The following is a 230,686-nucleotide window of genomic DNA, read 5'->3' as shown; positions in this document are numbered from 1 at the left end:
CTCATGAGTGAACGTAAAAAGCAGACCTCATTTTTCACTGATGTTACCTATACTGAGCGGATTCGCCTGCTCAAGGCTGATCCTGAGGCGTATTTTCGTCAGTATCCACGCCCAGAATTTGGTTTTGTAGCGGCCCGTCGTGAGGCTGCGCAAGAAGAGAAGAAATAAAAACCCATTAAACTCGGTAGATCAGGTGGCTACTAAAAATATTGCAGTAGGCACGTAGAGTCTCACCAAATACACCTAATTCTGCCTATTCCACGTCGCGGGAATGGGCAGTTTCTGTTTTGCGCAACACAATCACAAGATTGCTGGTCAAAAACTCCCTGAGCAGCGGAATTTTCACAACCCACCACGCCCACCACGGATGATAACGGGGGAAAAGCCCCACAATCTCCGCCCCAGATTCATGCGCCCACTTCAGGCCCGCGGTGCAGGAGAGAGCAAATAAGGACTCGCCAAACACATTCTTCGGTGGTCGGCCATGTTTTTTCTCATAACGCTCACGCGCGAAATGCCCACCCACATAGTGCTGCCACAGGCCCGTCTCATGCCCCCCGAAAGGCCCCAGCCACACCGTGTAGCTGAGCACAACCATCCCACCCGGTGTGCACACCCGCAGCATTTCTTCGCCCATGCGCCACGGTTGGGGCACATGCTCAGCCACATTGGAGGAGTACACCACATCGAAGCTTTCGTCGGCGAAAGGCAATGCCATGCCATCGCCGCGCACCGCATTATTTAGTGCAATACCCGCGGCAGACATTTCACCCACGCTCGGTTCCAAACCCACATACCACGCGCCAGCGTGTTCAAATTCTTCGGCGAAATACCCAGGTCCCCCACCGACATCCAGCACACGTTGGCGGGAAAGTGGCTGGTTGGCGGCGTCGATAAGCACAGCTTCGATCAGCTCACGAGTATCGCGGGCAAGCAATGAATAGAAGTGATCGGGATTGCTTTGTTCTACCTTCACGGCGCGCAAAAGTGCGCACGCACGGCTGAAGGTGGCGCGGGCGCGGGTGTTGCGTAATTTCACGCCTTACTAGTTTAGGCTAGATAAGGTTATGAAGATTGTTCTGCTGTGCTGGCGCGACACCCACCATCCCCAAGGGGGTGGCAGTGAACGCTACCTTGAGCGCGTCGCCGAACACCTCGCCGCCAACGGGCACGAGGTTATTTACTGCACCGCCCGCTACACCGATGCCCCCGCCCGCAGCATGCGCAACGGGGTTGCTTATCGACGCGCGGGCGGCAAGCACAGCGTATACATCCGCACCGCACTAACCATGCTTGCAGGGCGATGCGGCTTTGGTGCGCTCAAAGGCGCCGACATTATTGTTGACACCCAAAACGGTATCCCCTTTTTTGCCCGCATATTCGCCGGAAAACCCACAATTTTACTCACCCACCACTGCCACAAAGAGCAATGGCCGGTCGCTGGGCGTCTGCTGGCAAAAATTGGGTGGTTTTTGGAATCAACGCTTTCCCCGCGCATTCACCGCAACACGCAGGTGATCACAGTCTCTTTACCGAGCAAAGCGGAACTGATTGAGCTGGGATATAGGGAAGAAAATATTAGTATCATCCGCAACGGTGTCGACCCCCTGCCGCACACCCTGCCCACGCTTGCAGCCGACGAACACATTCACCTCGTCACGCTGTCACGGCTGGTGCCACACAAGCAGATCGAACACGCTATCTGGGCAATCCGTGACCTTAATAATGTTGTTCTTGATGTGATCGGCTCTGGCTGGTGGGCCGATAAGCTGCAAGAATATGCGCACAACCAAGGTGTGTGCGATCGGGTGATTTTTCATGGGCAAGTGACCGAAGACTACAAACACGCTCTGCTTGATCGCGCCACCATTCACCTGATGCCTTCGCGCAAAGAAGGCTGGGGGCTGGCCGTCCTCGAAGCCGCCCAACACAAAGTGCCGACCATCGGTTATTTCAGCGCTGGTGGGTTGAAAGATTCCATCGCACACCAACACACCGGGGTGCTGGTGGAGGGAAAACAGCAATTGCACAAGGCAATTACATACCTTTTAGATAATGAGGACTACCGAAAAATACTGGGTGAAAACGCAGCGAAAAAAGCGGCAGGATATTCCTGGGAAGAAACCGGAACCCAATTTTGCCAGGTGCTGGACAAAGAACTGCACACACGCCCCTAACTAGTTGACCATGCAGCTGTATAGGCCGCAGGTGAAAGCCAGCACATCCACCATGAATAGATGTGCTGGTTGTACACCCTGCATGGTCATGCACCAACTGCGCCATACAAAGATGTTCTAGCGCAGTAGTGCTGCGGGGGAATCATAATGCGCAGATACCACCTGCTGTTGTTCCGGGCGGTGCTGCATCACGCGTGAAAGCACAATGTGAAGAATAAAGGTGAGAATGAGGGCGGCGAAACCAGCGGGGAAATTCCACGGTAAGGGGAGCCAGTACTGGAAAATCACGCCCGCGACTGCGCCGATCACAAAGGAGATGAGCGCAGGCCACCGCACTGGAGGCATTTCGTTCGGGTTCGCTGTGGCATACTCCTTGCGTCGAATGAAGAAATAATCAGCCAAGATTGGGCCCGCCAAGGGGACGAAAGCAGCACCCAAAATGGTGATGAAATCGGCGAAGAAGTAGGAGTAGAAACCCAAAGAACCTGCAATCGTTCCAATCGTTCCCACCACAATCACAATCTTTCCGCGACGTACCCGCCAACCCATGCTCTCAGCAGCAGGGCCGACGTACAGGGCATTGCAGTACAGCTCACTCATATTGGTGGTCCACAGTGCGAGCACCCACAAGATCACGCCAGTGACAGTCAACAGGGCACCTTTCACGGCCATCCAAGTAATGAAGTTGGAATCGCCCGTGGCAATAGCGCCGAGGTAACCGACGATATTGAGCAAGGGGTTGGTGAGCACGAAGCAGGCGGCGGCACCCACCCACACATGCTTGTTGTTTCCGGCATAGCGGAATATGTCAACCCCCATGATGACGCCAGCAATCCATGCGCCGAGCATAATGGTCACACCAGTGCCTTGGCTCATCCCGGAACGGGTAGAAGCCTCTGCGAGCACTGCGCCAATGCCACCGTATTCACTGACCATAAGAATGGCAGCAACCACAGCCACAACCAGCACAAAGGGGGCAGCCCAGCCAGAAATACGCTCGATAATCTCAATGCCGCGCCACGCAGACCATGTAAATACTGCGCCCCAGAATAAACACAGCAGTACATATTCCAAGCTCAGACCGCGAAACACAGTAATGCCCGTGAGATCGCCAACGGCCACATCGAAAATTGACCCGACCATGCCCACGATGGAGGCGAACCAGCCCAAGGTGAGCATGGCCATGATGAGCATCGGTAGAATCATGCCCTTCTTGCCATAGGAGATGCGCGAAATCAGAGATAAATTCAATCCTGTGCGCATTGCTGCAACGCCTAAAAGGACAGTAAGTAAAAGCAAAAGTCCTTCACCCACGGCGATGGAGAAAAGAGCAGAAGGGAAATTCATTCCCGGTTTATCCCCTTGGCCAGCCAGTTGTCCGCCGACGATCAGGCCCGTGGGTACGTAGCCGAAGCCAACCCAAATAACGAACATGGACCACCGCTGTCGCCGTGCGTGCACGGGGACGGGTTCGAGCATGTACTCCTCGGTGCTTGTGTGCTCAACCTGTGGTGGGGCTGGTGTTGCTTGAGTCATTATAAACCTCCTCACAAATGATGTATCAAATCAGCTATTATGTAGTTAATGCTACAGACCTCCTTCGTGGAATGGGGGTCGCAAAAAGATTTTTCACCATTGCTTGAGCAAATTTTCATCGTGTCTTAATTTCTGCGAATGAAGGAGGGTAAATACAGATGAATAATCACGAACAAGTGGCAAAAAACCACTGGTATCGCAACGCGGACATCCCTGGCGTGCCAGGCCCTGAACGCGATCTTGTAGGCTACGGCGAAACCTTGCCGAAAGTTGTCTGGAATGAGGATGGCGCAAAAGTCGCCGTCAATATCGTGGTCAACTACGAGGAGGGTTCGGAGCTCACCTTTGCCATGGGGGATGGGTGTAACGACGGTATGTACGAGCTGCCCTTTGATGTTGAAGGGCAACGCGATCTGGCAAAAGAGTCGATGTACGAGTACGGTTCACGCGCAGGTATTTGGCGCATGTTCCGTACCTTTGATCGTTTAGAGGTTCCCGCCACTATTTTCGGTGCCGCAGTCGCACTTGAGCGCAACCCTGAAGTGGTGGAGCGAATGAAAAGCCGCGGGGATGATTTAGTGGGTCATGGATATCGCTGGATTGATCATTATCACTATTCGCGGGAAGAGGAACGAGAACTCATCGCACTCGCCTTAGAATCGTTTAAGGAAATGGGTTTGAAAACCTCAGGGTGGTATTGCCGTGAAATGAGTACAAATACCCGCGAATTATTGGTAGAAAACGGCAATTTCCTTTTCGATTCCGACTACTATGGCGACGACCTACCCTTCTGGACTCGCATGAATGGCAAAGATCACTTAGTGGTCCCCTACTCGCTGGTCACCAATGATTGCCGCTATATCATGGGTACCGGTTTCGGCTCCCCGAGCGATTTTGTTGATTACTGTGCGCGTGCGCTTGACCAGCTGCTTCTCGACGTCGAACATGACGGCTGCGGCCGAATGCTCAGCATTGGCATCCACCCGCGTATCACCGGACACCCCGCGAGGATTCATGCGTTGGCGGAGTTTATCAGCTACGCCAAAGCCCAAGAAGGTGTGGTGTTTATGCGCCGAACAGATATTGCCACAACTTTCGCCCAGCAAGTTCCGCCGCCGAAGCATTCACGTTTCTAGCACGAGGATGCTTGAGCATGAGAGGTTTCATCCCTTGCGTCGGCGTGCATATGCGCGTATGCCGAAGGCGCAGGGGATGAGGCTTTGGGCAATCCATATGCTGATGAGCACTATGCCGAGGCGGAAGTATTCGGTGCGGTAGGGCTGAATAGGAGTGGTGGTGCATGCAATGGGGTGGATGGTGTTGTTTTCGTGCACTGCGCTAATTCCCATGCCACACAAAGTGGGGTGATCGTGGCTGCGCCAGGCTTTTTCGGCCTGCAGGAAGCGGGGGTTGGGTGGGTCGATGAGCGTGTTGTCGATGCGTAGTTCACCGGCGCTCAGTACTGAGGTTGCTTTGGTCAGTGGATCGACAATCGTGCGCCCGTGGTAGTTCACTAGCCCGCGGTTATCGAGTTGCACAACATCACCCTCATGGCGCACCCACTGCTGGGAGATCGGCAGTGGGCGAAGCGCTCTCAGTGCATGTGGTGCATCAGGCAGCGCTAGCAGGCTCAACCCAATGACAACAATCGCGCCACTGTGTGATAAAAAGCGAAATCGCTGCCTGCCACCAAAGGATATTCGACCAGCAGCGAGCACCAGTCCCGGAATGAGAAAAAGGGCGAGCTTGTGTGAGTCACGAAACAATGCCGCGCCGGGAATGGTGTGCACAATCCAGGCACCGGGTCCAAGCCACAGGAGAAGAAAAGCGGCGGTTGCCCCAGCTGAAAGGAGTTGAAGCCGCCTGGGCATGAAGAACACCAAAATTACAGTCAGTAGCAGACTGATCAGGGCGAAACCTAAGTTTCGCGACTCCGGAATGGCCGCGATATTCCATAAACCACCCAATCCGAGGAAGGTTCCTAAAGTTCCTGCTGCTTCTTCGGCCCGGCCGAAAAACACATCTGTGCCGCGAGAAACAGGGCTAAACAGTAGGCTAGGGATTAGCCACGGTAACCACGTGATTAGCGCAAAGAGTAGGTAGCGCAGGTGGGGGCGTCGACACGCAAGAACAATAAACGCAGCAACCGCACCCGTGGGGGTGAGGCTGCACAGCCATAACGCAACCAGCAGCGGCGCGCCCCGGCGCAGGTAGATCGCCGGCAGTAACCATGCAGCAATAACCAGTGACCAATGCCCCTGCAGCAGCCGCTCCACCACAAAAGGATTGAACAGACACACCGTGATCGCGGCCAGTTTCTGCCAGGTAGTACGCCCCGCCTGCGCTGCACTCGCAGCGGCGAAAAGACCCACGCCCACAAGAAGCAGGCGCACAAACCAGGATGCGGGCATCACATAACCCACCAGCGCCAGCAGCCCATCTTGGGGGGTTGCGCGGGCGGGATTATCCCCGAAACCCACAGCACTTAACGTCATAGCAGGATGGTTGAGCACCACCATGTCCCGCGTGAGCAACGCAGTATCGAGGCTCAGCGTAGAAAACAGTGGGCCGAGGAGCACACAGAGTAAAAAACACGACCACAGCACAGGCCAGTGCACACGCCCGCGCAGCTGGCCACGATGCGCGAACTGCCGCGCAGATAGGCGGCGATCACCGAGGCTGTGCGGGAGTGTGGGCATTGTTTTTCACATTCTTTAAGCTTTATCGGCGCGGGTGCGTATCATGCGCAGATCGCGGGTGTAGCGCCACAGTCCGAAAATGATCAGAAAAACGGCTGCCAGCTTCACAAGATAGGGGTAGAGCTGCAGGCGGAAAATGGTGTTGACCACCGGCTGGGCGAGTTCTTTTTGTGCGGTTTGGGTGCGCTGATCAAATTCGAAGCGTGCACGGAACAAGGTGCGGAAAGGATCGGCGGACAAGGTTGGGTCAGAAGCGTGCACATTCGTGGCGTTAAGGTCTGGTTCTTTCAGCATTCCCGCAGCACGCGCGGTGCGGTGCGCTTCAGCTGCATCGGCGGCGAAGAAGAAATACACATCATCAGCCTGATTTAAGATCACCCCAGAAGTAGACTCCACCCAGATGGTGCGGTTGGCGGTATAGAACGGGGTCAGGCGCACCGCCTCATTGCCGCCGTCGGCATAAAACTTCGAGGCTGGGCCTTGCAACTCCAGCTTGGCAATGCGGTTTTGCTGGGCGCGGGTTAAATCTTCCTCACCGGGGGTTTCGGCGGGGTCATCGCTGATATCTTGGGGTTGGGTATAGGAGCGCAGTGCCGCCTCAGACAGATCAACGACGGGCAGTTGCTGCTGGTAGACATAGACTGCGGAATCATCGAAATAGGCACTCTCGCCCTGATGCTCAGTGCGCACATAGTCGATGGGGTAGGGGGTTTGGGCATAGGAGTCGAAGAATTTATAGCTGCGCCGCTCCGAGTTGAAGGGGAAGAAATACTGCAGCCCGTCGCGAGCGAAGTCCCCTGTTTCAAAATTCACGCCCATGCCGGGGGCTTCCACTTTCATGTGGGAGACAGGATCGACCACAGGATAGGTGGAGTTACGCAGTAGCTGCAAAGAATCAGTGATGCTAAACAGGGGTGCGCCGGTGCTGGTGTCGGTGATTTCCTCCGACACATCGAGGGTGACCCGCGCTTTCGCTTTGGCTGGGGTCGCTGCTGTGCCCGGGCTGGTGCTGATGTGTCGGTTGAGCACGATTTCGTGGGTGCTGATGCGGCAGTCATTGCTGAGGTTTGCCGCGCACACCTGCTCGGGGTCGTAGACCAGCGCCTGTGCCGGTGCGGTTGAGATATGGCGCGCCAATCCGATGGGCAGGGGTTTGATGCTGCCAAGAATAAAGGTAGGGATCAGCTCGGCTAGGCTGAACAAAACAATGCCGACCGTGACACAGATGACAGATACTGTGTGCTTAATCTTCAGGCGTGGTCTATCTGGCACGGGAGTAGAAGCCTCTTTCCCATCGACTTTTCGGCTAACGTTAAAAATAATGTCTCCATCGTACCCACAGCCTGCCCCTGCGCACGACCGCGGCCTGAATCCTATGCCGCGTTTCAAACCTGCCCTTGAGGGTTTGCGGGGGATCAGTGCTCTCGGTGTGCTCAGCACCCATGTGGCCTTCCAAACAGGGGTCGAGCCAGCAACACATGTGGGTGCGATTTTAGCTCGCTTCGATTTTTTCGTTGCTGTGTTCTTCGCACTGTCTGCCTTTCTGCTGTGGCGAAGCCCGAGACTCGCAGGCTATTATCGACGCCGTTTCTGGCGCATCATGCCTGCTTACTGGGTGTGTGTGCTTGTGTGCTTTGCACTGTTGCCGGAGTCTTTTCACACGAGCGTATCGACGTCGTTAGCAACACTGTTTTTCGGGCAGCTGTTTATCCCCCACGGGCTTGTCGGGGGATTAACACACCTGTGGAGTCTCTGTGTGGAGGTTGCCTTCTACCTCGTCCTGCCCGTAGCGGTACTTTTGCTGCGAAACCGCAGTCGCAGAACCCGAATCCTTATTCTGATAACAGTGGGAATAATTAGCTTGGGCTGGGCTTTTCTCCCCTTTGTGCAAGCCAGCCCCACCGATACTCTTCCGAACCGCCAAATCTATCCGCCCGCATTCACACTCTGGTTCATCCTCGGCATGCTGCTCGCCGAGTTAGAACACCGCCCCAGTGCAATAAAACTTCGCCCCCTCTGGTGGATTAGTGCAGTCGGGGTAGCCTGGTTCGCCGGCCAGGAATTCTTCGGCCCCCTTGGGCTGACCCACCCCACCGCCTGGGAATTTGCGCTGCGCATTATCGCTGGAACCGCCTTCGCCGCACTCCTGTTAATCCCCACCGTGTTTTGTACACACGCCCCTCTATTAGGCTCAACCATTGGTACGTGGCTCGGGCGGATTAGCTACTCCGTATTCCTGTGGCACCTGCCGGTTTTAAGCATTATTCTGCGGGTCACCAACACCCCGCCCTTTAGCGGACACTTCCCCTCTATATGGATTCTTACCACCTGTTTTTCCATTCTTGTTGGTTGGATCAGCTACGAACTGGTGGAAAAGCCTTTGCGCGCCGGGCGGGCGGGGATAAGTAGCACCAGTGGTGGGGTGTAAAGGGGGGTAACACGACAACATATAAGGAAATGGCAATAATAATATAGCTGTATCGCTATTAATGCTGTTCATGGCCTTAAGTCCATGTGGATGGGGGTTTAGGTGGGGTGATGAGGTTGGTGGGGAAACTTTCCCACCTATTGTCGGACCCTAGTTGAGGGTGATATAACTCACCTACACATGCAAAGGTGTGTGACCGCCACACCTGAGCTTTGTCCTGACCGTCCTCCGACGAAACGTTCGCGTGGAAAGAACAACAAGAATATGAACGCATTAGTGCTCTTGATCATTGGCCTTGCCATGATGCTAGGTGGATACTTTCTCTACTCCCGCTACCTTGCCAGCAAGGTCTATCAGCTACGGGTGGCCTATCACACCCCAGCCCACTCCATGAAAGATGGTGTGGACTATGTGCCCACCAACAAATACGTGCTGTGGGGGCACCATTTCACCTCGGTTGCTGGCGCCGCCCCCATCGTGGGCCCAGCAATTGCGGTGATCTGGGGTTGGCTGCCCGCCTTTTTATGGGTGACCATCGGCACCGTTTTCATTGCAGGAATGCATGACTTGGGCACGTTGTGGGCATCAACTCGCCATAAGGGTCAATCGATCGGCACACTGTCCGGCCGCTACATTGGCGCGCGTGGGCGCAACCTGTTCTTGGTGGTCATCTTCTTGCTCCTGCTGATGGTGGTTGCTGCGTTCGCCGTTGTGATTTCCGGTCTTTTGGTCAATACTCCTACCGCAGTGATCCCAACCTGGGGTGCGATTGTAGTGGCATTGTTTATCGGCCAAGCGATTTACCGATTCCACTGGAACCTGCCTATTGTGTCTGTAGTTGGCGTGGTCGCACTTTATACCTTGATCATGATCGGTGACCGCTACCCTGTGGTTTTGCCGGAGGATTTCTTGGGCATTGGGCCGAACGGTTTCTGGATCCTCACCCTGTTTATTTATGGTGCGCTTGCCTCCTTGCTGCCTGTGTGGGTCTTGTTGCAGCCCCGCGACTATATCAACGGTTTGCAGCTGTTTGTTGGCCTGGCAATTTTGTATGCCTCCTTTATTATTACTGCCCCGAAGCTTGTGGCTCCGATGTGGAACCAGAATCTGCCGGAAGGCACCCCTTCGATGGTGCCACTGCTGTTCGTCACTATTGCCTGCGGTGCTATTTCCGGTTTCCACGGCATTGTGGCGTCGGGTACTTCTTCCAAGCAGATTGATAAGGAAACCGATGAACGCTTCGTGGGTTATTTTGGTGCTATTGGCGAAGGCTTGTTGGCTTTGGGTGCGATTCTGGCCACCACTGCTGGTTTCCGTACCGTGGCTGAGTGGGAGGAAATTTACACTGCTTTCGGCCAGGGTGGTGTGAAGGCTTTTGTTCAGGGTGGCGGTTCGCTGTTGAATGCGGGTCTGGGCATTCCGACGTCGTTGTCTGCAACTATCTTGGCTACCATGGCCGTGCTGTTTGCGGCTACCACCATGGATACCGGTATTCGCCTGCAGCGCATGGTGGTGCAGGAAATCGCTGAGATTATTGGCGTGAAGCTTGGGGCTTTGGGCGCGACGGTCATTGTGACGGTGGTGGCGTTGGTGTTGACCTTCTCCGCTGGCTCCGACGGCAAGGGCGGCATGCTCATTTGGCCTCTGTTTGGTACCACCAACCAGCTGATGGCTGCGCTGTCGTTGGTGATTATTTGTGTGATCCTTGCTCGTTTGCGTCGCAACTTTGTGATGATCGCAATTCCACTAGTGTTCGTGCTGGTTATGAGCGTGTGGAGTCTGTTCGTTCAGTTGGGCAAGTTCTACAAGGAATCCAACTGGTTGCTGCTGAGCCTCGATGTGGTGATTTTGATTGCCGCTTTGTGGGTATGCGTGGAATCTGTGGCGGCGATGAAACGCGCCACGGAGTTGCCGAAACTAGAGTTCGGTGACCGCGACGAGGAACCTTCCGCTAGGGAAGTATCCGCGACCGCAAGCTAAAACGTGCACAGCACTAGTTGCCCGATAGTAGGGGAAAGGGATTCGATATGGGCTTGGTTGAGAAATTCAAGGCAGTATCAGCTGCGCTGGAAGAATTCTATGTTTCTCCCTATCGGGCGACGATGGTGAAAGCACAGCGCCAGGAAGAAGACCTATTTATGATGCTGGTCTTTTCGGAGGCGTTGGGCATCCCGAATCCTGCGAGCTTTTACACGCTCGAATTACTGCCTGTTATTTATGAGGACTTCCATGACTGGCATTGTCGCATGGGCATGGAGCACTCGCCGCTGGAGAATATTTCATGTTGCTAGATGCCATCGCCGAATTCAAGATTGTCTTTTTCGGAGGAAAAGGCGGTGTTGGCAAAACGACAACAGCAGCTGCAACAGCTGTTGGTTTGGCGCAACAGGGACGTAAAGTGCTGCTGGTTTCGACTGATCCTGCCCATAATTTGGGCCACTTGTTCGGCCAGCGCATTGGCGATGATGGGGCGAAATTGGGTGGGGTAGTGGTGCGGGAGATTTCCCCGGAGGAAACCACCCGTGAGCATCTTGATCGCGTGGGGCATACGCTGCGCCGCATGATGCCGGAGCATTTACACAAAGAAGTGACCAAGCATGTGGAGTTGGCGGCTGGTTCGCCGGGAACGCATGAAGCAGCGGTTTTGGAACGCATCGCTCAGGTGATTGAGGAGTCGGATGATTTCGATCATGTGATTTTTGATACTGCGCCTTCCGGTCATACGGCTCGTTTGATGGAGTTGCCGGAGTTGATGCGGGCGTGGACGGATGGTTTGCTGGAACGTCGAGCTAAAAGCCAGCGTTTGAGTGAGGCTGTTCGGGGATTGGGTGGGGTGATTAACGATCCCGTGGATCAGCGGAACCGTGAGATACGTTCGATCTTGTTGCGTCGTCGCGAACGCTTTGAACACCTACGCCAGGCTATTCAGAGCCCAGAATGCGGCTTTTTTATTGTGTTGAACGCTGAGCGTTTGGCGGTGCTGGAGACTGCTGAGTTGTTTGCGCAGCTTAGGGGGATGAATGTGAATGTGGCGGGATTGGTGGTCAATCGCCGTTCGCCACGTGATCAGGGCGCATTTCTCGCGCAGCGCGCTGCGCTGGAGGAGCAGTTTGTGGCACAGTTGCGGGAATTAGTTCCGCATCGACCTATCGCCCAGATTCCTCTGCAAGCACAGGAGATTAGTGGGGTCGAGGGTTTGGTTGATTTTGCAGAAACTTTGGCATCAGTAGTTTTCAACTAAGTTGCTACCCTGAGTGGGGGCGGGGACTCCCCGCGAATGGGGGATTGTCAACTACTTATCCATTGGCTACACTTGCGCAGGTATAAAAACGGTAAAACCCGCATATATTCCGTCGCCGCCAATTCTGGATCTTTATTTCATTAAGCTAAAGCCTTATCAAGTTTTCTAAGATAAAACTGAGAAAAAACAGAAATTTGTTAAGTTTTTGATTGTGGGCTTTGGGGGACTAATGGGGGCAGGTCTCTTCGTGCGGTTGTAGCGCTCTTTGTGCAAAAAGTTAGCAAACCTGCATCTTATTGGTGGTTTTGTGAAAAATTGGACAATCGTGAACGCCGTCCAATTGGCTTTGGTGGAAATACGTTAATAGTCTTATTTAAAAATATTAACGATGCGTGATCTTGTTGATCAATTTCGGATTCTTTATGTATTAAGGCTTTGTTCAACTGGGTTTGTGATCATGCAGATTCTTGGAATATTCCGAGGTTATGTGCGTTTATGTGGGCTTGAGTAAACTTTCGGACTGCATCTTTGACATGCGTTGTAAATTCCAAGTGAACTCATAAGACTTTTTTGATCTTTAATAAATTATTTGTATATTCTCTTCTAAGCTTTTACTTATGTAGTTTTTCTCGTCGCAATCATGTTTTTGTCTGCGCTTGGCGGGGAGCAAGTTTTTATTTTTTCGAAAGTTGTTTGGGAAAGGACGTTCCCTGATGGGTTCTAGTGATCCTTGCATACGCAGTGGTGCCCGTGGTGTGCTCGCTGCCTTGTGTGGCCGTGGTGCTCTGGCACTTGTTGTTGCTTTGTCTTTGATGCTCAGCGGCATCATTGTTGTTTCCGTCGCACCAGTTGCTGCCGCAGCGGAGTGTAAGGGTGGTGATTGGTCGAACCTGAAGTGGGTGGATTCCAGCGCTATTGAAGGCGATGCTTTCGTGAAAAAGGGAGGCATTGCCAACCTTACGTTCGATTGGAAGACCAAGCCTGGTACTCAAACGGCCGATATTCTCGAGTTCGTTCTTCCCGATGAACTCGAAAGCGCTACTGGTGGTACGTTCCCACTGATAGATGCAAGCCGTAACCTTGTTGTTGCTCAGGCAACGTGGGAGGGCAAGAAGCTCGTCATCAAAATGGGTGACTTCGTGGACTCCAAGTTCAATGCAGGCGGTACCGCTAATGTTGCAGTTCGTTGGGATCGTAACCACGTGCAAGGTGGCTTTGACGGCGCAATGCAGTTCGGCGGCTGTGGCACTGGCTCGTTGAAGGGCCAGTACGGGATTGATGGCCCAGGTGGCACCTCGCACGACACCATCAAGCAGGGGCAGTACACAGGCTTCCGTATGAGTGCTGGCGGCTACGAAAGCACCTGGCAGATCGGTATTTCCGGTAACACTAATGGTGGTCGGGCGTTTACCGTAGTGGATGAGGTGCCTGCTGGATCGACATTCGTGTGCGATGCGGATCAGAACGACGGTCAAAGCCCAGTCATGATTTATACGCTGATTGACGGGCGCCAAAATGCGCATGTAATTTACGACCGCGATGGCCATCCAAGCGGTGGTGAGTATGGAGTGAAGAACCTTCCGGCTGGCACGGTAGCGCCCGGCCCTAACTTCCATGTGACCTGTACTGATAAGAAGGTTACTGCATCTTTCCCCCGTGGTGTGTACGCCAATTCTTCACCAACGCTTCAATTGCGTACTGTTTCGAAAACCCGTCCTGAGCCAGGTTCTATTATCAAGAACGTAGCTGTCGTTAATGGTAAAGAATACGAAGGTGATGCGGCAGTTCCTTATCAAGGCGGTGAAGGCTACGGCGAAAATGGTGGCTTTACTGTGCTCAAGACCGCCTTGGGTGTGGGGCCTGATCACGAATTCACGTTCCGTTATGAATGCACGCCAAAGCCAGGCGTTGATGCGAAACCCGCAAAGGGCACCTTCACGCTGAAGTCGACGAAAGACTTCCACCTTGGCATGCTAGACAAGGGTCTTGTGTGTGACGTTACCGAAGACGTGAAAGTTATCGATGGTGTTAGCCCAGTAACTACGTGGAAACTTAATGGCAAACCAGTCGATCGTGTTTCATTTGAAACTCGAGCTGGTACCGAAGCATCCGTGCAGGTAGCGGCAACTAACTTCTATCAGAAGCCACCAGCACCGCCGAAACTGGGCACATTCGCCATCAAGAAGGTCCTTAAAGGTAGTGAAAGCGAAAGCTTCAAGGACACTCAGTTCTCCTTCGATTACAACTGTGAAAGCCCCCGCGGCATCATCACCAAGGGCAATACCTCTGTTACCGGCGCGGGCACTGTCACTGTGGATAAAGTTCCCCTCGGCTCCACCTGTACTGTTGTGGAAAAAGATGTTGCGAAAAAAGAAGGCGTGACCTGGGCGCATACCGTGGCGCCTGAAGAAGGCGTCATGGTTATCGACGGTGTAGTTAATGCGATCACCGTGACCAACACTTTCGAGCGCACCCCAGAGCCAGAACCAGAATTGGGTAAGTTCAGCATTAAGAAGGTTCTTGCCGGTGGTGTTGCTGAGCGTTATGGCGAGACCGACTTCGTTTTTGACTACACCTGCGTCGATACGGCAGGGAAGTCTACCAAGAACACTACGACCATTACTGGTCAGGGCGAAAAGGTTATTGATAATATTCCAGTAGGTTCTACGTGCACTGTAGTGGAAAAGGATGTCCCAGCTGAAGAAGGCATTACGTGGACCCACACTGTGGAGCCAACAGCTGGTGTACGCATTGATAAGGATGCTCACCCAGTTGTGACCGTGACCAACACCTTCGAGCGCACCCCAGAGCCAGAACCGGAGTTGGGCACATTCACTGTGCGTAAGCACATCGACGGTAACCTTGGCCACGAGTACAAGGATCAGAAGTTCGACTTTAGCTATACCTGTGGTGAAAAGAACGGTGCTTTCAGCATTACTGGTGCGGGTACCTACACTGTCGAAAATATCCCACTTGGTGTCACCTGTACTGTCGAAGAAGATGCTGTAGAGACTGGGCACGAAGCGAACTGGTCCCACACCGTGGAACCAGCAGCAGGTGTACGCATCGAAAAAGATGCGAACCCAACCGTGGTTGTCACCAACACCTTTAGCGGTGACGCCGCCGTGATGCCTAAGGAGCCGGAATTTGACTGGCGCTGGGTCTATGTTCTTGTGCCAATTATTGCGATCGGCATCGGCTGGGTAGTCAAGAACTTCACCCCGAAGCCACGTGGCGAATGGGCTGCGACTTCCTCCAAGCCGCCAGCACCACGCCCAGAAGACAAGGCGAAGGTTGCAACCGTGGCAAAGAATGCTGAGGTGAAGGCTGCAGAGCCGAAGCTGGCTAATACCGGTGTCAGCGTGCGCGGTGTCATGCTCCTAGCACTGATGAGCATCATTGCAGCTCTTGCTGTGCTCATCGTTGCACGCAGGCGCGCTTTGTAAAAAATATGTAGCGCATTCTTACGCGCACCCACTCCTTCTGCGGAAAGTCCTTATATATAAGGACTGGGGGGATTGGGTGCGCTTTGTGCATGCGTGTCGACGTCGAGTTCGGCGTCGACACGCAAAAACACAGGAGGGGTGGACAGGTAAGTTCAATAGATTGAACTTCGGAGTTTAGTGTGCTTTACTGATGGGGAAAGGAAGCGATTTTCACGAACTGTCAGCGTGCAATCTACTTCATTTCTTCCCAAAAGTGGACCCTGCACGTGGAAAATGCGCACCCATCAACGGACAATACGCAGCTTTCCCTCCCTTTTTGCTGCGCACCTGTCACTGACAATGGGCGTGCACCACGTCAGGGCCCCACGCACGGTAGTCCTTTCACACACCCTAAGGTGCAGACCCAACTCCCCTGCACCTTATAAAGCTCACACATGCCAGCGGTTGAAAATTGCTTCCTTGCACACGCTTAACAAAGCCACTTTCAGGCCAAGGAATGAAAGAAAACACTATGAAACGCTTCAACCCACGTGCAGCCCTCGGAGCCGCCGTCGCAGCAACCGCACTTCTCATCAGCGGCTGCAGTAGCGCAAACACCAACACCGAAACAACAACCGAAGCTGCCGCATCCGGAAACACCGTGCATGCTGTTGCCACCACCACCCAAATCTGCGACTACCTCACCCATATCGCCGCAGCCGGGCTCACCTTGGAAAAGACAGACTCCCAGGGCCAGAAAACAACCAGTGGTGAAGGCGATGTCACCCTAGACCTCACCTGCCTGCTCGCGCCCAACGCATCCGCGCACGAGCACGAAATGACCCCGCAGCAAATGAAAGCACTCGGTAACGCCGACCTATTCTTTGTCAACGGCGTCGACCTTGAGCACTTCCTCGACGACGCCGTCAAAGCCTCCGGCTTTAAAGGCACCATGGCTGTCACCACCGGCGTGGGCCCCAGCGAAGGCGACGGCTTCACCGTTGACCTTGGCGAAACTACAGTAGATGTACGCCCGTGGCCTTTCGCTGAAGAAGGTGAAGAAGCAGAATTCACCCACGACCCACACGTCTGGACTGACCCGAAGCGTGCCTCCGTTCAGGTATCCAATATCGGTGCCGTCTTAGCAAAGGTCGCCCCAGAATCCGCAGACACCTTCAAGAAAGCAACTGATGCTTATATGAAGCAGCTGGATGACCTTGATAAGTGGGTACGCGAATCCATCAACTCCATCCCGGAGGAAAACCGCACCCTGTTTACCTCCCATGACGCATTCGGCTACTTCTCTGAATCGTATGGAATCAAGTTCATCGGTGCCGCCCTGTCTGACTTCAACCACCAGCAAGACGCCACCGCAGAGCACATTGCCAAGGCAGCTGAGCAGGTGAAGACATCCGGTGCGAAGGCACTGTTTGCGGAAAACTCCAACAACGACAAGTCCATCCAAGCAATCGCCCGCGCCGCCGGCGTGAAAGCAATCCTCGATGACGAAGCCCTCTACGGCGACTCCCTCGGACCAGTTGGATCTGCTGGTGAAACCTACATCGGCTCCATCATCCACAACGTCACCACCTTGGTGAAGGCATGGGACGGAACTGTAGCTCCACTCCCAGACTCCATCTCCGGTTCGTTGAACTAAAACCACACACGTCAAGAAACCCCACCTAAAGCAACTGTCACATTGTGGTTGCGTCAAAGGGGAATTCTTGACACTGCATCACGCCCCTGCGCGTGGCATCCACACACCATTATCACCACAATCACGACGACATTTATTCAACGCGATAGCGAAGAAACCGGTGATGGGCGTGCGGATGCCACGTTGGGGGCTTTGTGCCATTCTTAAGGAAAAGACAATGACATTCACTGCGGGTAGTTCTGCCCACACTTCCCCTGTTGTGATCGAAACACACAATTTCGCCTGCGGCTACGGTCAAGAAAATATCCTCAGTGGGGTGACGTTCAGCCTGAAAGCAGGCCAAGCCCTCGGCCTGATCGGCGCCAACGGCTCCGGTAAATCCACCCTGCTGAAAGGAATTATCGGCCTGTGCCGCACCAGCGGAACCATCACCCAGCACGGTCACATCGGCTATGTGCCCCAGCACCAAGACGTTGATCTTTCCTTCCCCGTTACCGGACGTCAGGTAGTGGAAATGGGTTTATACCCACATACCCCGTGGTGGAAGAAGGTGGACCGTAAAAAAGTGTCCGCAGCGATCGCACTCGTGGGTTTGGAGCATAAGGCAGATGCCCGTTTCGGCGACCTGTCGGGCGGGCAGCGCCAGCGCATCTTGATTGCGCGTGCGTTGGTGACCGAACCTACATTGATTCTGCTGGATGAGCCCTTCAATGGTCTGGATGTGGACAGCCGAAAAGTGCTGGTGAATACCATTAAAACGTTGAAGAAGCACGGCACCGCGATCATCGTTTCTACCCACGATTATGAGTTGGCGGATCAGGTGTGTGAGCGCTGCGCGGAAGTGAGCAATGGCCGAATTGTTGTGAAGGCAACTGAGCATGTGATTGGAACAAGCGCGTGAGTGTGCAACAGATTAATGAAATTGTGACCACGCCCTATCTTTTCCGCGCTCTCCTCGTGCTGTTGATCTTGGGGGTGATCGGTGGCGGCGTGGGTGTGTTAGTGAATTTGCGTGCCATGGAGTTTAGCGTGGAAGCGCTCGTGCACTCCGTGTTTCCTGGCATGGTGGTGGGTCTGGCTGTCGGTGGCATTGACGGGATTATTCCTGGTGCTGGCATTGTGGCGGCGTTGGCAGCGTTTGCGCTGACGTTTGCAACGAAAAAGCATGCTTCTGAGGCCGGCACGGCTGTGGTGCTGACGAGTTTTTATGGCATTGGTGTGGTGTTGAGTTTGTCGGTGGGTGACTATTCGGGGCAGTTAGATGCGCTGATGTTTGGTCGTTTGCTGGATGTGACGGATAAGCGCCTGTACCAGGCTGTGGTCTGTGCGGTGATTGCGTTGGCGATTGTTGTGTACTCGTGGCGCAAACAGATTTCGGTTGCCTTTGATCGCACATTTGCGCAGTCGCAAAAGAGCAATACTGTGCTTGTCGACGCCACACTCAACGCCGCTATTGCCGCTGTGGTTGTTGCGGCTTCTTCTGCTGTGGGTGTGCTGTTGGTGATTGGCTACTTGGTGATCCCCGGTTCGGCTGCTCGTTTGATTGCGCGAACTCCTGTGGGCATGGTTGCAGTCGCGATGGGCACAGGCATTGTGGCTGCGGTCATTGGTGTTGTTGTGATGACCTTGGATTTGCCGCGCCAGGTTTCCCCGCAGGCTGCTGTGTCTTTGTCGTTGATTGCTGTGTTTGCGCTGGCGATTGCTGTGGCTCATCTGCGTCCACGGAACCGAAAACTGTATATGAAGGCGAGCCTTGCTGATGCTTAATATTTTGTTGCTTCCCATCGTTGAAGTGGTGGTTGTGGGTGCGTTGATGGGCGCTGTGGGGGCGCTGGCTGTGCTGGGCAAGCGTGTGTTCTTTTCCGAATCACTGTCGCACGGCACCTTCCCCGGTGCGGTGTTGGGTGTGGTCATTGGCCAGTTCTTCGGCGGCGATTTGAGCTTGTGGCTGTTTGTGGGTGCGGCTTTGTGCTGTATTCCGTTGGCATTGCTCATGCGCTATCTCGCTGGTTTGGAGGGCATTTCGGCTACTGCGGCGGCGGGTATTGTGCTCACGCTTGGCTATGCTTTGGGCGTGTTTTTGTTGCGCTGGTTCCAGCCGCTTCCGTTGAAGGTGGAGGGTTTCTTGACCGGTTCGTTGCTGTCGGTGAACGCAACTGACGTGTTTGGTTCGATTGTGGTGGCGGTGCTCGCTGTGATGGCATTGGTTTTTTATGGCCGCAAACTGGCGTTTTATTATTTCGATCCGGTGGCGTTCAAGGTTGCCCATAGTGAGTGCGGGAAGCTGCGTTCCATGGCACCTTTTGTGGCTGAGACTTTAACGCTTTCGTTGTTGTGCGCGTCGATGGTGGTGGCGATTCCTGCGGTGGGGTCGATTTTGTCGATCGCGTTGTTGGTTGCTCCGGCGGCAAGTGTACATGCTCATGTTCATTCTTTCTTCCGCTTGGTTATTGTTTCGGCAATTGTGGGCGTGATCATGGGTGTTGTGGGGTTGTCGATTGCTGTTGAGTGGAGTCTTTCGGCTGGTGGCACTATTGCTGTTGTGGCTGGAGTGTTCTATTTGGCTTCTCGTTTTATAGGATGGGTGTCGTGCACGTCATGGATTTCCCTGAAAAGACCCAGGACTACCTCAAGAGCATCTGGGACATAGTTGAGCGCACCGGCAGTCCGGCGCAGCTCGGTGTTATTGCTGCCACGGTGGGGCAGAAGACCCCAACTGCCAGTGAGGCGATTAAGCGTTTGGCAGCCAAGGGGTTGGTTGAGCATGAGAAGTATGCTGGCGTGGTGTTAACCCCTGAGGGGAATAAGGTTGCTGTGGCGATGGTGCGCAGGCACCGCCTGATTGAAATGTTTTTGGTGGAGATCATGGGCTACGGCTGGGATGAGGTTCATGACGAGGCGGATTTGTTGGAACATTCTGTCTCCGACCAGTTCCTTCACCGGGTGGATCAGATGTTGGGGTTCCCGACTCGTGATCCCCATGGTGATCCGATTCCAAATGCGCAGGGTGTGACGGAAAAGTTGTCTACCCAGGAGCTTTCGGAGGTGGCGTTAGGGGAGCGTGTGGTGGTCGAGCAGATCCATGACGGTGACTCTGATTTCTTGCGGTATTTAGCTGATGTGGGAATCGTGCCCGGCGCAACTATCGTGGTGCAAAACCCGCCGGTGGCAGGCATGATTACGGTGCATGTAGGGGAGCGGGAGGTTCCTTTGTCGATTCAATCGGCTGCCGATATTCGGGTTGTCCGCCGTTAATGTTCAGCGCAATCGGCCCTGTGTTTTCCACGGAAGAAAACTCAGGGCCGTTGTTGTTGGATGTGGCGATTAGTCGAAAGCCTTGTCAGGGTTGTTGATGAGCTGCCACAGGTGGTGGGCGCCGTCAGGTTTCGGCAGGATCTGCGCGAGGGAAGCGGGGTTGACAAAATCTTTCAGTGGGGGATAGTACAGCAAGCATTGTATGTGCGGGTTGGTGGTGTGGGGATCGGCAAACATTTCGCACATCCACCATGCCTGAGGATCTGCATGGAAGAATCCTTCGGCGACAAACAGCTGTAGGTCACGGTCGGGAATATGCTCTGCGTGTTGCCCGAGGAGCTGGAAGTTGTCGAGGCTGAAAAGGGTGGTGGTGTCGAAACCTGCCACTGGTGGGCTGTGGTGCCAGCGTTGGATGAGGTTTTTGCCTTCGTGTTGCAGTTGCTCGACCAGTGGGCGGAGTTGTTCAGTCATGTACTTCCCTGAAGCTTCCCATATCATTAGGCCTGCTGGGGTGGGTAAAGGCAGTTGGTTGCGTAGGTCAAGAAACTGTGTGGCGGCTTTGGTGCGCTGCTTTGGATCATGACTGTGTAATTGTTCGGCGAGCTGGTCGAGGTCGATTGTGGTGTGCACAGGTGGGAAGAAGAGTGTTCGGTTTAGTACTACTCCGAGGTTGGCAGGGTCGAGCGTGGCCGTGTATTCCCAGCGGGTGTCGGGGTGTGAGAAAAGAATGAAAGCCATGTAGTGCACGAGTTCTTCGTGCGTAATCTTCTGGGCGAGTTCTTCAATTTTTTTTAAGGGTGTGCAGGAATTCGGGTGCATAGTCGGGATATGCATCAATGACTTTGCCTGCTTGTTCAGCCCCCGCCGCTGCGAGGGTGCGGCGGCGGTAAGCAGTGAATGCTTCGCTGGGGGTGGGTTGATTACTGAATAGAGGAATACCGTTAGCCATGAGTGAGTAACCAGGTCTTTCTGTTATTGTCAGGGTTTTTCTCACACCTTAGACCCGAGTAGTAATTACGACGTTCGTAATACGATTTTGCATGTTCGCATTGGTTTTTACTAGGGTACGAGTGGAGGACTTTTCCCCAGTCTACCGCATGTGAAACTGCAACGTTAGTAACAGAGGACAAGATACTAAGGGTTACCATAGCGGTGAATGCGAATCGTGCTGGTCGATGACTACGGTTGATCCGTTTTTGATTTAGCATAGGTCTACACCATCAATTGTTGCGACCGGATTGAATCCGATATTTGTCCGGGTTCCAGGCTCCACCCATTTGCAAGCTGTATCTCCTGCATATCGCAAGATCACTTTGACACGCCATCCGTCGGGGCAGTTGTTTTGGACTTGAATTGCACCTTTGGATTTGTATGCGAAAATGCAGTGAGGTGCTGTACCCGCTCGGCGGAATTGTGTTCCGGAGTTTTGGATAGATTCACTGATTGTCGTGATTTTGAATCCGTCTGTGGAAGTGTAATGGTCACTTGGTGATAAAGTGAGGACCTGACCCCCGTTTGGTAGACACCTGATTTCCCGCTTGTATGAGGTGGGAGGAAGGTACTGTAGTTTTATGCCAAGGTTTTATTCAGATGAGTTCAAGCGTGACGCTGTTGCGTTTTATGAGAACTCGGAACTGTCTCTAGCGAAGGCCGCTGCTGATTTGGGGATTAATCGGCAATCTCTGCATACGTGGGTCAAGGATTTGGGCACTGGTAAGCGTTCTCGTGTTGCGGTGCAAAAGCGGCAAGCTCAGGCAATTTCTGAAGCTGAACGTATCCGTGAGCTTGAGCGTGAGCTGCGTAAAATGACTGAAGAGCGTGATATTTTGCGTAAGGCTGTTAAATATTTCGCGGAAGAGACAAATTGGTGATCCGCTTCCAGTTTGTCGAAGACCATCGAACCGATTATTCGGTCAAGCGGATGTGTGAGGTGCTGAAACTTAATGCCTCATCGTTTTACAAGTGGCGCAAAGCTCGTGCTGTTCGTAACACTAAAACGTGCGAGGACTCGTTGTTGGCGGTGCGTATTCTTTCTGTGTTCAACCAGTTCAATGGCTGTTACGGGGCGAAACGTATCGCGGCTGAAATTTCCGATCAGTATGAGCCTGTTAATCATAAACGTGTTGCTAGGTTGATGGCATCGATGAATCTGCGTGGGTACAGCAAAAAACGCAAGGTCAAAACCACTATTTCCAGGAAAGATCGCAGTGTTTTCCCGGATCTGGTCACGCGTAATTTCACTGCTGATCGCCCGAATAAAGTGTATGTGGGTGATATCACCTACCTACCGATTAAAGGTGGTGGGAATATGTATCTGGCCACAGTTATTGATTGTTTCTCCCGTAAACTCACCGGGTTTGCGTTAGCTGATCACATGCGCACTGATCTTATTGGTGAAGCACTCGCCATGGCAAAAGACCAGCGTGGGTCACTAAAAGGTGCGATTTTCCATTCAGATCATGGAAGTGTGTACACCTCACAGGTTTTCCAACAGCAATGTAAATCTCTTGGAGTGACCCAGTCCATGGGTGGTGTTGGCACGAGTGCGGATAACGCGCTTGCAGAGTCGTTTAATGCCACATTAAAACGTGAAGTCCTTCAAGATCGGAAGGTCTTTGACACCATGCTCCAATGTCGAAAAGAAGTGTTTTCTTGGTGTGTCAGGTACAACACCACACGTCGGCACAGTTACTTGAAATACTGAGGTTTTCTCACCGGGGAAATGCGTTTGAAACGCTGACCTGTGGTTTTGGGGGTTTTGTGGGTGTGTCGTAACGAAAGCACGCGGGGTTCTTACTCAGAATGGTTTTTGATACAGGAAAATCAAACTGAAAGGAACTCCCGCGTGCTTCGCTATTCTGCCACACTTGACGTCCCAATTTCCACTGCACGTACCATCAGCGCTTGGCTTCAAGCTCATCGCCGTCGACATGACCTTCGCCCCCATCAACGTGCCACAACGTGTTGGGAGCAAGCAATTATGCTTCTACGCTGGCTTTATGAAGCAACAAGTATCGCTACTATTGCTCGTGATGCTCGTGTTTCACAAGCCACAGGCTACCGCTACATCCATGAAGCACTCAGGGTTGTTTCCGCCAAATCTCCCACCCTCATCGACGCACTACGCCATGCCAAGGACGCCAATAATCTTTTCGTCTGCCTTGACGGAACACTCATCCGAACAGACCGCGTAGCGAGAAAGAACCCGAAAAACCGTCACGATCTGTGGTATTCCGGAAAACATAAGGCATTTGGTGGCAATGTACAGGTGCTCACTGACGAGAGTGGGTACCCACTATGGGTATCCTCAGTATCTCCTGGATCAACCCACGACATCACAGCAGCGCGTGAGCATGTTCTTGATGCAATAAGCACTGTTGATATTTGCGTTCTTGCCGACAAAGGCTACATTGGTGCAGGTCACAACGTACACACACCGATCAGAGGAAGGAATCTGGCAGATGACGAATACGAGTACAACCGTCGTCTTAACGGTTTGCGAGCACCATCAGAACGAGCAAACGCCATGCTCAAACAACTCAAAGCACTACGGCGTGTAACACTATGCCCTAAAACCATTACAGCCATCGCAAAAACTGCTTTAGTCGTCCTACACCTAGCCCGCAAAATACTCTGGTGAGAAAACCTCACTGCGCCCCCAACACTTTTGAAGCGCAAGCATTTGCGCTAAAATCTATCTCAGCAATCACCGCTTAAATGTGTCTACTTTTCGGGGGTCGCGCCCTGATTACTTCAGTCGATTCGGTAGCATTTACTGGCACGCCAATCGTGCTGAAACTCGCAGCCATCAGTGCTGCAAGAATTGTTTTAGTGATGCGCATTTTCCCCTCCTTAGGGTGATACTGCGAGCGAATTCCCCGAAATCGAATCGCTTTTTGGGTTATAACGCTTCGCTTTTGTCTGGATAGTTGATACCAAGATACAGCTAAACGGAATGTGTATCAATCATAAATTTCTTATAATACCCCCGTCCAAGATTCAAAAAGATAAACTATTGCGTCAATAAATTATTAGCTATAGCTTATTTTTATCGGGAAAACGTTGTTTTTATGGGTTTAACGTGGTATTTTAAGTTATTTGCTGGCTTACTTGGGATTGCTCAGTGAGGTCACTAAAAATTCTTACGCTAAGTCAAGTTTCGAATTATAGGGGGTAATGCACGATGATTGCGACGTGACCTTTGTTGAATTTTGAACGACGTTACACTGATAAAAAAATGAGGTTTTCTTACCAGGGCTTGTTGTCGTCGAGGTGTGGGCAATAAGTGCAGTTGTGATGAGTGCTGTGGGGCGTAGGAGCAAAGGCTTACTCGTTACAGTGAGGTTTTCTCATCAGGAAAATGCGTATGAAACGCTGACTTGTGGTTATAAGCGTTTTGTTGGTGGAACGTCTTAACCGAGGGCCGAATAGTTGGCCCGGAATGGTTTTGAAGATTAAAATTATTTTGAGAGGAACTTCCCATGCTGGTGTTTTCTCAAACTTCTTTGACGCAATTTCTACTGCTCGCACCATTAGCGCGTGGTGACACGCGCAAAGTGCTTTCGTGACCGCCGTCCATACTAGCCTGCAGCAACCTGTTGGACACAAGCAATCATGCTGCTGAAACGAGCTTTATGGTCAGAATCAACAATCTGACTATCGACTGTAATGCACGCGTTTCTAAGGGCATAAGGCTACCGCTGCTCCCACGAAGCACTTGTAGCTGTTTCTGCCAAAGCCCCTTCTTCTTATAGATGTGCTACGTCATTCCTAAGCAAGAAAAAGGACTTGTTTTTCTCTTGATTTTGGCACTAACCCGGATTTTTCATGGGTGTGGGGTGAAAAGGTGAGCAAAAAGTAAAGAAAGTGCTTCTTGACCTGCTAGAATAGAGATGTTTTGAAGTCAATAATCTAGGCAGAAAGAAACACTTTCAAGGTGAAGACTACCACATACATTCCACGGGTTGCTAGCTGTTCTCATCTTGTATCCGGTGCGGGGGTGTTACCGTTTGCTCACGTAGCCGAATTGGTGGGAATAAGTGACTGCCTTGATTCCGCTTTGCCGCGTTCTGGGCTCACGCACACGTTAGGGGATGTGTGGGTGAATCTGGCTTTATCGTTGATTGCTGGTGGGGATGATGTCCACGACATCACCTTGCTTTCTTCTGTTTCAACCGCGTTAGCATCAAAATCGTTACCGTCAGTGACAACCGCATGGCGGCGGATCACAGAATATGCAGATACCAGCGAGCATGTGCGAGAAGGGTTTATCCACGCAGCGAAACAAGCTCGCACTAGGGTGTGGGATTTGTTAGGTGATCACGCTCCGCATCGGGTGGCAACAGTTGAACAACCACTGGTTATCGATATTGATGCCACGTTGATTACCGCACATTCCGATAAGGAAAACGCGACGCCTACCTATAAGAAAGGCTTTGGTTTCCACCCGTTATGTGCCTTTATTGATTACACCAGCATCGGTCTGCCTGGTGGGGAGTTTCTTAACTGCCTGCTTCGACCAGGAAATGCCGGGGCAAACACAATTCGTGATCACTGCCAGCTTGTTGACGAGATTCTTGCCACCCTGCCTGATCACAGTGATGGTCAACCCTGGGGCAAACGATTAGTCATCCGTGCTGACAGTGCTGGTGGGACAAAGAAATTCATCAGTTTCCTCAACGATCACAACCTTGGGTATGTTCTGGGTTATTCCGCCCCGCCGACAGCGCGCATCACCCTTGACCATCACCTTCAATCCCAACAAACAACCAACGCTGATACACAACACTTGGGAACCAGTGCTCACACAGGCAAAGACTGTGATCGGTGGGATACTCGGGTGCCGATTGTGCGTGCTTCAGGGGATCTGGTTTGTGATGAGAACCATTTCCTTGAAGACATCACCGGACTACTGCGCACCGCAAATATAGATGAGCACCAACCTTTGGTGAATCTTCTAGCTGACTACCCCGAGGATATGCGTGTTATCGCACGAATCGAACCACCCCACCCAGGGTGCCAACACAGTCTTTTCAACCAACATGGTGTTCGCGCCCAACTGTGCGTAACGAACCTTATTGGGAATATTCAACACATTGACTACTGCTACCGTAATCGGTCTTTATGTGAACAACACATCAAAGACACCAAAGACCAAGGCCTTAGTAAACTGCCGTTTAAACAATTCGGGGCGAACCAAATCTGGTGTTTGATCGTTGCACTATCCCACCAACTTCTTACCTGGACGAAACTCATCGACGCCTGCCACCACAAGGATCATTCACACCAAGAAACAAGCAAGCCTTGGTGGACATGGGTGCCGAAGACTATCCGTGTAAGGTTTGTTGCGGTTGCATCAAAAATCACCACAAGCAGCAGACGCATCATCCTCCAGCTTGACCAGCACAACCCCCACACCCACACACTGGTCACGCTTATTGGCTACACCCAGAGCCTTCTACAGCCACGCTGGAAGAAACGAAAACCCTAACACCCCTAGGCCCACACACGCGATCTGGCAGCCACACTGCAGGCACACCCCAACCCCCAAACCCCACACAACTTTATGGACGCACACCTTGCCCTAAAAACCACGAATCAAAGGGCGAAGGTGAACCAACCAACCCCACAAACACACCACCCCAACCCACCACCACCAAACCCACCCCATGAAAAATCTGGGCTAATAAGAACGAATAGGGGCGCTTGAGAAGAACCCAAAAACCACCATGACCTGTAGTCTCGAAGGCAAACATAAAGCTTTTGTCGCCAACATCCAAGTGTTTAACTGTCACACTGGGTACACATTATGGGTTTCCTTGAGTTTCGGCTTGGATCTTCACATGAGATCACATCCGCACGTCACAACTTCACTTTGGATTAAAGAAAACCTCCATTTCGCCATCATTCCGCTCATTGCCTTGGTTATTTTTGCAACAGCTGCACGACCACTATTCAGCGCCCAAGTGTGGAAGGCAAAGGTAGCACTGTGGGGTGTGGCTGCCACCGTCCTGCTGTGGGGTATTGCTTACCTTGGGCCTGAAAAACACGCTTTCGCCACTGTCATCAGCGTGATAGCGGGACTTATGATCTTTACCATGGCTGCCCTTGGCGAAAGAAAGCAACAGAACAACGCGGACCAGCACAAAGTGGCAGTTTAAAGGAGGGAATCTAGCTAAAGCGTGCGTGCTATTTCACGAGGATATTCGTGCCTCAACATTTTTGAAGAATTTCAGCACTAGCTGCACAAAGGGAATGCGTACATAAGGGGCAAGAAGGTTGTGCAACACATCAGTGAGCATATTTCCAGATGCCACTGGTGGTGCGTGAGGGGTGGGGGAAGCAGCTGGGTGTTGTGGTGCTGGTGGTGATGGCAGGGTGCGGCTTGGGGCTGGTGTGGTTGCATGTGGTCGCGGTGAAGGTAGTGCAGGTGGGGCAGGAGATAGAGTGGCTGCTGTGGGTAAGCTGATGCGAACAAATCGATATCTCGAACCTTTATCGCCCAGTAAGGAACGTGCATCCCATTCCTGTGCGCCTTCGGCACGAGGGTGCTGGTTGACTACAACCTGGTGGGAAGAATCAGGGGTGATGGAAGTACCGAAGGCACGATCGGTTCCCACTGCAGTGACTGTGCCTGCAGTGAGGAGAAATTGGCTTGGCCGCACCTGAACACCCATATAAGTCAGGCCGTCGCGGCTGTGTGGCTGTGTGAGGTTCCCGCCGATGGCGGTGAGATCCCCGCCGGTGATATGCAAAAATCCGGTACCGGCACTCACCCCAGTAGCGCCCCACAAACCGTGTCGGTTTTCAGCATGGACCTGGCCTTTTTCCACGGTGATTCCAGTGGTGGCCGACAGTGCGCTGCTGGCGACTGCTGTTTTGTTTTGAATTGCTCGAATAAAAGGGCCTGCGAGTTTCAGGTGCCCACTGGAGGTGATACAGCCGTAGGTTTGAGAGGGGTGAGAAAAGTCGGTGTTTTTGATGTGCACATCGAGGCTGCCAGTGCCGGTGAAAGTCAATGAGGAGTGGGTGCCACCATCGTGTTCGATGCCCACGCTGTGGGCGAAATGTGGGTGGATGGTTATGGAGTTGGCACCGTCGATGTGGATGGTGAGATCTTTGACAGTGGAGTAGATCCCAGAACGTTTGGCAGTATCGGTGGGGTGGGTGCTGGGTGTGGTGTCGTTGGTGGGTGTGGTGTCGTTGGTGGGTGTGGTGTAGTTGATGGTTGCGTTTGTCAGCCGCAGGGTGTTGGTTGCGGGGAGGAATTTGGCGGTGCCGTCTCCGAGAATGTCGCGGTGATTGCGGCTGGTTACTTCGGTGCCGGCAATCCACAGCCCATAGTTTTCGTGGGCATGGCTGGGTGTGGGTGATCCCAGCAGGATCAGGAGGAGGGTGCACATTATCGCGGTGAATATGCTGTGTCGCTGGGGTTGATGGGTATGGACTTTGCTTCGGTGATCGTGGGTGTGGGCTTGGGTTAAGGGGTGCATGGTGGAATGAGTGTCTGTGCTGCGATTGTAGTGGGCCTATTCGTGTGCATTTATCCATGCTAATGAGTGCTTTAAGCAAGAGGTTAAGCTGTGAAACATTCACAGTTTTCACGCACGGAAGTCCCCACAGACAGGGGTATTTCTCTTATGTGTTCATTATTTTTTGCACGTTACGACAAGGGCGGGGGTGTGCATTTTTATTGTGCGCGATGAAAATAGGCAGTCGGATTGTACAAGAGACAAGATGAGTATGTGCGATACAGCAGTAAAAACTTGTCCGCTGTGGGGGTTTGAAGTGTGCGAAGCAGTTAGCTGCTGCGGCGGGGCTGAGGCAGGCAGGCGGCAAGGATGGCAGCGGCGCTGACAAGTTCAAGAATGAGGTAGTCCCCACCGTAGCTCGGTTGTGGCCAGGGGGCGCGGGCAAGCCACATGGCGGCGGTTATGGTGAACGCAGCAATCAGTGCTGGTGCGGGGATTAGGGTGTAGCGCAGGATTGCCCACACGGTGGCGATGATGGGCACGATCCACCATCCCACCGCGCAGCTGAGCCCTAGGCTAATTGCGAGAAAGCTGATCCAGCGCAGGCAGGTGGAGGAGGTAGGCTCGCTGTGCGATTGTGATGTGCTTGCTGTGGTCTGTGGACGCCTGCGGTGGGCGATGATGCAGATGACGCTGAGCAGCATCACAATCCCAGCACTCAGTGCGCCGAAAATGAGCCCATACTGGTAGGAGCGGGCATGGCTGAAGTGGAGGTGGAACTCGCCACTTGCCCCAGCGGGGATGAGGTAGGCCTGCATTCCGGCGTTGAGGGTGGTTGCGTCAAGCGCGTGACCGTTGAGGGTGCCTTTTAGTCCTGGGTTGTGGCTGCGGCTGGTGAGCAGGTAGCGGTCGTGGTCGCTGGGGCTGATGTGCGCCTGCGTGATCACTCCAGTGTTGGGCTGAAGTACACCGCGCTGATCGGGGGTTGGGAGGGTGGCGACGTCGATAAGCGCAGGTGGGGTTGGTGCATCAGCTGCGGTGAGCGAAATGATGCGGGCGTAGCTATCGAGATCGTGCCAGCCGGGGCCAAGGTGGATGCTCGCGCCACAGCGGTAGCGTTGGGTGTCGATGAGCACGCTGGTTGTGCACGGGGTTGTGTGCACGGTGAACTCGCGTGCGACAGCAACGTGGAAGCGGCGCGAAATCTGCTCGGTGGGGGTGAAGATGCGCTGAAAAAGGTAGCTGGTGGCGTTCGGGGAGGTAGCGGGGACCTCGATGTGGTGGCTGATGGGGTGGCGGGCAAGGCTGATTTCTGCCACGCCGATGGGTGTGGCGGCGTGACCTATGCTCAGGCGCAGGTGGGTGATGTTTTTGCCGGGCAGTTGCAGTTGTGTGCGCTTGCCGGTGGTGAGCACTTGTGTCACTGTGCCTTGGCCGGTATCGAGGGTGATTTCCACCGCAACAGGCGTATCGACGCCGCGAGCAGCAAGCAGTACTGTTGCGGTCGGTTCGGCGACAGGGTGGTCGGGGATCAGCTCAATCCACGGTGTGCCGGTGGCGCCGAGTCTGGGGTACCAGGCGGTGGAGTCGCGCCCATCGAGAGCGGCACTGGCTGAGGCGTTGAGGTTGGGGCGGGGGAAGTTGGTGGCATCGCAAGCACAGGAGGACACTTTAATTTGCCCGCCTTCTTCTTTCAGACGGGTGAGTGGCCCTGCCGAGGGGTAGTCTTTGACAGGGTTGAGCACATCGGTTGCCGCATCGGGGTTGGTCAATGGGCCGGAGGTGGCGTGCAAGCTGCCGTAGTTGCGGGCAACAGCCATGGGGGTGTCGGTGACGATGTCGGCATCGGAGTCGACGAGTTGATAGGAGCCTTCGGGCAGTAGGTTGAGTACTTCGCCACCGCCGGCCACCCGCGGAACGTGGGTGGTGCTGAGCATCAGTGAGCGCGTGGGGTTTATCAACGCAATGCTCACAGGCCCAAAGTGGTGGATGTCTGCTTTCGGGAATGTTGCGGCAAGGTCGATGGTTGGTGATGGGCTGGGAGTGGAAAGATCGTTGCGCACAAGCACTGCGCCAATGCCATGCCGCTGGAGGTTTGCTGCACTGAGTTCATCGCTGAGCCCATCGACCCCGCGGATCGTTTCCGGTGAAACTAGTGGGATGGAATCGCGGACCGCCCACGGCACCTGAAGGAGGGGTTGGGCGGGTTCGTCCCTGGTCCAGCCCCAGCTGTGGCGGGCGAAGGAACTGGCGGGCAGGATGAGGGTGCGGGTGTTGGCCGCGTGGGTGTTGAGGAAATGGGTGGCCTCATACCAGTAGGAGGGGATATGGCTGAAAGAGCCTGCGGGTAGGAGTTGGCCGGACCATACAGGCGCGCTGGAGGTGAGCACACTTAAGGCAATGAGGCTGGTGGCGGCTGCTTTTTGGGTGATGTTCAGCCAGGAGATACGGCTAAGTACGCAGCCTAGCGCGGCGATCCCGATGCTTAAGGGCAGGCGGATCAGCGGGTCGAATTTGTGCACATTCCGCAGTGCCGACCCGAGTGGGGAATCAAGAAATGCGGTAACAAGGTGCGCTCCTGCAAGGATGGTCAGCCCGAGCCCTATGAGCAGAAGCCAATAGTGTGACTCCACAGTGTTGTGGACACGGCGATGCAAAGCAGAAAGACCCCACAGGCCAAGACCGGCAACAATGAGCCCTGCGATGATGAAAACTTCTTCGGTAGCCTGGGCATGGCCAGCGACACGTTCGGTGGAAATAAAGGGAGTCCAGCTGGTGGTGCCGCGTAAGATTTCGGCGAGGTTTAACCAACGGGTGGTCACATGGGCGTTTTCAATGAAGTCGGTAAAGGGTGGGGAAAAGCGCCCCAAAAGAATTAAGGGCCACAGCCACCAGGCGCAAACCAGTATGCATCCGAGTATCCACAGCAGAAAATGCCTGAGGGCATGGCGGTGGCGTTGGATGATATGCACTACAAGATACAGCCCAGTGGGAACACACGCAGCGGCACTGGCGGTCGCATTGATTGCCCCTAAACAGCCCACGGCCAGTACAGATCCAGCTACCGGGAGAATAACGGGCCACCGCGGATTTCCACCGTGGCGCATGCGCACAAAGGGAAGCAAGATCCAGGGGGTGAGCATCACCGGCCAGGTTTCTGACGAGATCGCACCAATGGTGGCAATGGTGCGCGGGGCGAAAGTATAAGCCAGGGCTGCAAGAAAACACAGCACAATCGGCAGGACCTGTTTGCCGTGGCGTGCGCGTTGTACACGATCATCAGAAGAACTACTGCGATCAGTATCTGGTGAAAGGTGTAATCCAAGGCTGGTGGCAAGGAGGAAAAAACCACTGAAACCCACGCTCAACACCAAGCCCCACCACAGGCGTTGGATAATCCAGGCGGGCACCCCGATCCAGTGGAAGAGGAGGAAAAATAATCCTTGGGGGAAAAGATAGCCGTAGGCCTGGTTCTGAAGTTGGCCGAAGGTGAAACGGTCGTTGTAGATCGACCACGCCGAAGAAAGGAACTGGCCGGGGTTTAAAACGAGGTCGAGTTTAGTATCGGCGGTAATCAGCCCAACAGGTTGGAGGAAGGCGGCGAGAAAACACAGAATAATCCCGCCGCAGAGTAAACCTCGCGCAAGCCCAAGCTGTGTCGCAGCATGCCGTAAGTGTGAACGCACGCAGGTGAGGGCGTCGATACGCGAAAGTGTACGCAGCGGCAAAACGTCGCCCATATGCTTGGCGTTAGTTGCGGGAACCGTATTCGGGATCGCCGAGGCGCGCATGTTCAGCACTCACGCTGGGGTGTTCGGCAACAGCGTTGGCGTTGCTGATCAGCGAAGCGCCCACGATTGCCACAATGCCCAGCGCAATACCGATCGCCCCACTAGCGATGGTGGGGCCAAGTGTGCGCCGCGGGAGTGAGTCGCTTTCGAAAGCCATAGCACCCAACATAGCAGCCATCGTTGAAAAAGGGAACGAATGCCCCACCAAACATGCAGCACGTGATAAGGGTGTATAGCAGCTGCGATGGGGGGATAAGACAGCGCTGATGTGGCCTGTATATCTCTTGTTTGCTCGGTGTGAGATTTCGTCTCACGGGCTGCAAAGAGAATGTAATGGTGGTTAACTGGATAAGTTATGAACACTTTTCGCGCGTTAGCATTCACGACAACACTCAGCAGCACTGTCTGCGTGGGCGGATGTTCACTGGGTGCCGATAGTGCGAACGAGTCCGTATCAACCAGCAGTGTTCACAGCACAGCAGCGACGTCAACGTCTACGGTGCCGGAATCTAGTGTGCAGACGACTCCCACGCAGGAAGGAGCACAGCGGGAGCAGCTGCGCCGCGATATCGGGCAGCTGATGATGGTGGGGGTGCGCAACTTCGATGACGCGCTCTATGCCCTTGAGCAGGGCGCAGGTGGTATTTTTATTGGTTCCGATACCGACCCCGCGCTGTTAGAGCAGCCGGGGCGTGATCTGCGCGCACTGCGGGAGAAGGTGGGGCGTGCGTTTGCGGTGAGCATTGATTTTGAGGGCGGTCGGGTGTTGCGCCACCCGCAGGTGCTGGGAAGTTTCACCTCCCCGCGGCAGATGGCTGCCACGATGAGCCCGCAGCAGGTACGCGAGGTGGCGCTTCAGATGGGGCAGTCGCTGGCCGAGCATGGGATTACGGTTAATTTTGCCCCCGTGGTTGATCTTGATGGTGCGGGTTTAGATGTTGTGGGCGATCGGGCGTTTTCTTCCGATCCGCAGATGGCCGCTGACTATGCTGCGGCGTTTGCGGCCGGGATGCTGGATGCGGGCGTGACTCCAGTATTTAAGCATTTTCCCGGCCATGGGCGCGCGAGCGGGGATTCTCATGTAGGTGGGGTGGTCACGCCCCCGCTGGAGGAGCTGTTTAACCACGATCTGCGTCCCTTTGCGCAGGTGAGTGGGGTAGAAGGGGCGGCGATGATGCTGGGGCATATGCAGGTGCCTGGCTTGCGGGATTATCAGGGGCAGGAGTCGCCTGCGTCGTTGAATGATGCTGCGTATCGCTTGTTGCGTGAGGGCGACTATCCTGGTGCGGTGCCGTTTGGGGGCGTGATTTTTACGGATGATTTGTCGGGCATGCGCGCAATTAGTGATATTGCTTCGATTCCTGATGCGGTGATGCTGGCGCTTGTTGCGGGCGCTGATCAGGCTTTGTGGATTTCCACGCAGCAGCTGCCTGAAGCGATCGATGCGATGGTTCATGCTGTGGATTCGGGGCTTATCGACGCCGAAACGGTGTCGGCCAAAGCGCGGCGGGTGCAGTTGATTCAACGCTGATGATGGGCGTGTGCTCAAGGTGCGCGCAATTGTTTTATGAGAGTTTCTGAGAATCCCTGTAAATTAGGTGTGGTGATGAAGAGCGCTAAGAAGCCTGTACAGGTGAAGAAGAAATCCAAGGCGGGTGTGGTTGTCGGTGGTTTCTTTTTCGGCCTGCTGTTCCTCGGTGGTGTCGCCTATGGTGCCGACATGGCTTTATCGCAGGGGACTTTGCCGCGTGGAACCACTGTGGGTGGGGTTGATATTGGTGGCTTGAGTCGTGAGGATGCCACAGCCCGTTTGGAGTCTTCGCTGGATTCGAAGCTGAGCCGTGAGGTGAAGGTTTTAGCAGGTGAGATGGAGGCGTCTTTTGATCCGCAGGTTGCTGGTTTGAGCGCGGACTGGGCGAAAACTCTTGACGGGGTGGATGCCCAGTCGTGGAATCCGTTTGTGCGCATCATGTCGTTTGTGAAGAAAACGGAAATCCCCATTGTCTCCCACATTGATCAGGCGAAGCTTGACCCGGAGCTTGATCGCCTGACCCAGGTGCTGGGCCGTGAGGCGGTTAATGGTGTGGTGTTTTTACATGAGGGTGCGGTGAAGGTGGAGCCTGAGCCTTTAAATGGGCAGGTTGTTGATCGCTCCCACCTCGCCACGAGCGTAACCTCGGAGTGGCTGCACCCGCAGGGTGTGACGGTGGATGCGAGCATCATCACCCCTGAATACGATGCGGCGAAAGTTAAGCAGCTTGTCGACGGCGTCGCAAAGCAAGCAGTGTCCGGCCCTGTGATCCTGCACGGGCGTGATCATGTTGATGGCGTAATCCCGCCGGAGCGCATGGGCGAAGTGGTGACCTTTATCCCAGAAAACGGCCAGTTCCGCACCGATATTAACCATGAGGCGGCGAAGAATATTCTGCTTGAGGCACTGCACAGCACCGAAGTGCCTCGTGCGAATGCCACCATTAATTTCTCCGGCGCATCCCGCCAGGTGATTCCTCACCGCGATGGTGTGCGCATCGACTGGGAGAAAACCTTCGAAGGCATTAATGAGCGCATCATCGGCACCGAAGCCCGCGAATTTGAGGCCCTCTATATCGACGATCCAGCCACCTTCACCACCGAAATGGCTGAAGTAGCCACCTTTGACCAGCTCGTGAGCGAATTCAGTACCGGCGGCTACTCCGCTGCCTCCGGCGTCAATATTGCCAGGGTTGCCCAAATGGTCAATGGTGCGATCGTCGCCCCCGGCGAAGTGTTTAGCCTCAACGGCTACACCGGCCCACGCGGCACCGCCCAAGGTTTCGTCGAGTCCGGAATTATTTTGAACGGCCGCGCCGACAAAGCCGTTGGCGGTGGCATTTCCCAATTCGCCACCACCCTATACAATGCCGCCTACTTCGCCGGTTTCGATGATGTCGCCCACCAAGCCCACAGCTACTACATTTCCCGCTACCCCGCCGGCCGCGAAGCTACTGTGTTTGAAGGCAGCATTGACTTAAAATTCCGCAACAACTCCCCCTACCCGGTACGCATTGTCACCTCCGCCGGTGGTGGCACAGTCACGGTGCAGTTCTATGGCGTGAAAACAGTGCAAGTGGAATCTGTTAACGGTGGGCGCTGGGCCCCAACCCAACCCAAGACCGTGACGGTTCCAGGCCCTGGTTGTTCCCCTTCTTCGGGCGCGCCGGGCTTTACCACCAGCGATACTCGGATTATTCGGGATCTCAATGGTGTTGAGCTTTCCCGCAGCACCCAAACCACGGTGTACGACCCGTCACCGATTGTGCGCTGTGGATAAACACCCATAGTTTTTGAATACAGAGCCCACCAAGAAGCAGTGAAATACGTGCTTCTTGGTGGGCTTTTAGCATGTGCACGATCAAACTCGTGAGCTTACTCGACCTTTAGTCCGAAGGGTGGCTGGTTTTGAAGGGTGTGGGGTGGAAAGGTCGAGTTAGCTTTCGGGTAGGTGGCATGTGCACGGTTCATGTAGTTGAGAGTTCGTGTGTTTACTCGACCTTTAGTCCGAGGGTGGGCTGATTTTCAAGGGTGTGGGGTGGAAAGGTCGAGTTAGCGTTTGGGCGGGTGTGGCTAGTGCTTTGAGGGGCAAAGAAGAATCCCCATCCTCCCACCAGGGCGGTGGATGGATAGGGATTGTGAAAAAGATGGGGGGCGTTTATGCTGCCATGAACTCAGGGCTCATATCAGTATGAGGCTTAGGCTCGATGCCGAGCTTGAGCAAAAGATTACGCACATGCGTCTCAACCTCATCGCACATATAGTGCACAAGCTGCTTATCCGAAGTATCCTTCGTGATCTCCCACGTCTGAGCATGCGAATCAATAGTGGTAGTCTCACCAAAAATAATGACCTCATCCACCCGATCCACAGTATGCGGATTGAAAGTCTTCGGCTTCAAATCCTCAGTAGGAACACCACGTTCCTTCAAAACCTCAATCACCAAAGGATCAACCTGAAACGCAGGGCTCGTGCCCACCGAACGGACGAACACCTTCTCGCCACCAAGGAAACGAGCATAAGCCGAAGCGATCTGGGTACGAGCAGCATTATCCTCAGAAACAAAAAGGATGCGTGAACACTCAGCGCTACGGGGATTATGTTCCCGCTGAGCAAGAGTATGGCGCATGAATTCATGCAAGGAATGGGGGGAATCATTCTCGCCTGCAAGAGTAGGGGAAGATGCCTTGGTTGCGGCTTGATCGTCAACAAGGAAGGCATTAAACAGCTGACCCCACCGAGACGAGAGCTTCGTGGACTTACGTCGGTGTAAAAACGGCATGTCTTCTGTCGCTCCTTTCTAAGTGGATTGGATAAAAAGCTGAGGGCTAAAGAAGAATAACCCCGACCACAATCGTGAAAAATTATTACCCCCATAGAGAAAGGGAGGGTAGTTTCTCACCACTATGGCACGATGTTTTGTATACCTTACACGCAAAAATGGTTGGTGCAAACCAATTATTGATATTTTCCCGAAGATTTTTTCGCAGCTACGCAGCACAACTGCCATGAGCAGGACTTTTGCTACGTTGCTTTCAGGCTGGGGATTGGGAAAAAAATTTTACCCAGCGTGTCTGAAAAGTGTTCAGGGGCACATGTTTTTCCCGACAGACAGTAACGATGCTGGGGTAGAATGTGCGCGTCGTGAAGCGAAAAAGCTAGGATAAAGCTGTGCTTTATTCCGATCACGATATCCGCGCCGCCATCGAAGCGGGCGAACTTGGCATTGACCCTTTCGACCCTGAGCTCATTCAGCCCTCCAGCGTTGACGTACGCATGGACAGGTTCTTCCGGGTTTTCAACAATTCCAAGTACACCCACATCGACCCAAAGCAGCAACAAGACGAACTCACCAGCCTCGTAGAAGTCGCCGAGGATGAGCCGTTTGTGCTGCACCCCGGCGAATTCGTGCTCGGATCAACGTTGGAGAAATTCACCCTCCCAGCACACATGGCAGGGCGACTAGAAGGAAAATCTTCCCTTGGTCGCCTTGGTCTGCTCACCCATTCCACCGCCGGGTTCATCGACCCCGGTTTCTCCGGCTACATCACCCTAGAGTTGTCCAACGTGGCGAACTTGCCGATCACACTGTGGCCTGGAATGAAAGTGGGGCAGCTTGCACTGTTCAAGATGACATCACCCGCCCAAACCCCCTACGGTTCCGGCACTTTGGGATCGAAGTATCAAGGTCAGCGCGGCCCAACCCCATCGCGAGCGTATTTAAATTTCCTCTAGTACATGAATTAGGAGACCTGGAAAATTGAAAATGACGGTGATCGGCACAGGATATCTTGGTGCCACTCATGCTGCCTGCATGGCCTATCTTGGGCATGAAGTGTTGGGCGTCGATTCCGAAATTGGCAAGGTGGAGGCGCTTAACGGCTCCCGCGCCCCGTTTTTCGAGCCGGGGCTGGACCCGCTACTGCACCGCCATTTAGGCGAAACACTCAATTTTTCAGATTCCTATAACGAGGCCGCTAACTTTGCCAACGTGCACTTCCTGTGCGTGGGCACGCCACAGCAGGACGGGAATTTCAGCGCCGACATCAGCCAGCTTCGCGACGCCGTAAGCAAACTCGTGCCCCTGTTGCGCGGACACCACACCATCATTGGTAAGTCGACCGTTCCAGTGGGTACTGCTGCTGAACTGCAGAAACTTGCCGATGCTCTGTGTGTTCCAGGTTCGGCCATTGATATTGCGTGGAACCCTGAGTTTGTGCGCGAAGGTTTCGCCGTGGCGGATACGGTGCGCCCGAGCCGCATCGTGGTTGGCCAGCGCCCTGGTTCGCAAGCCGCGAACATTGTTCGCGAAATTTACACCACCCCGTTGGACAGTGGAATGCCGTTTATTGTCACCGATTTGGCCACAGCCGAGCTGGCCAAGGGCGCATCGAATGCGTTTTTGGGCACCAAGATCAGTTTTGCAAACGCGATGGCTGAGGTGTGCGAAGCCGCAGGTGCTGATGTGGTGCAGCTGACGGAAATCATGGGTTACGATGACCGCATTGGATATAAGTACTTAGGTTCCGGCCTTGGTTTCGGTGGCGGTTGTTTGCCGAAAGATGTTCGTGGTTTTATTGCCCGCGCCGGTGAGTTGGGTGCTAACGATGCCTATGCGTTTTTGCGTGAGGTCGATTCGATTAATACCCGCCGTCGCGAGCGGATGGTCACCATGATCACCAAAATGATGGGTGGTACGGTTCTTGGCGGCAAGATTGCTATCTTAGGCTGTGCTTTTAAGCCGGATACGGATGATGTGCGCGATTCGCCCGCCTTGGATGTGGCTGGTCAGCTGTTGATGAAGGGCGCACGTGTGACCTTGTATGATCCGCAGGCGATGGCCAATGCTCGTCGAGCATATCCAGCTTTAAGCTTCGCGCATTCAGCTGAAGAGGCTGTTGCCGGTGCCGATCTGGTGGTGTACGCCACCGATTGGGGTGAATTCCACCATCTGAAACCCCACGCTTTGCGTGATCTTGTGTCCACCCCGATCATTATTGATGGCCGCAATGCGCTCGATCCGTGGGAATGGTTGAGTGCTGGCTGGACGTATAAGGCAATGGGGCGTAATTTTTAATGCTGTTAGTGTTCTCCCTTCACTGAATAAAAGGGGGTGAGTATTCTCATGGCATCGAAAAACAGGAAGCGTGGCGTAGAGCTTGATCGACGAATGTGGAAGATGAATCCTGATCGCCTTCAGGAGCATCTTGTGCTGAAAGGTCGAGCCCGCACCATTCCTGATAAGCGTAAGAAAGCAAATAAAGAGGCCTGCCGCCGTGGAAAGTGGCAGGCCTTTGGCCTTTCTAGTGGTGGTGTCCGCCGAGTTTCATCTCCTTGGCACCGGTGGCTGTGCTCACGGTGTCGGGGACGGTGAAGGCGGCAAAGATGGTGGTGATGGGCACAGCCAAGGTGAGTGCGAATGCGCCGACGGCGGAGCGCATCAGCTCAGTGGCCATCACATCGGAGGTCAGTATTTGGCCAATGGGGCGGTCGGTGACACTCAACAGCAGCATGGTGGGCAGGCTGGCGCCGGTGTAGGTGAGCACGAGGGTATACACCATGGAGGAGATGTGGTCGCGGCCGACCTGCATGGCGGAGACGAACAGCTGCCACGGGGTGGCGTCGGGATTGAGTTCGGCGAGTTCGTTGACGGTGGAGGCTTGGGCGATGGCGACGTCGTTAAGCACACCGAGCGCACCGATGGTAAAGCCGCACAGCATCAGCCCGATCACGTTCACGTCGGGCAGGTAGAGCAGGATGTACAGGTTTCCTTCTTCGCCGAGCCCGCGCAGATTGGTGTGTTCGATGGCGGCGGTGGCGAGCAGCGCGGAGATGCCCAGCGCCATCATGGTGCCGCCGAGTGCGGAGGCGGATTTCCAGTTGAAGCCGTGAACTAGCAGTACCACGAAAAGTAGGATGAGTGCGCCGGAGAATACGGCGATGGCGATGGGGTTTGCGCCGATGAGCAGGGCGGGCAGGGTGAAGTAAGCGACCACCCCCATGGTGAGGAACAACCCGATCAAAGCGCGCACGCCGCGCATGAGTGCGAGGGCGATGATGGAGATGGCCATTGCTATTGCCCAGATGATGAGCTGGTTGGCGCGTTGGAGGTCGCCGAAGGCGTAGCGGGTGTTGCCTTCGGCGTCGGTGGATTCGATCACGCGGATGCGAGTGCCGATCTCTAGGTCGGGTTCGCCTTTTTGCCCAGCGTTGACGAGGAGGGTGCGCATGCCGGCGTTATCGCCTTCGGTGATTTCGGCGATGAACCAGGTGCAGTCGGTGTCAGCACCGGGTGTGATGCGCGGTGAGGTGTCGAAGAGTGCGCCGGCTTCGTTGGTGGTGCATGCCCCGGGTTGTTGGGTGATGATGGTGGCGTCGAGTTGAGTATGCCCGAGTGGGAATGCGGTGTAGAAGTCGGGGGAGATGTTGGGTTCTTTGTCGCCTGGCCACATGAGGCTGACCCCACCGATGCCGACGATTGCCCAGATTGCGAGGAAAACAGCGAGGCTGATGCGCCACAGCGTCCATTTTTTCTTCGCGTGTTCCTGTGCGTTTCTGTGCCTTCCCATTGACTGCTCCTCTCTACATCGGTGGGGGGGTGCTTGTCGACGCCGCCACTGTGTTGACGGTGGTGGCGCGGCGTCGTGGTTGTTACTGCTTGTAGCTGGACAGGAAGTTTCCGAGTCGTTCGATTGCTTCTGCTAGTTCGGATGGCCAGGGGAGGGTGACTACGCGGAAGTGGTCGGGTTTGTCCCAGTTAAATCCGGTGCCTTGGACCATGAGGATTTTTTCTGCTCGAAGGAGGTCGAGCATGAATTGGGCATCGTCGTGGATGTCGTAGTAGTCGAGGTCGAGTTTCGGGAAGGCGTAGAGCGCACCCATGGGTTTGACGCAGCTGACGCCGGGGATTTCGTTGAGTTTTTCCCAGGCGATGTTGCGTTGCCTGAGCAGGCGTCCGCCGTTGCCGGTGAGTTCGTAGATGGATTGGCGTCCGCCGAGTGCAACCTGGATGGCGTGTTGGGCGGGTACGTTGGGGCAGAGGCGGGTGCCTGCAAGCAGGTCGAGGCCTTCGATGAAGCCGCGTGCGTGGTTTTTTGGCCCGGTGACGATCATCCATCCTGCCCGGTATCCGGCTACGCGGTAGGCTTTGGAGAGCCCGTTGAAGGTGATGCACAGCAGGTCGGGGCATAAGGTGGCGATGGAGGTGTGGACGGCATCGTCGTAGAGGATGCGGTCGTAGATTTCGTCGGCGAGGATGAGTAGGTCGTGTTCGCGGGCGACGTCGACGATTTGTTGGAGTACTTGTGGGGAGTACACTGCCCCGGTGGGGTTGTTGGGGTTGATGACGACGATGGCTTTGGTTTTGTCGGTGACTTTTGCTTTGATGTCGTCGATGGAGGGGTTCCAGTCGTCTTCTTCATCGCAGAGGTAGTGCACGGGTTTACCGCCGGCTAGTGAGGTGGCTGCGGTCCACAGTGGGTAGTCGGGGGCGGGGATGAGCACTTCGTCACCGTCGTTGAGCAGTGCTTGGGTGGTCATGGTGATTAGTTCGGAGACACCGTTGCCGAGGTAGACGTCGTCGACGTCGAAGTAGGGGAAATTGGGCACGACTTCGTAGCGGGTGACGATGGCGCGGCGTGCGGGGATGATGCCTTTTGAGGTGGAGTAGCCCTGTGAGGTGGGCAGGGAGGCGATCATGTCGCGCATGATCACGTCGGGTGCTTCGAATCCGAAGATGGCGGGGTTGCCGGTGTTGAGTTTGAGAATGCGGTGCCCGTCGAGTTCGAGGCGTTCAGCTTCGGCTGCGACTGGTCCTCGAATTTCGTAGAGCACGTTTTTCATTTTTTCGGATTGGTCGAAGACGCGCCGCGTGCGCCGTGGCGTTGGTTTTGGGGGTGGGGTGGCTGGGCTGGATTGTGCTTTTTTACTCATGCTGTTAAATTCTGCCACTTTTGCCCCATGCGTGGGTAGTGAACTCGTGCGCGGTTGCTTTTGTGCAAGGCGCTGTGACGTGAGCGCAGGTCATGTCCCTTGTTGCTGTTGTGCGTGTCGACGCCGAAACCCCGCGTGTTGTTATTGCGCGGGGGGTTGCTGTGGGTACCTATTTTTTGAAGCGTTTGATCATTTGGTCGGCCAGTTCCATGGCGTTGTGTGTGAGCTCAGCTTGTTTTTGTTGCCGTATTGCTTTTTGTGCGGCTCGTTGTTGGGCACTCATGAGGTGGATTTGTTGGAGTTGTTGGGCTTGAATACTGCGCTGGTAGCGGAGGCGTTCGCGTTCAAGTTTGCGGGGGTTTGGGGTGTGCCAAGATTTCGGCCCGATTTTCATGATGTACATGAGCACGAAGACGATAGCCCCGACGAGGAGGAATATCGGTTCATGTATTCCCAGTGCTATTTGGATACCAACGGTGCCGAGTGTGGCGAGCGCGACTGTTCCTGCGCGCACGTTGCGCCCAAGGTTGTAGGCGTGGGCGATTTCTGAGGCGGTGTACACCTTTTCAACAACTTGGTTGGGTGCGGCGACTGTTGGGGCGGTGCGCGCTGGTAGGTCGTCGAAAAGCGGGAGGATATCTGTGCGCATCACTGCGGCTGCGATGACGTCGAGGCGTTTTTCGTATTCCGCTAAATCTAACCGACCCGCCGCAAAGTGTGCTCCGAGGTCGTCCATTGCTTGCTGACGTTCGGCATCACTGATGCGGTAATCGGGAAGAAATTGTTGGCTCATAGCTTCTACAATAGCCAACTTTGACACGTATTTTCCTCAGGGAAGACCCTGAAAGATCCACGGTCGAACCTGACCTCACTCACGGCAGGTCGCGTGATGCATACACACGTCAAGCATGACTGTTTAAGATTCATCACAGGGGGTCAAACAAGCGCTTTTCAACCCCCTTTTCTACCGTGAAAGGTGCGAGTGCCTTTAGTCGTCGAGGTTTACGCCGGCTTTGCGTGCGCGGGTTATTGCTGATGTGAAGGTGTGTTTTGTTTCCACCACCTTTGATAGCTGTTGTGCTACGGATTTGAGTTTTTTCTCCGGCCCCATAATCAAACATGAGCCTGCTTCGGGTTCAAACACTAAGCCTCTGAGCGCTATTTTTTGCTCTTTGAGCAGGAAACGGGTGAGGGTTTCGAAGAAGTACCCATTGGGTTCGATGTTGAGTTCAGCGGCGCATTGGCGGATTGTTTCGCTTAGTTTGTGAGTATGTAGCACTACTGCTTTGGGTTCGTTGAGTAAACTCACGGCTCCTTCATCGGTGCTGTTTGTGGGTTCGGGGTCTACTACTACCGGTATGTAGTGTTTGTCTACCAGATTTGGGTACTGTGGCCGTGGTGTATCGATGAGTCCGTAGAGCCCTAATGAATCTTCCAATGCAAACAGTAAGTGACAGTCCATGGGGATCGAATCGGGGGAAAAGTATGTTCCCTCAGGCACGGTTTCTACAAAATCACCTTGAGGTGGGTTTGTATCAAAAACCTGCCGTGAGATAAGTCGCTGTGCCTTTGGGACAAATTCTGCAAGCCGGTCGCGGGGGATAGTAGTAGCTGTTGTGGCAAAACTGCGTTCTATTGGATTCCACGTCGATGCCCCGTGATAGGAGTAGTAGTACTCAAAGGGTACGGGCACAGGTGCGTTTTTGTCTTTGATTATTGTGCAGTATTGTCCGCGTGCGAAGTCTCGTTTTGCGATCATGACTGGTGGGATGAGCAATTCGTTGCGTTCAACCAGTGGGTAGAAGCTGGTATCTGAGGGGTCGTCTATTAAGGCTCGGTAGAGATGCACGTATACCGCTGCGCCGAAGAATGCTTCGGTTGAGACAATCCCACCGGGAATATAACCTGCTGTGGTGTGCAGCAGGCATAACTGCCCTTTCTTAGGCCGTGAACCTTTGACGTTATCTAAAATCAAACGCAGCATATTTTAACCTCCCACTTTTAGCTACTACTTAGGCTGGTTTGGGTTCTTGTGTTTCGCGGTGGATTCTTCCTTCATAGGTGAGGTAGATGCCTAGCCTTGGGCCGTTGTCTAAGAACCATTGTGCGATTTCGCCAGCTACAAAGGTTTGCTGGAGATATTGCGGTACGCGGAACATTCCTAAGGGTTGGGCTGGGTCTTCGGTGACAACAAGGCGCTCTACTTTTTTGATTTGCCGTTCATCGATCGGCAGGTGTGAAAATTCTTCCCTGTAGATCAAGTCTTCGGAGTGTTTCAGTGCTTCCCCTGTGACGGTGGTGGTTGTGCTGATCATGTATGCTTCCACATCGGAGTTGTGAAAGCGCACGGGAAATGCCCGCATAGTAGGGTCGATCTGGGAGTATTCATCAATAAAGGCTTGGTTGGCGTAGAAGAAACCGCTGAGTAGTTCGGTGGCGATATGCGGTGTAGAGGAGGCTAGAGCAGCCAACTGTTCGGGGCTGGCATCTAATTCAGGAATTCGATCTGATGCTCCCATCCGAACCAAATGTGTTTGCTCAAACCGGTAGCTCAAATAATTGTCCGGATACACAAAATCCTCACCGACCCCAAGGTAATCATTGTCGGACAAAATTGCATAATATTTATCTGGATTAATTTTCATGAGAGCATCTCTTGTGTGTACTGATCGCTAGGCTGGTTCTTGTGTTTCGCGGTGGATTCGGCCTTTAGGCTTGAGATAGATCCCTAGCCTAGAGCCGTTGTCTAAGAACCATTGTGCGATTTCGCCCGCAACAAAGGTTTGCTGGAGATGTTGCGGTATACGGAACATTCCTAAGGGTTGTGTTGGGCCTTCGGTAACAACCAGACGATCAGCATTTCTGATATCCCGCTGGTCTACTGGTAGGTCGGCATGTTCTTCTCTGTAGACCAAGCCTTTTGAGTGTTTCAACGCTTCCCCCGTGACGGTGGTGGTTGTGGTTATCATGAACGCTTCCACATCGGAATTGTGAAAGCGCACGGGAAATGCCCGCATAGTAGGGTCGATCTGGGAGTATTCATCTATAAAGGCCTGGTTGGCGTAGAAGAAACCGCTGAGTAGTTCGGTGGCGATATGCGGTGTAGAGGAGGCTAAGGAAGCCAACTGTTCGGGGCTGGCATCTAACTCAGGAATTCGATCTGTTTGGCCCACCCGTAGAAATTGATTTTGCCCAAACCGGTAGCTTAGATAATTGTCCGGATACACAAAATCCTCGCCAACCCCAAGGTAGTCATCCTCGGAAAAAATGACATAGTACGATTCTGGATTAATCTTCATGTTCCTTCCTCTACTTCTCCCGCGACCACCTCGTAGCGGGGTTTTCATGGGTGTGTTCCCTTTAAATGGGCTTGGATTAAAGCCTGCCTGGTGTGGGGTGGCATCAAAGGCATAGGCATGGATAACACCTCACGCCATCACTGAAATTAAACACTGTGCACAATCCTAAACAATCAGCGAAAACCACTACCAGTAGAAACGCACAAAAAAATGCTGATAATCCTCCGAGAAAAGGTTGTAAAAACACGATGGAAAAATTTAAAAATGTGAATCTTGGGAATCGTGCAAGGTTGGAAAAGAGCCTATAAACGCTGTGCCAAGCGTATTGTGGAGAATTAATGAAAATTTGAATGTGATAACAACATTCCGCTCAAGAATAATGATCCTATGTACACCTGCCATGATTGTGTACCTAGAAAATAGCGACGGATGATTCCGAAAAGTATCCCGGCCCAGACTTAAGTTGGCGTTCCTACTCGAACCAAATTGCTCGCCACATTACAAGTACTGTCGTAATGGCATGCCTCAAATATGCGAAAGTAGATTGCCTGTAGGCACGCTGGCCATTGGAACTAGTACCTGCACTGAACCGTATGCTGCGCGGTTGGCTTGGGTTGAACCGAGTGTCGAAGTGGCTAACAAAATCACACTTTTGTCAGCCATGAAAGTACCAACGAAAAACGATCAGTCCTTTGTGTCTGATTCTTTTCCATTGTCGCTACTTGGTTTAGATAGTCCGTCTGCAGATGGTGTGTCAGCGGGCGGTACTGCTGGTGGCGTTACTGCAGGAGGTGTTGCAACCGGAGGTATAGCGGTTGGTGGAACTGCGGCAGGCGGCACTGCTGTTGGTGGCATTCCAGCAGGTGGTGTAGCAGCTGGCGGAACTGCTGTAGGAGGTACCGCTGCAGGTGGTGTTGCAACCGGAGGAACCGAAGCAGGAGGCATTGCTACGGGAGGAACCGCTGCTGGTGGCACTGCTGCCGGTGGTGCAGCCATTGGAGTCGTTGCTGCAGGGGGAGCCACGGCGGGTGGTGTAGCAGCTGGCGGAACTGCAGCAGGTGGCACTGCTGCCGGTGGCGTTACAACCGGAGGTACCGCTGCAGGTGGTGTTGCCGCAGGAGGTGTTGCAACCGGAGGTACAGCGGTTGGTGGAACTGCGGCAGGCGGCACTGCCGCTGGTGGGGTCGCGACAGGTGGTATTCCAGCAGGTGGTGTAGCAGCTGGCGGAACTGCAGTAGGAGGTACTGCTGCTGGTGGAGTGGCTACCGGAGGTACCGCTGCAGGTGGGGTTGCTGCGGGTGGAGTTGCCACTGGTGGGACTGCAGCGGGAGGTGTTGCAACAGGAGGTACAGCGGTTGGTGGAACTGCAGCAGGCGGCACTGCTGTTGGTGGCGTTGCCGCAGGCGGTGCCGCTGGTGGGGTCGCGACAGGTGGCGTGACCACTTGTGGAGTATGCGACTGTGGGGTCTGCGTTGCGGGTGCGCTGGCAGGTTTATCCGCAGGTTTCGTGGATGGTTTAGGGCTCAGTGGGATGCGGGAAGGAGTATCCAAAAAAGCCTTCGCACGAGGAGTCGGAAGATCACCACTAGTGGTGCGCACGGCGTCGTTAAGCATCTGCGCCACATCACGCACAGCCGGGGCGCTATCAGCAACCGCCTTCACACCACCAGACATCATTGTGTTACAAAACGGGCAACCAACAGCAATCGCCCCAGCACCCGTGCCCACAGCCTCAGCCGCACGATTCTCATTAATACGAGAACCCAGCTTCTCCTCCATAAACATCCGGGCACCACCAGCACCGCAACAAAAACCCTCATCACGATTCCTAGGCATCTCCACCAAATTCGCGCCCGTCGCCGCAACCAACTCACGCGGCGGATCAAACACCTTATTATGGCGACCCAAGAAACACGGATCATGATACGTCACAGGAGCCCGATTCTCAGGGCTGCGCGGAATCGGAACCAAAAGCTTCTCACGCACCAAACGATTCAACAACTGCGTATGGTGAAAAACATCAAAATGCCCATCAAAATCCGGGTACTCATTACGCAACGTATTAAAACAATGCGGACACGTCGTAATAATCTTCCGCTGACCTACAGGCACACCAGCAAAAACAGAATTTAACGTCGCAGTATTCTCAGCCGCAAGCTGCTGGAACAAAAACTCATTACCCGCACGCCGCGCCGGATCACCCGTACACGTCTCACCCTTCGACAACACCGCAAACTTCACACCCGCCGTATGCAAAAGCTCAACCACGGCACGAGTCGTACGCTTACCCGCATCATCAAACGCGCCAGCACAACCCACCCAGAATAAATACTCAACATCGGTGAAATCATGCACATCCTCACCAAAAACAGGAACCTCAATGCCATCGCGACGCGCCTGCTCAACCCAGCCCGCACGCTCCTGGCGATTCCGACCCCACGGATTCCCCTTCGTCTCAAGATTCTTAAACAAACCCGCAAGCTCCGAAGGAAACTCCGACTCAGCCAACACCTGAAAACGGCGAAGATTCGCAATATGATCAATATGCTCAATATCCACCGGGCACTGCTCAACACACGCACCACAATTGGTACAACTCCACAACACATCCGGTGCAACAGTAAGCCCCTCACCCACCAACTTGAGCACATCCACCCCAGCATGAGACTCATCCGCAACAAACGTGGCAGGATCACGCAAATAATCCGCATTCGCCACCGCAGCATCACGAATATCCATCATCAACAACTTCGGCGACAACGGCTTTTCCGTATGCCACGCCGGACACTGCTCCTGACAACGGCCACACTCCGTACAGGTCGCCGAATCCAACAACATCTTCCACGGCGCATCCGCTAAAGACCCCACCCCAAGACGCGGCTGCTCATCGAAATCCTCCAAAGACTCCAACGTCAACACCGTCGAACCACTCGTCAACGGCGGCAACGCACCCAACGCCTTCGAACCATCCGAATACCGGCGGAAGAAAATACTAAAAAACGCCAAAAAGCGGTGCCAGGCCACACCCCAGGTGAGATTACAAGCAACAACAATCAACCACACCATGCCGGTGAGAAGCTTGATCAACGCAAGCACACTGACCAACACTGGCGAAGCAGGCAACAACTGCGCAATATAAATAGTGCCGAAATCCGCCACATAACTGCCCTGGCCAAAGGCAGCAATCTTCGCAGCCTTAACCCCCAACATGCCTAAGGCTTCAACCAGAACAACTGCCTCAACAAAAAATGCGGCAACCGACTGCGAACCATAAAAGCGTGACAAGCGACGCCGAGACGACGTCGACAAGCGCAGAGTGAAAAGAAAACCGATACCGGCAACCGTGCCCCAAGCCAGCACCTCTTCAACAAAATGATACAAGCGTAAGTCGGACAGTACCGGCCAGCCCGAATCCGGGGCAAAAGTCTGAATATACGCCTCAAACCACACCAGCGAGCCAAACAAAAAGCCCACCATCACCAGCCAGTGCGCCACCGCAACCGCCGGTTTGCGAATCAGCTCAGTGTGGAAAAACACCTCGCGAAACACCACACCTGCACGCCGCAGGAGGTGGTCAGTGCGCCCCACCGTCGGTTGCCCGGAAGCAATGAGGCGATACACCCGGAAAATAGCGCGGATAAAAAACGCCCACGCGGGCAGCGACATAACAATGCCAACGACACCGATAAGCACAGTCGGGCTAATGGCAAAGGACATAATAAAAGGGCTTCCTTAAAAAATGAGGGTAAAGGGCTGAATCACCCACTACTTTAGCCCGTGCCAAAAGCTCACCCAAGCAGGCACAGAAACGAAAGACCTACACCCACAAGCCGCAACTACGCGCCAACGCAAGCTTTTCCTGCCAACCAGCGAAATCCAAATCGGTCGGTAAATCAAGCGCGTTATCCCACACCGTCACCGCAATATCATGGGCCACGAAAGCCAAAACACTATCGGAAAACACCCGGGCAGGTTTGGCCGAAGCCTGCCACAGTGCGGCCGCAACAGCAGCGTTCACCTGCTGCTCAGAGTGTGAAGGGGCAGAAATAACCGCATCATAAAAAGGCCGGAGTGAATCAATGGATAAATCACCAGGCTGCTCGGCGGTACCGATCGTCACATTGCCCACTACACGTACCCGGCTACGGTGAGAATCGGGTTGGTGGCGTGAGGCAGGGCCAAGACCAATAGGGGCGGGGGCGGGATCGACAAGATCAACGTGGATAGTGTGCTCAACGCAACGCATCAACAGATCGGCGGCGTACAAGCCGGCAGCATCAGCGCCGATAATTGCAATACGAAGTGTGCTCATGCGGGGGTTGCCTTTCTGTCAATGAGTGGGGATAGGTAACTACACACAAATATAGACCAATTAGTCTGTGTGGGTAAACAGGTCTGTCTACTCGGGTGGAGTGTGTGGCTTGGTTGGGTGCGTGTTTTTGCGCGTGAAAAGCTGGCTTGAAATGGGAAAAGGTGGAGCTTGTTGGGGGAAGTGGCTGGGTGGGGTGGTGGGTGAATAAAACTCTAGGTGATGAGATAGACCGTCTTGTCTATGATTTTGTGTTTTGTGTGCTTTGTGTGGGCGTTGTTGGAGCGTTGGGTGTGGTGGAAATAGTTTCATTCACGCCATATTGTGAAGGTAAAACCGCAGTTCAATGTCGTTTTACGCTTTTGTGAACAGATTAGTTTCATTGAAATAGACCAACTTGTATGCAACGGTGTAAAGCAGTGAACAAATGAAAGGACACCAAGCACCATGACAAGCCCAACAACCACCCGCGAACGTCGCCCAGCACGGGCGAAAAAACCCGAAGGTCAATGGAAGATTGATGGCACCGAAGCCTTGAATGCCGATGAGCGTATCAAGCAAGAAGAGCCAGCATTTGCTGTGCGTCAGCGTGTTATCGATATCTATTCCAAACAGGGATTTTCTTCCATTCCGCCGGAAGATATTGCACCGCGTTTCAAGTGGCTGGGCATTTATACGCAACGTCGCCAGAATTTGGGTGGGGAGTTTACGGGTCAGCTCGACAACCACGAATTGCAAGACGAGTTTTTCATGATGCGCATCCGCTTCGATGGCGGGCAGCTGACCCCACAACAGTTAAAAACAGTGGGGGAGATTAGCCGCGACTATGCGCGTTCCACCGCGGATTTTACTGATCGCCAGAATATTCAGCTGCACTGGATACGCATTGAAGATGTGCCCGCGATTTGGGACAAACTCGATGCAGTGGGCCTGAGCACTCTCTTAGGCTGCGGCGATGTTCCACGAATTATCGTAGGCTCGCCCGTCGCTGGCATTGCCGCCGATGAAATTATCGACGCGACCCCTGCGATTGAAGAAATTCAGCGTGAGTATTTGCCGCGCGAAGAATTTCATAACCTTCCCCGCAAATTTAAATCCGCCATCAGTGGCAATGCCCGCCAAGATGTGACACACGAAATCCAGGACGTTGCGTTTATTGGTGCATTCCACCCCGAGTATGGTGCGGGTTTCAGCGTGTTCGTTGGTGGCGGGCTGTCAACAAACCCCATGCTTGCCCAAGATTTAGGGGTGTGGGTTCCCCGCGAACGGGTTGCGGAAGTGTGGGCTGGGGTTGCCGGAATTTTCCGCGACTACGGTTTTCGGCGGCTGCGCAACCGTGCCCGTCTCAAATTCCTCGTCGCCCAATGGGGAGTAGAGAAATTCCGCGACATTTTGGAAACGGAATATCTTACTTCCCCGCTTATCGACGGCGTGAGCAGCCCGATTGCACCCCGCTACCGGGATCATTTAGGTGTGCATCCGCAAAAAGATGGCCGCTATTACGTGGGGGTCAAACCCACAGTGGGGCACGCTACCGGCGAGCAACTCATAGCTATTGCTGAGGTTGCTGAAAAATTCGATATTACTCGACTGCGCACCACGGTGGATAAAGAATTGCTGTTCCTCGATGTGGAGAAGACGGATGTTGAGTCGCTGCAGCGTGCCCTTGAGGCGACGGGTTTGTATAGCAATCCTTCCGAGTTTCGGCGTGGCATTATTTCGTGCACAGGGCTAGAGTTTTGCAAACTCGCCCACGTGACCACCAAAGCACGCGCCATCGAGCTTGTCGACGACCTCGAAGAGCGGCTAGGTGAACTGGATGTTCCCTTGAAAATTTCCCTCAATGGCTGCCCAAACTCCTGCGCCAGGTCGCAAGTGGCTGACATTGGGCTGAAAGGTCAAATCGTCACCGATGACGATGGCAACCGGGTCGAAGGATTCCAAGTGCACCTTGGTGGTGCGCTAGGGCTTAATCCCGATTTTGGGCGCAAACTACGCGGGCATAAAGTCACTTCCGCCGAACTCGGCGATTATGTGGTGCGCCTGGTTGAAAAATATCGAGAACAACGCACCGAAGGTGAACAATTCCGTGACTGGGTTCTCCGCGCACACGAGGAGGATCTGCAATGAAACTGCGCCGCAGCCCCAACCCCAACAGAAACCACCCACTGCACTGCCCCTACTGCGCCTCCACTGTCTTGCTTCCTGAAATAGACACAGAATTTGCGTGGGAATGCCTCGAATGCACTCGCGTTTTTGAGGTGAAATACCACGGACAAAACGAAGCTGATGCGCTCATCACACCCGCAGTATCGACCACCAGTGCGCTGCAAAACTCGCTGCGAAAACGAGGCCACACACTATGAATTTTCTGCCCCGCATAGCCTATGCCGACCCGTTAGTCTCCCCAGCACAACCGCCCCTTGTTTCGTTGGACGAGCAGACACAGACCCGTAATAAGTACCTAGTGGAGCGCGACAGCAATCAGCTGTATCACGCCGATGCCAGCACCATCTTCAACTGGGCGCGGGAGAATATTGCTGCACCGATCGTGGTGACCTTATCCATGGAAAACACCGTGCTGGCCGAACTTGCCAGCACTCACCTACCCGAAGCAGACTTTCTTTTCCTGGAAACCGGCTACCATTTCCCCGAAACCCTCGAGGTAGCCGCCAAAGTGGAAAAACGCTACCCCAATACTCTCCTCAGGTCGGTGCCTGTGCTCAGCGTCAGTGAGCAAAACCGCACCTACGGCCCTAGCCTGTACCGGACAAACCCGACCGCCTGCTGCCGCATGCGCAAAGTCGAGCCCCTCGCGGCGTCGTTAAGCAACTACAGCGCATGGGTGACCGGGTTGCGCCGTGCCGACGGCCCCACACGCGCAACCACCCCGGCGATCGAGCTGGATGCGCAGGGACGTATCAAAATCAACCCGCTGGTGACCTGGACACTTGAAGAAACCGAAACATACACCCGCACCCACAACCTCATTCGCCACCCCCTGACCGACCAAGGCTACCTGTCCATCGGATGCGCCACCTGCACCCTGCCCGTGGCCGAAGGGCAAGACCCCCGCGCGGGGCGCTGGGCAGGCAGCACCAAAACCGAATGCGGACTGCATCTTTAACACCCACAGAAAGAACAACCATGACCACATTGTCACCCCACCTGCGCGCACTCGAAGATGAATCCATCCATATTCTGCGGGAAGTAGCAGGACAATTCGACAACGTTGCCCTCCTGTTTTCCGGCGGCAAAGACTCCATTGTGGTGTACGAACTCGCCCGGCGCGCCTTCGCCCCAGCCACAGTGCCTTTCGAGCTTCTCCACATTGATACCGGGCATAACTTTCCCGAAGTGATCACTTTTCGCAACCAGCTCGTCGCCGATACTGGTGCCCGGCTGCACGTGTCCTATGTGCAAGAGTGGATCGATAAGGGTGCGCTCCACGAACGCCCCGATGGTAGCCGCAACCTATTACAAACTGTCCCGCTTGTTGAGACTATTGCTCAGCGTGGCTACGACGCGGTGCTCGGCGGGGCGCGCCGCGATGAGGAACGCGCACGGGCAAAAGAACGCATCTTTTCTGTGCGCGATAGCTTCGGCGGGTGGGACCCGCGCCGCCAACGCCCTGAATTGTGGAACCTGTACAACGGTGCGCACATGCCTGGCGAAAACATTCGTGTCTTCCCTATTTCTAATTGGACGGAAGCAGATATTTGGGACTACATCCACGCCCGCAGCATTCAACTGCCCAGCATTTACTTCGCCCACCAGCGGGAAGTGTTCAACCGCAACGGCATGTGGCTGAGCCCCGGCGACTGGGGTGGACCTCACGAGGGCGAAACACTTGAAACACGGCTTGTGCGCTACCGCACCGTTGGTGATATGAGCTGCACGGGGGCTGTGGAATCGCAGGCAACAACCGTGGCTGATGTGATCACCGAAATCGCGCAATCACCCGTCACCGAACGCGGGGCGACACGTGCGGATGATCGTGTCAGCGAATCAGCAATGGAAGACCGTAAGAAAGAAGGATATTTCTGATGAGTGCACTCGATGTAGCCCCACGCACCCACACCCACAGCGAGGATGACACCTCTGCTTGCTCAACAGTGGTGCGGAAAACTCTCCGACTGTGCACTGCGGGCAGTGTCGATGATGGAAAATCAACATTTGTTGGCCGTTTGCTTCACGACACTAACTCCGTGCGCGTCGATCAGCTCGAACACGTTACCCGAAGCTCCCACCAGCGTGGGTTTGCTGGTATTGACTTCTCCCTGCTTGTCGACGGCCTGCGCGCCGAACGCGAACAAGGCATCACCATTGATGTGGCGTATCGCTACTTTTCCACCAAGGCGCGCACCTTTATCCTCGCCGACACCCCAGGGCATGTGCAATATACTCGTAACACGGTGACAGGCATGTCCACCTCAGATGTTGTTGTGCTGCTTGTCGACGCCCGCACCGGCGTTAGTGAACAAACACGCAAACACTTAAGCGTCGCCGGATTACTCGGCGTATCCGCAGTGATCCTCGCTGTGAATAAAATCGACCTCGTTGACTATTCCGAAGACATCTTCAACCAGATCAACGCCGACTTCACCCACATCGCCACCAGCTATGGGATTAACCGCACCTTTGCAGTACCCATCAGTGCCCTTCACGGCGACAACGTGGCCGAAGCTTCCACCGCCATGGACTGGTACACCGGGTCAACCGTGCTTGATTTGCTTGAAACCATTGATGTGGACACCGACACCACCCCAGTGAATGCACGCTTTCCCATCCAATACGTCATCCGCGAACACAGCAATGACTACCGCGGCTATGCGGGGACACTAGCAACAGGTGAACTGCAGCTGGGGCAAAAACTGTATACCAGTTGCGGCCGGGAGGCCACCGTGATCGGAATTGATACAACAGACGGCGAAACAACCACAGCGCGCGCCGGGCAAAGCATCTGCGTGCGGTTAGCTGAAGACATCGATCTAAGCCGTGGCGATCTTTTGTCCGCTAAACCAGTTGCCGCACAGCGAACATTTACCGCCACCATCGTCGGCGTGCACGAAACCCCCTTAAATCCGGGCCAACTCCTAAAGCTGCGCACAGGTACGAGCAGCGTTCGCGCTAGAATCGCCACCCAAAACGCCCCTCAAAGCGTGGGGTTAAACGATATCGCAGAAATCACCATCGAACTTGCGACCCCGCTGCCAGTAGAGACCTATCATTCCCGTGGCGCTGTGGGCAGTTTCCTGCTAATCGACGCCAACAGTGGTGACACCCGCGCCGCCGGAATAATCACAGCAGTGCCATGACACCGATCATCATCCTCGCCCACGGTTCCCGGCACCAGCAGGCCCCCGCTGACCTTGACTCATTACGGCGCAGCGTTGCCGAAAGCAGTGGTCGGCGGGTTGAACTAGCATTCCTAGACCTATGCCTGCCCAGCATTGATCAGGTGTGTGCGCACCTGCATGCTGAAGGTGAAGATCAAGCGGTAGTCGTGCCACTACTTTTTACCAGCGCTTACCACCACACCGTCGATGTGGTTCACGCACTACACAACCAACCCATAGCACTGCACTGCACCGACCTGATCGGCACAGGTGAGGATGTTGCACGACTTTTGAGCGCCCCTACAGGCTGCACCCATCTGCTCTATGCGGTGGGTTCGTCCAACCATGAGTCGAATCAAGCAGTACGTGAGCTGGCGGCCAGCGTTGGTGCGCAGGCGGTGTTTGCCACCGGCGTCGACAAGCATGATCTCACACAGGTGGTCACGGGATACGAATCTGTCCACATTAGCCCACTGTTTTTCGCCAACGGCCTGCTGCTCGATAAAGCACGTGCCGCACTGGCCCAGCACACACATGTCAGTTTTGCACCACCCTTAGCCCATCGCGCGGCTAGCGTCGTGCTCGCCCGACTCTAAGGAAACGATTACCATGCGTACACTAGTGCTCATCGCCATAGCAGGAGCAGTCGCACAGCTTGTCGACGGCGGGTTGGGCATGGGCTTTGGCGTCACCTCCACCTCCATCATGATCATGCTCGCCGGGCTAGGGCCCGCGCACGCCTCAGCCGTTGTGCACGCAGCAGAAGTTGGTACCACCTTTGTTTCTGGGCTCAGCCACTGGCGCTTTGGCAACGTGGACTGGAAAGTCGCACTAACTTTAGGAATACCCGGCGCGATCGGGGCGTTTATTGGGGCGCAACTACTCAGCACCATGCCCCTGGATCAGGCGAAACCGCTGACAGCCACCATTCTTACTCTGATTGGGCTTAACCTCGTGTGGCGTTTTAGTCGGGGGCGCACAAACCGAAAAGCTGAGCTAAAAAAACCGTATTCGCGTCCTTTTTTATGGCTGCTCGGGACCATTGGCGGCACCATTGATGCAACAGGTGGTGGCGGTTGGGGGCCGGTGACCTCCTCCACGCTGTTAAGCATGGGCAGACAGCATCCAGCCAGAATTATTGGGACAGTGAACACAGCTGAGTTCCTTGTTGCCTGTGCTGCCACCGGTGGTTTTATCGCGGGGCTATGGTCCGATATTTATCACCATTTCCCAGCGATCATGGCTTTGTTGATTGGTGGTGCCCTTACTTCACCTGTAGCTGCGTGGCTGGTATCGCGCATCAATCCCACGTTGCTCGGTGGATTTGTGGGAACACTGCTTGTAGTGTTGAACATCCCCATTGGTGGGTTCTGGCTCAAGCTGGGATTGTGTGTCTGCGGAGTGCTGTTCAGTGTGCGGGGGATGCAGGCTCGTCGTCGAGCCACCATCATCGTGGAAACAGAACCACAAGGGCAGCGCTATCTCAGCGGAATTTCTCCCTGAAAAAAGGGCGATACCGTGGGAATACTTCTGCCACACCCCCAACGGTGCACCCCCGAATTAGGGTATAGGGGCTGTTTATTAACCTTTCGTTCACCTAGCGGGAGAAAGCTAGTGCGCGTTAGGTTTTGAAATTCAAGAAAGTTGAACTTGTTCCTATGACCAACAGCACCATGACGGTTCCCGCACCACATGAAACCGGCTCTGATAAATGGTGGCACCTCTCTTTCGGTGGCCTCCTCGCTATCACCCTCGTTGTCTTCGGGCTCTGGTCTTTCGACTACGTCGGACCTGAAGCAAACAAAGCAATCCTGATCACCACCATCGTCTTCGGCGTCTTCATGGCCTTCAACATTGGCGGTAACGATGTTGCCAACTCCTTCGGAACCTCCGTCGGCGCTGGAACACTCTCCATGAAACAAGCCCTCGTGGTGGCCGCAATTTTCGAAGTCTCTGGTGCTGTTCTCGCCGGCGGTGAAGTCACCGATACCGTCAAATCCGGGATCGTCGACCTCGACGCCATCGATCTCGACCCCCTCCACTTCGCCTTCATCATGATGGCTTCCCTCCTCGGTGCCGCGATCTGGCTGTTGGTAGCAACCCGCATGGGCTGGCCGGTATCCACCACCCACTCCATCATCGGTGGCATCGTCGGTGCCTCACTGACCCTCGGCCTCACCCAGGGCCTTGGCACCTGGAACATGGTGCAGTGGGACAAGATCGGCTCCATCGCACTGTCCTGGGTTTTATCCCCAGTACTCGGTGGTGTGACCGCCTTCTTGCTCTTTGGTGCAATCAAACGTCACATCCTCGGCTTTAACGACAAAGCCGACAGTGAACTGCGTGCTATTAAGGAAGAGCGCATCAAGCTCCACAAAGATTTCAAATCCTCCTTTGAGCGTCTCAACGAAGTGCAGCAGCTGGCATATACCAACGCCATGACCCGCGACGCAGCCCTCATCGCCGAACGCGACTTCGACCCAGACGATCTCGAATCCGACTACTACCGCGACCTTCATCGTCTCAACACCCGCCGCGACAGCCTCAACACCCACCGCGCACTGGAGAACTGGGTTCCACTGCTCGCCGCAATCGGTGCCGCACTCATCGGCGCAATGATGCTGTTCAAGGGACTCAAGAACCTCGAATTTGGTCTAACCTCCATCGGCAACTTCCTGATCCTCGGCATGATCGCCGCAGTGGTCTGGATGGCAGTATTCATTTTCTCCCGCACCCTCAAGCGCCAAGAACTCGACCGCGCCACCTTCATCCTCTTCTCTTGGATGCAGGTATTCACCGCCTCCGCCTTTGCTTTCTCCCACGGCTCCAACGACATCGCTAACGCAATCGGCCCCTTCTCCGCAGTACTCGACGTACTCAAAACCGACGCCATTAATAGCAAAGCCGCAGTGCCCACCGCCGCCATGGTCACCTGTGGTGTCGCACTGATCGCAGGCCTGTGGTTCATTGGCCGCTACGTGATCCAAACCGTGGGCTCCGGCCTGACGAAGATGCACCCCGCATCCGGTTTCGCCGCCGAACTTGCCGCCGCCGCCGTGGTCATGGGCGCGTCCCTGCTGGGTCTGCCAGTATCATCCACCCACATTCTTATCGGTGCAGTGCTCGGTGTTGGTGTGGTTAACCGCGCGGCGAACTGGGGCTTGATGAAGCCCATCGCCATGGCGTGGGTGATCACCCTGCCCGCTGCCGCCCTTGTTTCCGGTGGGGCAGTACTCGCCCTGAATGCCATCTGGGGCTAAACATACAACCCCTGGGCGCGTACGTACCGGGCACGAGCTTTGAGGAGAGAAAGCCGAAGCGCCCTGGAACAAAGGTGTGTGTTCCAGGGCGCTTCGGTGATTTTTAGTCAGAGTCTTCAGCAGGTGCAGCTTTACGTCTGCTCATCCGTAACAGTCTGGTCTTAAAAGCCGCAAGGTTAATCGTGCCAGGCTCCTCGTTGGTGGCAATTTCCATCTCCTCCAACGTGATCTCACCCGAACGCAACGACACCAGCTCAGCATGGTAACGAATAATCACCGCCAAGGTTGCGGTAATCGGAACCGCAAGGAACGCACCAATCACACCAAACATCGTCGAGCCTAAGGCCACAGCTAACAACACCACAGCAGCATGCAAATTCATGGCACGCGACTGCAACATCGGCTGGAGCACATTGCCCTCAATCTGCTGCACGATAATGACCGCAGCCAGCACCAAAATCGCATTCGTGAGGCCATTGCTGATCAGCGCAATCATCACAGCAAGAGCACCAGCGGTAAACGCACCCACAATCGGAATGAAACCGCCAAAGAAGGTCAACACTGCCAAGACCAAAGCAAGAGGCACATCCAAGATGATCAGTGCGATGCCGATCAGCACGGCGTCGACAAGCGAGACGATAGCTTGGGTGCGAATAAACCCAGCAAGCGTATTCCAGATGCGGGTGAGCACCTCAGTCAAATGCCAGCCCGCATTCGTGCCCGTCAAACGACGCACCATGGGCAGGAAACCGGTGCCATCTTTGAGGAAGAAGAAGGTCAAAATTAACATCAGCACCAAGGTGACAATCACCGAGGTTGCGGTCGACAAACCGGTAAACACGCCAGAGGCGATATCCGAGGAACGCTTTTGCAAGAAGCCTGTGACCTCATCAATCACATCCCTAAATTGGCTGAGATCAAGGTTGAGCGGTGGTCCTTGCACCCACACCTGAAGACGCTGCACACCTTCAGTTGCCTTCTGCACCAAATCTTTCGACTGGGAGGCAACAGATGGAGCCATCGCGGAAAAAATGCCGCCCATAATGGCGAAAAAGCCAATAATGACCGTGGCGGTGGCCAATGCAGGATGTAAACCCTTGTTGCGCAGCCAGCGCACTGGCGGCCACAACACCGTGCTCACCAACAGAGCCAACAGCACGGGCAGAAGGGCGGTCCAGATTGCGCCCAAACCCTTCCACAGCAAGAAGCCGGCAGCGACCATAATGATGAAACGTAACGCCCAGGCCGCAGCCCAGCGGCCATCTTGGCCCAAGATTACGGCGCGGTCGATATGTGCGACACCGACTTCGCTTTCCGAGGGCAGCACAACATCGTTGTTGGCGCGTTCGGCCATCATTTCTTTATCAGTCTCAATGACATCGTCGATGAAAGACTCTATGTCTTTTTCTTCAGCTGCCTGAGTGTTTCCGGTTTCGCGGCCGGTACCGCTGTGTTCAGTGTTCATTGGTATCTACTTTGCCACAGAAAGTTCGGGTGCTGCCAGCACGAATGCTTTTAGCACGGGATTAATCGTGAAAAACAGTGGGAAAAATAGCTCGTTTACAACCTAGGGCTTGAGCTATATTCACGCAAGTTTTATAAACTTGAGTCAATCTTGCTCAACTTTACTAGCGTTTTAAAAAAGTATCTGGTATCTTTGCCTACAGAAGTTGAGCCATTAAGGATCAACTTGCTGGAAAATACAAAGTCATAACACATTTTTATACCAAGGAGGAACCCTTATTATGGGACGCGCAGTAGGTATCGACCTCGGCACCACCAACTCTGTAGTAGCAGTTCTCGAAGGCGGCGAAGCAAACGTTATCGCTAACTCCGAGGGCTCTCGCACCACCCCTTCCGTTGTTGCTTTTGCCAAGAACGGTGAAGTCATCGTCGGCCAGTCCGCAAAGAACCAGGCCGTAACCAACGTTGATCGCACCATTCGGTCCGTGAAGCGCCACGTCGGCACCGACTGGAGCATCGGCATCGACGACAAGAAGTACACCCCACAGGAAATTTCCGCCCGCACCCTGATGAAGCTTAAGCGAGACGCTGAGGCTTACTTGGGTGAGGAAGTAACCGATGCAGTTATTACCGTTCCTGCTTACTTCTCCGACTCCCAGCGCCAGGCCACCAAGGAAGCTGGTCAGATCGCGGGCCTGAACGTTCTGCGTATCGTGAACGAGCCAACCGCTGCAGCTTTGGCCTACGGCCTGGAGAAGGGTGAGAAGGAACAGACCATTCTCGTCTTCGACCTCGGTGGCGGCACCTTCGACGTCTCCTTGCTGGAGATTGGCGACGGCGTGGTTGAGGTTCGCGCAACCGCTGGCGATAACGCACTTGGTGGCGATGACTGGGATCAGCGCATCGTTGACTGGCTGGTTGAGAAGTTCAAGGCGTCCAGCGGTGTTGATCTTTCCAAGGACAAGATGGCTATGCAGCGTCTGCGTGAGGCTGCTGAGAAAGCAAAGATTGAGCTTTCCTCCTCCCAGTCCGCAAACATCAACCTGCCGTACATCACCGTTGATGCAGACAAGAACCCACTGTTCTTGGACGAGACTTTGTCCCGCACTGAGTTCCAGCGCATCACCCAGGATTTGCTGGATCGCACCAAGCAGCCTTTCAACCAGGTAATTTCCGATGCGGGTATCTCCATCTCCGATATTGACCACGTTGTTTTGGTTGGTGGCTCCACCCGTATGCCAGCTGTTTCTGATCTGGTCAAGGAGTTGACCGGCGGCCGCGAGCCAAACAAGGGTGTGAACCCTGACGAGGTTGTTGCAGTGGGCGCTGCGTTGCAGGCTGGCGTTCTGCGCGGTGAGGTCAAGGATGTTTTGCTTCTCGACGTCACCCCACTGTCGCTGGGTATCGAAACCAAGGGCGGTGTGATGACCAAGCTCATCGAGCGCAACACCACCATCCCAACCAAGCGTTCTGAGACCTTCACCACCGCTGATGATAACCAGCCTTCCGTGCAGATCCAGGTCTTCCAGGGTGAGCGCGAGATCGCAGCGCACAACAAGCTGCTCGGCTCCTTCGAGCTTGGCGGTATTGCTCCTGCACCACGTGGTGTTCCTCAGATCGAGGTGACCTTCGATATCGACGCCAACGGCATCGTGCATGTCACCGCGAAGGATAAGGGCACCGGCAAGGAAAACACCATCAAGATCCAGGATGGTTCCGGTCTGTCTCAGGAAGAGATTGATCGCATGATCAAGGATGCGGAAGCGCACGCTGAAGAGGACAAGAAGCGCCGCGAGGAGCAGGAAACCCGCAACGCTGCGGAGTCCACTTCTTACCAGACCCGCAAGTTCGTGGAAGAGAATTCCGACAAGGTCGATGAAGCACTCAAGACCAAGGTTCTTGAGGCTTGCGACGCTGTTGATGAGGCTCTGAAGGGCGAGGACATTGAGGCTGTGAAGGCTGCAGTGGAGAAGCTCAACACTGAGGCTCAGGAGATGGGCAAGGCTATCTACGAGGCTGAGGCAGCGAAGGCTGGCAACGCTGAGGGTGGCGCAGCATCTGGCGACGACAATGTTGTTGACGCTGAGGTTGTTGACGAAGAGGGTGAGAAGTAATGAATCAGGACTTCCACAACGGCGAGAATCAGCCGGAGGATGTCCTCGACCCCACCGTTGCTGAGGATCTCACCGAAGCACTTGCTGACCTTGAAGATGTCCCTTCGGAGGAAGCTGCGCCGGAGGAGCCAGCGGAACCAACTGTGGAAGAGCAGTTGGCTGAGCGCACCGAGGATCTGCAGCGCATCACCGCCGAGTATGCTAACTACCGACGTCGTACAGCCTCGGAGCGGGATGGGATCATTGCGCACGCAAAGGCGCAGGTTCTCACCCAGCTGCTGCCGGTACTCGACGATCTCGACCTGGCTGCCAAGCATGGTGATTTGGAGGAAGGCCCACTGAAGGCTTTCCGCGACAAGTTCATCTCTGTCACCGATAGCCTCAAAGTTGCAGCTTTCGGCGCTGAGGGTGATGAGTTTGACCCCGAGCGCCACGAGGCGGTGCAGGATCTGTCCACCGGTGACCAGAAGGTTATTGGTACGGTTTTGCGCAAGGGTTACCAGTTCAATGAGCGCCTGTTGCGTACCGCAATGGTGATCATTGCTGATCCTGCTGGTCAGCCAGAATCACCAGAATCGGCCGAGTCGGCAGATTCTTAAATAATTGCGACTCTAAGAGTCGAAACAAGCCTCTACCATCGTTTTCCTATGATGGTAGAGGCTTTTTACTGCGCAGCGAGGTTGTATGCGGTACTTTGCAAGAATGAGCAGTGACACGTGTGACCTTTATCGCCACCTGTATGCAACCTCTATGCGTGGTGAAGCGGAAGTGCGCCGCATGGCGGGAATGAATGTGCACCAGTGCGGTCCAGTGTGGGTTGCGTACAGCAAAGAACGCGGGTGGGGGTTTGTCAGCTACAGTCCTGAGCAGGCACTTAAGATTAATGAGTCAGATATTCAGGCGGTGATTGAGTTCTTAGCCGGAGTAGGCGACATTGATTCTTTCGAGTGGAAAACCTGGGCAAGCGATCCGGCGTTACCGTTGGCGGAATTGGGTTTTGTCCGCGGTGAGGAAGAAGTCGTGATGATGGGCGATATCGATGTACTTGCCGATTATCCGATACCCGCTGGAGTAGAAGTGCGCCAAGTACTCACCGAAGAGGAGCTGGTTGCCGCTAGTCACACGCGTAGCGCTGTTTTTGGTTTAAATGCTAAGCGCACTCGTCAGTTTATTGATCGCAATGTGGGCGATATTGAGGGTGCAGGCTTGTTTGCAGCTTGGGCAGACGGTGCGGTGGTAGGTACTGGCCGTATGGAGAAGTCTGCCGCTGATGGCGTGGTGGGTTTGTTTTCTGGCGCGGTGGTTGAGAAGTATCGTGGACGCGGCATCTATCGGGCGTTGTTGGCGGCACGTGCACACAAGGCGTGTTCGTGGGGAATGCAGTTTGCGTATTCGGAATGTTCGCCGTACTCGGCGCCGATTTTGCAGCGTGCAGGATTTGTTCCGATCGAGCACACAACCCCTGCGGAGTTGAGGCTTTAGGGTGTTTTTCTTGCGGCGGGTTTAGACTAACCAAGGTGAATACTTATTCGTTGCCTCCGTTTGATTTTCAGTCGCATCGTGGTGGGCGTGGGCAGTGGACTGAAGAGTCTGTTGTAGCCTTCCAGCATTCGTTGGATATGGGTGTGTCTACCCTTGAACTGGACATTGTGTTAACTCAGGATAATGTTCCGGCGGTGTGGCATGATCCTGTGCTGTTGGCTGAGAAGTGTGATTCAAGGGTGGGGGAGTTGGTGCATGATCTGACTTTTGCCCAGTTGCAGCAGGTGGAGTGTGCGAAGCGGTTGCCGGATTTCCCTGATGCGCAGGTGGTTGCAAACAATAGGATTATCGCTTTGTCTGAGGTGTTTGAGCTGGCGCAAGGCTATGATGTGCACTTTAATATTGAGACAAAGATTGAGGCTGATCGCCCTGAGATCTGTGCGACGCCGCAAGAGTTTGTCGATGCGATTTTAGAGACGGTTTTCGCCTATGGAGTGCAGGAGAAAGTGATGATCCAGTCCTTTGACTGGCGCACTTTTCCCCTGATCAGTGCCCGCGACCCGAAGATTCCGCTGGTGGCGTTGTGGGATGAAACAACGTGGTATCCCGGTACGGCGTGGGGACCGTACACTCCGAATATTATTGATGCAGCACTGGCCAACAATATTTCGGTGCTCAGCCCCGACTTTAAGCTTGTCGACGCCGCCCTCATCGCCGAAGCGCACGCGCATGGTCTGCGGGTGGTGCCGTGGACGGTGAATGAGGAAAAAGACTTCGAACGGCTGATTGATCTCGGGGTGGATGGGATTATTACCGACTATCCCAGCCGCTTGAAGGCACTGTTAGATCGCCGTGAGATTTCCTATTAATCCTGCTGTTCGAGGAGTTTTTCAATCTGTTCGGGGAACCTGATGGCTAGTGAGATGGCCTCGCCTTCGTGGACGGGGCCTGCGACAATTTCTAGCCCTTCGATTTCTCCGCCGGTGACATAAACGAAGGGGGACACTGGGTGGCTGCCACCGTGGAATTGTTGGTAGGCCACCTCCGCGAGATGGCCAACCTGGTTCACCATGCGATTGCCACTGGTGACAGGGGCGAGGAAGACAAACTCGCGGGTTGGTACGGCGATAAACCAACCAGCATTCGCATTTAAGTCGGGAATCCACTGAAGTAGGCGATTGGGGATGATGACCGAAGTGCCCAAATAATAACCCCCATTGCCCAGTGCGTAAATCCCATCGGGATTATTCTCGCTGGTGATGGAGATAATTTCGGGCTGGGTTTGTTCCAGCTCTTCGTTGGTATTGGCTGCTGCCATGCGGAAGATATCGTCGATATCGCCAAGATCGTTGAGATCTTCGTCTTGCAGAATCTTGATTTGGTCAGGTAAATCTTCGCACAACACCACACCAAGGCCTGGGGCGAGAGGGCGGCAGGAATGATCGAAATGAAAAGGTGTATCTGGGGATAGGCCGCTGGTGAGCATCGCTGGGTCGATGATGCGCATGCGCAGCCGTGTAAGCCTCGCCATAATGGACTGATCCACATTATCATCGGCAACCAACCAGCGCAGATACGTGGCAATCACTTCTTTTTCGCGCTCTGTATCGCCGTGGGCGTTATGGTAGTCGATCAGGGCATTTTCCATGTGGAAGGTGTTGGAGTTGCCCTCGGTGTCGATGAGCAAGGCATCAGGGTCGGGGTCTAAGAAAGTGACTGAGCAGTTGTGCTCGGTGGCGAAATCGATCACCCCGTTGCGGAAGCGTTCGATGGTGGAAGAGGGGATGTGGGAGGGATATGTAGCCATACCAGTGAATGCTAGAAACTTCTGTATACCCTGCGCTAGGTCTACGCCAGTATTCATAGCAACTTTTCAGATCTGATAATCGCCACAGAGTAAGCTCTTACGTTGCCAATAGGCAGTTCATGGGGTTGGTTGGTGGGGGTAAAAGAAAGGGTTGAAGTGGGAAGAAAAGAATGACCACAGTTGTAGGTGCAGCACAGGCGATAGATATGGGCTGTGGGGGTAGTGGGCAAAGGAAAGCGGGGATATTGCTCAACAATATAGGTGACACGGGTTAATGAGTGGATGACAAAAACCTATCGGATTGTCACCACCACACCCCCGCACTGCTTATTGGCAGCATTTTCCAACTCTTATCCGTAGCGCTACCATTTTCCTAGCAAAGCATTAGTCCATCATTATCGAAGTTTTGGAAAGGGATCGTCATGTTTCGGTCGCGGAAGCCGCTGATCCGCAAGCACCAGCGCACCTGGTTTGCAACCTCAACCGCACTTGGCCTTGTTGTAGCACTGGGGCAGGTTGTCGGCGTCGATACGCAGGTTGCTCACGCAACCCCCGCTGTTGCGCAGCAAGCATCACCAGCCACCAGCGCCCCCACAGTTGGGACGATAGCTGAGCGCGCCGAAATTACCTACCCCGACATCACTGTACCCAAAGATGGACAGGTGCTCGTTCGACCAACGGTGGTAGGAAATGTTGACGACTTCAGTATCGTCACCCTGGAAGGAACTCATGCCATCATTGCTGAATCTAGTGGGGCGCTTGGCGAACTCAGCATTGAAGGAAAAGCGGTAGGAACGCAGCGCAGCACCATCACCATCTACTTCACTGACAACAGCACAAAGCAAGTCACTCTCAACATCACCGTAATCGAGCCGAGGCAAAGTAATGCTGATACCTACCAGCCACGCTATATGCCGCGAGTGCTTGGTGCGGGCATAGTAGTTGACGGATATGCCCCACACGGTGCACCGCAAGGCACGAAGTTTAGCTCCGATAACCTCCCAGAGTGGGTAAGCCTCGATACAGACAGTGGTGCGCTGCGGTTAGCGCCACCACAGGACGTACAGCGCGGTGACCATACTCTGAATATCAAAGTCACCTATCCTGACACAACCAGCGAAACCATTCAGGCAACCATCACCATTGTTACTCCGCAAGCTGAAGGGGCAAACCCCACATGGCTGAGCAGCCGCACGCTCGCGCCGGGTGAGTCGCGCAGCATTGAATCCACAGTGGCGCTGCCCGAAGGGGCGCGGATTAGCACGGTCACACCAAAAGGTTTCAGTGCAACGCTGAGCAGCGCAAAGGTGCTCAACCTCACCGCGCCGAAGAATGCTGAGCCGGGAAGCGCACACACGGTAGTTTTGGGTATCGACTATGCAGATGGTTCGACTGAAACCTACTCACTACCAGTGCTCATCACCCCAACCTTCACCCGCAGTGCAGCCAACCCGAAGCAGTGGAGCACCCCAGCCCGGGCGGGCGTGCGCTGGGAAAAGCCTGCCGGAACACCCAACTGGTGGACACTGACCACCGAAGGTGTCCTTGAACTTTCAGAAGACGCACCGAACGGCACCCATCAACTGCCTCTGGTGGGACACTACCTGTCCACTCGTGCGGAAACGACAGTGCGCATCACTGTGGCAAAGCCCGGATCTTCTACGCCACAAGACCCTGGTAACGGGGCGGATGAACGCACACCAGAAGATTCATCATCGGCAGGTGCAAGCGGGTGGAAAGTGTGGCTTCCCATCGTGCTGAGTGTCAGCGCAGCACTGATCGGTGCAATCCTTGCGGTGCTGGCGGATAAGAACAGCCCTGTGCGCGCCTTCTTCACGCGCTAAGCGCACAAATTTTATACACCTCCAACCCCCTGTATAGGCAGTCTTGTGCTGGTCTATGCAGGGGGTATTGTGCTGCGCCTACAGTGTTGGCGGCAGGTTGCGTGAGGGGTATTGGCCGGGGTGGTATTGAGGGTTTTTGTGTCGCTGCCAGCACAGGGCAAAGCTTGGTAGCAGCTCATCGGGATTGGGGGAAACTCGACCTTTTGTGTGTGCATTAGTGGTTGAGCAGGGGGTAGGGGTGTAAAGGTCGAGTTATTGGCGGGTAGGCGTGGCGCAGGCTCAAGTGGGGTAGGTGAAGGTGGGGTACACAGCTGCGAACTGTGCAGATGCACCATGGTGCTTTAACAGCACAAATACGCTAAACTTTAGTGCAGTAGACTCAACTTAGATTTAAAGGAGAATAAATATGGCTGCGAAAAATGAATGGGCAGACAAAGACTATTACGCTGACCTTGGGGTTTCAAAAACCGCCACCGAGGCAGACATTAAAAAGGCATATCGCAAACTCGCACGCGAAAATCACCCTGACTCACATCCAGGGGATACGGTGCGCGAAGAGCGCTTTAAGAAAATCGCCGAAGCATACGATGTGATTGGCGATGAAGCTAAGCGCAAAGAATACGATGATTTCAAAGCCATGGTCGGTTCCGGCGGGCTTGGCGGCTTCGGCGGATTCGGAGGTGGTTTCCCCGGTGGCGGGGGCTTTCGGGGCCAAGACTTCGACCTCTCCGACATCTTTGGATCAGGTGGAGCGGGTGCTTCGCCAGGTGGTTTTGGGGATATCTTCGGTGGCCGTTTCGGTGGCGGCAGTGGTGCTCGCCGCACAGCTCGGCCGACGCGAGGATCCGACGTCGAAACGGAAATCACCATTGACTTCCGCGAGGCGGCGAAAGGAACCACGTTCCCGATTCAACTAACAGGTGATGCGCCCTGCGTCGCATGTCATGGCTCCGGTTCCCGCACCGGCGCCACCACCACCTGCGGCGGCTGCCATGGCACGGGGTTTAGGTCGGAGAACCGTGGTGCGTTCGGTTTCTCTTCCCCCTGTTCAGAGTGCGACGGTAGTGGTAAGACTATTACTGACCCCTGCGCCGACTGCCGGGCAAGTGGCACCGTGCGACGCTCCCGTTCCATCACTGTGCGCATCCCCGTCGGGGTCGAGGATGGTCAGCGCGTGCGCCTTGCCGGTCAAGGTGAGGCTGGCCCCAACGGCTTGCCATCGGGCGACCTGTATGTGACTGTGCACGTGCGACCAGACGAGGTATTTACCCGCAAGGGGCAAGATTTGCAGGTCACCGTGCCTGTGACTTTTGCGGAGTTAGCATTGGGTGACACAATCCAGGTACCCACCCTCGATGCGCCGGTGCGGGTGAAAATCCCCGCCGGAACCCCAAGTGGGCGCGTATTGCGCGTGCGCGGGCGGGGTGTTCCGAAGCGTGGAGGGGGTGCAGGTGATTTGCACGTGACGGTGGAAGTGGCGGTGCCAACCACGCTTGACGACGCCGCTACCGCCGCGTTGCGCGACTACGCCCACGCTGAGCGGGAATCAGGTTTTAGTCCCCGTGCGCAGTGGGCTGGCGTCGGAAGTGAAAAGTAGGAAGTGATCGTCACATGACCAACGAAGAAACAACCGAGGTGTTTGTCATCTCCGTTGCCGCCGAACTGGCAGGAATGCACGCCCAAACACTGCGCACCTACGACCGGATGGGTCTGGTTACTCCCCAGCGCACCAGTGGTGGCGGCAGGCGCTATTCCCGCGCTGATGTGGAACTCCTGCGCACCGTGCAACGCCTGAGCCAAGAAGACGGCGTAAACCTTGCTGGTATTAAAGCCATCATTGAGTTGAAGAAGGAAAACGAGCGCCTACGCGCACAGCTGCGAGCTGCGGAGGCGGAATGTGAACAGCTCAGGCGCGAAGCCACCCGCCCCAGGGGTGAAATCGTGCATGTTCCCCGCTCCACCGCTGTGGTGATGTGGGAACCGCGTCGTGGGAAGCGGCGTTAAAAAATCCCAGGCCTTGTGGGTGCAAGGTCTGGGATTTTTTAATAGCTGGGTTTTAGTAGGACAAGGCGCTGATGCCCACAATTTCCCAAATGATACCGGCAAGGGCACCAAGGCCTGCCAAAACTGAAAGAACAATGCCCACGATAGTGCTGGTAGCCACTGAGGGTCACACTCCTTATATGCGAATTTTTATGAAATCTGTGTGTAACTTAACCACAGGTTGCCTACCTAGCCCAAGGTGCGTTTTGCTCTTGTGGCTATGCTGGGCAGAAAAAAGGGGGGAGGGGTGTGAAAATGCACGACCTCGGGGGTATTGCTGTGCTGTAAATTACAACTTTGCAAGCTTTGCATATGTTTGTTTGAAAATGGTGCTGACATGCCCTAAGTAAGGCTGATGTGTCACTTAACATACGTTGTCATGTGTGGGCTGTCACTTAAAGCGCTTTACGGTGGGCCATTTCATAGTTATAGTGGCGATCAACGCTTGGTTGTGCAACCTTGTGCGACCTTGTTGAGAATAGAAGCCATTACCCCCGATGTATGAATTTAGACCTGTGATCATTTGGGGGTGCGTGGAGGTATCCAAAAGGCTGCAACCCAAGTGTCGAGAAAAATTCACTCAACGTAAGGAGTTTTGAATATGGCCGTATATGCCAATCCGGGCACTGAAGGTGCAATCTTCACCTACAAAGAGCAGTATGAAAACTTCATTGGTGGACAGTGGGTTCCGCCAGTTGACGGTGAGTATATGGATGACATGACACCGGTTACCGGCGAAGTTTTTACTCGTGTCCCACGTTCCAAGGCAGCTGATATCGAGCTTGCATTGGATGCGGCACATGCAGCTAAGCGCGAGTGGGGCAAGACCTCTGCTGCGCAGCGTGCGGCTATCTTGAACAAGATTGCTGACCGTATGGAGCAAAACCTCGAAAAGCTTGCGGTCGCAGAAACCTGGGAAAACGGCAAGGCGGTTCGTGAAACCTTGGCAGCAGATATTCCGCTGGCCGTGGATCACTTCCGTTACTTCGCGGGTGTCGCACGCACCCAAGAAGGCCGAATTTCGCAGATTGACGACAACACCGTGGCTTACCACTTCAAGGAGCCAATTGGTGTGGTCGGCCAGATCATTCCATGGAACTTCCCCATTTTGATGGCTGCCTGGAAGATCGCACCAGCGCTTGCCTCCGGTAACTGCATTGTTCTGAAGCCTGCTGAGCAAACCCCAGCATCCCTTCTGGTGGTTGTGGAACTGATCGCTGATCTGCTCCCCGCAGGTGTACTCAACGTGGTCAATGGCCTCGGTGAGGAAGCAGGCGCTGCGCTAACGGCAACTGACCGCATTGGCAAGATTGCCTTCACGGGTTCCACCGCAGTGGGTCAGATTATCCACAAGGCAGTCTCTGACAAGGTTATTCCTATCACCTTGGAGCTGGGTGGCAAGTCCCCATCCATCTTCTTCCCAGATGTGATGGATAAGGATGATGATTTCCGCGCCAAGTGCATTGAAGGTTTGGCAATGTTCGCCCTGAACCAGGGTGAGGTGTGCACCTGCCCATCGCGTGCGCTGGTGCATGAGGATATTGCCGAAGAGTTCTTGAAGTTGGCTGTGGAGAAGGTGCGTTCCATCAAGACCGGTAACCCACTGGATACCGACACCATGATGGGTGCCCAGGCATCCTTGGAGCAGATGGACAAGATCACTGGTTACCTTGAATCCGGCCCTGCTGAAGGCGCTGAGGTTCTTACCGGTGGCAAGGTTGCTTCCTTTGATGGTTTGGAAGGTGGCTACTACATCGAGCCAACCATCCTCAAGGGTGATAACTCCATGGCGTGCTTCCGTGAAGAAATCTTCGGTCCTGTGCTTGCGGTGACCACCTTCAAGACCTTCGAGGAAGCAATGGAGATTGCAAATGACACCATTTATGGCCTCGGTGCTGGTGTGTGGAGTCGAAATCAGAACAATGCCTACCGTGCGGCTCGGGAAATCCAGGCTGGTCGCGTGTGGGTGAATAACTACCACAACTATCCTGCACACGCAGCCTTTGGTGGCTATAAGCAGTCGGGTATTGGCCGTGAGAATCATGCGATGATGATGGACCACTATCAGGAAACCAAGTGCATGCTTGTCTCCTACGACGAGAAGCCTACGGGTCTGTTCTAAACACACAGGCGTAAGCGACTAACGAAGACCGGTTTTTCCGGTCTTTTGTCGTTTTTGCAACTTATTGCAATACATTTTCATTTATTCATCCTTGTTGGAAAGGAAGATCCTCTCATGTCTGAGAAGTTCAATGCAGCAATTGTTGAAAAGTTCGGCCCAGAGCTGGCCGTCGGCCAGCTCGACCTGCCAGAACCAGGACCTAATCAGGCGCTGGTGAAGAACCTCGCCTCGGGCGTGTGCCACACCGACCTGCACGCTGCTGAAGGCGACTGGCCAGTCAAGCCAAAGCCACCATTTGTTCCCGGCCACGAGGGAGTGGGCGAAGTGGTCAAGCTTGGCCCCGGTGAGCATGGCGTGAAGGTTGGCGATATGGTGGGCAACGTGTGGCTGTGGTCTGCCTGTGGTGAGTGCGAGTTCTGCCGCACAGGTTGGGAAACCTTCTGCTGTGAAGCTGAGTACGGCGGCTATACCGTAGATGGCTCTTTTGGTGAGTACATGCTTGTTGATACTCGCTACTGCGCCCGCATCCCTGAGGGCTCTGACCCTGTTGAGGTTGCGCCCATCCTGTGCGCTGGTGTGACTGTATACAAGGGTCTGAAGGTGACTGATACCCGCCCAGGTAACTTCGTTGTTATCTCCGGCGTCGGTGGCCTTGGCCATATCGCGGTGCAGTATGCGGTGGCCATGGGGCTGCGCGTGATTGCGGTTGATATTGCTCCAGAGAAGTTGGAGCTGGCGAAGAAGCATGGTGCAGAGTTCACGGTGAACGCTGCTGAGGTTGACCCTGCAGCTGCGATTGTGGAGTACACCAAGGGTGGCGCTCATGGCATTCTTGTGACTGCTGTGCACCCGAAGGCGTTTGGCCAAGCTATTGATATGGCGCGTAAGGGCGGAACGATTGTGTTCAATGGTTTGCCGCCGGGAGATTTCCCTGCGCCGATCTTTGACATTGTGTTCAAGGGTCTGACTATTCGTGGCTCGCTGGTGGGTACTCGCCAGGATCTGGAGGAGGCGCTCGACTTCTACGCGCGCGGCAAGATTAAGCCGACCGTGACTGAGTGCAAGCTTGACGACGTCAACTCGGTGTTCGAGGATATGCGCAAGGGTCAGATCGACGGACGTATGGCTATTCGCTACTCATAGCATGGTGTAAGTGAAGAGGGCGGGTTGCGTTTTTGCAGCCCGCTTTCTTGTTGGTTCGCCCGACATGGGCATGTTCTTAAGGGTGTGAGTCCCTGATAGTGAAGGTGGTTTAACTATGTAGCTGATGGCAACTGCAGCATCGTGAGGTGTTGTGGGGAGGAAGCTTCAAGCGAAATCCTGCACCGAGGTATACGAATCACATATAAGGCGCGCTGATCTGGGTAAGGCTGCCGAAGAAGTCGAAGCCCGTTCCATCGAAGTGGTTAGTGTGTAGATGTGGCGGTTGTAGGAGGAAAGAGCATGTTCTTAATCGGGGAGGCCTGTCACAGACTGTGCCAAGTAGGTGTGGTAAGCCCTGTTGTGGGTTGGTGTGGTAGGAGTCAGCCGAGGTCATAGTACTCGTGGGAGACACCGCGGTCCGCGGTAGCCCTTATGGTGGGTGAGCGAGGAAGGACTGAACTTTACATTGTTGAGTATGGAACCTGGATTGTAGTTATGCATAACGGTGAAAGCTGCCAACCACGTGTGTGTGGGCATTATGGGGAGGATAGGGTGAATCCCGACGATAGCCATGGTGTGCTTAGTTGTGTGTCTGCCGATGTAGGGGAAGTGTCAACTGGTGCGGGTGCTGATCTGTGGGATCAAGTCTTTTCAGGTGGCAATCTCCGCACTGCATTAGAGCGGGTTAAGACGAATAAGGGTGCTGCTGGTGTGGACGGGGTAGGTGTTGAGGATATTGACGTTTATCTGCGTGAACACTGGAGTGGCATTCGTGAGCGTCTTGACGCGGGAACGTATAAGCCGTTGCCGGTTCGTGAGGTGATGATCCTAAAGCCTTCGGGTGGTTGGCGTATGCTTGGTGTTCCGACTGTTGTTGATCGTGTGATTTGTCAGGCGATCGCGCAGGTACTTACGCCTATCTTTGATGTGGGGTTTGTGCCTGTGTCTTTTGGTTTCAGGCCTCAACGTAGCGCACATATGGCGTTAAAGACCGCACGTGGGTTTCTTAACGAGGGGTATGTGTGGGTTGTTGAGGTTGATTTGTCGAAGTATTTCGACACGGTTAATCACGACATGTTGATGTCGAGGGTGGCTCGTAAGGTTGACGATAAGCGCGTGTTGAAGCTTATTCGGGCGTATTTAAACGCTGGGATTATGGCTGATGGTGTTGTTCGGTGTAGTGATGCAGGGACTCCGCAGGGGTCACCGTTATCGCCGTTGTTGAGCAATATCATGTTGGATGATTTTGATCATTATCTTGCATCTAAGGGCACGAAGTTTGTTCGTTATGCTGATGATATTCGGGTCTTTGTTCGTTCCAAGCGTGCTGCGCAGCGTGCGCTTGCCCAGTCTGGGAAGTTTCTGGAGGGGAAGTTAAAGCTGCGGGTTAATCAGGAGAAGTCCACTATTTGTCATGCGATTAAGGCGGAGCTTTTAGGCTATGGGTTCTATCTGGTTCGTGGTGATCAGTATCGGTTTCGACTTACTAAGGCCACGAAGGTGAGGGTTTTAGCCCGAGTGAAAGAGCTTACGGCAAGATCGTGGTCGGTGTCGATGGAGTATCGCATTGACCGGTTAAACAAATATTTGCGTGGATGGCTTGGTTATTTCGCGTTGGCGGATGCGAAGGTGTTTCTTAACCGGCTGGATGAGCATCTTCGTCGTCGACTGCGGATGTGCGTATGGAAGCAGTGGAAACGTATCCGAACGCGGATACGGAACCTCTGCCGCTTGGGTGTGGATAAACAAAAGGCCTATGAGTGGGCTAATACCAGTAAGTCCTACTGGCGTATCGCTGGCTCGTGGGTGCTTACAACCACGCTTACTAATGCGTATTGGAATGACCAGAACCTCGTATCAGCCGTGGCGTATTGGAACTATAAGCACAGTCAATACTCTGTATTGGTGTAAGGAACCGCCGTATGCGATGAACCGCACGTACGGTGGTGTGAGAGGGCTGCCGGGAAACCCGGCACCCTACTCGATTTTTTGGTGAAGGTGAGGTGTTCTTAAAGACCGAAAGTGGAGCTTAGGGCAGAATTATTTGAGCAGACAGTTAAACCTCATGAACTTTTTGACCGTGATAGCTTACCTGTGTGCTGCATGAGAGCTACATGATGGATAATTTAATGAACGGGGGTATTTTTGAACGTATTTATCATGTTTGCGTAAGAAATTTGGGAGGGAAGGTTGTATTTAAACGAATTGCCTGAATGGTTGACAGGAAGACTGGGGAGGTGGGGCTATTCTGGGATAATCATGCAGGTCACGAGATTGTGTGCAATGGGACTCCCGTGAGGGTGGCCCTATTTCACTTAATAATTTTTATATTCAAGTGGGGTACCTGGGGGACCTTGAGCATACTATGTGGTAAGACGATTCTATTAAACTCGCATGTCAAAGCATGTTTATAAAATATTGTATGGGGGTAGCGATTCTTTGGCCATTGGTTTTATCTTCTTGAGAAGAGTGTCAGAATAGCTATTGAGTATCAATAGCAATTGATGCAACCACTTATTTTTCACACATTTACATAGTCAAGCGAAAGTTCTGACTTGATCATCGAAGGAGATTTGGTGAAGAGAAGATTCAGGAGAACCGGCGTTCATACAGCGCTGACGGTTCTTGCTGTGTCGAGCTTGTTTGCAAGTGTTACCCCAGTAGTTCAGGCTCAAACGGGTACTGAAGAGGTTTCTCCAAGTGTGCCAGCTTCGACGGCTGGCACAGAGGATGAGTCATCCGTAATGCGGTTGGAGACCTATTCTGACACATCATTAGCACCTGGCTTGACAGTATCTATGGCCATTAGAACGACTGGTACACAGTCTTTTGATGCGGATGATGAAGCTGGACACGACAGCTCAGCAACAAACAATATTGTGCGAGTTAATGACACGTTGACGTACGATTTGAACGTCAATGTAAATGTCGACTCCCCAACAGAGACAACGACACGGATCAAGTTTCCAAAGGGTATCGAGATCAAAGAGGTTCCAGGCTTTTGTAAGGCTGGATCACAGATCGTTCCCCCAAGTCTGACTGTTCCTGCACTTCCGACTACTGGTGATTCAATTCAACAGTTAGAAGAGCAGGAGCTGATTTGTAATCTTGGTTCCCTCCAGAGCCAGGCTTACACATTTCCTGTTACGGCAGTCGTGACAAACTATTTTGGTAATGCTGTCAGCTTTAAACCTGTTTCAGTATCTGTTGAAGCTGCAGGTCAAGAATCTAAAACTGTTCCTTCTGATCAGTTGCCAGTAGCTGTAACTTCAGCACGCCCTGCGTGGGATGTATCTCTGAATGGTGTGCAGCCTGCAACTAAGCCGAGTACTGGCTATATGTATGGCCCCGCTACTGAGCCATGTCCGTGGGATAAGAATAAGGCTTGTAAAGTTCAGATTCACCACATTTTGATGTCTTCTGCTCAGGGGGGCAAGGGCGTTATGCCGGCTGTGGGCGATGTTTCAATGAAGCTTAAGATCGATCCTCGTAGTCTTTACTACAATGGAATGGTCGAGGATGGAATTGAAGCGCTGAAGGCCAAGGATCCGCAGCCTGATAGCACGGGTGCGAAGTACCGTGCCCAGGCTGAACAGGAAGCTGAAGCGAAGATTCAGAAGATACTCGATAACCCAGAAAAGTATGCCCCCCGTGCATATTTTGAGGATTATTATCACAACGTGCCCGGACCTCGTATCGGTTTTCAGTCGCCATCAAACGCGGGCAATTCCGTCGTGAACAGCGGCAACTTTAAGTTTAACGGTGTTGCGTTTGATCGTAATTTTGCTGGGGCCAATCCGATTACACAGCCGATCGATGTAGTTATTTCTGGCGCGGATATGTCTTTACGCAGCATCCCATCAAAGAACTACAATTCCGGTTCAGCTATTCCTGATAACCGTGCTTATGCTGTTTCCCAGGCATTTAAGTTCTACGTTCCTAGTGTAACGATCCAAGAATTTGGTATCACTAAGGGCGTAACTACTACTTTGAAATCGCATACTTCGGTAAGTGATCTCAACCTCAATGGTTTTACATCTAGTGATACAAACCATCCAGATGCGAATCCCTCAGGAAACGATTACCGAAACTCTACACCTAACGTTTCTTTCGGTACTTTGATTAACAAACGCTTTACTGGTGTTCCTGGAACCCAAGGGAACATGTCGGCAGCTGAGTTTAATCCTGGACACTCGATCCGTGGTGAAGGTCCCACCGGTGGTGCCGTCCTCGGTAGTGGTGGTATTACTGTTGCCGCAAATCAGGAAGTGCTTTCCCAGCTTGAAATTGTAGGAACGAAGCCGGACAATCCAGGTAAGATCACCCTTTTAGCGTGTGACTCTTGGGATAAGAACAAACTTCACCTTAAAAAGCGTGAAGTACCAGCATCGACTGATGTTAGTGCTCATCTTCAACGCATTCCATCAGGTGGCGAAGCCGTCTGGATTTCCGGTTACAACAATGTGTTGAATGGAAACAAAGTCCAGTACGCGACTACTAAGTCACAGGTTCCGGAACTAAAAGTTCAATATGCGGCGGAACCAGGAGCAACGGGAGCAGGATCACTGTGTTACGACGATAGTATTCAGTGGTATGACTCACCAGAGCAGGTTCCTGGAAACGATGCAACCAAGCAAGCACAGGGTATTTTCACCGGTGTTGGACGTGTTCGCATTCACCTAGTAATGCCGGAGCCAGTTGCAATTGACCGACAGGTAGGTGAAGGTGTCCGCGCAGCAGTTTCCATTCTTCAACAGGTTGCAGATTCAGGCATGGAGTCAGGAGACCTTATTCCTAACTACATGTCAGTTAAAGATGCGCCTGGCAAGGAACTCGATTTGGCAGCTGCTTTGGCTGCGCCTAATCAGTCGACTGCATCCAAGTACACCGAAAATGCTCACCAAGGCGATAGCGGTGACCGCCTGATCTTCACCGATGTTCAGACTTCCCTCCGAAAGACTGTGGTCAAGGGGAATTCTGACCAATTCGGTAAAGTTCCGCCGGCTGTAACCAACGGTGATGAAGTACGTTACAAACTAGAACCAACTTTGACCTCGCCAGTAACGGTGCAAGGCAACACTAAGGACTTGTGGGTGGAAGACTGTCTACCTGCGTCGCAAGATTTCGTTGATGCACAGCCTGCACCAGCTGTGGTGCAAAAGGGTTCAACGCCTGATGATGCGAAGTTGAACTTGTCTTTATTCCCAGGTGAAAAAGACAACGTACTACGTGCTTGTAAGCCAAATGAGACCTATCTGCGCTGGATCTTCAAAAACCACCAGATTAACGAGGCCGTTGAGCCAATCATTTTTAAGGCTATGGTTCGTGATGATGCAGATTCCGGTGTCTTCCAAAACACGGCACAAGTCTGGGCTCAAGGAGACGCAACCAAGCTTTCGAAGCGAACCGATGTTGCGGAAATTCAGATCACAAATCCAGCGGGCATTAAGTTGTCTAAGCAAGCGTTGACCCCAGTGGTTCAAGTTAACCGTCCTGATCAGCAGAACTTTGAGCACAACGTTTGGCGCGTGCGTGCGTTGAACAATGTTGCAACAGATGTTCAAGTCAATAATTTCGATATTATCGACGTTCTTCCTCGAAACAACGTTGGATCAGGGGACCAGCAGACTAAGTACTCGGGAACTTTCGAGTTCGCATCTGTCACTCCGCGTCTGGGACACGAAAAAGCTGGACAACCATTGCGTTTCTTTGTTACTAAGTCGCAGACAGTGCCACATAACCCAGTTGCGCAGGGCGATACTCCATGGTGTTCATTTGAGAATGGACAGATTGGTGCTCTGGATAGTGGTCAAGGTGAGTGCCCCGCCAACCTGGCTGAAGTTACGGGCGTACGTGCAAAACGTGATGGCGTATGGGAGCCTAAGGAACCAATCGAATTCGATGTAGACATGATTGCCAAAGGCAACAAGAATGGCGATCTGTACGTCAACCAAGTTTCGATTAAGGCTGGTTCTCTAGATCCGCTCGGCCCAATTCGTCGCGCTGAAGTTGCCGTTGGTTCCAAGATTGGTGACTACACGTGGATTGATGAGAACAAGGATGGCCTGCAAACTCAAGGCGAACCAGCTATTGGTAATGTTCGTGTGACTTTGACAGGTACGGACGATCTTGGCAATCCTGTCAATGTAGAGACCACCACAAATGATCAAGGTCGCTACGTATTTGAGAATCTTCGTTCATCTGATGCTGCAGGTTATACAGTTACGTTCGGCAAACCAGCTGGATATGAATTCACCAATACCGGTGCAGATCTAGCCAATGCGGAAGACTCTAACGCCGATAAGGCAACAGGTGCTTCGCAACCAGTCGTACTTCCGAAGGATGAGATTGTTCGTTCAGCGCGTGGAATTGAGAACTTGACTGTAGATGGCGGTTTTGTGTTACCACGGCAGCCGTTTAAGGTCTCGAAGACTCTGAATGCCAATGGTTCTCAGGGCCAAGACACCTTCACAGTTACTTACCGCTGCTCGGCCGATGGCGTCAACGCTGAAGGACAAGTTGTACCAGCTGAAGGCAATGTTGAGGTTCCAGCTGGTGGCGAAACAACAGTTGGCCTGTTCGAAATTGGTACTACGTGTGCTGTTATTGGCGAACAAGGCGCTGAACGTAATGGCTATGCATTGCAACAGCCAATTGCGCCAACCGATCCAGCAACTGTTGGTGACAACGGCCTAACCATCGCTGTTACAAATACCTATAATCCTGAGACTGGCAGGTTTAAGGTGCGCAAGAATGTTGTGGGGCTACCTCAGGAGAAAACTCCTGCGGTATTCCTCATCGATTACGTCTGCGTTGACGATCTCAAACGCCCAGGCTTTGATGATGTACTCAGCGGTACGATCGAGCTGGCTGCTGGGGAAGAAAAAACCTCCCCAGAACTGCCACGTGGCATTGAATGTGCATTCGCTGAACGTGTGAATGTACCTGCGGGTGAAAAGGGACACATTGATGTCCCAGGTTATCTGCGCGCAGAGCCAGCTTTTGACCACGCAACAGTGGCCACTGCCGCCGACCCAGAAACCGCACCGGAAGATATGCCAGCAAAGGCTGTGGTGACCAACACCTACAGCGTAGAAACAGGCACCTTCAAAGTGACCAAGCGCGTGAATGGTTTGCCGGATGAGAAAATCCCAGCTGCCTTCACCATCAGCTACACCTGTACTGATCCACACGACCGCCCAGGTTTTGATCTCACCGGTGAGCTGAACGTGGCCAACGGTGGGGAAGTAACCAGCCCTGCGCTGCCTCTGGGTGCAACCTGTGAGCTGCGCGAAAAGGTGGATAATAACATTCAGGTGGCAGGCTTTAGCCTCGCTGAACCTGTGTACAGCAACCAGGCGAAAACTGTGGTCACCGCCCACGATCCGGCAACAGTAGAAACGGCACGCATGGAAGTGACCAACAACTACAGCCGCGACATGGGCAAGATTGCTGTGAAGAAGGTCGTCACCGTTGACGGCACGAAAGAGAGCACAGCCGACGCACGCTTTGGTGTTCTCGTCGAATGTGTTGACCCAGTTACTGCACACAAACTCAGCGACCAACCACACCGACTTGATCTCAGCGGTGACGGTACCGCCGTGGAATATGCAGATATCCCAACTGGCTATGTGTGCTCGTTGAGTGAAGAACCAGCGCCACGCGCAGGCTTTACTCATGTACCAAGCTTCGATCAGCAGACCGTGACCATCAACGATAAAGATCAGGTTGTCAACGTGACTGTCACCAACGCCTATACCCGCGATAAGGGTGGGTTTAAGGTTGCGAAGATGGTGACCGGCAATGCCGCAGCGTTGGTGAAAGATAAGACCTTCACCTTCCGCTACGAATGTGCTGATAATTTCACTGGCACGGTGACTCTGAAGAATGGTGAGTCGAAGTCTGTGACTGAGGTACCCACCGGTACCTGTGTGGTCACCGAAGAAAACACCAAGGTGGATAACGCGGCAGTAACGACCACAATGCAGGTCAACGAAGGCGAATTCACCGAGACGAACCAAGTGCGTTTTGAGGTGACAAAGGATCAGCGCGATCCGGCGAACACCATCAAGATTGCCGCCATCAACAACTATGTGGCTGACGTTGCACCGTTCAAGGTGCTCAAAACCGCCACCGCTGATGAGAATCAGCAGCTGCTTGCACAAGGTTTAGGTGATCGAAACATTGTCTTCGACTACACCTGCACCCCAGCATATGAAGGTGCCTATGCCGAAGGTGGCGAGATCAGCGTGAAGCCGAACGGCGACGCGGCGATTTCTGCCAAGCAGTACCCGATCGGCACGAGCTGCACCTTGGTGGAAAAGACCGCCGGTGCCCAGGTTGCAGGCTTCGCACTGGAAGCCGTGCGCCCACTAACCGTTGAGGTGACAGCAGGCGCAGCCCCAGCAGAGGTTCGCGCTGTCAACCGTTATACCCGCGACAAGGGTGGGTTCACGGTGACTAAGCGTGTCGACGGCAACGCGGCCGTGCTGGCTCAAGACAAGGCTTTCGAGTTCACCTACACCTGTGCTGATGGTGTGACCGAAACCTTCACGCTGAAACATGGTGAGAAGAAGCAGGTAGCGAATATCCCTACCGGTGACTGCACCATCACTGAGAAAGCTGCGGAGGTAGCACACACCATCCCAACAACCACTATCCGCATCAACGATGCGGTGGTGCAGGGTGCTACCGCCACCTTCCGGGTGGATAAGTCAGCACCAGATGCGGTGATCACCGTGGACGTCACCAACACATACGCGCCAGTTCAAGCACCGTTTATGGTAAAGAAGATCGCATCTGCTGCTCTCGACAACACTGTGCTTGCCGAGCGAATCGCTGAGCGCGACTTCATCTTCGACTACACCTGCACGCCTGCGTACGAAGGTGCGTTTGCAGAAGGTGGGGAGATCCGGGTGAAAGCTGGTGGCGAAGCGGTAGCATCGCCCAAGACCTACCCAATTGGTACTGCGTGTACTTTGGTCGAGCGTAAAGATTCCGCCGCGGTAGCAGGATTTACCCACAGCGGTCTTGCGCCGTTGAAGGTTGTGGTGGCTGCAGGTGAGAATCCAGCTGAGGTTGTAGCGGAGAACCGTTACACCCGCGAAGAAGGAACCTTCGGTGTGGTGAAGAATGTCAAGGGTTGGCCTTGGTTCAGCAATGAAACCTTCACCTTCGACTACACCTGTAAGCATCCTGACGCTGCCGAGGCTATCACCGGCCAGTTAAAGGCGAAGGGCGATGGCATCACGGTTGAATCCGGCATGAAGCTGCCTTTCGGTACGCAGTGTCGTGTTCGCGAGAACGTTGAAGACGCCGAGCGTTTCGGATTCGTACTTCAAGCACCTGAAGAAATCGTGTTCACGATTACTGAAGATGTGCCAGTGGCCACCGCCACCGCGGTGAACACGTACATTCCATGGATTCCAATCCTGATTCCGCTCATCCCACTGATTGTGGTGCCTTTCATTCCGAAGCACGAACCACCAGCACCATCGGTGGATCCTCAGGTGGAAACACCGCAGAAGGGAATGCCGAAGAAGGGTCTTGCGAAGGGCGAACAGCCACAGAACAAACCTGGTGAAGCGAAACAGTTGGCACAGACCGGTGTCGATGAATCACTGTTGTGGATCATTGCCATTGGCCTTGCACTTGTTGCTGCTGGTGCAGTAACTCTACGACGAGGTCAAAGCTAAGTATCCTGCATAAGGATCTGACACTAGTGATCTGAAAGTGGTGGTTGTGTAGATGCAACCACCACTTTGCTATTTGGCCAAAGCCTCTGTGATCTCGTCGATCAGAATCTTCCTATTGTCCTCTGAGCCGATAAAGTCGGAATGACCTCCCGAAACCCTGTAAGATTCATCGGCATAGATTTTAGGATCGGGACCAAAAATACCGCTCTCATTATCGTGGAGTAACCCAATGGGATCGCGGTCCGCATCGATCACTACGAGCTCTTGGTCTGGGTTTTGCAACACAGTGGAAGCATCCTTCGGCTGACCCCCAGGATTGGTAGGGAATAGTCCGCCGGGAGATCCGAGCATGATGATCTTGTTGGCAATCAACCCATCTGGGCGTCGCGCAGGAATAACAGCCGGTAGCGTTCCGTAGGAATGCGCGAGCACAGTCTTGTAGGCTGCTGGATTAGTTTCGTGCACGAATTTTTGGAACTCAGCCAGCTTCGTGGCACCCAATTGGGCAGGCATGGTGTCGGTGGCTTCTGCGATTGTCGCCGGTGGTTTGTAATCCAGCCACGCAATCACCGCCGCATTCTTAGGCAAATCTTTATGGATTTTAGCCGCATCAGATACATGCCCGGGCCAGTTTTCTTGCTCCCCAGAACCTACACCAAAAGTCATGGTGGTGATTAAATCTGCGTTTTCAAGATCACCGAAAGACACAATGATTCCCTCATCGCTGGCTTTGAGAATCTTGGCATCAGGATGCTGGCGCCGAATCTCCGCCAACACGCCTTGCTGCTCGGCCCGCCGGATATGATCTAAGTTTTTCAGGCTGAGATTGTCATCGCCGCCAGGGAGTAAATCTTCGTGTTTCTCCTGTGGAGTGCAGTACGTTAAACGAATGATTTCGTCATGACAAGCCTTATCCAGCAGTTCTGCTTGCACACGGAAACTATCCAATTTGGCTTGGATGAGTTGTACAAGCGGATTAAAACTCTGGGACTTATCGTGCACTACGCCGTCGATAATTTCGAGGCCCTCCGCAATGGCAGCATTTTTCACATGCTCGTAATGTGCCTCCAAGTCGAGCTGTGCTTTGACAGTCTCATACAAAGTATCGGAAGCCTGTTTCATCAGCCGCGCATAAGCGACCGAGTCCACGCTGTACCCAATACCTCTCGTCAGAGCCTTGTCAAAAGCATCACCGGTTGCTTCCAGCGCAAAATTATTCCAGCTTTGCTGTAGCGCCCCATGGACATGCAGGATGAATTCTGCGTCTTCGGCCAACTTTTTCGCCCAACGCTCAACAGCGATGGTATTGATCGGAAACACTAGTCGCTCACCTCCCCAGCATCGAGGGCACGCGCCACAGTAGCGTCGATTGCGATTTGGGACTGAATGAATTTCAACACCTGATCAACATGGGTGTTGTGGCGACGTCGTAAAGCATTAACGCGCTCATTGACTGTCTGGGTAAACGTTGAGACCGCCGACGACGTGAGGCAGGAACTATCGCGGCATTCAAACAACTTATAATCCGGCAAGTGGCTAAGCTCACCGCCAGCATCAAGATTGAACTTTGTAAACATGACTACAATTTCAGTCACCTTAGATACCATGTTTCCACTAAAGTCAATAGAAAAATTAAATCTGTGGATAACTACCGCCACAACAGCCAAAAAAGGGGCAAAACTGTGGATAAACTACGCATCGCACTCGGGCAGATTTCCACAACTGTGGATAAACTAGCCAATCTTGCCCTCATCGAAGACGCAACCCGCACCGCCGCACAACAAGGCGCTGAGCTGATCCTCTTCCCCGAAGCCAGTATGCAAGCGTTTGGTACCGGACGCCTCGATGGTAACGCCGAAGCCCTCGACGGGACTTTTGTCAGCCGCCTGAAACAGCTCGCACGCACCTATAACATCGCCATCGTCTGCGGCATCTTCAGCCCCGCCGACACCATTGAACGCAATGGGAAAACCATCAATCGCATCAGCAATGTCGCTGTCGCCTGCCTGCCTTCTCCACACGACGGGGAGGTCGAGGTGGTTGACTATGCAAAAATCCATACTTACGATGCCTTCGGCTATCGTGAATCCGATACCGTCAAACCCGGCACCGAACTGGTCACCTTCGACTACCGCAACCAGCGTTTCGGGCTGGCTATCTGCTACGATCTGCGCTTTCCCGAACAATTCCGGCAACTCGCCCAACGCGGCGCTACCATCATGCTTGTTCCCATTTCCTGGGCGGATGGACCCGGAAAACTCGAACAGCGGCAACTGCTGCAACGCGCTCGCGCCCTCGATTCCACCAGCTACCTTCTTGCCTGTGACCAAGCGCGACCCGATGCGCAGGAACAACGTACACGCGGCGCTGCCCCCACCGGTGTGGGGTATTCGGCCGTTATCGGCCCCGAGGGGGTCGAGCTCGCCAGCCTAGAATCACACCCCGATGTGCTCATCTACGATCTGGATCTTGGAGCGCCCGCAGCATTGCGGAAAACACTTCCTGTGCTTGAGGTTGAAGAAAAATACTAAGCGCGTGGTGTCATTGCTGCGTTTCGACGCCGAAAGATCGCTGCTATGTTCGCCTACGACGGCGGTGCTTTGGTTTGCGGGTATGCCTGCCGGGTTTGAGTTGTGTCTGTTCTTGCTCAAAAAAGAAGGACGGTTCGAAGCAGCGTGCCTGAATGATATCGGCGGGAGTGCCACCGTGAACCAAATGTTCCACGGTTTCTTCCACCACATCTTTATCACCCATGACCAGAATCTGGTGGCCCAGCCAGGAGCCGAACTGGGACACGATTTCACCTACCTCACCTTCTTGCAACAAGTGCAAACCCCGGGGTGCTTCGGAATGTTCGGTCGCCCCCACCCACCACGCATCGGTGGAATGACGCACGACAGGGGTGATAAACAACCATGGGCAGGTGGAGGCGAGGTGCCACAAGCTGCGCAGCTCGTAGAGCTCGCCAGGATAATCCGCGCTGAAAAATAGGTGCACTCGTGGTTGGTTCGGGGACAGTAAAAGATCGATGATGAGTGCACGTGCTGCTGCTAAGGCTGTGCCGTGAGCAATGAGGAGGAAATCATCGGAGTATTTCACTCGGAATCCGCCGTGGGCTTGGCCAAAGCGCCATCGATCCCCAGGGCGTGCCGAGGCTAATAATGAGGAGGTATCGCCTAGGGCATGAACGTGGAATTCTATTTGGCCGGCATCATTCGTGGGGATCGAGGGGTAGAGGTCGCGCCAACATCCTGGGGCGAAATCTGAACTGACTGGGATCGCTTGGGTTGGGCGGTACTCAAGTGGGGGGTCGGTTATTAATCGCACCACGCTAATGCTGCGGCTGCGCCGTTCCACCTCAACTACCTCGCCAACAATAGGGCCAGTGGGGGTTTCTGGGCTGCGTGCAACCGCGTTGAGTATGCCGCTGGCCTGAATTATTGCGTTTTCGGCAGCGAACACAGTGCTAAATGGCAGCTCGTAGCAGTGATCACGCATGACGGTGAGCACGGCGTCGGCAAGCACGGCGAACTCGGTGAAACCGCGCGCGGCGGCACGGGTTGCGCCGAGGCGTAGTCGCGCCATGCAGTCTTTGGAGAGCTCGCCTTGGGAGGAGGAGTGTTCCAGGATGAAGCTCACGGCCTGGCTGAGTGGGTACTCGCTATTGATGATGTTGCGGGTGTGCGGTGCTTTGCGGAAAAAGTGCTCCCACACCTGGGCGTCGAATGCGGAAGTGTCGCCCATGATCGTGTCGATAACGGATTGCAGGGGCGCAACGAATCCGTGAAGTAGGTGGCGTGGGGTACTCACAAAGCATAAGTCTAATAGGTACTTGTGAACTCGCAGGCGTTAATGAAAATGAAAATCTTAATGAAAATGTTAAGGCTTGGGAAAGTAGCAATATTTTTGCCGGTTAATGGATGTATGTGTTATTATTCAAATAGTTCACACGTCTGCTTATTGGAAAGGGTTATTGAAAATGAACTGCAATATTCATGAGAATCACGACCATGTCCATGGTGAGGGTTGCGGCCACGAGGCTGTCCAGCACGGCGACCACGTTGACTACATTCACGATGGTCACCGCCACTTCCTCCACGAGGGACACTGGGACGAGTGCGAAGGCGCTGCCTAAAACTTCAGTAGCGCACACTCCCCGCAACACGCCAGAAAAAGCCCGCTTTGTATCAATGCAAAGCCGAGTGCGTCAGGCCTTAAGTTGCGGGGAGTGTTTTCTTTTTGCCCACACATCTGCACTCCTGTTGCATCCCTGCTGTACACCTGCTGCGCTCCTGCGCGGTGGATATGAATGGAGAAAAAATCCCCCTTGCCGTGCACGGGGGTGAAAAAATCAGCCATCATGTAGGGAAAGGGGGAATAAGGGGTGGGGTCAAAGAAGTGGCAAAGCCGGTGGGGTTAAGGGAAGTGGCAAAGGTGGTGGGGTTAAGGATTAGGGTGCTGTTAGCGGTTTGCTGGCTCCCAACCAAGCTCAGGGGCAACATGGGTGGCGAAGTTATCCAAAATCCGCGCGTTCACCTCAACCCCAGCCTGATTAGGGATAGTGAGCATCAACGTATCAGCGCTCATGACAGCTGGATCATTGCGCAACGCCTCCACAATCTTGTCTGGGGTATCCACCAAGGTGCGGCCGAAAATACCCTGCTGATCATCGAGCATGCTGCGCGATTCCGAACCACCCGAGCCTGGCTTGCCAAACATCGCGGTATCCGCATCGGAGACAATGGGGAAAACGCTTCGCGAAACTGACACGCGTGGCTCATGCCCCCAACCGGCGCGATCCCACTCGGCGCGGTAGCGCTCAATTTGGCGGGCCTGCACTTCACCTAGGCTGGGGCCGTCGGTTTCAAACACAAGAGTGGAGCTCATCAAATTCACGCCATCGCGGGCAGCTTGCTCCGCTGAGGCATGGGTGGCCGCACCCCACCAGATTGTGCGATCAAGATCCGGTGCTTGGGGGAGCACGGGAATTGGGCGCCCTGGTGCGTAAATGCGGGGATACTGCTGGTCGGCAGGTGCCGCCTGCGCCATGGGGGTGCCCCGAATGGCGCTTAAGAAGGTGAGGAATTTCTCCCGCGCCAATCCGGCACCTTTACTATCCTCACTATCTGCTGCGTGGTAGCCGAATGCTTCCCAACCTTTGAGGGCTGGTTCAGGTGAGCCGCGGGAAATGCCGATAGCAAGACGTCCGTCGGCGATATAGGACAAGGCGGCTAATTCCTCGGCGAGATACAGCGGGTTTTCATAACGCATGTCGATCACCCCTGTGCCCACTTCGATATGGGAGGTGCGTGCTGCTATGGCGCTTAAGAGGGGGATGGGTGCGGCACCTTGGGGAGCGAAGTGGTGCACGCGGAAATAAGCGCCGTTTATGCCGAGGGAATCGGCGATATGGGCGAGTTCGATGGCGTCGTGAAGACTGCGCTGAACGGGGTATGCGTGGTTGTAATGGCCGAAGCTTAAGAATCCAAATTTCTTCATGTCCACCATGGTATGTGACATGTCACCTACTGGTCAAGGGTTCACACAATCGGGCATTGTTTTATAGGTAGATCTTCTGCCACATTTTTAAGTTTCACCAAAGAAGGTATTAGAATATACCAAGTAATTTCTGAGGTTTTTGGAGCACTGGTTCTACTAGCTGCGGTTTTGGTTTTCATTAGGCTTCCCAATGGCGCATATATCCCCCAAGCAGGGGGTAGTGGGCGCAAGCGGGAGCTTGGGTAGAAAACCAACCAAATCCCACATAAACAAAAACGCTTTCCAACTGTGGTGGTGGCTGGGAAACCACCAAGCAATCACAACTTTTGGCCAAGCACACATCCTCCTCGCGAGGGATTACTTCACGCTTCACAGTCTTTGTCAGTTACCCACACCCCCGTGCTTGACGCCCTCGAATGAGCAGGGCGGGCACCCAAAGTTTTCTTTCATGGCGACCGTGGCAGTGGTGCAATAAGCAGCATGCGGATGCCACGCATGAGCCTGGTGCTCCCGTAGCGCACGGCTTGGATTTTTTGGTGCTTACGCGGTTGTGGGAAAAGGCGTTGGTGGTGGCGCGTGAACGTAATGTCTTGCGCGTTGCTGGGCGCGGGTTGGGCATTGTGTGGCGCTGTCTTTGGGTCAAAGGCAGCGCAGACAAGTTTTCCCGGGTACTGGCTGGTTCTTTTCGCCTTCAGCGTGTGGCGTAGGGGCTTGCGAGGTCATCGTCCTACACGCTGTGGACACAGTTTCTCGTGAATACGAAGGATTCTTATTTTAGGAGGCGAATTTAACAGGTGAGTTACACTCCGTACACCTTGGTGCTCGACGTCGGCTACATTTCTATTCTCATGCTGGTTGGTGTCGCATTGCGCCGTCTCATCCCGGTGTTCCGTTCCCTTTTGATTCCCGCCCCTATTACCGCTGGCCTGTTGGGCCTGTTGTTGGGCGATCATGCGCTGGGGGTGTTGCATTTTTCGGAGTTGTTGGGCACCTATTCGTCGATTCTGATTGCGATTGTGTTCGCCGCCATGCCGTATGCGATGGCGTTTAATGCCCGCAATATTAAGGGTGCTCGTACGATGTGGGCGTATTCAACGTCGATGTTTATGGGCCAGTGGGGGCTGTTTATTTTGCTGGGCTTGTTCTTCTTTGCTCCTGTGTGGGGCACGCAGGAGTGGTTTGGTATGATGCTGCCTGTTGGTTTTGTGGGTGGTTTTGGTACTGCCGCTGCTGTTGGCGGGGCGTTGCATGGGGTGGGTGCTGAGGCTGCGTTGAGTTTGGGTTTTACTTCTGCGACGGTGGGGACGTTGGCGGCGATTGTGGGCGGTATTATTTTCGCCCAGTGGGGTATTCGTCATAATAAGACGGCGTCGTTGCCGAAGGAGCTTCCGTGGGAGTTGCGTTCGGGGCAGATTGATGATGAAGATGCGCGTCCGTCGATTGGTAAGGCGACGACGAATCCTTCGTCGATCGAGGCGCTGTCTTTGCACTGTGGTGTCATTATGGTCACTGTTGCGGTGGCGTATTTGTTGCAGCAGTTGATTTCGAAGCAGTTTTCGATGATTTCGATTCCGCTGTTCGCGTTGTCTTTTTTGGTGGGTATTTGCGGCAAGCTGTTTTTGTCGGCGATTGGTAAGCCGCGCTATTTGGATAAGGAGACTGTTGCCTCGATTTCGGGTGGGAGTACCGATTATCTGATTGCTTTCGGCATTGCGTCGATCGTGCCGAGTGCTGTTGCGAGCTATTTTGTGCCGCTTGTGGTGATGTTTGTGCTTGGCGTGGTGTATTGCTTTGTGTGGTTTTTGCTGGCTGAGCGTTTCTTTGCTACTGGCTGGTTGGAGCGTGCGCTGTTTGGTTGGGGTTGGGCTACTGCGGCGGTGGCAACGGGTATTGCGTTGTTAAAGATTGTGGATCCGAAGCTGAAGTCGGGCACGTTGAATGAGTATGGTGTGGCGTATGTGGGTTTCGCGCCGTTTGAGATTGGTATGACGATTCTGGCACCGATTGCGGTGTTGGGTGGTTTTACTCTTGGTTTGGGGTGGGCTGCTACGGCAATTGCTGCGGTGATTTTGGCGGTGAGTTTGTATCACGCCGCCAAGGCGCGTGCTGAACAGTAGCGTGTGTAGAGCGTGGCCCTTCCGTCTGGTGCGGGAGGGCTTTTGCGTATCGACGTCGGGGATTGCGGTGTTGCGCGCTCGTGTTAGGGGGAGGGGGTGTTGAAGAAAAAATAGAAAGTTGAGTCTTGGGGGCTTAACTTTTTGTGGGGGCTGGTGTACTATGGTCACAAGTTGAGTGTAATAAGCTCAACTATCTGGATTTTTCTGTACGAAGACACAAGAAAAGACTAAAGAAGGAACACAATGAACGCTTTTAACCCCACGACCAAAACTCAAGAAGCACTCCAGGTTGCTTTACAAAAGGCTTCCGCCAACGGAAACCCTGATATTCGCCCAGCGCACCTGCTGGCCGCGATCTTAGGTCAGGAAGATGGCATCGCCATCCCCGTCTTACGTGCAACGGGCGTTGACCCCGACGTCGTCAAGCGAGAAGCTGAAGCATTAGTTGCCGGATACCCCAAGGCAGAGGGCCAGGGTATGGCAAACCCCACCTTTAACCGCGACGCACTGAACGCCTTGACCGCCGCCCAAGAATTAGCCGGCGAATTAGGCGATGAATACGTCTCCACCGAAGTGCTACTCGCAGCCTTGGCACGCGGAAAGAACGATGCCGCCGACCTGCTGACCAAGCGGGGAGCCACCTACGAGGTCATCAAAGGCGCATTCGTGAATGTGCGCGGCGACAAAAAGGTAACCAACCAAGAACCCGAGGGGCAGTTCCAAGCTTTGGAAAAGTACTCCACCGACCTCACCCAGCGAGCACGGGAAGGCAAGATCGACCCCGTGATCGGCCGCGACGCGGAAATTCGCCGCGTGGTGCAGGTGCTGTCACGCCGCACGAAGAACAACCCTGTTCTCATCGGCGAACCAGGCGTGGGTAAAACCGCCATCGTCGAAGGCTTAGCGCGACGCATCGTCGCAGGTGACGTCCCAGAATCACTCAAGGGCAAAACCTTAATCAGCCTCGACCTCGGATCGATGGTCGCGGGTGCGAAATATCGTGGCGAATTCGAGGAGCGCCTCAAGGCAGTACTCGATGAAATTAAAAGCTCGAACGGGCAGATTATCACCTTCATCGACGAGCTGCACACCATCGTCGGCGCAGGCGCCACCGGTGAATCCGCTATGGATGCCGGCAACATGATCAAGCCCATGCTCGCCCGCGGCGAACTGCGACTCGTGGGTGCAACCACGCTGGATGAGTACCGCAAGTACATCGAAAAAGACGCCGCCCTGGAGCGCCGCTTCCAGCAAGTCTTCGCCGCCGAACCCTCCGTGGAAGATGCCATCGGCATCCTGCGCGGGCTGAAGGAACGATACGAAGTCCACCACGGTGTGCGCATCCAAGACTCCGCCCTCGTTGCTGCCGCCACCTTGTCGGATCGCTACATCACCTCCCGTTTCCTTCCGGATAAGGCCATTGACCTCGTTGATGAAGCAGCCTCCCGACTGCGCATGGAAATCGACTCCTCCCCACAGGAAATCGACGAACTGGAACGCATCGTCCGCCGCCTCGAAATCGAAGAAGTAGCCTTGGAAAAGGAAACCGACGCCGCCTCGAAGGAACGGCTAGAAAAGCTGCGCCAAGAACTCGCCGACGAGCGCGAACGACTCGGCGAACTCACCGCACGGTGGATGAACGAAAAAACCGCGATTGATAAGGTGCGCGAAGCCAAGGAAGAGCTTGAGAAGCTGCGCCAAGAATCCGAAATCGCCGAACGTGATGGCGACTACGGCAAGGTTGCAGAATTGCGCTACGGCCGCATCCCTGAGCTGGAAAAGCAACTCAGCCAAGCCGAGGCAACCAGCGCTGAACCCACCATGCTGTCGGAGGAAGTCACCCCCGATACCATCGCAGAAGTTGTGTCCGCATGGACCGGCATCCCCGCAGGCAAAATGCTCCAAGGGGAAACCGAAAAACTCCTGCACATGGAATCCGAACTGGGCAAGCGCGTGGTCGGGCAGATGGAAGCTGTCAGCGCCGTCTCCGATGCTGTGCGCTGCGCACGAGCCGGGGTCGCCGACCCGAACCGCCCCACCGGCTCCTTCCTCTTCCTCGGCCCCACCGGCGTGGGTAAGACGGAGCTGGCCAAGGCGCTGGCGGAGTTCATGTTCGACGACGATCGCGCCATGGTCCGCATCGATATGTCGGAGTTCGGTGAGAAGCACTCTGTGGCCCGTCTTGTCGGTGCCCCTCCCGGATATGTGGGCTACGACCAGGGCGGTCAACTGACTGAGGCGGTGCGCCGTCGCCCCTACACGGTGGTGCTTTTCGACGAGGTGGAAAAGGCGCACCCGGATGTCTTCGACATTCTCCTGCAGGTACTCGATGAAGGCCGGTTGACCGACGGCCAGGGCCGCACGGTGGATTTCCGCAACACGGTGCTGATCTTGACCTCCAACCTCGGTGCCGGTGGCACCCGTGAGGAAATGATGGATGCCGTCAAGCGTGCCTTCAAGCCTGAGTTCGTTAACCGACTCGATGATGTGGTGATCTTCGATCCGCTCAGCCCTGAGCAGCTGACCAGTATCGTGGAGATCCAGATTAAGCAGCTGGCCGCCCGGCTTGCGACCCGCCGCCTCCATTTGGATGTGGATGAACCCGCCAAGGCTTGGCTTGCCGAGCGTGGCTACGATCCCGCCTATGGTGCCCGTCCGCTGCGCCGTTTGATTCAGAAGGAGATCGGCGACTCGCTGGCTAAGAAGCTTCTTGCCGGTGAGGTGCGCGACGGTGACACAGTGGTGGTGCGCACCAATGAGATGGGTGGTTTGAGCATCGAGGCTGAAACCGCAAGCATGTAACACGCACCCTGTAAGAAGTTGTACTGCTCCCCGTGAGTGTGGGCCTGAGAAATCAGGCACGCACTCACGGGGAGTTTTGCTGTAAATGGACGCATAGTTCCTGCTGTGCTGGGGTTGTGTGGGCTGTTGCTGCCTGCGGATCAAGATCTGTGACGAGCCTGAGCATGGTTCTTGGCAAAATATCATTTAGAGATAGAGCAAGTGCTACCGATAAAACCGCAGGTCAAATTTTCCCTACTGTGCTGAAACTCTAACTATTAATTTTCAATCAATCCTCGAGTATTAATAGGGTGAGAGCTTTGGGTACTTTCTTGCTCGGCCTCATGCGTACCAGGGACAGAAAGGTCGAGTTTTGGGTGTAGTAGATGATCCCCCCCTAGTGCACAAGGGTGTAGGGCTGTGACTACACTGAGGTGGCATGTTCTTTCAGGCTCTTTCGCTCATGGCAACCGCAGCTACAGCGCTGACCAAACTGCGCCCAACGGCGCATGTGGAGAAAATCTGCAAGCCACTGATCGTGCCCGCGCTGATGTGTAGCCAACCACAGAACCTCAAAGAGCCGCTCTTTGTTCTCGGCGGCGTAGCACACCTTCTGGGCGATATTGAGCTAATGCGCGAACATGGGCAGCTTTACCGGGGTGCGGCCTGGTTTGGATTAGGGCACCTCGCCTTTATCATTCGACACCTCAAGGCTGGGCACCGCCCCGCAAACATTACAGCCCACCTTGTTGCCTTGCTGTGTGGGGCACTGATTGTTAAAGACCCCAAACTGATCGGCTATGGCTGCATCCTGGCCACCTATTCCACCCTGGCCTCACCGCTCGGAGGTGCATTATTTATTGCAAGCGACTCAATGATCGCGCTTAATCGCACGAGGCGAAACAAGTGGCTCGACTTTGGGATCATCAGCACCTATGGTCTGGCGCAATGGGCGATGTTTCGAGCGGAAGCTAGTGAGTATATTCCCACGACTGGGCAGAAGTGCTAACCAAGGGTTGGGCAGCAAGATGCTTTGATACATGCCACAACCACAGCAAAGTGCCACCAGGGGCAAACACATAGCACAGCGCCCACTGATGGGGATCGTCAAGATGAATGCCGGCGGAAATTCGTGCAACCAGCACCACTTTGAGAATGGTCACTGCCATGGCTAAGCACAAAAGGATGAGTAAGCCCACCGACCACGCGATGTCGTATTCCAGCGGGATGAGGCTACTGTTAGCGGAGAAAAGGGGAAAAAGAGGCACGAAAACTCCTTGAAGCTAATATAAGGCACTCGCCATATTTAGGCGCTGTGAACTGCGCAAACGCTCTATTTTTCATAGCCTAACCACTGGTGAATAAAGGTGTCAATAGTTATCGGGGCGAAGGAGTACAGGCGCAAAACCACACACGTGAAAAAGTGAGGAACGTGGAGGGAGGTACGGCAGAAAGGCGAAAAAGATCGCCAGCTTCTACAATCGGGGATTATGACCATCACCATGACACCCCATGAACTTCACGAACGTATTGACAAAGGCCGCCCACCACTCGTTTTGGCAAGCCTCTGGTCCGCCGAAGAAGGCGGCGGATACGGACAATACAACAGCGAACACATCCCCACCGCACTGTTCTGCGATACCGCCCTCGCCCTTGCCTCCACCCCATCCTCTACCACAGGGCGCAACCCACTTCCCACCAAAGCAAACGTGGATAAATGGTTGCTGAAATGGGGACTGACACCTGAGCGGGAAGTGGTGGTCTACGACAAATTCCGAGGCCTGTTCGCCGCCCGCGCCTGGTGGGTGCTGACATGGGCAGGGATGAAGAACGTGAAAATCCTCGACGGCGGTCAACCCGCCTGGGAAGCCGCAGGCTATGAAGTTATGGGCGGGCCCGGAAACCCCCGTATCTACGATGGCGGCCAAGCAACCCTAGGGCAACTGCCCACCGCCACCATCGATGAAGTCAAGCAACACACCGGCATTTTGGTCGATTGTCGCGAACCTAATAGGTATGCCGGGAAAAAAGAATTCTTGGACTTAAAAGCAGGCCACATCCCCGGTGCGATCAATCTTCCCACCCGCGCGGTACTCAACGAGGACTACACCTTTAAAAAACCAGAAGAATTGCAGCGTATCTTCGCAGAACACGGCATTACCGCAGACACGATTGACGATGTGATCGTCTATTCCGGTTCCGGCAACCACTCCGCCCAAGTCATTGCAGCAATGGTGATTTCTGGCTTGTCTGTGCCCCGACATTTCGTCGGCGGATGGAGCCAATGGTGCGCTAATCCACGCAATCCAGTAGAACGCAGCGACTAGACACCTATACACTTAAGGGCATGATTTTCGTTCTGGCCGCTCTCATCGGTGCCGCTGCTGCTGCATTGTTCTACCTCGACTACCAGCGCAAGCGGCCAGAACACCCTACCCTACCTGCGCAAACACCAGTGAAAAAGCAGGTTGCTGAAACCCGCACACCCGTTGCCACGGCCGAAGAAGAACCCCACAACCCGCACCTAGGGGTGGTTGAACACGCCACAGACACCGTGGATACGGTCGAGCTCGAAGAAGTCGATCCTGGGGAGATCGCCACGGAATCGGAACTCAACGAACTCGACGAAACCATTGAAGCCCAGGCGATAGACGATAGCGCCGACGAGACTGTGGTCGCTGAATCCGCCGATGACTTCGACACCCTCGAACGCGCCCACGCATCCGAAGAAGACCGCAGCCCCCAAGAAGCACTGGATGCCTTAAAATCAGGCCTCCTGCCTAACCTGCCCGGCCATGCGCGCCGAGTGCGTCGTGCATGGGCGGAATATCGGGAATTTAGCTACACCAAAACTGACGCCTACCTTGCTGATGAATGGTCGAGGGTGGCGGCGTCGACAGGCGTGGCGGCGAAAGACGTCGTCTCCGGCAAAGCCGCAGGCTACGAAATGCACTTGTGCGACCTCGGGCCGGCCACGGTGGTGGCGATGCGGCGAAACTTCAGCTCCGACATCGTGGCAGAAGCCTACCGCGACCACCCCCAGGACACCCCGCCCGCCGAGGATCTGGCCGAAGTGAGCACAGTCGGCGACTTCACCTTCTACGGCACCGACCCCCAAGCAGTAGCCCGCATGATCGACTCCCGCGTGCACGCCGTGACACGCACGCTGCCGAAAGAAGTGCAGGCAATCTGGGTGGAAGGGGAGTGGGTTCTTGCGCAACTGCCGAAAACACCCAGCTACGAACTGTGGGAAGACACCCTCGAACCGCTCGCATTGCTTGCCGACGCCGCCTGCACACTCCCCCCACGACCCCACGCTGTGCTCCCCATCGACTTTTATGACTCCGACCCCACCCGCCCCATGGCGCACCGCGTCGCCCAACCACCCCGCGGGGAAGTGCTTGACGAGGATGAACAGCCCCCAGTGCTGCCGAAAATCAGCCCGCACCTTGTGCGTGAGGATGACCCCGTGATCCTGCCCAGCCGCGCAAAGGCGCAATCGCGGGGAGTGGTGACCCCGCACGATATTGGTGCGGATGATGTGGAGGCGATCGCCGACCCGAACCACCGCGCACCACAGCATTCCGACTTCCACGGAACCCGCGTGCTGCGCGATACCTCACAAGGCTCCAGCATTTTCATCGACGGGCATGCAGAAACAGGCGCACAAATCTGCGGGGAGAATACTACTTGCACCACCGACAGTGATAAGCAAGCCCACAACCCCAACGCTCAGGGGGAAACAAACACCACACCCAAGGGCAATCTGGGATCATAGCCTTTCCTTGCCTTTGGGCAAGTGCTGGTTGGTATGGTGGCAAGGGCAGCAAGAACAGCAGTGAGCAGCCGAAGGTGAGTTACAATATTTGCGAAAATTTCTCACCAGAATTTCACCCACACATCGTTGTGCCGAGCCGAATGAGCGCTGGGCAATTATTCAAGGAGACTTTGACCTTTCATCATGATTGATTCTGCAAAAAAGGCCGAGCTGGCCGAACTGGTAAAAGAACTCGCTGTTGTCCACGGCAAAGTCACCCTATCCTCCGGCAAGGAAGCCGACTACTACGTTGACCTGCGCCGCGCCACCTTGCACCACCGTGCCTCCCGCCTGATTGGTGAGCTGCTGCGCGAACTGACCCAGGACTGGGATTTCGTGGCAGTGGGTGGCCTGACATTGGGTGCTGACCCTGTAGCAACCGCCATCATGCACGCCGATGGTCGCGATATCGATGCGTTCGTGGTGCGTAAGGAAGCCAAGAAGCACGGTATGCAGCGCCGCATCGAGGGCCCCGATGTTGTGGGTAAGAAGGTTCTGGTTGTCGAAGACACCACCACCACCGGCAACTCCCCACTCACTGCTGTTGCAGCGCTGCGCGATATCGGCGCTGAGGTTGTTGGCGTAGCCACCGTGGTGGATCGCGCTACCGGTGCCGGCGATGTGATTGCCGCTGAAGGTGTGGAATACCGCTACCTTCTGGGCTTGGAGGATCTCGGTCTCTAATGCCACATCCCATTCCGCGCGTGGACAATTCCCCCTACCCGCCCGGCCCTACCGAGTGGGGTCAAGGGCGGCACGGGGTGGGCCCGTGGGCTGAAGAACACCCCGGCCAGCCCCTTCCGCAGGCTAAACAGTACGACCCAGTGCTGTTGGCGGAAGGCGACCGCCGCAATGTGGTGGATGCCTACCGCTACTGGACACGCGAAGCGATTGTGGCAGACATTGATCGGCGTCGTCACGCATTGCATATTGCGATCGAAAACTTTGAAAACGACGCCAACATCGGCACCGTCGTTCGCACCGCCAACGCCTTTGCCGTGGACACGGTGCATATTGTGGGGCGCAAGCGCTGGAATCGGCGCGGGGCGATGGTCACCGACCGCTACCAGCACTTGATGCACCACGAAAGCACCGAGCAGCTTGTCGCATGGGCAGCTGAGCACGGGTTGACCGTGGTCGCTATCGACAACACCCCAGGCTGCGTGCCCATTGAGACCGCCCAGCTGCCCGAAAAGTGTTTGCTGCTGTTTGGGCAAGAGGGCCCAGGTGTGACGGATACGGCGCAGCAAAGTGCGATGATGACCTGCTCGATTGCCCAGTTCGGGTCGACGCGCAGTATTAATGCGGGTGTTGCTGCGGGCATTGCGATGCACACGTGGGTGCGCCAACATGCTGACTTAAGCAATTCTTGGTAGAAACTAAGACTGCAAAGTGCTCCCTAAATCCCTGCTCACGTGTATTGTGGAGCGAAAGCTGTGGAGTAAAAATTGATATAATTAACTCTGTTCATCTTTGTTGCTTCGCTGACACTGCTGTTTCCGGTGTCGGCATCTGGCACAAATGGGGATTACAGCAGCGACCTGTTGCATTTAAATTTCTAGTCTTTTGTTAAGTGGTTAGGATTTTCACTGTGAACGAGATGTGGCTTCACCGCGCGGACCTCGCCGAATCCGCGATCAACGAACGCCACGCCCAGGCCGTGTGGTCCATCCCCCGCACGAATCTCGCGGTCGCCGCCTGGCCACCACACACGAAGGAAAAGCTGTTTTACCGCTGGCATTACTGGTGGCAGGCACACTATCTTGATTGCCTTATCGACGCCGCCACCCGCCGCCCCACCCGCAGTCGCAAGCAGCGGATCAAGGAAACCATTCGCGGCATTAAGGTGCGCAATTTCGGCAGCTTCACCCGCAACAACTATTACGACGACAAACTGTGGCTGGCCCTTGCTTTAGGCAGGGCGCATAACTTGTTTGGTTTGCGCCGACCCAAGTATTTAAAGGTGCTGGAAAATAATATCCTCGCTGGTGTCGACCCCGTGACCTCCGTATTCCCGTGGCGGGTTGGGGAGACGTTTTTTAATGTGCCCACCAATGGTCCGGCAGCGATCATGCTGGCGCGGCGCGGAAATTTGGGCCAGGCGCGGTTTATTATCGACTGGATTTTTGACAACCTCATTGACGACAACGGCCTGGTGATGGATGGGATCAGGATGTCGATGAACGGCCCTGAAATTGTCAAACCCACCCACCCGTACTGCCAGGGTGTGGTCATTGGTGCCTGCCTAGAGCTTGCCCTGCGGCTCAAGAACCGCCCCGATGCTCGTGAGGATGCGGTCATCTACCTCGCCCACCTACGCGCTGTTGTGCATGCGGTGGAAAAGGAGATGGCCACCCCACAGGGTGTTATTGATTGGAAAACTGGCGACGGCGATGGTGGTTTGTTCAAGGGAATCCTCGTGCGCTACCTTGCCGAAGTGGCCGTGCGCTTGCCGGACGATAATGAGGCCAATAGCGCAACGAAGAAGATTGCTAAGCGCCTTGTCATGGCTTCCGCGGAGTCGCTGTGGAATCACCGCCTGGAAGTCGATGGGTTACCTGTATTTGCCACCGACTGGCTGGCGGATGCGAAATTGCCACACAACTATGGTTTAACCACCAATAGCTTGTCCGATTTTGTGCGCATCGTCCGCATCGATGAGCGCGATTTGTCTGTGCAGCTCTCCGGCTGGATGCTGCTGGAAGCCGCCGCAAGGATCGCCGCGAACGAGAAGTAACAGAGTAAAAGCGTTGGGCGCTTGAAGCGTTTTGTTGTCTCCTCAGGGGTTTCCCGTAGTGCTAAAAGCTCAATTTCTCCAATAAACCAATGTGTGTGAGCTGATGAGTAAATATGCCGCGCAGTTGTCATCATGGCACTGCTTCTGCTTGAAGCAGCGCGCGGTGGCGGAATAGATACATTTGCCACAGTGGTGTCGTGTCAAAAAGAGTTGTGCTGTGTGTTTTGCCAGGAGGCAAAAACATGGGCGAAACCATTGTTTGAACCAGCTCGTTGAATGTCTCTTGCGCATATAAATGCAGGCATTCACCTGCGCCAACGCGTGCACATATACGCATATTCTAATTCTTAGGTGAACTGCAATTACCTGCGTGAAACCCAGAGATCATCGGACGAACAACCTAACAAACAGCGCTGGGCCTTGAGGTGACGAGCCCACGCCGTGCATGCCGGTTGTGAAATCATGCCCCGCAATTGAACACTTCGCCAATATAGGCAGGGCGATAGCGGCAGCAGGGGAGTGTTCCGGGGGTAGAAACCTAGGAAGAAAAAACGGGGTGTGGAGCAATCCGGTGAGACTGTGCCGTGTGGCGGGGGTAGGGGGTAGCAGGTTGAGCACTTGTGCCCAAGTGGTAGCGCAGCTGTACAAAGCCGTGCCAGTCGGCCAAAAATACTGGCAATGGGGCAGAACGTGGTTGCGGTGTATTGCCCGCATAATGGGAGAAAACACCTATCGAAAATAAAGGATAGTGAGTATATTGAAGTTTAACTCAGTTCAGTAAAAGCGATGTCTATGCCGTGGGAAGCAGAACGACAAAGCGCGCAGTCACTGCCTGCCACTCGCGTGTGACCGTGCGGTTGCGCCCCTGTGAGCAATTCACAGCATGACAGAAAGCGTGGAAGGTGACATGGATCAGCCGGTTAACCCTTTTCGTAAGCGCCCCAACGGGCAGGACGACAACACACTACCCACAGTTGATCTCGTCGGCGACGTCACCCTCCCGCCCCGAGCACCCAACGGCGCCACCCCACACCCTTTGCAGCAAGCACCACAGGCGTGGACACCAGTTGCGCCCCCAACCAACCCGCTTCCCAAAGGGCCAAAAAGCAAAGTGCTTGCCCTTGTGCTCCTGGTTTTCCTCGGTATTTTCGGGGCGCACAATTTCTACTTGAAACACTACAAGGTGGCGGTTTTCCAACTTTTATGCGGCCTGTTTTTATTTCACTCCGAAGTAGCAGGCGTATTGGATACAGTGCGGGTAATTTTCGTGCTGTGGCTTGTGGCCAATTTCTTAAATATTCTGCGTGCCGCTGGCCGGTATAGCGAGAATTTCTAAAGTATCTGTGGAAAACACACATAGACCATTGAACGAAAGCAAGAATGCTCATGTCGTCCCCATTTGGTAATTCCGGCACTAACAGCTTTGGCCAATCCCAACCCAACTCTGGCACACAATCACCCCCAAGCTTCGGCGGTGGGTTTGGCCAGCAGCCTAGCCAGCAAGGTTTTGAGACTGCACCGAGCGCATTCGGCCAGCAACCTGCACCGGCTGGTGGTTCGAGCTCGCCTTTTGGCGCATCAACTCCCGATACCTCCTTTGAGCGTGATACCCCACCAGCGCTTGCTGCCCCAGCGACCGGCCCGTGGGGTTTTGTCAGCGCTGCGACCGTGGCCGCGTTTGTTGGGTTGATCTGTGGTGTGCTTGCGCCCGTTATCGGTGGCAGTGCCACCGATAGTGGTTTCCGCATGTTTGCCATCGCGGGGTGGGTCTTGTCCGGAATTATTGCTTTTGTGCTGGTGGGGGTGCATAAAGTGGTGGACAATAAGCGCAAGTCGGCAGCTTGTTACTTGGAAAATTCGACTCACGTTGCCCTGACTCGTCTGGCCCTCGCGGTGGGGGCGATAGGGGTTGTGATTACTGCGATTGAAATCTCCTTGTGGGTTTCTAAGGTGTTTTAACACGAAGGGGTACCGCCATGTATCGATCGACAAGAAGGACTACTGTGACAAAACTGTTTCACCGTGGCGTTGCGGCGGCAGCGGCATTCGCTTCTGTGGCGGCTGTTAACTCCGCAGCCTTAGTGTTGGCCCAAGAAACCGACCTTTCGCCCATTGCGGAACAAAACCTGAGCCGACTTAGCTCGTGTATTTCCAACAAGAAACAGGCTGACCTGCTGTTTGTGATTGACGAGTCGGCGTCGTTGCGCGGGCATAATGGTCCGGCAACCGACCCTGAAAATGTGCGCGTTGCCGCCGCCCAAGACTTAATCCAGCAGTTAGGGAAGGTCGCGAATAACTCCAATGCTGATATCAACGTTAAGCTCGCTGGTTTCGGTGAAAAATACAGCTCCGACCCCGCAGTGTATGGGGAGTGGACGAACGTGCGCACCGACGTCGATAAGCTGACGAGGTCGGTGGCAGGTTTCGCGGAGCGCAACAACGAAATGTACACCAACTACTCAGTCGCGCTTAACGGCGCACTGCGCGATATTTCTGCCCACTCGCAGGCTCATTCTTGTCGCTCCATCCTGTTTTTCACCGACGGTCAGCTCACCGTCCCCGGCGACAAAGCCGCAGATCAAGCCGCGCAGGAGCGTATTTGCGCCGCCCACGGTGTGGTCGAAAGCCTGCGCCATTCCCAGATTCAGCTGTTCATCGTGGGTTTGATCCCGCAGGGTGAAGGCAGCCCGGAAAAGTTGCTGCGGGATATGGCGGAGACGAACGAGTGCGGACCGAACCTGCCTGCGAACGGCGCATTCTTTAATGCGAAGGATAACCCGGCAGCACTGTTTGGTGCGTTCCGCCAGATTTTGCCGGATTCTGGTTCGGCGTCGTTTAAGGGAAGCACGGAAGATTTCTTCAACTTCACCCTCGACAACTCCATCACGGATGTGCGACTCGAAGCGCAGCCGGAGGAAGCGAAGGGGGAGAAAGACCTGATCCCGGTGCTGAAAACTCCCACGGGGCAGGTGCTGGAGCTTAACCAGCCGAGCCTAGATGTTCAGGGTGTGAAGTTCCAGGTTCAGCGCGGTGAGACGCTGCCGGGCATGGTGGATGTGAGCATCACGAAGCCGGAAGAGGTGGACTGGTCGGGGCAGTGGTCGTTCGGTTACCGCGCCACCGAGGGTAATCACACTACTTACCGTGCGAAGATGCAGATTTTCCCCGGTTTGCACATTTCTGTCGATGAGCTTCGCGAGAAAGAAAACGCGGGCTTGTCTAATCAAGACATGCTGACTGTCACCCTTCTTGATAAGAACGGCACTGCACGCAGGCTCGACGGCGACGCCATGCTGACCGCAACCTTCGTGCCCACCGGTGCGGAGCATGGGGAGGCGTTGACCAGCCCGCAGCCAATCAAGGACGGGAACACTGTGACCATCCCGCTGCAGGAAATCGACAATGTTGCCACCGGTGACATTGTGCTCACCGCCCACATCACCACGAAGGGGAAGGGAGAGGTGCCGGGCACACAGCTTTCGCCGTTGACCGCGCAGTTCCCAGTGACGATCACCCCGGTGAATATGCCGAAGATCTCCGCGGGTGTCGATATTGCGGTTGAAAGCAAAGAAATAACCTTTAACCTGCCAGTTGAAGGCCCGGGAAGTGTCTGGTTGGGCGATACTGGTGGGGTGAAAGCAACCCTGCCTGAAGGTGTTGCTGGGCTTGCGGTGAGCTCCCCGAATAACTCGAAGGAGACGGCGCTGACCTTAGCTAAGGGTGAGAAGGCACAACTGCCTGTCACTTTGTCGGTTGAGAAGCTTGCCGACGGCCCCATCGCGTTGTCCCTTCCCGTTCAGCTTGTCAGTGAAGATCAGGCAACGAATGCCGCCGTTGAGCTTCCGGTCACCGGCACCATGCGCGTGCCTGTGAACACAGCGGTATTTTCCGTGGCTATGATTCTCGCGCTCTTATTGGGTTTGCTCATCCCGCTGGCGATTTTGTACACCTTCAAGTACATCACTGGGGTTATCCCACGGAAGAAGATTTACGGCTACAGCTTCCCCATTGCTGTGGATAATGATGAGGTGATCCGCACCGATGGGGATCGCGCGATCGCGTTGAATACCCAGGATATGGTGTTTAACAACACTGGTGTGATGCCGCAGCCGCGCAGCATTGTTGTGGCGGGCAAGAAGCTGTCGGTCACAATGGGCTGGAATCCTTTCGCTTCCGCCTATGTGCTGGCGGATTCTGCACCATCTATTTTCGGCAAGGGAAATCATGAAAAGCAGCGGGCGAAACTCCCACTGAGCATTGCCGGCCACTGGATTGTGTACGCGCTTCATGCTGAGTCTGGCACGGGACAAGTGCTTGTGCTTGTGGATGAACATGTGCAGCAAGATTCTCTCGACGCACTTTCCTCCGAAATTAAGCGCGGCGCGAAAGACCTGCTGGACACGCTCGCGCACAACGCCCCGCAGAATCCTCCAAGTGCTGAGGATGCCTCCTCATTCCCACAACCGCAGGATGTACCTGAAGATTTCCCGACTGCGCAGCCGCAAGAACAAAGCTGGCCGAGTTCTGGTGCAACACCACACCCAACTTTTGGGGCGGGAACTGCACCGCAACCAGAACCTAATTCGGGATTCGGTGGCCCCGATACACGCTCTCAGCAACCGCAGCCACCTTCTCATCCATTTGGGCAACTTCACCCTCAAAACCCGCCGAATAATCCCTTCGGCCCAAAGCACTAGAGCGATATCCCCCCACCGCAAGGTGGGGGTGGCTTCAACAGAACAACACACTGACACACCTGCCCTACCCACACACCACTGATGCGGGGATTGGCCTTTTCAAAAGGAGACACAGATGCGTAAGTTTCTCATCGTAGGATGCGGCGGTTCCGGCGCAAAAACACAGGCGTACATGATGGATCAGCTCAAAGCGCTTATACGCACTCTCGATCCGAGCCGCACTGAACTGCCCAAAGCATGGCAATTTGTCTCCATCGACGTGCCAATCCAACCCGAACCTGGGCCATCAGGTTTGCCTAATGTGCAACAAGCAGGCGGCCACTACATCGGTATTGGTAGCACCCAGCCGTATTCCACCTTCGATTCTGCTGTCACCAGTGAGCTTGCAAGCAATGGTGGGTTGAAAGAGGTTGCGACGTGGGCGCCAAGCTCACCTGCGAGTATCCACACCCCAGTCTCCGACGGCGCGGGCCAATACCGCTGCCTTGGGCGTATGCTCACAATCCCGAGCCTGAAGCGGATTCAGGAGGGTCTGAGTCGTGCGTTGGATCAGATGAATACTGCCGAAGCAGTCAACGAGCTTAATGAACTCAACTATAAAATCACTGGTAAAAGCTCCAACGCACACAATACCGCACCTGCCATTCTGGTGATTTCCTCCATGGCTGGTGGCGCGGGCGCATCTATGTTCCTTGACGTGTGCCGTGTTTTGTCCACACTGCCGAACGCCAAACCGGAACACACTGGCGTGTTCATGATGACCCCGGAAGTCTTCGAACAACTCCCACGTGAGCAAATGGTGGGCGCATGGCCGAACTCGCTGGCGATGTTTGGTGAGGTGTTCGCCACCCAAACCGGTGCTGCCACCGCCAACGACGCCGCCTTGTATGAGGCCTTGGGTGTTCATGGCGGAAACCGTCATTCCACTTTCGCCCGCCTTTTCCCCATCGGCAACCGCATGGGCAGCTACAAAGCACGATTCGGCGATGGATCCAGCACCGCTGTGTACCGGGGCCTGGGCCGTGCACTGTCAGCATTGATGTACTCCGACAAGGCATCCGACAGTTTCGTCACCTACTCGCTGGCCAATACTGGTTCGCCCGATGCGCTGCGCCAATACCTTGGGTGGGCACACACATCCACGCTGAAGTGGGATGGTTTGCCATGGGGTTCGTTGGGTTACGCCCAGCTGAGCATGGGTCGGGATAAATACGCTGAATATTCGGCGCAACGTCTTGCCCGCGCGGCTTTTGATCGGCTGCTGAAAGGCCACGTCGACCCCACGAACTTGGCGACGGCGGAGGAGCAGCTCAAAGCACGTATCGACGAGCGCTTCCCACGGGTCTTGGAAAAACTACTGATCAACCCTGAGTTCCGCTACCAGGAAGTCACCAATGCCTCCATTGCTGGTTGGCTCCACAATACCTTCAGCCAGCAGCTGTACTCCGGTGTGGCTGAGGCCGAAACTTGGATTGGTTCTGCACTCCCACGCCCAGTTGATGGTCAAAAGACGAACGAGTGGGCCAGCGAAATTGAAAACCGCATGGCTAACCCTGAGTTTGATCGTCGCCTGCGCGACATACTCGATCGCAAAGCGTATGCAGCCGTCTACGAGTTCGCCGACTGGTTCACCGATGCCGTGATCGCACAGGCAGAAAGTGAGCTTTCACAGGTGGGCGTGCCGTATCTTGAGGCGATTGTGGCGCAGCTCAGCGTGATCATTCAGCAAAAACTCTCCAACGGCATGAACCTGTTGCTCGGCTCTTATTCCATGATGAGCCCGTCGGCTAAGCCATCCTCAGCCGATATGATTTTGCAGCCACTGACCGGCAATAAGCGTATCCATAACGGTGAGGCCATTGTGGACCAGCTGAAGGTGGCTTATCGCGAACAGCTCAACAACTACATGACCATTGCTCTTGCTAAGGTGCTGCTGCCGGTATTAGATGATTTCCGTGTTGGTGTGTTGGCGCGACTTCAAAGAGAAGTAGAAAAAGCCCACATGGACTTGGCAGAAGCGAGCCGCAAGAAGGATGCGCAGCTGAACTTGGCCGATGTATCAACCACCGATCCGGTGGCGTGGCCAACTGATCGGGATGAGAAGATCTCTGACCGATTCCGTGGCTCCTCCAACGAAATCCTCATCACTGAGGTGGATAATTTCCCAGCCGACTATGAGCAGCAGCTCATAGAGGCGGTGCGCGTCCAAGACGAGCACATTCAAGATCTTGCCCAGGCATCGCGTGTTGCAGCCCGCGCTGTGATCGCGGGCAGGTGGGAAACGACCGATGCGATCAAGGCTCCGGAAAATACACTGGCGGCGAAGAAGCGGGAAAACACGCGCGTGAATCGTGCAGGTTGGGTGAGCAAGCATCTGCAGGTGTCCCCGCATGATTTTTCGGAGATGCGGGAATCGTCCACCGCTGTGTTCGCGGCTCTTATTCGCCCCGATGATTTGCTGGAGCGCGCACGGATGTGGATTAACCGCCCGGGTTACCACTTTGAGCGTTTCATTGCCGCTGACCTGCGCAGCTACATGACCCGCGATGAGAATATTGCGGATTCGGAGTACAACGCCCGCATTCAGCGTCTGCGCTCTGCTTTCCACAAGGCATTGTTCCTTGCTCGACCCTTGGCGGCGGTGAATTCGGCCATGGTTCAGCTTGTGCACAACACGTCGGTGACTAATCGCTACACCTTCTCCGAAATCCCATTCCAGTATTTGGATGCCTCGGAGGAATTGCTCAATGAGATCAAGGGCATGGCCGATATTGATCCGAATACTTTGAGTGTGTTTGAGAATTCGTTGACGGATGCGAAGAAGATTCAGCGGATTGATATTTTCGGTTCCTATCCGAACTACTCGCCGATTGTGTTTAGCTCCTTGTTGCCGCACATTGCTAACGACTGGGCTTCGCGCATTAATAAGGCTAATTTCTGGCAGATGCGCCGCACACGGAGCTTGGCTGCGGCATTGCCGTTGAGTGTTGATGAGCGTAAGGCTATGGTGGCGGGCTGGATTTTGGGTGTGGCTACTGGCCGGATCTATATCCACAACCAGGAGCAGGAGAATGCTCAAGCCTATATTTACGATGGTTCCCAGTGGTTGGCGTTCCCCGCGCCGATGCTGACTGGTCCCAGCCAGATGCGTAATCGTATTGACTGGATGCCTGTTGTGCTGGAGTCGATTTTGTTGGCTTATGCCGAAAGCCACAATAAGGATAACGGTGGGCAGTTGGCGCAGTCGCTGCGCCCATACTGGGCACTTCGTGGCATTTTTGATAATTCTGTGGAGTCGCCAATTAATGCCGGTGGCGGTGTGCGTCACCCTGCGGTGGATACTATTGCGCACTTCTTGCGCACCGGTGAAAAGCCTGCGGAGCAGGGCGTTGTGGGTACTGGTGTGGAGGATCGCGCTGCGATGCTGGAGAATCATTTGAAGGAGACGTTGAAGTTGGCTGATAATTTCGTGCCTTCGACTTCTCATGGTTTCCCCGGTGCTGCTTCGGCCACGAAGGAGTGGGCTATGCCGCCAACTCGTATGCATGCGGCGAAGATGCCGTTCTATCGGGATTTTGCCCAGGATGTGGTGGAGATGACGAACCTGATTTATTCGTTGTTGCCGCAGGCGAAGCAGGTGGCAACGCAGGTGGTGCAAAGCCCAGCTTTTGATATTGGTTTTGACAGCACTGCGCAGGGCCCAAGCTTTAATGCTGGGGATTCGAACGTGGAGTTCAAGGGCTTTGGGGGTGGACTGGTATGAGTTTTGTAGGGCACGCCCACGTGTTTTTCTTAGGGCACGGGGAACTCTTTGAGGAACTGCGTTCCCATGTGTCGGATCTTGCTGCGCTGCGCCAGATCCGCACCTGCTACTGGATTGATTGCACTTCGGATTTTTCTGATCCCTGCGTGCGCGTGATTGGTTCAGGTTCTGACTCTTCGAAGCAGCAAGCTCGTCCACATGAGTACCTTGAGCTGATTTCGACGGTGCTGCGCCAGGTTGATACCACGGTTGTGGTGGTGGATGTGGAAGATCTCACCGATGGTGTTGCTTTCGCTACTGCTGATGTGGATCGCTGGTTGGGGCATTTGGAGACGTATATCAGGGGACATGTGGCGCGGGTGCGCATGGTGCTGCCCCGTTTGCCGCTGCAGCAGCAAGCCCCGCCACCACGCGATGGTTGGTCCACGCTGGTGTTGGCGCCGGAAGATGCGGATTCGCCGCTGTCGACCCCGCGTGCATTGGGGCGAGAGAATGATCCTTATGGTGCGGCGGTGGTGTTTGCCCCGATGATGATGAGTCTGACGGGGCTGTGGTCAACCTCGACTATGGTTCCGGTGCTAGATGAGACGGGTCGTGCGATTTCGACCAGTACCGGTGAGTATGTGCGTTTGGCGCGGGCGTTTCACCGCAACCTTGATGCGAGTGTGATTGAGAATCAGCTGCTTGCTGAGGTGCTGGATGTGAAAGAGCGGGTGCCGCAGACTGATTTCGTTGATGGCCGTCAAACGGTGCATATGTCGCATTCGGCGCAGGTGAATGCGCAGTATGCGGAGAAGTTGTTGGCTTATCACGAGGCTGGGTTGATGTCGACGCCGCAGCCGTTGGCAACACCGGAGTCGATTCGGCAAGAGGGTTTTGCGGCGATCAAGGCGTTTGTGAAGGAGTTTTTCAAGCTGGTGATCGGTTCGCCCACGTCGTGGTCGGCGTCGATACGCAGCAAGATTTCTGAAGATATCGCAGGTGTTGTGCAGCGCACGCTCTATGGCGAGAAAACCATGGTGGAGGTTGTTGTGGGCGCGGGCGCATCCCGTGCGACGATGGCTGAGCTGAAGGATTCCTCGGAAAAGATTATTCATTCGATGAGCCGGGATGGGTTCCAGGTGGGGCCTGCGCCGAGCTTGGCTACGCTGTGGAACCACTACACCGATGCTGCATTAACGCTTGTCGACGGCGCATCCAGGTTGCCCGGTGAGCTTGCGGGTCCGGTCGATAGCAACAAGAATCCGATGGTGGTGCGCCGTGCGCAGGATGCGGTGCCGGATGTGGAGGATTCTTTCAACGCCGATAACCACATCTTGCGCGACATCGTCAATCTTGACGAGAAACGCACCAAGGTGATGCCTTTCGACGTGCACCGCAGTGGTTTGTTTGAGCAGGAATTGCAGTATGCCGCATCCCAGACCGCCGATAGTACGGTGATGGCGATGCGTGAAGAATTCCACGAGTGGAAGCAGAAAGCATCAACCAGTTTCGCGTGGAATGTGGGTCAAGGTCTTGTTGCTCGTTCGCATCTGGCGCAAAACCGGGCGAAAGATGCCTATGTGAATATCGAAGCGATGCGCAAGGGGCTAGAGTCGCTCAACCAGCGAGATTTTGAGGCGGAAAACCGCCGTTTGAGTCGCCGCTTGCACAGTATTACTGCCCTGTGGCTGCTGCTGATGGTCCTCATTGGCTATTCCACGATCCGCTACTACAAGCAGGACTGGCAGGTTATAGTGCAGTGGCCTGGCATTGATTGGCGGTGGTGCCTGCTTGGCACCTTCCTTGTGACCGTGGTGTGTTTAGCCATCCAGATGAGCATGTTTGCCAAAGGCCGGCGCGGCATTATTGATGAGGTCCAACGCAAGAAACTCTTAGAACAAAACCTCGAAATCACGCTGAATAACTACAACCAATCTGTGGCTGATATTCACCGCGTGGCAAATGCCTACACCCAGTTCTTGTCCTGGAGCATGCTGCTGGGACGCGTGTTGGCCTACCCCTTTGGGCAGGCGCGCCGGGAACGGACGGAGATGATGATCCCGACTTCTGGTTTGCCCCGTTCGACCCAGCTGGGGCGCACGGTGTTAAGCCCTGAGGCGCTGCATACTCTTTCCCATGAAGTGCGGGGCGGAATGTTTGAAGAAAGCTGGGCCGGAAACGCGTGGAGTGAATTTGTAGCTGATGCTTCTCAGGCATTGCACGATCGCACGGGGGCGAATACGCCGAAGCTGATGGATATGTTTGGTTTACCTGGGTATGATTCCGGTTCCACATTGGATGAGCTGGCACATATGAGTGTCAGTGAGGCACTGGCCGACTGGGATCGAATCCACAACCGCTGGGCGATGGTGATTTCTGATCCGGCGCTGGCCAAGCGGGTGGAGCTGAGCTTAGGCACCGTGGAGTTTGTTGAAAACGGCGTGGTGCATACAACCTCACGCGAGCAGTTCTTGTCGGCGCTTAAGACCACGCAGCAAACCACGCATACGTTTGCAAATAGTGCGGTGAATCCGGCCGGTGTGAATCACGGGGCCACCCAGGTGGCGGAAGATTTAACCTGCCTTGATTTGCGGGAACAAGCCGAAGCACAGCTGACTCATTGCATTACCTTAGCCCAGTTTGGGCGTGTGGTTCCGCTCGACGATATCGTAGCTGCCCAGCAAAATTCGGGCACTGAGGTCCGTGAGTTTAGCTTTGATCAGCACCACGCGCAGCAGCCGATGTTTCAGACGGATAACCAGACCCCAGATTTTGGCACGCACGGGTTGATCTAGGAACACGGTGATTGATTGTGGGAGAAAATAACAACACAATGACGATGAACTCCTGGCTCGCGGATCTGCCCATGCCCATCCTTGCCCAAATCTCGGCACTGATTCGTCCGGAAGTCGAGGATATTCGTGCGCTCGCACCGGAGCTGTCGCCCCAGCAAGCACAGTATCTTGCGCAGCTTCTTCACGGTGATCCGCAGGCGTTCACGCCGCTGGCGCAGAAACATGACAGTGCACAGCCCAATGATTCCGACGTCGATACGCAAGAAGGTGAACCTAACACCGCGGCGCAGCACGCAGCCACACCAGCACCGGATACGGCCGACGCGGATGACCGCTGGGACTTCGGCACCGACGCCTGGGACGGCGAAAGCAGCGAACCCTGCGTGGACGAAAACGACTTCCTGCAACCACCACTGCATGCCTTCGCCCCCTTTAACTGGTCAAGCGACACCAGAGCGAAAGACACAGTCACCGCCAAAGCAGAAACACCAGCCACCCCAGCCACAAGCGACGAGGACACCCCCGACACCAGCACCAACCCCACCTCCGTCCTGGTGTACTGGGAGCATATCGACGCGGGCGACAACATCGTGTTCTACCGCCTCGTGGGCTCCAACAAGGAAGAACAATGCTCCCCCGAATCCGGCGACATCCTTGTCCACACCAAGGGTCGGGCGTTTCGCGATACCATCCCACCGCACGTAGGGATGCGCCACTACATGGTGTGGGCTTATGTGGGACCGAACGCAAAAGAAGCGATAAAAACCCAGCCCATCTTTGTTGGCGAAACCGCACTCGCACTACCGCCACGCGACTTCAGCCTAGTGGAAACCAACGGCACCGTATCCGGCACCTGGACCCCACTCATCGGGCACGAAGATGCGCAAGTTTTTGTCCGCGAACACGGACACAACACACCGCTGGATATTCCCCAGTGCGAAATCCGGGAAGGGGTCACCGGCCGCAACTTCACCTACACCGTACCTACCCGGGGTAAAACCTACGACTTCCAAGTTTTTCCCGGCTACACGTTCCGCGGCGTACGCCGACGCGGCCACGGCAGCGCGATCATCACCCGCACGATCAGTGCAAACATTCAACAAGTAGAAATCACAACCGCGTTTCGCATCCCCGGGGTGGAACACGACCAAATTCACTTAAGCTGGATCGCCCCACCCACCGGCGAAGTCAAAATCTACCTCACCTGTACCGAACCGAAGCCGGATATGATCGGGCTTTCCATCGACTCCAGCTATATCGCCGACGATGAAGCACTCGGCACCACAGAATGGGTCAGCACCTATGAGCGCGAACCCGGCACCCAAGTGGATGAGACAGTGATCTGGCCAAGCGACTGGTCGCAAGTGTACTGCGTGCCCGTCAACGTTGTCGGCGACAAATCCATGGTTGGAACCTTCAAAGTAGTCAACCGTGTCTCCCCCATCAAGGAATACAGCCTGCACGAGCGCGTCTCCAGCCAGCTGATCACCTTCGACTGGCCACAAGGCGCAGCACTCGTCCAAGTGCATTCCTCGCAAAGCAACATTTCCGAAGAGCTAGTAGAAGAAGACTATCGACGCCAAGGCGGCATCCGCTTAAAGCTGCACCATCTCGGCGACACCGTCACACTCGCCCCGAAGTCACTGTACGCAGGTATCTACACCGAAGCTGAAGTCACCGAAATTGCTTACGACGGACTGAAAACCTACTCCTACGGTGTGATCCACTCGCACCCACACGGGCAGGACATATCAAAACTGTGGATTTGGCGTAACGACGCCCAAGACCGCAAACCCCCCACCTTCGTCATGGTGTACAACGAAGAACGCCTCCCACTGCACATCAACGATGGCACCCCAGTGACCACAGCCCCATACCAATCCGATGGCACCTATGACGCCCGCCAAGCAGGACGATTCATCGTCCCAGTCGAACTAGCCAACGGGCCCGACGAAGCCTACGACCATGGGCGAGGCATGCACTGGGCACTCGATTTGAAAGACACCGCCCACGGCTTCATTCGCCTCTTTATCCAACACGACCTCGCCCGCGCCCACTCCTTAGGCACCCCAGTAGTCCTTGATGATTACGCGGTGGCAAGCCTTAACCTCGCTTCCCGAATGCAGGTGGAACAACGATGAACACACACCACACAGTAGGAGTATTCAGCTTCGCATCCTTCTCCCCAAGCCCGCAGCGCGCCGGCGGGTGGAGCGTGGGCGATGTGAAAGGTGTTATTTCGGCGGATGATGCTAATTCTTTACGCCGACTTATCCCCACATCGCTCAATGATGGCGAAACGCCCGGCAACTATCCTTCCCGAGAGGAGATTGCGCAGTTGAACCGTCGTTTCGCATGGCTGCCAATCCTGGACCACAGCGGGCAGGTGTCGCAGTGGTGGGCGTTTTATGCCTCTGCTCATGCGGGCCAAGATTCGACGGGGCGTCCGGGCAATGTGTTTAGTTTTGTTCAGGTTTGCCCGAACGGGACGAAGGATATTGATCCGGTAGGGATGCTGTATTCACCTGAAATCCCAGTTCCTTTTGGTAAGAGTCAGGTGGATAAGGTTCAGTTGCCGGATCGTACTTCAACCCCTGGCCCTGTGACGAATGCCGTGGTGGATGCGTTTATCCACGGCTGGGAGGGTGATTCACCTCTACCGGAAAACTTTGCCCAGGTAACCCCTGTGAACCCAGGCCCGCAGCGCAGCCAAATTTTGTCGACGCTGGTGGGGTTGGTGCAGTCGGGTTCTTTGGTTGTGTTGGCATGCCCATTGAAAGAATCCGCGTTGTGGGTCACTGCGGTGGGTCGAGCGGTGGGGAAGAATTTTAGTTTTTCTACTTTTGAGACCCCAGACCGGCTCATGGAAATGTTTGATCATTTCTGCCAGTTCGCAGTGGTGAAAACAACTGATGCTGAAGCCGCGAAGCAACGCGTTGGCACGAGGGCAGTGGTGGTCAGTGTGGACGAGCCTTTGCCATTCTCACCCGAGGCTGAGCCGATGAGTTTCGTGCTTCCCGAACCACCGGAGCCCGTTCATCTTCCCCAGCAAACCCCACCACTAGCAGTGGAATTGGGCACCGTCGCCGAAACTGCCCATCCGCCACACCCACACGCACAGTCACCGTCATACACCAACCCCGTGGCACCAGTGCACACCAACCCCGTGGCACCGACTGACGTTTTCCACACTCCACCACAAGCCGCACAAACACAGCAACCACCACAAGCACAGCAATCACAACCACTCCAGGTGCCGGTGGAACAGCAGGCAGCACCTCCTGTGCACTCTGCGCCTGAAACTGTTTACACACCACACTGTGAGCCTGAGGTTGCTTACACACCGCACTTTGTGCCGCAGGCCCCGATGGAGAGTCTGGGAATCCCGGTGGACATGGCAGGGGAGAACCCCTTCACCCTTCCACCTGTAGGCGCAACACCAGAGTTGCAGCAACCTAGTAACGGGCAGACTGATCCGTTGCTGGGTGATGAGGCGGCGTCGATACGCGATGCGGCCTATAGCGGGGAGATGCAGCCGGGAATGCGATATGAATCGGTGCTGGAATTGAGCGCGGAAGATCTGCAGCTGATCGGCCAAAATGTGGAAACACTCAAGCATATTTTCAGCCAAGACACCCACAAAAGCCTCGATAGTTGGCGGATGCTCGCACGCCTGAATCAACTCGCTGCCTGCCCGCCGCACACCCCGGAGCTCGTCGAATTTCGTGCCCGTATGCTCCTCACCGTAGCCGACATGAACGACACAGCCTTTGTCACCGCACTGCCTGAGCTGGGCATTCTCACCGCCATCCAACGCGGCGCAGTGCTCGACGCATTCGTTGAGCAAGCCCAAACATTCCTCGACCCAGTAGCCAGCGAATGGGAAGGGTTCTACGACTACGCCGAAAGCAACCTGCGCGCACTCCATACCCAATCCCCGCAGCTCGTGCCACTCGTGCGGGATGGGATCGAACGCCTGCGCGCCACGCAACACAGCTTCTTCGCACGCCGTGCCCAGACCACCACATCGGAGCCTGGTGAGGCGTGGCGGATTAAAGAACGCTGGGCCGATACAGCAAGCCAACCGCAAATCATTGAGGGAAAGAGGTAACACAGTGAACACAACAACACTGCACGATGGTCAGTCGTACCCCATCGCACGCGGCGACTTCTTGCGCATCGACGGTTGGCTCACCCAAGGCAACGCCGCAGACATTGTCCTTGATGTCACCGGCGATGTTTCATTCACCCGGGCACACGATGCACAAATCTACCTCACCACCTTCACCGACAAAGCAAATATTGTGGTTCGGCGCAAAGGTGGCGGCGAATTCCCGCCTGATCATTCCATCAACATTGCAGTCTCCCAACTCGGCACGGGTCGCCCTGAGCGGGTGGAGTTTCCCCAAGCCCGCCTCGACGGTGCCGCTGAGCGCGTCCTCGGGGAGCTGGTGCATCACAGCGACAACCAGGTGCTCATCACCGCTTTTGGCACCAACGTTGCCAACGACCTCTCGCGCGCCGCCATGACAGCGGTATCCGCGCAACGGCTGGTTGGCGCAAGCCAGGCCCGCGCGAAGCAGATGCTGATCTGGGCAGACGCCTCCGCATCCATGTATCACACCATCACCGATGAGCTGCTCGGTTGCGTGGAAGAAATGCTGGTCGGTGTCGCCGACTACTTCGACATAAACATTCACCCGCGCAGCCACAGCTTGAGCACCTTCACACACACGCATGCCGCCGCCAGCACCACTATTGGGGCGCAAATTGTGCCCGCCGATCCTGATACTGCGATGGCTGTTGTCACCGTGAAACCGCGCCCAGTGTTGGCACAACTGGGCGATAGCACCGTGGTGCTGGTTGTCGGTGCGAATGCGTATGCTGAAATCGCCCAGTATCAGCGCAGCTACCAGGCGCAATTCCCGCTGCATCTCGTGGCTTTTGGGGACAAGGAAGCACGCGCACTTCTCGCCGGCGATCACCAAAGTCTTCGCCAGGCGGCACAGACGTGCGCGCTCGCCTTCGCCATCCCCGCGCAACAAGCAGCAACCGCACCAGGCGTGACGACGCCGAACACAGCTGATCCCGCACCGGCACCGCACAGCCAGAGCATGCCCGAAGACGGCAGCGCTGCGCCTACGCCTACGCCTGCGCCGGAGGGTGGGAGCATGGGGTTCATACCGGAAAGCCCGAACACCCCAGTAAACCCTGTGCTGCCTGGGGTAAATCCCTTCCAGCGCCCTGAGGTTGAGCAACCACCTGCATTCCCCGACACCGGCGACAGCTTCACACTGCCCCCGTCACCGTTTGCACCCAACCCGCTTGTCGACGACCCCAACGGAGGTCAGCACTAATGTTTGCGCGTTGCCCAGACACCTACCAGACACTCAACCCTGGCGATACGCTCTCCCGCACGGGACGCGAACTACTCCCAGGCTGGACCGAGTCCGTCACCCACTGTGTTGCCATGGCAGGCGCCCGCGCCTCAGGGAAAAGCCTGTACATGGCCGTGCTCATCAAACAACTGGAACTGCTTGCCCGCCAACGCTTCCAACACGTGGTGGTCACCCCAGCTGATTCGTCGACCAAACAGCGGTACTCCGAAAAATACGAACGACCCCTCTACCAAGAAATGAAACACATGCCACCGACGCCCACCAGCGCGAACGTGGACGCCTACCAGCGTGAGCCTTTCATTTTTAACCTTGGGGAATGGCCAGCACCCGATGGGGTCATGCGGAAAAACTACCTTGTGATCCGCGACGTAGCAGGCGAAGATCTCGAAAACCCCACTGTTGACCCAGCCTCCATGGAGTTTTTTCAGCACGCCGATCTGGTCATCATGCTCTTTGATCCCCTCAAAGTACCTGCCATCGCTACCTATTTGGCGGGATTAATTCCTATCCAAAGTGGGCTTGGCGGTAACCCGGAGGATGTTTTCCGGAACCTGATGAGGCTTTTAGGATCGCAGCGCCCACAACTGGCGTTGGCGGTATCAAAATTTGATACCCTCCAAACCCTCGACCGGCTCAGCGACAGCAATTGGAAGCACATCATGGGCAACCTTGGTGCCGCATTCCGGCGCGACAACGGGTTTGACTACGATCCACTCAGCCAGCAAGTACTCCACCTCGAAGTGGGTTCCCTCTTGCGGTTGATGGATGCCCGCAGCCTGATTAATATGGTCGAATCTGAATACCGCGACGCCCCCTACCAGTACTTTGCGGTATCCGCACTGGGCGAAGCACCCCGTGGTGAAAACCTCAGCCGCAAAGGCATCGCCCCCTACCGCTGCTTGGACCCCCTGTTGTGGTACTTAAGCAACCACGGTGTTTTTGTCCGAAGTGAATAAAGGAGACAGTCATGAATCCTCATCACAACACCCCATCCAGTGGCGGTGCCCACAACCCTTTTAGGGCACAACCACAGCAACCGCAGGGCACCAACTCGCCATTCGGGCCTGGAAATGCGGGCAACGATTCCCCATTCGGGCCCACACCCACCCCGAGTGCTTCCCCATTCGGTACCTCCCCACCAAGCGCCGGCTCACCGTTTGGCAGCAACCAGCCACCGCACAACTCACCTTTCGGTGGGCAACAACCCCCACCCCCAGCATCACATGCTTTCGGTGAGGCTATACCACCGGCAGCCACGCCGCAGGCTTTGAGCTATTCCACCGGAATCGTTGACGACTTATCCGACAAACGAAACCCCAGCCTTCGGCACACCTCCATTGTGAATGCGCCCTATGCGTTGTGGATTGCCGCAGCACTCTATGGGCTTGGGCTCATCCACGTGGGATGGATGCTGGCTAATGAATGTACTCGAAGCAACCCCCGCGACATTCTGGTGCTTATTCTTGGCATCTGCATTGTGGCGCTCATCGTTGGTGTGGTTGGCGTGCTCAAAGCACAATCCTGGGCGCGGTGGATTCTTGCAAGCATGACTGTGCTGGGAATACTTGTAGTTATTCTGCCGGGGCAGTGGTACCTCGCACCCCTTGGTATCGCAGGTGCTATTCTTGTGTGGTTGCCATCAAACCGCCCATGGTTCGGATACCGCACACAGAACTAAACCCCCGCGCGGTGGCGCTTGCAGAATAACTATGGGCGTGGATGTCACAGGTTGCGGGGGTTATATGGCAGGGGGTGCTGTGGTGAGTGCGGGGGGTAGAACGTTAAAGCTTGAGATTGTAGCGCTGAACGAGATTCTCCGACTCCTTGTGCATACCGCAGCTCCGATAATACAGCGCAGCTTCGCGCAACAGCTCATTTTGCATCCCGTATTGCTGGGCGATATTAGCCAGGCCAGCGAGCTCGATGCGGGAGAAAATAAAGCCCACCTTCCCCTCCTGGGAAAGCGCATCAAAGTGGAAGCGGGTAGGGATGCTCCACAGCAAGTCCCACGCGAGGGCATTGTTGCCTGCCCGCTTTTTCAGGTCGGCGTAAGTTCGAATTGCCCAGATCGTTTCGGTCTGCACTTCCAGGTGCCCTTGAGTGTGCAAATCAAGCAGGAAGTCGCATGTGCGTTGCGCTTCCTCCTCCATCACTGCGGGGCTGACAACTTTCGCCCAATTCACCGCAATCACTGCGGCGCGTGAGGCTGTCTGAATGTCTTTCAGTGAACGTGCACGCTCCTCCAAAAGGCGCAGCTTTGCGCGTGCCGACGCCCAATGCACCGCACCCGGAAACGGCAAGGTAGCAAACTTCCGCAGCGCATAATAGCTATTATGCAGGCTTAACAGGCTGATCTGATCCGCATCGAGGGTTGCGAGCACCCCGTGCCAACTATCTAAAGCATTGGTGTAGCTGCGGGCATGGGAGGGGGAAGATTCAAAAAACAGCGTGTCGGCCAAAACCTTATCCAACGCGATCATCTCTGTGCTGAGCACCCTCCCATTGCGCTCTAATTCGCAGGAAAGATGGGCACTAAGCTGTTGCACCCAGCGCTGTACCTGCTCAGCAGGGGCATTGACTAAGGGTGCGAAGAAGGCGGAGAAATCGCCCGCAAAATTGTCGATCCGCTTTCCTTGCGCAAACGCCTCAGCACCAAAGTGCGTGGCTAAAGCATTCGCACAGGTTTCTGACACCACAGCAGCAGGGGCAATCGGCTCAACCACGGGTGCTAATGGTTCCAATTCTGCTGTAGCTGTTTGCGCTCCTTCTGCTTTGTCGCTCACTGCAGGTGCTTCGGCGGATGCAGACGCTTGAGCGGCATCAGCACTATCGAGGGTGCCGAGCAAATCATCGTCCGCATCAAAAGCATGTGGGTCAAGGCTTGTGAGGAATTCCTTGCGCTTTGTGCTGGATTCTGTATCGCCTGCATACCACTCGGTGATGACCTGCATTTTTTGGGAGCGAAGAAACTGCGGATAATCACAGGTGATCAAGCTGAGGGCGGTACTCAAGCGGGAGAGTTCACGCGCGATTTCTTGGGCAGTGCTGCGCTTATCATCCTGTTTCGCCGTTTTCATGGTGAGCAGATAGTGGTCATAGGCGTCGACAACATGCGGCTGAAGGCTTAAGAGCTGTTCGAGAGAAAGTTGAGTGCTGTGCTCTTTCAACAGTGTGTACACAGCCAACGAACGAACTTCAGGCTCGGTGTGGGAAAGATTATGTACAAGCGTGCTCAACGTCATAAAAAATATCTTAAAGATCAGGGCTGACATTGTGGGGACTAGACGCAACTTTTACCCCCGAGAACACAGAAAACAACGCCAAATGTGTCACTATGTCCGAATGTGTGGTTTTTCACTGAACGGTGGCTCTGCGTCTTCAGGTCATAACTGGCATAATGAGAGAAGTGGGTTGAGTTACCCTTTTTCGTGAACTTTCAGGCCCATCAGGTGTCTGGAATGGTCGCTGAAAAAGACCACTGAAAAAAGACCACTGAAAGTCACGAACTTTCTTTCACTTCGATTTTCTTGGAGGATGACACATGCCAATCGCAACTCCTGAGGTATACAACGAGATGCTCAATCGCGCGAAGGAAGGTGGCTTTGCTTTCCCCGCGATTAACTGCACCTCTTCCGAGACCATCAATGCGGCGCTGCGTGGTTTCGCTGAGGCGGAGTCTGACGGTATCATTCAGTTCTCTACCGGTGGTGCGGAGTTCGGTTCCGGCCTGTCTGTCAAGAATAAAGTTGCGGGCGCATGCGCACTGGCTGCTTTCGCACACGAGGCTGCTAAGCACTACGGAATCAACGTTGCGCTGCACACCGATCACTGCCAGAAGGAAGTTCTGGACGAGTACGTACGCCCACTGATCGCCATTTCGCAGGAGCGCGTCGACCGCGGCGAACTGCCACTGTTCCAGTCCCACATGTGGGATGGTTCCGCTATCCACATCGACGAAAACCTGGTTATCGCTCAGGAGTTGCTGGAGAAGGCACGCAAGGCCAACATCATTCTTGAGGTTGAGATTGGTGTTGTTGGCGGTGAAGAGGATGGCGTTGAGGCGAAGGCCGGCGCAAACCTGTACACCTCCCCTGAGGATTTTGCTAAGACCATTGATGCTCTCGGCGTCGGCGAGAATGGCCGCTACCTGCTGGCTGCTACCTTCGGTAACGTGCATGGTGTGTACAAGCCAGGCAACGTGAAGCTGCGCCCAGAGGTGCTGCTTGAGGGCCAGAAGGTTGCTCGTGAGAAGCTTGGTTTGGGCGACGATGCTCTCCCATTCGATTTCGTGTTCCACGGTGGTTCCGGCTCCGAGAAGGAGAAGATTGAGGAAGCACTGCGTTACGGCGTTATTAAGATGAACGTGGACACTGACACCCAGTACGCATTCACCCGTCCGATCGTGGGCCACATGTTCACCAACTATGATGGTGTGCTCAAGATTGATGGTGAGGTTGGTAATAAGAAGACCTACGATCCTCGTTCCTACCTGAAGAAGGCGGAGCAGGGCATGGCTGATCGTGTTGTTGAGGCGTGCCAGGATCTTCGTTCTGTTGGCACTACTGTGAGCAAGTAAGTGCGTCGTTTGTAACATTCCTTGCTTGAGAAAAGGTTGAAACTCCCCGTAGCACGCGTGCGTGGCTGCGGGGGTTTTGCTATAGCAGGAAGTGCGTAACGGTTTCCATATAGCTCTTTAGCCTGAGATTGAAGTAAAACTGTAAGCCTATGAATCCTTCACCTTCCGCAGCTACTACCCGCGCCCTTAATAGGGTTCGTGAGGGTATGCAGCGCCTTCAAGTCCACTGGTTTTATATTGTGCAGGCCGGTATTGCTGCCGGTTTGTCTTATTGGGTTGGTTTGCACCTGTTTGGTCACCAGCATCCATTCTTCGCGCCGATGGCCACGGTTATTGTGCTCTCAACGACAGGTGGTGAGCGTTTCCGCCGCGCCGTGGAATTGGTTGTTGGCGTGAGCGTGGGCGTTGGCTTGGGTGATCTGATGATCGCCGGCTTTGGCACGGGCGTGTGGCAGATCGCTATCGGTGTGACCTTGGCAATTACCGTGGGCACTTTCTTGGATAAGGGTGTGCTGGTGGCTAACCAGGCGGCTTTTGCCGCCATATTGGTGGCAACGATTCTGCCGCCGTCGACCTCGGGTGGAACTGATCGCATGGTGGATGCGTTCATTGGCGGTATGGTTGGTTTGATCGTGATTGCACTGTTGCCGGAGTCGCCGTTGAAGCAGGGGCGTAAAGAGGTGTCGCGTCTGCTGGGTATTACTTCGACTGTGCTGCATGAGGTGGCGCAGGCGCTGAAGGATAATGATGAGCGTGCGATTCGTCGCGCCTTGCAGAATGCCCGCGGTACTCAGGGCGTGATTAACAATATGATTGCTGCGGCGCGTGCGGGTGAGGAGAATTTGACGTTTTCGCCGTTGATGTGGCGTCAGCGTCATAAGATTCGCTCGTTGAAGCGGATTTTGAATCCGGTGGATAATGCGATTCGCAATACGCGCGTGTTGGCGCGTCGTGCTCTGGTTTTAGCTGAGGATAAGGATGAGGTATCAGCTGAGCAGATCCTGATTATCGAGGAGTTGTCGCAGGTGGCTCATGAGTTGCATGTGTTGTTCCAGGGCACTGATTCTTCGCACACGCAGATTCCTGAGCTGGTGCGCCGCTTGCGGGTTTTGGGTGGCCAGGCGGGGCTGGACGTGGCTGAGGGCCGGGTGTTGAGTGCGCAAATGATTTTGGGGCAGTCGCGCTCGATTATTGTGGATTTACTGCAGATTTGTGGGTTGAGTCGCCGCAGCGGGATTGCGATTTTGCGTCCAACTTCGCAAACGCCAGGCCAGCCGCCGGAGTTGTGGCTCGATGAGGATGACACCGACGATACTGTGTAATCACAGTAAAAAGCGTGCGGGAGGATGTGTGATCTTCCCGCACGCTTTTTAGATGCGGCGTACAGCTTGGAGGTCACGCAGGTGCCGGTAGAAGGTCACGCGGGTGACAGGCCGTGGGCGCGACACACCGTCGATGGTGATGGTGAGGTTTTCCCCACCGGCTTGCAGCGCGCGCCCGGTGGCGAGGCTGTGCGGGTCGGCGGTGCCGTGGCTTAAGTTGCGGCGGAAAAAGCCGCGGGCAACGGGTTCGCGCGGGGTGTTGAGGATGACTGCGGCGATGCCGGGCTGGTCGAGCATGGCGACGAGTCGTGCGCCGAAGATGCCGATCACGGGGTTGCGTTTGCCGGATTGGTGGCGCAGCAGGACGTGGTCGTCGACGATGATTTCGGCGGTGATTTCTTTGTTGTCTTTGTCGGTGACTGATGCTTGGCCGACAACGGCGATGGCGGCGTCGTCACGTATGAGCGGGGTGGGTTGTGCGGGGGCGGTGAAGGCGAAGGTTGCGGCGTCGTCGTCGAGCCCCCAGCTGCGGGCGACGGGGCTTGTTGTGTCGGTGGGGATGTAGGCAACTTCCGCCCAGAGTGTATCCGCACGCATCAGTCGCGTGACGACGGCGGATAAGGCGGCGTCACTACCGATGACGATGACCCGAAGCGGTGTGGGCAAAAACTGTGCTTGGGGTGCAGGTTGGGGTGCGCCCAGATGCGCCACATCCGGCTGCTTGGCAATATCGTCCAAGCTGGGTGTGGGGTCTTCGGGCAGGATGGCGCGGGTGATGGTGTCGAGTTGTTTCAGCTCAGCGCGACTGGGGATGGCGCCAAGCTGAAACACATCGATATTTTCGCCGCGAACCGGCAGGCTGTCAGGCGTGTCGACGCCGCAGCAAAGGACAACATAACGCATACGGTCGGCAGTTTAGTTTTTGTCCGTTTCGTCGCGTGGGATATCGAAGTGCAGTTCAACCTCGGACTCGGAATCGGTGGGCACAACGAACTGGTTGGTCAGTTCGTTGAAGAACTGCAAGGTGGTGGCGATACCGCAGTGGAAGAACTGCTGGATTTGGGCGTCGGTTGCGCCGTGCTCAAGATCGGTGTTGAGCTCCGCCTGAACACCTACTACACCGTCATCGTTGACAGTGACGTAAGTCTTTGGCCACAGCTTGGTGCGGTTCCATTCGTTGCAGAATTCGATCAGTGGTGCGCGACCTTCGATCGGGCTGGTAATTTTCCATGCACCACGAATAGCGAAGATTTCGCGCTTTGCGCCGGTGGCGAGAAGCATGAAGCTGTTTTCTTCAAATCCGGTGTAGATGTCGCCATCATCATCGGTGGTGAAGTTATAGCCTTGGCTTTTTAAGTACTCGGCGACGCGTTCGATATTAAAAGGGGAAAGTTCAGACACTGCTTGTTCTTTCTGTCAACGGCGGCCACTCAACAAAAATTTTGCTCGTGGCAATACACACAGGTGGCCGCACAGTTTTTACTAACCTCACCTATTGTACAAGCTTGATACCATCGTTAGCCCCTATGGTGGGCTCATTGTGCGAAGGTGTGCATGTGAGTTTTACTTATGCGCGCGAGTGTGCTGTGGGGATCAAAAGTGGGTGGGGGTGTGTACTAGGCGCGGGGCGGGGTGTGGGTTGGTGTGATGGGGGAGTGTGGACACACCCTTAGTTGACACGAGCGTGTAGCTGCTATGCTATTTCACAAGCGTTGTGACCGCGCTCACCTAGTGGTTGTTTGGGGCTGCTGGATTGGTGGGGATTAAAGGGAAAGGTGAAAACTATGCGACGCATCTGGGCACTCATAGTGGCTTCTGGGCTGGCACTTGGGGTGGTGTCTGTTCCTAGTGGGGCGAGCGAAAATGCCACGGGGCGCAAATTGGAGCGCTTAAGCATTGAAATTCAGATTGAAGGAAACCCGCCACTGCCTGCCGGACATCTTTTTGAAATCCCAGTAACCTGCACTACTGCATCCGTGTACAACCAGCCAGGGCTTGAGCCCTGGATTGCTGAAGCTGTGTACAAAGTCAGGATTCCGGCAGGACTAACTCGCACTAACTATGCCTTTATCGGTGGCACGGAATGTTCCACCACAGGTGTGGTGGAACCGCTGCCTGCAGTGCTGGCGGGTGAATGGACTGTAAACCAAACGATAACGCCTGCTCTTTTCTCCGCGGCGCTGGATCAGGTGGTTGAACCCCTGCGGGTCAGGGTGGCGTATACCAAGAAAGTCCCTATTATTCCGCCTCCTGAGCCATCACTGATTCCCACGATTGCCCCAACCCCAAGCCCAACGCTGATCCCAGCACCCACCACGAGTTCCGCGGAATTCTTCCCAGACTCTTCGGATGGTTCTCATTCTTTTGCATACTGGCGCACAGTGATCATGGCAATCCTTCGGATCATTGGGCTAGAACATCTGGTGAGGTTCATTGGTCGTTGGATGAGTGAAATTGTCGCTAGGTGAGTGAGATTCAGCGGAGCTATTCGCAGTTGCCATTGTTTCTTCTCACCGGCTAGGTTGCTGGCGACGTCGAAAAGCTTAAGCCCGGGGCGGGAAAGCGCGACCATGATTGCATTCAAGATTAGGAGAAAACCCGTACCCTGCATGTACAATGGTGAAACGTCTGTGTTCACCTCGGTAGATGAGGTGGGCGCGTAAAGCAAAAGTATAAGTCTTTAAGGACGTGCAAAATGGCAGCAATCGTGATTGTCGGCGCCCAGTGGGGCGATGAAGGCAAAGGCAAAGCCACCGATATTCTTGGCGGTTTGGTTGACTACGTAGTCAAGCCAAACGGCGGCAACAACGCAGGCCACACAGTGGTCGTGGGTGGCGAAAAATACGAACTGAAGCTGCTCCCCGCGGGTGTGCTTTCGGAAAATGCAACCCCAATTCTGGGCAACGGTGTGGTGATCAACCTCGAAGCCCTGTTTGAAGAAATCGACGGCCTCGAAGCCCGCGGCGCTGACGCCTCCCGCCTACGCATTTCTGCCAACGCGCACCTCGTAGCCCCCTACCACCAGGTTCTCGACCGGGTACAGGAGCGCTTCTTGGGCAAGCGAGCAATCGGCACCACCGGCCGCGGCATTGGCCCCACCTATGCCGACAAAGTGTCGCGCGTGGGCATCCGAGTGCAAGACATCTTCGACGAGTCCATTCTGCGCCAAAAGATCGAATCCGCACTCGATGTGAAAAACCAAATCTTGGTAAAGATGTACAACCGCCAGGCAATTGTTGCCGAGGAAATTGTGCAGTACTTCCTGAGCTACGCTGAGCGCCTGCGCCCCATGATGATCGACGCTGAGCTCGTCCTCAACCGTGCACTCGATGAGGGCAAGCATGTGCTCATGGAGGGTGGCCAGGCCACCATGCTCGATGTTGATCATGGCACCTACCCATTCGTGACCTCCTCCAACCCGACTGCGGGCGGCGCGTGCGTGGGCTCAGGTGTTGGCCCAACCCGTATCACCAGCTCTTTGGGCATTATTAAGGCATACACCACGCGTGTCGGTGCTGGCCCGTTCCCCACCGAGTTGTTTGATAAGTGGGGCGAGTTCCTGCAAACCACAGGTGGTGAGGTTGGTGTGAACACTGGCCGTAAGCGTCGTTGTGGCTGGTACGATTCGGTGATTGCTCGCTACGCCTCGCGCGTGAATGGTTTCACGGATCTGTTCCTGACCAAGCTGGACGTGCTCACTGGTATCGGTGAGATCCCGATCTGTGTGGCTTATGATGTTGACGGTGTGCGTCACGATGAGATGCCGCTCACCCAGTCGGAGTTCCACCACGCAACGCCTATTTATGAGACGATGCCTGCGTGGGATGAGGATATTACTGACTGCAAGACTTTCGACGAGCTTCCTGAGAAGGCGCAGGCGTATGTGCGCCGCCTTGAGGAGCTGTCCGGCTGCCGCATCTCTTATATCGGCGTTGGTCCTGGTCGCGACCAGACGATCGTGCTGCACGATGTGATGGACAGCTAAAAATAGTTCATCAAAGCCCTGTGTGTTCGCGTGAATATGCAGGGTTTTGTGCATTGCTGAGCGTATCGACGCCGCCACACACCCCCACCCGTATTCCTGCGGTATGCTGTGGGGTTGCTGTGGGAAAGATGCATAAGTCTGTGCGCATTGAAGATCGGAGCTGTGTGTCAGGGGAGGGGAAAACTGTGTTTTGCTGAAGGAAGAATCCCTGCTGCGGTGCGCTGGTGCTGGTGCGCTGCGAGGTGGGGAAGAATCGAGAGGATGCGGGAGGGAAAAGTGCTTGCGGCGATGGTAGTCACGGGTTGGGAAGTATATCCTTACGTTGCATTTTATTCCTATAGTCGTAGCAATAGCGGTAGCTGGACTGTGGAGTTGTAAGGGTTGGGTCGGGGGTGGAATTCAGTGTGGGCGGGGGTGAAATCGAGGCGCAGCCGGGACAAGTTTCTTAAATTGTTGCCAAAGTTAAGATTTTAAGTACACCGTTATTTATCTAAGTAACAGAACGCTATATCAAATCACGTTTTCATAACTTCTTAAGTTGAACTGTGTGGTGGAGTCAAAAGAGACAGCTGATATCAGACAAATGTGGGTGGGCTTTGGTCAAACTTGAGTAGGTATCAACATATGGTGTGGGGGTGGAGAGTGGTGCTGCCGTGCTGGGGTTATGCTCAATAAGCTGGGGTTTTAGGTTCTGAGGGATGCTCTGCAGGTGTTTGTGGGGTGAATAAAAGAACACGGGCTACTGCTGGTGAACAATCTTAACTATTGCTTATGTTCGGGGTGTTGTGGGGTGCGTGAGTGTAAAAAAATACTGGAATGTCTGGGGTAGTTGGGCGGATAAATCTTCTTGAAAATTACCTATTGCTGAACTTAATCTTTGGGTGTAGTGGCAGCTCATGGGCGGAATATTAGTTTGCGCATAGAGTGTGTTTTTTATTTGTTCACAAAATCAGTAGAAATCTTAAAATGAAGGAGGTGGCTGCCAATGGGGCAGCTGTCAACCCTACGTATGCGTGAGATGCTCCGATTGTGCGCAGTTGTGGTCACGCTCACGTTAGTTGGGTCCTTGCTTGTGGTGCTCAACCCAGCACACGCAGGCGCACAGGCATCGTCAGCGCCAACGGGCGTTAACCGCACCGCAGACTTTGCAACGAAGATTGATGTTCGGCACAAGGGGAAAAAGCCGGGCGAAACCGGGACGCTTGAGGCCGGTTCGATTTTTAACCTCGACTTTTATTGGGCAGTAGGGGAAAAAGAACTGCCGGAACCTGGCGATTATATGCAGGTGACCTTCCCGGAGTGGATGTCGCCTTATGGCAGGGGCATCATTAGTGCAGGCCCGTACACAGATTGCTCCTATGATCCGCGCAAGAATGTTAACGGTAAAATTACCCCAGCGGTTTTGACCTGTGTCTTTACTGATGCTGTGCGTGGTGAGAATAACCGCAATGTGCACGGTGATGTGCACATGGAAATTTCTGCTGTGGCTACAGACACGCCGGAGACCATTCAGTGGGGCTTGTCCACCCACAATGTGGTGGAGTTGCTAACCGGTAATCCAGATTCCGAAATTGGTACCCGTGATTGGCAACCAGGTGGGCCAAATCAGCCGAATATGAAACGTGGCTGGTTCTCCAGCGAGTTCACATCCGATGGTGTGCGCTACCAGCAGGTTTTGTGGTCCTTGGTGTTTAAAGGCACCGGCGGTGATGTCAAAGTGCACGATAAGCTTGGCGATGTCACTATCAACGATCCTGTAGCAGGTACGATCACCGTGCCACAGTTCTTCGCACCTAGCGGTAAGGGCGGTGGGTTCACCATTGCGCGCCGTAAAGAGAATGTGAAGGGTCACTGGGGTCTGATTCCGACGGATAAAGATAATACGGAATGCCGTGTCGATGGCAGCATGGTGAATTTCCCAGACGCACGTTGTGCTGAACTGATTGCTAACGTTCGTGTAACCAAAGAAAAAGCAGTCAATCAGCCGCAGGGTGTCGAGGAAGTTGTGGTGATCGACGAAGGGCTGGGTCAGCCCACCGATGAGCAGAACAACGAATTCACCATTACTGTTCGCAACACCAAGAACGATCACTACTATCGTTTTGCCATGTACACCTGGATCCCAGCTGAGAAGCTGCCCAAGGATGAGCTTGTTTCCACCACCTTCGCTACCAACACCGCTGAAGTCGATGGCGTAGCAGTCAATACCGATCAAGGTGCGAAGCTGTATCAACGCGCTTGGGGTCGCTCGGTTGGTGAGCCAAATTCCACTCAGGTCATCATTTCTAAGAAGGTTCTCCAAGGTGGCGCTGAGATTTCAAGCGATGAGCTCAAGGAAAAGGTTGCCCGCGAGAAGTTCCCAGTCGATGTGTTTGTTGATGGAGTCAAGCAAGACGATGCCTGCACCACGCTCAGTGTTGCTCATGACTGCAAGATCAAGATCAAGGCCGGACAATCCCTGAAACTAGTGGAGCCAAAGCCTGCTGATTCCGATTGGGCGGTGTGGAAAGACGGCGTATTTAGCGTGCCACCGGCTGCTGTTCAGGAATCCGGCAAGGACCCAGCATCGAAAATCACCCTCGAAGGCAATACTCTGACCATTGCTAAGGGTGAGGGTGGCGATCTGATCAACGTTCTTATCACCAACGATTTTGGCCTTACCGGCCAGGTGAAGGTAGCTAAGAAGCTTGAAGGTATTGTGGCTACTCCTGTGCCTAGCTTCGATTTCGACTACAGGTGTGTGCACCCAACAGATCAGACGAAGGTGATCAGCGGCACCAAGAAGGTGCTTGCTGATGGCAAGCAGGTTGAGCTGGTGGGCAGTGTTCCCATGGGCTATAAGTGTGTGGTGAAGGAAACTGAAGATAATGCTCAGTTGAACTTCAACCCAGGTTATGTGCTGAAAAACCGTGCACAGAACTGGGAGTTCACGGTCACCGAAGTAAATAACGCGCGTGATTTTGTCAACGTGTACGAAAAGCGCGCTGGCAAGATTTCGATTGCCAAGAACGTCGGCCCGGAGATGAAGACCACCGATCACACCTTCAACTTCCGCTACACCTGTGTGGATCCACAGAATGTGGGCGAGACGAAGACTGGCACGAAGGCAGTCGCGGGCAATGGTGCAATGGTGGAGCTGGCTACGGGTATCCCATTTGGCTATAGCTGTACCGTTGAGGAAACTGACGATAAGGCTGCGTTGAACTTCAACCCGAACTTCATCATCGATGCGCCTGCTGCGAATTGGACGTTCACTGTTGATAAGGCTGCGCATGAGCACACCTTTGTCAATCACTACCGTTTGAATAAGGGCAAGGTTGTGGTAGCCAAGAAGCTTGGCGGCGATGCAACAAGCACCGACAAGACCTTCGATGTGAACCTGCGTTGTACTGATCCTGCCGGCCTAGGCCCTGCGATTGTGGTGAAGAAGCCTGTTCCAGGCAATGGTACTGAGGTTGAGCTGGCCAATGAGATTCCGTTTGGTTATGCCTGTGTGGTTGCTGAAACGGATGATAAGAAGCAGCTTGATTTCGATCCAGACAACTTCGTTTTGGATACCCCTGCGGCGAAGTGGGAGTTTGTGGTCAATTCCCCAGTGCATTCTCAGGTGTTGACCAATACCTACCGCAAGCAGGAAGGTAGCTTCACGATCGCGAAGACCACCGCTGGTTTGCTGCCAGGTTTGGGCGCGAATAAGGAATTTGTTTTCGATGTTCGCTGCGATGACGGCCAGAATGCGTCGGTGAAGGTCAAGGGTGATGGCGTGGCTGTTGCTTCGGGTATCACCGCAAAACTTGGCACTACCTGTACCGTGACGGAAAAGCCTGAGGGTGCTGATGTGGTCGGCTTCAACCTCACCTTGCCGGAGCCAAAGACGGTGGAGATTCTTGCCAAGGATCAGGCTGTGACTGTCACCTTCGTGAACAACTACTCCATCATGGGGTGGATCCCACTGGTTGCTGTGGTTGTTCCGTTCTTGGCTGGCGTGTTGAGCGCACTGCCGAACCTGTTCCCTGCGGGCACGGAGCGTGTCTTGTCCAAGACCCCTGAAAGCGCGGCTGTGAAGCCTGGTGATAAGGGCGAGGCGAAGAAGGGCATTGCTTCTCAGGCTGCACCGAAGCAGGAGGCTGCTAAGGGCGCTGGACTGGCTAATACTGGTGCGAGTGTGCTGGGGCTGCTTGCGGTAGCTGTGGCGCTGATCGTGCTCGGTGTTGTGCTGGTTCGTCGGAAGAAGTCCTAAACTCTCAAAACTTCACAAGGTGCTAAGGGAATGTCCACCCTTAGCGCTTGTGGGGTGTTGCGCTAGGTATTTTCGGTGATAAGTGCTAATATCTTCATCGTGCCTAGGGCACATGCTGGCGTAGTTCAATGGCAGAACTTCTGCTTCCCAAGCAGACGGCGCGGGTTCGATTCCCGTCGCCAGCTCCACTCTGAAAATATATGATGAGCTGGGATTATAGTATAAACTATAGTCTCGGCTCATTTTTTATTGTCGCCATAACAGCGCTGTTTTTCAGGCTTGAGGGACAAAATTTCACCCTGTTGTGTCGGCTTTGCTTTTCGACGCCGTTGCTTGCCCTTGCCTTTAGTGCTGTTATTGGGTCACGGGCTGTCGGTGGTGGGTACCAAACTTTGCCGGTGTGTTGGTGCGTAAGTGTCCTGCGCTGTGGGGGTTGGCTCGACTAATATTTACGTCTATGTATACTCCCGATACCATTGGCACTCCGCTTGCGGCGGACTCCACCCGCGTCATGATTTTTGGCAGCGGGGAGCTGGGTAAAGAAGTCGTTATTGCATTTCAGCGCCTTGGCGTGGAGGTGCATGCGGTTGACCGCTACGAGCATGCCCCCGCGCAGCAGGTGGCTCACTTTAGTTACACCATTGATATGACTGATGCCGAGGCGGTAAGGGAATTGGTAGCGTATGTGCGCCCTGACTACATTGTGCCTGAGATTGAGGCACTGGCCACCGATATTTTGGGGGAGATTGAACAGGCAGGGGTCACGGTGATTCCCACGGCGCGGGCAACTCAACTGACCATGGATCGGGAGGGGATTCGTCGTCTCGCGAACGAACAGTTGGGGCTTCCAACTAGCGCGTATCGTTTTGCATCAAATTTTGATCAGTATGTGGAGGCGATTGCTGCGTTGGGTTTCCCTTGTGTGGTCAAGCCGTTGATGAGTTCTTCCGGTAAGGGGCAGTCGGTGTTGCGCGGCCCAGATGATGTGGCTGCGGCGTGGGATTATGCGCAAACAGGTGGGCATACAGTGCAGGCACCGGGTGCGGGTTCGAAGAAGGTGATTGTGGAACGCTATGTCACCTTTGATTATGAGATTACGCTGCTGACCGTGCGTTCCATTGATCCGGTGACTGGTGAGGATGCGACTTGGTTCTGTGAGCCGATTGGGCATAAGCAGCACGAGGGCGATTATGTGGAAAGCTGGCAGCCAGCCCGCATGAGTCAGGTGGCGTTGGAAAATGCCCGCAGCGTGGCTGCTCGGATCACCAATGCTTTGGGTGGTCGGGGTGTGTTTGGTGTGGAGCTGTTTGTGGCCGGCGATGATGTTTACTTCTCTGAGGTGTCGCCGCGCCCGCACGATACGGGAATGGTGACCATGGCGTCGCAACGCTTCAGCGAGTTCGAGCTGCATGCGCGCGCTATTTTGGGCTTGCCTATCGACGTCACCCTCACCTCCCCGGGTGCCTCAGCGGTGATCTATGGTGGGTGTGAGTCAGCGGCGGTGCGCTTTGGTGGGTTGAGTCAGGCGCTGGCGGTGCCGGAAACGGATGTGCGCTTGTTTGGTAAACCGAACGCGCATATGCGCAGGCGCATGGGGGTGGCGTTATCGACTGCCCCGGATGTGGCGCAGGCGCGTGAGCGGGCGCGAAGTGCAGCGGCCGCGATTACAGTGCACGCGTGTAAGGAACACTAGGAAAAGAACACGTCCTTATCCCTGGGGGTGAGAACGGGATAAGGACGTGGAAGGGTTTGTGTTCTTTAGTTTTCACTGCGTGGGGTGACTGGGGGTTGTGCCGACCAGGGGAAGACAATCCACTCGTCGGTGTGCTTCCACACAAAGTCCGGCTGCACGATGGTGCGCGACTTTGCGTAAATGCAGGCAGTTTTCACTTCAGCACCTTGTTCTTTGAGCAGCTCGATCACGAGCGCGAGGGTGCGACCGGAGTCGGCAACATCGTCAACAACCAGTAGACGCTTGCCCCTGATGGAGTTGGTGTCGAGCAGTGGCTCCAGCAGGATGGGATCGGGGAGGGTTTGGTGCACGTCGGTGTAGAATTCCACGTTCATGGCGTCGGAGAGTTTCACACCCAGCGAGTAGGATAATGCGCCGGCGGGGACGAGGCCACCGCGGGCAACGGCGATGATGATTTCAGGGTCGAATCCGGAGTCGGCGATAGTTTGTGCCAATTCGCGGTTGGCATCGCCGAAGCCCTCCCAAGTGAGGACCTCTTTGTGGATGAGTTCAGCGGAGTCTGCGTGGTAAGCCATAGAATCACTCTACTGTGTTTCTAAATGACTTCACTAAATCAGCGCTTTTCAGCAGCATAGGAATATGCTCTACCCCATCCCAGTCGAAGTTGTGCCCGCAGCGGACAAAACCGAAGTCGCCATAAAACTTTTCTTGGGCTACCTGCGCTTCCAAGTAGACATCCCAATCGGGGTGCTGTTCGAAGGCATAACGCAAGGTTTGGTGCATCAGTTCTTTGCCCAAGCCTTGGCCGCGGTGGTTTTTGCGCACCACGACACGCCCGAGGTGGTAGCGCCCGTTTTCGGGATAGATACGCGCGCAGGCGATAAGTTCTTTATCGGCAATGGTGTAGGTTTGCACGTGCATGGTGCTATCGAGCGCGTCGGTGTCGTCGATTTCGGCGTAGGGGCATTGTTGTTCGTGGACAAAGACATCGACTCTGAGCTTGTACAGTTGGTGTACTTCGCGGGGGTTGAGTCGGTGCAAAGGGTCGAAGGCATAGTACAAAGACGGTGACATAAGAGTCCAGACTACCTGCAAGTGGTGGGGTAGGGTCTGTGATTTTTTCAAATAAGCCGAGGTTAAGGTCTCATTTAACTAACTAGAGTGTTTGTTTAAGCACAACATTATCTAGTGCCGTCTGCCTACCAAAGATGTGGGGTGCACATAGCACTATCGCCCCCTTGAACACCACGAACACCGCAGATGCCGGTGTTGTGGAGCATAGGGGGCGATAAAGTGTGCGGGCGAAAAGTGTTTATGCGTCGTGGCGTGCGTGGGAAACCATGTCGTCCCACTCGACGATCTTTTTGCGCTCGCGGCCTTCTGGTGCGCCGAGTTCCCGCTCAGCAGTATCGAGTCGGTGCCAACCATCCCAGGTGGTGTAGGCAATGTTCTTGGCCTTGAGGAAGTCGATGACTGCCTCTAGCTGCGGGGTGTCGGTGGGTTCAAGTTCACCTGCTGCCCAGTCGGCGAGCAGCATTTCGGTGGTTTCTTTCGCATCCGATTTGGTGTTGCCGATCAAACCAACTGGGCCGCGTTTGATCCAGCCGGTGGCGTAAAGCCCTGGGACTTTGTCCCCGGTGTCGGGGTTGATGACGTGTCCGCCGTCGTTGGGGATCACGGCCTTGTTGGCGTCGAAAGGCACGTCTTTAATGGCGTCGGAGCGATAACCCACGGCACGGTAGACGGCTTGCACATCCCAGATGTTGAATTCGCCGGTGCCTACCACACCGCCGTCGCCGTCGAGTTGCATGCGTTCGGTTTTCAGCCCCACAACTTTGCCGTTTTCGCCGAGGATTTCCACGGGGGATTCGAAGAAGTGGATAAATAGTTTGTGCGGTGCGCCTTTGGGGTCGCGCATGGCGTATTGTTCGAGGGTTTGGCACACGAGGTCTTGGGATTTGGAGTCGCGGCGTGCTTGCTCGGATGCGGCATCGTAGTCGATGTCTTCGGGGTTGACCACTACTTCGATGGTGGGGGAGTGGTCGAGTTCTTTGAGCTCAAGCGGGGTGAATTTTGCTTGGGCTGGGCCGCGGCGACCGAATACGTGTACTTCTTTAGCCTTGTTTTCTTTCAAGGAGGCGTAGACGTTGTCGGGGATTTCGGTGACCAGCAACTCGTCGCCGGTCTTGGCCAGGATGCGGGCGACGTCGAGGCCGACGTTACCGACGCCGATGACTGCGACTTTTTCGGCGGAGAGATCCCAGTTGCGTTCGAATTCTGGGTTGCCGTCGTAGAATCCGACGAATTCTGCGGCGCCGTGGGAGCCTTCAAGGTCTTGGCCGGGAATGGTTAGGTCGCGGTCGGCGACTGCCCCGGTTGAGAAAATAATGGCATCGTAGAATTTTTTGAGTTCGCCAACGCTAATTTCCCCGCCGATGTCGACGTTGCCGAGGAAGCGCAGGTTGGGTTTGCTCATGACGTTGTGCAGGGAGTTGACGATGCCTTTGATGCGTGGGTGGTCGGGTGCGACACCGTAGCGGATCAGGCCGAAGGGGGCTGGCATACGCTCAAAAAGGTCAATGTGGACTTCCTGCCCCGATTTCATCAAAAGGTCGGAAGCGTAAATTCCTGCGGGGCCGGCTCCGACAATTGCAACGCGCAACGGGCGTGATTCAGACATCGTGTGTGTTACATCCTTTGGTTTCGTGTGTGGAAAGCGTGGGGCTTAGTGTAGCCATGCTGGTGTGATACTTTACTCTTTTCTTTTCGGTGAGGGAATGTCGCTTATCGACGCCGTGGCTGCGGTGTATGTACCCAGGTGCTGTCGCAACTTTGAGTGTCACCAGCAGTTTTTAGGCAATGGGGGTTTAAAAGGGGGTAGGGAATGTGGTGCGAAAGCCGCCAACAAGATAAAAAAATCATAAGAATAAAAAGCGTCCACACTCACTATTTCTTAGAAAACGTTAAGATTTGCTGAGAGATTAGGTACTCCATGCCCTCTCATTGAGTGCTTAAGGGATTGGTTAACAAATAGAACCTTCGTTATTGAAGCAGGTTGTCGGTATGGGCCGTGGTGCAGCTTTGGAAAATTTGACACTAAAACGCCATCCTAGAAAAAAGTTGTCGCGAGAACAATGTTCTCAAGCCCAAGCTGAGAATCGACCTTAGAAAAATTGATAACTAGCCTTGCATAAAATTAGCCCAATGTTAATCTAATTTTCATAAGCATTTAGGCGTGCTTTTAGCTGCGCCTTGGTGCGAACGCATATTAGTACACGCTAATAGGAAGACTTTGTAGTGATGAATAAAAAGCGATCCGCAGGAGCAGACCGCGCCTTTTTAACGAAAGGTAGGCTGGTTCTTCTTCTCTGCGCAGTGTTGGCACTGATCGCCCAAGTGGTGGTTGTGCCCACGTTTTTCTCAGCGCCGCAAGCGCAAGCTGAGCAGCTTAATGAAAAAGTGAAGGTTGATATTGATCTGGCGACATCAGATGCCAGTGGCACGGAACAGGATTCCGGATTAATTCAGCAAACCAACTTGGCAAAGATGAAGTTTAAGTTTGACGCTTCGAATGCCTTGGTTGTTGAAGGTGACTATTTTGAAGTTCAACTACCCGAACATTTCAAATTGAATGGTGGGCAGAGCTTCCAGCCTTTCCCAATTACGATGTCGAATCCGAGGGCAGGTGGACCTTCGCCCCTGACGATTGGTACATGTAAGGGAGTGGAGCAAGGGGCAAAGCTTCAGTGTGTATTTAATGATGAGCCGGAGAAACTTCGGGCTGAGCGTTTTATGCCACTGACCGGTCGTGGTTTTGCTTTGTTAAGTGTGGATCAGTCGAGTACTGAAACTAGCCTTCCTTTTGTCATCAATGGAGAAACTAAGCAAATTCCGTTGCCTAAGGGCCAGGGGATTAAGGGCAAGCTCCCTGCTACCTACAATGACAGATTGGCGCTTTCTAAGTCTGTTAGTCCTTTTGGTGCAGTCGGAGGCAATGGCCAGCCTGTCGCGGGCACTGCTTGGTCGGTGCAGTTTAATACTCGTAGACTTCAAGAAGACTTGAGCAAGCGCGGTGACACCACAACTTTTGATGGGAAAACTGAGAATACAGTTACTCTTGTCGACTATCTCGGGCCGAAGATGAACTATTCGCTCAATGAGTCGCATCTTTTGTATTTCCAAAATAGTAAGTTTGATATTCCAGCGAAGCGAGTAGAGCTTGTTGGGGTGACAGGAACAGATAACACTGCGCAAGCGACTCAAGAAGGTCATGGCACTTTCAAAGTGCGCCTTGAAAAGGACGGCGCGGCATTAAAGATCGTTTTAACAGGACCTTTCCGTCCAGATGCTAACTACTCGGTGAGTATCCCCGTGAAGTTTGAGGGTGGTAAACCAACACCGGGTTTTGTCTACCGCAATAACGTCACGATCGAAGGTACTTCCTTAAATGCCACTGCATCGCGTAGTCAAACAATTGCCGCAGGTGCAGAAGCGGAAACTAAGCCAGGATATGCGAAATTAGCCATCGACAAGGAAATCGAAGGTAGCGGAATTAAGCATGTCTCAGACGGGCAGAAGTTTGAAGTTCATATTGACTACAAGTTCCCTGGTACCAATAACAATGGCACGTATCCCAATGTTGATGGGATGCAGCCATTTGAACAGCTCTATCCCGAGCAGGACGCCACGTACCCCAAGGTTAAATACAATGCGGACCGAACTGGCGGAACAATTAAGGTTGAGGTTCAAGCTGGCGTAAAACAGAATCCACTGTATCTTCCATACGGGACCAAAGTAACGATCTCTGAACCGAATCTTCCTGCCGTTGGCAACGTCGTCTGGGGTACTCCGACGTTTAGCAAGGATCAGGGTAACTTTGCTGCAGGTCCACTGGTAGCCGATATGCCAGACACGGATAAGTTTGTGAACGTGAAGGTGAAGAATCAAGCGCGTACAGAACTTGCCAAGCTCAAAGCAAAGAAAGTTGTTTATCGAGATGGCAACTTGGAGGCAGCAAATGCCGAGACCTTTAAGGTTTCTTATGCCTGTTCGGATGGTACTCAAGGGGCAGCGGATATTACTGGCAACGGTTCGGAAGTCGAACTTAATGATGTTGAGGTTGGCGCAACCTGTGTAGTGGCCGAAACTCAAGCCCCGAATGCTCCTGCAGGATACTTTGTCAATCTTGCTACACCACAGAATATTGTGGTTGAAGCTGGCGGTTCAGTAGTTGAGATTCGTAATGATTACAAGAAGTTCAGCAAGATTGTGGTGAAGAAGCGTTCCGTTGAGCACTTCGATGGCAATAATGCTGAAGTTGAAAAATTCTCGAACGAGGAATTTGACGTCACAGTAGTCTGCGGTGACCAACGATTCCCGATCAAGGTTCCGGCTAATAACGCTGCTGGTATCGAGGTTCCGAATCTTAAAGAAGGTCAAAAATGTACGATCACTGAAGATCGTGACACTTCCGAGCGTGGCTTGTACATCTTGACCCAAGAAGGCAACGATGAGCAGGTTACCGTCGGCGCAGCTGATCAAGATCCTGTTTCTCATACGGTCACCAATAAATACAAGCTGCCTACCGGTGGTTTCACACTGAACAAGAAGGTTCTTCCACGACCAGCTGATGCAGGTGCAGGCTTCCCCACAGAGTTTGAAGTGACTTACAACTGTGGGAACGCAGATGTCACTCGAAATGTCTCTGAAAACAACCCATTAGAGGTATCAGGAATTCCTTTGGGTTCGTCTTGTACATTGCAAGAAACCCAACCAGTAGGCGATGCTTGGAATACTCCAACTTCGAACTACGTTGGGCATGAATTCTCTGTTCCTGAAAACCGTGTGGTTGTCACTGGCGCTCCAGCTGAAAATGTGGTTACGCTGACCAACAAGTGGTCGGGCAAGACTGGTGTTATTCAGATCAATAAGATCGTTGATCCTGACATTGAAAGCGCCGAGCTGAAGGCTCGTAGCTACCCAGTTCGATACACCTGTGGTCAAACAACTGATGTTGTAAATGTGGTTCCGGGAACTCCATCGCAGGAAATTGAAGTTCCAGTCGGTGCCTGTACTTTTGAAGAAATTAATCAAGATGCATTGGTCAACGACGCTAAGGCAGCAGGTTACAACTTCAACAGTGTTGCAATTACCAATGCGGCTGATGGTTCTACCAACTTTGAAGTGCGCGAAAACGCCAAGCTTGAAGTAAATGTGACAAACGCATTTAGCAAGCGTGAAGCAACGTTGGTGTTGCACAAGGTAGTTGCTGGTCCGGCTATCGAGATCATTGATAGGGAAAACCCCAAGCCGAACCAGGCTGATGTTGATTTCACCTTTGATATCAGGTGTACTCCTGAAGTGGGCGCGGAATTCCGTGAGCGAGTTACCCTCAAACGAGGCGTGGATTCACAACCGGTTAAGGTTCCAGTTGGTACTTGTACAGTTGATGAAGAAGTCGTTGAAATCAAGGACATCCTTCCTGATACCTCGTGGGTTAGCAGTGACGGTGACAATGGTACGAGCGTAGCTACGACTCCTATTACATTCGAGACTGGTGACGCAAAGAAAGTCACTTTCACGAACACCTATGACGCACGATTCACAACGATTTTTGTACAGAAGAACGTAGAATTTGACAATGTGAATGGTGGCCTAGCTGAGCACTTAGCACTTGCTGCTCAACAGCATGACTTCAATTTCCAGTGGACTTGTGAGGATCCGCTTGCAGGGAATAAGACTGGTATGGTCACAGCGAAGGGTGATGGCAATCCAGTCCCAATCGTGTACCCCGGTGGTCGTTTCAGTGTTGGGACTACCTGTAAGGTTGATGAACAGCAAAATACGCGAGATATTAGTGGCTACGAATTTGTGACTGTGAATAAGGGTCAAAATGACCAAACCCACACGTTCACTAATACATACAAGCAAGCGCCTACCGAACTAAAGGTAGCGAAGATTGTTAACGCGATTCCTGATACTGAAAAGCCTCAATTGCCGACACTGTTTGACGCTACTCTGAAGTGTGAACTTGCAGGTCAGCCGTTGGCTGATCAGGAAATTGAGCTTCGGGCTGATCAGGAAATTACAGTGCCGCGTATTCCAGTCGGTGCGACCTGTCGTGTAGAGGAAAAGGCTGCAGGCTTTGTTGGCTACACCCACACCCATGACAATGGTGAAACCATCACTATTGGCGCCGGTGCCGAAAATAAGATCACTGTGACCAACACCTACGAGGCGCAGAAGTCTACCGTGAACCTGTCCAAGGTCGTCAACGGCACAGTGATTGATCGTATTAGCGGTGAAGGTCACCTTGATCAGGAATACAAGTTCCGTGTCCAATGCGAAACACTGTCGCGGGCACCATTTGCACCTGCTGAATACACAGTGACCCCGCGTACACCAGCGAAATTCGATGTTCCAGCTGGTAAGTGCACCGTCACTGAGGTTGATCCTGCGCAGATTGCAGGGGTGGATGCTGTAGTGTCCTCCGTGTTTACGCGTGGTGATGTTGCTTCGCCAAAGGTTGACGGTGCATCGAGCCAGGAATTCACCGTGGGTGATAAGGAAACACTGGGTGTGACTTTCACTAACACCTATAACAAGGATGTTGCTGAGATTGCGGTGAAGAAGAACATTGTTCTTGATGCTGTCAACGGTGGCACCCAGGCTGACCTTGAGAAGGCTGCGGAAGGCAAGAAGTTTAACTTCAACTACCGCTGTGAGGATGCAGTTGCAGGTGTTAAGGAAGGCACTGTGGCTGTAGCTGCAGGCCAGACTGTTTCCCTTGGCACGGTCAGTGTCGGCACCAGCTGCGAGATCAGCGAAGATGCGGACCCTTCGAAGACAGAAGTTCCAGGTTTCGAATTCCTTACTGTCAGCCCAGCACAAACCGTTGTGGTGGATGGGGCAAAGACTGTTGAATTCACTAATACCTACAAGTGGGCAGTAGCCGACGTCGTGGTGAAGAAGGCAGTCAACGTCAAGCCTGAAACTGCTCAGCCTAGCGTCCCAACCGCCTTCAAGGCGCAACTGGTGTGTACCCACAATGGTGCAGAATTTAGCCGTGACCTCATGGTCCCAGCAGGCGATGCTGGCCAGACTGTTGCAGGTATCCCATTGGGTGCCCGCTGCCACGTGGTTGAAGATATGGAGGCCGCGAAAGTCAACGGCATGAGCCTTGCACATAAGGCTGGTGCTGAAATTGTGGTTGGTACCGGTGCTAACGAGATTAGTCTGGAAAATAACTACACCGTGCTGGAAGATTCGGTTGTGGTCTCCAAGTCGGTGATTGGTAATGCTGCCGCGCTTGCGCCTGAAGCATTCACCGTGAATTACCAGTGCACCCCTGTTGTTAACAGCCCGCTGGGTGATGGTTTTGCACCAACTACGGGTACGTTGACCTTGAGCAAGGACAATAACTACCAGCAGTCGATTGAGCGTCTGCCCGAGGGTGAGTGTACTTTCACTGAAGATGTTGCCGCGGCACAGGCTCAATTTGCGGTGCTGGAAGCAACATCCACCCCGGCTGATGGTGTGGTGCGTATCAGCGCGGCACCGTCTGCTACTGCTGAGGTTGCGTTGGTGAACAAGTACAGCACGGAGTTTGCGACATTCCAGGTTGCTAAGAAGCTTGCCGGTGATCTTCCTGCTGATGCTGCGCAGCAGAAGTTTGAGTTTAAGCTGCGCTGCACCGATCCGATTGCAGGTGAGGTCACGGAAACCCTGCTGGTACCAGGTGACGGCACCCCAGTTGCCACCGCGAAGTCCTTTGCCAAGGGCGCGCGTTGCGAGGTGACAGAGAATCTCGATTCCGCGCAATTTGCAGGTTACACACTCGGCGAGGTTGCCCCTGCTGTGCTTGACGACGCCGCCCGCAGCATCACCATCACCAACAGCTACACCCGTGATGTGGCCCCACTTGCGGTGGTCAAGACGGTAACAGGTGAGCAGAAGTGGGCGTCGCAAAGCTTCGACTTCACCTACACCTGCCGCGACGGACACAACAACGTGGTCGCTGAAGGACGCGTCCTAGTGCCAGGTGACGGCACCGAAACCATCCTCAATGCCGCAGTGCCCACCGGTGTGAAGTGCACCGTTGCCGAAGACGAAGCCAAAGCCAAGCGCGACGGCTACTCGCTCAAGGCAGAAGCACCCAAGACCGTGGAGGTAGCAGTTAAGGACAGCAAGGTCGTGGTGCATTTTGAAAACAAGTACACCAACCTCATCCCACTGCTGGGTGTTCTCGCCCTGATCCCCATCGGTGCAGGCATCATCGCCCTGCTGCCAAAGCTGCCAGAAAACGCACAACCACAGCCACCAGCTGAAGGTGTGCAGGTAGCGCCAGCAACTCAGTCTGCCCCAGAAGCGGGCAAGGCTAAAGTGAAAGGTCAGGCAAAGGATCAGCCACAACCTGAATCCGCCAAGCCACAACTCGCCGAAACCGGCGCGAACGTGATCTGGCTACTGTTTGTCGCGTTGCTGCTCGTTGGTGCCGGAGCATTCCTCATGCGCCGTCGCAACCGCTAATAGCGCGCGTAACCTGTGACACAAATAAACACCCTTATGCTTTCACATACCGAGAAAGCATAAGGGTTTTTTTATGCGTTAAGCAGCAGTTTTCTTCAGGCGCGTTTGGGTGCTGAAAATACGGATCGATAAAAGTTGCGAGAGTGTATGTGTTGTAGATGACGAACCTGTAAACTTATGGGTTGATTCACACCCGCGAAACTCTTTGCTGGGTGACAATACTGTTGAAAACACAGCCCATAACACTTCGGAAGGGATCTTCACGTGACCCAGGCTCAAAACACCCGCCGCTCTGTTCTTGTCACCACCGTTGGCCGACCATTCGTTGAGTCAGAAGTAGAACAACTCGCCCAGCACCTCAACGTCACCATCCGCCCACTCGTGGACGGCGAACCCACCATCGCCAACGCGCTCGCCCACGCCACCGACGAAGCAGTGCTCTACACCGGCACCGGCAACTACAACTTTGACCTGCGCGCCGCCGCCGCACTGGGCGTCGGTGTCATCGTTCTCGCCGACACCGACGAACTCGGCGTGAAACTAGCCCGCACCGAAGCTGAAGAACTCGGCGCCGTGCTTATCGACGTCGCCACCGAAACCCCTGATTACGCCGCGCTCGCCGCAGCAGTCGCCACCACCGACGTCGAGGTCGTCATGAACGCCGACGTCTTCGAGCACTGGCTTTTAGCCAAAGCCAAAGAGAAGCGCGCCCACATCGTCCTGCCCGAAGGCGACGACGACCGCATCCTCACCGCCGCTGGCCAACTACTGGCCGAAGACGTCTGCGAACTGACCATTCTTGGCAACCCCGACTCTATTAGGGAACGCAGTCAGGAACTCGGGGTGGATCTCAGCAAAGCACAACTGCTCGATCCCGATCACAGCCCACTGCGCGAAGAGTTCGCCGCCGACTTCTTCGAACTGCGCAAACACAAAGGTGTGACTGAAGAATCCGCCCACGAAACCATGGGCGACATCTCCTACTTCGCCACCATGATGATCCACAAAGGCCTTGCCGACGGCATGGTCTCTGGTGCTGCCCACACCACCGCCCACACCATTAAGCCTTCCTTCCAAATCATCAAAACCCAACCCGGCGCCTCCGTTGTCTCCTCCATCTTCCTCATGGTGATGCGCGGACGCCTCTGGGCCTTCGGAGACTGCGCGGTCAACCCCAACCCGACTGCCGAACAACTCGGCGAAATCGCCGTGGTCTCCGCACGCACCGCCGCCCAATTCGGCATCGAACCCCGCGTCGCCATGCTCAGCTACTCCACCGGCACCTCCGGCACCGGCCCCGACGTCGACCGCTGTGTTGCCGCAGTCAACCACGCCCGCAGCCTCGATCCAGCCGTGCTTGTCGACGGCCCGCTGCAGTTCGACGCAGCCGTCGACCCCGGCGTCGCAAAGAAAAAAATGCCCGAATCTGCCGTTGCCGGCCAAGCAAACGTCTTCATCTTCCCAGACCTCGAAGCAGGCAACATCGGCTACAAAACCGCCCAGCGCACCGGCCATGCACTCGCAGTTGGCCCCATCCTGCAAGGTTTGAACAAGCCCGTCAACGACCTCTCGCGCGGCGCAACCGTACCCGATATCGTCAACACCGTCGCCATCACCGCCATCCAAGCAGCAGGTATGAAGGAGTCCTAAACCATGGCACTCGTCCTCGTCCTCAACTCCGGATCATCCTCCATCAAATTCCAACTCGTCGACCCCGACCAACACGCCACCGACGACCCCTTCGCCTCCGGACTCGTCGAACAAATCGGAGAACCCCACGGACGCATCACCCTAAAACACAACGGTGACAAACACGTCCTCGAAGCCCCCATCAAAGACCACTCCGCAGGCCTCGACCTCGCCTTTAACCTCATGAGCGACGTCGGCTGCGGACCCACCGACGTCGACCTCGTCGCCGTCGGCCACCGCGTCGTCCACGGCGGCATCCTGTTCAGCAAACCCGAAATCATCACCGACGAAATCGTCGACATGATCCGCGACCTCATCCCCCTGGCACCCCTGCACAACCCCGCCAACATCGACGGCATCGACGTCGCCCGCAGCCTACTGCCCAACATCCCCCACGTCGCAGTCTTCGACACCGGCTTCTTCAACGGCATGCCACCCGCCGCAGCCCTCTACGCCATCGACGCACAAACCGCCATCAACCACGGCGTCAGACGCTACGGCTTCCACGGCACCAGCCACGAATACGTCTCCCAGAAAGTCGCCACCCTATTAGGGAAACCAGCCGAAGACATCAACCAAATCACACTGCACCTCGGCAACGGCTCCTCCTGCGCCGCCATCCAAGGCGGACAACCCATCGACACCTCCATGGGCATGACCCCACTCGCAGGACTCGTCATGGGCACCCGCTCCGGCGACATCGACCCAGGCATCGTCTTCCACCTCCACCGCACCGCCGGCATGAGCATCGACGAAATCGACACCCTGCTCAATAAAAAATCCGGCGTCAAAGGCATCGCAGGAGTCAACGACTTCCGCGAACTGCGCAGCATGACCGACGAAGGCAACCAAGACGCCTGGCTCGCCTACAACATCTACATCCACCAACTCCGCCGCTACATCGGCAGCTACATGATCGCACTCGGCCGCGTCGACGCCATCACCTTCACCGCAGGCGTCGGCGAAAACGCAGACTTCGTGCGTGCCGACGCCCTCGACAACCTCCAGATGTACGGCATCATAATCGACCCCGAGCGCAACAAAATCCGCTCCGACCAACCCCGACTCATCTCCACCGACGACTCCACCGTCCAAGTCTGGGTCGTCCCCACAAACGAAGAACTCGCCATCGCCAGATACGCAAAACAGCTGGCCAGCTAACAAAAACCCCAACCACACCCGGTTGGGGTTTTCCCATGAGACTGAAAAAACACCCAAAACGTTCCCAAAAATAGCAGTGTTTCTTCTCACGCCATTTCGAGTTGAGAACCCCTAATAGGGGGATTTAAATCAAAACTATGAACCTCGTCGAACGCCACGCCCAACTCGCCCCATTAGGGGCGCAGCTCGTGCTTGAAATCCAAGACAACAAGTGGACCAAGCACGAACTCGCGCTGGAGCTCGACATCGCATTAAGCCGCGCCTCCCAACTTTTCAACATTGCAGACACCCTCGGGCGCGCAGAACTCGAAACAGCCGCAACCCACGGCTACAGTATCGATAGGTTGCGTGAGATTGCCGGCGTCGGCAAGCGACTGACCAACCCCAACATCGACCCGGCGCAACTGCGCGCCGAACTCATCGACACCTGCAAAAACTTCAGCCACAACGACACAGCAACCTACATTCGAGCCCACATCAAACAACTCAACGAAGGCTACGAAAAACACCGCGCCTGGTTCGTGCGCTACTCCGGCAACCCCGACGCCGACGGCATGAAATACATCATCGCCAAACTCCCCGCAGCCCACGTCGACCGCATCCAAGCCATACTGACTCCACACGCGCGCACCCACGCCGCCAACGGCGACGCAGTCAGCGAACAAGAAGGCCACGCCCTCGCCCTCTACACCACCATCACCAACCCCACCCCAACCCACGAACACACAGAACACTGGGAAAACCCCAACAACCCACGCGACCTACGCTACCGCCCCTGCATCCTCGTCCCCCTCGACGACGCCCACGCACTCGAAGCGGGCAAAGTAGTCAGCACAGACGGCACCGTCCTCTCCATTAGGGAATTGGTCGACGAACGGGTGCGCGAACTCGGCTTCGCTGTCGCCTGCTACCGCGGCGAAGACGGCGTCGCCCGCGCCCAACAAACCTTCGAAATCAAACGACTCGCCGACGCCGACGACCGCTTCCTCAGCATCATCAACCACCTCGTCTGCCAACAAGCAGACTGCAACACCAACGCCATACGCTGCGACATCCACCACATCACAGCCTTCGCCCGCGGCGGGGCAACCACCCTCGACAACCTCTGCCCGCTGTGCCACACCCACAACCTGCACAACGACGACAACCCCACCCAACTCACACACGGCTACGTCTTCCGCGACCACACAACCGGGCTAGTCTGGTACCGCGACTACCGCGGCAACATCAGACGCAACCGCCACGAAGCACAACAATACAACGCCGAAGCCTACGCACACCGCGTCATCGGCCCACCCACCTAGCAAGCTTCACGACGCCCACACACGCCCCCGCCCCACACGGCGCCGGGGCTAGACGTCGTGCATTAGAACCACGTGCGCGGCCGAACCTTATTAGCCATATCCACCAGCTGATACCGGTGACTCGCCGACGGCGCACTACGCGCCTGCAAACGCAAACACCGCTCCAACCCCACCCGCAAACCCTCCTGAGTAAACGGAAAATCAAACACATCATTCTTACTCGCCGCCGCCTGCAAACCCTCACGACGCAGCCACCCCAATGCCCCATTAAGGATCGCAATCTGCAACTGCAGAAAACGCGGCTCGTTTGTGGGGATCTGCTCTAATCGGCGGGCGGCGCGGCGGATGCGTTGCTCATTAGGGGTTCCGGCGATCAGATACAGGATGGATGTTAGTTGCGCCATGCGATGGTGCATGGAGGCGGTGGGGACTTGGTCGAGAGCGGTGACTGCCATGTCTACCTGGTTTTCGGCAGCAAGCTGTCGGGCGAGTCCGAATGCGGAGCTGACGGTGGTGGGGTTGGTTGCCCACACGAGGGCGTAGAGGTAGATGGCTTTGTAGCGCAGGGCAACGGGGTCGTGGGTGAGGTTGTTCCACAGCCCGGCCATGTTGTGGACGACGTCGCCTTTAAGCGTGGCGGCTTCAATGGCGACTTCGGGTGTCAGCAGGCTGGTGTTGGCCAGTCCTTGCTTATTAAGGATTATTTCGCTGACTGCGGCGCGCGCAAGTTTGGGGGCTGCTTCGCCGGGCAGGATGTTGAAGACTTGGTTGAAGGCGGTTTGGGCGTGGGTGTAGTCGTCGAGAAGCAGGCTGGTGATGCCTTCGTACCATTGGAAGCGCCATTCGTCGCCGAGGTCGGGGCGCAGGGTTTCCAGCCAATGTGCTGATTCTTTGGTGAAGCCGAGGTCAAGCAGGCTGCGCACGATGCCGAGGGGGATTTCTTTGCTGCCAACAAATTCCTCTAATAAGAGGGCTTCGCGCATCGTCTCCAGCGCCTCGGAGGGCTCGGTATAGTTCGATCCGGCGATCATGGCTGCGCCGGGGTCGTTGCGGTCGAGCAGTGGGATGTGGAGGGCGGCGACGACTTCGGGGGGTGTGATGGAGGCGTTGCGTGTGATGCCGTCGATGAGTTGGTCGGTTTTGAACACCATGTGTTTGGTGCCGAATGTGGAGCGTTGGGGGGAGAACAGTGAATGTTGGGCGGGGTATTGTTGCCCGTTGTGGATGGCGAGGTATTCGCGCAGTACGCCGTAGAGTTGGGTTTCGATTTCCCTAATAGAGGAGAAGCGTTTCGACGGCGTGGGGTCGCAGGCGCGCTTTAATAGGCGGTGGTAGCTGAGGTAGTTGGCGAAGAGGGGTTCGTCGTCGGGTTCGGGGAGGCTGTCGTTGTAGTGTCCGTCGGTGATGGGGAGGTTGATGGTGAGTGTGGCGAGGGTGCGTCCGATGGTGTAGATGTCGCTGGCGACGCTGGGTCCGTGGGTTGCGACTTCGGGTGCTTGGTAGCCTTTGGTGCCGAAGATATAGCCGAATGCGCCGATGCCGGAGACGGCGCCGAGGTCGATGAGTTTGACTTGGTCTTCGGTGGCGATGATGTTGTCGGGTTTGAGGTCGTTGTAGACGACTCCGCGGGAGTGCAGGTAGTCGAGGGCGGGGAGGATTTCGAGGATGTAGCCGATGGCGATGTCGATGGTGAACAGCTGGTTTTCTTGTTCTTTTTTCAACTCGCGTAGCGACGGGCCGGGCGCGTACTCCATGACGATGAGCCCGCCGTCGACACGCTCGTCGTCGATGAAGTTGTAGGCTTTGACGATCACGGGGTGCGTGATGTCGGCTAAAAATTCGCGCTCGGCGGCGGCCGCACTGTGATCGCGCGGGTTGGTGTTCATCATGCTTTTGAGCACGACGATGCGCCCGGAGACGTTGCGGTCTTCGGCGAGGTAGATCCAGCCCATGCCGCCGTGGGCGATGATGCCGAGGATTTCGTATTGGTCGGCCACAACATCCCCCTTATTAAGGGCGGGGGCGACGACCCCGGTGATGTCGTCGGGGTTGAGGAATTCGGTTTCCTTAATAGGGACGAAGGGCAGGTGCACCATCCCATTAGCGACGGCGCGGTCGCCGCGTTGGGTGGCGCGGCGTTGACGGAAGGTGGTCAGTGCTTCGTTGCGGGAGCGTTCGGAGGGGTCGATGGGGGTGGGGTGGGGGATGTAGGTGTCGTCGGTGTCGTCGTCGAAGGGGTTGAATGTGGTTGCGGTGGTGTGTGCGCTGGTGTCTTCGTCGTCGAAGGGGTTGTAGGGGACGGCTTGGGTGTGCTCATTGGGTGTGCTCATTGGGCTGTCTCCTTGCGGTAGTTGAGGGCAGGTGGGGATTGGTAGGGCAGGTAGTCGCCGAACCAGGTGTCGAAGCTGTGCTGCCAGGTGCCGTCTGTGAAGATGCGTTCGAGGGTGGCGTTGATTTGGCGGATGAGTCCGTCGGTGGGGTGGCGGCGGCCGGATTTTGCGATGGCGATTCCGTAGTGTTCTTTGTTGAGCGATTCGCCGACGATGGTGGTGGAGGGGTCTTGGGCGGCCATGCCGGAGAGGATGGTGTCATCGGTGATCACGGCTTTTGCCTGGTTTTGTTGGAGGGTGATCAGGCAGTCGGCGGAGGATTTGACTACAACAAGGTCGGAGTGTGGGGCGCGGGCGCGGGCGTGGGCGGCCCCGGTGGAGGTGTCGGTGACGCAGATGGGGTGCCCGTCGACGTCGTCAAGCGTTATGATGTGGGAGGATTTGTCCACAAGCATGCGGGTGTTGCCGGTGAAGTAGGGGGTGGAGAAAAATACTTGGTCTTGCCTGTTGCGGGTGATAGAAATGGTGCGCATCGCCACATCGATGTGGTTTTTTTCTAATGCCAGCACCCAGTTGCTGGAGTCGATGTAGCGAAATTCGATCTTATTAGGGTCACCGAAAACATCGCGGGCGATTTCGCGCGCAATGTCGACTTCGAATCCGTGTAGTTGTCCGCTGGTGGGGTCGCGGAAACTTAACAGGTTTTGCGACTGGTCCACCCCAACAATCAGCCGCCCGCGCTCAACAATGTGTGGCACGCGTTCGGCGGGGCTGCGCGAATCGGGCCGCAAACTCCCTAATAGGGGGGCGGTGCTTGGCTCGGTTGCGGGTTTGTCCCCGGGTTTTTCGATGGTGGCGCCTTGGGGGAGGGGTTGGTAGACGGTGGGTGTGGGTGGGGTGTCGGGTTGTGGGGTGGGGGTGGCGCAGCTGGTGAGCAGGAGTGCGGTGGCGATGATGCTCAGGGGGTGTCGCATTAGAGGTACTCCTGTAGTCGGGGGCGGATTCCGATCCAGAGGGAAAGTACGGAGATGATCGAGAGCATGAGCACGATGGTGGACACGAGGGTGGATGCGGCGATTCCTTGGTTGATGTAGGAGCGCATGGTGGTGCGGGTGTCGTCGATGAGTTGTGCGAGGTTGGTGTCGAGTTGGGTGTAGGACTGGGCGTTGGTTGTTTCGAGTGCGAGTGCTTGTGCTTGTTCGTAGTCGCCAGCGTTGAGCTTGTCGACGAGCGCAGCGTGGGCGCTGGCCCAGGTGTCTAGTGCTTGTTCGGCATCCTGTGCGGTTTGATTGGAAAAACCTTGCAGTGATTCCCTAATAGAGTCGGCGGTGGTTTCGAAGTTTTTGTTTGAGTTTTCCAATGATTGCCGCCAGACGAGTGCGAGCATTTCGTTGGTGCGGGTTTGTTGGGCGTCGATGCGTGCTTTGATGAGGGCTTCGATGGGGGCGGATGCTTGGTTGTAGGCTTTAGATCCGGCGTGCCAGGTGATGACCCCTGTGGTGACGACCCAGCTGGTGGCGAGCAGCATGAGGAGGAAGGCGGTGAGCATGCCTTTGTTGAGGCGTCGGTTGGTGAGGGTGGCGAGCCAAAATTGTGCCACTATTAGGGCGGTGAGGGCGGCGATGAGTCCGGAGATGGGTTGCCAGAGGGGTTGGGTGAGTGCTTGTTGTTGTTCTTCGACGTCGTGGCTGGTGAGTTGGTAGAGGCGGGAGGCGGCGGGCAGCATGTGTTCGCGCATGAGGGTGGATGCTTCGGACATGTAGGCGACTCCGACGGGGTTTTGTTGGCGGTTGTTGGCCCAGGCGGTTTCGACGAGTCCGGTGTAGATGGGTAGTTGTTGGGAGAGTTGTTGGATGAGCCGCATTTCTTCGCTGTCGGGGTTGTTGATTCCGTTAGCGGTGGTGGCGATGGCGCGGGCGGCGCGTTGGTAGGCGTCGGTGTAGTTGTTGCGGGAGGAGTGTGATTCGATGCCTGCGAGGACGAAGCCGGAGCTGGCTGCGGTGTTGGCGTAGCTGAGGGAGGAGTAGATGTCGTGTGCCATGTAGGACACGGGTTCGGTGTTGTTGATGAGGGTGTCGAAGTCTTTGCGGCGGTCGGCTGCGATTTGGCTCATGGATATGCCTGCAGACAGGGTGAGGATTGACAGCAGCATGATCACGGCGGTGATGGTGCCGGGGGTGGTTTTGGCGAAGCGGATGAATTGGCGGGCCCATTCGCGGGGGAAGTTGATGTAGCTGTGCCAGAGTTTGCGGGCTGCGCTGCGGGTGTGTGTGCGGTGGTCGAGCCAGCGGTCCTGGATGTCATCTGGCAGGATTGTTGGTGTTTCCATGTGCGTTCACGTTTTCTGGCGTTGTGGTTTGTTGGTAAGTATATAGTGTGCGGGAGGTTGGACAGGTGTTGGGGGATGGTGATGGTTGGGTTGGCCAGCATTGGGGTCGTTTTGGGGCGGCGGGTTTGCTGCTTATCGACGTCGCCACGATGTCCGTTTTATTACAGCATCGTGCGTCGTGGGTGGTGCAGGGTGATACGTGGGCGCTGCCTGGGGGTGCTAGGGATTCTCATGAGACGTGTACGCAGGCGGCGTTGCGTGAGGCGCAGGAGGAGTGCGGCATTGATGTGGCGAAGGTGCGCGCGCACAAGGAGGTGACGACGTTTCGCGCGCCGGGCTGGAGCTATACGACGGTGGTGGCGACGTGCGTCGATAGGCTTGATGTGGTCCCTAATGGGGAGTCGCATGAGTTGCGGTGGGTGCCGGTGGATCTGGTACCTGAGTATGATTTGTTGCCCGCGTTTAGGGCTAGTTGGGCGGCATTGAAAGTTCATGTGGCAGAATTAACAGCATGATTGAAGTGCGAGGTTTGACCAAGCAGTATGGAAATGTTCGGGCGGTTGATGATTTAACTTTCACCGTTCAGCCTGGGATCATTACGGGTTTTTTGGGCCCTAATGGGGCGGGTAAGTCGACGACTATGCGCATGATTTTGGGTTTGGATACGCCCACGGCGGGGTCGGCGTTGATTGATGGTGCGCCGTATTCGAGTCTGAAGAACCCATTAGGGAAAGTGGGGGCTTTGTTGGATGCGAAGGCGTTGCATCCGAATCGGAGTGCGGCGAATCATTTGAAGTGGATTGCGCAGGCTAATGGGATTCCGACGTCTCGGGTGCGTGAGGTGCTTGATTTGGTTGGTTTGTCGAAGGTTGCGTCGAAGAAGGCTGGGGGGTTTTCTTTGGGTATGGGTCAGCGTTTGGGTTTGGCTTGTGCTCTATTAGGGGATCCGGAGATTTTGATTTTGGATGAGCCGGTGAATGGTTTGGACCCGGAGGGTATTCGGTGGGTGCGTGAGTTTTTGCGTGCGCTGGCTGCTCAGGGGCGGACTATTTTGGTGTCGTCGCATTTGTTGAGTGAGATGGCGCAGACGGCGGATCATTTGGTTGTGATTGGTCAGGGTCGTTTGGTTGCTGATTCTTCGACTTATGATTTTATTAAGCAGAATTCTTCCTCCCATGTGATTGTTCGTGCCAGTGATATTGATGTGTTGGCGAATTCTTTGGCTGATCAGGGGCTGGTTTCTTCTCGTGAGTTGGATGAGGAGGGGCGTGAGCGCTTGATTGTTGAGGGGGTGTCGACTGATCAGGTGGGTCAGGTTGCGTTTAGTTATGGGGTGTCGTTGTTTGAGTTGTCGGAGCGTCGTGCGTCTTTGGAAGAGGCGTTTATGGAGATGACTGGGCATACTGTCCAGTATCAGGCGAGCTTGAAGCAGGAGGGCGCATAATGCTGAATACGATTCGTTCTGAGTGGACTAAGCTTTCGAGCACGAAGGCGTTGTATTGGACCACGGGTGTGTTTGTGGCTTTGTGTTGGCTGTATGCCGGCATTGTGGGCTATAACGTGGAGCCTGATCCGACGGCGTTGGGTATTCCGATTTTGTATCCGGCGCAGGTGTTGGCGGCGGTGAGTTCGTTGGGTTTGATCGTGGTTGCTATTCAGGCAATCATGGTGTTCACTGCGGAGTATCGCCATAATTATGCGTCGGTGACTTTCCTGGCGACGCCGAATCGGGTGCAGGTGACGGTGGCGAAGTGGGTGCTGTATTCGGTATTTACTGCGGTGTTGACGTTTGTGACCACGATTGGTGCGCTGTATGTGGCGAAGATGTTGGCAAGTGATGTTGCTAGTTCTACGCTGCGTGTTTTTGAGGACGATAATGTGCGGCGTTACTTGTGGATGTTGCCGTTGGCGAATGTGTTGGCGGTGACGTTCTCCCAGGGTGTGGCGATGTTGCTGCGTCAGACAGCGGGTGCTGTGGCGTTGATGAGTGTGTGGATTGTGGCGTTGGAGAACTTGCTGGGCTTGATCCCGAAGGTGGGCGAGTATGTGGTGAAGTACGGCCCGTTTTCTAACTTGTTTGCGTTTAGCGCCCGAAAGTCAATTGTTGATATTCCGTGGGGGCATGTTGGTTCGGGTGTGTATTTCATGATCTGGGCTGCTGTGTTGCTGATCGCGGGCATGTGGATGATCAAGGTTCGCGACGCTTAAACTGCTTATCGACGTCGAAACCCTCGCTGACCGTAATGGTTGCGAGGGTTTTGTGTTGGCGTCGATACGCTCTAAAGCGGGTCATAGAGGAAGCGTGCTGCCAGCCTGCAGAAGGGGCGGGTTTGCATGAGGATGAGCATCAGCCCGACTATCCAGGAACAGACGATGGCGGACCAGTGCAGGTCGAAGCCGGAATATTCGGCGACGACGGGCAGCACCATGAGGTTGATGCTGAGGAATACTGCGGACATGCGTAATGCGGTGATCCACAAGACAGTGTGGCGTTGTTTTGCAAAGCCCATGAGCAGTGCCCACGCGTAGGCGGAGGAGTAGACCGACATAGTGAGGATGATGCTGAGCGCGGTGGAGAAGAGCAGGTCGATCAGTGCGCCTTTGCTGCCGATGTCGGAGGTGGTGGCGATGATGGTGAGGGGGAGTGCGTTGATGAAAAAGCACAGTGCGCGCGCCCATTTGTGCATCCTAGGAGGGGCTCCTTCGAGGATGTCGTGGGTGTCATGGACGAGTGTTGATGCCACAACTGCTCCTTCCATGGTGTGATGCAACATCGTGTACACGTGGGGTATCTAGACCCACCATAGACTATTGGCAATCAATCTTGTCAAAGGTTTAGATTTTTAAGGGTGCCCTTTAAGTAAAGCATTGAGATTTTCTTAAAAAGCACCCACGATTGAGGGGGAAACCGCTGCTAGTGGCTGACGGGCTTCGCCAAACCCACACCGGTGAGCGAACGCACTTCCATCTCCGAAGCCTGCAGCTGCAGATTATCCGGCTTGCCTACAATCGAGCCGATCGCGCCGAGAATAAAGCCAGCTGGAACCGAAATGATCGCAGGGTTGGTCAGCGGGAACCACGCAAAATCAACGCCCGAGAACATGGAAGTTTCGGCACCAGAAACAGCAGGGGAGAAAATAATCAACACCACTGCGGTGATCAAACCGCCATACATCGAAAACAGTGCACCCGTGGTATTGAACTTACGCCAGTACAGCGAGTACAAAATGGTGGGCAAGTTAGCCGAGGCGGCAATCGCAAGCGCAAGGGTAACAAGGAAGGCAATATTTTGGCCCATCGCCCCAATACCCAACACGATCGACAGCACGCCAATGACCACCACCGTAATCCGAGAGACGCGCACCTGCTCCTCTTCAGTCGCCTGCCCTTTGCGCAGCACCGAATTGTACAAATCGTGCGCCACAGATGCGGATGCGGAAATGGTCAAGCCTGCAACCACCGCCAAAATAGTGGCAAAACCAATCGCGGAGACAATGGCCATGAAGAAGGATCCACCCACCTTTGCAGCCAGCAACAGCACAGCGGAGTTACCGCCACCGGGTGCGGCCTTAATGGTCTCAGGGCCAACCAGCGCGGCAGCACCAAAGCCCATGATCACAGTGAGGAGGAAGAACAGCGCAACAATGCCGATCGTCCACGTCATGGAGTTGCGGGCAACCTTGGCCGAAGGCACCGTGTAAAAACGCATCAGTACGTGCGGAAGCCCAGCCGTGCCCATCACGCAGGCGATACCGAGGGAAATGAAGTCGATCTTGGTCAGCGTCGACTTGCCATAGCGCAGACCAGGGCCGAGCACATCAGCACCCTGCGGGTGAGTAGCAGCAGCGCCTTCCAGCACGGTATTAAAGCCACCCTTGAGGGCCCAGAACGTCATCAAACTAATCGCCAGCGAACCACTGACCAGAAGCACAGCCTTAATCATCTGCACATAGGTGGTGCCCTTCATGCCACCAACCAGTACGTAGATAATCATCAGCACACCAACGACAGCAACCACGCCAGCCTGCGCAGCCTTGCCACCAATACCTAAAAGCAGGGACACCAAACCACCGGCGCCAGCCATCTGCGCAATGAGATAGAACAACGACACCGACAAGGTGGTCACCGCAGCCGCAGTGCGCACAGGGCGCTGCTTCAAACGGAAAGAAAGCACATCGGCCATGGTGAAACGGCCCGTATTGCGCAGCGGCTCGGCCACCAACACGAGGGCAACGAGCAGTGCAATCAAAAAGCCAATGGAATAAACGAAACCATCGTAACCGTAGAGCGCAATTGCGCCGGTTACTCCCAAGAAAGCGGCGGCGGATAGATAGTCGCCGGAAATGGCGAGGCCGTTTTGCCAGCCAGAGAATGCGCCACCACCGGTATAAAAATCAGTGCCTTTTTGGGAGGTGGAGCGGGAGGTGCGCACCACAATGGTCATGGTGACGGCAATGAAGATGGCGAAAATGGAGATGTTGAGCACCGGGTTACCGGTATCGACTGTGCCTTGGGCAAAAAATGTGGAAGTCATGATTTACGGTCCTTATAACAAGCGTGTGACGAGGATGTGGTTATCCGCCGGGGTTTTCCATGCTGGCGCGGATAGCTTCGGTCGCTGGGTCGATGGTTTTATCGGCAAAGCGCACATAAGCCCAGGTGATCAAGCCTGCTGTCACAAACTGTGCGAGGCCCAAAATGATCCCAATGTTGATCACGCCCACCACGGGGGTTTTGACAAAGTCCGTGGCAAAGGTGGCGGTGATGATGTAGAAGAGGTACCAGGCCAAAAAGCCAATGGTGACGGGGAAGGCGAAGCCTCGGAAGCGGGAGCGAAGTTTGAGGAATTCAGGGCTGGTGGATACGGCGTGAAATTCCTCCGGGGTGGGAACGTGCCGTGTATCGGGGGTGGACACTGTGGTTTCTCCTTCGAGAGGGTGACAAAAAGAACTCCAGGAGACGCAACCCACAAGGACAATTCTGTGTTGCGCATCACTATTTGGTAGCTGACTTTAATTAGACATGAAAATATTTCTCTTGCCCACACTTTGGTAAAAAAATGATTTTTCCAGCACATATGACTAGCCTAAGGCTAAGGAAAGAAAATACGATTAGTGCTGCATACGTACTGCAGTGGCGGAGATCACTCTCACCGTGACCGCCCACAAAGGGGGTGATTGAATCTACCCCCATATCCACGACTAGATCGCATCACAGTTGTGTTTGGTTGCCCCGTACCCGATAGCTGGCAGTGGAATGTGTGGAAAGAGCAGTCACCCCCGAGCTGTCTTCAGCCCAGCAGGTGAAAACCGACGTGCGGTTATAAACGCTGCATCCGCTTGAGCGCGCACCGATATTTTCCGTGCGCGAAATCCTCCCCTCCGCCGCGCACGGGGAGGAATGACTACTGCAAGGCGGAAGTTAGGCGCATCACGTTATCGAGGTAGCGGCGCCCCCACGACCGCTTGTTCCATTCCTCCAAAGTCAGCTCAATAGACTTCGCTTTATACTCTTGGGTCAGCTGTGCAAGCTGCGCAATGATGTCGCCTTCGGACATCATGAGGGAAATTTCGTAATTGAGGCCGAAGCTGCGCATATCCATATTGGAGGAACCCAAAACTCCCACCGAATTGTGGTCATACGGATCGGCGATCACATACTTCGAGTGCAGCACAAAAGGCGCATGGTACTGGTAGATCCGTACCCCAGCTTCCAACAGTGCTTGGTAGTAGGAGGATTGGGCATGCCCGACCATGAATTGGTCGGCTTTTTCACTGACCAACAGGTCTACTTTCACCCCACGGTAACAGGCGGAAGTCACGGCTTCGAGCATGGACTCATCAGGGATGAAATAGGGTGAGCACATGATCAGCCGGTGTTTGGCGTGGTGGATGATGGAGTTGAACATGCGCAGGTTCGGTTCGGTGGTATAGCCAGGACCCGAGGGGACGATCTGCATGGTGTTCACGTCTGCATCTTGGGGTGAGTGGTGTTCCTGGTCGACTACTTCAAGCAGTTCGTCGGATTCGAGGTACCAGTCCACGGCGAAGATCATGTTCAGCTGGGCGACGATCGCCCCGGAGAGTTCGATCATGATGTCTACCCAATGCCGGCCTGCTTTAATATTGGCGCGCAGCAGGTAGGAGCTGTCGATCATGTTGGCTGAGCCCATGAATGCGCGCTGCCCGTCGATGATGAGCATTTTGCGGTGGTTGCGCAGGTCGGGTCGGCGGAAGCGCCAGCGCCAGGGCTGAAGCGGTAGCATGAGGTGCCATTCCACACCGATGGCGGTGAGTCGGCGTCCGAGGGTGCGGTAGCCGGGGTATTTCCAGGAGCCGACGTGGTCGAAGAGTAGGCGTACTTTCACCCCGCGTTGCACGGCGCGCTCTAGGGCGCGGAAGAAGATGTCGGTGCTGTGGTCCCAGGCCATGATGTAGATTTCGACGTGCACGTAATGTTGGGCGGAATCCACGGCTTCGGCCATGCGGCGGATAATGTCGTGGTAATCGGAATGCACCCCGTGGTTGACTCCGGTTACCGCGGGGAGTGAGGTTAAGCGCCGGTTGAGTTTAAAAATAGAGATGATTTCGGGGCTGAGTTTCCCATCGGGGTGGTCGGGGATGGTGGCTTGGACGTTTTTGAGCAGGGCGTTTGCTTCTTGCTGGACGCGGTGGCGGCGTCTGTTAATGTAGGGCGAGCCCATGAGAAGGAACAGCGGCAACCCGAGGTAGGGCAGCGCCAGAATGGCCAGTAGCCAGGCGGTGGAGGAGGAGGGGCGGCGTCCTTCGGGCACGAATCCGATGGCGATGATCTTGATGGAGTAGTCAATGATCAGGCCGATGGTTTGCCAGCTGGTCCAGTCGATGCTCACTTAGTACTCCACGATCACTGGTGCGTGGTCGGAGGCGCCGTCACCTGCCCGTTCCTCCACGTCGATGAAACTGGTTGTGGGGTTAAGGTCGCGACAGAGTTGGAAGTCGATGAGCATGCCTTCCCCGCGTTGGAAGCGCGCACCTTTGTAGTCCCAGTAGGAGTAGCCGTCGATAGGCGAGGCGATGCTGAGACCGGCGTCTAACAGTGCGTCGAATGCTTGCCGTTCTGGTTCGGTGACGTGGGTTTTCCCGGCGAAGGCGGCCATGGACCACACGTGGCGGTCTTCGGGTGCGATGTTGAAGTCGCCGCCAAGCACGAGTGGTCCGGTGGTGTTTGCTACGTGGTTGCGTAGTGCGTAGAGCCAGCGCAGTTTGTAGTCATAGTGGGGGTCGGCGATTTCGCGCCCGTTGGGTACGTACAGGCTCCAGACGCGTACTCCGCCGCAGGTGGCGGCGATGGCGCGGGCTTCGATGTTTTGGGGTTGGGTGGGGTCTTTGTGAAATCCGGGTTGTCCGGGGAATTGCTTGTCGACGTCGTCAAGCCCCACCCTTGACAGAATCGCGACTCCGTTCCACTGGTTGAGCCCGAAGTGTGCGATCTCGTAGTCACTGAATGCATCGTAAGGGAATTGTTCGTCTTTGCATTTTGTTTCTTGCACGAGGCAGACGTCGATGTCGTGGCGTTGGAGAAAAGCGGCCATGCGGTCGACGCGGGTGCGGGCAGAGTTGACGTTCCAGTTGGCGATGCGCATGCGGACAAGTCTACCCAATTGCAACACTTTGGTAACGAATCAGTAACCTAGCAGGCGCAGAATGAATCCGGCATGTATGTGTCGAGGGCCGGTGTGTGGCGTTTCGGTTCCGGTGGCGTTGTGGGAGCGCGGTGCTGCGGTGGAAGTGTGGGGGTGTGGTGCTGTGGCTGGGATGTGGGGAAATATAAGAAAAAAATCACTTATGCAATCGGTTGGGCTGTTAGCATGGAAAAGGCGGTATGGGGGGTAGTCGTGGATGAGGGCTGTGCTCACTCAGGGAAGGAATTTTTGTGGAGTATTACGATTACACACTTTTTGATGTCACTAAAGAAGCAGGAAGCCGCCTTGAGGCGCTGTATTCGCACCTTTCCTTAACAAGCGCCACCGATGCGGAAAGCCGCTGGTGGCGGTTGAAAATTGCGGCATTGAAAGGCTTCCCAACATTTGTCCACTTCACGCATAGTGATCAAATGCGCAGTGCGATTGCGTTAATCAACACCGAAGTTGAATTCCTCACCAGTGCCTACGAGCAACAACTGCAGCTGATATGGAACAAAGAAAACGAACAGCAACTGCGTGCACGAGAACATGCGCGCCGCGCACCGCAAGAGTTCTATGGCCTCAGTGTTGATCCCGCATTAGTGGCAGAGCTAGAACAACATGCACAGCAGCTGCGGACTGTGTACACCCAACTTGCCATCAGCGCGCCGTCGTCTATGGATGAGCGCTGGTGGATGATGAAACTGTCTGAAATGGCGCATTTCCCCTTAGGTATCGGGATTAGTTCCAACGACATGTGCCAGGCACTGATCGCGCTGATAAAAGTGGAAAAAGATTTCCTCGCCCATGCTTATTATGCACAGCTTGCAGTGTTAAGCGACAGCATTGTGAGCACCCTTGCGCAGCAACGCGCCACACAAAAATTCCCAGCGCAGCGCTCATAGGCCGAGTACACACAGCGATAGTTTTGCAGAAAGGTTGAAGGTTTCCCACCCCCATGCTTACAGCACAAGATTTTCTGGTCAGTAAAGAAAACAAAGAGCGCATTATCAGCGACTATATAGATACCGTGTTGTCGGTGCGCCTCGATGCACTAAACCCCCACGTGTTTTTTATCGGCGGGCAGCCAGCCTCCGGTAAAAGCCACCTGATCAACGTGGTGCAATCGCAGCTACCCCACAGCTTCGCAGTCGATTCCGATGAGCTGCGCCTGCGCCACCCCCAGATCAACGAGATTGTGCGTCAAGATCCGCTCCGGATGGACGTGCTCTCCAACGAACCCGTTGGTGAATGGTTCCGCGCCAGCATTGATAAAGCCACGCAGTACCGCGAAAATATCATCATCGAAAACAGCTTCACCCAATCACAGGTGTTGATCAACGAGGCGCAACGCTTGTCCAACGAAGGCTACAGTGTGCATTTCATGGTGATTGCAGCACCCGAAGAAGTATCAAGGCTCGGCGTGGTCAAAAGGTATAAAGATGGGGTGGAAAACAACGGTTTAGCCCGCTGGGCGGCGCAAAGCTCGCACGATAATGCTGTGCGAAAAATCCCGACAGTGGTCGCTGAAATTTTACGCTCCGAAGTGGTGCCGCAGGTGCTGGTGACCACACGAGATCAACGCATAAGCACGGTGCTCAACCGCCCTGAAGAAACTGAGAAGGTATTTGCCCACCTGCGCCAACAGGTACTAACACCCAACGTTGTAGCGGCATGGAAGAAAACCTATGCGCAATGCGCAGGCTTTTTCCTAGCCCGTGGGCTAGTCACCTCCTACACGCAGCCTACGTTAAGCCAGCTGCACTCTGATGCCGAAAAGCTTTTATTCCCCCACGAGCTGCCCGCCGAACACCGAGAGCTTGGGCAAAAATTAGCAGCCCTTTAATTCTCCGGTGCTGTGTGCTGATCGAGCGTGCCATAGCGGTGCCTATGATGTTCGGTGAAGCCGAGCTTTTCATACAGCCCGATACCTGCGGTATTGGTAGAAATGACCTGCAGGTAGGCGGTGTGTGCGCCTTGGTGGGCGCCCCAGCGCAGCATGTGCGCACCGAGTAGGGTGCCGAGGCCACGGCGTCGATAAGCAGGAGCAACCTCAACTGCGGAATAGCCCAAATAATCATCGGTGATCGTGCCCCGTGTGATCGCCACGGTAGTCCCGTCGATTGTCAGGCGACCAAAGCCCATGGTGCCGTCGATCTCAGTGCGCAACAGCTGCAAGGCGCGGGCAGGCAAGGTTGCGCCACGGAAGTGATAGAGGGAAAGCCACTGCTCATCGGGGGTATCATCGACCCGGAACTCGACCGCCATATCCTGCGGCGTGAACTCGTCGACGGTGGGAAGCGTGGCTAAATCCCTCGTCATCACAATGATTTCCGGGCCCAGATCACGCACGTGGCGTAGGGCGGCCTTGCCAATGCGCTCCGGCAGCAAGATCAGCGGGGGCAAGTGGTGGCTGGCATAAAACTGCTGGATTTCGGCGACAGGTACCTCCACGAAAGGCGCGGAAGGCCCGAGCGGGGCGGCGGAATTGGAGCGCTCAGTAATGCCGTCGCCAGCCCGCAACAGCCACTGCCCACAGTCCGACCAGCGGTGTTCAATGCCGGGAAACGCTTTGGCATAGGCCAGCTCAATGGCGCGGATATCGGAATTGCGGATCGTGCGCGGGCTGAGCTTTTTCATAATGTGAATCTCCGGCCACGGCACTTCAATCGCTTCCGCCGCAGAAGGATAGCCCCCAGCGGACTGGGGGCGGATGAGCACGGATATGCCCTGGTTGATGCCGATGATATGGCCGATAATGTCGGTGTGTGCGGCCTGGGCTTCACGCTCAGAAGCGCCAGGCAGGGTGCGGCGTAGAACCACACGATCGCCAATATTGACGGCATCGCTACGGAAAATATGGGACATGGTAAACCGTGTTTCGCTCCTTCAAAAAATCTCCGTACACTCGCCTGCCCGCACCCTCAGATCAGCACGTTGGCTTCAGCTAACAGCCAGCACAGCGGCGCACCTGCCACTTACTGTGAACACGCTCAATAAGCGTAGGCGAAATAGGCGGCAGGTGGCGGGTGGCTGGTGTTTAGTCTTCCTGCTCAACCTGGTCGTGGCCGAATGGGTCCGGATCTACCCCAGGCATCCAGGTTAAACCTTCTTCGGTCCATCCTTCGCGCTTGATAGCTTTCTTTGCGGCACGCTTCCAGCGACCCTGCAACACGTCGGCGTAGACGAAGCCATCGAGGTGACCTACTTCATGTTGGAAACAGCGGGCCAAGAAACCAGTTGCTTCAACGGTGACTTCCTCACCTTGCTCGTTCAGGCCGGTGACTTTCGCCCAATCGGCGCGACCGGTGGGGAAGCCAAGGCCAGGCAGGGAGAGGCAGCCTTCTTCGTCGGAGCCGTCGGTTGCGGGCATGCCGAGGGGGATGTCGGAGGTTTCCAGTACGGGGTTGATGAAGCAGCCGCGGTGGAAAACACCTTCATCGTCGGGGCAGTCGTAGACAAAGATGCGCTTGTTCACGCCGATTTGGTTGGCGGCAAGGCCCACACCGTGGGCGACCTCCATGGTTTCGTACATGTCGGCGATCAGTTCGGCAAGTTCCGATACTGGTTCTGTGACTAGCTCGGTGGGGTTGTGCAGCACAGGGGTGCCGTAGATAACGATGGGGCGTACAGTCATAGAATACAGTGTAAGCATGGATGAGAATCAGCGAGGCTTTTCGCAGCTAGACCCTAGCTTCAGCGCCCCCAGCTTGAGTGCGTCCCTGCCTGGTGGTGTGCGCGGTGCGGATGTGGGTTTTGCGCAGGTGGTGGAGTTTGAAAATTCTGCGCCGAAAACTCTGGGTGCGAAGGAAGAGGCGATTCGCAAGCAGTTGGGCTTAAGCCCGATCCGCTACTATCAGTTGTTAAATATTGCTATTGATATGCCGGAAATTATTGAGAAATTTCCTGTTCTTACCGCTCGTCTTCGCCGCATCCGGGATTCCCGGGAGCAGCAGCGGGTATCCCGGCGTTCGTCCAGCAGCAGCTTCTCACAGTAAGGAACTAGTGTCGTGACCGAAAAAACTCAGCTCCCGCTTCGGGGCGTTGCCATGATTTTATTGGCTGTTGCTTTTTTGCTTGTGGGTTGGGGTGTGTTCTCGCTGACGAATAAGGCGGAGTCACCCGCTGATAGTGCGAGCGTATCGACGCCCTCAACAACTCCCCTGCCCGCTTCGGGTTCGCAGCAGGCTCAAGGTGCGCACAAGACGCCGGCTTCTCTTGATGCGCCGGCACCTGCCCCACAGCCCGCTGAAAGTGAGCAGCCACCGGCTGCACCGGCTGTACCGGCTGCACCGGCCGCACCAGCTGCGCCGAATCCTTCGACGGTGACGGTGAATGTGCTGAATAATTCCACGATTACGGGTTTGGGTTCGCGGGTTCAGGATCGCCTTGCTGGTGAGGGGTATGTGATTGGGCATGTGGGCAATATTGATGGTGCCCAGTTGACCGTGCCACACAATACTGTGTTCTTTAGCGATAATGAAGCGGCTGCCCGTGCATTGGCTGATCGTATTGGGGCGGTGGCGGTGCCGCGTCCTGAGGGTCTGCCGGAAAATTATGTGCAGTCTGGTGCGCTTGCTGTGGTGTTGGCGGGTGAAATCAGCTAGGTCAAAGAACCATTTGAAGAAAGCGGCCATCAGCCCCCACAATGTGGCGTATGTAGTGCAGTTAATGAAATTTTCTTGCGCTCGATGCGTGGTTTTGGGGGTTTGGCATGTTTGTAGCATCGGTGTTGGGGTGTTGATCTGCTACTTTTAGTGGGGTTGTGTTTCGCTTGGGCTTGAAAGTCTTGGAGTGCACAGTAATTCCCCTGTATGTTGCGCCTATGCCTATTTGTGAAGTCTGTTGAGGGATAATGCAAGAATTCTTCGCCTCCGAAAAACCTACGTTGGGTGTGGAATGGGAGCTTGCTCTCATCGACCCAGATACTCGTGATCTTGTGCCTCGTGCAGCTGAGGTTGTCGACATGGTGCGCGCCAAGCACCCTGACATTCATTTGGAGTTGGAGTTTCTCGCCAACACTATTGAGCTGGTTACTCCAGTGTGCGACACGGTGCCTGAGGCTGTGGAGCATTTGCAGTATGCGCTGGATCAGGTGCGTGAGGCAGCGTCGGAGTTAGGTTTGAAGCTGTGGGGTTCGGGTTCGCACCCGTTTTCTGATTTCCGCACCCAACCTACTTCCAGCAAGGGGCGCTATAAGGAGATCATTGCGCGCACCCAGTATTGGGGTAATCAGATGCTTATTTGGGGTATTCATACCCATGTGGGTGTGAAGGATAAGGAGCGGGTGTGGCCGATTATCAACGCGCTTTTGATTCACTACCCGCATTTGTTGGCTTTGACTGCATCTAGCCCCGGCTGGGATGGGATTGATACTGGCTATGCCTCAAATCGCACGATGCTCTACCAGCAGCTGCCCACAGCTGGGCTTCCGTACCAGTTTGAAAGCTGGCAGCAGTGGGAATCCTATATGGATGACCAAGCGATTTCTGGGGTGATTAACCACACCGGCTCCATGCACTTTGATATCCGCCCTGCGGGTAAGTGGGGAACGATCGAGGTGAGGATCTGTGATGCCACCTCCACGCTTGAGGAGCTTGCTGCGGTGGTCGCACTGACGCACTGCCTGGTGGTTTACTATGACCGCATGTTGGATCGGGGGGAGCAGCTTCCTTGTTTGCAGGACTGGCATGTGGCGGAGAATAAGTGGCGTGCGGCTCGTTATGGCATGGATGCGATCATCATTGTCGACCGTGATACCAACGAGCGTTTAGTTACCGATGATGTGCGTGAATGGGTGGAGCGTTTAAGCCCACTAGCCAAGGAGCTGGGGTGTTTCGATGAGCTTCAGTTGGTGTTAAAGATTATCGACCGTGGCGCGGGCTATCAGCGTCAACGGGCACTTTTTGAACAGCATGGTGAGTGGTTTCCTGCGGTGGATGCCACGATTGCGGAGTTGGAAGAGGGGTTTTAGTCCATGACTATTGTGTTGATCCCGAGTACTGGGGAATTGCCGGATGTGTTTACGTCGGTGGTGCAGCAGCTGGATCAACCCAAGATTTTTGCAGCTCAGGGCAGTTTGGCTACCCAGATTAAAGAGTGTGAGAAGTTTTTAGATAAGCATGAGCTTCGCCATTCTGTGGTCTTTGCTTGCCGTGGTACGGGTGCTTTCGTTGCCCAGGCGATCAAGCAGGCCTCGCCGAATCGGGTGGCGGGTATTGTTGCGCTTGGCTACCCGCATGCTGCGTTGAAATTACCCTCGTTTGTGTTTCGGGAGAAGAAGTTGGTGCCGCAGCATATTCCGGTTGTGCACGTAGCTGACGAGGCGCAGATGCTGGAGGTCTTGGCGCGGGAGGATTTTCGCCAGTCTTAGTGTGTGAAGGTGGGAGTGGGAAAATTTTTTCCACTCCCGCTTTTTCTGTGCTGACCTTGAGTTTTTGTTAACAGTGGGGTGTGAAATGGGTGGGGGAGAAATTGATTAGTCATCTTTATTCTGCGTAGCCTAGTAGGTGACAACTTTGTTTTTGTTGCTGTATTTGTATTTCCGGCTGTGTGCTCTTAGCTCACGGTTTTCAATGAAATGCTCGTGCCCTAGCAATGATGCTGCGCCTTTGCGGCGCGGTGATGCGAATGTGGCGCTGATGCGTACATTGTTCATGCCCCATAAAGGTTGTAAGTCAAAGTTTTTTGGCGTGCCTTTTTTGATGAGAAGATTTTTATGAATTTCGAAATGAAGCGGCCTTCTGGCCCTATTTTGCCTAAGCCGAAGACTGAAGAAGAACTGCGTGCAAAAAAGTACGATCCTGATGCTGAGCGCCCGTTTTTAGGGTTGAAGACAGATCCGGTGATCTTCTTCCTCGCCATAGGCGCGATTACTGCCTTCGTGGTGGCCACTATCATGTTCGGCACGCGGCTGCAGGTGGTGTTTGAGCAGTGGGCGGATTCACTGCTGAGGAATCTGGGCTGGATGTATGTCGGCGGCGTGAGCTTGTCCTTGCTGTTTCTCATTTCGATTTTCGCCTCCCGCTATGGGCGCTTGCGTTTGGGGGATGATGAGGATGAGCCGGAGCATTCCTTGCCGGTGTGGTTCGCCATGCTCTTTGCTGGCGGCGTGGGCGCGGTGTTGATGTTTTGGGGTGTGGCTGAGCCGATTAATCACATCTATCACGTCCCGATGGCGAATGAGGAGCCGTTGAGTCGCGCTGCGACTGAGCAGGCGTTGGCTTTCACCTTCTATCACTTCGGCGTGCACATGTGGGTGATTTTGGCGCTGCCTGGTTTGGCTCTGGGATATTTCATTTATAAGCGCAAGTTGCCGCCGCGCTTGTCCTCAGTGTTTGCACCGTTGTTGGGTGCGCGGATTTACTCCCTGCCGGGCAAGCTTATCGACGCCTTATCCATCGTCGGCACAGTGTTCGGCATTGCTGTGTCCGTGGGGTTGGGAACACTGCAGATCAATGCGGGTTTGAACAAGCTGTGGGGTGTTCCCATTGTGGGATGGGTGGAACTTTCCATCATCGTGGTCATTACCGCGGTGGCGTGTTTATCGGTGGCATCGGGGCTGGATAAGGGCATTAAGATCTTATCCAATGTCAATATCGGCATGGCGATCGTATTCATGCTGTTTGTTTTACTCACCGGCCCAACGCTTTCGTTGCTGCGTGCCACGGTGGAAGCTTTTGGTATTTATGCCCAGTGGTTACCCAAGTTGATGTTCTGGACCGACTCCTATCACGATAACCCCGGCTGGCAGGGCAAGTGGACTGTGTTCTATTGGGCATGGACTATCTGCTGGTCGCCGTTTGTGGGCATGTTTGTCGCCCGCATTTCCCGCGGCCGGAGCGTGCGCGAGTATATCGCTGGTGTGTTGGCGTTGCCCACCATTTTCGGCGTGGTGTGGTTTGCGATTTTCGGTCGCGCCGGGTTGGAAGTGGAGTTTAATAATCCTGGATTTTTGACTAAGCCGGTGGTGGAGCACGGCGATGTTTCGGCAGCGCTGTTTACCTTCTTGGAAGCGTATCCGCTGACGGGGCTTGTCTCTGGTTTTGCGTTGGTGATTGTGGTGATTTTCTTCATCACCTCGATTGATTCTTCCGCCATGGTTAATGACATGTTTTGTACGGGTGAAGAGAATAAGAGCCCGACGCTTTATCGGGTGGCGTGGGCAATTATGATCGGTGCTGTGGCGGCTGCGTTGTTGATTATGTCGCCAAATAGTGGCATTGCTACGTTGCAGCAAGTGGTGATTATTGTGGCCTTGCCGTTCTTCTTTGTGCATTTCGTCATGATGTACTCGTTGCTCAAGGGTATGAATGATGATTCGGCGGCTGCGCGTCGTGTGGTGACTCGTCGCTGGGAAAAGACGGATACGGCAGAGAAGCTTGAGGCGCATGAGGCGATGCCTGCTCCTGGTTTTGATGAGGAGGGTAATCCGTTGCCGGTGTTGGAAATGGAGCATGATGCTGAGGGCAATATTGTGATTTCCGGCAATGTGGTTATTGATGGTGATTTGGGCGTAACGGGTGATGTAAATGACGATGCCGAGGTGAAATAGCACCTGAGGCGGTGGCGCGTAAGGTGACAAATTCTTAGTTTTACACCTGTAAAACTAAGCAAACATGCAGCAGACTTGCAAACAAACCTTAAGGCAAGTTATGTTTAATTAGATTTTGTTGATATTCGGGTTCATTGCCAATTGCTGTTCTTGGTTATGTTTTTCAAGAGGGTATTGGGGATGAAGCTTACCAAGCTGAAAGGGATCTTTGATGAAGAACTCCGTACGCAAGTATGCCGCATCTTTGTTTGCTGCTTCCGTTGTGGCTGTCGCTGCTCCTACCGCTTTCGCTGCGACTCCTGATCTGGTGACTGTCAAGGTTAAGGCTGATGGTGCTCAGTGCAAGATTGATGCTGCTGTGACCACCGATGCTGCTTCTCTGACCCCTTTTAAAAAGGATGCAGAAGCTGCATTGGCTGATCTGAAGGAAAAGCACGGCTTCAGTGATGATGACTTTGCCAAGCTTGAGGGCGCGCAAGGCACCGAAGCCTTTGTGAAGTTCACCGAAGGTTTGGATCAGGAAAAGCAAGAGCAGATTGCATTCCTCATTGTTTCTAACATCAAGCTTTCCAAGGGTGAGTTCTTTGGTGATCCAAAGTCTCTGGCACCATTGAAGGACGAGGTAATCACCAAGGAAGATGCCAAGAAGGAATCTGAGGAAATCAAGGCTGAACTTGGCAAGAAACCTGAGCTTTCTGATTCTGAGAAGAAGTACGAGCCATTGCTCACCTCCTTTAATAAGGTGGTTGACGCTGCTTACGCCCCATTTGTAAAGGCGCTAGACGCTTGCGTTGCTGGTAAGGACTACGATTCCACCGCTAAGCCAATGGCACCACAGGGCTCCTCTGTCGAGTGGAGCACCAAGACCATTGTTGGTGTTGTTCTTGCAGTAATCGCAGCTCTTGGTGGTTTGTTCGCTGCTGTGGGCAAGTTCCTGCCAAACTTCAAGAACTTCCTGAAGTTCTAATCACTTTTTTGCTGTGCACCAGTAATGGGTGTGAGGCTCATGATTGCTCATGGGCGTCACACCCTTTTACTGTTTGTAGTGCAGCGAGGATTATTTACCAGCAGGTGTCGTAGCGCAGAATTATGACGGGAGAATAGAGATCGGCACATGCCCAAAAATTACCTATTAATCTTTGGGTGATTGATTCAAAAATACTGATTCGACTTTCAGCGAACAGAGGGAAAATTGACCTGCGGTTTTACATGTAGCACTTGCTCTATGTCGAATCAATTTTTTGCTAATATATCGAAACCTCCAACGTTTAGCAGAAAAGCCCCACCCATGAACGAGCACACGACTAGTGGATACCCTCTACGCTACGCGCTGGTGGGTTGATGGTCGGGTTTTAGTAGCGTCAATGAATGTAAGGGCATTGTTTGTTGAAGATTCATTGGAACCATGGGAAGCACTGCAGAGGATTGCGCAAGGTGCGATCGATTATTTAAAGAACAATCATGGATTCACCGATACGGATCTCTACGCCATTTCGCATGGTCGATCGAATCCTCGTTTCCACGAGTTTGCCGCGGAGCTGTCCTCTGTGGATCGGCTACGCCTTGCGTTGGTTATAGCCAATAACTACCGGCTTGCCCAGGGGCAATTTCCTTTTGCTGATGGTGCGTTCGATGATCTGAAGAAGGAAGCCTTTACTAAGGCAGAAGCGAAGGCACAAAAGCAAAAGTTCAAAGCCTTCGAGGGGCTCAAACCAGAGTTTGCGCAGAAGAAGAAATATGCACCACTTTTCAAGGTGGCAAACGCCTTGAGTGAGGGTTTTATCACCCCCTGCACGGAAGCGCTCGATGCGTGCGTTGAAGGTAGGAATTACGATTCCACGCAGAAACCACCAGCCGACCAAGGGGCAGCACAGTGGAATACTCCCACGATCATTGGTGTGGTCACAGCTATTATTGCAGCGCTAGGTGGCCTGATCGCTGCAGTGGCAAGCATGACGCCACATATCAAATATATGCTCAGGCTGTAATTTTCGGCTAAAACCAGTACCACCCTCAGGAGAAAAGATTAATCCCGCCTCAAAGCTTGTCATTGAGGCGGGCTTGATGGTGAGCGCCTGTAGTAAAGCAGCTAGTTTCCTTCGGCTACTGCGATATGCACAAGAAAAACTGAAGCCAGGTTAACGGTGAAGCAGGTAGGCTGCGGTGCTTAAAGCACTGGCGGCCGACTGATTCTTGGTGCTGCCAAAACCGAGCGCCCAGTGGCGTTTCCTATTGTGCGCAACAAGAATGAACGTGGCGGTGGATTCAAAAATCTCGTACTGGTGGAAGCGTAAGATCTCCACGCGGCGACCGGCGTCGGCAAGCAGATGCGTCGCGGCCGAAACGGGACCGGAAGCAATAATAGAAAGCTCGGTAGTCTCACGCCCCGAAGCCGTTGGGGTGCTCAACGTTGCGTGATACTCATCATGGGTACCGCGCAGCTTCGTCACTTCACCCAAGTGCAGGCGCATATCAGGGTCGGGGGCGTAGGTTGCCATGAATGTCCGCCACTGCATGTTGCGTGCCTCATCACGCAGCCCGGCTGGAAGGCGGTGGCCGAAGCGGGCGAAGAATGGGTCATCTGCAAAGGTGCGGGTTGTTGTTTTCGGGCGTGCGGGCGCGCGGTGGTAAGAGGTATAGGTTGAGCGCTTAAATGTGGGGGAAGCGGTGATCATTATGGGGGCTCCTTGAATACATGTGAAGGCCGTGAAAATTGTTCCAGCGCTAGGAAATCGCTTTGATAGGGGAAAATTTTTGCGGATCGTGGGTGGAGCCGACTCGTTTTCACTACGAAGTGTCAAGAATGGACAAAAAATGTGGTGCCATTTCCGCCATTCTTCACAACCAGCACTCCAAGAGTGAGACATGGAGTACCAATGCATGGGATAGTAACTTGAGCCACACTGTGGAGGCAAGGAAGCTTCGCCAAATTCACACTTCTGGGGGTAGCACAAAGGATAGGTGTGTGTCTGAACTGGTGTTATGTCTTTGTATTGGGTGTGGGGAATATGGGATTGTCCAATAATGCTGGGTGTGAAGTCTGTGAAAAACACACGGGCATACACCCGATGGCGAAAGGGGGAAGGGAGCAAAAAGCGCCTACCCTCAGCGAAGAAGGGGTAGGCGCTTTAAAAATTAGCTATTACTTGCCGTAATTAAGCAGGAACGTAGCCTCAGCAATGGCAATGTCGCGGATCTCATCAGGATCCACCGACTCGTTTGGGGAGTGGATAGTGCACTTTGGCTCCTCCACACCAAACAAGGTCAGTTCAGCATGGGGGTTGATCTCCATGAGCTCAGTGCACAGCGGAATGGAACCACCTGCACCGACCACCATGAGCTCCTTATCGTCATAAGCAGCACGTAGGCAGCGGCTAAACACCTCAACGGCGGGGCCGTCGATCGAGCCGGAGAAGGGCTGGTTAATATCGAACGCTTCAGCTTGCACCTTCACACCCCATGGTGCATGTGCATGGGCGTGTGCGACTACAGCCTCGGCTACTTCGGCGGCATCCATTCCTGGGGGCACGCGCAGGTTCAGGCGTGCGCTCGCGGTTGCGGGAACAGCATTCACAGCCTGCTCAACAGGGGTGGAGCTGAAACCGGTCACGGAGATGGCAGGGCGAGCCCACACCATATCGGCGGGGTCGTCGTGATCGTCACCCATGATGGCGACCCCATCGAGGATACCGGCGTCGGCGCGGAAGGTGTCGGGGTCATAACCTGCGCCGTCCCACTTGCGGGTGCAATCAACACCATCGATAACGGTGCGGCCGGTCTGGTCGCGGAAAGAATCGATCAGGCGAATCAATGCGGCGGTCGCATCCGGTGCGGCACCGCCGAAAGAACCGGAGTGCACTGGGGTTTCGAGAGTGTCAACGCGCAGGTCGATCTGTGCACCACCACGCAAGGTGGTGGTCAGGGTTGGCTCACCCACGGCAGTGTTGCCGGAATCGGCAATAAGAATAACGTCAGCGCTAAACAGCTCAGGCTGTTCCGCAATCAGTGCGGACAGTTCCGCGCCGCCTTGCTCTTCCGAACCTTCTACCAGCACTTTTAAGCCGAGGTCGGTGCCGCCCAGTTCGTTCACGGCGCGCAGCGCGGCTAGGTGCATGACGGCGTTGCCTTTACAGTCGGCGGCACCCCGGGCGTACCAGCGGCCATCGCGCTCGGTCAGGGTGAAAGGATCGGAGATCCAGTCTTCGCGGTTTCCTGCGGGCACCACATCATAGTGGCAGTACAGCAGCACGGTGGGGGCGTTACCAACCGCGGCTTCGGTTCCGATGAAGGTGGGGGAGCCGGTTTCTTCTTTATATGCGGTCACGTCCAGACCCACGCTGGATAGTGCGGTGCGGATCCATTCTGCGGCGCCTGTGTGGGCGTCGGCAAGCTCGGGCACGCTGTGCACGGAGTTGAAGGAGGTCAGCGCGGATAGGTCTGCGAAGATGCGCTCGCGTTGCCCTTCAATCAGGGGGCGAAGGGCGGCGGATGTTTCATGAATGCTCATGGCTGATAAGTGTAGTCGTGTTGCGTGTCGACGCCGGTGCCAGCACCCTGGATCGTGTGTGGGGTCGCTGGGAGCGAATATTCTTGCACTCGATAGGTTAGACTGCTAGAACGGACTTAGCACTGAGCACGGTTGAGTGCTAGACGAAAGCAACATTCTTCAAACCGTATGTATAAGGAGCTTGAGAAAACATGGCAAAGATCATTGCCTTTGACGAGGAAGCACGTCGCGGCCTTGAGCGTGGCCTCAACACTTTGGCCGACGCTGTGAAGGTCACCTTGGGGCCTAAGGGTCGCAACGTTGTTCTGGAGAAGAGCTGGGGTGCCCCAACCATCACCAACGACGGTGTTTCCATCGCCCGCGAGATTGAGCTGGAAGATCCTTACGAGAAGATCGGCGCTGAGCTGGTCAAGGAAGTAGCCAAGAAGACTGACGACGTCGCCGGCGACGGCACCACCACCGCCACCGTGTTGGCTCAGGCTTTGGTGCGCGAAGGTTTGCGTAACGTTGCTGCAGGCTCCAACCCCATGGGTATTAAGCGCGGCATCGAAAAGGCTGTTGCAGCCGTCACGGAGAAGCTCCTTGCTGGTGCGAAGGAAGTAGAAACCGAAGAGGAAATCGCCGCAACCGCAGGTATTTCCGCAGCCGACCCAGCGATCGGTGCACAGATTGCTAAGGCAATGTACGCCGTTGGTGGTGGCCAGCTGAACAAGGAATCCGTGATCACCGTTGAAGAGTCCAACACTTTCGGTGTTGAGCTTGAGGTCACCGAGGGTATGCGCTTTGATAAGGGCTACATCTCCGGCTACTTCGCTACCGACATGGAGCGTCTTGAGGCTGTGCTGGAGGATCCTTATATCCTTCTGGTCTCCGGCAAGATTTCTAACATTAAGGAATTGCTGCCACTGCTGGAGAAGGTTATGCAGACCGGCAAGCCACTGCTGATCATCGCTGAAGATGTTGAGGGCGAAGCACTGTCCACCCTCGTGGTGAACAAGATCCGCGGCACCTTCAAGTCTGTGGCTGTGAAGGCTCCAGGTTTCGGCGATCGCCGTAAGGCTAACCTGCAGGATATGGCTATCCTCACCGGTGGCCAGGTTATTGCTGAAGAGGTTGGTCTTTCTGTAGAAACCGCTGATATCCCACTTCTAGGTCGCGCACGCAAGGTTGTTGTGACCAAGGATGACACCACCATTGTTGAGGGTGCAGGCTCCGCAGAGCAGATCCAGGGTCGCGTGAACCAGATCCGCGCTGAGATTGAGAACTCCGATTCTGAGTACGACCGTGAGAAGCTGCAGGAGCGCTTGGCTAAGCTGGCCGGTGGCGTTGCAGTGATCAAGGTTGGTGCCGCTACTGAGGTTGAGCTTAAGGAGCGCAAGCACCGCATTGAGGATGCTGTGCGCAACGCTAAGGCTGCTGTTGAAGAGGGCATTGTTGCCGGTGGTGGCGTCGCACTGCTGCAGGCAGCACACGTTCTTGATGGCGACCTCGACCTGAGTGGCGATGAGGCTACCGGTGTGAAGATTGTGCGTGAGGCACTGTCGGCACCACTGAAGCAGATCGCTTTCAACGCTGGCCTGGAGCCAGGTGTTGTTGCCGATAAGGTGTCTAACCTGCCAGCAGGTGAGGGCCTGAACGCTGCGACTGGTGAGTATGTGGACCTGATGGCTGCGGGCATTAACGATCCTGTGAAGGTGACCCGTTCTGCACTGCAGAACGCTGCGTCTATCGCTGCGCTGTTCTTGACCACTGAGGCTGTTGTGGCTGATAAGCCAGAGCCAGCGGCACCAGCTATGCCTGGCGCTGATGAGATGGGTGGCATGGGCTTCTAGTCTGTTCCCTTAAAATCGCCCCAAGGAAGCCTCCTTGGGGCGATTTTTTATCGGATGGTATTGACAGCCCATAGGTGCGCCAAAACTCATGTGCGGGGTTAGGTGAATCTTAAGAAGTCTGATGTGTGCATTGTGGTGGGTAAAAAATGCAAATTTCATCCAAATTTTGGAATATTTTCAGCTTTGTTTCTGGGTGATCTGCGCTAAATTTTTGTGCGTGTTGTATCCTGTGTCACCACCGCAGAGGTGCGGTATTACCCCCTGAAAGGGGTAAAAATTAGGGTGTTGGAATACAAATTTTTAGCAATTTTTCGCAGTTTTGCAGTTATCGTGAGCGCTTTAAATGCCGTTACACAATTGCGATTTTTTTCCGCTAACGCCCCTGCTACTAACCTATGTATATGCAGGTCAGACGCTTTTCGGGGAAGAAAATTTTTTTCTCTAGTCGGGAAACGGTTGGGTGGAGTTGCTGTGGTGCTACCGCTTGACGTTTGTGAAACCTATGGCAGAATGTGTTCTCAGAGATGCCCAACACTCATGGGTGTCGGCACATTGGAAAACGAGCCAGTGCCAAGCTGGCGACCAAGCAAGGAGATATTCATGGATCTTTCTGTGATCATCGATCAGATCGAGAAGTTCGTTAAGTTCGTCCGCAACTTCGCTAACCTGTTCCAGAACACCCCTAAGTTCATCGTTGATGCTGGTGGCTTCGTTTCCTCCTTCAAGGAGAACTACGGCGTAACCAAGGGTCTGCTGAGCGCTGCTAAGCCTGAGGCCACCCAGTCTTAATGAGCTTCGTGGCTCTTGTAGCTTCAAGAGCCTCCATGGCGAGTAGTGGATGATGCTCGTCTCAACAAATACACACTCGATTATCTATTTCAGGAGATTAATAATATGGACGCTGCAGCAAAATTCGCTGAGGTTATGAGCAAGTGGATTTCCCTTTCCGGTGAGGGCCTCGTTGGTGGCTTCTTCGGTGTTCTGCGTTCCCTCGCAAACGTTCTGGAGCCACTGGCTAACCTGCTCAGCTTCGTTAAGTAAGCTCGGCGCTTTTCAAGCTCATAAGGCTTCATAAGTCCCCGTTGCACATCTTGGGTGTGAAACGGGGACTTCCTTATTGGCGGTGTCGAAAAAACTTTGAATATAACCAGAAAATCTCCGCACAACTCCCGCCCGAACTGACTGCATGCGGGGTAAACTCAAACTATGGCTGACTCCGAAAAAGACCTGCCCGTCATCGACCTCGCTGCGACCGAGGGCTACATCGTCGACGACACCGACGAAGACGACCCGGTACTTCTTTCACCGGACGGAACCCCCATTGAAACGTGGCGGGAAAACTACCCTTATGAAGAGCGGATTACCCGCAACGAATACGAGCACACTAAGCGCGCACTCCAAATTGAACTGCTGAAATGGCAAAACTGGACCAAAGACACCGGCCAGCGCCACATCATCCTTTTTGAGGGTCGTGACGCCGCCGGTAAGGGTGGCACGATCAAGCGCTTCAACGAGCACCTTAACCCACGTGGTGCGCGTACTGTCGCTTTGGAAAAGCCCTCGCCACGCGAATCCACCTCGTGGTACTTCCAGCGCTACATTCAGCACTTCCCCTGCGCCGGTGAAATCGTCTTCTTCGACCGCTCCTGGTACAACCGCTCTGGTGTGGAGCGCGTGATGGGTTTCTGTACGGAATCACAGCACGCTGAATTCCTCCGGGAAGTCCCCATGCTGGAAAACATGATCTTAGGCTCCGGTATCTCCCTGACGAAGTTCTGGTTCTCCGTATCGCAAAAAGAACAGCGCACCCGCTTCGCAATCCGCCAAGTCGATCCTGTGCGCCAGTGGAAGCTTTCGCCCATGGATCTAGCGTCTTTGGACAAGTGGGATGACTACACCCGCGCGAAGGAAGAGCAATTCCGTTATACCGATACGGATGAATCCCCTTGGATTACCATCCGCTCAAACGACAAGAAGCGTGCACGCTTGAATGCGATGCGCTACATCTTGAGCAAGTTTGAATACACCAACAAAGACCACGATGTGGTCGGCGAACCCGATCCTCTGATCGTCATGCGCGGACGGGATCAAATCGGGGACTAAACCCTTAAAAACATCGCAAGATTTTTCGGGGCATAAAAATGGCTGGCAGAAAACACATTCTGCCAGCCACATACATATCAACACCCTACAGCTTAAACCGCACCTTTGCCCCAGGTGGCAGCTGCGCACTGCGATCGCAGGAACGCTCCGTGAGCACGGCAATCACAGGGTAGCCACCAGTCACCGGATGATCTGGGCCGAAAACCACAGGCATCCCATTCGGGGGAACCTGAATCGCCCCACGCACCATGCCTTCACTTGGTAACTCTTGGACGATTCGCCTCTCCAAAGGGGCAGAAGCCTCCAACCTAAGACCAATACGATTCGAGGTTGCACTCACCGTATATTCCTGGCTGAGCAACAACTCCCACGCGCGATCATCAAACCAATCCCGCCGAGGGCCAGGCATGACCCGCAACGTTTCCGTCGGCATCCGACGCCACAGCGGAGGAATAGAATTAAGCAACGGCCACCATGGATCCTCCTGAATAAACTCTCTCGTTGTGGCGATAACATCACCTGCCTGAATTGGATCCGGGCCGATATGCGCCAACACATCCGTTGACGCTGAACCCAAAGTATGTGGCGGTGCGAAACCGCCACGGATTGCCACATACGCACGCAGCCCATACTCCGCAGCGCCAATATGCACCTGATTGCCAGATGTTAGGTGAATAATCGTGTTCGTGTAAAGCTTCTTAACCCCAGTGCTGCTGTGCACGGTGATTGGGGCGTCGATACCAGTGACAATGATGTCGGCGCGCTCGAAGGTGCGAAACGAAAAACCACCAAACACCACCTCAATCACAGGTGCATGAGGGCTATTGCCCACCGCATGATTTGCCCGCGCAGCAGACAAGCGATCAAAACTACCCGAAGAACCCACGCCTAGGGAGGCATAGCCGAAACGGCCACGGTCTTGGAAAAGCGCCAAAGGGCCAGTGCTCAACACTTCAATCATGCGTTAACCTGCACAAACTTAATAATATTGCCCGGAGTAATCAACGAAGGCTGTGGGCGTTGCACATCCCACATAGTTAAAGAAGTATGCCCAATCAGCTGCCAACCACCAGGGCTTTGCTGCGGATACACCGCACTAAAAGGACCGGCCAACCCCACCGAACCAGCAGGAATTGCCGAACGCGGGGAATCCAAACGCGGGGTATCCCAGAGGAAGTCATCAGGAGTGGAATTGGCCTGCAAGTACATAAACCCAGGTGCGAAACCACCAAAAGCAGCCTCCCACACAGTGTGTGTATGCAGAAAAATCAACTCAGAACTCGTTAGATCATTCAGCCGGCACACATGCGAAAAATCCATCCCCTGGTAGTTCACCGGAATTTCTACTACCGTGGGTTTTTCACCTTCAGTAATTGCCTGAACATCAAGATTTTTAATCCGCGGAATTAAAGAAATCGGATCCCCCGAGGCAGGATCAACCATCACCAACACCGTGCGCGCAGCAGGCACAATATCCACCACATGAGGCAACTTCGCAGCCTGAAGCGAGCGGGTCAGTGCTGTTACCTCGGCGGGCGTATCGACGTCGACAAGCACAGCATGTTCACCACACAATTGCACGCGCACAACTACGCACCCACCGAAACACCAGCATCAGCAAGCGCCGCACGCACATGCGCCACCAACGCCAACGCCTGCGGATTATCCCCATGCACACACAGAGAATCCGCCTGAATATACAGCGTTGAACCATCAACAGCCCGAAAACCCGACCCGGTAGCAAACGCAATCGCCTGGGCGGCAGCAACATCCGGATCATGATGCACCGCATTCGGGGCAGAACGCGACACCAACGAACCATCCGGGTTATACGCACGATCAGCAAAAGCCTCCGCAATCGTGCCCAACCCCGCAGCGCGCGCCCACTCAAGCACCGGCCACTGCGCCTGCGCCATCAACTTCAAGTGAGGATCAACCTTCAGCATCGCAGAAAACACCGCTAAAGCCGCAGACTTATCCTGCGAAATCGCATGATACAAAGCACCATGCGGCTTCACATAACACACCCGCGAACCCACCGCCTTCGCCGCAGCCTGCAACGCACCAATCTGATAAATTACCTCCGCCTCCAACTGCGCCGGAGTGTAGAACATTGCGCGGCGACCAAAACCCGACAAATCCCGATAGCCAGGGTGCGCACCAATCCGCAGCCCAAAATCACGAGCCAACTCACACGTACGCAACATCACGCTCGGATCGCCCGCATGAAAACCACAGGCAATATTAGCGCTCGTAACTAAAGGCAACACCGCCTCATCATTACCCATGTTGTAGCTGCCAAAACTTTCACCCACATCCGCATTCACATCAATGGACAACTGAGACGACGAATCAGCACTAGACATGAAAAACCATCCTTACACACGCGTGTGAAAACCAAAACACAACACCCCCACCACACACCCCACAACCGCTGAAGGGGGGTGCCAACGGTGAGAAAACTACGAACCCAATAGGGCAAATACTCCGGCAAACGAACGCCACGCCAACCACCACGCCACCACAAGAGCACCCACACCGATAACAATCATCCACTTCGGATACTGATAGCCCTGCAACAAATCACGGGAGCGAAACGCCGCAACAAAAATCACCAACGAGAAACCCAGCGGCAACACCAAACCATTAAACGCACCAGCAAACACCAACAACGTCGCAGGAGCCGTACCAATCAGCACAAACACCGTGCAGGAAATCACAATGAACACAATGGTGACAATGTTTTGCACCCGACGCATCTGCGGGCGGTTGGGAACCAAGAACGTCGCAGAAGTATAGCTAGCGCCAATCACGGAGCTCAACGCCGCAGCCCACAAAACCACACCGAAAATCCGCAACCCCACCTCACCTGCAGCAGCCTGGAAAGCTTGGGCAGCCGGATTGTTCGTTGTATCCAGCACCACGCCACCAGCAACCACGCCTAAGACTGCCAAGAACAGCACCACGCGCATTACACCGGTGAGCAAAATGCCCGTGACCGAAGACTTCGCAACAGTGCGAATATGTTCCACACCAGTCTGGCCGGAATCCAACATGCGGTGCGCACCCGCGTAGGTGATATAGCCACCCACAGTGCCACCGACCAACGTCATAATCACAAGCCAATCCACTGTCTCAGGCAGCACCGAGTTCTTCAACGCCTGGCCCACCGGTGGCTTGGACACAAACGCCACATACAAGGTCAACAGCACCATGCCGATACCAAGAGCCACCAAAATTTTGTCAAGCGCAGCACCCAAACGCTTAAACAGGAAGATCGCAATGGCCACTGCCGCAGTAAACACACCACCGGCGGTGGTGTTCACACCAAGCAGTGCGTCCAAGCCCAAGCCACCACCGGCGATATTGCCGATGTTGAACACAATGCCACCAACAGCAATGCAGATAGCCAAAACCCAGCCCAAACCGGGCAGCACCTTGTTGCCCAATTCTTGGGCACGCAAACCGGAAATGCCAATAACTCGCCACACATTCAGCTGGATGGCGATATCCAGCAGGATGGAAACTAGGATGGCGAAAGCGAAAGCCGCGCCCAACTTTGCAGTGAAGGTGGCAGTTTGCGTCAAGAAACCAGGGCCCACGGCGCTGGTAGCCATGAGGAAGATAGCCCCCATGAGTGCGCTGCGGGTGGCCGCTTGACTTGCAGCTGAAGCCAGGGTTGGGGGAGTGGAATGCTGTGTGTGAGATCCAGGCTCAGTGGCGGGATGACTCATGGGGACGTCGCCTCCTTCAAAACACTATTTGTTGAACAATTATGATGTGCGCCAAAGTCTATCGCCTCCTGTGTCCCCGGACACAACATGGGGGTGTTCTCAATTGCACGCCGCGTTATAGAGCAAGGTAAAAACTCACGCACACCAACCAATGGGGGTAAAAACTTTCTGGCTACCGCCACCGGAAAAATTGACACGAGAAACCATTGGCTCCTCGTGTCTTAGCAATCCCCCCCATGAGGTTGAAGTACGTGAAGGCAGGCGCACCTAGAGTGCTTCGATGGGGTTGCCCTGCCACTTCGTGCCAGCAGGCACGCGATCGCCACGCATCACCAAAGAACCAGGCCCCACCGTGGCCCCAGCACCAATCACAGACGCAGGCAACGCCACCGAATGCCCAGCAACAGTCGCACCCGCTGAAATGGTGACAGTATCCAAACTCATCACCCGATCCTGAAACAAATGGGTTTGCACCACCACACCAGGACCCACCGTGGCACCAGCACCCACCGAGCACAAATCCGTCTCCGGGAACCAATAGGTTTCCACCCACGCACCAGCACCAATACGAGTGCCTAACAAACGTAAGCCAACATTCATCGCACCAGAACCCACAGTAGGTTGGAAGAACCAGGGAGCCGCAACAACCTCCACGAAAGTATCCTGCAGCTCATTAAGCCACACAAAACGCGACCACAACGGATGATCACCAGGGCGATGACGGCCCACACACACCCACTTCACACAGGCAGTAACCACCATCGCCAATGCGCCGAGCACCATCAACAACAAGCCCGACAGCGCCCACATGAGCCATATATTCCACGACACAAGCATCCAATGCAGCCCATAGAGAAACAGCACCGCAATCGTCGCCGAGGTCATCGGGGCAAGCAGACGCAAGGTTTCCACCACACCACGCGCAACCTTCACCCCACGACCTGGCTGGTAGGTACGATCCTCCGAACTACCACAGGAAGTAGCAGCCACCCGTCGCATCCGCTCCGGGGGCGAACCCCACCAGCTTGAACCCGCCTTCACCTTCTTCGGGGTAGAAGACAGCACCGCAATCAGCGAATTTTTCGCCAACTTACGCTCAGGACCGGCAATTGCCGAATTACCCACGAAGCTGCGCTTACCCACCTTAGTCACACCGGCGAGCATCCAACCGCCACCCAACTCATAGCCACCAATGAGAGTGTCATCGGCCAAGAACGCGCCGTCGCGAATCTCCACCAACTTCGGCACCATCACCGCGGTGGAAATCTCCACATCCTTACCCACAGTCGCCCCCAAACTCCGCAACCACAGTGGAGTGATGTGCGCTGCATAAATGGGGAAAAGATAGGTGCGGGCATCATCCATCAACCGCTCGATCATCCAAATGCGCCACCCTGAAAAACTACGCACAGGGAAAATGCCACCCTGAATCCGGATACTCAAGACCCGCACCACAACCCACACCAACACCATGTAGCAGCCAAAAGCAACCACAGTGCCTAAAGGAGCAGACACAACCACACCCACGCCCACACCCACAGCGGCATCAAGCGTTGTTGCGCGAGTGAACCAGTACATCACCGCCAAACCACACAACACTGCCACCAACGGAAGCGCGGACAAAAACAGCGAACTCAGCCCATACAACGGCACCCACCAACGTCGCGGCGGCGGCGGATCGGCCGGGAAACGGTGCTTACTGCGCCCCACCCGTCGCGCTGGGGAACCCGACCACCGAGAACCCGCCTTAATACTGTGATCACCCGTAACCGTAGAACCCGCCACAATATGGGCATTCTCCCCAATCACCGTACCCGGCAACAAAGTACTACGCCCACCAATGCGGGCATGCGCACCAATGCGAATCGACCCCACATGCAGCTGATCACCCTCAACCCAATAGCCACTTAAATCCACCTCCGGCTCGATGGCGGCATGATCACCAATCTCCACCATGCCAGTCACCGGCGGCAAGGAATGCAAATCCACACCCTTACCCACCTTCGCACCCAACAAGCGGGCAAAAAACACCACCCACGTCGCCCCCGCAACCGATTGCGAACCAGAAGCATCAGCAAGCCGCTCAGCAGCCCAAATACGCAGATGCTCCGTGCCAGCACGCGGATAACTACCCGGTGTAATACCCCGAGTCAGCACACGCGCACCCACACCAGCCACCACAATCCGGCCCAGCGGGCTGACAAAAACAACCATCATGAGCACAACCAGCCACCACGGCACAGCCACAGCCCACGACACACCCCACCCATGCGCACACGCATGAGCGAACACAATCCAGCTCACCCAACTACTTGCCCGAAGAGTCATCAACGGCACCAACACAAGCTGCTGCACCACCCGGCTGCGCAGGGGCACACCCGAGACCACAGACGACGCCGCATCGGCAGGTGAGGTGGTGGCGGCGTCGTCACGCACAGTAGCAGAAAGATCTATCCCCGAACTCTCAGCAACAGCACCCACACGCTCAGCCAACGCCCCCAACCGCGGATGATCATACAAATCCCGCACACTCACAGTCGGTACCCGCTCGCGCACAAGACCAATCACCGTCGCCGCCGCCAACGACGACCCACCCAGAGCGAAGAAATCAGCATCGCAATCACCAACACCCACCCCCAACACCTGCTCCCACACAGACGCCAACCAGCGCTCTACAGGGGAAAAATCAGCCGACACCGACTCCGACTGCGCGCCGGGCAACGGCCACGGCAACGCCTTCTTATCCACCTTGCCCGAGGTAGTCACGGGAAGCTCATCGAGCACGCACAATCGCGGCACCAGCGCTGCGGGCATCGTGGACGCAAGCTCTTCACGCGCCTTATCCACATCAAAACCCACAGTGGCATCACCGAGACTGAGATAGCCGACCAAAATCGTGTTGCCGCCTGCCAACTTCTGCGTGATAACGCTGCAGGAATTAACATTCTCTAGTGCGCTGACGTGCGCTTCCACCTCACCAAGCTCGATGCGGCGGCCACCAATTTTCACCTGATCATCGACGCGACCAACAAAATACAGCCCATCTTCCTCCAACCGCACATGGTCGCCGGAACGATACGCCCTGGCCCAGCCTAAGGTTTTCAGCGGAGCATACTTTTCTTTATCTTTGTCTGGGTCGAGGTAGCGGGCTAAGCCGATGCCGCCGATGATCAGCTCACCGACCTCGCCGTAGCCCACCGGCTGCCCCTGCGCATCCACCACTGCGAGATCCCAGCCCAGCAGCGGACGCCCAATGCTAACCTCGCGACCTGCGCACACTTGGGCGGCGCAGGCCACCACCGTTGCTTCGGTGGGGCCGTAGGTATTCCACACTTCCCGATTCTTCGTTGCCACACGCTCCACAAGCTCGGCGGGGCACGCCTCCCCACCAAAGATGAGCAGGCGCACATTATCAAGTGCTTCATGCGGCCACAGCCCAGCGAGCGTGGGCACGGTGGATACGACGGTAATGTTGCGGCGAATCAGCCACGGGCCTAAGTCCATGCCGCTGCGAACGAGGGAACGCGGCGCGGGCACTAAGCATGCGCCGTGCGCCCAAGCCAGCCACATTTCTTCGCAGCTGGCATCGAAGGCGACTGATAGTCCGGCGAGCACGCGGTCATCCACTCCGAGCGGGCCTTGAGGTGCGTTGGCGAGAAACAGTGCGGATTCGGCGTCGACGAATGCGGCGGCGTTGCGGTGGGTGACGGCAACACCTTTGGGGGTTCCGGTGGAGCCGGAGGTGAAGATGATCCAGGCGTCGTTGCTGGGCAGGGGGGCGGCGGGTGTCTCCGCCGGGGGTTGCGCGTATGAGCTGTGGCCCGTCGTCGGTGTACAGGGCGTTGATGCGCGCTTCGCTGAACACGAGTTCGGCGCGTTCGTCGGGGTCGTCGGCGTCGACTGGGACGTAAGCGGCACCGGCTGTGAGTGTGGCCAAGATGGCGATGTAGAGGTCTTTGCGCCCGGAGCTCATGCGGATGCCGATGCGGTCGCCGCGCCGAATGCCGAGCGTATGCAAATGTGCTGCTTGGGCTGTGATTTCTTCCCAGAGTTCGGCGTAGGTGATCACTTCACCGTCGTCGATGGCGGCGGCTTCGGGATGCTTGTCGACGCTGGCACGAAGTATGTCGATCAGTGTGCGCTTGGCGGGGGCTTGGGTTGCCAGAAGATACTGGGAGGGGACGTTGGCGATACTCATTGCGGCACTGTCTTTAAAGTGGGCGGTGATAGGGCAGTGGATACTATTCCCACCATCTTAATAATATTCCCAGATTTAAATAAAAATAGTTACCGTTTGGGGGTGCTATCCCATCACTACCCCACGGCGCGGGTGCTTAGTCTGTGGTGTCGTTTTCTTCCGCTTCAAAGATTGCGTCTGCTAGTTTGCGCAAATGTTTGAGCTGTTTTTGGGTGGATTCGTACAAGGCTGTGTGCTCGGCAGCGCTGACGAGTTCAGCTAATTCTGCCTGGGCTTTGCGTCCCTTCTTGGTGGCTTTAACAATTTGGCGACGCCGATCTTTGGAATCGCGCTCGCGCTTGACCCAGTTCTTCTTTTCTAAAGAATCTATGAGCCGCACCATGTCAGAGGCATCGACCGCTAACAGTGCGCATAGTGCGGTTTGGCTGGTGGCCTCGGTATTCATCAAGCAGGAGAGAACCCAGTATTCGCGCAGGCTGGTGTTGCTGGCCGTGAGGGAATTTTCTACCGCATCGCGGGTGCGGCGGCGCAAGCGTTCAAGCTGAAACGAGGGCGATTCAAGCAGCGCTGTTGGGATCTCAAAAGTGGCCATGGGTTCTATCTTAGGCAGAAGGTGCGAAACTGTTGGAAAAATTTTAAGGAAGTGGTGGTGGATAGTAAAAGACCTCCACGTTTTCACTTTCGACGTGGAGCTTTCTTGAGCCTTTGTGTGCACACCCTAAGATTTCATGCTCGTAGCCACTGCCATGCGTGGAGTCGCACCTTAACAATCCCTTTTTGTACTTCAGACTACGTGAGAATAGTCGCGCATTCACAAAGTAGTGCGCCTTTTGCTCTTTCGGTGGTACTGTAGCTGACTCTTCCCGTGAGGCTACAGTGCACTGATGAGAACAATGTCCCAAGGCGTTCAACGATGTGGGCGTGAATATTCTGCGAAGTACTTTAAGGCACGAATTCACGATGATCGTGGTGAGTATGAAGTTAGTGGTGTGCGGCTGAAGAAGTTCGACGCGAACGGTGAAAACCTGGAGGTCTTTTACTTTTTGCAACACACTTTCTTTGTCAGACCCCTTTTGTGACAACCACCGCCGCCATCTTGACCCTTTCTTAGTCAAGGTTGTGGAGGAGAGTATCTCAAAAGTTATATGAGAAAGGTTCTTGTAATTTTTGGTTACAAGCTTTTGCCCTGCACTCTTATCTCCTGTCTACACAGATAAGGTGAGGAAGTTTGTGAAGGTTGTCTGCTTCTTAGAACATGGTCTGCATGGATGCAGCGGAAGTGGCCAAGGTGTTTTGAACACTGGAGGTCGATCCGTCTGATTCAGCGTGAGAGACCACGAATGGCAGGCCTGCGATCAAAGATGCGAAGAAACCGTTGCCGTTGCTCATGGCTATATCACTTTCCTTATCACGTTTTTAATTGGTGAGTTTTCACTCTTGGTGGAAAATCCTTGCGTGAGGCTTTCGGTCACGAGTGTTCGTGGCTGTGCAGGAAGGTGGGTACTGGGTAGGTACTCACTGGGGAAATCTTTTCCTAGTTTTCCTAGCGTTTTCATGCCTTTGGGCAAGGCTGTTGCGCTCTCGTTGAGGACGTGTTTAATAATGCACCCCGATTGGTGAACAATGCAAGATTAGATTCAAAAACAGTCCCACACTTTCAGACAAGACATAAGCGAAGTGCAATCTTTTACGGATGTGATACCAATAATTTGCACAATATTGATAAAAATCCCACTATTATCCCAGTAAGTCGCAATAAAACTGACTATGATGTGCATTCACATTGGGGATAAAAGTGTGGTGCGAAGCACTTTTCTATAGAATGTGATCCTTATCGCGCACCGCAAAATTGGTCTGATGAATGTGGGTTTTGTCCGAAAATGTGTTGCTGAAAATCTACGACAATATAATTTCCCCTTCCGGCATGCGCAATCGGATTGCGCACACACGTTACTGTCACACACCGTGTATATCTCGCCTTCACTTCGGATCACCCTCCCCATACCGAACTCGACCTTTTGCCCCCAAGCCCCTAAAAACAAAGCCCTGTCGTTAAAAAAGGTCGAGTTATCCACGCCTAACCCTGATCGTGCCCCGCCAGGAAATCTTTCTCCCTGCGGTTTTTCTTGCCCCGCGCTGTGCTTACTCGACTTATTCGTTTGGAACCTATGCAAGTTGGGGCTTTGGGTACGGAAAGGTCGAGTTGTCTGCGTCTAACCCCGATCGTGCCCCGCTAGGAAGCCTTGGTGCCTGTGGTTTTTCTTGTCCCGCGTTGTGCTTACTCGACTTATTCGTTTGGAACCTACGCAAGTTGGGGTCTTGGGTGTGGAAAGGTCGAGTTATCTGTGTGGTCACGTAGCAGTCATCTGCTTAGGATTGCCCAATTCCTGCAGTTTTCTTGCCCCGCGCTGTGCTTACTCGACTAATTCGCCTGGAACCTACCTCAATTGGGGCCTTGGGTACGGAAAGGTCGAGTTGTCTGCGCCTAACCCTGATCGTGCCCCGCTAGGAAGCCTTGGTGCCTGTAGTTTTCTAGCCGCGCGATGTGATAACTCGACTTATTCGTCTGGAACCTACGCCAGTTGGGGTCTTGGGTGTGGAAAGGTCGAGTTGTCTGCGCCCAACCCTGATCGTGCCCCGCTAGGAAGCCTTGGTGCCTGCGGTTTTTCTTGCCGCGCGATGTGATAACTCGACTTATTCGTCTGGAACCTACGCCAGTTGGGGTCTTGGGTGCGGAAAGGTCGAGTTGCCTCCTGGGTTGTGGGGCAAAGCAAAGCCCCCGCCGGTAGGCGGGGGCGAGAAGGAGATAGTCAAGAGTTTTTTTAAGGGGGCGTGGGTGGAAAATTCACGCGGTGGGGGATTAGCCGGTGGGTAGGCCTGCGGCGACCCAGGCGTCGGTGCCGCCGGCGACGTTAATGACATTCATGTCGCGGGCTTCGAGGTATTCGGCTACGCGGGCGGAGCGTCCGCCGGATTTGCAGATGACGTAGACTTCCTGCTCGGAGTCGATTTCGCCGACGCGGCTGGTGATCTCCGACATGGGGATGTTGCGGGCGGTTGCGGCATGGACTGCGCTAAACTCGTCGGTTTCGCGGACGTCGATGAGCTGTGCATTGTTGGGAACTTCGGTTACTGAAACTTCACGCATGTTCCTTAGCATACCCCCTTCCGCGATACGGCGTGGGGTATGAAAAGACGCCGCTTCGAATAAAGCGGCGTCGTGGGGGCGTCGATACGCTTAGTGCAGCGTGGATCGGAGTTTAGCCCTTGTAGCGTTCGATGGACTCGGCGAAGATTTTCTCAGCCTCAGCCTTGTCGCCCCAGCCGGAGCCGGTGACTTCCTTGTTGGGCTCCAAGTCCTTGTAGTGGACGAAGAAGTGCTCGATCTCATCTTTTAGGAAATCGCTGACGTCGGAAATGTCCTGCAAATCAGCCCAGCGTGGGTCGTCGAGGACGCACAGCAGCTTGTCGTCGCCGCCTGCTTCGTCGGTCATCTTGAACACGCCGAGTGGGCGGGCTTTGACGATCACACCTGGGAATACTGGCTCAGGCAGGATCACGAGTGCGTCGAGTGGGTCGCCGTCTTCGCCGAGGGTGTGGTCGATGTAGCCGTAATCCAGTGGGTAGGCCATTGGGGTGAACAGGTAGCGGTCGAGGTACACCTTGCCGGTTTCGTGGTCGACTTCGTACTTGTTGCGGGAACCCTTAGGGATCTCGATGGTAACTTCCATGCTCATCGCGTGAAGCACTCCTTGAATAATAAGGGGGAAACGTTTTTTAACCCACTTAGTCTAGCTCATTGCAAGGTGTGCGTCTTCTTTTCTTCTGCTGTGCGGTAGCGCTGCTGCTTGATTGTCATGTTGTGCGTTAGTGTAGGAGGCGATGAAAAACGCAAAGTGGTGGGCGGCGCTGGCAGCCGCCAGTGTTCTTGTTGGGGCTACGGTCGCTGCGGGTGTTGTGGTTAGTGAGAAGAGTCAGCTGTATTATGAGCCCGCGCCTTCGCTTGCGCCTGCCGCGCAGTTGGTGGTTCCGGCGACTGGTGTGGGGGTGAATGCGGAGTCGTTGGCGCAGGTTGCGGCGCGTTTTGATGATCCGCGTTTGGGGCAGGCGAGTATTCAGATTCGTAATACGCATACGGGTGAGGTGGTGTTGTCGCATCGCGCTGATGAGGCGCTGTTGCCGGCGTCGACGACGAAGGTGCTGACTGCGGCGGCGGCGTTGTTGAAGTTGGGGGAGCAGGATCGGGTTGCTACGCGTTTTTATGCGCCTGATTCGTCGACGGTGGTGATTAAAGCTGCTGGTGATGTGGGGTTGCGTGCTGCTGATATTAATGAGGTTGCGCAGAAGATTAAGAAGGCTGTGCCCGATGTGAGCGCAGTGCTTGTCGACGCCAGCATCTGGTCCGCGCCCGAAACCGGCGTCGGCTGGGATCTGCGTGATATTGATGGTGGATATATCGCCCCGATGCAACCTGTCATGATTGATGGTGGGCGCATTGGTGCCTCGGAAGGGGATGTGCCGCGCAGCCACACCCCCGCCTTGGATGTGGCGAAAGTGTTTGCTGAGCGCCTTGGTGTGTCTACTTTCGGTATGACCAACCTTGACCCTGAAAACCAGGGGAGGGAAGTTGCTGTGCTGTGGTCAGATACTTTAGAAAAGCGCTTAACCGACATGATGGCGCATTCCGATAACGTGATCGCTGAAGCCATCGGCCGTGAACTTGACCCTGCGCAACCAGTGGAAGCCACGTTGAATATTCTCGCTGAACATTTCGACACTAGTGGCGTGAACATGGTGGATAATTCCGGGCTGTCGCTCGACAACCGGATTCCCGCCCGCCTTTTGGATGAGATTTTCTACCGCGCAGCCACCGACCTCACCGAGCTACGCCCCTTGCTGGCACAACTCCCAGTGGCAGGCGGCACCGGAACACTAGCGCCGCGCTACCACGATTTAGCCGGACGCGGCTGGGTGCGGGCAAAGACCGGCACTTTGACCGATATTGCCTCACTTGCAGGCATTATCCATTCGGAATCGGGTGCGGTGTATTCCTTCGCCATGATTTGCAACGGCGCTGAGGTTCTCGGCGCCCGCCAAGCCATGGATGAAATTACCTCTGACGTGCGCACTCTGGGTTAACCTAGGCGCGCTGCGAGCGGATGGCTGGGCAGTATTTTCCTGCAAAGAATACTGCCCTTGTCCACCATTTACCCCATATGCCCAAGTGTGCACCGATGCTGCGGTTGATATGGGGGCTGCATAGATTTCAGGAAGCAAACACTAGGGTGCACAAAATGTGTCTTGATCCTGCTTGGCGCTGGGCAAAGCTGAGTTCGTTGAGCAATGCTTTTCTTTTCGGATTTGAGCTACAGCGAACTGGAGACGGGCGTCGCCTAACAGATACGCGTCCATCAGAGCGCGTTCCGTGGAGGTATCACGTGGGCGAATCAGAACCTGACAAGTGCCTTCTTCTGGTGTTGGAACTTTGCCGTGGCGGTTGAAAAAGTCTTCCTTTGATTCCGCCTGAACGACACACCGCCCCTTCAAACGTAAGTGGTGATCGCTTAAATCAAGCAGCCACTCACCAGCAAATTCTGAGCTGCCGAAATCGGAAGGTTGAAGACCATCGACATACAGGATTTCTGTGGCAGGAAGCTGAAGCTGGCTATTAAACAGCTTGCGAGCCTCGTCTGAAAGAAGCCGCCGCAAAGAAAGCGCAACCTACTTATCTACCGTTCCATTGTGGTCGAACTTGATACCAAGCATGGTGGAAATATGGTCAATTTCGCTCTCTGAATAATCCAAAGTACCCAGCAAAAGTTCCTTCTTCACACGCATGCCAAGTCACCTCCTCCACAGCTACGCCAGTGAGCTTTGTATTACGGTGAATTTTAGTACGTCCTTTTTTCTTGAGCGTAGATGTGAAAAACCACTTGTACCACTCAACTGCATATCTTTGCCGAAACGTTGATTATTGTGCCGAGAAAAACATGAAAAGATAGGTTGTGTTCACCAGCAGCGTAAAAGCATGCGCGGTCATTGATAGTCACTGGATGTGCTCGCAAAAATGATTGAAGAGAAAACTTATGACCACCCCTTTCTGGCCTGATTCCAGCCCGCACTTTTTGCGCTGCCGTCACGCGGTGCGCGGTTTTGCGGATGAGCGGGCAGTTGTCGGCTTGTCCGGGGGTGCGGATAGCCTCGCGCTCGTGGCAGCGGCAGCAGCAGAAGGGATCGATATCGTCGCAGTGTGCATCGACCACGGCCTGCAACCGCACAGCGCAACCATTGCGCAACAAGCAGCAGAACAAGCGCGCAAACTTGGGGTGCCAGCCGAAGTGATCCCAGTGCAGGTGGCCGCCGGAAACGTGGAAGCCCAAGCACGCCACGCCCGCTACAAGGCACTTTTTAGCCGCGCCGACAAAGAAGGCAGGCGGGTATGGGTGGCGCACACCGCCAACGACCAGGCCGAAACCGTGCTGCTGAGCGCCCTGCGCGGGCACATTAGCCCCATGCGGGTCAACGACCAGGTCACGCGCCCATTCCTTCACATCACCCGCACCGATACTGAGCAGGCATGTCGCGAACTCGGCCTCGACTACTGGGACGACCCCATGAACGCAGACCCAGCTTTTCGACGCGTGCGCATCCGCACCGAACTCATCCCACTGCTTGCCGATATTGCAGGCTACGATGTCATCCCAGTGCTGGCCCAAGCCGGGCACACCAACGCCGAGGAGCAGCAGGCGCTGGATTGCTACGCAGAGGCTAGTGTCGACGTCGATACGCTTGCAGCGATGCCCAAAGCGGTGCGTACCCGCAGCATCCACGCACTGCTTCGGGAAAATAAAGCCAAGGTTAATGCACAAATTCTGGGCCAAGTAGAACAACTTATCACCAACTGGCGCGGGCAGGGCGCAGTTGATGCGGGCGCATGGCGAGTCCGCAGGATTGGGAAAGTGATCGTGCTGGAATCGAAGAATGTGGAAACAAAAGGTTAAACGTGGCAAACTTTAATTGGTAAGGCGCCCGTAAACTCACCACACAGGAAAAGTGTTTATGCATACCACCAAGGACTTCAATGTTCCGGACCACCGCTACGGCACCGACGTTGAGGCAATTCTCATTTCTGAGCAGCAGCTGCGTGACCGCATCAAAGAAATGGCCGACCGCGTCACCGAAAAATACAAAAACGAAGAAGACGACCTCGTCCTCATCTGTGTGCTCAAAGGCGCAGTGTATTTCCTCACCGACTTCGCCCGCGCCCTTGAAATCCCCTCCCAGTGCGAATTCATGGCAGTATCCTCCTACGGCAACTCCTCCACCTCCTCCGGTGTGGTGCGCATCCTCAAAGACCTTGACCGCGACATCGAAGGCCGCAACGTGTTGATCGTCGAAGACATCATCGACTCCGGCCTCACCCTGAAATGGTTGCTGCGCAACCTCTCTAACCGCAAGCCAAAATCCCTCGAAGTGATCACCTTGCTGCGCAAACCAGAAGCAGTCAAGGTTGACATCGATCTGATGGACATCGGTTTCGACATCCCCAACGAATTCGTCATCGGCTACGGCCTCGACTACGCCGAGCGCTACCGCGACCTGCCATATGTGGGCACCTTGGACCCCTCGGTGTACTCCGACGAGATCGCTGACAGCTAACCTTCCACCTCGTTTCACCCCCTTCCGCCACCCAAAGTGTGGGGGTGAGCAGGGAGAAAACAGTAGCCCCAACACCACTGTATGCACAGCTGAAGTGGACGCTGAATACGAATTTCTTCACTATTTCGCCCCCGCTGGAACTATGTGCGGGGGCGAACGCGTTATTAAGATGGGCATACGAATAACAATCTGTTGTAAGAAAGGGACTCACTTCTTAAACTTCACCTTTCCCACACCCACCACCGCGAAAAACAAGTCGCGGTGCGGAAAACACAAGGATGAGAAGTTGGTGCGTGCATGAAGAATAAAAAGATCATTCAGATCGGCGCGATCGCTGCGATCGTGCTCATCTCGCTGTACCTCATTACCCTCTTTGGTTCGAACACGCGAGGCTTCCTCAAAGTAGAAACCTCCGTGGCAGTGACGCAACTGGAAGAAAACAATGTTGCCGAAGCCACCATTGATGACCGCGAGCAAAGGCTGCGCCTCAAGCTCAAGAACCCCATTGAGCATGAGGGTAAGAAGGACATCAAGGAAATCATGGCGCAGTATCCGGCGCGCAGCAGCGCGGATATCTTTGCCACGGTTCGGGAGAGTGAGACAACGAAGTTCACTACGAATGTAACCCAAGAGTCTTTCATCACCCAGATGCTCAGTTACATTCTGCCCATGGTGATCGTCTTCGGTCTGATCATGTTCATGTTCAGCCGCATGCAAGGCGGAGGAATGGGCATGTTTGGCTTCGGCAGCTCCAAGGCCAAAGAGCTCAACAAAGACATGCCCACCAACACCTTCGCGGATGTTGCAGGTGCCGATGAGGCTGTGGATGAGCTCCACGAAATCAAGGACTTCCTCCAAGACCCAGCCAGGTATGAAAAACTCGGCGCGAAAATTCCGCGCGGCGTGCTTTTGTACGGCCCACCCGGTACGGGTAAAACCTTGCTGGCTCGTGCGGTTGCCGGTGAAGCGGGCGTTCCTTTCTATTCCATTTCTGGCTCCGATTTCGTCGAAATGTTCGTCGGTGTGGGCGCCTCCCGTGTGCGTGACCTGTTTAAGCAGGCACGTGAGAATTCCCCCTGCATTATTTTCGTCGACGAGATTGATGCGGTGGGTCGCCAGCGCGGCTCCGGCATGGGTGGGGGACACGACGAGCGTGAGCAAACCTTGAACCAGCTGTTGGTGGAGATGGATGGTTTCGGGGATCGCGAAGGCGTGATCTTGATGGCGGCAACCAACCGCCCAGATATTTTGGATCAAGCCCTGTTGCGCCCTGGTCGTTTCGACCGCCAAATTCCTGTCACCAACCCTGATTTGAAGGGGCGCGAGCAGATTTTGGAGGTGCATGCCAAGGGCAAGCCTTTTGCCAAGGACGCTGATTTGAAGGCGCTTGCTCGCCGCACCGCAGGCATGTCGGGTGCCGATCTTGCCAACGTGTTGAATGAAGCCGCGCTGCTGACCGCCCGTATTGGAGGCAATGTGATTACCGCCGATGCGTTGGAAGAGGCAACTGACCGTGTGATCGGTGGTCCGCGTCGTTCCAGCAAGGTGATCTCGGAGAAGGAAAAGAAGGTCACCGCCTATCATGAGGGTGGGCATACGCTTGCTGCGTGGGCGTTGAAGAATATTGATCGCGTGTACAAGGTCACGATCCTCGCCCGCGGCCGTACGGGTGGTCATGCGATGACCGCCCAAGAGGACGATAAGGGCATGTACAACCGCGACGAGCTGTATGCGCGCTTGGTGTTTGCCATGGGTGGTCGTGCTGCCGAAGAGTTGGTTTTCGGCGAGCCGACGACTGGCGCGAGCGCGGATATTGAGATGGCAACCAAGATTGCTAAGTCGATGCTGGTCGAGTACGGCATGTCGCCGTCGCTAGGTATGGTGAAGTATGGCGCTGAGCAGGGCGATCCTTTCTCCGGTCGCGCGGGTCAGGGCTCGTTGGAGTACTCGCCTGAGACTGCGGCGTTGATTGACCGCGAGATGAAGTATTTGCTGGATAAGGCGCATGCTGAGGCCTACAATATTTTGGCTGAGTACCGCGATTACTTGGATAAGTTGGCGGAGAAGTTGCTGGAGAAGGAGACGTTGCGTCGCCCTGATCTTGAGGCGCTTTTCGACGGCATCACACCGCGCCCGGTCGGCGAAGTGTTCCCGGGGCAAGAGGATCGTTTCCCTCGCCAAGCAGGCCGTGAGCCAGTAAAGACCCCCACCGAGTTGGCCCTAGAGCGCGGTGAGGAACCACCGAAGCCGTTTAGCCTTGTGGAGGCGTCGAAGGCTGCGCGTGCTAAGCGCCAGGCTGAACTTGAGGCTGCAAAGAATGCCCCAGTTTCCCCAAGTGTGCAGGGGAATCCGGTGGATGCGACTGTGCCTGGGGATGCTGCCAAGAATCCGAATCAGCAGCGCTACGGTGGTACGCCACCGCCTGCGGGTTGGGTTGTGCCAGGGGATAAGCCTGTGGCTAATCCTTATGCGCTTGGCCAGCAGCCACCTGCTTCTCATGGTGTAGTGCCTCCTGCGGCACCTGCACCGGGTGTGCCTGTACACACGCAGTTCCCGCCTCACGGCGCACCGCAGCCACCGGCAGAAAGGCCATTCGCCCAGCCCCAGCAGCCACATGCTGCTCAGGCTGAGCCACGGGATGCGGATGGTGCTGGTGCGAGTGTGGATAAGGGATGGGCGATCCCCACCACTACTCAGCAGGTGCCTACGCCACCTGTTGAGCCTGAGCAGCCGCAGGATGTGCATCCTGGGGTGAGTGCGTATGGTTCCGGTGATCTCGTGGTGCCTGCTGAACCGGAGGAAGAGATTGGTTTCCGCCTGCCGGAAAATGAGCGCACGGAAAACCCTTGGTCGGATGAACCTCAGCCTGCTGTCACTGAGGAACCTGCCGTATCCCATAGTGGTTTCGGTGGCACTGAGCTTAAGCCTGTGGATGCTGGTAATGATCCACTGCGCCCATCGGTGCCTTTGCCTTCCGATAGTGAAACTGTGTCCTTGGGCCGCCACCGCGCACCGAAGGAAGAAGAGCAAGCACAGCGTCAAGCGTTGTGGGCGTTGGTGGAGCAAAAGCGTACGAGCGGCCAAGAATTGAAGCCGGAAGATACCGCCACCTTCAGCCGGATCACCGATGAAGAAGTCGAAGCAGCGAAGAAGGCAGTGGCGAGCGAAGAAAGTTTCAGTGCTGAATTCTTCCGCCGCGAATGGGCGTCGCGGCACGCGGATTCCGCCGATGCTGATGACACCCCACGTGGTGGCGCACCTGGCTACCTTAATCCAGATCGTTCCGTCACCGATGAAGGAGAGCGCTCCTAATATGTCTACTTTTGATCAGGCGCGCGCCGAAGCGGCAGTCCGTGAGCTGCTGCTTGCCGTCGGCGAAAATCCCGATCGGGAAGGTCTTGTCGAAACCCCGGCTCGAGTGGCTCGTGCTTTCCAAGAAATTTTTGCGGGCTTGCACACCGACCCCACCGAGGTGCTGAATAAAACGTTCAGCGAAGATCACCGCGAATTGGTGTTGGTGAAAGATATTCCGATCTATTCCACCTGCGAGCATCACTTGGTGCCGTTTTTCGGCAAGGCGCATATCGGCTACATTCCGGGTGCGTCGGGCAAAGTTACTGGTTTGTCTAAGCTTGCCCGGCTCGTCGATATGTTTGCGAAGCGACCCCAAGTGCAGGAGCGCTTGACCAGTCAGGTGGCAGATGCGCTCGTCGATAAGCTTGAAGCGCAATCCGTGATTGTCGTGATCGAATGTGAGCACCTGTGTATGGCCATGCGCGGCATCCGCAAGCCCGGCGCATCCACCACCACCTCAGCGGTGCGCGGCGGGTTCAAAACCAACGCCGCATCCCGCGCCGAAGCACTCAGCTTGATTCGGGGATAGCCAGTGCACACACATCAGCACCCGCTGTTTCGCACACGCAACCACACCCTGGTGATGGGGATTGTCAACATCACCGAAGATAGCTTCTCCGACGGCGGGCGCTACCTTGACCTCGACGCCGCGATCGCGCACGCACACGAGCTTATCGACGCCGGTGCCGACATCATCGACATCGGCGGCGAATCCACCCGGCCAGGCGCACAACGCGTCGACGAGGAGGTCGAGCTGCGCCGCGTGATTCCCGTTATCGAGGAGCTCAGCGCCTGTGGAATCACAACCAGCGTCGATACCATGCGTGCACGCGTAGCGGATCGTGCCGCCAATGCTGGTGTGGGGCTGATCAACGATGTGTCCGGCGGACTCGCCGACCCCGATATGCTCGGCGTGATGGCAAACATCGAGCTTCCCGTGTGCCTCATGCACTGGAAAACCGAACGCTTCGGGGACGCGGCAGGGGCCGCCCACGAAAGTGGAAACATTGTCAACGACGTGTATACCGGACTCGAAAAACTCGTCGATAGCGCTCTTGCTGCCGGGGTGAAGGAGGGCAACATCAGCCTAGATCCAGGACTCGGATTTGCGAAGACCGCCGAAAATAACTGGGCGCTGCTGAACGGCATCCCCACCTTCCACCAGCTGGGATACCCCCTCTTAATCGGGGCGTCACGCAAGCGCTTCATCAAAGAACTTGCCTGCGACATCGACGCCGCCACCGCCGCAGTCTCCGCGCTTTCTGCACACGCGGGTGCTTGGTGCGTGCGCGTGCACGACGTGGCCAGCACCGCTGCCGCCGTGAAAGTTGCCTACCGCTGGAACGAAGGGACATAAGCATGGCTGACCGCATTGAACTCAAAGGGCTCCACGGCTACGGCTACCACGGCGTTTTTGCGGATGAAAAGCGCCAGGGCCAAGACTTCAGCGTTGATCTGTGCTGCTGGCTCGACTTCAGCGCAGCAGTGGAGACTGACAATCTTGCACACACCGTTAACTATGCACAGCTTGCTGAAATCGCCTATCAGGTGCTCACCGGGCCCAGCTTCGATCTGATCGAAAAGGTAGCAGGAACCATCGCTGAGAACATCATGTGCGAATTCCCGCAACTGTTCGCAGTGGAAGTAACAGTGCATAAACCCAACGCACCAATTCCACGCACCTTCCACGACGTGGCTGTGGTTGCGCGCCGTTCGAGGGAACGCGGCAGGAAGGGATAACACATGGAAACAATCCGCGCAGTACTGTCCATCGGCTCAAATATGGAGGATCGCTATAAGCTCCTCGAAACAGTGTTTGAGCACTTTGCTGACGAAACCATTGCGCGCTCATCCGTGTACTCCACCCCGCCGTGGGGAGTGGTGGATCAAGACGAATTCCTCAACGCTGTGCTCATCGTCGAAGTACACTGCAGCCCCCTCGAACTGTTGCGCCGCGGCCAAGCGCTGGAGGATGCAGCAGATCGGGTGCGGGAACGCCGCTGGGGGCCACGCACCTTAGATGTCGATATTGTGCAGGTGACACAAGATGGGGTGGAGCTTGTTCAAGACGATCCCGAATTGATGCTGCCGCACCCGTGGGCGAAGTCTCGTGCGTTTGTTTTGGTACCGTGGCTTCAAGCGGATCCGAACGCGTGCCTTCGTGGGCTCAAAGTTGCGGATCTCGTGGCAGGACTCGATCCTGCCGACGTGGAATCTATCCAGGAGATTTAAACCGTGAAGCCAACACATCTCGCTGCACTGATCGGCATGGCCGGGTTTTGCGCAGCCGCCACATTCATTGTGGTGGCGCAAATGTATAGCTATTTCCCACCTGTGCCGACCTCAGTGGCCATCACCTTGTGGGCCATGGCGGGACTGTGCGCACTGTTGGCGGTTGTGGTCAAGGGCCGGATCAAAGATAACCGGATTGGTTTTGATAAAAGCCAGCTGGAACCAACCCGTGCCGCGAATTTTTTGGTCATGGGCAAAGCCAGCGCGTGGACTGGTGCTATTTTTGGTGGGGGGTACCTCGGTTTGGCTATCTACATCATTCCCCGCATCAGCATGCTCACCGCCGCCGGTGAGGATACGCCGAAAGTGATCGGCGCACTCCTCGGCGGATTTGCCCTGAGTGCTGCAGGATTGTGGTTGGAAAGAGCCTGCCAAGCCCCGCCACCGACGGACGCAGAATCTGCTTAGAATTTTCTTATGAGGTAAGTTGTAAGGCATGACTAGCAAAACCAACCGCGATCGGCAGCCCGGAAAGGTGACGCGCGACAGCAATCAATTTCTTGTTGTCGTGCTGATCTTGCTGGCTGTTATTGCCAGCGCCATGATGCTGATGTTCAGCTCAGTAGGCGCGATTAAGATCGCCATGTTGGTTGCGTTGTGGGCTGTGCTTTTAGGCGTGTTTGTGGCCTTCCGATACCAGCGTGATTTAGAAGTACAGCGCTCGATGTATCAGGCAAAGCTGGATCAGGCGGAAAAGCGCCACGCAACGCAGCGCATGATGCGCGAGACACAAATTCAGCAGGAAATTTCGACCCGCTCGAAGGAAATGTCCAACCAGGCCCTTGCGGATATCAGCGAGCAGCTCGCCCAGGTGCGCGGCCAGTTGGAGGCAATCACAGGCACTGTGTTCCCCGAGCACAGCCCCGTGTTGCGTGCTGAGGCGGTGCGGATTCGCGAGCTAGAGGATACCCAAGCACCGCCGAGCGCTATGCCGGTAGAAACCTTCGACCAAAGCTCGACTGGTTCTTTTGTGGCAACACCACAACCACCGCACACTCCCACCGCAACACCAGCACCAGCGCCAGCTCCGGAACCGATTGTGGAGCCGGTAGCGGAAAAGCCGGATTATTTTGATTATTCGGGCTACGGCGCAACTCATGCTCAGAGTGGATCTGATCAGGGGGCTGTTGCTTTTGAGCCGGAGTATTCGGATGCCCAGTATTCGGAACAGGATTTTTCCGAGTATTCGGATTCGCAGTATTCCGCCGAAGAGTATTCGCCCACGCAGCAGCCCACCACCACGTCTTATGAGTACGGCGGTTATAGCTACGACTCATACCCGGCACAGGAGGAGGCTTTGGCAGCCGATACCAGCTATGAGGCTGGTGATTCTTCCTACGCAGCTGACACTAGTGACTACTACTCCAGCTATCAGCAAGCCACAGAGCCGCAGGCTGAGCCGGACTACTCCGAGTATGCGTCGAGTTACAGCTACGATGACACAACACAATACTCAGACTATTCCAGCCTGGATGCTGCATATGATGATTCGGCTGATGTCGCAACCAATGATGAGCCGTACACCCCAACGTTTAACACTAGTAGCTTTGATGCGGTGAACTGGGTGGGTACTTCCGCTGAACCCCAGCCACTGGTGGGTGATTTTGAGCCGCAGCGTTCCTCGGTGTCGGAGGGTGCAGGATATGGTTCGAGTTTTGGGTATGGCACCTATTCTGGTGGTGGTTATACCCCTGCGCATTCTGCTGCATCCTCGGATTACGGCACGTCAGCGCCGCGGTCTTCGGGGGGTCGGCGTCGTAAAGAAGATCGGGTTGTCGAAACCCCGGTTCCACCTGTTCGGGAGGCGTCGCATGGTCGCCGTCGCCAGGATGATCAGACGGGTGGCTTGAGCGTTGCTGATTTGATGAAGAAACGACATAATGAGCGTTAACCCACCACAACTGAGGTTTTGTGTTGTTGGGCATTCGTTTCTCACCTCAGATTTGCTCCAAGCTGGCCATGTGCAGGTGACACTTAACGATGCGCCTGAGATGGTGATTCTGGGTGTGACTGATTCCGTGGTTGAGCAGCAGCTTGAAGCACTTGCGGATGTTCTGCGCCCAAATACTATTGTGCTCAATCATTGTCTGGCCTTAGCACCTGAGGTTTCTGGCTGTTTAGATATTGCGGTTTTGCCGCAGCAGCGCGGGTGTGCGGTGTGCACTTTTGATGAGCTTGGCGCGGTGGTTGCGGAGCTTTTACTTCAGCCGCTTGGTGTTCCCGTGACTCAGGTGGCTGCTGAGGATTGGCCGCAAACGCAGGCGTTAGTGGCATGGTGGCTGGTGTTTTCTGCGGTTGCGGATGAGCAGGCTCGTGGTTTGTGTGAGTTTTTTGCGCCTGCGTTGCGTGATGTGCGCACGATTGCGGCGGTTGAAAAGTTGATGGGTGGGGGAAAGTTGTATCGTTTAGGCGTGGATTTTCTTGATGGAGTGAGTGGTTAACACATTATGGCTTTTGAATTCGGTGTTGCTCAGGATTGTGATGTTGCTCGGGCGTCGATGATTGCTTCTGCTTTCCGTAAGCAGGGTAAACCTGTGGTGCTGGTGGTTGTGGGTGCTGGGGTGCATGCGGGGCATTGTGCGTTGATTCGTGCGGCGCGGCGTATTCCTGGCAGTGTGGTTATTGTTGCCGCCCACGATTCGGTTGCGCAGCACGATGTGGCTGCTGAGCGTGTCGACGCCGTCGCTAGGTACAGCGATCACTCCTTGTGGCCGCATGGTTTACGCGGTGGTGTGATGGTGAACGATAACGGGATGGAAGACCCTGAGTTGCTTAGGGTGGATGCGAGTCGGATTCTTGCGCTTGTGGGTGCGATTGGTCCTTCTGATCTGGTGTTGGGGGAGAAGGATTATGAGCTGTTGGTGAATGTGCAGCAGGCGGTGACTGATTTGCACATTCCTGTCACGATTCATTCGGTGCCCACGGTACGTATGCCAGATGGTGTGGCGATTTCGCTGCGTAACACGATGATTCCTGTGGAGTATAGGGAGCAGGCGTTGGCGCTTGCTGCCGCTGTGACCGCCGGGGCTCATGCTGCGGAGGCTGGCCAGGAGGCTGTGTGCGCGGTGGTGCGTGAGGTGTTGCAGGCTAGTGGTGTGGTACCTGATTTTGTGAAGGTGACCGCATTGAATTTGGGCCCTGCCCCTCAGGTGGGCGACGCCCGCCTGTTTGCAGGCATCACCTTAGGTGGCGTGCGCCTGACTGATAATGTCGGATTACCACTTGGAATTGGTTTTAAGAATATTGAAAACCCCAGCGCCTAAAGCGTGCTCTGTTGCGAACGTGTAGTTCGTAGCGGTGTGGTAACTAGCGTGTAGCGCTTGGGTGAGGATCGCGTAGCGCTTTTCATCGCCAGTGATGTTATCTTTGGAGTAGCACCCAGCAACCCGGTTGCACGCGTTACATAGAAAGATGCCTGCCGTGATTCTGAGCAGTTGATCAGGGCGTTGCTGTTACAAGGCATGTCTTGCTGCGACATTATTGCCTGAACTCGCGCATCACGTTGTGACGGAGTCTTGTGGCAGAATAACGGAGCACGCGGTGTTCTTCTCATGGTAGTTTTCTTTGTCAAAATCCATTCTGAGTAAGAACCCCGCGTGCTTTCGTTGACGTTCCACCCACAAAACCCCCAAAACCACAGGTCAGCGTTTCATGCGCATTTCCTCGGTGAGAAATCCTCAATGGGTGTTAAAGGAACGGCGAGTTATTGGTGGGGGTGAATGTGGATTGTTGCGGTGGTGTATCTTGCTTAGCAGCTTTGTTCGCAACCATGCGCGTCGCAGTGCTGAGTATGGCGCCGACCAATATGCTGGCGAACGAGACGGTGGCGATCCAAATAGTATCTGTGCCTGTATGCGCCTGATATGCGGTGATAGCACCACTAGTGAACCAAAGGGTGGCAAGCCTCCAATGAAGTTTCGACCCGGCACATGGGTCGAGTGGATGCGCCTCGTCATGTGGCATCGTGGCTTCCGGGGGATACTTCCAAGTCGAATTTCTTTCCATGCTCTTGCGAGTCTTTGTTGCCTGCACTGCGGATATTATCGTAAGAGCGAAAAAGACCAGCCAAGGATGCTGAATGATAAATTCTTCCATCTTTACTCGCGTTTCGAAGGGCTAGTTGTTGGTGAGCGATCTTTTTTGACATGGTCGAAATAGAGCAGGTGCATGATTAGCAGCGCTGCCATGGAGATGAGGAACGACCAAAGTCCAAATGTGATCGCAAAACCTGTGTGGAGAATTATGCCTATGATAAACAAAATTTTCTTGAATTGTGATCTGAATAGACAGCCTATGCCTAAGACAAATTCCACAATCAACACGAGATAAGTCGCGAATTGACCGAGATATGGTAAACCAAAAATCCACAGCAATGGCGTTGCGATAAAGCTAGGCGGTCCGAATGTAGGATCGGAAATCCAGTACCATACGCCAGTGCCGTTGAGCCATTCTGGGACAACGAACTTTCCTACCGCTGCATGGAAATACACAACGAAACCCTGAACCATAAACAAGATGATGGCAGCCCACCACAATGACAAACGAAAAACGGGGAGAGGCTTGTTGGGTGGGTGGTTATGCCAATGGGTTAATCTCGTATCACCGAAATGAAAAAGTATGAAGATGAGCGCGAGAGCTTGGGCAATATGATCACCGCCGTCAACAATTGGAGATTGGGAAGCAAAGCTCCACTGGAACCAGAAGTGTATCCAGCTCACAATGCCTGGCAGCACGCCAGACATGACAGCGATCAAAATAATGAAAGTGAACACGTATGATAGCGTCCAATTTGGTGCGAGTGCGCAATAGAGCCCAACTCGTGAAAAAGAGCCTTCGCAGACTGCACCGTGTGGAGCCGATTCGGAAGAAAAGAACAAGGCGTCACGGGGAGTAAGAATAAAAGTGAGAAAAGTGCCGAAGCCAAGAAGCGAACGAGCAATTCCAGCTAAACGACGGTGAGGGTTTGCCTCCATCATGATCGTGCCGACAGTCGCGAGAAACTCACCAAAAGATCGACGTCGCGTAATTACTGAATTCATTTCTTCTCCGAGTGGCAAACGGCGTTCAACTTAACTACTTGACCAGGCATTCCATCGCGTAGGTTTCTATAAGCCCACGGCACTGGCTCCGACTTTGTCATCACAATATCGCCACAAATCTGAGGATTTGTTGTGGGATTATCGATGGTTATCGAGGGAGACTCGGGAACGCACTTTTCAAAATGCGTAACGTTGTCGCATTCTTTCCAATTCTGTTCAGGGATGAGGTTGGTGAGTAATTCTGTATCCACTTCGGTAAGCCGCGCACTTCTATTGAGGCCGAAAAAATACTGCAAAGACAAATTGGGCCCACGCGCTATGGGTTCCCAAGTGTCTGTTTCGGGAACGCGGACAAAACCGATAGTGCGTTTTTCACGCGGAGATTTAGTAAAAAACGCCCAACCTTGAACCGTGAAAGTACGAACAGCAAGGACTTTGGATCGCGCCTTAGATCCGTAAAGCTCCGAAGCTGGAAGCCACGCCCACATCTGAACTATGATCACAGTGGCAATAGTGATGAAAGCAATGATGGGGGTAGCCTTCAGCTTCGTTGCTGAAGGATCATACTCGAATCTTGTCATCACGAATGGCCTTCATAACATCAACAACAACCGTTTCTTGTGATGCTGCATTTGCATCAAAGCGCCCGCGTGTACGCCACTTCGTAAGCCAGTGCACCACGAAAACAGCTGAAGCTGCTGTAACAACGACACCAGCGTTCAGAAACGCAACCTTGTGAACCGTGACTGCCGTTGTCGCTACGCAAACGATGACTATGCCACAACCAGACGGTGATGTATTAACTGAGGCTTGAGCAATTTCGGGATACTTGTAATCCGCGTAACGTGCGACAATCTCACTCATATCGTCAAGGCCTTGATGAACTTCAATCGGGTCATCGCTCTTCACACGGCGAATCGAAGCGGTCAGGTCATCCTTGTAAAGTTCCTTGAGCTCACCAATTGCTTGATCGACTTCATGTGCAAAATCTGCTTCGGTGATATGTGCTGGTAAGAGCACTTTGGAACCCATTCTTTCGGCTACAGGACCGGTGCTGAAAACTAAACCTTTGAGAATATCGTCATCGGTTGCTTTGGTGCTCGGATCTGCATCGGCTGAAATGTCCATGAGCGAAAGACGGTGACTTTGCGCCTGTGCGACGGGAACAAAGCCTCCGGAGAACACAACGGTGCTCATAACCACTGCCATAATCACCTTCAGTGATCGAGCAAGGATTTTCCGGTATGTGTCTTGGGAGCGTTGGAAGATTAAAGATTCCATTTTTATCTCCTCCAATGGAAAATAATGATTAAAAAAGGATGGAAGTTGAATGAGCGTTCAGGAGCTGGCTTTGGTGGGGTTTTCTGAACGGTCATTTGTGCCACAAGCGTGTACTTGCGACCGTAAAAACAAACAGGAAAAGTAAAAATGAGTGTTATGCGTTTCGATGTGAATATAGGCTGAAGGGGGAGTATATGGAAGAATAGACTTCCAAAATTCGATTCCAAAAGAGAAAAACCTCGAAAGTTCTTCACTGGAAATTAGCAAACAGCGCGCTTGGATAGCGTGTGTTGCAACCCCTTTGCCCCAAAAGCAAGCATTTTTGGCGCAAAGGGGATTTGGTAAGAGGAAAGCGAGGATGACGCTTTAGTGCGTAGTGAAGCGATTGGTTTTACTCTCGCGCATGCACGCTATCGATAATATTGGTAACTAAGGTTTCTTGGACTGCTTGATTGTCCTTACTTCCCCAATATTTAAGGGCAACAACGGCAGGGTATCGATAGCGGAATCGGTATGGAGCAGTCCGATAAGTAAACGGCAAGCAGAGTATAACGATTCCACAAATTGGAGGGAAATACATTTGTGGATCAGCTTGAGCCTGGTGTGTAAATTCCGTGGTGATAGTAGTGACTTTTTCAAGTCCTTGGCTTACAACCACAGGGTCTGAATCGCGCAATTGCTTCAGGGCTGGTTGCAGGGAGTCAGAATGTATTCGTGTTAACTCAGCAACGATTTCTTCGACTTCCTGGTCGTAGACCATACGATCCACGCTTGGCGGTAGTGCGAGCGGTATTCCTATGTTTTCCGCTAACGGGCCGGTGCCAAACATCAAAGCTTTAATCAGATCTGCGTCAGAAATGGGTTGTTGCTGCTCCATCGAATGTAGCGGTGTGTTGTGCTCTTTGTATTGAGGTTTTCTCACCGGGGAAATGCGTTTGAAACGCTGACCTGTGGTTTTGGGGGTTTTGTGGGTGTGTCGTAACGAAAGCACGCGGGGTTCTTACTCAGAATGGTTTTTGATACAGGAAAATCAAACTGAAAGGAACTCCCGCGTGCTTCGCTATTCTGCCACACTTGACGTCCCAATTTCCACTGCACGTACCATCAGCGCTTGGCTTCAAGCTCATCGCCGTCGACATGACCTTCGCCCCCATCAACGTGCCACAACGTGTTGGGAGCAAGCAATTATGCTTCTACGCTGGCTTTATGAAGCAACAAGTATCGCTACTATTGCTCGTGATGCTCGTGTTTCACAAGCCACAGGCTACCGCTACATCCATGAAGCACTCAGGGTTGTTTCCGCCAAATCTCCCACCCTCATCGACGCACTACGCCATGCCAAGGACGCCAATAATCTTTTCGTCTGCCTTGACGGAACACTCATCCGAACAGACCGCGTAGCGAGAAAGAACCCGAAAAACCGTCACGATCTGTGGTATTCCGGAAAACATAAGGCATTTGGTGGCAATGTACAGGTGCTCACTGACGAGAGTGGGTACCCACTATGGGTATCCTCAGTATCTCCTGGATCAACCCACGACATCACAGCAGCGCGTGAGCATGTTCTTGATGCAATAAGCACTGTTGATATTTGCGTTCTTGCCGACAAAGGCTACATTGGTGCAGGTCACAACGTACACACACCGATCAGAGGAAGGAATCTGGCAGATGACGAATACGAGTACAACCGTCGTCTTAACGGTTTGCGAGCACCATCAGAACGAGCAAACGCCATGCTCAAACAACTCAAAGCACTACGGCGTGTAACACTATGCCCTAAAACCATTACAGCCATCGCAAAAACTGCTTTAGTCGTCCTACACCTAGCCCGCAAAATACTCTGGTGAGAAAACCTCATTGTGAAGAAGTTTGAGCATTGGTGATCTGAATGGTGCCGAAAACGGTTGCAAAAGCCAGCAATGTTAAACCAATTAGTTTGAAACGGGAATGGATGGAATTTGCCCGCATTGTTGGGTTCTGTGATGACATTGGTGAATCCTTTTCTCGCAGGATAAAACGAATGAATGGGGAGAAAATGAAGAATCACCTGTATTAATGAATTTCCGGCAACTCTTCATCTAAGCCATGTCGATTGAACGCCAGTGACCATTGCGCATATGCTCTCCGCGAGTGGGATCGCTATCAAAGTAATGAATTTGCCCCTAGGGTAACAATAAATATCGGCGGGTGCAATTGTTTATGCGACACTTAATTGATTTAGATATTAGCTTGAAATGTAAGATGTCTGACGTAAATTGGCAACTATATTGCGGATAATTGTTGCAATAGGTGGCAAAGATTTTGGGTTATAATGTTTGAATTTTGGCAGTGTGTCGCTGGGTCGGTTGAGGATTCTGTGTGAATCCATTGATGAAGATGGCGTGGTCAGGGGAGGATGTTTGCTAGTGAAAAAATTGTAGAGAGGCTGGTATTATTTTACTTTTTCGAATGTAGTAGCGAAAGTGTGGGAAACCCCGCCAGCGCATTTTTTGATAAGTTTCTGGCGGGAATGTTTCTGGTGAAAAATTTTTATGCTCGTGGCACCACGATGGGGCGGCCGGTTTCAGGATCATCCACCAAACGGCAATCGAGGCGATACACGTCCTTCAATAATTCCTCGGTGACTACCTCCGATACCTTGCCGTGGCGAATAATCTGCCCATCTTTCATCACCACCAAATTCGTGGCATAGCGAAACGCCAACGTTAGTTCATGGAGCACCATCACCACCGTTGCCCCCGACTGCTGGAGATCACGGGCTAAGTTCAACACCTCAACCTGGTGGGTGATATCCAAATACGTGGTGGGCTCATCAAGAAGAACCACCGGCGTATCCTGCGCCAACACCATAGCCAACCACACGCGCTGACGCTGACCACCAGAAAGCTCATCAATGCGCTTATCAGCAATATCGGCCACATTCGCGCGCGCCATCGCCGAAGCAACCGCAACCTCATCAGCGCGAGTCCACCGGCCCAAAATATCCTGATGCGGATAGCGGCCACGAGCAATCAAGTCATAGACCACAATCCCATCGGGGGCAGTCGGCGACTGCGGCAACAAACCCAACCGGCGCGCAATCTGCTTCGGATGCAACTGCCTAATATCCTCACCCTGAAGCAACACCGTCCCCTGCGAAGGCAACACCCGTGCCAGCGCACGCAACAACGTTGACTTACCGCACGCATTCGGGCCCACAATAATCGTCAACTCACCCGTGGGAATCGCAAGCGAAATATCCTCCAAAATAGTCCGCTGCGCACTATAACCCACCTTCAACCCCAGCGCCTGCAGCGCCGGAACATCCACAGACGAGTTGGATTCGACGTCGATACGCGAAATAGACTGCTTGGACACTGATTAACTCTCTTTCCGCTGCTTGCGCAACAACCACACCAAATAAATACCGCCCAAAAGCCCCGTGACCACACCCACAGGAAGCTGCACTGGGGCCAACGCACGCTGCGCAATCACATCAGAGGCCACAACTAAGGCAGCACCCATCAACGCCGCAGAACCCATACCCACCCCAGAGACCTTCGCCACACGCCGCGCCAACTGCGGGGCCGCCAACGCCACAAACGCAATCGGGCCAGCAATCGCCACAGACAACGCCGTGAGCAAAACACCCACCCCAATCAACTCAGCCCGACGCCGCTCAACACGAACACCCAAACCCACAGCCACATCATCGCCACTAGTCATCACAGCCAACGGACGCGACAACAACAACGCACAAGGAATCACACACACCACCACAGCAACCGCAACCCCAGCCTCCGACCAGGTAGTGGCATTAAAAGAACCCGCCAACCACTGGGCAGCAGTCTGCGCATTCGACAACTCCGCACCCACAATCAACAACGCATTCAGTGCCTGCAAAATTGATGCCACACCAATACCGACGAGCACCAAACGCACCGCCGAAATCTTACGATTATTCAACGCCAAGGCATACACCACAACCGCAGTGATCACACCGCCAACAACCGCGCCAATAGCAATCTGCCACGGCGAACCGCCAAGAAGAATAATCGTGGTAACAGCACCCGACGCCGAACCCGTAGTAAAACCAATAATGTCCGGGCTGCCCAAAGAATTCGCCGAAAGCTGCTGGAAAATACAGCCCGACACACCCAAACACGCACCCACGCACAACGCCGCCGCCACACGCGGCAAACGCTGCTGCTGAACAAAAAACTGGCCCAAAGGATCAGAACCCACACCAAACAAATGAGCAACCGCCTCAGCAGCCGACATGGGATAATCGCCGATCAACAGTGCCGATGTACCAATACCGAGACACGCCACAATCAAAATCAGCCCCACCACCGCAGCACGCCGCTGCACCCGCACACCTGGGAGCACGGTGACAAAACGGTGAGCAAGCAACGGATGGACTTGTGCCTGCTCATCGGCGGCAGGCACGGGCGTGTGCGAAGCACAGGAAGCTGTGGATAAATGCTGTTTAGTCATGCAAAGGTCTCAAGATTCTTCCGGCGAACAATAGCAATAAACACAGGGCCACCAATCAGCGCCGACATGATGCCTGTTTGAATCTCCATCGGCATCACCACAAGGCGGGCGGCAATATCAGCGCTGAGCAAAAAGATCGGCGCCACCACCACACACGCGGGAATCACCAAGCGCTGATCCGTACCCACCAACATGCGCGCCACATACGGCACAGCCAAACCCACAAACATGATCGGCCCCACCGCCGCAGTCGCAGCACCACACAACAAAGTGACAGCCACCACCACCATGACGCGAGTCGTGCCCACACGAACCCCCAACGCCTTACCCGTATCGTCGCCCAAAGCCAAGGCATTCAGCGCAGGAGTGGCTAAAAAGGCCAACACTAAACCCACCACCATAAATAGCCCCACGGTCGCCAACACCGACCAGCCACGACCCTCCACCGAGCCGGAAGCCCAGTAGCGAAACTCGTTAAAAGCATTCTGGTTAGACAACAAAATTGCCTGCACAAGTGCCGAAATTGCCATCGATAGTGCCACACCAGCCAACGTTAAACGCGCCGGTGTCACGCCACGGCGACCCGCGCCACCCAAGGCGTAGACCGCAACGGAAGCAACCACCGCACCAGCAATCGCCCACCACACATAGGAGGCGATACCGAACTGGCCGAAAAATGCCACCGCAGCCACCACCGCCAGCGCCGAGCCGGCATTAATGCCCAAGATGCCAGGATCAGCCAACGGATTGCGCGTCAACCCCTGCATCAAGGCACCAGCCACACCCAAGCTTGCGCCCACCACCATCACCACAACAGTGCGGGGCAAACGCTGATCGATAACCACCACGTGGCTTTCATGAGCACCCTCGCCTTGAAGGGTCGCAAGAACCTCCGCGAGTGGGATGTTGTTAGAGCCAAACATCAACGATGCGGCCATACATAACGCCAGCAGCCCCACCGTAACAATGAGTGAGGCTGCACGAAGCCTAAAAAGTCGCATGAAATAAATCAGTTCGTCCCATTGCGGCGCGCGATCAGCATCCACGCATTAATGGCGGTCATACCCACCAGCAAAATGGCACCGCCAACAAACAAACCAATATAAGGGGCTTGGCTGGCAGGCGCAGCTTGAGCCTGCGTATCAGCCGTTTGCTTCACATTCTTATTAAAAATGCCGTTATGTTCAGGGATTGTCGCATCCGATGCTTGGGCAAAACCGCCAGCCTTGGCAGCCTTATCATCCAACTTGCCGCCACTTGCCGATCCACCAGAAGCACCGGTGGAACCACTCGTAGAACCGCCACCGCCACTGCTACTTGCACCGGCGACAGCAGCGGACGCTGGATCGTTCTCAAAATCCTCGTCCTCATCCTGGCTGGTGGAATCAGACACCGCCTGGCGTCCCGCACGCACCGAACGCTGGGTGTTGCCACCAGTGCGGCTGGACTCACTGTTAGTCTGAGCCCCTGTACCACCAGTGCTGGTGTTAGTGGTGGAGTCTTGGTTACCGGAATCACCAGAACCGGAACCGGAACCGGAATCGGCAGCAATCACGGTGAAGTTCGAATTCCCACGGTTGGTGTAGCCCTCAGTGCCGACTACTTGGCCATCTCTGATGAGTTCCTTGGTAGCCAAATAACGCAGGTGGTGCTGGCCAGGGGAGAGGTCGCAGGGGATTTCGACTGAACCGGAGGCGGTGCCCCCGGAGTCGACCCTAGCGGTAGCCACCACGCCCTGGCCTTGGATGGAGGTATCACCATCACTGGAAAGCCCATCATCAATCTTGACGTTGACAGTTTCACCGGCAGGGAAACCATGCACGCTAAAGCTTAAGGTTTCACATTGCTTCACGGTGGATGGTGAGACTGAGGAGGATGTCCCCGGCGTATCGCTACCGGCACCGCCTGGAGGCAGGGCGAAAACGGGGGCGGCACCTAAAAGAGCTACCCCGGCGACAGCACTAACTGCGCAGATTTTCACGCAGCCACCGAAACCTTGTGGGGATAATACGCGTTGAGCAGACATGAGGAACTACAAACCTTTCGCACAATCACCGCTCGTTCACCGCGGCGATAAGTATTAATAGAGAAGATTGAAATAGTGTCGGTGCTAACCGTGGAGGCGGTAGCACTAGGGGGAAATGAAGAAATCAGAAACACGCGAGTCAAAGGGTGAACCGCGCCTTTAACCGGTGCGGGTTCACAAGGACACACACTGCTTTCCCCATGAACCCAAAGACCTGCGTTTAGCTCGCCTTCCTGCGGATAATGGAAATACCGCCAGCGGTCAGCGCGGGAATTGCCACGCCCAGCGCGATCAGTAGCCAGTCCACTGGGCTCATCAACTGGGTCTGTGCCACAGGCATCACCGCCACCGGTTCTTCCTTCGCTACAGCCGGTGCTGGGGCAAACGTCTTCTTCGGACCCAGCACCAGATCAAGCCAGCCAGCAACCTCACCTGCCGGCGAAGTGGCCGCCACCGTGTATTCACCATTCGGCAAATCAGCCACATCGAGCTTTACTTCCCGCTTCTTATCCAGCTGCACCCAACCGGCAGGCACAGGATCGACTGAAGTATCGGAGGAATACACGTACAAAAAGACCCAGTCGCCGACCTTGCTCTTAGGCAAGCGCATCCGCAGCTGCTCATCTTTGAGCGAGCCGGTGGAATCAAAAGCATTTGTCTCATCCAACAAGTCGCGGTTTGTCACCGGTGCTTTCGGATCCTTCGTAGGTTTCGCCTGATACGTAGGTCCAGCAGCCACCGCACGCTGCACCCGCGGTTGGGCACCAGCGGCGCGAATCACAGGTCGCGATGCGCTCACCCGTGGGGCGCGCCGGGTGCGGGTGCGCTCCGTACGTGATGTGGTGGTGGATTCTTCCGCCTCATCCAGTGGGGTGGGTTCCGTGGTTTGTTTTTGGCTGCGCACAAACTTATCCAGCTCCACGATGGATTTATCTACCTGGGCAAGCCCATTGGCAACATGGCCTAAGCCCTGAGGTGCAGCGGATGTTGAGCTTGCGGCAGCGCTGGTAGTGCTGGTGGTGGTTGTTGTTTGGGTGCGGAAGGTCCAGTAGGTCCAGCCTAAAAGGGTGCCGGTGTGGCCTTCGTTGCCGTCCATGACCACGAGTTTGAGCAATCCGGCGGGGATGTGGTTGGAGGTGTCTACTTCCACTGATGCGTCTTTGTCGAGGCGGAACCAGGTGTCGCGCCAGGGGTAGCGGGGTGATCCGTCCTGAATATAGGTGGAGAGGAATACCCAGTCGCCTTCTTTGCGCCCCGGTACGGTGATTCGGGCTTTGCCCTGTGGTGTTTGTGTGACGCTGACGTTGCCTTTCACTGCATCGGTGAGGTTTTCGGTGTAGTGCAGTGGGTCGGGAACACCACCTGGGGCGTAGTCGCCGATGATGAAGCTGAGCTTGTGCCCAGATCGTGGGAGGGTGACGCGCACGTCGCCGTCTTGGAGGGAACCGGAGAGGACGCGGATGGTGTGTTCACCGGTGTTGAAGGGGGCTTTCGACCCGTTGGGCAGTGTGGTGGTTCCGTCCGGTAGTGGCATGTTGAAGGTGAAGTCGCCGGTGTTAGGGTCGGCTTGCACGATGGCCCAGATGGTTTGGTTGTCGGCAATGTCGGTGTTGAGGCGTTCGACTTTGCCTTCGTCGATCTTGATGGCTACTTTCGCCCCGCCGCTGTTCTCGTTACAGAACCCTTTGCCGGTGATGGTCAGGGTGTTGTCGGGGTTGGGGCGGTTTTTGACTTCCGCGGTTGGTGGGCTTTGGGAGGGGGTGCAGGTGATTTTTTCGGTTGCCGGGGGCTGGTATTCGACCCCGCCGACGATGAGGCGTTGGGTGAGTACGCTGCGTTGGGTGTCGCCGTCGACAAGCCCGGTAGCGAAGTTGAGGGTCAGTGATTGCCCAGCTTTTAAGGTGGTGGGCATGACAATCTCGGTGTCGAAGTTGCCCTGGGCGTCTGTGGTGAACAGGGCGTAGATGGTGGCGTCTTTTGTGCCGTTGCCGGGGTGGGTGAACACATCGTTGGTGTCGCCGGGTTTGCCGGTGTCGGCGGTGCCGCGGCGGTATTGGCGGGTGGACCCGTCGGCATCGAGGTAGTTGACTTTCACCGCGATGGTGGAGGCGGTTTTGGCGGCGTTGGTCCAGCCACTGCCTGTGACGTGGAGTTTGTCGCCGGCGTTGGTGTCGCGCTGCACGCGAAGCGTTGCCCCGTTGCTGTCGTGTTCAAGATAGGTGACATCGGCGCTGCGCAGGATGGACATGGGCGTGACGACGTCGAGACGCTCCGCCTCGTGTCGTTGCTCATCGGCTGCGAACGGGGTTGTTTCGCGTGGCGACGCCGCCACCGATGTCACAGGGTGCGCTACCTGTGGCGAGCTTATAGGTGCAGCAGGTGCTTCGGCAGTTTCGCTGACTTGTGCGGGCAGCCCTGCTGCGGTGAAATCGTCGGGGACTGCGGTGGCGGAGATGCCAAAGAGGGTGAAGGGGGTCAGTGTGGCGGTGACGCTGAGCAGCGCTATGGCGCTAAGGCGGGGTGTGCGTTGTGGTGTTGGGGTGTTCATGTGCACGAGTAGTCCTTAGAAACGAAAAGATGCGGCAACAGACAGTGCTGGTTGGTGCAAGCAGCGGGTTAGACGAGGTTTTTCTCGATGTCGTCGATAATGCGGTGCATCAAAAGGGGCCCGCCAGTGGAGGTCCACACCGAACCATCGACGGGGATGATGTGTTGGCTTTGGAAGGCTACGAGATCGGTGAAACCGGGAAGCTTTTTCGCCTGCTCAATAGCTTTGACTGCGGCCTCGTGGTCAGCATCGCCGCCAGCTTGCTGGTTGCTCACCGAGGAACCGCCGAGGGTGCCGAAGAACATGTAGTCAGCATCCAGATCTTTCAAGTTTTCCAAGCTTACGGGCTCAGAGTGGCCGCGGCCGCGACGATCTTGGGAGGCAGGCCGCTTAAGTCCAACGTCTAAAAGTGCGCGCCCTGCGGGAAGCTCGTTGAGAATCAGCGAGCCGTTGGTGCCCTGCCAGCGCACGACGGAAAAGGTCGAGTCTTTGTAATCGCCCAGTTTCTTCGACACTTCTTCGGCGTGCTTGGCGTAGTTGGCGATAATTTTTTCGCCCTCCTCCTTCTTGTTCACAGCATCGGCGGTTAGGCGTAGGTTGTCTTTCCAATCCCCACCCGCATAGCCGGTATACACCACTGGGGCGATGGCGCGTAGTGCCTCCAGCACGGGTGGGTTGTTGTTTACACTGGTGCCGTCGACCAAAATGAGGTCGGGTTTGGCCGCGCCGATTACCTCAAAGTTGGGTTGGGCCACGGAACCAAAGATAGGAATGTCGTGGCCTGCTTCTTTCAGATAGTTGGGGATGTCTTGCTGGCCGCGGCCAGCAACAGCACCGATTGGGGTGAGGCCAAGGGCGAGGACACCGTCGAGGGTGGGTTCAGAAAGGGTGACAATTCTTTCTGGTGTGGCCGGCACTTCGACGTCGTTGTCTTCAATATCTTTCACAATGCGGGTGGCGCCATCCCCGGTGGTTTGGGTGGAGGGGGTGTTTGTACAGGCAACCAGTGAGCTTGCGCCAATGGTGGTGATCATCGTGGCGGAAAGAATTTTCAGAAACGATCGGCGGTTCAGTGACATGCGGTGTCCTTTCACTGTCGATGAGGCAGAGGAAATGGGGGCTAAAAATTGGGAATTAGTGGAAAAGTAATGAAAATGTCGTTATCTAAAGTATCTAATATGAAGCAAGGCTTCAGTAAAGGGGGTGCTGGGAAGCTGGGGGAGCGTGCTGGGAAGGGGGCGTAGAGGGAAGGTTCACCTTGAGGGGGTAAAAGCGCCGAAACATCCTGCCCCGCTTGCAGGGGGAAACTGCTGGTCACACAGCCGCAGGGATGCTGGGTTGTGAAACACTTGTTTCTTAAAATCTGCAAGAGGGGAGGATGTTGGTCACTATCTCATAAGGGGGAACACTTCTTCACTGAGCATTGCTGGGAGAAAAGTTCATGTTCCCGGATTCTCATGAAGGGGAGGTCACAGCGATGAACTCTGGTGGCATATCCCCTTCATGAAAGAGGTGGGGCTTTTATCCCAGTGCGCCACGCAGTGGAGCAGGTACCAGGTGAGCTGGGATGAGACCGAACTTCACCAGTGCTGCTGCAACTGCGCCCAGCACGCCCAAGATGCCGACGGCACCGAGGACACCGAGCAATATCTTGCCAACGTTGCCGAGGTTGCCCACGCTAGAGCCACCAGTGTTGTCTGCTGGAGGCAGGTTCTTTAGCTGGAAGCGGGAGATGGTGTCGACGTTGATGTCGCCTTCCTTCTCCGCTGCCTTGTTCACGGCATAAACTGCACCATTAGCACCCACGGAGATGTGGTTTGCGAACTTACCTGCTGGCAGGTTCGCAACAACCTTCAGCTCTGCTGGGTCGATCACGGTGACGGTGCCTGCACCACGGTTGGTGATGTACACACGCTTGTCACGTGGGTTGTAGTGAGCGTTCAAGGCCAATGCGCCGGTGGGGATTTCCTTCACAAACGCGCCGGTCTCAGAGTTGATCACCACGGTGTTGCCGGAATCTTGGCTTGCAATGAACAGGTTCTTGGTTGCTGGATCGTAGGCGATACCGGAAGCGGCAGCGACCTTATCAGCAGGCAGGTCGATAACAGTTGCCTTCTCGGTGGTGAGATCAACACGCACTGCCTTTGGCTTGCCACGGGAGGTGGTAAACAGCAGGTTCTGTTCTGGCAAGTATTCGATCGACATTGGGGTTGGGAAGTCGCCCAAGTCGATCTGGCCGGCACGCTTGCCGCCTTCCTTGCTCAGGTCGAAGATGTCGATGGTGTTACCACCAGCAGCGGTGACATAGGCCTTACCGGTGCGCTCATCAATAACGATGTCGCGTGGGTGGTTGGTTTCGCCCTTGTCGAAGTGCTTGACCAAGGAAAGGTCGGACTGCTTGTACACACTGACGGTGTCGTGGCGAGTGTTGGTGATCCACACCAGCTCGCGCTTGTTGTCCAAGCCGATGCCGTAGGCAGCCATGACGCCATCCTTGCCGTCGGAGCCCAGGTCCTTGTTCTCAGCGATGGTTTCCAGGGTGTCTGCGTTGAGCTTCATCAAGGTGGAGGAAGAGGTACGCACAGCCTGGGTGACGAACAGAAGGCCCTTGTCGCTGTTGACTGCCGACTGGTACAAACCGGCTGGAACCTTGCGGGTGATCACGCTGTAGGCGTCTTCACCGACAGCGTCGGTGGAAGCGTTGACCTTGCTGTTAGTCTTTGCGGTGACTGGTGCGGTGTCGCCAACAACGTAGGTGAAGAAGACCTGGCCGCCGAATGGGGCATTGGCAGGAACCTTCACACCTTCAATAACAACCTTGCCGTCAACTTCGGTTGCTGCCTGTGCTTCAGAAAGCCAGTTCGCACCTTCGGTACCCACACCGGTGACCTTTGCTCCTACTGGGAGGTGAGCCACAGACAGAGTGGAGGTGGATCCGGCAGCAGCGTTGTTGGAAACGGTGGCTGCTGGTTCGGTGGTGAAGGTGGTGTTGAGGTTTTCCTTGGTGGTGTGCACGGTGATGGTGTGCTGGCCTGGACGCAGGCCTGCGCCCGGGACCACGAAGGAAGCACTCGCAGTGCCGTCTTCTTTAACCTTGACTGCACGGTCGCGCAGTGGCTTGAGTACTTGATCGCCCAGCTTGGCTGCAACGGTTTCACCAGGGGTGAAGCCAGTTACATTCGTGTTGACGACGATGTCGCCAGCCTTGCCGAAACGACCATCGTTTGGCAGCACGTTAGGCTCAGCGCTTGCCTTTGGCTCAGCTACGGTTCCTGCTGGAATGCAAGGATGAGCTGGGTCGTGGAGAACCTTGACCAGGATGGGGCGGGAGATACCTGGGCCACCGTCGTTGCCGGCAACGAAGGTGATCACGTGGTTGCCATCGCCGAGATCACTTGGTAGTACTACCTTCACTTCGAAGGCACCGTCTTTAACCTGAGAGCCTGGTAGGTGCAGGGTGGTTGCGCCACCTTCGAAGGCCAAGCCGGAACCGGCGGACTGATCTTCAGGCCACTTGTTGTCGTTCTGGTTGATCTTGATTCCGATGAAGCCACCGTCTGCTGGGCGGGCTTCGAAGCCGGTGCCCTTGATGGTGACTACACCACCAGGTACGACGGATTCTTCAACAATTGTCAGCTCACCGGCACCAATGCCCTTACGAACTTGTGGTTCCTTGACACACTGAACTTGGTGGGCCAGTGCTGGGGAGGCGGTGACTACTCCGAGGCCACCGGTGATCAATGCTACGGACATCATGCCTGCAAGGGCACGCTGTACTGCGTAGGTCTTCTTCATCTTCTACAGTGTCTTTCTGTGCACTTAGGGGGAGAATTTGACTATTAACCTCATCCTTGGGTGGTGAGGTGAAAGCGTAGGTTGGCGCTTTTAAAAGTGAGGGGGAAGGGATAACCCCTGACACATTGGAGTGAGAGCAACGAGCGCCTCTTTAAAAACGCACGAGCCTTACCCTAGATGAAGTACGCCTAAGGAAACAATGATTAGCCTTGCCTGAATAGCAATGTTTATACATGCTGAAAAATTTGTCCGACCATCAAACCAAAGGTGGAGGGGAATTAACACGATATGTGCAGGGATAATCCCGAACTTTGGTTGTTGATCAATCTGTACTCGCCTTGACGCTTGTCTAATTGTGGCGCTAGTCACGGGGTGGCGATTTGCTAAGGAAATTACCCCCGCTACGAGCAGGCGTCGCACAGGTAATGTGAAGGAAAGTATAAGAAAATATTGAAATATCCTCGGCTTTTTCCACCTGTGCATAAATAAAACCCGCTGCACTGTGGTATTTCCGCAGATGCAACGGGGGTGGTTTCTTGGAAAACTAGCTAGTGTCATCCAAGGGGTGCGACCTTGGTGCCCAGAGCACGACCACGAGGGCGAATGGCCAGCACAAACCTAGGTGAGAAGAATGTGGGCGCACGCGCGCATCACTGGCTTTTAAGGGGGAGCGCAGAAGAAGTCCCACGCTCCTTGACGCTACTGCCGCTTCAGTACAGCCGGCAGCAGGTAGGTGGGAATTACACCCATAGTTACTAACGCTGCGTCGATCGCGCCCAGCACACCGAGGATGCCCACAGTAGCGAGAATGTTGATCAGTGGTTTATGCCACTTCTGCTTGCCTTCGCCCAGCGAGCTACCGAAAGCATCAGGTGTCGTGCTGGTAGGTGTAGAAGTTTCTGGCAGGATGTGCATGTGTATGCGTGCGAAGCGGTACACCTAGTCGATAGAGCCTTGGCCTTACTTCTGTGCTGCCTTGTTCACTGCAAACACCTCGCCTTGAGGGTCAATGGAGATGTGGTTTGGCAGCGTGCCAGCCCGCAGGTTGGCTTTGAGTTCTAAGGTGGCGGGGTCGATCACGCTGATCGTGTCCGATCCGCGGTTGGCCACGTAGATGAGCTTGCCCGGCAGGGAGAGGGTGTGCTTGGTCGCTGAGTTGGGGTAGTCCGGTGTCGGCGGTTTGGTCATCAGCCCAGTTGGGTGTGCCTTTGTTGATCTTAAAGGCAAGGAAGCCGTCGGTGGGGCGTTGGTCGAATCCAGTTCCATTGATGGTGACAACCCCGCTTGGTTTGACGTTAACTTCGGGTGTTATGAGTTAGCCGTTGGCGGCTGGCGCGGTGATTGCTGGTGCGCAGGTATCTTGTGCCAGTGCTGGTGGTGTGGGGGTGGACAGTTCTGCGGAGATGAGTGCGGTGGCGATCAGGAAGGTGCCGCGTCGTGGGGTGGTCATAGTGTTGGTGCCCTTTCTGTGGGGTTGGGGTTTCTCAAGGGGATAGGTTGTGGTGGCAGGTAGTGCATGTGTGCCGGTGGAGGAGCGTGTGTTCCGGTGACGTTGTGTTCCGGAGACGTTGTGTGCCGGTGACGTTGTGTGAAGTGTTTTCCACGGGTGTGACAACAGTGAGATCTTGGTGGTGCGGGTGTCACTGCTGAATGGTTGTCATTGATCACAGTGCCTGTGTCCACAAGGTGAAAGTGGGGGAGGGTGATGCACCTTGGTTGCAGAGTGGGGTATCACGGTGGGGGGGAGCATGTTTGCGCTTTAGTGCTGCTCTTGCCCCTGTAAGCCGTATGGGTTTGAGGATAAAACAGCTATCGTGGGGGAAATCATGGTTAGGCTAACCTTGCGAGTATCGGCGTTCAGGGGCTAAGGTTGCTTCCGGAATTATCCACCGAAAGAATGAAGTTTATTCCACTGTTCTATGCAGTGCTTTTGCCCGCCTTTTGGCTAAATCTGAAGAAAATACACAAATAATGCCCATCAAATTGTGACGCTCAACAAGGGGTGGCAAAGGTGCTACTTGTCTTACCCCCGCAGTGGTGGATCGCGTCGCCTGCGCTAGTGAGGGGCTTGTGTTTTTCCTCGAGCGGGTGGAGGTGATTGTCGTTGGATTTCCCATTATTTTTCCTGCATATAGTAAAGAAAGCGCCGCAACAATGTCTGACAGTTCGAATGTGCCGCAGCCTGAGGTGTCTCATACCGACTCTGATGAAGCACCAGGGAGTTATTCCCGCCATGTGATTGTGACGGGGGCAAAAGGCGGGATTGGTCGCGCCTGTGTGCGCCAGCTTGAACAGGCCGGTTACCTGGTTACTGGGTGGGATTTGCCGGAGCTTGATGTTACGGATGCAGCCCGTGTTGCGCAGCTGTGTGATCAAGCGGAGCGGGAGAAAGGCCCGCTGTGGGGTTTGGTGCACTGCGCTGGTGTGATGGTGGCCGATTATGCAGTTGAGAAGAGTTTGATTGCGCAAAATTGCAATAAAAATTCCCGCATAGATACTCGCAGAGATACGCGGGATGTCGCGGATGCTGATGTGAGCGCTTCCACTACTGGGGTGGAATTGGATGCGGCGTGGCGGAATATGCGCACGAATTTCTTTGGTGTGGTCACGGTGTGTTCGCAGGTGGCTGCGCGTTTGTGTGCCCGTAAGGCTGGGTCGATTGTGGTGGTGGCGTCGAATGCTGGTTCCACGCCGCGGGTGGGCATGGCTAGTTATGGGGCGTCGAAAGCTGCGGCGTTGTCCTGGGTGCAGACATTGGGTTTGGAGTGTGCCTCAAGTGGGGTGCGCTGTAATACGGTGTCGCCGGGTTCGACTGATACGCCGATGCTGCGTGGCATGTGGCCTTCAGGTGAGGATCGGAGTGCGGCGGTTGTGGCGGGTTCTCCTGAGGATTTTCGGTTGGGTATTCCGCTGCGCAAGCTGGCGACTGCTGATGATGTGGCTCGTGTGTGCCTGTTTTTATTGGGACAGCAGGCGGGGCATGTGACGATGCAGGATCTCAAAGTGGATGGTGGTGCAACGTTTTAGTGCGTGGGATTGACCTGACTGTGTTCGTAATGGTTGTTGAAGGAGACTTGTAATGGCGATTCCTGCGATTGCCCCCTATGAAATTCCTCGTGTTGAGGCCTCGGGTGCGGCGGCGTGGAGTGTGGATGTGTCGCGTTCTGCGCTGCTGATTCACGATATGCAGAATTATTTTGTGCGCGCGTATCGTGTGTCCGATGAGCCGGTGCGTTCGGCGGTGGCGAATATGCGCATGATGGTTGAACGGGCGCGGGCGCTGGGTGTTCCGGTGTTGTATTCTGCGCAGCCGGTCGCCCAGCATGCGTATCGACGCGGGCTTCTACGCGACGTGTGGGGTGAAGGTATGCAGCGGGCTGAGGATGCAGAGATTATTGCTGAGCTTGCTCCCGCCGAGTGCGATGTGGTGTTGACCAAGTGGCGCTATTCGGCTTTTGAACGCACTGATTTAGAACAGGTGTTAAAGGTTGCTGGCCGCGATCAGTTGGTGATTACTGGCGTGTATGGGCACATGGGGTGCATGGTCACGGCGGTGGATGCGTTTATGAAGGATATTCAGCCGTTTTTTGTTGTTGATGCGATTGCTGATTTTTCCGCTGAAGAGCACGAGATGGCTGCACGCTGGGTGGCGAAACGCGCAGGCTGTGTGGTGTCTTCGGCACAAGTTGTGGAGTCGTGGGATCGGGCGCACACAGCTGGGGGAGATGAGTAGTGGCTGATCATAGTTTTATTTTCACCGGCCCGAACTATACGGTGGCTGCAACGGGGGTGGCTGAAACGTTTGGTTCTTTCGCCCAGGCTGTTGTTGCGAATAAGGAAGGTGCCGTGGTTGTGGGTGCGTTGCCGTTTCATGCCCACGATAACCCGAGGTTTTTCCGCCCCGATGATTTCAGGTGCTGTGAGTCGATTGATGAGGTTGTGTTAGCGGTAGCACGCACACCTGTGCCGCAGGTGATCAACTGTGAGGCGCTACCGAGTCGGGCTGAGCATTGTTTGAAGGTGGCGCAGATGATTGCGCTGATTAATGCGTCTGAGGTGGATAAGATTGTGCTCAGTCGCGCGGAGCGTTTCCGGCTTGCTGCACCGGTGAAACCGGAGCGGATTTTGGCGGGGTTTTTATCCGCCGCCGCGAAAGATACTGTTGCGCAGAACTGGGCTGATGCAGAGGCGCACAAGAATGCGCATGTGGATTGGGTGCTGGCGGATGGTGCTGCTGATGAACAGTCGCAGGTGGTGTCGCAAGGTTTTGGCTATGTGCTTGAGTTGGAGTCTGAAGCCTGTGGTGAAGTGGGGGAGCAGAAGGCGTTTTTCGTAGGCCCAAGCCCCGAGGTGCTCATTGAGAAGCGCGGACGGGTGATTCGTTCCTTCCCGCTGGCAGGTACCACTAGGCGTAGTACTGATCCTGAGGTTGATCAGCACCGTGCGCAGCAGCTGCAGCACAGTGTGAAGAATTTACATGAGCACAAGTTTGTCACTGATGGCATTAAGAGCGTTTTGTCGCCGTTGTGCAGTGAGCTTCATGTTCCTCAGCGACCGGTGTTGATGCATACGTCCCACACCTGGCATTTGGGTACCCCGATTTCTGGGGTGTTGCGTGAGGATGTGGATATTTCAGTTTTAGAGTTAGCACAGCTTTTGCACCCGACGGCGGCGGTGAATGGTTTCCCTGAACGCTTGGTGGCGGAGATTTTGGCGGAGATTGAACCCGAGCGTGGTTTTTATGCCGGTGCGGTGGGCTTTTCCGATGAGAATGGGGATGGTGAATTTCGTGTCGCTATCCGTAGTGCTTATGTGTGCGGCTCCACTGTGATTGCCCGTGCGGGTGGTGGGTTGGTGCATAATTCGCGCCCGAGTGAGGAGTTGGCAGAAACCGATACGAAGCTAGGCCCGATCCGTTCGGTGTTGGGGTTGGGGCGCAATGATTTCCATGATGATTTCGACCCCCTCACCTTTGATTCGACTGCTGTTGATGTGTTTATTCCCGCTTGCATGAAGGATGCAGCTGTGGGTGCTGAAAGAAAGTGTTAACAAGTGCTCTACCCCGATGATGTGTGCGCTGATTACCTGGCGCGTGGACTGTGGACAACTGAGACTTTTGCTGAGTTTTTTGATGTCTGCTCCGATAGATATTCCACCCACACTGCGCTTGTGGGTCACGATCTTGCCGGCACACCTGTGCGTTTGAGCTATACGCAGCTTGCCGACGCCGCCACCGCCGCCGCGATCCTGTTGCGCGAGAAGGGTGTGCAGCAAGGCGACTATGTGTTGGTGCAGTTGCCCAATGTGGTCGAGTTTGTTGTGGTGATTGGTGCATTGTGGAAACTCGGTGCACGACCGGTGATGTGTTTGCCTGCGCACCGGAAGGCGGAATTGTCGCATTTTGCACAGCAATCTAAGGCCCGCATGTTCATTACCTGCCACACGTGGGCGGGCTGTGATCATGCGGCGCTTGCTGCTGAGATCGCCTCCCAGGTTGAAGGTGTAGAGGTGCTGGTGCTGAAATCGGTAGGAGACCTTCAACCAGCTGATCAACCAACGAACACGACGCTAACTCCTGCTAACGTGTCGGCTTTCGATGTGGCCTTTTTACAAGTATCGGGTGGCACTACGGGCATTCCGAAGCTGATCCCACGCTCGCATGCGGATTATTTGTATTCGGTGCGAGAATCTGCGAAGATTTGCCAGCTTGATACTCAGACGAAATTTCTCGTGGTGCTGCCGGTTTCTCATAACTTCACCATGAGTTCGCCTGGAATTTTGGGGGTGTTCTATTCCGGTGGCACGGTGGTGTTGAATGCTGATCCTTCGCCGTCGACAAGCTTCGAGCTGATAGCCAGCGAACGCATCACCATGGCCGCACTCGTGCCACCGCTTGTTAATGCGTGGCTGATGGTGGCTAAGATGCGCACCCCAGATTTGAGCAGCCTGAGAATGCTGCAGGTCGGTGGGGCGAAACTGACCGAGCAGCTTGCGCGCCGGGTGCAGCCGGAATTGGGCTGTCGACTGCAGCAGGTCTTTGGCATGGCTGAAGGGCTGGTGTGCTATACCCGCCCGGAGGATTCCGAGGAGCTGGTGGTTTCTACTCAGGGGCGGCCGATTTCGGCCGATGATGAGATTCGTATCGTTGACGATCATGACCAGCCAGTGCCCCTTGGGCAGCGCGGGCATTTGCTCACCCGCGGGCCGTACACCATCAGGGGCTATTTCGCGGGGGCCGCACCGCACTCTTTTACTGAGGATGGGTTTTATCGCACCGGCGATATTGTGCGCCAACTCGATTCCGGCCATCTTATTGTCGAAGGGCGCGATAAGGATCAGATTAACCGCGGCGGGGAGAAGATTTCTGCAGAAGAGATTGAAGATCACCTCATCGCCCACCCCGATGTTTTCGACGCCGCTGTAGTCGGTGTTCCGGATGAAACGCTGGGGGAGAAATGCTGCGCCTGGATTGTGGTCACTCATCACGACGATACTGCTTCCGCCAAGGAATTGGGGCATAGGCTGCGGCAGCATTTACGCGCCCGGGGTGTGGCGGAGTTTAAGATCCCCGACTTTTTCCAGGTGGTCACTGCTTTCCCCGTGACGGGCGTGGGCAAGACCAGCCGCAAGCAGTTGCGGGCGTTGCTAAAAGATCACTCCAGCACCTAAGTAATTCACACCCATTCTCATTCCCCTTATCACAGGGCACCGCAAAGCTGGTGGCCTGTCTGACACAGACAACTACGACAAGAAAGTGACACAACGATGACTGAAGAGAAAATCCTCAACGATGTTGCCGAGATTTTAGAAACCACCCCTGATGCGCTTGATGTTTCTGCCCCCATCGCCGACCAGGGTTTAGATTCTTTGCGCCTGATCATGATCGTGGAGAAGTGGCGTGCTGAAGGCATTGAGGTGGATTTCCACGACATCTTAGCCTGCAGCACCTTAAACGAGTGGCGTGATGTTGTAGGCGCGCAAAGCTAGACTGCTTGCCGCGCACGCACCCACAGTGCGATGGCTGCGTGCGCGGTGCTGGCGTCGTCACGTATAAGTGTGGGCGCACCCAGCATCGCGGTGGGGGTAGGGGAACGATTCGTGTGATCGACACAGTGAAGAAGATCGAAAGAAACAATGTATGCACCTGATTTTGAGGTAGTGCGGATGCTTAGCGAGCACCCCGACCCGGCGCATGTGTGGGACACCCTTGTTGCTGAGGGCACCCCGCTTATCGATGCCGACTCGACCCGCATGACCTTCCTCATAGAATCCACCGCACCCGCAGTGCACCTGTGGATCAACCGACTCACCGACAAGGAGCGGCACGATCTTGGGGTCATGCAGCACGTGCCGGGGTTGCCGTATTGGGTGAAAACAGTTGCGATCCCCCCTGACCTTATCGCCTCCTACTGTTTCCGGCTCACCGACAGCACCCACCGACCACCCGGGCACAACACTTTCCCGCATCTGCGCGACCCGCATGCCCGCTTCGGCGCGGTGGTCACCGACGAGGATCACCGCCTGGGCACCAGCCTGATCTTGGGTGCGAATGCGGCGGTGGGGCAGGAGTGGCGTGCACTCAACCCGCAGATCCCGCCGCGGGTTCAACGCGGTGCGGTGGCGGTGGGGCACGAAGTTGTACCCAGCTACTTTTTTGCCCCGGCCGTGCCGATGCGCAACGTGCCTGTGCTGGTGCTTCTCGACGCCGACATCTGGTTCGAACGCATGCATCTCGACCAAGCACTCGACTTGGCTATCTCCCAAGGCCGGGTGCCCCCAGTGGCAGTGGTGGGCATTGGTTTCCACAACTCGCAGCAGCGCGCCCGCCTGCTGAACCCTTCCGCAACCAGCATGGGTGTAGTGCTCGATGGCTTATTTGAGTGGGCTCAGACTTCGGCTGTACGCCTTGGTGTGGAAGTTGATTGCGAGCAGGTGGTGATTGCTGGTCAAAGTTTGGGCGGGTTGGCAGCACTGAATGCCGCCATGGCCGAGCCTAGGCGCTTCCGATTTGTGATTGCCTCCTCCCCATCACTGTGGTGGCACCCAGGAAAAAGCCCCAGCCCAAAGGATCTGATCACGCAATCTCAACCGTGGTTTGTTGAAAAAGTAGCCCACACCAAATCCCACAGCGCGGACGCACACAACCACGAAGCAGAACACGACGGTGGGACAACTGACACGCCCACTGCGCCCAACCAGGAAGATATGCGGGAGAAATATATCAGTTATACGCTGCGCACTCCCAGGAAAGCAGCATGGGCAAGCCCAGAAATTAACCAACAAGCACAGCTGCCACCAGCCTATTTAAGCGTCGGCATTCGCGAAGGACTCAGTGTTGCCCACATGCACGGCTTGCAAAGAGCCATGAATTCTATTGGGTGGGCCAACACCTTAGATGTTGCCGATGGCGGGCACGATCTTGCCTGGTGGCGCGAAGCCCTGATTACTCACCTCGGACATGCCTTAAGGCACATACCGAATGCGGAAGTGAACTTCCTCATCCACCAATTCAGTATCGAAGAATCCAGCACCGAATAATTCACACCACAAACCCCCACTCAGCACCACGTGGGAAAACCCACACACACAAAAGGGAGAGACCAATGACCACCCCACGCAAAAAATATCGCCTGCACCCTGGCCAGCGCAGCATGTGGCTTGCGCACCAACTCAACCCCAACTCCAGCGCCTACCACTGCGCCGAACTCATCGAATTTGAGCCCCAAACCCCCATCGACCTCGACCTTCTCGAAAATACGATCCGTCGCTGCCTCGAAGAAATCACAGTCTTTCACCTCGACTACAACGACGCCGAAACCGCCACCTACTACCCCAACCACACTAAAGAACTGCTCATCCACCGCCACCACCTACCTTCAGCCAGTGGTGAAAACCGCCGCGAAACCATCATGGAATGGGCAGAACACGCCATCGGGGCTGCACACTACCCGCAGCTGCGCGGCCGGGCACTGACCGAACACCACCTGATCACCACCGGCGATGGGCACCAGTTCTGGCTCGCCCGCTTCCACCACATCACCGGCGACGGCTTCGCCTTCAACTCCCTGATCACCTGGATCGCGAACTGCTACACCGCCGAACACACCGGACGCCACCACCCCGACACCACCCTCGTATGGGACTACTTCAACACCCGCACAGCAACCACCACCAACACTGAGCACGAAACCTGGTGGGCCAGCAACCCACCCGCACCCGCACCCGCAAGCATCCTCACCACCCCCGCCGCCGACGAAACCCCAGTACAGGCACGGATCAGGCTCAGCAAACAACAGCGCGCCGGGCTGCGCGGGCATACAGAATTCGGCATCATTGTCGCCGCCGTCGCACGCTATATCGCGGGAATTACCGCCGCCGAAATCGGCGAACACATCACCCTAGGCCTGCCATTGATGAACCGGCCACTCGGCGCGAAAACCACCGAACTTGCCCCACTGGTCAGCGTGGCACCACTTGCCATCCCCGTAGGGGCTGGCCCAGAAACCGTTGCCGACATCATGGGCACCGTACGCCAATACACAAGCGTGGGGGTGGAAAAACTACGCGAAATCCTCGGGCTGACCAACCCCACCACACCCTTAACAGGGCCACATATCAACTTCCGCCCCTTCAACCCCACCTTCCGCTTCGGCGATACCCAGGCGATCCTGCATACCATCAGCGTAGGCCCCATCCACGATGTGGAATTTATCTTCCAATCCCAACCCACCGGAGAACTCGACATCATCCTGCTCGCCCGCGGCAGCAACCACCGTGAAGAAATCACCCACCACGCTCAACGCATTGCACACATCCTCAGCCAAATCGCTGCACCCGGCCAGAAACAACTCCCAACCCGCCCCCAAGGCTTGGGTGAGAAAACACACCCCATGTGGGAAGAGGTCGACATCATCCTCGACGCCGAACACGAGCAGCTCAATAACCTCAACAGCACCAAGCAGCCTTTAGCGCATACCAGCCTGAAAGAGCTCATCAACGCAACCCAGGCCACCACAGCAGCCGACCACCCCGCCGTGAAATGGCGCGGACGCTGGTACACCCACGCCGAACTTGACGCCCACACCAACACCTTCCGCACCCTCCTTGCCCCCTACACCATCGGACCCGGCACAATCGTCGCAGTAGAAATTCCCCGCAGCTTAAGCTTTATCGCCGCAATCAAAGCAATCGCCGAAACCGGGGCAGCATTTTGCCCCATTGACCCCGACCTGCCCGATAGCAGGCGCGACTACATGCGTGAAGCAAGCCAGGCAACCATCCTGATCACCGCTGATCACAATGACACCGACGTCGATACGCACTGGGAGGCAACCCCGCTTACCACCGGCCGTCACACCGACCCCACCACCGCCTACGTGCTGTTTACCTCCGGCTCCACCGGAAAATCCAAAGCAACCGCCGTACCCACCGCAGGCATTGTCAACCGACTGGAGTGGATGTGCCACTACTACCAGATCACCCCAAAAGACACCCTGATCCACAAAACCCCCTCCAGCTTCGACGTATCCGTCTGGGAATACCTGCTCATCCACACCCACGCAATCCCCACAGTGATCGCCGAAGCCGGCGCCCACAAAGACCCCGACACCCTCCTTGGCCTGCTTGAGGATGTCACCATCGCCCACTTCGTGCCCAGCGCACTCAAAACCTTCTTCATCGCCCACCCCTACCCCCACCTACCCACACTGCGCGCGATCATCACCTCCGGCGAAGCACTCGACATCGAACTTGCCCAACGCACCCGCAGAGCACTTGGCGTGGAAGTACACAACCTCTACGGGCCCACCGAAGCAGCCATCGACGTCACCGCCCGCACCATCACCGACACCGACACCGAAGTGCCCATCGGACAACCCGTATGGAACACCCAGATCGAAATCCTCGACACCTTCGGCAAACGCACACCCACACGCCACCCCGGCACCCTCTATATCGGGGGCATCCAAGTCGGACTCGGCTACCTCGGCCAAGAAGAACTCACCAGCCAACGCTTTCAACACGGCTACTACAACACCGGCGACATCGCCTACTGGGACCACGGCGAAATCCACTACATCGGACGCAAAGACGGGCAAATCAAACTCCGCGGCCAACGCCTCGAACTCGGCGAAATCGAAACCTGCCTCGCCACCTACCCCGGCATCGGGCAGGTCGCGGTCGCAGTCAAAGAGCGCGCCGGGCACCCGGTGATTGTTGCCTACCGCGTGGGCGGGGATGAAATTGATGAGCAGGAGATTGTTCGTTTCCTGCGCTCCCAGTTGCCGGAGTATATGGTGCCAAGCGCGGTGATGGTGCTTGAGAGTTTGCCGGTGACGATCAACGGCAAGCTTGATGCGAGCGCGTTGCCGACCCCAGAGTTTGGTGCGGATCAAAAGCGTAGCGATGCATTACTGCTGACTGAAACTCAACAGCAGGTCATGGCAGCTTTTAGTGCTGTGATTGGGGTTGAGGTGGTGGATGCTCACGCGAACTTCTTTAGTTTGGGCGGCAATTCCTTGCTGGTGGTGCAGTTGCGTCAGCATCTGGCTGATGCGGGGTATCACTGCACGGTAGGTGATATTTTTGCCCACCCCACGCCGAGTGGGTTGGCTGAGATTATTGAACGCAACGCACAGCAGCTGCCAACTGCGGATTCCGCTATGCGCGCTGAGTTCGGCGCGGGCTTTGCTGAGTGCGTGACTTTTGCTGCACCTCGTGCTGATGCGGACTGTGGCCCAGATATTTTCTGCCTGTACCCGGCTGGTGGGTTGAGTTGGGCGTATACGTCGCTGTTGCCCCATGTGGAATCTGGCCGTGGGGTGTTTGGGATTCAGGCTCCGGGGTTGAATGATTTTTCTGCCCGCGCTGCGAGTATTGCGGATGCTGCGCGCAGTGCGGTTGAGCAGATTATTCAGATGTGTGCGCGTGACGACGCCGGCCAGCGCAGCGTGGATGTGATCGGCTGGTCTGTGGGCGGGGTTGTGGCCCAGGAAGTGGCGTGCCAACTCGTGGAGCGCGGCATAACTGTACGCACTGTGGTGCTGCTTGATGCCTACCCTGCTGAGGTGTGGAAGGATCTTCCGGCACCGACCGATGAGCAGCTGTGGCAGGGTATTGCTGCGATGGCGGGCTTGAAGGATGTGGTGGCTGAAGATGAGGTGTTAGCTGCGCTGCGCTTAAGCCCTGGTGTGTTTTCGGCGCTGACGGATGAGCAGTTGCTGCGGATTCAGCAGATGATTAAGCATAATGCGGCGCTGATGCGTAGTCACTGCACTCGCTATCTTGATCTTGAGGTGTGGCACTTTCTAGCGCAGGCGGATGTTGCCGATCGTGATCGCCGAATTACCCCTGCGGCGTGGGTGCCGAATGTGCGCACGTTGCGTACACGGAGCTTCGATGTGAGCCATCCGGGTATGGTGAGTTCGGCGGTGTTGAAAGAAGTGGCCGAAATTATCCGATACCCCTGAATGGGTGTAGTTTTCACTTGGGGGTGAAGGGGGCACAGGTGTTCCTGTGCTCCCTTAGGGCAGGGAGTGTCTGTGCGAAAAAATTGGGTGTAGACAGGATGGTCAGCCTTGTATATAAAGGTTTATTTATGCATGGGAATTTTGTTGACACTCTCATGAAATGGGAGTGAATTTCATCTGTGTAGTTTTAGGTTTTTGCCCGCTGTGCAGCACTTAATGGAAAGTGGCATTCTTTTTCCCCAAGTTTTCAGGGTTAAAGATCCGTGTATAAAGTTTGGAATATTCTAAGTCTATGCCCGTGATCTGATGAGAGTTTTCTCCAGAGTGTGGATCTATTTTTAAGTTTTGTTCGATTATTTTTCGGCTAGTTTTCGCGAGACTCTTGGACTGTGCCTACCTGCTGAACTGGGGTTTTCGGTAACCGGGGTTAAATTTTCACGGTTTTGCATGCAAAAGGCCAGCTAGTAGCCAGATTTCTGCATTTTATAGAGATCTTAAAAAAGTATTGTGCAAAAATGAAGATGTTTTTATTTATCACTTCCCCTAGGGTTGGTTATGTCTATATCCATCTTTTATGAAGCCTTCGAGAGCCTTAGGGGAAATGAGTTCCCTTAAACCTTTCCGGCGGATGAGGGAAAATGAAAACCATTATTTCTAAATTTTCGTGTGGGGGTGTGTGCTGATGAACCCTCTACGTTCTGTTTTGCGTAAGGGCCTGACCGTTCTTGTCGCCACTACTCTTCTGGGCACCAGCGTTGCTGTCGCCCCGCAGGTTTTTGCTCAAGGTGTCGATCGCACTGATGAGTACGGAACGAGCCTCGAAGTTATTGGAGGTAATCCTCCAGCGAACTTAAGTGAAACTCAGCACTTGGGGAAGCCACTGATGGCTGGTGAGACTTTCAGGCTGAAGTTCAATTGGAGTGCGAATGGCAAAACTAAGCCTAAGAAGGGTGATGTGCTCGCTGTTCAGTTGCCAGCATGGATGGATCCACCCCTTGGTTCCTTCAGTGCGGATAGATTCACCGATTGCCAAGTAACCCCAACAAAGCTGCTGACGTGTGAACTCACCCAGCTTGCCGAAGATGCCAATGAAGGCACTGTTGGTGGCTATTTCGGCTTTGATGTCAAGGCACTTGCTGCCGAAGTGTCCAACGAGGATAAAGATAAGATCAAGTTCGGTGGCCAAACCATCCACGCGTATCAGTATCTGACAGGCGATAACGCTGGCACTATTGGCAAAAAAGAAGCTCCTACTGAGCTATCCCACGAGAAAATTGCTGCGAAGACAGTTAAAGCGGGTAAGCCAAAGCATTTGGGTTACCGAGTTGTGAATGGAGAAAAATTCGCCCTGCTGCGCTGGGATATCAATACCACGGTGATTGATGATAGTGCAGGTGGTCGCCTTGAGATCACCGATGCGCTGGAGCCGGTGACGATCACTGATCCTGATACTGGAAAAGAAATTAAAATCCCCCAGTATGTTGCACCAGCAAGCGCTGCGGTTTTACAGGTCGTACGTCGTGATGCTGAAAGCGTGAATAGTGGCACTTGGTCTACCCGGGATGACAAGCTGTGTGCTGCCACCGGTTATGGCGATAAAGCGCAAAAGGTGAAGTGTGCAGAAGTTGTCGCTCGAACTGACAAGGCCTCCACCTCGCTGATCCTCACACCTGGTGTGCGCGAGACTGTTGATATCGAAGGTTTCGATATGGGGCCTACTGCCTTTACTAAGTCCACGACGGCAAAGATCACGGTTAATAATGTGGAAACTGGTTCCGCTTACCGTATTGCGTTTTACACCTTGGTTCCCACCGATAACCTGCCAGAAAACAAAGGTACTGTGGCAAACCCAAAGGCACGAAACACCGCTGAAGTAAACGGTATGCCTTATTCCTCCGGTGACGTTGAGGTACACACAGATGTATTCGGCGCCTCCTGGGGTGATCTGGATAGCCAAAAAATTGTGGTGAAGAAGCAGATCGACAAGCCTGCGGGTGCAGAGGAACCAGATAAAACTGAGTTCACTGTGACTGCCACCCAAGAAGGCAAGACTTTTGAAAACTGCACCATTAGCGAAGCTACGCAGTGCGAGTTTATCGTTGCTAAAGACAAGCCTTTCGTTCTTACTGAATCCCCAGTGACGGGTTCGAAGTTCGCGTGGGAGAGCACTTTTGAGCAGCCTGCCAGCCAGACCGATAAGAAGACCCCAACCCCCACTTTTGAGCCGGGCAAGGCAACACTTATCCCAGCTGGTGGTGAGGTGTACACCCTTATTCTGAAAAATAGTTACAAGTCTGCAGCCTCCAAGCTGAAGGTGAATAAGAAGGTTGCACTAGCCGAAGGCGCTGATCCTGCACAGGCGGCAGAATTGGACAAGTCTGCAGCTGATGCGAACTTTAGCTTCACCTACTCCTGCACCGCACCGGGCAAAGATGCAGTGAGCAACGATGAAGGCCAGCCACTATCTGTGACTGTTGCCAACGCTGGTGAAACCAAGGCAATCCCAGAAGGCGCAACCTGTGAATTCACCGAAGTGGGAAATACTGTTGCAGGCTTCGCGCACGAAAAGATGACTGTCGCAGTCGGCGATCCAAGCAAGGGGCTGACGGCTACTGTGAAGGAAGGTTCGACCAATACCTTCACCGTCACCGGTGTACCGCAGTCCGATGAGCCACTTGAGCTCACCGTCACCAACACCTACAGCAAAGATGCAGGCGCATTCACGCTGAGCAAAAAGTTCGAAGGCATCGACGCCAAGGATGCGAAGCTTGTGGCCAAGACTTTCAACTTCACCTACACCTGTGGTGATGCCTTGAAGGATGAACCATTGGCAATTGTTGCCAAGGATGGGCAGTGGCAGTCTGCTACCTCCAAGCCAGTGCCAACCGGCCAGGAGTGTGTGATTAAAGAAACCGCGCCTGAAGAAGTTGAAGGCTGGGTGTGGCTAGGTTCCAAGGGTGCTGATGGTGCTGTAGCAAAGGACACCACCATCACCGTTCCGGCAGCTAAGAAGGGCGAAGTAGCCCAGGTTGTATCCACCAACGTCTACGAGCGTGCCAAGACCACTTTCACCGTGGCGAAGAAGCTTGAAGGCGAAGCAAAGGATGATCCGAAGGTCACCGCGGCAAAGTTCGGTTTCACCTACACCTGTACCGTTGACGGCAAGGCAGTAGAGATTGCTGAGCCAAACTTTGAAATCACTGGTGCTGCTGAATGGACTAGCCCAGAGGTTCCGGTTGGTGCTGAGTGTGTTGTTGAAGAAACCAAGGCTGAGATCCCAGGATTTACCTGGGCGGAGAAGCCAGCCGCTGGCGCGAAGGTGACGAAGAGCATCAACGAGCTTGCTGTTGC

The 230,686-nt window shown here is 54.8% G+C and carries 178 protein-coding genes, 1 tRNA gene and 3 pseudogenes (2 of these 182 only partly in view); 110 read left to right on the top strand and 72 right to left on the bottom strand.

All coding sequences use genetic code 11. From position 1 onward, the window contains the following. Together CFELI_RS12300 and CFELI_RS12295 are read left to right on the top strand one after the other, a co-directional pair. Positions 1-7, top strand: the final stretch of a protein-coding gene (locus CFELI_RS12300) for a GAF domain-containing protein (protein WP_277105156.1). The gene continues 872 nt to the left of window position 1, outside the view; 7 of the gene's 879 nt are visible here — the last part of the coding sequence; its start codon lies off the left edge, out of view; the stop codon is at positions 5-7. Next, positions 4-168 (top strand): hypothetical protein, encoded by a 165-nt coding sequence (locus CFELI_RS12295; RefSeq protein ID WP_277105155.1) that lies wholly within the window; start codon positions 4-6, stop codon positions 166-168. Before CFELI_RS12300 ends, CFELI_RS12295 begins: the two co-directional genes overlap by 4 nt. Positions 169-253: 85 nt before the next feature. Here the strand turns inward: CFELI_RS12295 and CFELI_RS12290 are convergent, their stop codons facing one another. Then, positions 254-1,039 (bottom strand): class I SAM-dependent methyltransferase, encoded by a 786-nt coding sequence (locus tag CFELI_RS12290; protein WP_277105154.1) that lies wholly within the window; start codon positions 1,037-1,039, stop codon positions 254-256. Positions 1,040-1,067: 28 nt separating this feature from the next. Between CFELI_RS12290 and CFELI_RS12285 the strand changes: the two genes are divergently transcribed. Further along, a complete protein-coding gene (locus CFELI_RS12285) occupies positions 1,068-2,177 on the top strand; it encodes a glycosyltransferase family 4 protein (RefSeq protein ID WP_277105153.1) in 1,110 nt (369 codons plus the stop codon). A gap of 117 nt (positions 2,178-2,294) precedes the next feature. On the opposite strand, the gene CFELI_RS12280 is transcribed toward CFELI_RS12285, so the two are convergent. Then, on the bottom strand, positions 2,295-3,713 hold the full coding sequence (locus CFELI_RS12280; RefSeq protein ID WP_277105152.1) for a purine-cytosine permease family protein: 1,419 nt from the start codon (positions 3,711-3,713) through the stop codon (positions 2,295-2,297). Positions 3,714-3,871: 158 nt separating this feature from the next. Between CFELI_RS12280 and CFELI_RS12275 the strand changes: the two genes are divergently transcribed. Next, positions 3,872-4,849, top strand: a complete 978-nt coding sequence (locus CFELI_RS12275; protein WP_277105151.1) for a polysaccharide deacetylase family protein — start codon at positions 3,872-3,874, stop codon at positions 4,847-4,849. A 27-nt stretch (positions 4,850-4,876) separates the two neighbouring features. Here CFELI_RS12275 and CFELI_RS12270 read toward each other — a convergent pair whose 3' ends face one another. Further along, entirely contained in the window at positions 4,877-6,412 is a 1,536-nt protein-coding gene (locus CFELI_RS12270; protein ID WP_277105150.1) for an MmpA family trehalose lipid delivery protein, read from the bottom strand. 15 nt (positions 6,413-6,427) lie between these two features. Then, positions 6,428-7,684, bottom strand: coding sequence for a PorA family protein (locus CFELI_RS12265; protein ID WP_277105149.1), 1,257 nt, complete (start codon positions 7,682-7,684; stop codon positions 6,428-6,430). Between the two features lie 49 nt (positions 7,685-7,733). Here CFELI_RS12265 and CFELI_RS12260 point away from each other — a divergent pair, with 49 nt between their 5' ends. From CFELI_RS12260 to CFELI_RS12235, 6 genes are all read left to right on the top strand, one after another. Next, positions 7,734-8,840: an acyltransferase family protein gene (locus CFELI_RS12260; RefSeq protein WP_277105148.1), complete on the top strand. Its 1,107-nt coding sequence runs from the start codon at positions 7,734-7,736 to the stop codon at positions 8,838-8,840. Positions 8,841-9,104: 264 nt separating this feature from the next. After that, positions 9,105-10,820 (top strand): carbon starvation CstA family protein, encoded by a 1,716-nt coding sequence (locus CFELI_RS12255; RefSeq protein WP_277105147.1) that lies wholly within the window; start codon positions 9,105-9,107, stop codon positions 10,818-10,820. Between the two features lie 47 nt (positions 10,821-10,867). After that, positions 10,868-11,131, top strand: coding sequence for a cory-CC-star protein (locus tag CFELI_RS12250; protein WP_277105184.1), 264 nt, complete (start codon positions 10,868-10,870; stop codon positions 11,129-11,131). Next, positions 11,122-12,081, top strand: coding sequence for an ArsA family ATPase (locus CFELI_RS12245; RefSeq protein ID WP_277105146.1), 960 nt, complete (start codon positions 11,122-11,124; stop codon positions 12,079-12,081). The genes CFELI_RS12250 and CFELI_RS12245 overlap by 10 nt, the downstream gene beginning before the upstream one ends. A 713-nt stretch (positions 12,082-12,794) precedes the next feature. Continuing rightward, entirely contained in the window at positions 12,795-15,527 is a 2,733-nt protein-coding gene (locus tag CFELI_RS12240) for a DUF5979 domain-containing protein (protein WP_277105145.1), read from the top strand. Between the two features lie 511 nt (positions 15,528-16,038). Then, entirely contained in the window at positions 16,039-17,163 is a 1,125-nt protein-coding gene (locus CFELI_RS12235) for a metal ABC transporter substrate-binding protein (RefSeq protein WP_277105144.1), read from the top strand. A 78-nt stretch (positions 17,164-17,241) separates the two neighbouring features. Here the strand turns inward: CFELI_RS12235 and CFELI_RS12230 are convergent, their stop codons facing one another. Further along, positions 17,242-17,391, bottom strand: coding sequence for a hypothetical protein (locus CFELI_RS12230; RefSeq protein ID WP_290259041.1), 150 nt, complete (start codon positions 17,389-17,391; stop codon positions 17,242-17,244). Here CFELI_RS12230 and CFELI_RS12225 point away from each other — a divergent pair. The 4 genes from CFELI_RS12225 to CFELI_RS12210 are packed head-to-tail and all read left to right on the top strand — an operon-like array spanning position 17,381 to position 20,418. Further along, on the top strand, positions 17,381-18,064 hold the full coding sequence (locus CFELI_RS12225; protein WP_277105143.1) for a metal ABC transporter ATP-binding protein: 684 nt from the start codon (positions 17,381-17,383) through the stop codon (positions 18,062-18,064). The genes CFELI_RS12230 and CFELI_RS12225 overlap by 11 nt on opposite strands. A 23-nt stretch (positions 18,065-18,087) precedes the next feature. Then, entirely contained in the window at positions 18,088-18,930 is an 843-nt protein-coding gene (locus CFELI_RS12220; RefSeq protein WP_277105142.1) for a metal ABC transporter permease, read from the top strand. Continuing rightward, on the top strand, positions 18,923-19,813 hold the full coding sequence (locus CFELI_RS12215) for a metal ABC transporter permease (protein WP_277105141.1): 891 nt from the start codon (positions 18,923-18,925) through the stop codon (positions 19,811-19,813). The genes CFELI_RS12220 and CFELI_RS12215 overlap by 8 nt, the downstream gene beginning before the upstream one ends. Then, on the top strand, positions 19,762-20,418 hold the full coding sequence (locus CFELI_RS12210; RefSeq protein ID WP_310127948.1) for a metal-dependent transcriptional regulator: 657 nt from the start codon (positions 19,762-19,764) through the stop codon (positions 20,416-20,418). The genes CFELI_RS12215 and CFELI_RS12210 overlap by 52 nt, the downstream gene beginning before the upstream one ends. 69 nt (positions 20,419-20,487) lie before the next feature. On the opposite strand, the gene CFELI_RS12205 is transcribed toward CFELI_RS12210, so the two are convergent. The 3 genes from CFELI_RS12205 to CFELI_RS13710 all read right to left on the bottom strand — a co-directional run bounded on the left by CFELI_RS12205 (position 20,488) and on the right by CFELI_RS13710 (position 21,850). Continuing rightward, positions 20,488-21,156, bottom strand: a complete 669-nt coding sequence (locus CFELI_RS12205) for a hypothetical protein (RefSeq protein WP_277105139.1) — start codon at positions 21,154-21,156, stop codon at positions 20,488-20,490. A 43-nt stretch (positions 21,157-21,199) separates the two neighbouring features. Beyond that, positions 21,200-21,367: a hypothetical protein gene (locus CFELI_RS12200; protein ID WP_277105138.1), complete on the bottom strand. Its 168-nt coding sequence runs from the start codon at positions 21,365-21,367 to the stop codon at positions 21,200-21,202. A gap of 252 nt (positions 21,368-21,619) precedes the next feature. Next, positions 21,620-21,850, bottom strand: coding sequence for an alpha-amylase inhibitor (locus tag CFELI_RS13710; RefSeq protein ID WP_494337334.1), 231 nt, complete (start codon positions 21,848-21,850; stop codon positions 21,620-21,622). Between the two features lie 139 nt (positions 21,851-21,989). On the opposite strand from CFELI_RS13710, the gene CFELI_RS12195 reads away from it, so the two are divergent. Then, positions 21,990-23,122 (top strand): IS3 family transposase gene (locus CFELI_RS12195; RefSeq protein WP_290259040.1). Its coding sequence is split into 2 segments (ribosomal slippage): positions 21,990-22,269 and positions 22,269-23,122, totalling 1,134 coding nucleotides; the frame shifts between segments, so codons are not numbered across the junction. 141 nt (positions 23,123-23,263) lie between these two features. Next, positions 23,264-24,058, top strand: a complete 795-nt coding sequence (locus tag CFELI_RS12190; protein ID WP_290258955.1) for a transposase family protein — start codon at positions 23,264-23,266, stop codon at positions 24,056-24,058. A gap of 73 nt (positions 24,059-24,131) precedes the next feature. Here CFELI_RS12190 and CFELI_RS12185 read toward each other — a convergent pair whose 3' ends face one another. Further along, positions 24,132-24,260, bottom strand: coding sequence for a hypothetical protein (locus tag CFELI_RS12185; protein ID WP_290259039.1), 129 nt, complete (start codon positions 24,258-24,260; stop codon positions 24,132-24,134). Positions 24,261-25,354: 1,094 nt separating this feature from the next. On the opposite strand from CFELI_RS12185, the gene CFELI_RS12180 reads away from it, so the two are divergent. Beyond that, complete coding sequence (locus CFELI_RS12180; RefSeq protein ID WP_290258967.1) at positions 25,355-26,908, top strand: IS1380 family transposase; 1,554 nt, start codon at positions 25,355-25,357, stop codon at positions 26,906-26,908. Positions 26,909-27,146: 238 nt separating this feature from the next. Then, the gene (locus tag CFELI_RS12175; RefSeq protein WP_290259037.1) at positions 27,147-27,578 is read left to right on the top strand and encodes a hypothetical protein; all 432 of its coding nucleotides are present in this window, start codon (positions 27,147-27,149) and stop codon (positions 27,576-27,578) included. 33 nt (positions 27,579-27,611) lie between these two features. Here CFELI_RS12175 and CFELI_RS12170 read toward each other — a convergent pair whose 3' ends face one another. The 3 genes from CFELI_RS12170 to CFELI_RS12160 form a co-directional block, all read right to left on the bottom strand. After that, the gene (locus CFELI_RS12170; protein ID WP_277105383.1) at positions 27,612-28,820 is read right to left on the bottom strand and encodes a hypothetical protein; all 1,209 of its coding nucleotides are present in this window, start codon (positions 28,818-28,820) and stop codon (positions 27,612-27,614) included. A gap of 398 nt (positions 28,821-29,218) precedes the next feature. After that, positions 29,219-32,680 (bottom strand): alpha-(1->3)-arabinofuranosyltransferase domain-containing protein, encoded by a 3,462-nt coding sequence (locus CFELI_RS12165; protein ID WP_277105384.1) that lies wholly within the window; start codon positions 32,678-32,680, stop codon positions 29,219-29,221. Further along, positions 32,640-32,837: a DUF2613 domain-containing protein gene (locus tag CFELI_RS12160; protein WP_277105385.1), complete on the bottom strand. Its 198-nt coding sequence runs from the start codon at positions 32,835-32,837 to the stop codon at positions 32,640-32,642. The genes CFELI_RS12165 and CFELI_RS12160 overlap by 41 nt, the downstream gene beginning before the upstream one ends. A gap of 198 nt (positions 32,838-33,035) precedes the next feature. Between CFELI_RS12160 and CFELI_RS12155 the strand changes: the two genes are divergently transcribed. Next, positions 33,036-34,211 carry a glycoside hydrolase family 3 N-terminal domain-containing protein gene (locus CFELI_RS12155; protein WP_277105386.1) on the top strand — a complete coding sequence of 392 codons (1,176 nt, stop codon included), beginning with the start codon at positions 33,036-33,038 and terminating at the stop codon, positions 34,209-34,211. Positions 34,212-34,286: 75 nt separating this feature from the next. Next, complete coding sequence (locus tag CFELI_RS12150; protein WP_277105387.1) at positions 34,287-35,990, top strand: VanW family protein; 1,704 nt, start codon at positions 34,287-34,289, stop codon at positions 35,988-35,990. Between the two features lie 378 nt (positions 35,991-36,368). On the opposite strand, the gene CFELI_RS12145 is transcribed toward CFELI_RS12150, so the two are convergent. After that, positions 36,369-36,992 (bottom strand): arsenate reductase/protein-tyrosine-phosphatase family protein, encoded by a 624-nt coding sequence (locus CFELI_RS12145; RefSeq protein ID WP_277105388.1) that lies wholly within the window; start codon positions 36,990-36,992, stop codon positions 36,369-36,371. A gap of 389 nt (positions 36,993-37,381) precedes the next feature. On the opposite strand from CFELI_RS12145, the gene dcd reads away from it, so the two are divergent. The 3 genes from dcd to CFELI_RS12130 all read left to right on the top strand — a co-directional run bounded on the left by dcd (position 37,382) and on the right by CFELI_RS12130 (position 39,584). After that, entirely contained in the window at positions 37,382-37,945 is a 564-nt protein-coding gene (gene dcd / locus CFELI_RS12140) for a dCTP deaminase (RefSeq protein WP_277105389.1), read from the top strand. A gap of 31 nt (positions 37,946-37,976) precedes the next feature. Beyond that, positions 37,977-39,287, top strand: coding sequence for a UDP-glucose dehydrogenase family protein (locus tag CFELI_RS12135; protein WP_277105415.1), 1,311 nt, complete (start codon positions 37,977-37,979; stop codon positions 39,285-39,287). Between the two features lie 93 nt (positions 39,288-39,380). Further along, positions 39,381-39,584, top strand: coding sequence for a hypothetical protein (locus tag CFELI_RS12130; protein ID WP_277105416.1), 204 nt, complete (start codon positions 39,381-39,383; stop codon positions 39,582-39,584). Here the strand turns inward: CFELI_RS12130 and CFELI_RS12125 are convergent. From CFELI_RS12125 to CFELI_RS12090, 8 genes are all read right to left on the bottom strand, one after another. Then, positions 39,514-40,779 carry a YibE/F family protein gene (locus tag CFELI_RS12125; RefSeq protein ID WP_277105390.1) on the bottom strand — a complete coding sequence of 422 codons (1,266 nt, stop codon included), beginning with the start codon at positions 40,777-40,779 and terminating at the stop codon, positions 39,514-39,516. The genes CFELI_RS12130 and CFELI_RS12125 overlap by 71 nt on opposite strands. A gap of 82 nt (positions 40,780-40,861) precedes the next feature. Continuing rightward, entirely contained in the window at positions 40,862-42,142 is a 1,281-nt protein-coding gene (locus CFELI_RS12120; protein WP_277105391.1) for a pyridoxal phosphate-dependent aminotransferase, read from the bottom strand. Between the two features lie 169 nt (positions 42,143-42,311). Further along, positions 42,312-42,935 carry a DUF1707 SHOCT-like domain-containing protein gene (locus CFELI_RS12115; RefSeq protein ID WP_290259035.1) on the bottom strand — a complete coding sequence of 208 codons (624 nt, stop codon included), beginning with the start codon at positions 42,933-42,935 and terminating at the stop codon, positions 42,312-42,314. 195 nt (positions 42,936-43,130) lie between these two features. Then, a complete protein-coding gene (locus tag CFELI_RS12110) occupies positions 43,131-44,126 on the bottom strand; it encodes a hypothetical protein (protein ID WP_277105393.1) in 996 nt (331 codons plus the stop codon). 28 nt (positions 44,127-44,154) lie between these two features. Beyond that, positions 44,155-44,787: a hypothetical protein gene (locus tag CFELI_RS12105; protein WP_277105394.1), complete on the bottom strand. Its 633-nt coding sequence runs from the start codon at positions 44,785-44,787 to the stop codon at positions 44,155-44,157. 27 nt (positions 44,788-44,814) lie between these two features. Then, on the bottom strand, positions 44,815-45,441 hold the full coding sequence (locus CFELI_RS12100) for a hypothetical protein (RefSeq protein WP_277105395.1): 627 nt from the start codon (positions 45,439-45,441) through the stop codon (positions 44,815-44,817). 684 nt (positions 45,442-46,125) lie between these two features. Beyond that, positions 46,126-49,158: a (Fe-S)-binding protein gene (locus CFELI_RS12095; protein WP_277105396.1), complete on the bottom strand. Its 3,033-nt coding sequence runs from the start codon at positions 49,156-49,158 to the stop codon at positions 46,126-46,128. Between the two features lie 100 nt (positions 49,159-49,258). Next, positions 49,259-49,753: an FAD/NAD(P)-binding protein gene (locus tag CFELI_RS12090; protein ID WP_277105397.1), complete on the bottom strand. Its 495-nt coding sequence runs from the start codon at positions 49,751-49,753 to the stop codon at positions 49,259-49,261. A 444-nt stretch (positions 49,754-50,197) separates the two neighbouring features. Between CFELI_RS12090 and CFELI_RS12085 the strand changes: the two genes are divergently transcribed. The 8 genes from CFELI_RS12085 (at position 50,198) to CFELI_RS12050 (ending at position 58,349) form a co-directional block, all read left to right on the top strand. Further along, positions 50,198-51,880: a nitrite/sulfite reductase gene (locus CFELI_RS12085; RefSeq protein ID WP_277105398.1), complete on the top strand. Its 1,683-nt coding sequence runs from the start codon at positions 50,198-50,200 to the stop codon at positions 51,878-51,880. Further along, a complete protein-coding gene (locus tag CFELI_RS12080) occupies positions 51,877-52,116 on the top strand; it encodes a hypothetical protein (protein WP_277105399.1) in 240 nt (79 codons plus the stop codon). The genes CFELI_RS12085 and CFELI_RS12080 overlap by 4 nt, the downstream gene beginning before the upstream one ends. Beyond that, on the top strand, positions 52,113-52,877 hold the full coding sequence (locus tag CFELI_RS12075; RefSeq protein WP_277105400.1) for a phosphoadenylyl-sulfate reductase: 765 nt from the start codon (positions 52,113-52,115) through the stop codon (positions 52,875-52,877). Before CFELI_RS12080 ends, CFELI_RS12075 begins: the two co-directional genes overlap by 4 nt. A 20-nt stretch (positions 52,878-52,897) precedes the next feature. Next, positions 52,898-53,797 (top strand): sulfate adenylyltransferase subunit CysD, encoded by a 900-nt coding sequence (cysD, locus tag CFELI_RS12070; RefSeq protein ID WP_277105401.1) that lies wholly within the window; start codon positions 52,898-52,900, stop codon positions 53,795-53,797. Beyond that, on the top strand, positions 53,797-55,068 hold the full coding sequence (locus CFELI_RS12065) for a sulfate adenylyltransferase subunit 1 (protein ID WP_277105402.1): 1,272 nt from the start codon (positions 53,797-53,799) through the stop codon (positions 55,066-55,068). The genes cysD and CFELI_RS12065 overlap by 1 nt, the downstream gene beginning before the upstream one ends. Then, the gene (locus CFELI_RS12060; protein ID WP_277105403.1) at positions 55,065-55,685 is read left to right on the top strand and encodes a sirohydrochlorin chelatase; all 621 of its coding nucleotides are present in this window, start codon (positions 55,065-55,067) and stop codon (positions 55,683-55,685) included. The genes CFELI_RS12065 and CFELI_RS12060 overlap by 4 nt, the downstream gene beginning before the upstream one ends. 13 nt (positions 55,686-55,698) lie before the next feature. Further along, positions 55,699-56,592 (top strand): sulfite exporter TauE/SafE family protein, encoded by an 894-nt coding sequence (locus CFELI_RS12055; protein ID WP_277105404.1) that lies wholly within the window; start codon positions 55,699-55,701, stop codon positions 56,590-56,592. Between the two features lie 155 nt (positions 56,593-56,747). Further along, positions 56,748-58,349, top strand: coding sequence for an inorganic phosphate transporter (locus CFELI_RS12050; protein ID WP_277105405.1), 1,602 nt, complete (start codon positions 56,748-56,750; stop codon positions 58,347-58,349). 103 nt (positions 58,350-58,452) lie between these two features. Here the strand turns inward: CFELI_RS12050 and CFELI_RS12045 are convergent, their stop codons facing one another. Continuing rightward, positions 58,453-59,703 (bottom strand): AI-2E family transporter, encoded by a 1,251-nt coding sequence (locus tag CFELI_RS12045; RefSeq protein ID WP_277105417.1) that lies wholly within the window; start codon positions 59,701-59,703, stop codon positions 58,453-58,455. 391 nt (positions 59,704-60,094) lie between these two features. On the opposite strand from CFELI_RS12045, the gene dnaK reads away from it, so the two are divergent. From dnaK to CFELI_RS12025, 4 genes and pseudogenes are all read left to right on the top strand, one after another. Further along, positions 60,095-61,927 carry a molecular chaperone DnaK gene (dnaK, locus tag CFELI_RS12040; protein WP_277105406.1) on the top strand — a complete coding sequence of 611 codons (1,833 nt, stop codon included), beginning with the start codon at positions 60,095-60,097 and terminating at the stop codon, positions 61,925-61,927. Positions 61,928-61,962: 35 nt separating this feature from the next. Then, a pseudogene (gene grpE / locus CFELI_RS12035) lies at positions 61,963-62,526 on the top strand (nucleotide exchange factor GrpE); the annotation flags it as partial. A gap of 103 nt (positions 62,527-62,629) precedes the next feature. After that, a complete protein-coding gene (locus CFELI_RS12030) occupies positions 62,630-63,409 on the top strand; it encodes a GNAT family N-acetyltransferase (protein WP_277105407.1) in 780 nt (259 codons plus the stop codon). 35 nt (positions 63,410-63,444) lie between these two features. Further along, the gene (locus tag CFELI_RS12025; RefSeq protein ID WP_277105408.1) at positions 63,445-64,278 is read left to right on the top strand and encodes a glycerophosphodiester phosphodiesterase family protein; all 834 of its coding nucleotides are present in this window, start codon (positions 63,445-63,447) and stop codon (positions 64,276-64,278) included. On the opposite strand, the gene CFELI_RS12020 is transcribed toward CFELI_RS12025, so the two are convergent. Then, positions 64,275-65,216, bottom strand: a complete 942-nt coding sequence (locus CFELI_RS12020) for a hypothetical protein (RefSeq protein ID WP_277105409.1) — start codon at positions 65,214-65,216, stop codon at positions 64,275-64,277. The two genes, CFELI_RS12025 and CFELI_RS12020, sit on opposite strands and share 4 nt — an antisense overlap. Before the next feature lie 422 nt (positions 65,217-65,638). Between CFELI_RS12020 and CFELI_RS12015 the strand changes: the two genes are divergently transcribed. The 7 genes from CFELI_RS12015 (at position 65,639) to CFELI_RS11985 (ending at position 82,063) form a co-directional block, all read left to right on the top strand. Then, complete coding sequence (locus CFELI_RS12015) at positions 65,639-67,060, top strand: Rib/alpha-like domain-containing protein (RefSeq protein ID WP_277105410.1); 1,422 nt, start codon at positions 65,639-65,641, stop codon at positions 67,058-67,060. A 406-nt stretch (positions 67,061-67,466) separates the two neighbouring features. After that, a complete protein-coding gene (dnaJ, locus tag CFELI_RS12010; RefSeq protein ID WP_277105411.1) occupies positions 67,467-68,657 on the top strand; it encodes a molecular chaperone DnaJ in 1,191 nt (396 codons plus the stop codon). A 14-nt stretch (positions 68,658-68,671) separates the two neighbouring features. Continuing rightward, positions 68,672-69,064 (top strand): heat shock protein transcriptional repressor HspR, encoded by a 393-nt coding sequence (locus tag CFELI_RS12005; RefSeq protein ID WP_277105412.1) that lies wholly within the window; start codon positions 68,672-68,674, stop codon positions 69,062-69,064. A 640-nt stretch (positions 69,065-69,704) separates the two neighbouring features. Then, positions 69,705-71,225 (top strand): acetaldehyde dehydrogenase ExaC, encoded by a 1,521-nt coding sequence (gene exaC / locus CFELI_RS12000; RefSeq protein ID WP_277105413.1) that lies wholly within the window; start codon positions 69,705-69,707, stop codon positions 71,223-71,225. 114 nt (positions 71,226-71,339) lie between these two features. Further along, the gene (gene adhP / locus CFELI_RS11995) at positions 71,340-72,368 is read left to right on the top strand and encodes an alcohol dehydrogenase AdhP (RefSeq protein WP_277105414.1); all 1,029 of its coding nucleotides are present in this window, start codon (positions 71,340-71,342) and stop codon (positions 72,366-72,368) included. Between the two features lie 588 nt (positions 72,369-72,956). Continuing rightward, entirely contained in the window at positions 72,957-74,279 is a 1,323-nt protein-coding gene (gene ltrA / locus CFELI_RS11990) for a group II intron reverse transcriptase/maturase (protein WP_290258975.1), read from the top strand. An 887-nt stretch (positions 74,280-75,166) separates the two neighbouring features. Beyond that, complete coding sequence (locus CFELI_RS11985; RefSeq protein WP_277103868.1) at positions 75,167-82,063, top strand: DUF5979 domain-containing protein; 6,897 nt, start codon at positions 75,167-75,169, stop codon at positions 82,061-82,063. A 69-nt stretch (positions 82,064-82,132) separates the two neighbouring features. On the opposite strand, the gene CFELI_RS11980 is transcribed toward CFELI_RS11985, so the two are convergent. Next, positions 82,133-83,383 carry an alpha/beta hydrolase gene (locus tag CFELI_RS11980; RefSeq protein ID WP_277103867.1) on the bottom strand — a complete coding sequence of 417 codons (1,251 nt, stop codon included), beginning with the start codon at positions 83,381-83,383 and terminating at the stop codon, positions 82,133-82,135. Further along, a complete protein-coding gene (locus CFELI_RS11975; RefSeq protein ID WP_277103866.1) occupies positions 83,383-83,658 on the bottom strand; it encodes a hypothetical protein in 276 nt (91 codons plus the stop codon). Before CFELI_RS11975 ends, CFELI_RS11980 begins: the two co-directional genes overlap by 1 nt. A gap of 87 nt (positions 83,659-83,745) precedes the next feature. Here CFELI_RS11975 and CFELI_RS11970 point away from each other — a divergent pair, with 87 nt between their 5' ends. Further along, complete coding sequence (locus CFELI_RS11970; protein ID WP_277103865.1) at positions 83,746-84,594, top strand: carbon-nitrogen hydrolase family protein; 849 nt, start codon at positions 83,746-83,748, stop codon at positions 84,592-84,594. Between the two features lie 43 nt (positions 84,595-84,637). Here CFELI_RS11970 and CFELI_RS11965 read toward each other — a convergent pair whose 3' ends face one another. From CFELI_RS11965 to CFELI_RS11955, 3 genes are all read right to left on the bottom strand, one after another. Further along, positions 84,638-85,873, bottom strand: a complete 1,236-nt coding sequence (locus CFELI_RS11965) for a ferredoxin reductase domain-containing protein (RefSeq protein ID WP_277103864.1) — start codon at positions 85,871-85,873, stop codon at positions 84,638-84,640. 160 nt (positions 85,874-86,033) lie between these two features. Next, the gene (locus CFELI_RS11960) at positions 86,034-86,228 is read right to left on the bottom strand and encodes a hypothetical protein (RefSeq protein ID WP_277103872.1); all 195 of its coding nucleotides are present in this window, start codon (positions 86,226-86,228) and stop codon (positions 86,034-86,036) included. A 296-nt stretch (positions 86,229-86,524) separates the two neighbouring features. Beyond that, a complete protein-coding gene (locus tag CFELI_RS11955; RefSeq protein WP_277103863.1) occupies positions 86,525-87,562 on the bottom strand; it encodes an LLM class flavin-dependent oxidoreductase in 1,038 nt (345 codons plus the stop codon). A 416-nt stretch (positions 87,563-87,978) separates the two neighbouring features. On the opposite strand from CFELI_RS11955, the gene CFELI_RS11950 reads away from it, so the two are divergent. The 4 genes from CFELI_RS11950 (at position 87,979) to CFELI_RS11935 (ending at position 93,469) form a co-directional block, all read left to right on the top strand. Then, positions 87,979-88,269 carry a hypothetical protein gene (locus tag CFELI_RS11950; RefSeq protein ID WP_277103862.1) on the top strand — a complete coding sequence of 97 codons (291 nt, stop codon included), beginning with the start codon at positions 87,979-87,981 and terminating at the stop codon, positions 88,267-88,269. 87 nt (positions 88,270-88,356) lie between these two features. Then, the gene (locus tag CFELI_RS11945) at positions 88,357-89,679 is read left to right on the top strand and encodes a sodium/glutamate symporter (protein WP_277103861.1); all 1,323 of its coding nucleotides are present in this window, start codon (positions 88,357-88,359) and stop codon (positions 89,677-89,679) included. Between the two features lie 243 nt (positions 89,680-89,922). Continuing rightward, a complete protein-coding gene (clpB, locus tag CFELI_RS11940; RefSeq protein ID WP_277103860.1) occupies positions 89,923-92,481 on the top strand; it encodes an ATP-dependent chaperone ClpB in 2,559 nt (852 codons plus the stop codon). Between the two features lie 418 nt (positions 92,482-92,899). Continuing rightward, positions 92,900-93,469 (top strand): lysoplasmalogenase family protein, encoded by a 570-nt coding sequence (locus CFELI_RS11935; RefSeq protein ID WP_277103859.1) that lies wholly within the window; start codon positions 92,900-92,902, stop codon positions 93,467-93,469. On the opposite strand, the gene CFELI_RS11930 is transcribed toward CFELI_RS11935, so the two are convergent. Then, positions 93,432-93,728: a hypothetical protein gene (locus CFELI_RS11930; RefSeq protein ID WP_277103858.1), complete on the bottom strand. Its 297-nt coding sequence runs from the start codon at positions 93,726-93,728 to the stop codon at positions 93,432-93,434. The genes CFELI_RS11935 and CFELI_RS11930 overlap by 38 nt on opposite strands. A gap of 222 nt (positions 93,729-93,950) precedes the next feature. Here CFELI_RS11930 and CFELI_RS11925 point away from each other — a divergent pair, with 222 nt between their 5' ends. The 15 genes from CFELI_RS11925 to CFELI_RS11855 all read left to right on the top strand — a co-directional run bounded on the left by CFELI_RS11925 (position 93,951) and on the right by CFELI_RS11855 (position 117,328). After that, positions 93,951-94,787 carry a sulfurtransferase gene (locus tag CFELI_RS11925; protein WP_277103857.1) on the top strand — a complete coding sequence of 279 codons (837 nt, stop codon included), beginning with the start codon at positions 93,951-93,953 and terminating at the stop codon, positions 94,785-94,787. Between the two features lie 20 nt (positions 94,788-94,807). After that, complete coding sequence (locus CFELI_RS11920; RefSeq protein ID WP_277103856.1) at positions 94,808-96,238, top strand: TtfA family protein; 1,431 nt, start codon at positions 94,808-94,810, stop codon at positions 96,236-96,238. A 183-nt stretch (positions 96,239-96,421) separates the two neighbouring features. Next, positions 96,422-96,961: an orotate phosphoribosyltransferase gene (pyrE, locus tag CFELI_RS11915; protein ID WP_277103855.1), complete on the top strand. Its 540-nt coding sequence runs from the start codon at positions 96,422-96,424 to the stop codon at positions 96,959-96,961. Continuing rightward, positions 96,961-97,653 carry a TrmH family RNA methyltransferase gene (locus CFELI_RS11910; protein ID WP_277103854.1) on the top strand — a complete coding sequence of 231 codons (693 nt, stop codon included), beginning with the start codon at positions 96,961-96,963 and terminating at the stop codon, positions 97,651-97,653. The genes pyrE and CFELI_RS11910 overlap by 1 nt, the downstream gene beginning before the upstream one ends. A 224-nt stretch (positions 97,654-97,877) precedes the next feature. Next, positions 97,878-99,014, top strand: coding sequence for a glycoside hydrolase family 76 protein (locus tag CFELI_RS11905; protein ID WP_277103871.1), 1,137 nt, complete (start codon positions 97,878-97,880; stop codon positions 99,012-99,014). Positions 99,015-99,921: 907 nt separating this feature from the next. After that, positions 99,922-100,350 (top strand): TM2 domain-containing protein, encoded by a 429-nt coding sequence (locus CFELI_RS11900; RefSeq protein WP_290259034.1) that lies wholly within the window; start codon positions 99,922-99,924, stop codon positions 100,348-100,350. A gap of 50 nt (positions 100,351-100,400) precedes the next feature. Further along, a complete protein-coding gene (locus tag CFELI_RS11895) occupies positions 100,401-100,973 on the top strand; it encodes a hypothetical protein (protein WP_277103852.1) in 573 nt (190 codons plus the stop codon). Positions 100,974-101,017: 44 nt separating this feature from the next. After that, positions 101,018-103,711 carry a vWA domain-containing protein gene (locus CFELI_RS11890; RefSeq protein ID WP_277103851.1) on the top strand — a complete coding sequence of 898 codons (2,694 nt, stop codon included), beginning with the start codon at positions 101,018-101,020 and terminating at the stop codon, positions 103,709-103,711. A gap of 115 nt (positions 103,712-103,826) precedes the next feature. Beyond that, positions 103,827-107,474, top strand: a complete 3,648-nt coding sequence (locus tag CFELI_RS11885) for a tubulin-like doman-containing protein (RefSeq protein ID WP_277103850.1) — start codon at positions 103,827-103,829, stop codon at positions 107,472-107,474. Further along, a complete protein-coding gene (locus tag CFELI_RS11880; protein ID WP_277103849.1) occupies positions 107,471-110,251 on the top strand; it encodes a hypothetical protein in 2,781 nt (926 codons plus the stop codon). Before CFELI_RS11885 ends, CFELI_RS11880 begins: the two co-directional genes overlap by 4 nt. 38 nt (positions 110,252-110,289) lie before the next feature. Continuing rightward, complete coding sequence (locus CFELI_RS11875; RefSeq protein WP_290259033.1) at positions 110,290-112,392, top strand: SaeA-related protein; 2,103 nt, start codon at positions 110,290-110,292, stop codon at positions 112,390-112,392. Next, on the top strand, positions 112,389-114,362 hold the full coding sequence (locus CFELI_RS11870; RefSeq protein WP_277103847.1) for a GAP1-N2 domain-containing protein: 1,974 nt from the start codon (positions 112,389-112,391) through the stop codon (positions 114,360-114,362). The genes CFELI_RS11875 and CFELI_RS11870 overlap by 4 nt, the downstream gene beginning before the upstream one ends. A gap of 4 nt (positions 114,363-114,366) precedes the next feature. Beyond that, the gene (locus tag CFELI_RS11865) at positions 114,367-115,608 is read left to right on the top strand and encodes a hypothetical protein (protein WP_277103846.1); all 1,242 of its coding nucleotides are present in this window, start codon (positions 114,367-114,369) and stop codon (positions 115,606-115,608) included. After that, positions 115,608-116,606, top strand: a complete 999-nt coding sequence (locus CFELI_RS11860) for a hypothetical protein (RefSeq protein ID WP_277103845.1) — start codon at positions 115,608-115,610, stop codon at positions 116,604-116,606. Before CFELI_RS11865 ends, CFELI_RS11860 begins: the two co-directional genes overlap by 1 nt. Positions 116,607-116,617: 11 nt before the next feature. Then, positions 116,618-117,328 (top strand): hypothetical protein, encoded by a 711-nt coding sequence (locus tag CFELI_RS11855; RefSeq protein WP_277103844.1) that lies wholly within the window; start codon positions 116,618-116,620, stop codon positions 117,326-117,328. Positions 117,329-117,431: 103 nt separating this feature from the next. On the opposite strand, the gene CFELI_RS11850 is transcribed toward CFELI_RS11855, so the two are convergent. Then, complete coding sequence (locus tag CFELI_RS11850; protein ID WP_277103843.1) at positions 117,432-118,892, bottom strand: hypothetical protein; 1,461 nt, start codon at positions 118,890-118,892, stop codon at positions 117,432-117,434. A 299-nt stretch (positions 118,893-119,191) separates the two neighbouring features. On the opposite strand from CFELI_RS11850, the gene fbaA reads away from it, so the two are divergent. Further along, positions 119,192-120,226 (top strand): class II fructose-bisphosphate aldolase, encoded by a 1,035-nt coding sequence (gene fbaA / locus CFELI_RS11845; protein WP_277103842.1) that lies wholly within the window; start codon positions 119,192-119,194, stop codon positions 120,224-120,226. A 149-nt stretch (positions 120,227-120,375) separates the two neighbouring features. Continuing rightward, positions 120,376-121,548, top strand: coding sequence for an FUSC family protein (locus CFELI_RS11840; protein WP_277103841.1), 1,173 nt, complete (start codon positions 120,376-120,378; stop codon positions 121,546-121,548). Between the two features lie 48 nt (positions 121,549-121,596). On the opposite strand, the gene CFELI_RS11835 is transcribed toward CFELI_RS11840, so the two are convergent. After that, positions 121,597-122,451, bottom strand: coding sequence for a hypothetical protein (locus tag CFELI_RS11835; protein ID WP_277103840.1), 855 nt, complete (start codon positions 122,449-122,451; stop codon positions 121,597-121,599). Positions 122,452-122,463: 12 nt separating this feature from the next. Further along, a complete protein-coding gene (locus CFELI_RS11830; RefSeq protein WP_277103839.1) occupies positions 122,464-122,949 on the bottom strand; it encodes a type III secretion system chaperone family protein in 486 nt (161 codons plus the stop codon). 383 nt (positions 122,950-123,332) lie between these two features. Between CFELI_RS11830 and CFELI_RS11825 the strand changes: the two genes are divergently transcribed. From CFELI_RS11825 to purT, 5 genes are all read left to right on the top strand, one after another. Continuing rightward, entirely contained in the window at positions 123,333-124,016 is a 684-nt protein-coding gene (locus tag CFELI_RS11825; RefSeq protein WP_277103838.1) for a hypothetical protein, read from the top strand. Between the two features lie 227 nt (positions 124,017-124,243). Beyond that, positions 124,244-125,533 carry an adenylosuccinate synthase gene (locus CFELI_RS11820; RefSeq protein ID WP_277103837.1) on the top strand — a complete coding sequence of 430 codons (1,290 nt, stop codon included), beginning with the start codon at positions 124,244-124,246 and terminating at the stop codon, positions 125,531-125,533. Positions 125,534-126,518: 985 nt separating this feature from the next. Further along, positions 126,519-129,773, top strand: a complete 3,255-nt coding sequence (locus tag CFELI_RS11815; protein WP_277103836.1) for a DUF5979 domain-containing protein — start codon at positions 126,519-126,521, stop codon at positions 129,771-129,773. A 114-nt stretch (positions 129,774-129,887) separates the two neighbouring features. Then, positions 129,888-129,961 (top strand) — tRNA-Gly (locus CFELI_RS11810). Positions 129,962-130,230: 269 nt separating this feature from the next. Then, positions 130,231-131,466, top strand: coding sequence for a formate-dependent phosphoribosylglycinamide formyltransferase (purT, locus tag CFELI_RS11805; RefSeq protein ID WP_277103835.1), 1,236 nt, complete (start codon positions 130,231-130,233; stop codon positions 131,464-131,466). Between the two features lie 65 nt (positions 131,467-131,531). Here purT and CFELI_RS11800 read toward each other — a convergent pair whose 3' ends face one another. From CFELI_RS11800 to CFELI_RS11790, 3 genes are all read right to left on the bottom strand, one after another. Then, positions 131,532-132,041 carry a phosphoribosyltransferase gene (locus CFELI_RS11800; protein ID WP_277103834.1) on the bottom strand — a complete coding sequence of 170 codons (510 nt, stop codon included), beginning with the start codon at positions 132,039-132,041 and terminating at the stop codon, positions 131,532-131,534. Between the two features lie 4 nt (positions 132,042-132,045). Continuing rightward, entirely contained in the window at positions 132,046-132,540 is a 495-nt protein-coding gene (locus CFELI_RS11795) for a GNAT family N-acetyltransferase (protein WP_277103833.1), read from the bottom strand. 238 nt (positions 132,541-132,778) lie between these two features. Then, a complete protein-coding gene (locus CFELI_RS11790; protein WP_277103832.1) occupies positions 132,779-134,146 on the bottom strand; it encodes an FAD-dependent oxidoreductase in 1,368 nt (455 codons plus the stop codon). A 620-nt stretch (positions 134,147-134,766) separates the two neighbouring features. On the opposite strand from CFELI_RS11790, the gene CFELI_RS11785 reads away from it, so the two are divergent. The 4 genes from CFELI_RS11785 to CFELI_RS11770 all read left to right on the top strand — a co-directional run bounded on the left by CFELI_RS11785 (position 134,767) and on the right by CFELI_RS11770 (position 145,148). Further along, positions 134,767-140,994, top strand: coding sequence for a DUF5979 domain-containing protein (locus tag CFELI_RS11785; protein ID WP_277103831.1), 6,228 nt, complete (start codon positions 134,767-134,769; stop codon positions 140,992-140,994). A gap of 264 nt (positions 140,995-141,258) precedes the next feature. Next, entirely contained in the window at positions 141,259-142,644 is a 1,386-nt protein-coding gene (pta, locus tag CFELI_RS11780; RefSeq protein ID WP_277103830.1) for a phosphate acetyltransferase, read from the top strand. A 3-nt stretch (positions 142,645-142,647) separates the two neighbouring features. Beyond that, complete coding sequence (locus CFELI_RS11775) at positions 142,648-143,844, top strand: acetate kinase (protein ID WP_277103829.1); 1,197 nt, start codon at positions 142,648-142,650, stop codon at positions 143,842-143,844. A 137-nt stretch (positions 143,845-143,981) separates the two neighbouring features. After that, positions 143,982-145,148, top strand: coding sequence for an HNH endonuclease (locus tag CFELI_RS11770; RefSeq protein WP_277103828.1), 1,167 nt, complete (start codon positions 143,982-143,984; stop codon positions 145,146-145,148). Between the two features lie 62 nt (positions 145,149-145,210). Here CFELI_RS11770 and CFELI_RS11765 read toward each other — a convergent pair whose 3' ends face one another. The 3 genes from CFELI_RS11765 to CFELI_RS11755 are packed head-to-tail and all read right to left on the bottom strand — an operon-like array spanning position 145,211 to position 149,807. After that, positions 145,211-147,478 carry a serine/threonine protein kinase gene (locus CFELI_RS11765; protein ID WP_277103827.1) on the bottom strand — a complete coding sequence of 756 codons (2,268 nt, stop codon included), beginning with the start codon at positions 147,476-147,478 and terminating at the stop codon, positions 145,211-145,213. Beyond that, positions 147,475-148,452 carry a transporter substrate-binding domain-containing protein gene (locus tag CFELI_RS11760; RefSeq protein ID WP_277103826.1) on the bottom strand — a complete coding sequence of 326 codons (978 nt, stop codon included), beginning with the start codon at positions 148,450-148,452 and terminating at the stop codon, positions 147,475-147,477. The genes CFELI_RS11765 and CFELI_RS11760 overlap by 4 nt, the downstream gene beginning before the upstream one ends. Then, positions 148,452-149,807 (bottom strand): GlnX family signal transduction membrane protein, encoded by a 1,356-nt coding sequence (locus CFELI_RS11755; protein WP_277103825.1) that lies wholly within the window; start codon positions 149,805-149,807, stop codon positions 148,452-148,454. Before CFELI_RS11755 ends, CFELI_RS11760 begins: the two co-directional genes overlap by 1 nt. 47 nt (positions 149,808-149,854) lie before the next feature. On the opposite strand from CFELI_RS11755, the gene CFELI_RS11750 reads away from it, so the two are divergent. The 3 genes from CFELI_RS11750 to CFELI_RS11740 are packed head-to-tail and all read left to right on the top strand — an operon-like array spanning position 149,855 to position 152,015. After that, entirely contained in the window at positions 149,855-150,322 is a 468-nt protein-coding gene (locus tag CFELI_RS11750) for an NUDIX domain-containing protein (protein ID WP_277103824.1), read from the top strand. Then, on the top strand, positions 150,319-151,251 hold the full coding sequence (locus CFELI_RS11745) for an ABC transporter ATP-binding protein (RefSeq protein ID WP_277103823.1): 933 nt from the start codon (positions 150,319-150,321) through the stop codon (positions 151,249-151,251). The genes CFELI_RS11750 and CFELI_RS11745 overlap by 4 nt, the downstream gene beginning before the upstream one ends. After that, positions 151,251-152,015, top strand: coding sequence for a multidrug ABC transporter permease (locus CFELI_RS11740; protein ID WP_277103822.1), 765 nt, complete (start codon positions 151,251-151,253; stop codon positions 152,013-152,015). Before CFELI_RS11745 ends, CFELI_RS11740 begins: the two co-directional genes overlap by 1 nt. A 71-nt stretch (positions 152,016-152,086) precedes the next feature. Here CFELI_RS11740 and CFELI_RS11735 read toward each other — a convergent pair whose 3' ends face one another. From CFELI_RS11735 to CFELI_RS11715, 5 genes are all read right to left on the bottom strand, one after another. Further along, positions 152,087-152,551, bottom strand: a complete 465-nt coding sequence (locus CFELI_RS11735) for a hypothetical protein (RefSeq protein ID WP_277103821.1) — start codon at positions 152,549-152,551, stop codon at positions 152,087-152,089. 170 nt (positions 152,552-152,721) lie between these two features. Beyond that, positions 152,722-154,341: a monocarboxylic acid transporter gene (locus tag CFELI_RS11730; RefSeq protein WP_277103820.1), complete on the bottom strand. Its 1,620-nt coding sequence runs from the start codon at positions 154,339-154,341 to the stop codon at positions 152,722-152,724. A 40-nt stretch (positions 154,342-154,381) separates the two neighbouring features. Beyond that, positions 154,382-154,723 carry a DUF485 domain-containing protein gene (locus CFELI_RS11725; RefSeq protein WP_277103819.1) on the bottom strand — a complete coding sequence of 114 codons (342 nt, stop codon included), beginning with the start codon at positions 154,721-154,723 and terminating at the stop codon, positions 154,382-154,384. Positions 154,724-155,211: 488 nt separating this feature from the next. After that, complete coding sequence (gene cls, locus CFELI_RS11720) at positions 155,212-156,678, bottom strand: cardiolipin synthase (RefSeq protein WP_277103818.1); 1,467 nt, start codon at positions 156,676-156,678, stop codon at positions 155,212-155,214. Next, positions 156,679-157,431, bottom strand: coding sequence for an exodeoxyribonuclease III (locus CFELI_RS11715; protein WP_277103817.1), 753 nt, complete (start codon positions 157,429-157,431; stop codon positions 156,679-156,681). Between the two features lie 290 nt (positions 157,432-157,721). Between CFELI_RS11715 and CFELI_RS11710 the strand changes: the two genes are divergently transcribed. Both CFELI_RS11710 and CFELI_RS11705 read left to right on the top strand, forming a co-directional pair. Continuing rightward, on the top strand, positions 157,722-158,375 hold the full coding sequence (locus tag CFELI_RS11710) for a hypothetical protein (protein WP_277103816.1): 654 nt from the start codon (positions 157,722-157,724) through the stop codon (positions 158,373-158,375). A 53-nt stretch (positions 158,376-158,428) separates the two neighbouring features. Next, entirely contained in the window at positions 158,429-159,316 is an 888-nt protein-coding gene (locus CFELI_RS11705) for a zeta toxin family protein (protein ID WP_277103815.1), read from the top strand. On the opposite strand, the gene CFELI_RS11700 is transcribed toward CFELI_RS11705, so the two are convergent. Beyond that, a complete protein-coding gene (locus CFELI_RS11700) occupies positions 159,313-160,338 on the bottom strand; it encodes an N-acetylglutamate synthase, CG3035 family (RefSeq protein ID WP_277103814.1) in 1,026 nt (341 codons plus the stop codon). The two genes, CFELI_RS11705 and CFELI_RS11700, sit on opposite strands and share 4 nt — an antisense overlap. A gap of 172 nt (positions 160,339-160,510) precedes the next feature. Further along, positions 160,511-161,107, bottom strand: coding sequence for a peptide deformylase (locus CFELI_RS11695; RefSeq protein WP_277103813.1), 597 nt, complete (start codon positions 161,105-161,107; stop codon positions 160,511-160,513). Between the two features lie 85 nt (positions 161,108-161,192). Between CFELI_RS11695 and CFELI_RS11690 the strand changes: the two genes are divergently transcribed. The 7 genes from CFELI_RS11690 to CFELI_RS11660 all read left to right on the top strand — a co-directional run bounded on the left by CFELI_RS11690 (position 161,193) and on the right by CFELI_RS11660 (position 168,012). Next, a complete protein-coding gene (locus CFELI_RS11690) occupies positions 161,193-161,468 on the top strand; it encodes a DUF3263 domain-containing protein (protein WP_374724749.1) in 276 nt (91 codons plus the stop codon). A 12-nt stretch (positions 161,469-161,480) separates the two neighbouring features. Continuing rightward, the gene (locus CFELI_RS11685) at positions 161,481-162,077 is read left to right on the top strand and encodes a LytR C-terminal domain-containing protein (RefSeq protein ID WP_277103812.1); all 597 of its coding nucleotides are present in this window, start codon (positions 161,481-161,483) and stop codon (positions 162,075-162,077) included. Positions 162,078-162,322: 245 nt separating this feature from the next. After that, positions 162,323-163,444 carry a glutamate--cysteine ligase gene (locus tag CFELI_RS11680; protein ID WP_374724748.1) on the top strand — a complete coding sequence of 374 codons (1,122 nt, stop codon included), beginning with the start codon at positions 162,323-162,325 and terminating at the stop codon, positions 163,442-163,444. Between the two features lie 3 nt (positions 163,445-163,447). Further along, on the top strand, positions 163,448-163,843 hold the full coding sequence (locus CFELI_RS11675) for a hypothetical protein (RefSeq protein ID WP_277103810.1): 396 nt from the start codon (positions 163,448-163,450) through the stop codon (positions 163,841-163,843). 345 nt (positions 163,844-164,188) lie between these two features. After that, the gene (locus CFELI_RS11670; protein WP_277103809.1) at positions 164,189-166,024 is read left to right on the top strand and encodes a BCCT family transporter; all 1,836 of its coding nucleotides are present in this window, start codon (positions 164,189-164,191) and stop codon (positions 166,022-166,024) included. A 211-nt stretch (positions 166,025-166,235) separates the two neighbouring features. Next, on the top strand, positions 166,236-166,991 hold the full coding sequence (locus CFELI_RS11665) for a hypothetical protein (protein WP_277103808.1): 756 nt from the start codon (positions 166,236-166,238) through the stop codon (positions 166,989-166,991). 340 nt (positions 166,992-167,331) lie between these two features. Continuing rightward, on the top strand, positions 167,332-168,012 hold the full coding sequence (locus tag CFELI_RS11660; RefSeq protein ID WP_277103807.1) for a hypothetical protein: 681 nt from the start codon (positions 167,332-167,334) through the stop codon (positions 168,010-168,012). Between the two features lie 150 nt (positions 168,013-168,162). Here the strand turns inward: CFELI_RS11660 and CFELI_RS11655 are convergent, their stop codons facing one another. Together CFELI_RS11655 and CFELI_RS11650 are read right to left on the bottom strand one after the other, a co-directional pair. Beyond that, entirely contained in the window at positions 168,163-168,699 is a 537-nt protein-coding gene (locus tag CFELI_RS11655; protein ID WP_277103806.1) for an acetyl-CoA acetyltransferase, read from the bottom strand. A 467-nt stretch (positions 168,700-169,166) separates the two neighbouring features. Continuing rightward, entirely contained in the window at positions 169,167-170,531 is a 1,365-nt protein-coding gene (locus tag CFELI_RS11650) for a dipeptidase (protein ID WP_277103805.1), read from the bottom strand. A gap of 191 nt (positions 170,532-170,722) precedes the next feature. Between CFELI_RS11650 and groL the strand changes: the two genes are divergently transcribed. The 4 genes from groL to ppk2 all read left to right on the top strand — a co-directional run bounded on the left by groL (position 170,723) and on the right by ppk2 (position 174,466). Next, on the top strand, positions 170,723-172,363 hold the full coding sequence (gene groL / locus CFELI_RS11645) for a chaperonin GroEL (RefSeq protein ID WP_277103804.1): 1,641 nt from the start codon (positions 170,723-170,725) through the stop codon (positions 172,361-172,363). 600 nt (positions 172,364-172,963) lie between these two features. Continuing rightward, positions 172,964-173,152, top strand: coding sequence for a hypothetical protein (locus tag CFELI_RS11640; protein ID WP_277103803.1), 189 nt, complete (start codon positions 172,964-172,966; stop codon positions 173,150-173,152). Between the two features lie 45 nt (positions 173,153-173,197). Then, on the top strand, positions 173,198-173,404 hold the full coding sequence (locus CFELI_RS11635; protein ID WP_277103802.1) for a hypothetical protein: 207 nt from the start codon (positions 173,198-173,200) through the stop codon (positions 173,402-173,404). Positions 173,405-173,569: 165 nt separating this feature from the next. Beyond that, positions 173,570-174,466, top strand: a complete 897-nt coding sequence (gene ppk2, locus CFELI_RS11630) for a polyphosphate kinase 2 (RefSeq protein WP_277103801.1) — start codon at positions 173,570-173,572, stop codon at positions 174,464-174,466. 85 nt (positions 174,467-174,551) lie between these two features. Here the strand turns inward: ppk2 and CFELI_RS11625 are convergent, their stop codons facing one another. From CFELI_RS11625 to CFELI_RS11585, 9 genes and pseudogenes are all read right to left on the bottom strand, one after another. Further along, positions 174,552-175,427 carry a 5-oxoprolinase subunit C family protein gene (locus CFELI_RS11625; protein WP_277103800.1) on the bottom strand — a complete coding sequence of 292 codons (876 nt, stop codon included), beginning with the start codon at positions 175,425-175,427 and terminating at the stop codon, positions 174,552-174,554. Further along, the gene (locus tag CFELI_RS11620) at positions 175,424-176,053 is read right to left on the bottom strand and encodes a 5-oxoprolinase subunit B family protein (RefSeq protein WP_277103799.1); all 630 of its coding nucleotides are present in this window, start codon (positions 176,051-176,053) and stop codon (positions 175,424-175,426) included. Before CFELI_RS11620 ends, CFELI_RS11625 begins: the two co-directional genes overlap by 4 nt. 2 nt (positions 176,054-176,055) lie before the next feature. Further along, complete coding sequence (locus tag CFELI_RS11615; RefSeq protein WP_277103798.1) at positions 176,056-176,832, bottom strand: LamB/YcsF family protein; 777 nt, start codon at positions 176,830-176,832, stop codon at positions 176,056-176,058. A 96-nt stretch (positions 176,833-176,928) separates the two neighbouring features. Beyond that, positions 176,929-178,200: an NRAMP family divalent metal transporter gene (locus CFELI_RS11610; RefSeq protein ID WP_277103797.1), complete on the bottom strand. Its 1,272-nt coding sequence runs from the start codon at positions 178,198-178,200 to the stop codon at positions 176,929-176,931. A gap of 267 nt (positions 178,201-178,467) precedes the next feature. Further along, a pseudogene (locus CFELI_RS11605) lies at positions 178,468-182,398 on the bottom strand (Pls/PosA family non-ribosomal peptide synthetase). A 136-nt stretch (positions 182,399-182,534) separates the two neighbouring features. Then, positions 182,535-182,990, bottom strand: a complete 456-nt coding sequence (locus CFELI_RS11600; RefSeq protein ID WP_277103796.1) for a MarR family winged helix-turn-helix transcriptional regulator — start codon at positions 182,988-182,990, stop codon at positions 182,535-182,537. 656 nt (positions 182,991-183,646) lie between these two features. Continuing rightward, positions 183,647-183,787 (bottom strand): hypothetical protein, encoded by a 141-nt coding sequence (locus CFELI_RS11595; protein ID WP_277103795.1) that lies wholly within the window; start codon positions 183,785-183,787, stop codon positions 183,647-183,649. 1,471 nt (positions 183,788-185,258) lie between these two features. Next, positions 185,259-185,546 carry a rhodanese-like domain-containing protein gene (locus CFELI_RS11590; protein WP_277103794.1) on the bottom strand — a complete coding sequence of 96 codons (288 nt, stop codon included), beginning with the start codon at positions 185,544-185,546 and terminating at the stop codon, positions 185,259-185,261. A 112-nt stretch (positions 185,547-185,658) separates the two neighbouring features. After that, positions 185,659-186,135 carry an inorganic diphosphatase gene (locus CFELI_RS11585; protein WP_277103793.1) on the bottom strand — a complete coding sequence of 159 codons (477 nt, stop codon included), beginning with the start codon at positions 186,133-186,135 and terminating at the stop codon, positions 185,659-185,661. A 145-nt stretch (positions 186,136-186,280) separates the two neighbouring features. On the opposite strand from CFELI_RS11585, the gene dacB reads away from it, so the two are divergent. Further along, positions 186,281-187,537 carry a D-alanyl-D-alanine carboxypeptidase/D-alanyl-D-alanine endopeptidase gene (gene dacB, locus CFELI_RS11580; RefSeq protein WP_277103792.1) on the top strand — a complete coding sequence of 419 codons (1,257 nt, stop codon included), beginning with the start codon at positions 186,281-186,283 and terminating at the stop codon, positions 187,535-187,537. Positions 187,538-187,678: 141 nt separating this feature from the next. On the opposite strand, the gene CFELI_RS11575 is transcribed toward dacB, so the two are convergent. After that, positions 187,679-188,107: a hypothetical protein gene (locus tag CFELI_RS11575; RefSeq protein WP_277103791.1), complete on the bottom strand. Its 429-nt coding sequence runs from the start codon at positions 188,105-188,107 to the stop codon at positions 187,679-187,681. A gap of 377 nt (positions 188,108-188,484) precedes the next feature. Here CFELI_RS11575 and tilS point away from each other — a divergent pair, with 377 nt between their 5' ends. From tilS to CFELI_RS11520, 11 genes and pseudogenes are all read left to right on the top strand, one after another. Further along, entirely contained in the window at positions 188,485-189,399 is a 915-nt protein-coding gene (gene tilS / locus CFELI_RS11570; protein WP_277103790.1) for a tRNA lysidine(34) synthetase TilS, read from the top strand. 58 nt (positions 189,400-189,457) lie between these two features. Then, positions 189,458-190,057, top strand: a complete 600-nt coding sequence (hpt, locus tag CFELI_RS11565; protein ID WP_277103789.1) for a hypoxanthine phosphoribosyltransferase — start codon at positions 189,458-189,460, stop codon at positions 190,055-190,057. 297 nt (positions 190,058-190,354) lie between these two features. Continuing rightward, positions 190,355-192,379, top strand: a pseudogene (ftsH, locus tag CFELI_RS11560) (ATP-dependent zinc metalloprotease FtsH); the annotation flags it as partial. 970 nt (positions 192,380-193,349) lie between these two features. Then, a complete protein-coding gene (gene folE, locus CFELI_RS11555; RefSeq protein ID WP_374724706.1) occupies positions 193,350-193,940 on the top strand; it encodes a GTP cyclohydrolase I FolE in 591 nt (196 codons plus the stop codon). Positions 193,941-193,994: 54 nt separating this feature from the next. Next, complete coding sequence (folP, locus tag CFELI_RS11550; RefSeq protein ID WP_277103786.1) at positions 193,995-194,768, top strand: dihydropteroate synthase; 774 nt, start codon at positions 193,995-193,997, stop codon at positions 194,766-194,768. Positions 194,769-194,770: 2 nt separating this feature from the next. Beyond that, positions 194,771-195,151 carry a dihydroneopterin aldolase gene (gene folB / locus CFELI_RS11545; protein ID WP_277103785.1) on the top strand — a complete coding sequence of 127 codons (381 nt, stop codon included), beginning with the start codon at positions 194,771-194,773 and terminating at the stop codon, positions 195,149-195,151. A gap of 12 nt (positions 195,152-195,163) precedes the next feature. Further along, positions 195,164-195,643, top strand: coding sequence for a 2-amino-4-hydroxy-6-hydroxymethyldihydropteridine diphosphokinase (gene folK / locus CFELI_RS11540; protein ID WP_277103869.1), 480 nt, complete (start codon positions 195,164-195,166; stop codon positions 195,641-195,643). A gap of 3 nt (positions 195,644-195,646) precedes the next feature. Continuing rightward, positions 195,647-196,111, top strand: a complete 465-nt coding sequence (locus tag CFELI_RS11535; RefSeq protein ID WP_277103784.1) for a DUF3180 domain-containing protein — start codon at positions 195,647-195,649, stop codon at positions 196,109-196,111. A gap of 28 nt (positions 196,112-196,139) precedes the next feature. Continuing rightward, complete coding sequence (locus CFELI_RS11530) at positions 196,140-197,594, top strand: DUF6779 domain-containing protein (RefSeq protein ID WP_277103783.1); 1,455 nt, start codon at positions 196,140-196,142, stop codon at positions 197,592-197,594. Continuing rightward, positions 197,584-198,144 (top strand): hypothetical protein, encoded by a 561-nt coding sequence (locus CFELI_RS11525; RefSeq protein WP_277103782.1) that lies wholly within the window; start codon positions 197,584-197,586, stop codon positions 198,142-198,144. The genes CFELI_RS11530 and CFELI_RS11525 overlap by 11 nt, the downstream gene beginning before the upstream one ends. 6 nt (positions 198,145-198,150) lie before the next feature. After that, positions 198,151-198,966 carry a pantoate--beta-alanine ligase gene (locus CFELI_RS11520; RefSeq protein WP_277103781.1) on the top strand — a complete coding sequence of 272 codons (816 nt, stop codon included), beginning with the start codon at positions 198,151-198,153 and terminating at the stop codon, positions 198,964-198,966. 424 nt (positions 198,967-199,390) lie between these two features. Here CFELI_RS11520 and CFELI_RS11515 read toward each other — a convergent pair whose 3' ends face one another. The 5 genes from CFELI_RS11515 to CFELI_RS11495 all read right to left on the bottom strand — a co-directional run bounded on the left by CFELI_RS11515 (position 199,391) and on the right by CFELI_RS11495 (position 203,014). Further along, the gene (locus CFELI_RS11515) at positions 199,391-199,798 is read right to left on the bottom strand and encodes a hypothetical protein (RefSeq protein WP_277103780.1); all 408 of its coding nucleotides are present in this window, start codon (positions 199,796-199,798) and stop codon (positions 199,391-199,393) included. A gap of 2 nt (positions 199,799-199,800) precedes the next feature. Next, positions 199,801-200,742, bottom strand: coding sequence for an HTTM domain-containing protein (locus CFELI_RS11510; RefSeq protein WP_277103779.1), 942 nt, complete (start codon positions 200,740-200,742; stop codon positions 199,801-199,803). After that, a complete protein-coding gene (locus tag CFELI_RS11505) occupies positions 200,739-201,323 on the bottom strand; it encodes an SdpA family antimicrobial peptide system protein (protein ID WP_277103778.1) in 585 nt (194 codons plus the stop codon). Before CFELI_RS11505 ends, CFELI_RS11510 begins: the two co-directional genes overlap by 4 nt. After that, positions 201,304-202,023, bottom strand: a complete 720-nt coding sequence (locus tag CFELI_RS11500; RefSeq protein WP_277103777.1) for a sporulation delaying protein family toxin — start codon at positions 202,021-202,023, stop codon at positions 201,304-201,306. Before CFELI_RS11500 ends, CFELI_RS11505 begins: the two co-directional genes overlap by 20 nt. Positions 202,024-202,414: 391 nt before the next feature. Further along, complete coding sequence (locus CFELI_RS11495) at positions 202,415-203,014, bottom strand: hypothetical protein (protein WP_290259032.1); 600 nt, start codon at positions 203,012-203,014, stop codon at positions 202,415-202,417. A gap of 61 nt (positions 203,015-203,075) precedes the next feature. Between CFELI_RS11495 and CFELI_RS11490 the strand changes: the two genes are divergently transcribed. Beyond that, on the top strand, positions 203,076-203,870 hold the full coding sequence (locus tag CFELI_RS11490) for a transposase family protein (RefSeq protein ID WP_290258955.1): 795 nt from the start codon (positions 203,076-203,078) through the stop codon (positions 203,868-203,870). A 682-nt stretch (positions 203,871-204,552) separates the two neighbouring features. On the opposite strand, the gene CFELI_RS11485 is transcribed toward CFELI_RS11490, so the two are convergent. The 10 genes from CFELI_RS11485 to CFELI_RS11440 form a co-directional block, all read right to left on the bottom strand. Beyond that, complete coding sequence (locus CFELI_RS11485; protein ID WP_277104461.1) at positions 204,553-205,380, bottom strand: ABC transporter ATP-binding protein; 828 nt, start codon at positions 205,378-205,380, stop codon at positions 204,553-204,555. A gap of 3 nt (positions 205,381-205,383) precedes the next feature. Further along, positions 205,384-206,499, bottom strand: coding sequence for a FecCD family ABC transporter permease (locus tag CFELI_RS11480; RefSeq protein WP_277104460.1), 1,116 nt, complete (start codon positions 206,497-206,499; stop codon positions 205,384-205,386). Beyond that, complete coding sequence (locus tag CFELI_RS11475) at positions 206,496-207,545, bottom strand: FecCD family ABC transporter permease (RefSeq protein WP_290259031.1); 1,050 nt, start codon at positions 207,543-207,545, stop codon at positions 206,496-206,498. Before CFELI_RS11475 ends, CFELI_RS11480 begins: the two co-directional genes overlap by 4 nt. Next, positions 207,509-208,525: a hypothetical protein gene (locus CFELI_RS11470; protein ID WP_277104458.1), complete on the bottom strand. Its 1,017-nt coding sequence runs from the start codon at positions 208,523-208,525 to the stop codon at positions 207,509-207,511. The genes CFELI_RS11475 and CFELI_RS11470 overlap by 37 nt, the downstream gene beginning before the upstream one ends. A gap of 220 nt (positions 208,526-208,745) precedes the next feature. Then, positions 208,746-211,073, bottom strand: coding sequence for a hypothetical protein (locus CFELI_RS11465; RefSeq protein ID WP_277104457.1), 2,328 nt, complete (start codon positions 211,071-211,073; stop codon positions 208,746-208,748). A gap of 68 nt (positions 211,074-211,141) precedes the next feature. Further along, positions 211,142-212,152, bottom strand: a complete 1,011-nt coding sequence (locus tag CFELI_RS11460) for an ABC transporter substrate-binding protein (RefSeq protein WP_277104456.1) — start codon at positions 212,150-212,152, stop codon at positions 211,142-211,144. A 442-nt stretch (positions 212,153-212,594) separates the two neighbouring features. After that, positions 212,595-214,868 carry a beta-propeller fold lactonase family protein gene (locus tag CFELI_RS11455; RefSeq protein ID WP_277104455.1) on the bottom strand — a complete coding sequence of 758 codons (2,274 nt, stop codon included), beginning with the start codon at positions 214,866-214,868 and terminating at the stop codon, positions 212,595-212,597. Between the two features lie 699 nt (positions 214,869-215,567). Beyond that, the gene (locus tag CFELI_RS11450) at positions 215,568-215,807 is read right to left on the bottom strand and encodes a hypothetical protein (protein WP_277104454.1); all 240 of its coding nucleotides are present in this window, start codon (positions 215,805-215,807) and stop codon (positions 215,568-215,570) included. A 21-nt stretch (positions 215,808-215,828) separates the two neighbouring features. Next, on the bottom strand, positions 215,829-216,134 hold the full coding sequence (locus CFELI_RS11445) for a YncE family protein (protein WP_277104453.1): 306 nt from the start codon (positions 216,132-216,134) through the stop codon (positions 215,829-215,831). Between the two features lie 49 nt (positions 216,135-216,183). Further along, positions 216,184-216,318: a hypothetical protein gene (locus tag CFELI_RS11440; protein ID WP_277104452.1), complete on the bottom strand. Its 135-nt coding sequence runs from the start codon at positions 216,316-216,318 to the stop codon at positions 216,184-216,186. 704 nt (positions 216,319-217,022) lie between these two features. On the opposite strand from CFELI_RS11440, the gene CFELI_RS11435 reads away from it, so the two are divergent. From CFELI_RS11435 to CFELI_RS11400, 8 genes are all read left to right on the top strand, one after another. Continuing rightward, positions 217,023-217,895, top strand: a complete 873-nt coding sequence (locus CFELI_RS11435; protein ID WP_277104451.1) for an SDR family oxidoreductase — start codon at positions 217,023-217,025, stop codon at positions 217,893-217,895. 52 nt (positions 217,896-217,947) lie between these two features. Then, complete coding sequence (locus CFELI_RS11430; protein ID WP_277104450.1) at positions 217,948-218,601, top strand: isochorismatase family protein; 654 nt, start codon at positions 217,948-217,950, stop codon at positions 218,599-218,601. Next, the gene (locus CFELI_RS11425) at positions 218,601-219,917 is read left to right on the top strand and encodes an isochorismate synthase (protein ID WP_277104449.1); all 1,317 of its coding nucleotides are present in this window, start codon (positions 218,601-218,603) and stop codon (positions 219,915-219,917) included. The genes CFELI_RS11430 and CFELI_RS11425 overlap by 1 nt, the downstream gene beginning before the upstream one ends. A gap of 3 nt (positions 219,918-219,920) precedes the next feature. Next, positions 219,921-221,537: a (2,3-dihydroxybenzoyl)adenylate synthase gene (locus CFELI_RS11420; protein WP_277104448.1), complete on the top strand. Its 1,617-nt coding sequence runs from the start codon at positions 219,921-219,923 to the stop codon at positions 221,535-221,537. Positions 221,538-221,633: 96 nt separating this feature from the next. Continuing rightward, a complete protein-coding gene (locus CFELI_RS11415) occupies positions 221,634-221,855 on the top strand; it encodes a phosphopantetheine-binding protein (protein WP_277104447.1) in 222 nt (73 codons plus the stop codon). Positions 221,856-222,002: 147 nt separating this feature from the next. Beyond that, positions 222,003-223,406, top strand: coding sequence for an alpha/beta hydrolase-fold protein (locus tag CFELI_RS11410; protein ID WP_290259030.1), 1,404 nt, complete (start codon positions 222,003-222,005; stop codon positions 223,404-223,406). 65 nt (positions 223,407-223,471) lie between these two features. Further along, entirely contained in the window at positions 223,472-227,335 is a 3,864-nt protein-coding gene (locus CFELI_RS11405; protein ID WP_277104445.1) for an alpha/beta fold hydrolase, read from the top strand. Positions 227,336-228,017: 682 nt separating this feature from the next. Continuing rightward, on the top strand, positions 228,018-230,686 hold the 5' portion of the coding sequence (locus CFELI_RS11400) for a DUF5979 domain-containing protein (protein ID WP_277104444.1). The gene runs 2,230 nt beyond the window's last position; only the first 2,669 of its 4,899 coding nucleotides appear in the window; it begins with the start codon at positions 228,018-228,020; the stop codon falls past the right edge of the window.

This window comes from Corynebacterium felinum, assembly GCF_030408755.1.
GTDB lineage: Bacteria > Actinomycetota > Actinomycetes > Mycobacteriales > Mycobacteriaceae > Corynebacterium > Corynebacterium felinum.
Note: the sequence above shows the minus strand (reverse complement) of the source record. Positions and strands in the feature narration are given on the sequence as shown.

Bases quoted from the DNA above. Each gene is read 5' to 3' on its own strand.
- CFELI_RS12295 (WP_277105155.1), top strand. From the start codon at position 4: ATGAGTGAACGTAAAAAGCAGACCTCATTTTTCACTGATGTTACCTAT.
- CFELI_RS12285 (WP_277105153.1), top strand. From the start codon at position 1,068: ATGAAGATTGTTCTGCTGTGCTGGCGCGACACCCACCATCCCCAAGGG.
- CFELI_RS12280 (WP_277105152.1), bottom strand. From the start codon at position 3,713: ATGACTCAAGCAACACCAGCCCCACCACAGGTTGAGCACACAAGCACC.
- CFELI_RS12275 (WP_277105151.1), top strand. From the start codon at position 3,872: ATGAATAATCACGAACAAGTGGCAAAAAACCACTGGTATCGCAACGCG.
- CFELI_RS12270 (WP_277105150.1), bottom strand. From the start codon at position 6,412: ATGCCCACACTCCCGCACAGCCTCGGTGATCGCCGCCTATCTGCGCGG.
- CFELI_RS12260 (WP_277105148.1), top strand. From the start codon at position 7,734: ATGTCTCCATCGTACCCACAGCCTGCCCCTGCGCACGACCGCGGCCTG.
- CFELI_RS12255 (WP_277105147.1), top strand. From the start codon at position 9,105: ATGAACGCATTAGTGCTCTTGATCATTGGCCTTGCCATGATGCTAGGT.
- CFELI_RS12250 (WP_277105184.1), top strand. From the start codon at position 10,868: ATGGGCTTGGTTGAGAAATTCAAGGCAGTATCAGCTGCGCTGGAAGAA.
- CFELI_RS12245 (WP_277105146.1), top strand. From the start codon at position 11,122: ATGTTGCTAGATGCCATCGCCGAATTCAAGATTGTCTTTTTCGGAGGA.
- CFELI_RS12240 (WP_277105145.1), top strand. From the start codon at position 12,795: ATGGGTTCTAGTGATCCTTGCATACGCAGTGGTGCCCGTGGTGTGCTC.
- CFELI_RS12235 (WP_277105144.1), top strand. From the start codon at position 16,039: ATGAAACGCTTCAACCCACGTGCAGCCCTCGGAGCCGCCGTCGCAGCA.
- CFELI_RS12225 (WP_277105143.1), top strand. From the start codon at position 17,381: ATGACATTCACTGCGGGTAGTTCTGCCCACACTTCCCCTGTTGTGATC.
- CFELI_RS12215 (WP_277105141.1), top strand. From the start codon at position 18,923: ATGCTTAATATTTTGTTGCTTCCCATCGTTGAAGTGGTGGTTGTGGGT.
- CFELI_RS12210 (WP_310127948.1), top strand. From the start codon at position 19,762: ATGGATTTCCCTGAAAAGACCCAGGACTACCTCAAGAGCATCTGGGAC.
- CFELI_RS12205 (WP_277105139.1), bottom strand. From the start codon at position 21,156: ATGGCTTTCATTCTTTTCTCACACCCCGACACCCGCTGGGAATACACG.
- CFELI_RS12200 (WP_277105138.1), bottom strand. From the start codon at position 21,367: ATGGCTAACGGTATTCCTCTATTCAGTAATCAACCCACCCCCAGCGAA.
- CFELI_RS12185 (WP_290259039.1), bottom strand. From the start codon at position 24,260: ATGCGCATCACTAAAACAATTCTTGCAGCACTGATGGCTGCGAGTTTC.
- CFELI_RS12175 (WP_290259037.1), top strand. From the start codon at position 27,147: ATGACCTGTAGTCTCGAAGGCAAACATAAAGCTTTTGTCGCCAACATC.
- CFELI_RS12170 (WP_277105383.1), bottom strand. From the start codon at position 28,820: ATGTGCACCCTCCTCCTGATCCTGCTGGGATCACCCACACCCAGCCAT.
- CFELI_RS12165 (WP_277105384.1), bottom strand. From the start codon at position 32,680: ATGCGCGCCTCGGCGATCCCGAATACGGTTCCCGCAACTAACGCCAAG.
- CFELI_RS12160 (WP_277105385.1), bottom strand. From the start codon at position 32,837: ATGGCTTTCGAAAGCGACTCACTCCCGCGGCGCACACTTGGCCCCACC.
- CFELI_RS12155 (WP_277105386.1), top strand. From the start codon at position 33,036: ATGAACACTTTTCGCGCGTTAGCATTCACGACAACACTCAGCAGCACT.
- CFELI_RS12150 (WP_277105387.1), top strand. From the start codon at position 34,287: ATGAAGAGCGCTAAGAAGCCTGTACAGGTGAAGAAGAAATCCAAGGCG.
- CFELI_RS12145 (WP_277105388.1), bottom strand. From the start codon at position 36,992: ATGCCGTTTTTACACCGACGTAAGTCCACGAAGCTCTCGTCTCGGTGG.
- CFELI_RS12135 (WP_277105415.1), top strand. From the start codon at position 37,977: ATGACGGTGATCGGCACAGGATATCTTGGTGCCACTCATGCTGCCTGC.
- CFELI_RS12130 (WP_277105416.1), top strand. From the start codon at position 39,381: ATGTGGAAGATGAATCCTGATCGCCTTCAGGAGCATCTTGTGCTGAAA.
- CFELI_RS12125 (WP_277105390.1), bottom strand. From the start codon at position 40,779: ATGGGAAGGCACAGAAACGCACAGGAACACGCGAAGAAAAAATGGACG.
- CFELI_RS12120 (WP_277105391.1), bottom strand. From the start codon at position 42,142: ATGAGTAAAAAAGCACAATCCAGCCCAGCCACCCCACCCCCAAAACCA.
- CFELI_RS12115 (WP_290259035.1), bottom strand. From the start codon at position 42,935: ATGAGCCAACAATTTCTTCCCGATTACCGCATCAGTGATGCCGAACGT.
- CFELI_RS12110 (WP_277105393.1), bottom strand. From the start codon at position 44,126: ATGCTGCGTTTGATTTTAGATAACGTCAAAGGTTCACGGCCTAAGAAA.
- CFELI_RS12105 (WP_277105394.1), bottom strand. From the start codon at position 44,787: ATGAAAATTAATCCAGATAAATATTATGCAATTTTGTCCGACAATGAT.
- CFELI_RS12100 (WP_277105395.1), bottom strand. From the start codon at position 45,441: ATGAAGATTAATCCAGAATCGTACTATGTCATTTTTTCCGAGGATGAC.
- CFELI_RS12095 (WP_277105396.1), bottom strand. From the start codon at position 49,158: ATGTCCTTTGCCATTAGCCCGACTGTGCTTATCGGTGTCGTTGGCATT.
- CFELI_RS12090 (WP_277105397.1), bottom strand. From the start codon at position 49,753: ATGAGCACACTTCGTATTGCAATTATCGGCGCTGATGCTGCCGGCTTG.
- CFELI_RS12085 (WP_277105398.1), top strand. From the start codon at position 50,198: ATGACAAGCCCAACAACCACCCGCGAACGTCGCCCAGCACGGGCGAAA.
- CFELI_RS12080 (WP_277105399.1), top strand. From the start codon at position 51,877: ATGAAACTGCGCCGCAGCCCCAACCCCAACAGAAACCACCCACTGCAC.
- CFELI_RS12075 (WP_277105400.1), top strand. From the start codon at position 52,113: ATGAATTTTCTGCCCCGCATAGCCTATGCCGACCCGTTAGTCTCCCCA.
- cysD (WP_277105401.1), top strand. From the start codon at position 52,898: ATGACCACATTGTCACCCCACCTGCGCGCACTCGAAGATGAATCCATC.
- CFELI_RS12065 (WP_277105402.1), top strand. From the start codon at position 53,797: ATGAGTGCACTCGATGTAGCCCCACGCACCCACACCCACAGCGAGGAT.
- CFELI_RS12060 (WP_277105403.1), top strand. From the start codon at position 55,065: ATGACACCGATCATCATCCTCGCCCACGGTTCCCGGCACCAGCAGGCC.
- CFELI_RS12055 (WP_277105404.1), top strand. From the start codon at position 55,699: ATGCGTACACTAGTGCTCATCGCCATAGCAGGAGCAGTCGCACAGCTT.
- CFELI_RS12050 (WP_277105405.1), top strand. From the start codon at position 56,748: ATGACCAACAGCACCATGACGGTTCCCGCACCACATGAAACCGGCTCT.
- CFELI_RS12045 (WP_277105417.1), bottom strand. From the start codon at position 59,703: ATGGCCGAACGCGCCAACAACGATGTTGTGCTGCCCTCGGAAAGCGAA.
- dnaK (WP_277105406.1), top strand. From the start codon at position 60,095: ATGGGACGCGCAGTAGGTATCGACCTCGGCACCACCAACTCTGTAGTA.
- CFELI_RS12030 (WP_277105407.1), top strand. From the start codon at position 62,630: ATGAGCAGTGACACGTGTGACCTTTATCGCCACCTGTATGCAACCTCT.
- CFELI_RS12020 (WP_277105409.1), bottom strand. From the start codon at position 65,216: ATGGCTACATATCCCTCCCACATCCCCTCTTCCACCATCGAACGCTTC.
- CFELI_RS12015 (WP_277105410.1), top strand. From the start codon at position 65,639: ATGTTTCGGTCGCGGAAGCCGCTGATCCGCAAGCACCAGCGCACCTGG.
- dnaJ (WP_277105411.1), top strand. From the start codon at position 67,467: ATGGCTGCGAAAAATGAATGGGCAGACAAAGACTATTACGCTGACCTT.
- CFELI_RS12005 (WP_277105412.1), top strand. From the start codon at position 68,672: ATGACCAACGAAGAAACAACCGAGGTGTTTGTCATCTCCGTTGCCGCC.
- exaC (WP_277105413.1), top strand. From the start codon at position 69,705: ATGGCCGTATATGCCAATCCGGGCACTGAAGGTGCAATCTTCACCTAC.
- adhP (WP_277105414.1), top strand. From the start codon at position 71,340: ATGTCTGAGAAGTTCAATGCAGCAATTGTTGAAAAGTTCGGCCCAGAG.
- CFELI_RS11985 (WP_277103868.1), top strand. From the start codon at position 75,167: ATGGCCATTAGAACGACTGGTACACAGTCTTTTGATGCGGATGATGAA.
- CFELI_RS11955 (WP_277103863.1), bottom strand. From the start codon at position 87,562: ATGAAGAAATTTGGATTCTTAAGCTTCGGCCATTACAACCACGCATAC.
- CFELI_RS11950 (WP_277103862.1), top strand. From the start codon at position 87,979: ATGAGCAGGGCGGGCACCCAAAGTTTTCTTTCATGGCGACCGTGGCAG.
- clpB (WP_277103860.1), top strand. From the start codon at position 89,923: ATGAACGCTTTTAACCCCACGACCAAAACTCAAGAAGCACTCCAGGTT.
- CFELI_RS11935 (WP_277103859.1), top strand. From the start codon at position 92,900: ATGTTCTTTCAGGCTCTTTCGCTCATGGCAACCGCAGCTACAGCGCTG.
- CFELI_RS11925 (WP_277103857.1), top strand. From the start codon at position 93,951: ATGACCATCACCATGACACCCCATGAACTTCACGAACGTATTGACAAA.
- CFELI_RS11920 (WP_277103856.1), top strand. From the start codon at position 94,808: ATGATTTTCGTTCTGGCCGCTCTCATCGGTGCCGCTGCTGCTGCATTG.
- pyrE (WP_277103855.1), top strand. From the start codon at position 96,422: ATGATTGATTCTGCAAAAAAGGCCGAGCTGGCCGAACTGGTAAAAGAA.
- CFELI_RS11910 (WP_277103854.1), top strand. From the start codon at position 96,961: ATGCCACATCCCATTCCGCGCGTGGACAATTCCCCCTACCCGCCCGGC.
- CFELI_RS11905 (WP_277103871.1), top strand. From the start codon at position 97,878: ATGTGGCTTCACCGCGCGGACCTCGCCGAATCCGCGATCAACGAACGC.
- CFELI_RS11900 (WP_290259034.1), top strand. From the start codon at position 99,922: ATGGATCAGCCGGTTAACCCTTTTCGTAAGCGCCCCAACGGGCAGGAC.
- CFELI_RS11895 (WP_277103852.1), top strand. From the start codon at position 100,401: ATGTCGTCCCCATTTGGTAATTCCGGCACTAACAGCTTTGGCCAATCC.
- CFELI_RS11885 (WP_277103850.1), top strand. From the start codon at position 103,827: ATGCGTAAGTTTCTCATCGTAGGATGCGGCGGTTCCGGCGCAAAAACA.
- CFELI_RS11880 (WP_277103849.1), top strand. From the start codon at position 107,471: ATGAGTTTTGTAGGGCACGCCCACGTGTTTTTCTTAGGGCACGGGGAA.
- CFELI_RS11875 (WP_290259033.1), top strand. From the start codon at position 110,290: ATGACGATGAACTCCTGGCTCGCGGATCTGCCCATGCCCATCCTTGCC.
- CFELI_RS11870 (WP_277103847.1), top strand. From the start codon at position 112,389: ATGAACACACACCACACAGTAGGAGTATTCAGCTTCGCATCCTTCTCC.
- CFELI_RS11860 (WP_277103845.1), top strand. From the start codon at position 115,608: ATGTTTGCGCGTTGCCCAGACACCTACCAGACACTCAACCCTGGCGAT.
- CFELI_RS11855 (WP_277103844.1), top strand. From the start codon at position 116,618: ATGAATCCTCATCACAACACCCCATCCAGTGGCGGTGCCCACAACCCT.
- CFELI_RS11850 (WP_277103843.1), bottom strand. From the start codon at position 118,892: ATGACGTTGAGCACGCTTGTACATAATCTTTCCCACACCGAGCCTGAA.
- fbaA (WP_277103842.1), top strand. From the start codon at position 119,192: ATGCCAATCGCAACTCCTGAGGTATACAACGAGATGCTCAATCGCGCG.
- CFELI_RS11840 (WP_277103841.1), top strand. From the start codon at position 120,376: ATGAATCCTTCACCTTCCGCAGCTACTACCCGCGCCCTTAATAGGGTT.
- CFELI_RS11835 (WP_277103840.1), bottom strand. From the start codon at position 122,451: ATGCGTTATGTTGTCCTTTGCTGCGGCGTCGACACGCCTGACAGCCTG.
- CFELI_RS11825 (WP_277103838.1), top strand. From the start codon at position 123,333: ATGCGACGCATCTGGGCACTCATAGTGGCTTCTGGGCTGGCACTTGGG.
- CFELI_RS11820 (WP_277103837.1), top strand. From the start codon at position 124,244: ATGGCAGCAATCGTGATTGTCGGCGCCCAGTGGGGCGATGAAGGCAAA.
- CFELI_RS11815 (WP_277103836.1), top strand. From the start codon at position 126,519: ATGGGGCAGCTGTCAACCCTACGTATGCGTGAGATGCTCCGATTGTGC.
- purT (WP_277103835.1), top strand. From the start codon at position 130,231: ATGTATACTCCCGATACCATTGGCACTCCGCTTGCGGCGGACTCCACC.
- CFELI_RS11800 (WP_277103834.1), bottom strand. From the start codon at position 132,041: ATGGCTTACCACGCAGACTCCGCTGAACTCATCCACAAAGAGGTCCTC.
- CFELI_RS11795 (WP_277103833.1), bottom strand. From the start codon at position 132,540: ATGTCACCGTCTTTGTACTATGCCTTCGACCCTTTGCACCGACTCAAC.
- CFELI_RS11790 (WP_277103832.1), bottom strand. From the start codon at position 134,146: ATGTCTGAATCACGCCCGTTGCGCGTTGCAATTGTCGGAGCCGGCCCC.
- CFELI_RS11785 (WP_277103831.1), top strand. From the start codon at position 134,767: ATGAATAAAAAGCGATCCGCAGGAGCAGACCGCGCCTTTTTAACGAAA.
- CFELI_RS11775 (WP_277103829.1), top strand. From the start codon at position 142,648: ATGGCACTCGTCCTCGTCCTCAACTCCGGATCATCCTCCATCAAATTC.
- CFELI_RS11770 (WP_277103828.1), top strand. From the start codon at position 143,982: ATGAACCTCGTCGAACGCCACGCCCAACTCGCCCCATTAGGGGCGCAG.
- CFELI_RS11765 (WP_277103827.1), bottom strand. From the start codon at position 147,478: ATGAGCACACCCAATGAGCACACCCAAGCCGTCCCCTACAACCCCTTC.
- CFELI_RS11760 (WP_277103826.1), bottom strand. From the start codon at position 148,452: ATGCGACACCCCCTGAGCATCATCGCCACCGCACTCCTGCTCACCAGC.
- CFELI_RS11755 (WP_277103825.1), bottom strand. From the start codon at position 149,807: ATGGAAACACCAACAATCCTGCCAGATGACATCCAGGACCGCTGGCTC.
- CFELI_RS11745 (WP_277103823.1), top strand. From the start codon at position 150,319: ATGATTGAAGTGCGAGGTTTGACCAAGCAGTATGGAAATGTTCGGGCG.
- CFELI_RS11740 (WP_277103822.1), top strand. From the start codon at position 151,251: ATGCTGAATACGATTCGTTCTGAGTGGACTAAGCTTTCGAGCACGAAG.
- CFELI_RS11730 (WP_277103820.1), bottom strand. From the start codon at position 154,341: ATGACTTCCACATTTTTTGCCCAAGGCACAGTCGATACCGGTAACCCG.
- CFELI_RS11715 (WP_277103817.1), bottom strand. From the start codon at position 157,431: ATGCGCATCGCCAACTGGAACGTCAACTCTGCCCGCACCCGCGTCGAC.
- CFELI_RS11705 (WP_277103815.1), top strand. From the start codon at position 158,429: ATGCTTACAGCACAAGATTTTCTGGTCAGTAAAGAAAACAAAGAGCGC.
- CFELI_RS11700 (WP_277103814.1), bottom strand. From the start codon at position 160,338: ATGTCCCATATTTTCCGTAGCGATGCCGTCAATATTGGCGATCGTGTG.
- CFELI_RS11695 (WP_277103813.1), bottom strand. From the start codon at position 161,107: ATGACTGTACGCCCCATCGTTATCTACGGCACCCCTGTGCTGCACAAC.
- CFELI_RS11675 (WP_277103810.1), top strand. From the start codon at position 163,448: ATGACTATTGTGTTGATCCCGAGTACTGGGGAATTGCCGGATGTGTTT.
- CFELI_RS11670 (WP_277103809.1), top strand. From the start codon at position 164,189: ATGAATTTCGAAATGAAGCGGCCTTCTGGCCCTATTTTGCCTAAGCCG.
- CFELI_RS11665 (WP_277103808.1), top strand. From the start codon at position 166,236: ATGAAGAACTCCGTACGCAAGTATGCCGCATCTTTGTTTGCTGCTTCC.
- CFELI_RS11655 (WP_277103806.1), bottom strand. From the start codon at position 168,699: ATGATCACCGCTTCCCCCACATTTAAGCGCTCAACCTATACCTCTTAC.
- CFELI_RS11650 (WP_277103805.1), bottom strand. From the start codon at position 170,531: ATGAGCATTCATGAAACATCCGCCGCCCTTCGCCCCCTGATTGAAGGG.
- groL (WP_277103804.1), top strand. From the start codon at position 170,723: ATGGCAAAGATCATTGCCTTTGACGAGGAAGCACGTCGCGGCCTTGAG.
- CFELI_RS11640 (WP_277103803.1), top strand. From the start codon at position 172,964: ATGGATCTTTCTGTGATCATCGATCAGATCGAGAAGTTCGTTAAGTTC.
- ppk2 (WP_277103801.1), top strand. From the start codon at position 173,570: ATGGCTGACTCCGAAAAAGACCTGCCCGTCATCGACCTCGCTGCGACC.
- CFELI_RS11625 (WP_277103800.1), bottom strand. From the start codon at position 175,427: ATGATTGAAGTGTTGAGCACTGGCCCTTTGGCGCTTTTCCAAGACCGT.
- CFELI_RS11615 (WP_277103798.1), bottom strand. From the start codon at position 176,832: ATGTCTAGTGCTGATTCGTCGTCTCAGTTGTCCATTGATGTGAATGCG.
- CFELI_RS11610 (WP_277103797.1), bottom strand. From the start codon at position 178,200: ATGAGTCATCCCGCCACTGAGCCTGGATCTCACACACAGCATTCCACT.
- CFELI_RS11600 (WP_277103796.1), bottom strand. From the start codon at position 182,990: ATGGCCACTTTTGAGATCCCAACAGCGCTGCTTGAATCGCCCTCGTTT.
- CFELI_RS11595 (WP_277103795.1), bottom strand. From the start codon at position 183,787: ATGAGCAACGGCAACGGTTTCTTCGCATCTTTGATCGCAGGCCTGCCA.
- CFELI_RS11590 (WP_277103794.1), bottom strand. From the start codon at position 185,546: ATGCGTGAAGTTTCAGTAACCGAAGTTCCCAACAATGCACAGCTCATC.
- CFELI_RS11585 (WP_277103793.1), bottom strand. From the start codon at position 186,135: ATGAGCATGGAAGTTACCATCGAGATCCCTAAGGGTTCCCGCAACAAG.
- dacB (WP_277103792.1), top strand. From the start codon at position 186,281: ATGAAAAACGCAAAGTGGTGGGCGGCGCTGGCAGCCGCCAGTGTTCTT.
- tilS (WP_277103790.1), top strand. From the start codon at position 188,485: ATGACCACCCCTTTCTGGCCTGATTCCAGCCCGCACTTTTTGCGCTGC.
- hpt (WP_277103789.1), top strand. From the start codon at position 189,458: ATGCATACCACCAAGGACTTCAATGTTCCGGACCACCGCTACGGCACC.
- folE (WP_374724706.1), top strand. From the start codon at position 193,350: ATGAAGGAGAGCGCTCCTAATATGTCTACTTTTGATCAGGCGCGCGCC.
- folP (WP_277103786.1), top strand. From the start codon at position 193,995: ATGGGGATTGTCAACATCACCGAAGATAGCTTCTCCGACGGCGGGCGC.
- folB (WP_277103785.1), top strand. From the start codon at position 194,771: ATGGCTGACCGCATTGAACTCAAAGGGCTCCACGGCTACGGCTACCAC.
- CFELI_RS11530 (WP_277103783.1), top strand. From the start codon at position 196,140: ATGACTAGCAAAACCAACCGCGATCGGCAGCCCGGAAAGGTGACGCGC.
- CFELI_RS11525 (WP_277103782.1), top strand. From the start codon at position 197,584: ATGAGCGTTAACCCACCACAACTGAGGTTTTGTGTTGTTGGGCATTCG.
- CFELI_RS11520 (WP_277103781.1), top strand. From the start codon at position 198,151: ATGGCTTTTGAATTCGGTGTTGCTCAGGATTGTGATGTTGCTCGGGCG.
- CFELI_RS11515 (WP_277103780.1), bottom strand. From the start codon at position 199,798: ATGGAAGAATTTATCATTCAGCATCCTTGGCTGGTCTTTTTCGCTCTT.
- CFELI_RS11510 (WP_277103779.1), bottom strand. From the start codon at position 200,742: ATGAATTCAGTAATTACGCGACGTCGATCTTTTGGTGAGTTTCTCGCG.
- CFELI_RS11505 (WP_277103778.1), bottom strand. From the start codon at position 201,323: ATGACAAGATTCGAGTATGATCCTTCAGCAACGAAGCTGAAGGCTACC.
- CFELI_RS11500 (WP_277103777.1), bottom strand. From the start codon at position 202,023: ATGGAATCTTTAATCTTCCAACGCTCCCAAGACACATACCGGAAAATC.
- CFELI_RS11480 (WP_277104460.1), bottom strand. From the start codon at position 206,499: ATGACTAAACAGCATTTATCCACAGCTTCCTGTGCTTCGCACACGCCC.
- CFELI_RS11470 (WP_277104458.1), bottom strand. From the start codon at position 208,525: ATGTCTGCTCAACGCGTATTATCCCCACAAGGTTTCGGTGGCTGCGTG.
- CFELI_RS11465 (WP_277104457.1), bottom strand. From the start codon at position 211,073: ATGAACACCCCAACACCACAACGCACACCCCGCCTTAGCGCCATAGCG.
- CFELI_RS11460 (WP_277104456.1), bottom strand. From the start codon at position 212,152: ATGTCACTGAACCGCCGATCGTTTCTGAAAATTCTTTCCGCCACGATG.
- CFELI_RS11455 (WP_277104455.1), bottom strand. From the start codon at position 214,868: ATGAAGAAGACCTACGCAGTACAGCGTGCCCTTGCAGGCATGATGTCC.
- CFELI_RS11445 (WP_277104453.1), bottom strand. From the start codon at position 216,134: ATGGAACTGGATTCGACCAACGCCCCACCGACGGCTTCCTTGCCTTTA.
- CFELI_RS11440 (WP_277104452.1), bottom strand. From the start codon at position 216,318: ATGACCACCCCACGACGCGGCACCTTCCTGATCGCCACCGCACTCATC.
- CFELI_RS11435 (WP_277104451.1), top strand. From the start codon at position 217,023: ATGTCTGACAGTTCGAATGTGCCGCAGCCTGAGGTGTCTCATACCGAC.
- CFELI_RS11430 (WP_277104450.1), top strand. From the start codon at position 217,948: ATGGCGATTCCTGCGATTGCCCCCTATGAAATTCCTCGTGTTGAGGCC.
- CFELI_RS11415 (WP_277104447.1), top strand. From the start codon at position 221,634: ATGACTGAAGAGAAAATCCTCAACGATGTTGCCGAGATTTTAGAAACC.
- CFELI_RS11410 (WP_290259030.1), top strand. From the start codon at position 222,003: ATGTATGCACCTGATTTTGAGGTAGTGCGGATGCTTAGCGAGCACCCC.
- CFELI_RS11405 (WP_277104445.1), top strand. From the start codon at position 223,472: ATGACCACCCCACGCAAAAAATATCGCCTGCACCCTGGCCAGCGCAGC.